The sequence below is a fragment of the Mycobacterium sp. IDUB_1 genome, from assembly GCF_055419625.1.
The window spans coordinates 1-230,686 of sequence record NZ_JBVAYA010000003.1 but is presented as its reverse complement, the minus strand read 5'-3'; the positions used below and the strand labels follow the sequence as shown (position 1 = coordinate 230,686).

Below are 230,686 nucleotides of genomic sequence, written 5' to 3'. Positions count from 1 at the left end.
CAGCACCTTCGGTGATTCAGCCAACTCCGGCACATCCTTTCCTGGCCTGGGGAACCCGACGTGCCACGCCGGGCCTCGAGCGCATAGCCTCACACACGTGAACGACAAAGTTGCGGTCAATCTGAGCGGCCCCGCGAAGACGATGCTGTCCACGTTGTACCTCAAGGCGCTCGACGCCGACTTCGACCAGCCGATCCTCGGCGACACGTTCGCCAAGGCCGCGATCGGCAAGCTCGACTTCGACTGGAGTGAGCTCGAGATCACCCCGAAGTGGGCCCCGCTGTTCACCGTTCGCACCGCGCAGTACGACATCTGGGTGCGGCAGTTCATCGCCGCGCACCCGGAGTGCACCGTCGTGCACCTGGGATGCGGGCTGGACTGCCGCGTCTTCCGCGTCGACCCCGGGCCCGGCGTCCGTTGGTACGACGTCGATTTCCCACAGGTGATCGCGCTTCGCGAACAGATCTACCCCAGCCGGGACAACTACGAGCTGATCGCGACGCCGGCCACCGAACCGCAGTGGCTCGAGCAGATTCCCGCCGACCGGCCGACGCTGCTGATCGCCGAGGGCATCAGCATGTACCTGACCGAGGACGAGGGCATCGCGCTGCTGCGCCGGTTCGTCGACCGCTTCGGCACCGGCGAGCTGCAGATCGACTTCTTCAACTGGCTGGCCATCAAATCCCAGAAGAGCCAATCGCTGGTACGCACCTCCGGCTCGGTCCTGTACTGGGCGGTCAACAGTCCCCAGCAGATCCTCGACAAGCTGCCCGACATCCGGTTGCTCTCCGCGACAACGTTTTTCGACGCGAGCACCTATGCCCGCACCAGTCGCGGCATGCACGCGCTCAAACGTCTGGTCGCGGCTGCGCCGCCGCTGCGGACCTCGTTGCAATACCATCGCTTCGCGTTCGGCGCCTAGGCGCCCGTGGTCGCGGCCTGCTTGGCCGCGATGCTGTGCAGCTGCGCCTCGATCGCGGCGATCGACTTGTCGCGATCGGGGCCGTGGCTGTGGTACTCGATCATCAACTGCCCGCTGAAGATCTTCGACGTGTAGATCTCGATACCTGCGCCGACCGCGAAGTAGAACTCGCCGTGGCTGGCGGCCACCTCCATGTCCGGCGGAGTGCGCAGTGGCGGCACGATGCCGTTGTCGGTGAACATCACCACATCGGGCAGACCGGGCGGGTTGCCGACGTACTGCGGGCTGAAGTGCAGGAAGCTCTGCTGGATGACGCCTTCGGCGATGTCCTTCTTGTACGTGTCGTTGATGTCGCGGGCCAGCGCCGCCACATCGGTACCCGGATGGATCTCGGCGAGATATGTCGCGATCCCCACCGGGTTGGTGCTCTCGGTCGCCGACACCGGCGGCGTCAGCAAATAGCGCAGATCGACCGGATACACGTACGGCACCGGGATGTTGGGGGTGTTGCGCACCTGCCACTCGGCCATCAGCACCGCGGCCGACAGAAGACTGTTGAGGCCGAGCTTGTTGGCCCGGCAGAACGCGATGATCTTCTCGGTGTCCTGCGCCGAGAGGGTGCAGTACTCCATCGGAACCAGTTGCGGCAGCACCGGATTGGTTTCCGAGGGCGCGCGGCGCGACGGCGGCAGCTCGTAGGCGAACATCGCCGCCAGCAACCGCTCCAACCCCGAGCGCGGCCTCTTCTCCACGCCGCGGCTGGCCAGGATGACCTCCAGCGGCTCAGGTGCGGGATGCACCTTCACCGGCCGGGTGGTGCCCGTGGTCACCAGATCGGTGTAGGTGGAGAACAGCTCCTCGACGAGACTGAACTGGTGGTGGCCGTCGGCCAGACTGTGGTGGATGTAGAGCGTCGGCTGGGCCACCCCGTCGCGGATCGTCAGGCGCAGATGCACCAGCGACTGGGTCTGATCGAAGATCAGCGGCGGAGCCGGCTCGTCACCGGTCAGCTCCACCACCTCGATACCCGGGTGCATCAGATCGTCGAGCACGATCTCCCACTTGCCGTCGGGCAGCTGCTCGAGATGCCCGCCGAGCACAGGATGCGCCTCCAGGAGCGCGTCGAACGCGTCCGACAGCGCGTCGGCGTCCATCGGACCCTTGACGTGCGCCGCCAACCCGATGAAGTTGTGCGTCTCGGCGAACATCTCCTCGCTTCGGGCGAGCTTACGAATCCCCGAGGACGGAAACATCGGTATCAAACTCCCTCAAAGGTCGGCCTTGATGAACATGTCGGATCGGTCATCCACGTCGACTGGCTTTCCGATAGCCCAGGGCCAGCGGGACGGCGCATATCGCGAGGATGCCCACCGACCACAGCACGGCGAACAACATCGGTCGGGCGATCGGCCCCTCGATGGAGAGCCCACGCATCGCCTCGATCGTATAGCTGACGGGCTGATGCTCGACGAACGGCTGCAGCCACTTCGGGTACTGGTCGAGCGGAACGAACCCGATGGAGAAGAACATCAGCACGGCCACCACGATGTCGGTGGCCTGCGGAACCAGCGTGCTCGACGAGTACAGCGCGAGCGTCAGCACCGCCGCCGACAACGCCACCCCGAACATGGCCGGCATGAACACCCACGCGATCGCCGCCGGCAGCCCCTGCTCGAACCGGAAACCCAGCGCGACCCCGACACCCATGACGACCAGCGTGATCACCACGATGCGGACCCATTCGGCCAGCATGCGGGACAGCAGTCCGGCGGCGCGGTGCATCGGCACCACCCAGAACCGCGACAGCAGACCGACGTCGCGTTCCCGCATCACGCTGATCGCCCCGATGATCGCGCCGGTCATGCCGCCGACGAGCGCGACGAGCGGAACCTGGCCGTAGAGCCCGCTCTGCCCGCTCACCTGCTTGATCACATCGCCGAACACGATGTCGAGCGCAGCGAGGAAGCCGGCGGGCATCACGAACGACTGCACCAGCGTGGCCGGGTCACGGCTCCACCGCCGCAAGATCCGGTAGGTGAGCAGCAGCACCTGCGGCACCAGCCGCCGCGGCGAGTTCTCCCACACCCGGGCATCGCGATGCCGGCCGCCGGGACGGTAGGGCGCCTTGGTGACGGGCTCCTGGGCAGCTGACGAACGCGCCATCACCGTCTTCTCCTGCTGACGATGCGGTGCAGGACGACGGCGACGGCGCCGGCGCCCACCGCCCAGGCGAGCCCCGGCGTGAGGACCGCCCAGGTGACCTTCGGCGCCGCGTCGGTGGTGTCGCCGGCGAGCGCCTGCAGGCCGTACACCCACTGCGACAGCGGCTGATTGCGCACGAAACCCTGAATCCAGTCGGGGAACTGCTCGACAGGCTGCAGACCCACCGACGCCAGCCCGAGCGTCAGCTGCGGCACCAGCATCATCGGTGCGGTGGCCTCCGGGTTCTGGGTCGCGATCCCGATGAGGTCGCCGATGACGGCCAGAGTGGCGCCGATCAGCAGCACCAACCCTGCGAACCCGATGGTGTCCAGAACGCTTCCGTGGAACCGGAACCCGATGACGTGGCCGCACGCCACCGACACGACCAACGCGATGACGCAGCGGTACATACTCGCGGTCAGACGGGAGGCCAGCGGCATGATCGCCGGGATCGGCATCGCGCGGAACCGCCGGTTGATGCCCTGCACCGAATCGGTCGCCGACCGGAACGCCGCCGACACGGCGGCGAACCAGATGGCCTGCAGGATGATCAGCGGTGTCAGGTACTGGGCGTAGCTGGACAGCGGCTGCACCGTGCCCATCATCTGCTTGAGCGGCAGGTAGTAGCCGATCGTGAACACGATCGACCCGATGATCTGCGTGGCCAGTTCGCCGTTGCGCAGCGTCGGGATGATCATCCGGACCGTGAGCACCCACCACTGCTGCAGCGCGCTCACCGGCGGCCGCGTGGCCTCAGGGACCGTCGACCCGCCCGGCGTGCGGGCGGTCGAGACAGCGCCGCTCACGCGTAGGCGCCCGCCGCCGGGACCTCGGGGCGCTCGGAGATGTCCCGTGGGTGGTCGCCGGTGAGCGCCAGGAACACCTCGTCGAGCGACGGGCGACGCAGCGCGATGTCCATCAACTCGATGTCGGCCTCGCTCAGTTTCGTCAGCGCGGCCATCAGCGTGCGCGGCCCCTCCGGCGCCGGCATCGAGATGCGATCGGAGGTCTCGGTCAGCGCCGCGCGGTTGGCCTGCGGCAGCAGCGGGCCGAGGACACGCACCACCTCGGGCAGGTCCTTGATGTGGCGGGGCACGATCTCGCAGTACGTGCCGCCGGTGCGCTCCTTGAGTTGGTCAGCGGTGCCCTCGGCGATCACCGTGCCCTTGTCGATCACGATGATCCGGTCGCTGAGCAGATCGGCCTCTTCGAGGTACTGCGTGGTCAGCAGCGTGGCGATGCCGGCCTCCTTGAAGTCGGTGACCAGCTCCCAGATCGCCTGACGGCTGCGGGGATCCAGACCCGTCGTGGGTTCGTCGAGGAACACCACCTCCGGGCGCACCACCAGGCCACAGGCGATGTCGATGCGCCGCTTCATGCCGCCGGAGTAGGTGCTGACCGGGCGGTCGCTGGCCTCCACCAGATCGAACTGCTCCAGCAGTTCGATCGCACGTTCCTTGGCGACCTTCTTCTTCAACCCCTGCAGCCGGCCGAACATCAACAGGTTCTCGCGGCCGGTCAGCATGTCGTCGAGTGCGGCGTACTGCCCCGTCAGCATCAGGGACCGCCGCACGCCCGCCGGGTCGGCGACCACGTCGTGGCCGGCGATCAGCGCGCGCCCACTGTCGGGGGTGATCAGCGTCGACAGGATGTTGACCGTCGTCGTCTTGCCGGCACCGTTGGGGCCGAGAAGACCCAGCACCTCGCCGCGGCCGACCTCGAAGCTGACGTCACGCAGCGCCACCACGGAGCCGAACGACTTGCGGATGCCGGCAACGACGACCGCCTTGTCAGAGCGGGACATGAGCTCCTCCTGCCCGGTTGAGCCGTGTCACGAGAGATCGACGAGCGCCAGCTCGTCACCGGCCGCATCGGTGTCCTCGGCGGCCAGCGCTTCCCGCGTGATCTCCAGCAGAGCGGTCGAGTAGTGCCGGGCAAAGGATTCCACATCGGTGGGCCCCAGCCGCCGGCTGTCGTACCACCAGTCGGTGTAGAGCACCCCGGCCGAGCGGTAGACCCGCAGCTCCAGGGCATGCCCCAACCCGGGCAGCGCGTCCCGGATCGGCATCGCGGTGTCGGTGTCGAACCGGACCGCGGCGTCCTCGGGCTGTTCGGCGGGCACGTCGGGGATGGTGCCGACGTGGGTGAACAGGATGTCGGCAGGCCGGGTGGCGGACAACGCCCGTGCGGTCGGCGCGTACAGGTAGCGCAACAGCCCGTAGCCGATGCCGTAGTGCGGCACGGCCTTCAGCGTGTCCCGCACGTCGTCGAGCAGCGCCGACGCGGCGCTCTGCTGTACCGCCGGAAGCGGGACCGGGTGCAGAGTGGAGAACCACCCGACGGTGCGCTGCAGGTCGACGTCGGGCTTGAGCACGGAACGGCCGCGACCCCCGAGGTCGACCGTCACGGTGCCCTCGCCGACGGTGGCGGCCACGGTCCGGCCCAGGGCGGCCAGCAGGATCTCCTCGACGGGTAGCCGCAACCGCCGCCGGGTGTCGTCGATCTCCCCGGTCTCGGCGGGCGACAGCGACGTCGACAGCCGCACCAGGTCGTCGGCGCCCGGCCGCTCGGCCGGTTCGGGCCCGGCCACGGTGACCGTGGCGGCGCGGGCGACCTGCAGCCAGTAATCGCGACTGTCCAGCACGGCCGGGTGGGTGACCAGTCCGGCGCAGCGCTGCGACCACTCCCGCCACGACGTGGGCACCGGGGCCAGGGAGATCTCCTCCCCCGCCATCCGTTGCGAGAACGCGGTGACCAGATCGGTGAGCAACACGTCCCGCGAGGTGCCGTCGTCGCCGGGTCCGCTGGCGACCCCGTGCAGGGTCAGTGCCAGAGACGACCGGCCGCCGTGCGCGCCACGCAGGAACGTCGCGGTCAACGGTGCGGTGAGCAGTTGGTGCTCGCGCACCTGCTCGTCGAGTGCGGCCTGCACGGCCTCGCGCTCCTGCGGGCTGCCCGCGGCCACGCCGTCGGGCAGCGCCGTCACGATCAGCTCGGTGAACTCGCCGGGTTCGGCGATGTGCTGCTCCCACGTGCCGGCCCGCTCCACGAGGTGCACCCGCAGCGCGTCGTGGGCCGCGGTGACCGCGGTCAGCACCGCCCGCACGTCGTCCTCGCCGATGTCGGCGCGCAGACCCAGCACCACGGGGGTGCGCCAGCGGCCGACGTCACGCAGACCGTGCTCGAGGAAGTACGCGACGTTCGGCGGCACCGGCGGGGTGACGACGTCGTCCATCGACTGCCGGGCCAGACCGCCTTCGGCGTAGCGGGCGGTCAGCACCTTCGCCAGTGACGACACGGTTTGGTTCTCGTAGAGATCCTGCGGGGTGAGGTCCAGCCCGCGGTGGCCCGCCGTCATCGCCACGCTGATCGCGATCAGCGAGTCGCCGCCGATCTCGAAGAAGTTGGCGTTGCGGTCGATGTCGGGCAGGCCCAGGCATTGCGCCCAGACCTGCGCCAACACCGTCTCGACCGAGGAGGTGCCGCCCGCGGCGGCCGGGGCGGCCGCCGGCGCGGAGGCATCGAGAGCGACCCCGTTGGCACCGGCACCGTTGAGCCACGCCGCCGTCGCGTTGTGCTCGACCCAGTGCCGCTGCTTGGCGAACGGATAGCCGGGCAGGGTGACCAGCTGCGGCTCGGCGTCGGTGGTCACCGCGGTCCCGGCCGGGGTCCAGGCTGGGGTCCAATTCACGTCGACCCCGGCCGCCCACAACTGGCCCAACCCGAGCAGGAAGGTGTCGCCGTCGCTGCGGTTCTGCGCCTGATGGCGCATCAACCGCACCGCGCGGTGCCGTTCCGACCACCGGGGATGCCGGCCCGCCGACGAGGTCAGCGTGCCACCGGGACCGACTTCCACGAGCACCCGGTCCGGGGCGGAGAGCAGCAGGTCGAGCTCGTCGGCGAACCGCACCGTGGCCCGGATCTGACGCGCCCACGTGTTCGGGTTGGTGGCCTCCGCCGCCGACATCGTCGTACCGGTGACGTTCGACAGCAACGGGATTCGCGGCTCGTTCAGCGTCACCGAGGACAGGAACGTACTGAACTCGGCGACCACCGGGTCCATCAGCCGGGAGTGGAACGCGTGCGAGGTACGCACCCGCCGCGCAGCGACGCCCTTCTCGGCCAGCGCGGCCTGGAACGTGCGGATCGCCTCGTCGCTGCCGGCCACCACGCAGCTGCCCGGGTCGTTGATCGTCGCGACGTCGACATCACCGGTGAGGTACTCGGTGACGGCCTGCGGGCTCATCGGGACCGCGACCATGACGCCGCGCGGGGCGGCGTGCATCAGCTGTGCGCGCTTGGCGACGACCCTGATCGCGGTGTCGAGGTCGAACACCCCGGCGATGGTCGCGGCCGCGTACTCGCCGATGCTGTGGCCCGCCATGATCGCCGGCTCCACGCCGTAGGACTGAATCAGCTTGGCCAGCGCGTACTCGACGGTGAACAGCGCGGGCTGCGCGCGGTCGGTGTGCTCGAGGTTGCGGCCCACCCCGTCGAAGATCTCGGCGCGCAGGTCGTAACCCATGAGGTCGTTGAACCCCGCCACGCACTCGTCGAAGTGGCGGGCGAACACCGGCTCGGTGTCGTAGAGCCCGCGCGCCATGCCGATGTGCTGGGCGCCCTGACCGGGGAACAGGAAGGCCACCCGGTCGCCGGACTCTTCGGCATCGGGGACCCCGGTGCCTTCGAAGACGTTGTCCGTCTCGGCTGCCGACAGCACGGTCGCGGCGTTGGCCTGGTCGTGCACGACTGCGGCGAGGCGGAACGGATCCTTGCGACGTCGGGTCAGCGTGTAGGCGGCGTCGGGCAGGCTGACCTCGTCGCTGTCGGCCAGTTCGGTGGCCAGCGCCGCGCGCGACTGTGCCAGCGCCTCCTGGGTGCGGGCCGAGAGCACCAGCACCTGCGGCTTGGCACTCGGCGCCGGAGCTGCCGTATGCGGCGCCTCCTCGAGCACGATGTGGGCGTTGGTGCCGCCCACGCCGAACGAGCTGACGCCCGCGCGGCGGACGCCGTCGGACTCCCACGGGCCGTCGGTGTTGCGGATCCGGAACGGTCCGCGGTCGATGTGCAGTTCGGGGTTCGGGCTGGTGTAGTGCAGCGTCGCCGGGATCGCCTTGTGCTCCAGGCACAGGATCGCCTTGATCAACCCCGCGATACCGGCCGCGGTCTCCAGGTGCCCGATGTTGGACTTGACCGAGCCCAGGTAGCAGGGCGCGCTGCGGGTCTCCTCGGCGAGCTCGAACGCCTGGCGCAGGCCCTCCACCTCGATCGGATCCCCGAGCGGGGTGCCGGTGCCGTGCGTCTCGACGTAGGTGATCGACGAGGCGTCCACCCCGGCGATGGCGTGCGCCTCGGCGATGACCTCGGCCTGACCCAGCGCATTCGGCGCGGCGTAGGTCATCTTCGTGGCGCCGTCGTTGTTCAGCGCCGAGCCGCGGATCACCGCATGGATGCGGTCACCGTCGTCGATCGCGTCGGCCAGCGCCTTGAGCACCACCACGCCGACGCCGCTGGCGAAGATCGTGCCGTCCGAGCGCACGTCGAACGGCCGGCACTGTCCCGTCGGGGACACCATCGCGCCCTGCTCGTACCAGTAACCGACGTGGTGCGGGATACGCAGCGACGAGCCGCCGGCCAGCGCGATGTCGCACTCACCGTTGAGGATCGACTGGCACGCCAGGTGCACCGCGACCAGCGACGACGAGCATGCCGTGGCCACCGACAGCGCGGGGCCGCGGAAGTCGAACTGGTGCGCCACCCGGGTGGCCAGATGGTCCTTGTCGTTCTGCAGGCTCAGGTTCACCATCTCGAAGCTGGCGCCCTGCCCGATCACCATCATCGGGTCGAAGTTCGACATCAGGTTGTGCAGCAGGTAGCCGCTGGAGCTGCTGGTACCGAACACGCCGACGGTGGATTCCAGACCCTGCGGGTCGTAGCCGGCGTCCTCGAGCGCGTGGAACACGGCCTGCAGGAACAGCCGGTGCTGCGGGTCGAGCATCCGCGCCGCGTACGGCGTGAAGCCGAAGAAGTCCGCGTCGAACTCCTCGATGCCCGGCATCAGCCCCGCCCGCCGGACGTATCCGCGGTTGCCCAGCGCGCGTTCGGTGACGCCGTTGGCCAGCAGATCGCCCTCTGAGAGGTCGACGATCGACTCCACCCCGGCGCGCAGATTGCGCCAGAACGCCGACACCGACTCCGCACCGGGGAACTTCCCGGCCATGCCGATGACGGCGATCGCGTTGTCCGGGAAGTCCTCGGCGGTACTGCTCGTCACGATCGTGGTCCTACCTTTCGCCGCGATGCGGCACGTTGACGCGCGGCGGCGCGCTGCTGGGCGCGCTCACGCAGGGCGTTGGGACGCTCGGCGGACTCCTGCTCCTCCAGGCCGAGCTGACGGATCAGGTCCACCGCGAGGTCGGTCAGCGTCGCGCCCTGTAGCAGCAGCGCGACGGGCGGCTCGACGCCGAAGTCACCGCGGATCGTGTTGCGCATCCGCACCGCCATCAGCGAGTCGAGCCCCAGCTCGGTCAGCGGCTGCGCGACGTCCACCGCGCCGTCGTCGGAGTAGCCCATGATGGCCGAGATCCGCCGGCGCAGCCGGGCCACGACGACACGGTGTACCTCGGCGGCGTCCATCGTCTTGAGCGCCTCGGCGCCGCCCCAGTCCTCGTCGATGTCATCGGTCTGCAGCTCGCCCACCATGTCGGTGAAGAACCCGATCTGGTGGATCTCCGGGAACGCCGCCGCGGCCCGGTCCAGCCGCAGCCGGGCGATGCCGACACGGGGCAGACCCGCTGCCATCACGCCGCCGAGCGCGTCGACGCCCTCGGCCGGGCTGATCGGGTCGAGCACCGAGAACCGCAGCGTGCTGGCCAGACCCACGTCGGCCCACTGGCCCCAGTTGACCGCGATGGCCGGCAACCCGGCCGCCTGCCGTGCCGACACCAGGCCGTCGAGCCAGGCGTTGGCCGCCGCGTAGGCCGCCTGCCCGGGCGAGCCGAGCAGCGACACGATCGAGCTGAAGGCGACCCACCAGTCCAGGTCCTTGCCGAGGGTGGCCTCGTGCAGGCGTAGCGCACCGGTGGCCTTCGGCGCCCAGATGGTGTCGAGGCTCTCGCGGGTCATGCCGACGAAGATCTCGTCCTCGAGCACCGCGGCCGAGTGGATGAGCCCGCGCATCGGCTTGCCCGTCTCCTCGGCAGAGGCGACCAGTCGCTCGGCCACGCCCGCGTCGGCGATGTCGCCGGTCACGACGGAGATCTCGCAGCGCTGCCGCAGCGTGTCGAGTTCGGCGGCCACCTCATCGGACGGACCGTTGCGGCCGTTGAGCACGAGCCGGCCCGCGCCGTGGCCGACCAGCCAGCGCACCACCGCCATGCCGACACCGCCAAGAGCGCCGGTGACGACGTAGCTGCCGTCGCCGCGGACCGTCAGCTGCCCGGGCGTGGCCGGCAGCGCCGCGCGGGCGAGCCGCTCGACCAGGCGGGTACCGCCACGCCACGCGACGACGTCGTCGGGCGAGCCGCTCTCGATCTCGGCGCTCAGTGCGCCGGCCGGATCGTCGGCGCCGGTGTCGAGCAGCGTGGTCTTCAGGTCGGGATGCTCGTAGGCCAGCACCCGGACCAGGCCCTTGAGGCTGTTGGCGGCCGGATCGCCCGCGCCGTCTGAGTTTTTCGAGGGTGCGGTCACCAGACCGCCGCGGGTCACCAGCCACAGGCGAGGTGCCTTGCCGTGCCAGCTGCCCACGATCGCACGCACCGTGCCCGCCACGCCCCAGATCACGTCGCGGGCGTGCGCCAGACCGGCATCCGCGGACTCGGATCCGAAGTCGCAGAACACGATCACGCCGGCAGGCGGCAGATCGGGGTCGGCCGTCGCGGTGGCGAACGCCTCCCGCACCGCGGACTCGTCGCCGAGGTCGGCGGTGACGACCCGTCGGGTCGGACCGCCGAACCGCTCGGCGAACTCCTGCGCCGCGCTCTGCCCCGCGGCGCCGTCGGCCAACGCGAGCCAGCTCCCCGCCACCGCCTGCGCGGCAGGGGCGGCGGATTCCACCCAGCGGGAGTCGAAGATCTTCTGCGACAACGGAAGTGGCACAGTGCGGCGCTGGATGCGCTTGAGGTGCACGTCGTCGACCCGGGCCAGAACGGTGCCGGTGTCGTCGGTCAGGGTGACCCGACCCGTGGCGTCACCGCTGTCGGCGACACTGACCAGCTCGGCGCGGCAGTGCGCCCGCCTGCCCACCTCCGCGAACACCCGGATCGTGCCGAAACCGACCGGCAGGTAGGTGTCCTCGCCGGAGTCGGCCAGCGTCGCATCGCTCATCGCGGCGGCAAGGCCCTGCAGTGCCGCGTCGAGCAGCACGGGGTGCAGCGTGATGCCGCGCTGCGGCGTCACCGATTCCGGCAGCTCGATCTCGGTGTCGGCGGCCTCGGCGGCGCGGGCGATGCGGGTCAGCGCCTGGAACGCCGGGCCATGGTGCGCGCCGGTGCGGCGCAGCGCGGTGTAGAAGTCCGACGGCGAGACCGGGGTGCCGCCCGGGGCGGGCAGCACCTTGGCCGGGGTTTCGGGGTCGGCGGCCGCGACGGTGCCGACAGCGTGCCGGGTCCAGCCGCCCGCCTCCGAGCGGGAATGGATCTCGACGCGCGATACACCGTCCTCGCCGGTGTTCACCTGAGTGGTCAGCGTCGTCTGCGGATCGAGCGGCAACATGGCCTCGACCTCGACGGAAACGGCCACACCGGTCGCGGGCCGGCCGAGAGCTTCCTGCGCCGCGGCGAACGCGATCTCGGCGAACCCTGCGCCCGGCATGACCGGCAGGCTGTGCACGACGTGGTCGGCCAGCCACGGATGCGCGTCGGTGCCGACGTCGGACTGCCACACGTGGCCGTTGCCCGACGGCAGCTCGACGTGCACGCCGAGCAGCGGGTGCGCCCCGGCGTACTGCGTGTGACCGGAGCGGTCGTCGAGCCAGAACGGCACGTGCTGCCACGCCGTCGGCGGGACGTCGACGAGCCGGCCGGCCGCGCCCTCGGCGCTGACCGCGGGCGGGCGGACCGCCGCGAGCTGCGCATGGAAGGCCAACGTCTCGGGGGTGTCCCGGTTCACGGTCGATCCGACGTGGAACCGCTTGCTGACCGACTGCGCGGCCAGCGTGTCGTTGATCGCGTGGGACAGCAGCGGGTGCGGGCTGATCTCGATGAACGCGCTGTTCTCGGCGCTGGCCTCGTGCACGGCCTGGCTGAACCGGACCGGGTTGCGCAGGTTCGCGGCCCAGTAGTCGGCGGTGTAGAGCGGCGCATCGCCGGTGTAGGCCACGGTGGAGATCAGCGGGATCTTCGGCGCGGCCGGCTTCAGCGACGCCAGCGCCTCCCGCAGCTCCGGCAGCACCGGATCGATCGTCGGGTGATGCGACGCGACGTCCACCTCGACGCGGCGGGCCAGCCGACCCTGCCGGTCGACCGTGGCGACCAGCTCGTCGACCTGCTCGGGCGGGCCGGCGATGACAACCTGCTTCGGCGAGGCGTACACCGCGATCGTCACGTCCGGCTTGTCGGCGATCAGCTTCTCCGCCGCGGCGGGGTCGAGCTCGAGCAGCGCCATCGCGCCCTGGCCGGACAACCGCTTCATCAGCCGGGTGCGGGTGGCGATGATGTCGAAACCCTCGGCGGGGGTGAGCACACCGGCCACGACGGCGGCGGTGGCCTCCCCCATCGAATGGCCGATCACCGCATCGGGTTCCACGCCGTAGGAGCGCCAGAGCTCGGTCAGTGCCAGCTGCATGCCCACCAGCACCGGCTGGATGCGGTCGATGCCCACGACCGGCTCCCCGGCCTCGAGAGTCTGGCGCAGCGAGAAGCCGACCTTGTCGACGAACGCGGGTTCGAGCTCGTCGACGGCCTTGGCGAACGCCGGCTCCTCGGCCAGCAGCGCCTTGCCCATCCCGGCCCACTGCGCGCCCTGGCCCGAGTAGAGGAACACGGTGCCCTTACCGAGGCGGGAGTCGTGGGCCCCGATCACACCGGGTGCGGGCTGACCCGCGGCCAGCGCGCGCAAGCCGGTGACAGCCTCGTCGTGGGTGCGGGCGCACACCGTGGCGATGGTCGAGTAGCGGCTGCGGTGGTGGTTCACGGTGTAGGCGACGTCGGTCAGCGGCACCGATGCGCCGTCACCGGCCAGCCAGTCGGCCAGCGACTGCGCCGAGGCCGCGAGCCGTGCCGGGGTCTTCCCGGACACGACGAGCGTGGTGACCGCCGGGGCCGGGTCGACGGATGCGGGCGCCGGCTCGGGGCCCTGCTCCAGCACGATGTGGGCGTTGGTGCCGCTGAAGCCGAACGACGACACCGCGGCTCGGCGTGGGTGATCGCTGGCCGGCCACGGCGTCGCCTCAGTGGGCACGTAGAGGCGGGTCGGCTTCGGATCGATCTGCGGGTTCCACTTGTCGAAGTTCAGGTTCGGCGGGATCGTGCCGTGCGCCAGCGTCAGCACGGTCTTGATGAACCCGGCCACGCCGGCCGCCGCCTCGAGGTGACCCATGTTGGTCTTGACGGTGCCCAGCGCGCAGGGCACGTCGCCCTTGCCGTAGATCGCAGCCAGCGCGTCGAATTCGATCGGATCGCCCAGAGCCGTTCCAGTGCCGTGGCATTCGACGTAGTCGACGGTGCCCGCGGCGACGTCGGCCGACTTCAGCGCGCGGGTCAGCACGTCGCGCTGCGACGGCGCATTGGGTGCGGTCAGGCCGTTGGAGCGGCCGTCCTGGTTGACCGCCGAGCCGCGCACCACGCCGAGCACCCGGTCCCCGTCGCGGACCGCGTCGGTCAGGCGTTTGAGCACCACCATGCCCGCACCCTCGCCGCGCACGAACCCGTCGGCACGCGAATCGAAGGCGTAGCAGTGCCCGTGCGGGGAGAGCATGCCCCACTTGGCAAGGGCCAGTTGGGTTTCCGGCCGCAGGTTCAGGTTGACGCCGCCGGCGAGCGCGAGGTCGCTCTCACGCATGCGCAGGCTCTGGCAGGCCAGGTGGATCGACACCAGCGACGACGAGCACGCGGTGTCCACGGCCACCGCCGGGCCCTTGAGACCCAGCAGGTAGGCGATGCGGCCGACGGTGACGCTGTGCGCGTTGCCGGTCGCCGAGTACGCGTCGATCGAGTCCGCGTTCTCCGGCGTCGCGTTGTGATACTCGCTGTAGTAGACGCCCAGCATCACCGCGGTGCGGGATTCACCCAGCTGATCGGGGGCGTAGCCGGCGTTCTCCAGCGCTTCCCACGCCACCTCGAGGGCCACCCGCTGCTGCGGATCCATCGACATCGCCTCACGGGGGGTGATGCCGAAGAAGTCGGCGTCGAAACCGGTGATGTCGCTCAAGTAAGCGCCCCACTTGGTGGGCATCCGGCCCGGCACGCTCATGTCGGTGTCGTAGAACGCCTCGGCGTCCCAGCGGTCGGCGGGCACCACGGAGACCGCATCGGTGCCGCTCTCCAGCAGCTTCCAGAAGCTGTCGGGTCCGGTGACCCCGCCGGGGAGCCGGCAGCCGATGCCGACGACGGCGATCGGCTCGGCCCCGGTGACCCGCGACGCCTTCTCGAACTGCTCAGCCAGCTTGTCCCGCTGCTCGGCGGACATGCCCGAGATGCGGTCGAAGGTGGTTTTTGGCTTGGGGGTCGTCATCAGATGGTGCCCTCACTGCCGGCATTGGCCGACTCGACGGAAGATTCGATGCTGTCGAAGAGGTCGTCGAGGCTGAACTCGTCGGAGTCGTCGCCCGCATCGGGCTCCTCCTCGGATTCGGCGGCGGCAGCCTGCTCGTGGGCCTGTCGGGTGGGGGCCAGCAGTTCGGCCACGAACTCCGACAGCTGCGCGATCGACGGGTGATTCCACAGCATGGTTGCCGACAGGTCGATGCGGACCAGCGCCTTGGCGTCGCGCAGCAGGTTCATCGCCATCATCGAGTCCAGGCCGAGCTCCGGGAACGCCGAGTCGACGTCGACCGCCGTCTCGGGCATACCCAGCTCGCGGGCCAGGATGGCGCGCAGACGCACCCGCAGCGTCTCCAGCGTCTCCGTGCCCGACATCGTCGACCAGTCGATGAATTCGGCCGCGGCAGAGGCGGTGTCGCCGATCGCAGGAGCTGGTGCGGATTCGACCGGCGCGAACGTCAATCCACGCACGTCGACCCAGACGGTGCCGTCGGGGCCGGTGACCTGCGCGTCGACGACCAGAGCGGCCCCGTCGCCGCCGCGCCGGACCACCTCGATCGCGGCGGTGCCAACCGCTGCGTCGCCGTTTTCGGTGAGGCTCTCGGCGCCAGCGGGCAGCAGCAGTGCGGCGTTGTCGGCGTCGGCCAGGCGGGCCACGTGCACCGCGGCGTCCAGAAGGGCCGCGGCAGGCGAATCGGTGGCGGGCACCTCGACGGTGCCTCGCGCGCCGGATGTGGTCGCCGTGGCGTCGGCGACGGTCCACTCGAACGGTCGGCCTTCCACACCCCACGCGCGCTGCATGTCCTCGATCGCGGCACCGTCGAACACGGTGCCGACCGGGGTCTGGTCGCCGTGAGGCGCCTGCTGCGGCGCCGTGGTCAGCGTGGCGCTGGCGTGCCGGGTCCAGCGCTGCTGGGCGGTGTCGGGGGCCGGGCTGGACCAGATGGTCAGCGTGTCCCCGTCGGCGACGGCGTGGATCACCTTCGGGGCGTCGGCGAGGATCGGGTACTCGAACCGGATGTCTCCCGCGGCCTTCCCGCCACCCACGCTGTCGGCCACGACCGACAGCGTGTGCAGCACGACCGACACGGGCACCACCTCGACGCCGCGTACCCGGTGCGCGTTCGACCACGTGCGCTCGCCGGGCAGCAACCGCGCCTGCCACAGATGCTCGTGGTCGGCCGATTCGACCGGCTCGCCGAGCACCGTGCCCCACTGGGCGGCCGCGAGAGCCGTCAGGTCGGCATCCTCGGCCGGCCCGGCGACCAGGCGGTCGAGCACCTTGACCGCGGCACGCATGCGGTAGGCCTCGGCCAGGCGCGGCCAGTCGGCGCCGGCGAGCACGATCTGCGTGCCGGCCTGCGGGCTGAGCACCGTCGGCAGCATGCGGATCGCGATGTCGTTGGGCATGGGCTCCAGCCCGGCGGCCTTCATCTGCGGCTGGGCGTCGGACCAGGACTTCCACAGACCCCAGTCGACGACCGTCGCCGGCAGGCCCAGTGCGCGCCGCGCGTAGGCGAACGCGTCGGCATAGGCGTTGGCCGCCGTGTAGTGGGCGACCGCGCGGGAGCCGAGCAGCCCGGTGATCGACGAGAACAGCACGAAGCGCCGCACCGGCGTGGTCAGCGACAGCTTGTGTAGCACCGCGGCCGCGTCGACCTTGGCCCGGAACATGGGCCGCAGGTCGTCGTCGGTCATCTCGGTCAGCAGTGCCTCACCGCCCGCCAGCGAGGCCAGGTAGACGCCGTCCAGCGGCGGCAGGTCCCGGCCGAAGCGCTCGAACACCGCGGCCATCGACGCGTCGTCGCCGGCGTCGGCGGCGACCTCGACCAGCGTGGTGCCCTTGGCGGCCAGCTCGGCGGTCAGGTCGGCCAGCCCGGTGCCGCGCCGCGACACCGCGACCACGGTCGCCGCGCCCATGTCGGCGAGCTGGCGGATCAGGTACGGGCCGACGTTGCCGGTCGCGCCGACAACGAGGTGGCTGGTGTTGTTCTCCAACCGGTTCACCGCAACTGCGGGCAGTGCGCGGGGCGTCAGGCGCGGCACCCGCCGCTCCCCTGCCCGGTAGACGACCTGGTCGTCGCGGTCGGTGCCGCTCGACGTCTCGATCGCTGAAGCCTCGGCGCGCAGGTAGGCGCCCAGCAGCTCGGCGGGCAACGTCTCGTCGACGTCGACCAGGCCACCCCAGAACTCGGGGTGCTCCAGCGCGAGCGTGCGGCCCTGTCCCCACAGCACCGCGTGCGCCGGGTTCGCCCGGTCGCCCTCGGCGACCGGCTGGGCGTTGCGGGTGACCACCAAAAGCCTTGGCGCTGACTCCATTCCGGCGAGCACGACGACGACGCGTCGCAGTTCGTCGAACATTTGGTAGGCCGCGGCGGCGTCGAAGCGCTGCGGCGGGACCGCGGGTGCGTAGACGACGACATCGGCGGCGCCTGCACCGCCGACCTCGTCGAGCCGGAGCGCTCGAGCACCCAGCGCGCTCGCCAGCTCGGCGTCCTCGGAGATCACCGCGAACGTGCCCTCGGCGCGGTCGCCGGCCAGGTCGCGCACCGGCCAGGTCAGCTCGTGCAACCACTCGTGGTGACCGCCCTCGGCACGCGCGGCCGGCGCCGCCGAGGCCCCTGTGGCCGCACCGGCGGCGGCGCGCATGGCCGCCGTCTGAATCCAGTGGTGCGCGTGATGCCACGGCGTGGTCGGGATCTGGACGCGCGGGCCGGGACGCGACGGCGTCTTCGGCGGCCGCGTGGTGTGGGCAGCGTTCAGGTTGGTGCGGAAGGTCAGCGTGTCGTTGGCGTCGCGCTGCAGCGTGGCGATGCTGTGGTGGTGCTGACCAGAGAGCGTGTCCTTGATCGCGTAGCCCAGCAGCGGATGCGGGCTGACCTCGACGAACACCGTGTGGTCGGCGCCCGCGGTGGCGACCGCGCGGGCGAATCGCACCGGGTTGCGCAGGTTCGCCACCCAGTGGTCGGCGTCGAAGACGTTGCTCCCGTCGGTCGGCCTGCCATCGGTGGTGACGAGCACCGGGATGGTCGGCGTTCGCGGCGCCAGCGTGGCCAGCTCGGTCCGCAGCTCGCCGAGGATCGGGTCGATGATCGGGTGGTGCGAGGCCACGTCGACCTCGACGCGGCGGGCCAGCCGGTCCTGCGCGTCGACCACCGCGACGGCGGCGTCGACCTGGTCCGGCGGACCGGCGATGACCGTCTGGTTCGGCGAGGCGTACACGGCGACGGTCAGCCCGTCGTAGCCGGCGATCAGCTCCTCGGCGGCCGCGGCGTCGAGCTCGAGCAGCGCCATCGCGCCCTGCCCGGAGAGCCGCTTCATCAGCCGCGACCGGGTGGAGATCACCTTGAGGCCGTCGGCCGGGCTCAGCGCCCCTGCGACGACGGCGGCGGTCACCTCACCCATCGAGTGCCCGATCACCGCGTCGGGGATGACGCCGTAGGAGCGCCACAGCGCGGTCAGCGCCAGCTGCACACCGACCAGCACCGGCTGGATTCGGTCGATGCCGACGACGGTCTCCCCGGACTCCAGCGTCTGGCGCAGCGAGAAACCGGCCTGAGCCACGAAGTCGGGTTCGAGCTCGTCGACGGCCGCCGCGAACGCGGGCTCCTCGGTGAGCAGCCGCTGACCCATGCCGGCCCACTGCGAGCCCTGCCCGGAGTACAGGAACACCGTGCCGGGCTTCGCGCCGGAACCGCATGCGCCGTCGTGGACGGGCACCACACCGGGCGCGGGATAGCCCTCGGCGAGGGCGCGCAGGCCCGCGACGGCCTGGGTGCGATCGGTCGCGGCGACCGTGGCGAAGCGGGGATGCGGGGCGCGGCGGTGGTTCAGCGTCTCGGCGACATCGGCCAGGCTGACCTGCTCGGCCGCCGGGCCGGCCAGCCAGTCGGCCAGCGCGCCGGCCAACGACGCGACGCGCGCCGGGGTCTTGCCGGTGACGACCAGCGTGCTGACGGGCGGTTCGGGCTGCGGCGCAACCGGTTCGGCCTCGGGGGCCTGTTCCAGCACGATGTGGGCGTTGGTGCCGCTGACCCCGAACGAGGACACCGCGGCGCGGCGCGGCGCGTCATGGACGGGCCACGGCGTCGGCTCGGCGGCGATGTGGAACTTCTTCGCCCCCTCGCCGGCCTGCGGGGTCAGCGCGGAGAAGTGCAGCATCTTCGGGATGAACCCGTGCTGCAGGCTCAGCACGGTCTTGATGAACCCGGTGACGCCGGCCGCGGACTCCAGATGGCCGAGGTTGGTTTTCACCGAACCCAGCACCAGCGGGGCCGCGTCCTTGCGGTCGCCGTAGACCGCCGAGAGCGCATCGAGTTCGATCGGGTCGCCCAGCCCGGTGCCGGTGCCGTGCGCCTCGATGTAGTCGATGGCGGACGGATCCAGCCGGGCGTTGCGCAGCGCGGTGCGCATCAGCTCCTGCTGTGCGGGCCCGTTGGGGACGGTCTGGCCGCTGCTGGCGCCGTCCTGGTTGACCGCCGACCCGCGCACGACCGCGAGCACGCGGTCCCCGTCACGCTGGGCGTCGGAGAGTCTCTTGAGCACGACCACACCGCAGCCCTCGCTGCGCACGTAGCCGTCGGCGTCGGCGTCGAACGTCGCGCACCGGCCCGCCGGCGACAGCATGCCCCAGCGTGAGCAGGCGATGTTGTTCTCGGGGCTCAGGATCAGGTTCACCCCGGCGGCCAGCGCATGGTCGCTCTCTCCGCGGCGCAGGCTCTGGCAGGCCAGGTGGATCGACACCAGCGACGAGGAGCACGCGGTGTCGCTGACCACCGCGGGGCCGCGCACGCCGAGGAAGTAGGAGAGCCGGCCCGCCGCGAAGTTGGGTGCGTTGCCGAACGGGATGTAGGGGTCGATCTCCTCGGGCTCCAGTACGCCGATCACCGAGCGGAAGTAGTCGTTGGCGGTCAGGCCGACGAACACGCCGGTCGACGAGCCGCGCAGGCTACGGGGGCTGATGTTGGCGTTCTCCAGCGCCTCGACCGCGACCTCCATGAGCAGCCGCTGCTGAGGATCCATGCCTGCGGCTTCGCGCGGCGAGATCGAGAAGAACTCCGCGTCGAACTCGTCGGGCTTCCAGGTGGTGAGGAATCCGCCCTCGCGGTTGACGATGGTGCCGGGCACGCTGTGGTCCGGTGAGTAGTACTGGTCGGCGTCCCAGCGGTCGGCCGGCACCCGGATCACGCCGTTGCCGCCATCGAGCAGGAACTGCCAGAACTGGTCGGCGTCGGCCACGCCGCCCGGCAGCCGCGCACCGATACCCACGACGGCGATCGGCTCGGTGTCGACCTTCTCGGCCGCGGCCAGCTTCGCGGTCAGATCGTCGATCTTGCGCAGTGCCTCGGTGATGATGGCCCGACGGTCCGGCGCGGCACCCGAACCGGGCGATCCTGAGCTTGCGGTCATCACACTCAATTCAATCGTTCCGAGAGCCTGGCCAGCAGTTCGTCTTCGGCCAGGTCGTCGTAGGCGTCCTCGTTGGTCACGTCACTGTCCCCGATGGGGTCAGCATCAGGGCTGCCGGCGACCTCGTCGTCGTTACCGGCGGTCCCGATTATCTCAGGCAACACCGACGCCAGATAATCGGTGAGCGCCTCGATGGTCGGATAGTCGAAGACGACCGACGCGGGTAGGACCTCCCCCAGGCTTTCGCTCAGCGAGCGCTGCAACGTTACGCTCATCAGCGAATCCATGCCGAATTGGAAGAAGCCGACCGTGGGGTCCAGCGTGTGGGCCGAGGCCAGGCCCATCGCAGCTGCCACCTGGCCCACGACGTGGTCGGCCAGCAAATCCCTGCGGTGCTCGGCAGGCGCGTCGCGCAGCGCCGCCCGAAACGCCGTGTCACCGGTCGCCGTGGCCGAGGAGCCCGCTTCGTCGTTGCTGGCCAGCAGATCGTCGAGGATGTGCAGCTGCGCGCGGGTGTGGTACGCCGCGGCCAGGCGCGGCCAGTCGGCAGCGACCACCGTCGCACGGGCGGGTGCGCCGGGCCCGGTCAGCAGCCGCAGCGCCGAGATCGCGACGTCGTCGGGCATCGGCTCCAGCCCGGACTCCGCGGTGGCCTGCTTCTCGAAACCGGTCTGCACGTCGGCCAGGGACTTCCACAGCCCCCAATTGATCGCGGTGGCCGGTAGGCCCGCGGCGCGGCGGGCGAACGCGAACGTGTCCAGGAAGGTCGTCGTCGCGGCGTAGTGGGCCAGCCAGCGGGAGCCCAGCACACCCGAGATCGACGAGAACAGCACGAACTGGTCGACGGGGTGGTCCAGCGACAGCGCGTCCAGCAGCGCGACCGCGTCCATCTTCGAGCGGAACATCGCGACGACGTCGTCGCGGGTCATGTCCGCCAGCGTCACCGGCCCGCCGCTCATCGCGGCGAGATAGACCCCGCCCAGCGGGGGAAGGTCGGCGCCGAAACGGTCGAACAGCGCGCGCAGCGCCGTCTCGTCGGCGGCGTCGGCGGCCGCAGTGACGACCGTCGTCCCCGCCACTGCCAGCCGTGCGATCAGGTCGTCGAGCCGGTTACCCGGATTACGGGACACGGCGACAACGGTTTTCGCGCCCATTGCGGCGAGCTCTTCGATCAGGCGGGGCCCGATGTTGCCGGTCGCGCCGATCACCAGGTGCGCCTTGTCGGGATCCAGCCTGGTGGCCTCCGTCGCGGTGGGCAGCTGATGCACCAGCCGTGCCACCCGGCGCGCACCCGCCCGGTAGACCACCTGGTCCTCACCGTCGCCGGCGTGCGCCTCGGCGAGCACCCAGCGGGCGGTCACCGGAGCAGGTACCGACGCGTCGACGTCGATCAGGCCGCCCCAGATCTCGGGATGTTCCAGGGCCAGCGTGCGGCCGAGTCCCCAGAGCACCGCCTGCGCGGGATTGGCGCGATCCCCCTCCTCGACCGGCTGGGCGTTGCGGGTCAACAGGTACACCGCGGGCGGAGTCGGGCTGCCCGCGGCGGCCGCGGCGATCACCCGGCCGGCCTCGAACAGGTCGTAGCCGAGCTCGTCGGAGTCGCTGCCGTCCGGAGCAAAGAGCACGTGGCTGGCGGCGGCCACCGCCTCGGCCAGATCGTCGTCACCGGCAGCCCGGGTGCTGACCGGGGCGCCCAGCAGGCGGGCCATCTGGCCGCCGACGCGGGCGTCGCCCACCACCAACCATCGGCCGTCGGGACTCGGATCAGGTTGCGTGGCAAGCGGTTTCACCGGCCACGTCAGCGCGCAGAACCACTCCGCGGGCACGGTGCTGTCGGCGGGCAGCGCGCCAGGCCGGACCTCGGCGGCGCGCCGCAGCGGCCGCACGTCCACCCAGTGCCTGGTGTGCTGCCACGGGGTGGCGGGCAACACCACGTGCGGCTCGCCGTGATGCGGCGTCTGCGGCGGCCGCGTGGTGTGGGTGGCGTTGAGGTTCGTGTGGAACGTGACGGTGTCGTCCGCGTCACGGGCAAGGGTGCCCAGTGACAGGATGCCGGCCTCCTCTGCCAGGGTCGCGGCGATCGGTTGACCCATCGTGGCGTGGGGGCTGATCTCGACGAAGGTGCCGTGGTCGACGGCCGCGGCGGCGACGGCGCGGCTGAAGCGCACCGGCTGGCGCACGTTGGCCACCCAGTAGTCGGCGTCGAATGTGGGCGGCTGCGCGGGATCGACGACCGTCGACAGGAACTGCAGCGTCGGTGCCGCGGGCGTGATGCCCGAGAGCGCCGCACCGATGTCGGCCAGCACCGGATCCATCAGGGCGGTGTGCGACGCGACGACCATGTTGACGCGACGGGCGAACGCGTTCTGTGCGGCGACAGCGGCGATCACGGCGTCGACCTCGTCGGGCAGCCCGGCCACGACCGTCTGGCGCGGCGACAGGTAGCCGGCGATCTCGACGCTCGGGTACGACGTGATGTGCTCGGCGGCGGTGTCCTCGTCGACGGCGAGCAGCGCGACGGCGCCCTGGCCGGCCAGGCGCGACATGATCGAGGAGCGGGCCGCGATCACCGTCAAGCCGTCAGCCAGGCTCAACGCCCCCGCGACCACGGCAGCGGTCACCTCACCCATCGAATGCCCGATCACCGCATCCGGATGCACCCCATGAGAGCGCCACAACTCGGTCAACGCCAACTGCAGACCCATCAGCACCGGCTGCACCTCGGCATCCCCGCTGACCGCACGACCCTCGGCGATCACCTGCTGCAGCGAGAACCCGACCTTGTCCACGAACACCGGCTCGATCTCCGCCACGGCAGCGGCAAACGCCGGCTCATCGGCCAGCAACTGCCGACCCATCCCCGCCCACTGCGAACCCTGCCCCGAATACACGAACACCGTGCCCGGCTTCGGAACGCTGGCGCCCGCGGGGACCACACCGGGTGCCGACTGGCCGGCGGCCAATGCCTGCAAACCGGCGATCGCATCGGTGCGGGTGCGCGCGGCGACCGTCCCGAACGTGGAGTGCTGGGAGCGGTGATGGTTCAGCGCATGCGCGACGTCGCCCAGCGACGCCTCCGCGCCCGCACCGGCCATCCACTCCGCCAACATCCCGGCCTGCGCGGCGACCCGCTGCGGCGTGCGGCCAGAGACCACCAGGGTGGCGACGGCAGCGTCGTCCGGCACGTCGGCAGGCACCGCGACCGGCGGCTGTTCGATGACGACGTGGGCGTTGGTGCCGCCGAAGCCGAACGACGAGATCCCGGCCCGGCGCGGCCGCCCGGCCGGCGCCCACTCGGTGTGCTCGGCGACCACGGCCAGGCGGAGCTTGTCGAACGGGATGTGCGGGTTCGGGTTCTGGTAGCCGCGGTTGGCGGGAATCATGTTGTGCTGCAACGCCAGAACGGCCTTGGCGAAGCCGGCGATACCCGCCGCGGCCTCCAAGTGCCCCAGGTTGGACTTCACCGCACCCAGCAGCAGCGGACGGTCCGCGGGCCGGCCCTTGCCCAGCACTGTGCCCAGCGCGCGGGCCTCGATCGGATCACCGAGCAGCGTGCCGGTGCCGTGCGCCTCCACGTAGTCGACCTCGCGCGGGTCCACCCCGGCAGTCGCGTAGGCGGCGCGCAGCACGGCCATCTGAGCCGACGGGTTCGGCGCCATCAACCCGTTGGACCGGCCGTCCTGGTTGACCGCCGAACCGCGGATCACCGCCAGCACCCGGTCGCCGTCGCGCTGGGCGTCGGAGAGTCGCTTGAGCACCGCCACGCCGCAGCCCTCGCCGCGGACGAACCCGTCGGCGGCCGCGTCGAACGCGTGGCACTGCCCGGTCTTCGACATCGCCTCGGCCTGGTCCAGACTGCGCGTGCCCGCGGGCGACAGCAGCAGGTTCACGCCGGCCGCCAACGCCACGTCCGAATCGCCGGCCCGCAGGCTCTGGCACGCCAGATGGATCGCCACCAACGACGACGAGCACGCCGTGTCGACGGTGACCGACGGGCCGCGGAAATCGAAGAAGTAGGAGATGCGGTTGGCGATGATGCTGATCGACCCGCCGGTGCTGTACCAGGCGTCGATCGCGCTCAGGTCCGCGGCGCCGAGCTGCGCGTAGTCCGCGGCGCTCGCACCGGCGAACACACCGGTGCGGGTCTCGGCCAGGGTGTCGGCGGGAATGCCCGCGTTCTCCAGCGCCTCGTGTGTGACCTCGAGCAGCAGCCGCTGCTGCGGATCCATCCGCATGGCCTCGCGCGGGATCACTTCGAAGAACTCGGCATCGAAGGCGTCGATGTCGCGCAGGTAGGAGCCCCGACGGGTGGTGTTCGCCAGCGCGGCGGCGCCCTCGGCAGTGCCGTCGTCGAACGCCGCCCACCGCTCGGCGGGCACCTCGACCACCGAGGATCGGCCCTCGGTGAGGAAGTCCCAGAACGCGTCCGGGCCCTCGATGTTGCCGTCGGCTTCCTCCCCACCGGGCAGCCGGAGCCCCAGCCCGACGACGGCGATCGGCTCGTCGGTCGAGCCACCCGACCGCACCCCGACTGCATCGTCGACCGGCTCGACCTCGCCGCCGGTGAGGAACTTCGCCAGTGCGTCGACCGTCGGGTACTGCCAGAAGTCCACCGGCGACACCGGCCTGCCCAGGTACTCCGACAGCACGCCGGTCAGCACCACGGCGTCGCGCGAACCCACCCCGAGGTCGTGCATCGAGGCGCCGCGCGCGATGTGCTCAGGACTGCAACCGTTGTTCGTGACCAGGTAGTCGGTCAACCAGCGACGAACAGCAGCCTCGTCGAAAGCAGAGGTCATCTAGTGGCGTCCAACCGGTTGAACTTGTTGTCGCGGTAGAGGTCTGCGCTCATGGCGCGGCGCACCTTGCCGCTGGTGGTCAGCGGCAGCGAGCCCGGCGGCACCAACGCGAAGTCGGCGAGCCGCACGCTGTGGGTCATCGAGATCGCCGAGGTGACCTTCTGCGTGACCGCGTCCAGCTGCGCCGGATCGACCTGCTTCTTCAGCTCGGCGATCACCACCAGCTTCTCGCTGGCCCCGTCGGGCACCGAGATCGCCGCGACCCGGCCGCCGGTGAACTCCGCGACCGTGCCCTCGATGTCGTCGGGGTAGTGATTGCGACCGTCGACGATCAGCAGGTCTTTGATGCGTCCGACGATGTAGAGCTCGTCGTCGAAGATCACGCCGAGATCGCCGGTACGCAGCCACGGCCCCTTCGGGGTGTCGCCGCTCGGGTCGGCGAGTTGGCCGGAGAACAGCTTCTGCGTCAGTTCGGGGTTCTGGTAGTAGCCGCCGGCGACGTGGTCGCCGTGCAACCAGACCTCGCCGATCGTGCCGGCCGGGTTCTCCGTCAGCGTCTCCGGATCGACCACCCGAACCGTCGTCGAGCGGGGTACGCCCAGCCCGATCTGCTCGGTGCCGTCGTCGGCGACCTCGCTGCGCTCGGCCTGTCCCGCGGCCAGCTTCTCGTAGTCGAACCGTACCGACGTCGGGGGGCGGCCACCCGCTGTGGCCACCACGTACACCGTCGCCTCGGCCAGACCGTACGACGGCCGCATCGCGGCGTCGGACAGACCGAACGCGGCGAAGCGCTCGTTGAAGCGGCGCACGGTCGACCCGTGCACGCGCTCGGCGCCGTTGATCATCACCGCGACGGTGCTCAGATCCTTGCCGGCCATGTCGTCGTCGCTGGTGCGCTTGACGGCGAGCTCGAACGCGAAGTTCGGGGCCGCGGTGAACGCGCTGGGATGGGAGCCGAGCAGCTGCATCCACCGCGACGGCTTCTGCATGAACGAGATCGGGCTCATCAGCGCCGCGGGCGTGCCCAGCATGATCGGGATGAACACACCCACGATCAGCCCCATGTCGTGATAGAAGGGCAGCCACGACACCACCGTGGTGTCCTCCGGCGCACGCCCGTCCGGGTAGGCCTCGTAGTAGTCGGTGAGCAGCTCGGCGACGTTGACCAGCACGTTGCGGTGGCTGACGACCACACCGGCGGGCAGCCGGGTCGACCCCGATGTGTACTGCAGGTAGGCGGTCTTGGGCAGCGCGACGGGCGCGGCCGGACGCAGCGGCGAATCGAAGTCGAGCGTGTCGACCTCGAGGAACTTGGGCGCGCGCTGGCGGTCGAGTTGGCCGTAATGGCGGATGTCGTCGACGACGGCCGAGGTGGTCAGCACGGCGACGGGCTGGGAGTCCTTCATCGCGCCGGTGACGCGTTCGTCGTGCTGGCGCAGCTGCGGCATCGTCAGCGGGACCGCGATGAACCCGGCTTCGATCGCGCCGAGGAAACCGATGATGTACTCCAGACCCTGCGGGGCCAGGATCACCGCGCGGTCCCCGGGTGAGCCGAGCGTGGCCAGCTTCGCGGCCACCACACGGACCCGGTGGTGTACCTCGGACCAGGTCAGCGTCTCGGAGATGCCCGCGGGGTCGGCCTCGTAGTCGAAGAACGTGTACGCGTCATCGTCGGGCTGCTGCTGCGCACGGTCGGCGAGGAGCGCGGGAATGGTCGTCACGGTGGGCGCCGTCAGTGCTGGCATCAGTGGTCCTTTCGCAGACATCTCCCGACATGGTCTCGCGCGTCGGGTCGATCCGGGAAATTCGGGGGATTCCGTCGCGTCGGCACGATCGTGCGATCAGTTCGACTCGACGCTGTCGAACAGCGAGTCCAGCAGGCTGTCCTCGTCGTCATCGGCGGCGGCCGTGGCATCGTCGCCACCTGCCTCCGGGTTCAGCTGCTGCGCCAGATAGCCGGCGAAGCTGTCGATCGTCGGGTGGTTGAACAGCATCGTCGCCGACAACTCCAGCCCGACCAAGCGCTCGATCTCCCGGCGGATCGACATCGCCATGACCGAGTTCAAACCCATCTCCGCGAACGGCCGATCGGTGAGCACGTCGCTTTCCGGCAGGCGCAACTCGGTCGCGAGGATGCCGCGCAAGCCGTCGCGCAGCTCGGCGAGCAGCTCGTCACCCTCCAAGGCGGCCCAGTTCCGTGTCGGCGCCGACGGCCGGTGCGCGTCGGCACCGACGGCGGCGGCATCCTGCGCCGAACTCATCGGGGCCATCACGACCTGGTCGATGTCGAACCGCGTGACGTGGTCCCACGCCGCGAACGCCTCGCCCGGTGCGACGGGCCGTGAGCCCACCCGCTCCAGCTCGGACACCACGACCTGGGCTTCGCTACCGAAGCCGAGGCCGCGCCACGCGACCCAGTCCAGGCTGACCGTGTTGTCGCCCTGGGCGTGCCGGGCGCGGGCGAGCGCGTCGAGGTAGGCGTTGCCCGCGGCGTAGGCGCCCTGGCCAGGGATGCCGAACACCGCGCCCGCGGAGGCGGCCAGGTAGAGGAAATCCAGCGCCTTCGGCGGGAAGAGGTCCGCGAGCACCTGCGCGCCGGCGATCTTCGGCCACACCGTGCGGTGCACACGCTCGGATTCCAGCTCGGTGAGCAGCTGAGCCTCGGTCATGCCTGCGGCGTGGATGACACCGCGGATCGGCGGTGCGCCGTCGGCGTCACGGCGATCGAGCAGCGCAGCCACCGCGTTACGGTCGGCGATGTCGATCGCGACGGTGTCGACGCTGACCCCACGCAGTTCGAGCGCGCGGATCGCATCGATCTTGTGCCGCCGGTCGGGCTCGGTGACCTCGGCCCACACGCGGCGCGGCGGCAGCGCTGTGCGGCCCGCCAGCACCACGCGGCGTGCACCCCGGTCAGCGAGCCAGTCAGCCATCAGCAGACCCAGCACGCCCATGCCGCCGGTGATCAGGTAGGCGGCATCGGGCCGGCAGTGCAGCGGTTCGCGCACCGGCGCCTCGGTGAGCTCGGCCAGCGTCGGGGTCAGCAGTTGGCCGTCGCGCCACACGGACACCGACTTGACGGGGTCGGCCAGCGCGGTGACCAGCGTCTCGGCGTCGTTCGAGGCGTCGGTGCCGGCCTCGGAGACGTCGATGAGACCGCCCCACAGCTGCGGCTGTTCGGCGCCGATGACGCCGGCCAACCCCCACAGCGGGCTCTGGCGCAGCGCCGATTCGGTGGCGGATTCGAAGACCCCGTGGGTGATGACCCACAGCGTCACGGGGTGGCGCGGCTCCCGGTCGGCGAGCGTGGCGACCAGCTCGCCCACCTCGGTGGTCAGCCGGACTGCGGTCTCTTGGGCAGACGGACCGTCGGAGTCGGCGACGTAGACGACGGTGCGGGCCTCGGTCACCTCAGCCTCGGTCTCGACGGCTGCGCGCAGTGCGGCGGCGAATGTCCCGGAGCCGACGACGGCGACGGAACCGGTGTCGGTGCCCGGCGTATCTGTGGTCCACGGCTGCCAGTCCAACCGGTGGGCGATGCGGCGCGGTTCGGCGGCGGCGGGCGCCGCCTCGTTCACGTCGACCGCGGCATAGCGCACGCCACGCAGGTCGGCGACAACGGTGCCGTCGGCGGATTCGACGGACAGGTCGACGACGAGACCGTCGTCGTCGCGGTTGCGGTAACGGGTCACCACGGTGCCGCGCCCCGCGCTCGCGTCACCGACGATGAACTGCTCGACCGCGGCCGGCACCATCAGACCGGGGGTGGACGCGTCGACGAGGCGGCCCAGGTTGACGGCGGCGTCCAGCGCGGCGGCCAGCGGCGCCCCGGGAGCGTCGGCGAAGGTCACCTCGGTGCGCGCTTCACCGTGCGCCTGCGTGTGTCCGCCGACCGTCCACGGATAGGCCAGGCCCTCGATCCCCCACGCCTGATGTAGTTCGGCCAGCGCGCTGGGGTCATAACCTGCCGAGCCCGACACGTCCGATCCGGCGGGATCGGTGGGTCCGACGGCCTCGCGGCTGATGCGCGAGCTGACGTGCCGGATCCACCGGCGGGCCCCACTGTCGTCGCCGCTGTCGTCACCGGTGGCGGACGATATCGTCACGACGTCGGCGTCGGCGTAGACCTGCACCACCCGCGGCGCGTCGAGGCCGATCGGGAATTCGAAGCGCACGTCGGCGAGCGCCGCGGCGCCCACCCGCTCGGCGGCCAGCGCCAGCGTCTGCAGCAGTACCGACAGCGGCACGATCTCGGTGCCGGCGAACCGGTGCGGATGCGGATACGGTCGCGCCTGCGGCGTCAGCCGGGCCTGCCACAGGTGGCCGGGCTGCGGGCCGGCGACGACGGTGTGGCCACCCAGGACGGTGCCCGGACGCGGCGCCGACGGCCCCGATGACGTGGGCTTGCGGAGCGCCCAGTGCCGGGTGCGGTGCCACGGCGTCGTCGGCAGTGCGACGCGCGGGCCGCCCTGGTGCGGCGGGTGTTCGGTTTCCGGCGCATGCGTGGTGTGGGTGGCGTTGAGCGTGGTGTGGAACGACACCGTGTCGTCGCCGTCGCGCACCAGCGTGCCCAGTGCGTGATGGTGTCCGGTGGTGAGTGTGTCGGCGACGGCGTAGGTCAGGATCGGGTTGGGGCTGATTTCGACGAACGTGCCGATCTCCTGCGCGGCGGCGGCCACGGCCCGGCTGAAGTGCACAGGCTGGCGCACGTTGGCCACCCAGTAGTCGGCGTCGAGCACGGGATCCTGCTCGTCGACGACGGTCGAGAGGAACGGGATCGACGGCGTGCGCGGCGTGATGGCGGCGAACGCGTCACGCAGATCCGGCAGCACCGGGTCCATCAGCGCGGTGTGGGAGGCGACCTCCATGTTGACGCGGCGCGCGAAGCGGTCCTGCGCGCCGACGGCGGCGATCACCGCGTCGACCTCGTCGGGCAGACCCGCGACGACCGTCTGGCGCGGCGACACCAACCCGGCGACCTCGACGCTCGGATAGTCGGCGACCAGCGTCTCGGCGGCATCGGGATCGAGTTCGACGAGCGCGACGGCGCCCTGGCCGGCCAGGCGCGACATGATCGAGGAGCGGGCCGCGATGACCGTCAAGCCATCAGCCAGGCTCAACGCCCCCGCGACCACGGCAGCGGTCACCTCACCCATCGAATGCCCGATCACCGCATCCGGATGCACCCCATGAGAGCGCCACAACTCGGTCAACGCCAACTGCAGACCCATCAGCACCGGCTGCACCTCGGCATCACCGCTGACCGCACGACCCTCGGCGATCACCTGCTGCAGCGAGAACCCGACCGTGTCCACGAACACCGGCTCGATCTCCGCCACGGCAGCGGCAAACGCCGGCTCATCGGCCAGCAACTGCCGACCCATCCCCGCCCACTGCGAACCCTGCCCCGAATACACGAACACCGTGCCCGGCGTGCAGGCGCCGATGTGCGGGCCGACGACACCGGGCGCCGACTGGCCCGTGGCCAGTGCCTGCAGACCGGCGAGGGCCTGCGCGCGATTGCGGGCGACCACGGTGGCGAACTTGTTGTGGTGCGAGCGGTGATGGTTCAGCGCGTCCGCGACGTCGCCCAGTGACGCCTCCGCGCCCGCACCGGCCATCCAGTCCGCCAGCATCCCGGCCTGCGCGGCGACGCGCTCCGGCGTGCGACCCGTCACGACGAGCGTGGTCACCGCCGGCTCCTGGGCTGGGGCGGGAGCGGCCGCTCGCGGCGCCTCTTCGATGACGACGTGGGCGTTGGTGCCGCCGAAGCCGAACGACGAGATCCCGGCCCGGCGCGGCCGCCCGGCCGGCGCCCACTCGGTGTGCTCGGCGACGACCCGCAGGCGCAGGTTGTCGAACGGGATGTGCGGGTTCGGGTTCTTATAGCCGCGGTTGGCGGGAATCGTGTTGTGCTGCAACGCCAGAACGGCTTTGGCGAAGCCGGCGATACCCGCCGCGGCCTCCAGGTGCCCCAGGTTGGACTTCACCGCACCCAGCAGCAGCGGACGGTCCGCGGGCCGGCCGCGGCCGAGCACCGTGCCCAGCGCGCGGGCCTCGATCGGATCACCGAGCAGCGTGCCGGTGCCGTGCGCCTCCACGTAGTCGACATCGCGTGGCTCGACGCCCGCCGCGGCGTAGGCCGACCGCAGCACGGCCATCTGCGCGGCCGGGTTCGGCGCCATCAGACCGTTGGACCTGCCGTCCTGGTTCACCGCAGAGCCGCGGATCACCGCGAGGATGCGGTCGCCGTCGCGCTGGGCGTCGGAGAGGCGCTTGAGCACCGTCACTCCGCAGCCCTCGCCGCGGACGAACCCGTCGGCGGCCGCGTCGAACGCGTGGCACTGCCCGGTCTTCGACATCGCCTCGAGCTGGTCGAAGCTGCGGGTCACGGCTGGCGACAGCACCATGTTGACCCCGGCGGCCAACGCCACGTCCGAATCGCCGGCCCGCAGGCTCTGGCACGCCAGGTGAATCGTCACCAACGACGACGAGCACGCCGTGTCGATCGTCATCGACGGGCCGCGCAGATCGAAGTAGTAGGACACCCGGTTGGCGATGATCGACAGCGCACCGCCGGTGCCCGACCACGAGTCGACATCGCCGAGGTCGGTGGTCGACAGGTAGCCGTACTCCCCCAGGCATGCGGCCGCGAACACGCCGGTCTGGGTGTGCCGGAGGCTGTGGGCCGGGATGCCGGCGTTCTCGAGCGCCTCGTGGGTGACCTCCAGCAGCAGCCGCTGCTGGGGGTCCATCCTGTCGGCCTCGCTCGGAGAGATCTCGAAGAACTCCGCGTCGAACGCGTCGACGTCGCGGAGGAACGACCCCCACCGGGTGGTGCCGGCGAGGGCGGCGGCCGCCTCGGGGGAATCGATCCGGAACGACTCCCAGCGGTCGGCGGGCACCTCGCGTACCGCGGACCGGCCTTCGGTGAGGAACTCCCAGTACTGGTCGGGCCCCTCGAGGTTGCCGTCGGCATCGGAGCCGTTGGGCAGACGCAGGCCGAGCCCGATGACCGCGATCGCGTCGTCGTAGTCGGCTCTGCCACCCTCCCGGGCGGCAGCGACCGTGCCGACGGGAGCCTCGATGGGATCGACCTCGCCGCCGGTGAGGAATCTGGCGAGCGTGTTGATCGTCGGGTACTGCCAGAACTCGACCGGTGACACCGTGCGCCCGAGCAGCTCGGACAGCTCGCCGGTCAGCACGACGGCGTCACTGGACCCGACAGCGAGGTCGTTCAGCGGAGCATCGAGATCGATTTCGTCAGGGCTGCATCCGATGTTGGTGACCAGGTAGTCGACCAACCAGTGCCGGAGTGCATCCTCGTCGAAAGCAGAGGTCATGTAGTGACGTCCAACCGGCTGAACTCGTCGGAGCGGTAGCGGTCCACGCAGGCCGAGCGCCGGATCTTGCCGCTGGTGGTGATCGGGATGGAACCGGGTGCGACGAGGACCAGGTCGGACACGCGCACGCTGTGGGTCTTCTTGATCGCCGAGGCGACCTCACGCTTGACGGCCTTGAGCTTGTCGAGCGCCTCGGCTTCCGACGTGCCCTTCTTCTTCAGCTCCACCACGGCGACGAGCTGCTCACTGGTGTCGTCGAGCACCGAGATCGCGGCGACGCGGCCCCCGGTGATCTCCTGGATGGTGGCCTCGATGTCGTCCGGGTAGTGGTTGCGGCCGTCGACGATCAGCATGTCCTTGATGCGGCCGATGATGAACATCTCGCCCTCGCTCATGACGCCGAGGTCACCGGTACGCAGCCAGGGACCGACGGGCGTGCCCTCGGACGGGTTCACCAGCTGGCCGTTGAAGGTGCGCTCGGTCTTGACCGGATCCCGCCAGTAGCCCAGCGCGACCTGTTCGCCGTGAATCCAGATCTCGCCGACCTTGCCGTCGGGATTCTCGACGCACGTCTCCGGGTCGACGATGCGGATGGTCGACGACCGCGGTGCGCCGTAGGTGACGAGCTCGGTGCCCGCTTCGGTGCCGCAGCGTTCCGCGTGGCCGGCGGCCAGCTTCTCGTAGTCGAAGCGCACGGTCGACGGGGTGTGCCCGATCGGAGCCGAGATCACGTACAGGGTGGCTTCGGCCAGACCGTAGGACGGCAGCACCGTCGTCGGGGGCATCCCGAAGGGGGTGAAACGCTCGTTGAAGCGGCGGATGGTGGCCGAGTGGATGCGCTCGCTACCGCTGATGATGCCGAGGACGCCGGTGAAGTCCAGGCCCTCGAGATCGGCATCGGTGGTGCGCCGTACCGACAGTTCGAACGCGAAGTTGGGGGCCGCCGACCAAGCGCATGTGTTCAGCCCGAGCTGCTGAATCCAGCGGGCCGGCTTCTGCAGGAACGCGACCGGGCTCATGACGACCGCGGGCCGGCCGTGCAGCCGTCCGCCATTGTCTTCGTCCGGGGTCAGCAGCGAGGCGAAGACGCCCTGGATGAGGCCCATGTCGTGATAGAAGGGCAGCCACGACACAAGCGTGATGTCGCGCGGCGGCACGCCGTTGCGGTGCTCCATGTAGTCGTCGAACACCTGCTTGACGTTCGCGATCACGTTCTGGTGGGTCATGATCACGCCGGCCGGTGCGCGCGTGGAGCCGGAGGTGTACTGCAGGTAGGCGGTCTTGGGCAGCGGACCGACGTTGACCTGGGGGGTCACCGGAGAATCGAGGTCGAGGGCGTCGACCTCGACGACGGCGGGCGGGTTACCGCCGGGCAGATTGCCCACGTAGTTCAGGATCTCCCCGACCACGGCGGAGGTGGTCAGCACGGCGGTGGGCTGGCAGTCGCGCAGGGCACCGTTGACGCGCTCGTCGAGCTGACCCATCGCTGGAACCGGCAGCGGCACCGCGATCATGCCCGCGGCCATCGCGCCGTAGAACGCGACGATGTACTCGAGCCCCTGCGGAGCGAGGATGGCCGCACGATCGCCCTTGCTGCCGTGGCGCAGCAGTTCGGCAGCGACGACCTGAACACGGTGGTGAACCTGCGACCACGTCAGGGTCTCGGCGTAGCCGTTGGGGTCGATGTCGAAGTCGAGAAAGGTGTACGCCGCGTCATCGGGCTGTAGCCGCGCTCGCTCGGCGAGGAGGCCAGGAATGGTCGACTCAAGCAAAGGCATGGCGACGTCCTTTCATCGTTTGATCCTGCGTCCCGGCCCCATTGCCGCGTGGCAAACCGGACGCCAGCTCGTGCCGCGCATCCCCCGCTTGGCCGAAGGCTAACACCGACCCGTCACAAATGTCGTGTAATCCGACCAAGGATTAGACCACGAAGTGCTTGCCAGAGGGAAGTCGCTCGATCGACCCCGATTTCGTCCGAAACGCGCTGCACGGACGGCCGTTTTTATTCCCGATGCAACGCCGCAGGTTTTGCCAGCTCAGCAAACGTCCACCTCACTCACCGGCGGCCGGTTGCTCGGCGGAGGCGCAGGCCGGTATGCGAATCGAGTGGCGCGGCAGCGCAACGCCATGCCCCAGTCGCCTTGACACGTGCGTAAACAGTTTGCGGTATTTGCACGCCGATGTCGAGTACGTTCCTGACTCCCCGGTAAGTTGCAGGTCCGGCCAGCCTCCCGAAGTGGACCGGCGCGTACCACGGCGACCGATCTGATGTGCTCCGCGCGGCGACGCCGACAACCGCTGTGCCAGCGCCGGTGTGGTCAAAGCCACACCAGCCGATCAGCTCGCTGCGGCGATCCGCGCCGCGATCTTCGCCTCGATGTCGGGCACCACCTGGCCGAGTTGCTCATTGAGATAGAAGTGATGGCCCGGCAGCTCGAGCGCCGTGAAGTCCGACCGGGTGCGGTCGGCCCACGGCGCCACCTTCGCGGCCGTGGCGATCTCGTCGTCGTCGCCGAAGTAGGCGTGGATCGGTCCGGACAGCGTCACCTCGGGCGGGCAGCTGTACGACGCGATCGCCTTGAGCCCGCGCAGAGTCGGCAGGATCGCCGCCGCGAACTCGGGGCTCTTCATGAACTCCGGATTGGCGCCCGTCATCGTGCTCACCGCACCGAGCAGCCCCTCGTCGTCGTCCGGGATGTCCTCGTAGCCGACGTGGCCCGGCGCGGCCACCGCGGACACGAACAGCCCGCTGATCGGCCGGCCGGCGTCCTCGAATCTGCGTGCCACCTCGAACGCCAGCAGCCCACCCATGCTGTGCCCGAAGAAGAACACGGGTCCCCCGTGGTCTTTCTCCGGGGACACCATCGTGACGACCTCGTCGGCGAGTGCGGGCAGGCTGGTGAACGACGCGAAATCCTGCTTGCCGCGCTGTCCGGGGTACTGCACCGCGGTCCGCTTGATGTCGATCGTGAAGGTCTTGGCGAACGGCACGTAGTACTGAGCGGACCCGCCCGCATGCGGAAAGATGAACAACCTCGGCTGTGTCACCGGGACACCCTATCGATCAGGCGAACGCCTCCACGGGCGGGCACGAGCACACCAGATTGCGATCGCCGTACGCCCCGTCGATGCGTCGCACCGGCGGCCACACCTTCGGCCGGAACCCGTGCCCCAGCGGATAAGCCGCCTGCTCGCGCGTGTACGGGTGATCCCAGGCGTCGACCAGCAGGCTCTGAGCCGTGTGCGGCGCGCCGCGCAGCGGGTTGTCCTCGGCCGGCCACTCCCCCGAGCCCACCTTGTCGATCTCGGCGCGGATCGCGATCATCGCCTCGCAGAACGCGTCGACCTCGGCGAGCGACTCGCTCTCGGTCGGCTCCACCATCAGCGTGCCGGCGACGGGGAAGCTCATCGTCGGCGCGTGGAACCCGTAGTCGGCCAAGCGCTTGGCCACGTCGTCGACCGTCACGCCCGTCGCCTTCGTGATACCGCGCAGATCGAGGATGCACTCGTGGGCGACCATGCCGTTCTCGCCGGTGTAGAGCACCGGGTAGTACTCGTCGAGACGGCGGGCGATGTAGTTGGCCGACGCGATCGCGACCAGGGTGGCCGACCGCAGCCCGTGGGCCCCCATCATCCGGATGTAGGCCCACGTGATCGGCAGGATCGACGCCGAACCGTACGGCGCCGCAGACACGGTCAGCTCGTCGGAGAGTTCGTCGGCCAGCGGATGCCCGGGCAGGTACGGCGCCAGGTGCGAACGCACCGCGACCGGGCCGACGCCGGGTCCACCGCCACCGTGGGGGATGCAGAACGTCTTGTGCAGGTTCAGGTGGCTGACGTCGCCGCCGAACTTGCCGGGGCGGGCCAGCCCGACGAGTGCGTTCAGATTCGCGCCGTCGACGTAGACCTGCCCGCCGGCGTCGTGCACCGCGGCGCAGATGTCGGCGACGTCGTGCTCGTAGACGCCGTGGGTGGACGGATAGGTGATCATCAGCGCCGACAGGTGCTCGGCGTGCTGGGCGATCTTGGCGCGCAGATCGTCGAGGTCGACGTCACCGTTCTCGCGGCACGCGACCACCACGACCTTCATGCCGGCCAGCGCCGCCGAGGCCGCGTTGGTGCCGTGCGCGCTCGACGGGATCAGGCACACGTTGCGCTCGGCCTGGCCCGCCGCGATGTGATAGGCCTGGATCGCGAGCAGGCCGGCGTACTCGCCCTGCGAGCCGGCGTTGGGCTGCAGCGAGATCTCGTCGTAGCCGGTGATGCCCGTCAGCCATGCCTGCAGATCGGCGATCAGGCGGCGGAGCCCCGGGGTGTCCGACGCGGGCGCGAAGGGGTGCTGGCGACCGAACTCGGGCCACGTGATCGGCTCCATCTCAGCGGCCGCGTTCAGCTTCATCGTGCAGGAGCCCAGCGGGATCATGCTCCGATCCAGCGCGATGTCCTTGTCGGCCAGCGAGCGCAGGTAGCGCATCATCGCGGTCTCGGTGCGGTACGAGGTGAACGCCGGATGGGTCAGGAACTCCGACGTCCGGTTCGCGATGTCGCTACCGGCTGAGGCAGGGGCCACCGTCGTGGCACCGCCGGAGAACGCGGCGAGCACGTCGGCCACATGCGCATCGGTGGTGGCCTCGTCGCAGGACACCGACACGTGGTCGGCGTCGACGAGCCACAGGTTGATGCCACGTCGCTTGGCTGCGTCGACGACCTCGCGGGCCCGGCCCGGCACCCGGGCCAGCACGGTGTCGAAGAACGCGGGATGGACGACGTCGACGCCGGCCTCGGCCAGGCCGCCGGCCAGGCTCGTCGCTCGCCCGTGCACGCGTGCGGCGATCGCACGCAGCCCGTCGGCGCCGTGGTAGCTCGCGTACATCGCGGCCATCACCGCGAGCAGCACCTGTGCGGTGCAGATGTTGCTCGTCGCCTTGTCGCGGCGGATGTGCTGTTCGCGGGTCTGCAGAGCCAGGCGGTAGGCCGGCGCTCCGTCGGCGTCCACCGACACTCCGACGAGGCGGCCCGGCAGCTGGCGTGCGTGCTTCGAGTGCACCGCCAGGTACCCGGCGTGCGGGCCGCCGAAGCCCATCGGCACACCGAAGCGCTGCGTGGTGCCGAACGCGACATCGGCCCCGATCTCCCCCGGCGGGGCGATCAGCGTGCACGCGAGCAGGTCGGTGCCGACGGCGACGAGCGCGCCGCGCTCATGCGCCTCGGTGACCAGGGCTGTCCAGTCCTGCACGGCTCCGCTCCCACCGGGCAGCTGAACGATCACTCCGAAGAAGTCGCCCTCGGGCAGGCCCTGGCGCAGGTCGGCGGTCACGATCTCGATGCCGAGCGGCTGCGCGCGGGTGCTCAGCACCGCGGCGGTCTGGGCGAAGACGTCGGTGTCGACGGCCAGGCGTCGGCTGGAGCCGCGCACGGCACGCTGCATCAGCGTCATCGCCTCGGCGGCGGCCGTGGCCTCGTCGAGCATCGAGGCGTTGGCCACCTCGAGCCCGGTGAGGTCGGTGACCATCGTCTGGAAGTTCAGCAGCGCTTCGAGGCGACCCTGGCTGATCTCCGGCTGATACGGCGTGTACGCGGTGTACCAGGCCGGGTTCTCCAGGATGTTGCGCAGCAGCACCGGCGGGGTCAGCGTGTCGTAGTAGCCCTGGCCGATCATCGACACCGCGACGGTGTTCGAGTCGGCCAATGCGCGCAACTCGGCGAGCGCCTCGGCTTCGGTGGCCGCCGGGGGCAGATGGTCCAGGCCGGGCGCCACCGCGTCGTCGCCGTCGCCGGTCAATGCGTCGAGAATGCCGGCGGGCAGGGCCTTGGCGGCGAGTTCATCGAGAGAGGAGACACCGATCGTCTCCAGAAGCGTGGCAACCGCGTCGGCGTCGGGCCCGATGTGGCGGTCGACGAAGGTCAGTTCGCGAGGTGCATTGTGATTCGACACGGGGTGATTCGACACGGGGAAAGTCTCCCGACGTTCGGGCGCGAGGCGCGCAGGCGTACCGGCGCCTCCCCCTCTGTCGTCCACCCGATCCGGGCTGCCTGAGAGATTCGGCAGCGTCCGACTGCGAATGTCGGTGTGCCTTTCCCCATGGGCGGGTGCGAAGCACCGCTTTCCAGAGGCATCGGGGCCTGACGCGGTCCGGGGGCCTGAGAGGTTGACGGAGAGGTGTTGCTCCTTCGGCGCCTGTGACTGGCGGTCACAGAGCTCTCCCGCGCGAGGGCGATGCGTCAGCCAGTTTAGCGCGCCGCCCGTAGAGGTGCGGTGTCAGCCGATCTTGCGGTCGCGATGCTTACGCCGCGAGGCCAGCTCGTCCTCGGGGGCGGAGATCGACTCGCCGCCGTCAGCGCGCTCACCCGGGAAGTCGGCGATGGCGCCGGTCAGTTCCCGCATGGCGCCGGAGACCGCGATGCCGAACACGCCCTGACCGCCCTGCAACAGGTCCACCACTTCTTCTGCCGAAGTGCACTCGTAGACCGTGGTGCCGTCGGAGAACAGGGTGATGTTCGCCAGGTCAGAGACGCCGCGCTGACGCAGGTGGTCGACGGCGACGCGGATGTTGTGCAGCGAGATGCCGGTGTCGAGTAGTCGCTTGACGATCTTGAGGACCAGGATGTCCTTGAACGAGTACAGCCGCTGACTTCCCGAGCCCGCCGCGCCGCGGATCGAGGGCACCACCAGGGAGGTGCGGGCCCAGTAGTCGAGCTGGCGGTAGGTGATGCCGGCGATCTGGCAGGCGCTGGGCCCGCGGTAGCCGACGAGTTCGTCGGGCACCGAGTCATCAGGAAACAGGCCGGCCTGCACGGGCTCCGCGGCGACCCGGGGAAGGGTGTCGGCCTCGGGGGCACCGGTGTTCAGGTCCAGCTGCTCCTGGCGTGGCGTGTCTCCCACGTGTCGAATCCTCTCGCCGATCGAAACTCGCGTCGTCTCGTGGGCGCACGTTATCCCGGCCCGAACTTCGTTCGAGCATACGCTTGGACGCCTGCTGTGACTGCCCGTCGGAAGCAAGTATCGTCGCCGACGAGGATGCGGCCGCAAACCCGACCCGCGTGTCGAGTGCGACGAGACGCATCCGTGACCAAGAGGGGTGTTTGGAGTGCCGCTCAGGTGGCTTTGAAGTCGTCGGGCGACACCGAGTCGAGGAACTCCTTGAATTTCTCGACCTCGTCCTCGCGCACCGCGCCAGGGGCGTCGTCGTCGTTCTCGTCGGGGATCAGCAGGCCCGCTTCGGCAAGCACCGCTTCTTCCACGTAGATGGGCACCCCGACACGCAACGCGATGGCCACGGAATCCGAGGGCCGAGCGGAGACCTTGATGTCGCGATCGAAGATCAGATCCGCGTAGAACGTGCCCTCTTGCAGATCGACGATGCGGACCTCTTTGAGCGAATGCCCCAGCGCGGCAATGACATCGCGGAACAGATCGTGAGTCAGGGGCCGGGCCGGCTCGACGCCCTGCTGTTCGAGGGCGATCGCGGCGGCTTCGGACTGCCCGATCCAGATCGGCAGGTAGCGGTCACCGGTGGCCTCGCGGAGCAGCAGAACGGGCTGGTTCTGCGGCTGCTCCACACGGATTCCGACGACGCGAACCTCACCCATCTGTGCCTACCCTCCGCACCGGTGTTGCGCTGTAGCCCCGCGGCCCGACGGGGGCCGGAGGAGACGAAAACCCGTCAAGCCGAGTCTAGTCCTCAGCGATCGAGAACGTCGCGCACGGCCGATTTGATCAATGACGTGTGCAGTGTGATCGCCAGCGCCGCGACTTCCCGCGCGAGGTCGTCGGCGCGGTCACGCGCGCCGGCCTTGCCTGCCTTCACCACCGGGCCTGCGATCTGGGCGATGAGGTCGGACTGGCGGTCGGCCGCGGACCGGAAGGCCCGCAGGTGCCGTGGCTCCACTCCGTAATCGGCCAGAGCACGGGCGCATTGCGCGATCACCACCGAATGCTCGTCGAAGAACACCGTGCCCGCGCCTTTGAAGATCGGGGTGATCACCCCGGTTTTCACCAGTGAGGTGAGCAGCTCGTCGCTGACCCCGGACCGTTCCAGCAGGGTGTCCCGGGTCAGCCGCGCCTGTGCCGGGGCGGCCGTGGCGCCGCCGTAGTCGCTGCCGTGGTCGGTCTTCGCCTCACCGACCGGCATCAACCGGGTGGCGTACGCCGACGGGCTCTGCGGCAGTTCACCGTCGGGCTGCGCGTCGAGCTGCGCCTTGATGACCTTCAGCGGCAGGTAGTGGTCGCGCTGCGCCGTGAGGATGAACCGCAACCGCGCACAGTCGTACGCGGTGAACCGGCGGTAGCCCGACGCCGTGCGTTGCGGCGTCACCAGACCCTCGGCTTCCAGGAAACGGATCTTGCTGATCGTGACGTCGGGGAAGTCGGCACGCAGCGTGTCGAGGACGACCCCGATCGACATCCCGGCCAGGGCTTCGGCACGCGCACCGTCCGGTCCCGAAGCCTCAGGGTGGGTCATCGATGATCGTCGCCGCGATGCAGTGTCAGGTGCCGGGGTCGGTGAGAGGTCGCCGGGTCAGTCGGAGCTGCCGTCGACGCCCTTGGGACCGGTCAGGAAGACCAGGCGGAACTTGCCGATCTGGACCTCGTCGCCATTGGCCAGCACGGCCGAGTCGACGGGCTCGCGGTTGACGTAAGTGCCGTTGAGGCTGCCGACGTCGACGACCTGGAACTCGCCGCCCTCGAGGCGGAACTCCGCATGCCGGCGACTCACGGTGACGTCGTCGAGGAAGATGTCACTGTCGGGGTGGCGGCCCGCCGAGGTGGTGGGCTGGTCGAGAAGGAAGCGCGAGCCGGCGTTCGGCCCGCGCTTGACCACGAGCAACGCCGATCCGACGGGCAGGCCCTCCACTCCGGAGACCGCGCTCTCGCCGCTTGCGGCGGGCGGAGCGTCGAGCTCGTTGAGGAAGTCGGCACGGAATACCGAAGTCGTTTCCACGGTGACTTCGTCAGAGTCGGCCCCCGAAGTGAAGTCTTTTTCCGTCACCCGCTGCTCCTTACTGGCTGCTGTGGCGATCTCCGGCCGGGACCTCCAGCTGTCTCGCCGCTGGTGTCGACCGTACCGCGCAGCGGACCCCATTGGGTCCACCACGGCCGGATTCGCTTACTGGTCGACTGCGACCCTAACAACCCTCAGTCGGTCACGTGGGCGCGGTAGGCCTCCGCGTCGAGCAGAGAGGACAGGGCGGCCTGCATCGACTCGGTGTCTGCCTGCAGTTCCACCAGCCAGCCGCCGCCGTAGGGGTCCGAGTTGACCAGTTGCGGGTCGGCGTCGAGATCGGTGTTGACGGCGACGACCGTGGCGGTGACGGGGGCGTAGAGGTCCGACACCGACTTGGTCGATTCGACCTCCCCGAAGGACTCTCCGGCGGTGATCTCCGCACCCACGTCGGGCAGCTGGACGAACACCACGTCGCCCAGCGCCGACTGGGCGAAATCGGTGATGCCGACGCGCACCGTGTCGTCGCCCGTCTTCGCCACCCACTCGTGTTCTTCGGTGTAGGACAGGTCGGCGGGGATCTCGGTCACTGTGCTCCTCGGCTCCAAGGTTCTCGGTTGTTCGCGACCCAGGCGGTCACGTCATTTGACGGGCTGAGCGTATTGGCGGGGTTTCGGTTGCCGCAAGGCAGTGACGTCGACCCGGTCGGACTGTTGTATCACCATCGATCCGCCGACGCGTTCGATGCTGTCCATCGCGCCGCCCGGAATGTTCATCGCCGCCGCTAGCGTGGGCGGATCCCCAATGGCGACAACCGAATACGTCGGGCTGAGGGTGGTGGAGTCCACCACGAGAGCGCCGGCGGCGCCGACGACCCAGGTGTCGACACCGATCCGCACCGCGGCCTGTCCACCGCCATCGGTTCCGCTACCGGAGCCGCCGCGGATCTCCATCGCCTCGGCGCCGGCCGCGCGCAGCTCGTTGATGACGTCGAGCATCGTGTCGGCGGCCACCCCCGATGACGGATCGGCGATCGTGAGGGTCACCCCCGGCCCGGTCGCGGGCACGGTGCCGATCAGGATCGACAGAGCGGCCAGGCGAGCGCGGGCGTTCTCGATCGCTGCTTGATCGCTACTGCCCGAGGCCTGCAGTTCCGACAGCGTGCGCTGCAGCTCGGTCACCTCGGAGTTCAGCGCGGCTTCCCGCTGCTGCAGCGAATCCAGCAGCACGAGCAGGTCGGCGGGCCGGGCGGTGTCCAGGGCGTCGCCGGAATCGGTCTGGCGCACCTGGGTGGCGATCGCGATGCCCAGGACCAGGCACAGCAGCACGGCCAGCACGCCGAACACGCCGCTGCGGGGGTGGCGCAACCGGCCCAACGCAGACGTGTGCGCGGCGGGCGGCATCTCGTGACGGCCGTGATGGTCGGCCGGGTGGTCTGCCTGGTCCTCGTCGTTGTTCTGGGCCTCGCCCATCTCAGGCTCCGAACAGTCGGCGCCGCAGTGCCGCGGCGTTACCGAAGATCCGGATTCCCAGCACCACGATGATCGCGGTGGAGAGCTGTGTGCCCACCCCGAGCTGGTCTCCGACGTACACGATCAGCGCGGCCACCAGCACGTTGAACACGAACGACACCACGAACACCTTGGCGTCGAAGATGTGCTCCAGATAGGCGCGCAACCCGCCGAACACGGCGTCCAGGGCAGCGACGACCGCAATCGGCAGATAGGGCTGGATCACCTCCGGCACGCTGGGGTGGAACACGACACCGATGACGATGCCGACGACCAGGGCGACGATTCCGATCACTGCAGTCCTTTGGCGAAGGTGAGGTCTCGTACGGAGCCGGCCGGCAGGGTCAGGCCGTCGCCGGCGGCCACCGTGACGCCCACGTCGTAGGAGGCCTCGAGCAGCCGCAGCCGCTGCAGGCCGGAGCTGCGGTCGAACGCGTCGGCCATGGCGTGCGGCGGTCCGACTGCGAGCACGGCGTAGGGGCTGCTGATCGGTTGATTGTCGACGAGGATGCCGCCGCCTGCCTGGCGGATCGTCACGTTGGGGCCGATGCGGACGCCGCCCACCGAGATCGCCTCGGCACCGGCCAGCCACAGCGAGTTGACCACCAGCTGCAGATCCCGGTCGAGGATCACCTGCCTGCTGCCCTCGACACGCTGTTTGGACACGTCGGTCAGGTCGCGGGTGACGCCGGGGTCGGTCACGGTGACGGTGAGGCCGGGCCCGATCACCGGTGTCGCGGCCGCGGCGAAACTCGCCTGGTCGAGCTCGCCGAGCAGCTGTCGGCCCGACGCGTCACCGGCGAGCCGGCTGCGCCGCAGTGCGTCGGCGTCGGCGGCCAGGCTGTTGCGCTGCGCGGTCAGCTCCCGAGTCTCTGCTTCGGCGCCGCGCACGCTGGCGACCAGGACCTGCTGGGATTCGCGCACGCCGGGCTCGGTCGCCCGCGCCTGCGACCAGGCGAATGCGAACACCGCCGCGACCAGCGCCGCCGCCGCCACCTGCCACAGCCGGTCGGTGCGGGCCCGTGGCGACTGCGCGGCGGCGGCGTAGCCCGCATCGAGGTGTTCGGACAGCAGCGAGCGCAGCAGCGACGGCACCGGGATCAGCGTCGGCGCCCCCGCCCGGTGCGCGTTGCGCCCCGACGACGGGTCGAAGCCACCCAGCTGCGTCACGGTGCCTGCACCCCGGCGCCCCCGAATCTGGAGCGCGGCATCGACCGCGCGACCATGCCGACCTGGATCAGGTACAGCACCCCCGACCACAGGTACATCGCCGTGCCCCAGATCACGAAGCCCCAGCCGAACGCGAGCACCGGCGGCTGCCAGACCGCGTCGCCCTGCCCGAGCAGCACCAGCGGCAGGCCCGACATCAGCGCGAACGTCGCGGCCTTGCCGATGTAGGTGACCGGAAGCGCGGTCAATCCGCGGCTGCGCAGCAGCGGCAACGTCGTCGCCAGCACGACGTCGCGGCCCAGCAGCGTGATCACCAACCACCAGGGCACGACACCGGCCAGCGCCAACGCGATCGGGATGACGATCATGTAGATGCGGTCCACGGCGGGGTCGAGCAGCGCGCCCAGCCGCGACGACTGGTTGTCGAACAGCCGGGCGATCTTGCCGTCGGCCCAGTCGGACGCACCGCTGAACATCAACACCGCCACCGCCCAGCCGGTGTTGTGCGTGACCAGCAGCAGCACCAGGAACACCGGAACGAGGACGAGCCGCAGCACCGACAACACGTTCGGGATCGTCAGCACCCGGTCGGGCGGTGCCGGGGTGTCCCCCGGTTGAGACCCGCGAGCCATGCGTAGAACCTAGCGGAACACCCCGGGCAAACTCAGCGCTGACAGGGTGTCGTCGTTGAGCGGGTTGTCGTGCACCATGTACGTCCAGGTCGACGTCGGGCGCGCCAGCTTGGACAGATCCACCCCGGGCTCGTCCTCGATCGACGGCGCGGTGTCGAACGTCTGCTGGGCGGCCTCGATCGCGTCGGCGGCCAGCGAGCCGAACGCGTCGACGGCGAGGCGGTGGAATTCGTCGAGTGGGTTCTGCCGTCCCAGCGCGCGCAGGTGGATGCTCTCGCGGATGTCGGCCAGGTAGGACAGGTGATCGGCCCAACCGCGGTCGAGGTGGTAGAGCATGATCAGCCGGCAGATCTTCTCCAGCTTCGCCTCACCCCCCTCGCCCAGCTGCTCGAGCAGCTCCTCGTAGCGCTGCGGCGACAGTGCGGCCAGCTCCTCGCGGGCAGTTGCGGTGCGCAGCAACGCTTCTCGGCGCTCGACCAGGATGGCGCGCTGCTGGGCGATCAACTGGTTGTAGCGCCAGGTGTTGGCGTGCACGTCGAGCAGGCGGCCCTCGGCGACGCGTTGGGCGTGTTCGAGCAGCGTCGCGGCCTTCGGGCTGAGCACCTTGCCGTCGGAGTCGCAGTCCAGCGGCAGCTTGCCGGCGTCGAGGTGCGAGACCACCACGTCGTCCTCCCAACTGGAGAAGAACACCGTCGAGCCGGGGTCGCCCTGGCGCCCGGCACGGCCGCGCAGCTGGTTGTCCAGCCGCTCGGTGTGGTGGCGGCCGGTGCCGATCACGTGCAGGCCACCCAACTCGGCGACGGCATCGTGGTCCTTCTCGTCGGAGCCGCCGAGCCGGATGTCGGTGCCGCGTCCGGCCATCTGCGTCGACACCGTGACCACGCCGAGTGCGCCGGCCTCGGCGATCACGGCCGCCTCTTCGGCGTCGTTCTTGGCGTTCAGCACGACCGCGGGGACACCGGCCTTGACCAGCCGCCGGTGCAGATCCTCGGATTCGGCGACATCGCGGGTGCCGACGAGGATCGGTTGGCCGGTCTCGTGGACGGTCGCGATGTGGTCGAGGACTGCTTCGTTGCGTGCGGCGGCGGTGACGTAGACGCGGTCGGGTTCGTCTTCGCGGATGTTGGGGGTGTTCGGCGGGATCGGCGACACGCCGAGCTTGTAGAACTGACGCAGCTGTTCACCGGCGGCCAGCGCGGTGCCGGTCATGCCGCACACCGTCGGGTAGCGGTTGATCAAGGCCTGGACGGTGATGGTGTCGAGCACCTCTCCCGTCTCGGTGGTCTCGATGCCTTCTTTCGCCTCGACGGCGGCCTGCAGTCCGTCGGGCCAGCGCTGCAGCGTCGCGATGCGGCCGCGGGAGGCGTTGATCAGGTGCACGGCGTCGTCGCGGACGATGTAGTGCACGTCGCGTTGCAGCAGCACGTGCGCGTGCAGCGCGACGTTGATCTCGGTCAGCGTGGTGGCGACGTGCTCTTCGGAGTAGAGGTCGATACCGCCGAGTTTGGCTTCGATCTTCTGGGCGCCGGACTCGGTGAGGTGGACGTTGCGGCCCTCGGCATCGGTGGCGTAGTCGACGCCGTCGACGAGCTCGCCGACGAACCGGATCAGGTCCAGCCGCGGGGACTCGCGGTGGCTGGTGCCTGCCAGCACCAGCGGCACCAGCGCCTCGTCGACGAGGACGGAGTCGGCTTCGTCGATGAGGGCGACGTCGGGGTTGGGCGACACCAGGTCGGCGACATCGGTGACCAGCTGGTCGCGCAGCACGTCGAAGCCGATCTCGTTGACCGAGGCGTAGGTGACGTTGCACTGGTAGGCGGCGCGGCGTTCCTCGGCGGTGGAGTCGGCGGTGATCCAGCCGACGGTCAGGCCCATGGCCTCGATCAGCGGCGCCATCCACTCGGCGTCGCGGCGGGCAAGGTAGTCGTTGATCGTGATGACGTGCACGCTGCGGCCGGCGAGTGCGTAGCCGGCGGCGGCGATCGCGCCCGAGAGCGTCTTGCCTTCACCGGTGGCCATCTCCACGACGTCGCCGGCGAGCATCCGCTGCGCGCCCAGCAGCTGGACGTCGAAGGCGCGCAGGCCGGTGGTGCGTTCGGATGCTTCGCGCGCGATCGCGAGGAACTGCGGGATGTCGGCCGAATCCGCGAGGTCCTCGAGCTGCAGCAGGGTGGCCGCCTTGGTCAGCTTCTCGTCGTCGAGGTCGGCGGCTTTGGCGTCGAAGTCCGCGGCCGCCCGGACCTGGTCCATCGAGCGGCTCTGGTCGCGATCTGTGCTGGCCCCGAGCATTTTCCAGAAGCGTCCCGACATGCGCCCGCCGGATTTCTTGGACTGCGCAGAATTGGAGGCGGGGGCAGACGTTTTCGATGAGGTGCGTGCCACACGATCACGGTACGCGGACGGGGTGGGATTCCCGGCCGTGACTCCCGCCACCCAGAAATCGCGGTGCTGGTCGTCCAGCCCGCGCGTTGTCCGCGGTGGCGCCGCAGCACTGCGGTAACTTCGCGCAGACCGGGCAGTGCCGAAGGGGGGTGCGTCGCGTGGACACCAAGCCGTTCGCGCCGACGCTGGCCTGGAGCCGGGAATGGCTCAACTCCGCGATCTGGGTGTCGACGGCGTTCTTGGTGACCGCGCTGTGTCTGGCGGTGGTCCTCATCGCACTGGGCCGCTTCACCGAGTGGGGCAGGCAGTTCTGGCGGGTCACCGGCGGGTACTTCACGGGCCGCCCCAGCCTTCGGGTCTGGGCGGTGGTCGCGCTGCTGCTGCTGTCGGTGATCATCTCGGTGCGCATCAACGTGCTGCTGACCTACTACGTCAACGATCTGTTCACCGCATTGCAGATCGCGTTCTCCTCAGGCCCGGACCGGTCCAGCGGTATCGCCGGGTTCTGGGCCACGATGGTGGTCTTCGCGGTGCTCGCCGGGTGCTACATCGTGCGACTGCTGCTCGACATGTACGTGACGCAGCGGTTCATCATGCGGTGGCGAATCTGGTTGAGCCAGCGGTTCATCGACGGCTGGCTGGGCGATCTGGCCTACTACCGGGCCCAGTTCGGCAGCCGGCCGATCGACAACCCCGACCAGCGCATCCAGCAGGACGTCGACGTGTTCACCACCGGGGTCGGCGGGGAGACCAACAATCCGATCTTCACGTCGGGCAACACGCTGCTGTTCGGTGCGGTCGAAGCGGTGCTCTCGGTGCTGTCGTTCGGGGTGATCCTGTGGCAGCTCTCCGAGCCGCTGACCGTGGGCGGGGTGACGCTGCAGCGCGCTCTGTTCTGGATCGTGCTGGTGTACGTGCTCGTGGCCACGGTGGTCGCGTTCGCGATCGGGCGCCCGCTGATCCGGCTCAGCTATCTGAACGAGTTGCGCAACGCGGGCTTCCGGTACGCGCTGGTGCGAGTGCGTGAGGGTGGCGCGGCGATCGGGCTCTACCGCGGTGAAGCAGCCGAGCGCAGGGTGCTGGGCAGGCGCCTCGACGGCGTGATGGACAACTACCGGCACTGGCTGAACCGGATGATGCTGTTCTTCGGGTGGAACGTGTCGATGAGTCAGGCGATCAACCCGCTTCCGTGGCTGGTGCAGGCTCAAGGTCTGTTCGCACAGCGGATCTCGTTCGGCGGGGTGTGGCAGTCCTCGAACGCGTTCGCCGCGATCCACGACAACCTGTCGTTCTTCCGCAACGCCTACGACCAGTTCGCCAGCTACCGCGCGGCGATCATCCGGCTCGACGGGTTGGCCGACCAGAACGAGCGGGCGGGCCGGTTCACCCCGGTACGTCCGTCGGATTCCCCGGACGGGCGCCTGGAGGTGTCGGGCGTCGCCGTGCGCCGGCCCGATGGCAGCCCGTTGCTGCACCCGCTCGACGTCGCACTCGAACCCGGTGAGTCACTCGTCGTCACAGGCCCGTCGGGCATCGGCAAGTCGCTGCTGATGGCCAGCCTGGCCGGGGTGTGGCCGTACGCCTCGGGCGAGGTGCGCCTCCCCGGCGGGCGCGACGGTGCGATGTTCGTGCCGCAGCTGCCCTACCTGCCGTTGGGTGATCTGCGGACCGCGGTCGCCTATCCGCACCCGCCGGACACCTATGACGACGCCGCGATGCAGTCCGCGCTGCGCGATGTGGCGTTGCCGCACTTGATGATCAGGCTGGCCGAGGCGCAGGACTGGGCCAAGGTGCTCTCGGTCGGCGAGCAGCAGCGCATCACGTTCGCCCGGGTGCTGTTGGCACAACCGCGCGCGGTGTTCCTCGACGAGTCCACCGCGGCGCTGGACGAGGGACTCGAGGAGATGTTGTACCGCCTGCTGCGGGAGCGGCTGCCGGACACGATCGTGGTCAGCGTGAGCCACCGGGCCACCGTGCATCCGCTGCACGACCGTCGGCTCTCGCTGGTCGGTGACGGCCAGTGGCGGCTGGAGCGACGCGCCTCGTCGGGTTGACGCCTCCGCCACGCCGCGGGCAGGTTGGCGCGGTACCTTGCCCGCATGGAGGAATTGTTCACCCCGACGCTGGACTGGGGTAGTGAACTGTGGACCTCGCTGTGGTGGATCGCCAAGGCCTGGGCGATCGCGGCGGCGTCCACGCTGGTCGTGCTGCTGCTGATCGGCCGGTTCACGAATTGGGGTCGGCAGTTCTGGCGGATCACGGGTGGTTACTTCACCGGACGCGACAGCATCAAGGTCTGGGCCTTTCTCGCCGTCCTGCTCGCCTCGGTGATGATCAACGTGCGCCTCGACGTTCTGTTCACCTATCAGAGCAACGATCTGCTGACCAGCTTCCAGGTCGTCGTGCAGGGCCTGACGTCGGACAACGAGGAGGTGAGGCAATCCGGCATCGACGGGTTCTGGTCGACGATCGTCATCTTCAGCATCCTGGCGGCGCTGTCGATCACGCAGCTGCTGCTCGACATGTACCTGTTCCAGCGGTTCTGCCTGCGCTGGCGTGCCTGGCTGACCGATCGGCTGACCGGTGACTGGCTGACCGGCCGCGCTTACTACCGGGCCCGGTTCATCGACGAGACGATCGACAACCCGGACCAGCGCATCCAGTCCGACATCGACATCTTCACCGCGACCAACGGTCCGCAGCCCAACCTGCCGTACTACGGCTCGAGCAATTCGCTGCTGTTCGGCGCGATCTCGGCGGTCACCTCGGTGCTTTCGTTCACGCTGATCCTGTGGAATCTGTCGGGCCCGTTGACCGTCGCCGGGATCACGCTGCCGCACGCCATCTTCTGGATCGCGATCATCTACGTGCTGTTCGCCTCGATCATCGCGTTCTGGATCGGCCGTCCGATCATCGGTCTGTCGTTCCTCAACGAGAAGTACAACGCCGCCTTCCGATACGCGCTGGTGCGGTTGCGTGATGCGTCGGAGGCGGTCGCGTTCTACCGCGGTGAGGTCGCCGAGCGCACCGGACTGCGCAAGCTGTTCGCGCCCGTCGTGACGAACTACCGCCGGTACGTGAACCGGTCGCTGCGGTTCAACGGCTGGAACTGGTCGATGGGCCAGCTCATCGTGCCGCTGCCCTATCTGGTGCAGTTCCCGCGGTTCGCCTCCGGCGAGATCCCGCTGGGCGCGCTGAACCAGTCGGCGTCGGCGTTCGGCGCGATCCAGGGCGGCCTGTCGTTCTTCCGCAACGCCTATGACCTGTTCGCCGGCTACCGTGCCGCGATCATCCGTCTCGACGGCCTGGTCACCGCCGACGAGCAGGGCCGGGCGTTGCCGCACCTCGACGTCGCCGGCTGCACCGGCCAGAACGTCACGCTCGAGAACGTCGAGGTCCGCACCCCGGACGGCAAGCAGCTCCTCGACCCGGTGAACCTCCGCCTGGAGCCGGGCGAATGCCTGATGATCACCGGCAAGTCGGGCACCGGCAAGACCACGCTGCTGCGCAGCCTGGCCCAGCTGTGGCCGTTCACTTCCGGCCGGTTGACCTATCCGATCGACGAGAACGAAACCATGTTCCTGTCGCAGATGCCGTACGTGCCGCTGGGCGATCTGCGTGCGGTGGTGTCCTACCCCAACAAGGAGGGCGACATCAGCGACGACGCAGTGCGCGAGGCGCTGCACAAGGTCGCCCTCCCCCATCTGGTCGACCGGCTCGACGAGGTGCAGGACTGGGCCAAGGTGCTGTCCCCGGGTGAGCAGCAGCGCATCGCGTTCGCGCGCATCCTGCTGACCCGGCCCAAGGCGGTGTTCCTCGACGAGTCCACCTCAGCGCTCGACGAGGGCCTGGAGCTGACCATGTACCAGCTGGTGCGTACCGAGTTGCCCGACACGATCCTGGTCAGCGTCAGCCACCGCAGCAGCCTGCAGCGCCACCACACCCGCGAGCTCAAGCTGCTCGGTGGAGGCGCGTGGGAGCACGGGTTGATCGGCGGGGAGCCCGCGCGGGTCTGACCGCTACACGGCGGCCGTGCTGGCGGCGGCCCGGGTGGCGGCGTGCCGCCCGGCCCGGCGGCCGAAGAACGACCCCTCACCCAGTTGGGTTCCGCTCGCGTAGCCCCTGCCGTCCTGGGCGATGTTCGACGCACAGGCCCCGGCTGCGTAGAGGCCTGCGACCGCGCTGCCGTCGGAGCGCAGCACCTCGCCGTCGATGGAGACCTTGAGACCGCCCATCGTGAACCCGGAGTACATGGCGCGGCCCAGGGACAGGTCGAACGCAGCCCACGGTCCCTGGTCCTGCACGGCGACGTACTCGGGCTGCTTGTGGAAGTCGGGATCCTCGCCGCGGGCGGCGCCCGCGTTGTAGCGGTCCAGCGTGGCTGCGAGGTTGCCGGCCGGGATGCCCAGTGCCTCCTCCATCTCGGCCACTGTCTCCCAGCCGTCGATGAACTTGATGAGCGGCATCTCGGGCATCTGCATGTGCGCCTCGTCGACGATCAGGTAGGCCACCTGATCGGGTTGTTCGAGGACGAACGCCGAGGTGCGGGCGTGGTAGGAGTCCTCGGCGACGAACCGCTGACCGTCGGCGTTGACGATGACGCCGGTGAGCAGGATCTCCGGCGGGTACGCGGCGGCGGTGATGAACAGCTCGTTCATGTGGGTGGCCACGCCGCCGGCCGAGACGCCGAGCCCGATGGCCAGGCCGTCGTCGTTGGGGTTGCCCAGGATGTAGGGGGCGACGGTGCCGTGGTGCTTGGTCTTACGTTCGGTGCCCAACGCCGGGGTGTACTCGGCCACCAGCTCGGCGTTCATCGCGAAGCCGCCCGCGGCGATCACGACCGCCTTGGCCCTGATGTCGCCGGTCTCGCCGAAGTGCCTCCAGCGCACCCCGGCCACGGCTCCGGTGTCGTCGATCACCAGTGCGGTCGCCCCGGTCTCGTAGCGGAACTGCACACCGAGCTCGCCGGCGCGGGCGACCAGCAGATCGATCACCATCCCTGCTCCCCCGAGTTCGCCGGGTACGGGAACGGAGTGCCCGCGCGGCGCGGGGACGGCCTGCTCACAGAACGGCCACACCTTCTCGTTGCCGGTGTAGGAGAGGCCCTCGGTGCCCGGCGGCACGACGACCTTGCCGGGGTAGTAGCTGCGTTCGAATTGGAAGCCGAGGGCCTCCAGCCAGTCGAAGTGCTCGACGCTGTCGTCGCAGTAGGCGCGGATCTTGTCGTGCTCGGGGTCTCGGGACTGCGAGACGAGGTACTTGTACATCTCGTCCGGCGAGTCCGGGTGGCCGGTGGCCTGCTGCACGGCGGTGCCGCCGCCGAGGTAGAAGTGGCCACCCGCCATGGAGGTGGTGCCGCCGGCGGCGGCCGCCTTCTCCAGCACGAGCACCCGCGCGCCGGCGGAGGCGGCGCTGACGGCGGCGCAGCCGCCGGCGATGCCGAACCCGATGACGATGACGTCCACGTCATCGGACCAGGAGGTGACGTCAGCGGCGCGGACGGTGTCGGGGGTGGGCAAGCTCACTTCTGCTCCTGTTTGATGTGGTCGAAGAATGCGGCGAGTTCGTCGGGGATGTAAGCGATTTCGGTGTAGGGCACGCCGGCATCGGGGGCTTCGAGGTAGGCGAACCGCATGCCCGCCATGGCGCCCGCCATCGCGACCGGGGTGCCGTTGCGTTCGGCGGCGTCGACTGCCGCGTCGAACGATTCGAGATCCGGGGCGGCGCGGCAGACGTGGTGCAGGCCGGGGCCGCTGCGGTCGAGGAATTCGGTGTAGATGCTCTGCCCGCGCACCGGTGCGATGACCTCCAGCTGGGTGTCCCCCGCGTAGCTCAGCGCGACGTCGGCGACGTGGTCGGCGGGCCGGCCCCGGTAGGTGCAGGAGTCCGGGCCGAAGTGCACGCCCGGCATGTGCACCCAGGTGCGCGCCCCGAGCAGTGCAGTCAGTGCCGCTTCTGTGGCGTCGAGGTCACGGGTCACCCAGGCAATCTGGACAGGTGTCTGGTCAAGCATCGAGTCGAGAATATCGTCACCCGACCCCTCGTGCTAGAACGTGTTCTATTTCGGCGAGCTAACGGCATCGCCCGCCGCCGCGATAGTCCAGGCATGCGCACCTCGGCCCTGTTTGCCGCACCCGTGCTGGCCTGTGCCGGCCTGCTCGCCGGCGCCGCCCCCGGACTCGCCGCCCCGTCGGAGGTCGACGTGACCGCGTATCCGGCGGTCGACCCGGCGCCGTATCAGGTGTTCGGCGCGCATCCGAGCATGTCCGGGTGGATCTTTCGCACCCCGTCGGGCGTCCGCTGCCAGGACAGCCTGATCCCCGACCTCGGCATCTTCTGCTCAGGTCCGCTGGCGGGCACCGACGCCACGACGGTTTCGGTGTCGCTGACCAACGCGGCGATGTTCACCGAGGACGGCGTGGGACCCGCAGAGGCCTTGCCGCCATTGCTGCCGGCGGGCTCGCGGTTCGACGCGGGCAACGGCGTCGTGTGCGCCGTCCCGGACACCGAGACGCTCGCCTGCCATGCGGCCAAGCCCGCGTCCTGGCCGGCGGACACCGTCGATCCGCCGGATCGTCACTACGGGGAGCACGGCTTCGTCACGTCGCCGGACGGCAGCCGGGGTTACTGAGTCATCATCTCTGAGTCATCATCTCGGTGAGCAGCTGCACCTGGACGTCGAAGATCATCGCGGGGTCGGTCAGCGTGTCGGCGCCGTACTGACCGAAGACGTCGAGGCTGATCGCACCGACGAGCGCGGCCCAGAGCAGGAAGCACCGGCTGAGCGTCGCGTCGTCGAGTGCGAGCCCGAACTCGGCCGTGAGTTTGCTGAAATCTGCTGAGAGTGCCTGTGGTACAGCAGTTTCGGACTCACTGATCGCACCGATTTTCACCGCGGAGTCGACGATGCCGAACAGCGTGCCGATCACCCGGGTGCCCGGCCCGACAGTGCGTTCTGCGGGTGCGTGGTAGCCGGGCACCGGACTTCCGTAGAGCAACGCCCAACAGGCCGGTTGGTCGACAGCCCAGCTTCGTGCCGCACGTGCGACGGCGGCGAGCTGGGAGCGCCAGTCCGGCGCCGCGGCGCGATGCGCCTCGTCGACGGCGTCGGCGAGCTCGGTGTAGGCGTCGATCAGCAGCAGCGTCAGCAGTTCGTCGCGGCTGGCCACGTAGCGGTACACGGCGGAGGAAACCATGCCGAGGTCGCGGGCGATCGCACGCAGCGACAGCCCGGCGGCGCCGTCGGTGATCAGGTGGCGCCGGCCGATCTCGATGATCTGTTTCTCGACACGCGCGCGGCTGTCCTCACGTTTCCCCACGGTCGCCAGTGTGACACGTCCGAGAGCACTGCTCTTGAATTTCAGCGCGATCCGTGTCACCGTTGTGAGAGCAGTGCTCTCTAATCCGACGATCGAGGAGATCGACATGACCCACCGCCACATCGCCCGTCGCTCCACCACCCGCTATGACGCCCCGGGACCGGCTGCTCGCCTGGTGAACAGCGCGATCCGTTGGCTCGCCGAGCGTGGCGTGAGCATCCAGGGCAGTACCGCGCTGCGGGTGCGGGGGCGCGCCAGCGGCGAGCCACGGCAGGTGGTGATCAACCTGCTGACGGTCGACGGCCGTGACTACCTGGTCTCACCGCGCGGCAACACCCAGTGGGCGCGCAACGTGCGCGCAGCGGGCGACGTCGAGACCGGCCCGCGCCGGAACTCGCGCCGACGCGACGCGGTCGAGGTTGCCGACGATGCGAAGCCCGCCCTGCTGCGCCCGTACCTCGATCGGTGGTACTGGCAGGTCAAGGGCCACATCGGCGGACTGACACCAGCATCGACCGAGGAGCAGTTGCGCGCGGTGGCGCCGTCGATCCCGGTCTTCGCGCTGTCGCCCTAGGGCTGGGCGGAGACCGGCGTGATCTCCGCGGAGGCCGCCGAGATGGTGTCCGCGCGGGCCTCGGCGCTCGCGGTCTGCCAGGAGACGGCGGCCGGGTAGGTGCCCCACGTGCTGTTGAACACCCCGATCAGGACGGTGCGGCCGTCAGGCGTCGTGGTGTACACCGGCCCGCCGGAGTCACCCTTACGGCTGACGACACCGTTGGCCATCGTGAACCAGCCGTTGTTGACGGCCTCCACCGTGCCGCAGCTCTCCCCCGTCACCACGCCGAAGTGGCAGACCGGCATACCCGCCACCGGCAGCACCGCGGGATCGGTGACCAACACCTTGCCCGACGGCAGCACGTTGTTGACCTTCGCCGACGGCAGCAGATGGATGACTTCCCAGTCAGCGATCTGATGGTTGGTGTCGACGGTCATGCCATCGGGGGTGTTGTCGCGGTAGGAGCCCTGGGTGCCGATCACGGTGCCCGTCTTGTCGGTGACGGTGCCCGAGGCGCGGCAGTGTCCAGCGGTGAAGGCGGTGCGGGTGGCGGGGTCGACGTATCCGAGGGTGCACAGCACCGAGTCCTGGTGGATCTCCATGCCGGGGAAGACCAGTGGGTCGGGCTGCGCGGCGGCGGGGGCCGTGGGGACCAGCAGCGCCAGCAGGGCCAGCGCCGCAGCCGTCATGGCTTGGCGCGGCGGCACACGCTTCGGCAGTCGGTTCAGCACGGCCCCTCCACTCTCCCCGGGTGAGTTCTCGGCGACCGCCGCGCTCACGGTGGGAAAGAGATACCCCCGCGCGCTGACGGTGTAACTGGCTCATCGCGGGTCGATAACGAGGCGTTACATCAGGTCGCGGGGTCGAGGGTCAGGAATCGAAGCCGAGTCCCACCGCGTCGAGTCCGCGCAGCAGCAGGTTGCGCCGTCCGCCGTTGTGGTCGGCACGGTCCAGCGACCAGCGGGTGGCCTGGATGCCTGCGCTGGCGATCGGTTCGGGCGGGAAGGGCATGGGCTTGCGACGCACCATCTCCAACCGGGTGCGGGGGGTGGAGAGCCCGTCGAGCAGGTCGAGGCAGACGTCGGCGGCGAAGCGTGCCGCTCCGACACCGAGCCCGGTGAAGCCGTTGACGTAGGCGACGCGACCGTCGCGCGCGGTACCCCAGTGCGCGCAGAACCTTGTGTTGGTGTCGATCGCGCCGGCCCACCGATGGGTGAAGCGGACGTCCTCGAGCGAGGGGAACGTGAGGAAAAAGTGTGCGGCCAGCCGGCCGTAACTCTCGGTGCGGTCCTCGTAGCTGGCTTTGACCTTGCGCCCGAAGTGGTAGACGGCGTCGTATCCGCCCCACACGATGCGGTTGTCCATCGTGAGGCGGTAGTAGTGGAATTGGTTGGCCGAGTCGCCGATCCCCTGCCGGTTCCGCCAGCCGATGCGGTCGAGTTGGGCGTCGGTGAGCGGTTCGGTGGCCAGCACGTAGTCGTAGACCGGCACGGTGTGCAGCCGGTTGCGGCGCAGCAGGCTGGGAAAGACGTTGGTGGCCAACACGATCTGGCGACACGTCACCGCCGGGCCGTCGGTGTCGACGCGCAGTGCCGCTCCGCCGGAGTGGATCTGGCGTGCGGTCGTGTGCTCGAAGATCTCCACGCCGGCCTCCTGGCAGGCGCGGGCGAGTTCGAGTGCCAGCTTCGCGGGATTGACGATCGCGCAGTCCTCGGCGCTGTAGAGGCCCGCCAGATACGTGGGTGAGGCGACTTCGGCACGCACCGCGGCGGTGTCGAGGAACTGTCCGTGGGCGGGCGCGGACTCCGAGAGCCACTCCACCTGGTGGGGTTCGGTGGCCACCGTGAGCATGCCGGTGCGCTGCCATTCGGTGTCCAGGCCGAGTTCGGCGATCTCGGCCTGCATGCCCTCGAGGTTCTCGTTGCCGAGCGCCTCGAGGGTGTCGATCTCGTCGGGCCAGCGGGACTTCCCGTTCTCGTAGCCGTGGGTCAGGCTCGCGTCGACGAAGCCGCCGTTGCGGCCGGAGGCAGCCCACCCGATGCGATCGGCTTCGATGAGCACGACACGGCGGTCGGGGTGGCGCCGTGCAGCATGCAATGCGCTCCACAGACCGGTGTAGCCACCGCCGACCACCAGCAGGTCGGCGGTCAGCGGCCCCGTCAGCGGCGAATGATCCGGGCGCTGCACCGCACCGGGGTCCAGCCACACCGAGCCCAGCGTGCTGCCGGACAGGGACCGGTCCACCAGAGAGGGGTCGACGGGGGTGTCGAAGACTGTCTGCACTCCGCGAAGACTACGGGCTGACATGGGCACCGGCGACGGGCTGCGCTGCCGGTCGCCACCCGGGCGGACCGAAGATGTACCCGAGTTTGTCGCCCATCGTGCGCGCCGCGCGGACGTCGCGGCCGATCGCGGCGTACTCGCGCGTCTGCAGCCGCCAGATGTTGAAGGTGTGCACCGGTTTCGTCAGCCCGTAGTGCGGACGGAACACCTCGGGCTGGAACGTGCCGAAGAGGCGGTCCCAGAGGATCAGGATGCCGCCGTAGTTGCGGTCCAGGTAGAGCTGGTCCATGCCGTGGTGGACGCGGTGATGCGACGGGGTGTTGAACACGAACTCGACGGGCCGCGGCAGTTTTCCGATCCGCTCGGTGTGGATCCAGAACTGATAGACCAGACTGACCGAGAAGCTGAAGAACACCATCCACGGCGGAATTCCCAACAGCGGCAACGGTATCCACATCACGATCTCACCGCTGTTGTTCCATTTCTGCCGCAACGCGGTCGCGAAGTTGAAGTACTCGCTGGAGTGGTGCGCCTGGTGGGTGGCCCAGATCAGCCGGACGCGGTGGGCGATGCGGTGGTAGGCGTAGAACAGCAGGTCGACGCCGAGGATCGCGATCACCCAGGTGTACCACTGCGTCGCCGGCAGATGCCACGGCGCCACATAGGTGTATATCGCTGCGTATCCGAGTAACGCCCCGAACTTCCACGCGCCCATCGTGGCCACCGACACCAGCCCCATCGAGATGCTCGCCCACGCGTCACGGGTCAGGTACGACCCCGCGCCGGGTCGGTCCTCGGAGTCCTGCTCTGCGACAACGTGTTCGAGCTTGCGGGCCGCGACCCACTCGATGACGAGCAGCAGCAGGAAGAACGGGATGGCGAACAGCACCGGATCCCGCATCGCGGGCGGCAGCACGGTGAGGAACTCCGCTGATGGCACTGCTGCCCCCTACCGGAAGCTCAGCACGTCATCACCCCACGCCTGTCGCACCGGCGCGTCGAGGTCGTCGACGACGGTGTCCTGCCGGTCGATGACCAGCGTGGCACGGGAGTCGTCGTAGGGGCGCCACTGCGGCGCGGCGGCCGGGGCGCCCGGCACGCCGGTGCGGGCGAAGCCGGTCCAGCGGGCACGCATGCGCCGCGACACCTCGGCGCCGGCCGCGCGGCCACCGAGGGCGAACATCGGATCCTTGCGCCCCGCCCCGAGATTCCCCCACACGAAGGGCAATTCGGTGGCGTGCGCGGCGGCCATCCGCAACGCACGCAGCATCGGGGTGGCGAAGTCGAAGCGGTAGAGGTAGACGGGTGCGGTGGCGCGGTGACCGTCGGCGAACCAGATCGACGGCATCCGGAAACCGAGGTCGCTGGCGAGTCCGAGCCCCTTGCCCGCGCGCCTGCCCCGATACATCTTCTCGAGCTGGGCCTTCTCGGGAAGCGTCAGATCTGGTTGCTCGGCCGCGATCTGGGCGAACATCGCGTGGATCGCGTCGGCCTTGATCGGCAGTAACGGCAACTTCATGTACCGGAACAGCGCCGCTTCGTTGCGGTTGGTGCCGATGATCAACGGCACCGGGTGCGTCTGACCGTTCTGGGCCAGCCGGATCGGATAGTCCGGCACCAGGTCGCGGTCGACGATGGGCGCGAAGGCCAGCCGACCCGGGGTGCGCACCGGCACCTCGTTGAACACCGTCCGCGATGCCTCCACGATCGCCCCGATGGGCAACTGGGCAAGCCGGGAGAGCTCGTCGTGGCCGACCCCGACGACGTCGAGGAACCGGGCCGCGATGCGGCCGGCCTGCTCGGTGTCGTAGGAGGAGGTGACGGGCGAGCTCTGCGCGATCGCGGCGTGGAACAGCCCCTTGGCCGCCGGGCTGCCGAGCAGCGTGGTCACCACACCGCCACCGGCGGACTCACCGAACAGGGTCACCCGGCCGGGATCGCCGCCGAACGCGGCGATGTTGTCGCGGACCCAGGTCAGCGCAGCGAGCACGTCGCGCAGTCCGACGTTGGAGGCGAACCGCTCGGACTCCGCGCCGAGCGCGGCGAGCTCGAGGAAGCCCAGCGCGCCGAGCCGGTAGTTCACGGTGACGACGATGACGTCGCCGTCGGCGGCGAGCCGCCGGCCGTGGTAGAGCGGCTGGCTGGCCGCACCCAGGATGTAGGCGCCGCCGTGTACCCACACCATCACCGGTTTGCCGGCGCCGGGTTCGGTGCCGGATGGGGCCCAGACGTTGAGGGTGAGGAAGTCCTCACCCTGGGGAGCGCCGAGAGGAAGAGGAATGCGCGGGTCGGTCGGCTGCGGGCAGGCCGGCCCGACGAGGGAGGCGTCGCGCGGCTCGGTCCACGCTGTCGGCGGGACGGGAGCGCGCCAACGCAGGTCCCCGACCGGAGGTGCGGCGTAGGGAACGGCCTTCCAGGACGCGATCGTCCCGTCGTCGACCCCGCGGACCGGCCCGTATGCGGTGTCGACCACCGGATGACCGTCGGCGTTGCTGCGGGTCTCCTCGGAGCGGGCTTCCGCGGTCATGTCAGTAGATCTCCTTCGATCGAAGGTCCGGTACATCCCCCGTGCGGCCCCGGTACGTCACTGTACCAGCGCATTCTGGCATCACTTCCGGGTTTTGCCGGTCAGCACACCGCCCAGAGCGAGCAGGCTGAGGCCCGCCAGCACCACCATGATCAACCCGACGCGCAACTCCGCCGCATCGGCCACCACGCCCACGATCAGCGGGGCGCCGAGGAAGCCCACGCGCATCAGCCACGTCAGGATCGTCAAGCCCGTGCCGGCGCGCAGCCCGGGGAGTTCGTCGGCGGCGCGCATCGCCGCCGGCACCGCCGTCGCGACGCCCAGTCCGGCCGCGGCGAACCCGGCGATGCTGCCCGGCACCGACGGAAACGCCAGCGCCGCGCCCATCCCGGCCGCGGTGATCACCCCGCCGGCCCGCACCACCGCCCGCTCGCCGAACCGGTCGACCAGGCGGTCACCCACCAGTCGCCCGACGCACATCGCACCGACCAGCGCGACGTATCCGAGCGCGGCGACCGACCCGGCGGCACCCAGGCTGTCCCGCAGATACAGCGTCGCCCAGGAGCTTCCGGCGTCTTCCACGGCGGCACCCGCGATCGCGATGCCGATCAGTGCCAGCAGCGTCAGGTACACCGCGGCACGGGCGGAGGTGGCGCCGCCCTGCGCGGTGGGATGGTCCTCGTGGTCGGGTCCGTGCAGCAGGAACGGATACGCCGCGACCGCCACCGCGCAGAACAGCGCAGCGGACAGGCCGAGGTGCACGGTCCGCGGCAGGTGTACGGCGATGGCGCCGGCGGCCATCAGCCCGCCCACCATCGCACCCACCGCCCACACGGCGTGCAGTGAGTTGATGATCGACCGGCCGTACTGTCGTTGCAGCCGTAGGGCGTTCACGTTCTGCGCGACGTCGGTGATCGCGTCGGCGGCGCCGGCGACGAAGAGTGCCGCGGCGAACATCACGGCACTGGGTGCAGCCGAGGCGATCACGATGAACGCCGCGAGGATCAGCGTGGTGACGAGGTTGACCCGGGCGGACTGGTAGCGCCGGATCAGCGCTGCCGCGGCGGGGCCGGCGATCAGGGCGCCCGCCGAGAACGCGGCCACCGAGCCGCCGAGCATCGCGTTCGACAGCCCGAGGTCGGACTTGACCTCCGGCAGCCGGGGCAACAGATTGGCGAACAGCGCACCGTTGGTGAGGAAGACGGCGCCGATCGCGATCCGGGCACGCCGGTCACGCGTCTGGCCGCCGTCGAGCGGGTGGGGCGCCATGATGGTGCGACCCTACCGGCGCGCGGACCGTCGAGGCGACGGCGGCGGCCGACGCGTACATCGAAAGCACGGCAAGATGGCGCCCATGCCCGTGCCTATGTCCATGGACCGTTCGTCACTGATCGACCTGGCTGCCCGGTACGGCGTGGCCACCGAATATCAGGACTGGTCGGGCCGGCACGTCACCGTGCCCGACACGACGCTGGTGGCCGTGCTCGGCGCCCTCGGCGTCGCCGCGGGAACCGACGCCGAGCGGGCAGCCGCCCTGACCGCGCACGAGCACGCGTACTGGGCGCGCTCTCTGCCCGCGGCTATCGTCGCGCGGGCCGGGACGGCGACGCCGTTCTGGGTGCACGTCACCCACGGCGACCCCGTCGATGTGTGGCTCCAGCTGGAGGACGGCACGCGCCGCGACGATCTGCGGCAGCTCGAGAACAACCGGCCGCCCTACGATCTCGACGGCCGCCTCGTCGGCGAGGCGACCTTCGAACTGCCTGACGATCTGCCGCTGGGATATCACCGGGTGCATCTGCGGGTCGGCGCCTTCGACACCGGAGCGACGGTGATCGTGACGCCGTCTGACATCGCCACCCCGGTGCGGATGGGTGCGCGCCGGCTGTGGGGGCTGTCCACCCAGCTCTACAGCGTGCGGTCCGAGAAGTCATGGGGCGTGGGCGATCTGACCGATCTCACCGACCTGGCCGTGTGGTCGGCGGGTCAGCACGGCGCAGGCTTCATCCTGGTCAATCCGCTGCACGCGGCGGCACCGACACCGCCGATGGAGCCCTCGCCGTACCTGCCGACGTCTCGCCGGTTCGTCAACCCGCTGTACCTGCGAGTCGAAGCCGTGCCGGAGTACGCCTACCTGCGCCACCGCGGGCGGGTGCGTAAGGCCCATGCCCGGGTGCAGGCCCGGGCGGCGCGCTCGCAGCGCGTCGACCGTGATCGCTCCTGGGAAGCCAAACGCGCTGCGCTGCACAGCATTTACCTGGTCCCGTTCAGCCGCGGCCGGGAGCTCGCGTATCAGGGGTACTGCCGCCGCGAGGGACGAGCACTCGACGATTTCGCCACCTGGTGCGCGCTGTCGGAACAGCACGGCTCCGATTGGCGCCGCTGGCCGGCAGAACTGCGGCATCCGCGCAGCGAGGCGGTGGCCGCGTTCGCCGCCGAGCACTCCGCCGCGGTCGACTTCCACCGCTGGTTGCAGTGGCTGCTCGACGAACAGCTCGCCGCGGCGCAGGCCGGCGCCGTGGGCGCCGGCATGGAGATCGGCGTCATGGCCGACCTCGCGGTCGGGGTCGACCCCGCGGGCGCCGACGCGTGGGCGCTGCAGGACGTACTGGCGCTCGGCGTGACCGCGGGTGCACCGCCGGACGAGTTCAATCAGCTCGGGCAGGACTGGTCGCAACCCCCGTGGCGTCCCGACCGGCTCGCCGAAGCCGCCTACGAACCGTTCCGTGCGTTGGTGGCCGCGGCCCTGCGACACGCGGGCGGGGTGCGCATCGACCACATCATCGGCCTGTTCCGGCTGTGGTGGATCCCCCGCGGCGTCGCGCCGACCGAAGGCACCTACGTGCGCTACGACCACGAGGCGATGATCGGGATCGTCGCACTCGAGGCGCATCGAGCCGGTGCGCTCGTCGTCGGCGAGGATCTGGGCACCGTCGAACCGTGGGTGCGTGACCATCTGCGGGACCGGGGCCTGTTCGGGACATCGATCCTGTGGTTCGAATCCGGTCACGACGGTGCGCCGCTGCCGGCCGAACAGTGGCGCCAGGCCTGCCTGTCGGCGGTCACCACACACGATCTGCCACCGACCGCCGGCTACCTGGTCGGCGAGCACGTTCGGCTGCGCGACGAGCTGGGCCTATTGACCCGTCCGGCCGAACAGGAATGGGCGGCCGATCGGGCCCACCGGGACGCATGGCTGGGTGAACTGCGGCGGGTGGGCCTGCTGGGCGCGCAGACGGACCCCGATGCCGACCTCGATGCCGACCTCGACGTCGATGAAGTGGTGATCGCGCTGCACCGTTACCTGGGGCGCAGCCCGTCGCAGCTGCTGGCGATGTCGCTGGCCGACGCCGTCGGCGAAACACGCACCCAGAACCAGCCGGGCACCACCGACGAGTACCCGAACTGGCGGGTACCGCTGGCCGGCCCCGACGGCCGCGCGGTGTTGCTGGACGACCTGTTCGACGACGCCCGCGCTGCGGCATTGTGCGACGTCATGCGCGCAGCCGCCGAGGTGCTGTGACAGCTCCGGGGGTGGCCCCCTGTAACGCCGGCGCCCTCTGCAGCGGTTTCACATTCGTCACCGCTGCGATATGTTCGCACCGCGTCGCCGACCCGAGGAGAGAGTTGTCGTGAGAAAGCTCGTCGTGTTCAGCGGTGGCCTGGTGGCCGCCGGAACAATCGCCCTGGTCGGGGCCGGTGCCGCGCTGTCCCAGCCGGCGGGTGCGCCCAGCCCGTACAACGTCACCGGTGAGCAGTACGGCCGCGCGCTGGCGATCCTGAAGAGCCAAGGCATCAAGGCCTACTTCGGCGGTTCCCGCGGCAGCGTGCTTCCTCAGTCGGCGTGCCTGGTGGATCAGCAGAAGGTCACCAGCGGTGGTCGGATGCTGCTGTCCCTGGACTGCACGCAGGCCGCCGCCGATCAGATCAAGGCTCAGGGCCCGGTGGGTGGCCCCACCGTCGGCGCCAACGGTGTGACCACGGTGACGCCGACGCCTGTCGTGCCGATCGCCGGGGCTCCGGGCGCCGGCGCTCCTGTTGCGGGTGCGCCTCAGCAGATTCCGGGCGGCCCGCCGATCCCCGGTCAGCCGCTGCCTGCCGGCTGATCCCATTACCCGGGACCCGCGGTCCCACCAATCGCGAGGTTCGTCGTAAACTCTCGGTCATGCTGCGACCCCGCCGCGACGCCGTGCGCGTCGACGACATCGATCCCGGGCCCGTGCAGATCCAGGCCCGCAAGGTCACCTTCGACGTCAGCGATGTTCCGCTGCACTGGATTCCGGGCCATCCGGCCGCCTCTCACGTGATCAGCGTGCTGAATCTCGTGCTACCTGCCGGTGAGCGCTGGTTCGTGCAGACCTTCAACGAGGCGCTGCCCATGGTCGAGGACCCGCATCTCGCGGACGACATCCGCGGGTTCATCGGACAGGAGGCCACCCACGCCGACGTGCACGACGCGATCCTGCACGACTTCATGGTCGAACGCGGCGTCGATCCGGAGCCGATCCTCGCCCAGGTCGAGCACGTCTTCTCCCGGGTGCTCGCACCGATCGACTCGCCCGACCCCGACGTGCGCCTGAACCACCTCTGTGAGCGGCTGTGGCTCATCGCCGCGATCGAGCACTACACCGCGGTGATGGGCGATTTCGCGCTGAACTGCACCTGGGACCAGCACGGCGCCGATCCCACACTGACCGATCTGTTCCGCTGGCACGGTAGCGAGGAAGTCGAGCACCGCAGCGTCGCCCACGATGTCGCGACCTACTTCCACGACAGCTACCTCGCTCGGATCCGCGCGATGACGATCGCCGCGTCCATGCTGTTCGTGTTCTTCCAGCGCACCGCGTGGTACCTGGTCAAGACCGACCCGGATGTCACGACGACGTGGTGGGGCTTCAATCGCATGCGGATGCGCGACTCCAAACTCGGCCTGCTGCCCCGCTACAGCTCGCTGTTCGGGTCGAGCACGCTGACCTACTTCCGGCGCGGTTACTCGCCGGAGCAGTTCGGGTCCACCGCCCAGGCGGTCGCCTATCTGGCGAGTTCGCCGGCAGCGCGTGCGGCTCATCAGTGATGTCCGTGCTGGGCAAGCACTACCGGCAGACGCCGCCCAGTGCGTCGGGCCGCAGCCGCCACGACCCGGTACTGGCGCTCGCCGGCGCGGGTCTCGCGCGGTTGTTCTCCGTGACCGCGACGCGCCAGATCCGTCCGCCGAGCAGTCAGGGGCAGCCGACTCTGGCCCTCACGGTGCGCGGCCGCCGGGTGGTCGCCCGCGATCAGGACGTCGTCGAGTTGACGCTGGCCGCGGTCGACGGCGCCGCACTCCCCCGCTGGTATCCGGGTGCCCACCTGGACGTGCATCTGCCCAGTGGCCGTATTCGCCAGTATTCGTTGTGCGGTGACCCGGCCACCTCCGGCGAGTACCGCATCGCAGTGCGCCGCATCCCTGACGGTGGCGGCGGTTCGATCGAGTGTCACGACGCACTGCCCGTCGGCGCGGTGGTACACACCCACGGCCCGCGCAACGCGTTCCCGCTGACCGTACCCGGGCACGGATCCCCCACGCGCCGTGTGCGATTCATCGCCGGCGGCATCGGCATCACCCCGATCCTGCCGATGCTGCGGGCGGTGCGGTACCTCGGCGTGGAGTGGTCGATGATCTACACCGGGCGCAGCCGCGACAGCCTGCCGTTCCTCGGCGAGGTGGCGGACTTCGGGGCGCCGGTCGAGATCCGTACCGATGACGTGAACGGATTACCGTCGGCAGCAATACTTCTCGGTGACTGCCCGGCCGGCACCGCAGTCTATGCCTGTGGCCCGGCACCGATGCTGACGGCGGTGCGCGCGGCGCTGGTGGACCGCGCCGACGTGGAACTGCACTTCGAGCGGTTCGCCGCACCCCCCGTGCAGAATGGCACCCCGTTCGAGGTCAGCGTGGCGTCGACGGGCGCGACGATCAGCGTGGGCGCACAGGAGACCCTGCTGACGGCGTTGCAGCGGGCCGGGATCGCGGCACCGTACTCGTGCCAGCAGGGGTTCTGCGGAACCTGCCGGGTCCGGGTGCTCGCCGGCGAGGTGGACCATCGCGACACGTTGCTCACCGACCCCGAGCGTGACGCGGCCATGATGCTGACGTGCGTGTCCCGGGGCCACGGAGCACTGACGCTCGACCTCTAGCCGAGGGCCTCGACGAGCGCATCGAGCAGCGGCCGTTGACTTTTCAGCAGTTTTTCGCGTGCGACCTCCAGACCCCACCACGCGATCCTGTCGAGTTCCGGAAACTCCGCCATCCGCCCCGAGCGGGGCGGCCACTCCATCGTGAACGTGTTGCTGACGGCACCTCGGACGTCGAGATCGCCCTTCACTGCGAATGCGGTGACGATCTTGCCGCCGGCCTGCCGTACCGGCGGCAGGTCGATGCGGGGTCCGGCCGGCGGCGGCATGCCGATCTCTTCGGTGAACTCGCGTTGTGCGGCCGCCCACGGGTCCTCCCCGTCGTCGTACTCGCCCTTCGGGATCGACCATGCGCCGTCGTCCTTGCGCGCCCAGAACGGCCCGCCCGGATGGCCGAGGAGCACCTCGAGTTCGTCGCTGCCGTGGCGGTAGAGCAGGAGGCCGGCGCTGCGGGAAGGCTTGCGGGAAATCACAGCCGACGATAGCCCGTGTAAGGATGGAGGCGATGACCCGTCCCACGCGGCGCATGCTCACCTCGTTGTGGTCGGCGACCACCATGGTGCCGGTCAACAGCGGCGCCGCGGCCGCCTATCGCACACTGTTCGTGACGGTGCGCCGTCTCGTTCTGGGAAGGCGCCTGACAGTGCGTCTGGACGACGGCGATCTCACCCTGACCGTCACCCGTTTCGATTCCCGGCTCGACGTGCACGGCCTTTCTGTCGGCCAGCTCACCGACGTCCGATTGGTGGCCTCCGACATCCGTTGGCAGGAAGGCATTCTCAACACCGCAACCGTGGTCTTGCACAACGTTCACCTCCGGCCCGGCGCACCGCCGACGCTGGTGGCCGCGCCGGTGGAGGTGACGTTGGAGGTGCCGGCGCCGATGGTCGACGACATGTTCGGCCGCGCCGCGCCGCGGTTGTCCGGCGACGTCGGTGACGACGGGGTGGCCCGCATCCGGTTCGCTCGCCGGCCCCGGTTCGGCCATGTCGAAGTCGATGTGAGTGTCGACGGTTCGACGCTGTGGCTGCAGGCCCATACGGTGGCGCTGGGCGCCCGGCGCTGGCGGCTGCCCGCGCGCACTCCCGCCTACCCGGTGCGGCTGCCCGAGCTGGCCCACGGCCTGACTCTGACCGGTGTCGAATTCGCACCCAAGGTGGTGCGGGTGACGGGAACGCTGCCCCAGTGGCGTACCGACTTGGACCGGAAACGCTTGGAGGACACCATCACCGGACTCAGCGTCGGCATGGTGCTCAACCTGACCAGGGTCGGCAGGTCGCGTTAGAGTCTTCTGCCGTGGCCGGTCACATCGGGTACGCCCGCTTCGTCGCCCTCGGCGACAGCCAGACCGAGGGGCTGTGGGACGGCGACGACGCGACAGGCCTGCGGGGTTTCGCCGATCGCCTGGCCGAGCGGCTCGATGCGCTCTGCCCGGGTCTGCAGTACGCCAATCTGGCAGTGCGCGGTAACCAGATCCGCGATGTTGCCGACGTCCAGCTGCCCGCTGCGCTGGACATGAACGCAGATCTGGTCACCCTCTGCATCGGTATGAACGACATGACCCGTCCCGGAACGGGTTTCGAGCGGGCACTGACCCAGCTGCGGGAGGTGCACCGCGCGCTGGCCGGCTCCGGGGCGACGGTGGTGACGACGACGTTCCCCGACCTGGCCCGCATCCTGCCGATCGGGCGGGTGCTCGGCGCCAGGGTGCTGGCGATCAACGAGGTCATCCGTGCGGCGTCCGAGCGGCACGGCTTCGCGCTGGTCGACCTGTACGGAGCGCCGTCGATGACGCAGCCCGACACGTGGAGCCCGGACCGGGTGCACGGCTCCCCGCGCGGACACCACCTGTTCGCCGAGGCGGCCGCCGAAGCGCTCGGACTGCCGGGCAGCTCCCACGACTGGGCCACCGCGGACCCCACCGCCCCGCCGCCGTCGCTGCGCTCGCGGACCTACTCTCAACTGCTCTGGACGCGGAACATGCTGATGCCCTACCTGTGGAACCACCTGCGTGGCCGATCGCTGAGCGATACGCGCGGTCCCAGGCGTCCGGCGCTGGCTCAGCTGGTCGGCTGACCCTGGCTCAGATTCCCGGCTCAGATTCCCGGCTCAGATTCCCGTCCATGTCGTGTCGAGCTCGTTCGCGACGTCGATCACCTTGGCCTTCTGCGACTCCGGGCTGTCGATCTCGCCCGCGACGTGCGCGGCGATGAACCGCCGGATCTCGGCGTCCACGCCCCCGATGATGCGCACGACTTCTCCGCGCAGCGATTTCGAGGTCACATGGATCGCGATATCGGTGGCGCGCGGTTTCTCGACATCGATGATCAGCAGCAGCGGCTCGGCGGCGCGCGCTACGGCGCGCAGCGAGATCTCGCCGAACACCATGAACCTGGGCTTGTCGATCCGCAGGTCGACCACCATGTCGATCTCCAACGGAATGCGGATCGCGAACGTGATCTCCTCGGCCACCCGCCGGTTGACCCGCGGCGTCAGGATGCGCACCTTGGCGGTCACCTTGGCGAGCTTGCCCGGCCCCTGGGCGATCGGGCCCATTTCGAAAGCCTCGCCGGCGATCTGGCCGATCGCTTCGCCCACCCGCTCTTCGGTCACCGCGACCTCGAAGAACCGCCGGCCGAACTCTTCGTAGCTCATGTAGGTCGTCGGAGCGTCAGAGGTGGTGTTCATGGTCCTGCTACGTTCTCACGTCCACCGCGCCGGAGGCGACAACACCGCCGTTTCTCGGGCCTCAGGCGGTGTCGGTGAAGACCCGAAGCCGGGTCAACGCCGCGCGTTCGGCGCCGCGAGCGCGGCACTCCCCGATCACGACGGCCCGGCGGTCGACCGTGTGCACCCGGGCCGCGACGGACCGGCCGGAGCGGATCCGCTTGTCCCAGCGGCCGCCTGCGAGGAGCCGTGCGACGTCGGAGGCGGTGCGCGGCTCGTCGTCCCCGGTGGTGATCTCGACGCCGGCGGTGCGCCGCCGCAACCCCACTTCGTCACCGGCGCAGGCGTCGTCGAGACACCGCCCGAACGCTGTCCCGATCCCGCTGCCCACACCGCCGAACCCGCGCAGGAACCCCGCGCTGCCGCGCACACCCTGGTGGCTCACCATTGCGCGGCTCAAAGCCAGGCCGGCGGGTAACGCCTGGGTGCCGCCGCGGAGAAACTGGCGGATCATCGCGGGCAGTTCCCAGTAGGCGGACAGAGCGGCGATCCGCAGTCCAGCTGCGGTGTCCGACGTGTCGTAACGGATGTAGGCGGGGACCTGCATGGTCAGCGTCGGCGACATCCGGATCACCAGGGTGAGGTCGCGCAGCACCGTCGCGCCGGCGACAAGGTCCGCGTCGAGGTCGTAGGCGATGTCGCGCGGGCCGATGAAGGTGTCGTAGAAGTGTCCGATCGCGGCGCGGCCCCGGTGCGGCGAGGATCCGACCGGATCTTCGACCCTGCCGTCATCGGTGAACAACCCCAACCACCCGGCGCGGTCGTGCGCGCCTGCCGCGGCGAGGGAACGCTGGGCGGCCGACAGCACGTCGGCGCGCAGAGAGGCCATAGGCGTTGCCTACCACTCAGACCCCCGGGCAGTCGACTGTCCCGGCCGTCGCAGGCACACTGGATGCATCTGCTGTGCGCGCCACAGCCTGGCGAGGAGGACGACCATGAGCGGTAACGGACCTTTCGGCTTCGATCCGGAGGACTTCGACCGAGTGATCCGTGACGCCGGCGACGGCCTGCGTGACGCGTTGGGCAAGTTCATGACGACGTCGGGCGAACGTGCCGGCTGGTCGGTGCTGTTCGACGACCTGGCGCGCGGCGGCCGCCCGCGTCGGCCAGAGACGGCCGGTGAGACCGGCGACGGGGTGTGGGCGATCTTCACCGTCGACCCGTCCGGCGGGGCGCACATCGAGCAGGTGTTCCCGACGGAGTTGGACGCGCTGCGCGCCAACAAGGACAACACCGACCCGACCCGTCGGGTCCGCTTCCTTCCCTACGGCATCGCGGTCAGCGTGCTGGACGCCGCAAAGTCGGACACCGCGAATTCAGACACCGCGGAGTCGGACACCGCGAATTCAGACACCGAGGCCGGTGGCGACACCCCGCAATAAAGGGGCATCTTTCCCTCGTGTGACGCACAGCGCACCGGCGACGAAGTAGTTAGCGGCACCACACAGACTTGCTCTACTGTGTGTCCGGTGAGAAGTTATACCGGCTAAGTTACTATCGGCGGAATCGTACGAGGCCAGGGGTTACATTGCGCGGCACATGCCGGGGACAGATCGGGAGACACGGGTCGTGATGAAGGTTGCCAGAAAAGTGTGGCTGCCCCTGCTGATCGTGTTTGTCGTCGTCGTTGCCGGCCTGACAGTGTCCCGCATCCGGACCTTCTTCGGCTCCGAGGGCATCATCGAGACGCCACGTAATTTCGCCGACCTTCCCGAGCCGTTCGATCCCAAGGTGGTCCGGTACGAGATCACCGGCACCGGCAGCTACGCCGACATCAACTATCTGGATCTCGATGCAAAGCCGCAGCGCGTCGACAACGCTGCGCTGCCGTGGTCGCTGACGCTGTCGACCACCGAACCGTCCGCGGCCCCGAACATCGTCGCCCAGGGTGACGGCGGGTCGATCACGTGCCGGATCCTGGTCGACGACGAGCTCCGTGACGAGAAGACCACCGACGGGCTCAACGCCCAGACCTTCTGCTTCGTGAAGTCGGCATGAGCGCACCTGTCGACGGCGCTCCGACCGACGCCCACCCTCCTGCTCGTGCGCACCGGCCGCTCATCCCCCGCCTGATCCGCACGCTGGCGCTGCCGATCGTTCTCGGCTGGGTCGCGGTCATCATCATCTTGAACACCGTGGTGCCGCAGCTCGAGGAAGTCGGGCAGATGCGTGCGGTGTCCATGAGCCCCGACGACGCGCCGTCGCTGATCTCGATGAAGAAGGTCGGTCAGGCGTTCGAGGAGGGCGACTCCGACAGCTCGGTGATGATCGTCTTCGAGGGCGACAAGCCGTTGGGCGACGAGGCCCACGCCTGGTACGACCAGCTGGTCAAGAAGCTCGAGGCCGACACCACGCATGTGCAGTCGGTGCAGGACTTCTGGAGCGATCCGCTGACGGCGGCGGGTTCCACCAGCAATGACGGTAAGGCCGCCTACGTCCAGGTGAAGATCGCCGGCAACCAGGGTGAATCGCTGGCGAACGAGTCGGTCGAGGCGGTCCAGAAGATCGTCGAGACCGTGCCGCCGCCGCCGGGTGTGAAGGCTTATGTCACCGGGCCGGCCGCGCTGGCAGCCGATCAGCACATCGCGGGTGACCGCAGTATGCGGATGATCGAGGCGGCGACCTTCACCGTCATCATCATCATGTTGCTGTTGGTGTACCGCTCGATCGTCACGGTGCTGATCACGCTCGTGATGGTGGTGCTGTCGCTGGCGACCGCGCGCGGGCTGGTGGCCTTCCTCGGCTTCCACGACATCATCGGGCTCTCGACGTTCGCCACCAACCTGCTCGTCACGCTGGCGATAGCCGCGGCCACCGACTACGCGATCTTCCTGATAGGTCGCTATCAAGAGGCGCGCAGTGTCGGCGAAGACAAAGAGACCGCGTTCTACACGATGTTCCACGGCACCGCGCACGTCGTGCTCGGGTCGGGCCTGACGATCGCCGGCGCGACGTTCTGCCTCAGCTTCACCCGGCTTCCCTATTTCCAGACCCTCGGCGTACCGCTGGCCATCGGCATGGTCATCGTCGTGCTCGCCGGTGTCGTGCTCATGGTGGCGATCATCTCGCTGGCCACCCGCTTCGGCCTCCTCGAGCCCAAGCGCGCCATGCGGATTCGCGGTTGGCGCAAGATCGGCGCCGCGATCGTGCGGTGGCCCGGGCCGATCCTGGTGGGCGCCATCGCGCTGTCGCTCGTCGGGTTGCTGACTTTGCCCGGCTACCAGACCAACTACAACGACCGGAACTACCTGCCCGCCGATCTGCCGGCCAACGAGGGCTACGCCGCCGCCGACCGGCACTTCTCGCAGGCCCGGATGAACCCGGAATTGCTGATGATCGAAAGCGATCACGACATGCGCAATTCCGCGGACTTCCTGGTCATCGACAAGATCGCCAAGGCGCTGTTCCGGGTCGAGGGCATCGCCCGCGTGCAGGCCATCACCCGGCCCGACGGCAAGCCAATCAAGCACACGTCGATCCCGTTCCAGATGAGCATGCAGGGCACTACGCAGCGCCTGAACCAGAAGTACATGCAGGACCGGATGGGCGACATGCTGGATCAGGCCGCCGAGATGGACAAGACCATCGCCACGATGGAGAAGATGTCCACCCTGACCAAGCAGATGTCGGAAGTCACCCACTCGATGGTGACCAAGATGAAGGGGATGTACGTCGACATCGAGGCGCTGCGAGACAGCATCGCGAACTTCGACGACTTCTTCCGGCCGATCCGCAACTACTTCTACTGGGAACCGCACTGCTACAACATCCCGGTCTGCTGGGCGATTCGATCGGTGTTCGACACCCTCGACGGCATCAACGTGATGACCGACGACTTCAAAGAGATCATCCCGGAGATGGAGCGGCTCGACACGTTGATGCCGCAGATGGTCGCGTTGATGCCCGAGATGATCTCCACGATGAAGACGATGAAGACCATGATGCTGACGATGTACCAGTCGCAGAAGGGCATGCAGGACCAGATGGCGGCGCAGCAGGAGGATGCGGACGCCATGGGTGAGGCATTCGACAACTCCATGAACGACGACTCGTTCTATCTGCCCCCGGAGATCTTCGACAACAAGGACTTCCAGCGCGGGCTGGAGCAGTTCCTCTCCCCCGACGGCAAGTCGGTGCGGTTCATCATCGCCCACGAGGGTGATCCGCTGACGCCCGAGGGCATCGCGCGGATCGACAAGATCAAGAACGCCGCGAAGGAGGCGATCAAGGGCACCCCGCTGGAGGGCTCGAAGGTCTACCTCGGCGGTACCGCGGCCACCTTCAAGGACATGAAGGACGGCAACAACTACGACCTGTTGATCGCGGGTATCTCCGCGCTGGGCCTGATCTTCATCATCATGCTGATCCTCACCCGCGCCGTCGTCGCGTCAGCGGTGATCGTCGGCACGGTGGTGATCTCGCTGGGCGCCTCGTTCGGTCTGTCGGTGCTGTTCTGGCAGCACATACTGGGTCAGCCGCTGCACTGGATGGTGCTGGCGATGGCGGTGATCATCCTTCTCGCGGTCGGTGCGGACTACAACCTGCTGCTGGTGTCCCGCCTGAAGGAGGAGATCCACGCCGGCATCGGCACGGGCATCATCCGTGCGATGGGCGGCAGCGGTTCGGTCGTCACGGCCGCAGGGCTGGTGTTCGCGCTTACGATGATGTCGATGGCGGTCAGCGAGCTGACCATCATCGGGCAGGTCGGTACGACGATCGGGCTGGGGCTGCTGTTCGACACGTTGGTGATCCGAGCGTTCATGACGCCCGCGATCGCCGCGCTGATGGGCCCGTGGTTCTGGTGGCCGCAACGGGTGCGACGGCGTCCCGTTCCGGCGCCGTGGCCGAGACCCGGTGGCTTGCAAAGTGATCCGGCAGAAGGAGTGAGGGTATGAAGCGAGTTCTGATGGGGATCGCTGCGGCGGTGTTGACGGCGGGAGCGTTGGGTACCGCGGCGCCCGCGACGGCCGACCCGGACACCGATTTCGCCAACGAGCTACACGTCTACGGGATCTATGGGCAGAAGGACTACAACGCCTGGATCGGCAAGATCATGTGTAAGCGGCTCTACACCGGCGTGGACCCCGATGTGTTCGCCACGGCGCGCTTCATCCAGATGAACATGGAGAAGGGCACCACCACAGAGCAGACCTACCAGTTCATCGGTGCGGGTCTGCGCACGTACTGCCCGGAGAAGCTGCCCGTTCTCGACGCGGCCCGCTAACCGTGCCGTCGGCCGCTCGGAGACGGTTCAACGAGGCGGTCACCGGGTTCTGGAGTGTCGCGGCGCCGGTCTATGACACCGCCGTGGTGCAGCGGTGGGTGTACCGGCCGGCCCAGGACGAGATGATCGCGCTGCTGCAGGCTCGCGGCGCCCGGCAGATCGCCGATGTCGGTTGCGGCACAGGGATTCTCGCCGACCGGATCGCTCGTGAGGTGACGGGCGCCGAGGTCAGCGGAGTGGATCTGTCTGACGGCATGCTTGCCGAGGCCCAGCGGCGCTCGACAAAGGTGAACTGGCTGCGGGCGCCGGCCGAGCAGCTGCCGTTCGCCGACGGCAGCCTCGACGCGGTGGTGAGCACGTCGGCGTTCCACTGGTTCAATCAGCCTGCGGCACTGCGGGAGTTCCGTCGGGTGCTCTCGCCCGGTGGTGTCGCGGCGGTCGCGACGCTGAGTCCGCGCCGACTGGTGCCGGTCGAGATGCTGGCCGCGGTACGGCTGCCGGCGTATGAAGCGCCGGATCCGGCGGCGATGCGACGGCTGTTCACCGACGCCGGCTTCACCGTCGCCGATCAGCACCGCGTGCACCGCCCGCTGTGGACCCAGGTCCTCTCCGACCTCATCACCGTGGGCGAGTTGTCCCCAACGCCGATTTGATCCCCAGCTAGCTCGTCTGTCGGGCCGAATTGTCAGTGGCTGTTGGGAGATTGGGGTCATGTCTCCGAGCAGTTCGCTGGCAATCGATGAGCGGTTGTCGGTGCTGCATGAGGAGTTGGCGGAGCTGACGGGGCAGCGTAACGCGATCGATGCGCGGATCGTGGAGATCGCCGCGGAGATCGACCGCGATGAGTTGTGGGCGGCGGCCGGGGCGCGGTCGACGGCGGGCTGGGTGGCGTGGAAAGCGGGGGTGTCGCGGTCGCGGGGGCAGACGATCGCGGCGATTGCGGCCCGCTACGACGAATTCCCGCAGTGTGTCGAGGGTCTGGCACAGGGTCGGTTCTCCGTGGATCAGGTCGGGGTGATCGCCGAACACGGTCTTCCCGGCTCCGACGCCCATTTCGCGACCATGGCCCGATGCGCGACGGTGTCTCAGTTGCGGACCGCGTTGAAGATGCAACCCAAACCCATCCCGGAACCGCGGCCCGACGACGAGGCAGAGGATGAGGACGGCGTGCCCGTCGTCGATCCGGGGCCGCAGGTGTCGATCACCTCGACCTCCGATGAGCAGTACACCTATTGGCAGATCGCGCTGCCCCATGTCGAGGCCGCCGCGTTCGAGGCGGCGCTGGCCTCGCATCGCGATGCACTGATCACCGAGTGGACGGCCGCCGACCCCGACGGGCGGGCGGCGATGCCGACTACCGCGGCGGCGTTTCTGCGGCTGGTCGACGCGAGCTGGGACGCCGAGGCGGCGGCGCGTCCGCACGGGCAGCGCACCACCGTGGTGGTGCACGTCGACGCCGCCACCCGGGTGGCCGCGCTGCATCTGGGGCCGCTGCTAAGTGACGCCGATCGTCGGTACTTGTCCTGTGATGCGACGTGTGAGGCGTGGGTGCACCGCGACGGGCGGGTGATCGGGGCCGGGCGGACGACTCGCACGGTGAACCGGCGGCTGCGCCGCGCCGTGGAACATCGTGATCGCTGTTGTGTGATGCCCGGCTGCGGGGCCACCCGGGCGCTGCACGCTCACCACCTCGTGCACTGGGAAGACGGCGGACCCACCGAACTGTGGAATCTCGCGCTGGTCTGCCCGTATCACCTTCGGGCCCATCACCGCGGCCTGATCACGATCACCGGACCCGCCGACCACCTCGTCGTCACCGACGCCGCCGGCCACACCCTCACCTCAGCCTCCCTGGCCCGGCCACCCACCCAACCCCCACCGGACGTCGCACCCTGTTCCGGGCCCACCGGCGAACGCGCCAACTGGTGGTGGTACCAGCCCTACGAACCATGAACAGGCTGAGTCAGAGTCCGAACTGGTCCTCGACGATGCCGAGCCACACCGATGCCGCGTCGATCGCGACCTTCTCGCTGATGAACGCGTGCTGGGTGCCCGTGTAGATGTCGCGGAACGCGCGCTCGAGGCGGCTGCCCTCGCGAATCGCCGTCGTGCCCGCGGCCAGGTGCGCCCATTCGGCGCATTCGCGGGCGGTGTCGGTGGCGTGCACGGCGGCCACGCGCATGTCGGCCCGCATCGTAGGGGTGAGCTCATCGCCGGCGGCGACCGCAGCCTCCGCGGTGCCGAACGCGTCGAGGACCAGCAGTCGGGCCGCCCGCCACGCGGCGACGTGCCGGGCGAGCCCCTTCTGGAACGTCGGTCGCGTCGCGAGCGCGGCCATGTCGCTCATCCGGAACTTCGTGGCGGCCAGTTCGGCGACGTCGTCGAGCATGCTCTTGGCCACCCCCAGCGCCCAGGCAGCATGTCCGGCGGCGGTCACCGGCATCATGCCCATCCGCGTGGCGGGCGACGTCCCCCGTCGCGGTTCCCGGGTGAAGAGCGCGAACGTGCGGCCGTGCGGCACGAACACGTCGGTGATGGCGTAGTCATAGGAGCCGGTCGCCTTGAGCCCCTGCACATGCCAGCCGTCGGTGAACTCGACGTCGGCACGCGGCACGATCGCCACCCGCATGTCGGGCACGCCCTCGCTGATCCACTGCATCTCGCCGTCGACCATCGGCAGGAAACCCGCGGCGACGTACTCGGCGTGCCCGGTACCGGAACCGAAACTCCACGAGCCGGTGAGCCGGTATCCGCCGTCGACCGCGACGCCCTGGCCATTCGGGAAGAACTGCCCGCCCATCGTGACGTGGTTGTCGTTCGCGCTGAACACCTCCGCGAAACCGTCATCGGGCAGATACGTGGCGGCGGCGAACGACGATGGCAGATTCGCGATCCCGACCCAGCCAAAAGAACCGTCCTGCCAAGCCATTTCGATCCAGGTCTCGATCATCTGGGCAAACGACGGCTCTGCGCCACCTGCAGGCGCAGGGTTGAATGCCGACATCAGACCCGTCGACCACATTGCATCGACGACGCTGCGGCTCAGCGTGCGCTGGCGCTCCGACTCGGCAGCCTGCTCACGCACCAGTTCTCTCATGCCACGCGCCAACCCGACGAGGTCGTCACGTGCCATCTGCGGGACCGCTGTCACGGCCTCGACGGTAACGCGTCAGGGCACCGCGGTGAACACATTCACCGGAACTGTCATCTCCGGTTCGGGCAGCGCAGGCGTCTCGGCTTCAGGGCCGGGCAGCGGCGCGAGGAGCGGCTCCGCACCGGGCAGGTGCTGTTGAGCGGAGACAGGGAGATGCGGTTCGGCCGACGGAGCCGCCGCGTCGACGGCCGTCTGCGGGAGCGCTTCGATGGCCGGCGTCTCGGGGGTCGAAGTCGGCGCGGGGCCGGGTAGTGCGTCGGGTGGCGGAAGCGCGTCGACGGCCGGGACGGCTGCCGATGCGGCGAGAGCCGCGGGCGCCGGCGCAGCGACCGGAGCTGCAGTAACTGGCGCTGCCACATAGGCGGGAACGGCGGAATATGTCGGCGACGGGGCGGTGACGATCTTGCGCGCCGGCTCCGCAGCAGCGTCGACCGGCGCGGTGACACTGACCCATCCCGGGTCGGCGGCCGGCGCACTGGCCGCTGCCGGTGCGACGTCGGGCACCGATCCGGCGGTCAGGAAGACGACGCCGACGGCGGCCGCAGCAGCCACCCCCATCGCGGCGGCGAGCACCCGGGTGGGTCGCTTTCGACGCGCGACGACACGGGGCAGCGCCACGGTGATCGCCTCGGCGGGGTCGACGTCGGCCAGCGCCGCGCCGTAGGCCAGTGCCACCAGGGGTGGCATGTCGCTGTCGTCAGGATCGATGAGCACGCGGGTCGCGCATGCCAGCGGCACGGCGTCGACGGTCACGCCGAGTGTGCTCAGGTCGGTGCGCAACCGCCGCCCACACGCTTCGGCGTCGGGGGTCCACACCAGGCGCAGCCGATCGACGTCGAGCCCGCATGCCCGAGCCAGGCCGTGGCCGCCGCGGGCGGCGAGGCGGGCGATGTCGGTATCGACATCGGTGCCTGCATCGAACTCCAATGAGTCGTGGTCGACGACAGTGCGGTCGGCTTCGTTCACCAGCGCCCAGGTCACCTCGGTGCTGGTCAACGACAACCCCAGAACTGCGCCCACGGCATCTCCTTCGGGTGTCGAAGCCGGTGTCTGTGGTTCATCGGGCGACCCAGAACCGGTGTTACACCGGCCATACGAAGCCGCCGACGGGGAGCCTAACGCCGACGGCCAGATCTCGCGCGCCAAGCGTGTGACCAGCGGCTTCGAGCCGGTGGCTGCCTATCGGGCGATCCGGCTCCTTACCGGTCGGCGCCACCCCGAATTTGCTGGACACCCCCGTTGGCGCGGTAACGTGCAGGCCCGTGGGTAGACACCGCTTAGCTTCTAAGCGCCGCCATCGGTGGGCGGCGCCTGCCGCTGCAGTTGTCCTGCCCGCGCTGGCGCTGCTCTGCTCCGGAGCCGATTCGATCCACACCCCGGATTCACCCCCCGCCGCCGAGCCCCCGACGGCAGCGCCGTGCTGTGCCTCGGTCATCGCTCTCGCGTCGCCGATCGCCGACTACCGCAGCACCCCCGCCGACGAGGGCCTGCGGCTTGCGAGCTCGCGGTCGATGCACCGCACCCTCGATGCGGCGCTGCCCGGCACGGTCGGCTCCGAGGCGGGCATGCAGGTGAAGACCATCCTGGTCGCCCGCGCGGTCAGCGCGATCTTCCCCGAGATCCAGAGCATCGGCGGGGTCCGCCCCGACTCGCTGAGGTGGCACCCCGACGGCCTGGCCGTCGACGTGATGATCCCCGACTACAGCTCCCCCGACGGCATCGCTCTCGGCGACGCCATCGTGGCGTTCGCATTGAGCAACGCCGACCGGCTCGGAGTGGCGCACGTGATCTGGCGGCAGACGATGTATCCGGCGCACGGCACTCCGCACGGCATGACCGATCTCGGCTCCGACAACGCCAACCACTACAACCACGTGCACATCGCCACGGTGGGCGGCGGCTATCCCGCCGGTCCCGTCTATCTCGGCTGACCGAACCGGCTGGCCGAACGGGCTGATCGCGGGGCCGTGGTCACCGCCCAAAACCGGCGGCGCGCAGAGCGTCCGCCATCGACCCACCCCCGCTGCCGCTCCCCTTCCGCTGCGCGCCGGCCTCGCGACGTGGCCGCTGCTCCGACCCACGCTTCGGCGCCGTCCGTGGACCCGAGTCCTTGCGGGGCGCACGGGTCTTCTCGTCGAGCCGCAGAGTCAACCCGATCCGCTGCCGCTCCACGTCGATGGAGACCACCTTCACCTTCACCACCTGGCCTGAGCGCACCACCTCGTGCGGGTCGGACACATAGCGGTCGGACATGGCCGAGACGTGCACCAGCCCGTCCTGGTGCACCCCGACGTCGACGAAAGCGCCGAACGCGGCGACGTTGGTCACCACGCCCTCGAGGATCATCCCCTCCTTCAGATCGGCCACCTTCTCCACGCCCGCGGCGAAGCTCGCCGTGGTGAACTCGGGCCGGGGGTCGCGACCGGGCTTCTCGAGTTCGGCGAGGATGTCGGTCACGGTCGGCACGCCGAACCGCTCGTCGGCGATCTCGGCGGGCCGAACCGATTGCAGCGCACGCCGATTGCCGATGATCTCGGCCAGACTCACCCCCGCCCGGTCGAGAATGCGACGCACCACCGGGTAGGACTCCGGATGCACACCAGAGCTGTCCAGAGGATCCTCGCCGTCACGGATCCGCAGGAAGCCGGCACACTGCTCGAACGCCTTGGGGCCCAGGCGCGGCACCTCCAACAGCGTGCGGCGGCTGCGGAAGGGGCCGGTGCGGTCCCGGTGCGAGACGATCGACTCGGCGAGCGTCTCGGTGATACCGGACACCCGAGCCAGCAGCGGTACCGAGGCGGTGTTCACGTCGACCCCGACCGCGTTCACGGCGTCCTCGACCACGGCACCGAGACTGCGGGCCAGGATGCCGGGGGTCACGTCGTGCTGGTACTGGCCGACGCCGATCGACTTGGGTTCGATCTTGACCAGTTCGGCCAGCGGATCCTGCAGCCGGCGCGCGATGGACACCGCACCGCGCAGCGTGACGTCGAGTTCGGGCAGCTCGTGTGCGGCGTAGGCCGACGCCGAATACACGGAAGCTCCCGCCTCGCTGACGACGGCCTTCGTGGGTGCCGCCGCACCCGCCGCCCGGATGTCGGCGATCAATTCGGTTGCCAGCGCATCGGTTTCGCGGGATGCGGTGCCGTTGCCGATAGCGATCAGCTCGACACGGTGCCGCGCAACCAAGGCGGCCAGCGTCGCCTTGGCGGTGTCCCACTGCTTCTGCGGCTGGTGCGGGAAGACGGCGCACGTCTCGAGCACCTTGCCGGTGCCGTCGACGACGGCCACCTTGACCCCGGTCCGGAAACCGGGGTCAAGACCGAGCGTGGTGCGGTTTCCGGCCGGGGCCGCGAGCAGCAGGTCTTTCAAGTTGCGGGCGAACACCGTCACCGCGTCGGCTTCGGCGCGCAGCCGCAACCGGACCCGCGCGTCCACCGACGCCGACACCGACAGCCGCGTACGCCACGCGAATCCGACGACGCCAGCCAGCCATTGGGTGGCGCCAGCGCCGGCGGTCAGGTCCACATCGAGCGCGCGGGCGATCATTGCCTGGTACTCGGCTTCGTCCCCGCCGTCGACGGTGACTGCGAGCACCTCTTCTTTCTCGCCGCGCAGCACGGCGAGCACCCGGTGTGACGGCATCGCGGTCAGCGGCTCCGCGAAGTCGAAGTAATCGGAGAACTTCTGCGCCTTCGGCGTCGCTGCAACGGCGTCAGAGGCGGCCCGCGTCCGCACCGTGCCCTGCTGCCAGAAGTGCTCGCGCACCTGGCCGACCAGTTCGGCGTTCTCGGCGGCTCGCTCGACGAGGATGTGCCGGGCACCGTCGAGCGCCGCGGCGGCGTCTGACACCTCGGCCCCGACGAACTCCGCGGCGACCTGCTCGGGAACCAGCGTGGGATCGGCGAGCAACCGGTCGGCCAGCGGTTCGAGCCCGGCTTCGCGCGCGATCTGCGCCTTTGTCCTGCGCTTGGGTTTGTAGGGAAGGTAGATGTCCTCGACGCGGGCCTTGGTGTCGGCGGCCATCAGCGCGTCGGCGAGGGCGTCGGTCAGCTTGCCCTGTTCGCGGATCGAGGCGAGCACCGCGTCACGGCGCTCGTCGAGCTCGCGCAGGTAGGTCAACCGGTCAGCCAGCGTGCGCAGTTGACCGTCATCGAGGCTGCCGGTCACTTCCTTGCGGTAGCGGGCGATGAACGGCACGGTCGCGCCCTCGTCCAGCAGCCGGACAGCGGCGGTGACCTGGCCCTCCCCTACGGCCAGTTCCTCAGCGAGACGGGCGGTTACGGGTTTCGGGCGGCGAATCGGTGCCGAGCTCGTTGTCACGGCGCAGACCCTACCGAACCCTCCCGACAGCACCCCGGCGCACACACGGGGCGTGTCCGGCGGATGATCGTGGGTACCCCCGCCGCGTGTCCTCCGTCACCGCCGCGGACTTCCTGCCGCCGAGCACCGACCTCGACGACCTCGCCGCCGCCGCGCGCGGCTGCCGCGGCTGCGATCTGCATCAGCATGCCACCCAGACCGTCTTCGGAGAGGGCCCGGCCGGAGCCAGGCTCATGGCGATCGGCGAGCAGCCCGGCGACCAGGAGGACAGGAAAGGCGAGCCGTTCGTCGGGCCCGCCGGGCGGCTGCTGGACAGAGCGCTGCGCGAGGCCGGGATCGATCGTGAGGCCCTGTACGTCACGAATGCCGTCAAGCACTTCAAGTTCACCACCGCCGAGCGCGGCGCGCGCCGTATCCACAAGACGCCCAGCCGCACCGAGGTGGTGTCCTGCCGGCCCTGGCTGCTGGCCGAACTGCGTGCCGTCGATCCCGAGGTTGTCGTTCTGCTCGGTGCGACCGCAGCGAAGTCGTTGCTGGGCAACGACTTTCGGCTGACGGAGCATCGCGGAGAGGTGCTGCGCCTCCCCGACCGCGACCCCGCCGTCGCCGACCGCGACCCCGCCGTCGTCGCGACCCTGCATCCGTCGGCGGTGCTGCGCGGGCCCGCCGATGCGCGTGACGCGTCGTTCGCGTCTCTGGTCGCCGATCTTCGCGTCGCGGCCAGCCGGCTGTCGTGAGTTTGGCGGTGGCGCGACGGGGTACGGACTGACACCGAGGCCCCCATGCGCAACGACTTCCACGACACACTCGACTCGCTGGTGAGCGATCTCGCCCTGATGTGCGATCGCGCGTCGGCCATGATGCAGGCGGCCACCACCGCGCTGCTCGACGCAGATGCAGCAGAAGCGCAGCATCTGCGCGCGGACCTCACACAGCTGACGTCGTTGGCGGTGTCGGTCAACGACCGCGCCTATCGCCTGCTGGCGCTGCAGGCGCCGGTGGCACGCGATCTGCGCACGGTGGTGGCGGCGCTGCACATCGGCGCCGACGCCGACCGGATGGGTGCGTTGGCCTCCCACGTGGCCCGTACCGCGACGCGAAGCCACCCGGAACACGCGGCGCCCGCCGAGGTCGCCGATCTGTTCGCCGAGATGGGGACGACCGCGGTGCGGATGGCGGGCGAGGCTGCCGATGCGGTGCGCTCCCTCGATCCGGTGCTGGCGGAGCGGGTCTGCGCGGACGACGAACGGATGGACGACCTTCATCGGCAGCTCTTCGTCCGGGTGGCAGCACCTCAGTGGCAGCACGGGCCGCTGGTCGCCGCGGACATGGTGCTGCTGGGCAGGTTCTACGAACGTTTCGCCGACCACGCCGTCGAGATCGCGCGCCGCGTCTACTTCCAGGCCACCGGCACCGCGCTGACCGGGGATCCGGTCCGGTTCGCCTAGCGCGGCAGAGACGAGAACGCCCACACCGTTCTCGCGAGAACGGTGTGGGCGCTCATCAGCCACAGACCCGGGGGACCTACCGCAGGTCGAACCGGTCGTTGTTCATCACCTTGACCCACGCGGCGACGAAGTCCTCGACGAACTTGCCCTTGCTGTCGTCCTGGGCGTAGACCTCGGCGACGGCCCGCAGCACCGAGTTCGACCCGAAGACCAGGTCGTTGGCGGTCGCGGTCCACTTGACGTCACCGGTGGCACGGTCGCGGCCCTCGTAGACGTTCTCGGTGTTGACCGACGGCTTCCACTCGGTGCTCATGTCGAGCAGGTTGGTGAAGTAGTCGTTGGTCAGCGCACCTGGGGTGTCGGTGAAGACCCCGTGCTTGCTGCCGCCGTGGTTGGCGCCGATCACGCGCAGGCCGCCGATGAGTGCGGTCATCTCCGGTGCGGTGAGGTCGAGGAAGTACGCCTTGTCCACGAGCAGCTTTTCGACCGGTGTCTTCTCGCCGGGTCGCACGTAGTTGCGGAACCCGTCGGCACGGGTCTCCAGCACGGCGAACGATTCGACGTCGGTCTGCTCCTGCGATGCGTCGGTGCGTCCGGGGGCGAAGTGGACGTCGATGTCGAATCCGCCGTCCTTGGCGGCCTTTTCGATCGCCGCCGAGCCCGCCAGCACGATCACGTCGGCCAGCGAGATCTTCTTACCGCCGCTGGCCGAGGCGTTGAAGTCCTGCTGGATCTTCTCCAGGGCCGGCAGCACCTTGGCCAGCTCGGCCGGCTCGTTGACCTCCCAGTTGCGCTGCGGCTCCAGGCGCAGCCGCGCACCGTTGGCGCCACCGCGCTTGTCGGTGCCGCGGAAGCTGGCCGCCGACGCCCACGCGGTCTTGACGAGTGACGGCACGGACAGGCCCGAGGCCAGGATGGTGCTCTTCAGCGACGCGATGTCCGACTCGTCGACCAGTTCGTGGTCCACCGCGGGCACCGGGTCCTGCCACAGCTGCGGCTCGGCCACCCACGGTCCGAGGTAGCGGCTGATGGGGCCCATGTCGCGGTGCATGAGCTTGTACCACGCCTTGGCGAACGCCGCGTTCATCTCTTCGGGGTGGTCGAGCCACCGCCGGGTGATCTGGCCGTAGATGGGATCGACGCGCATCGAGACATCGGTGACCAGCATGGTGGGCTTGCGTGGCGGGCCGCCGAACGGATCCGGGATCGTCGCCTCGGCGTCCTTGGCCTCGAACTGCCAGGCGCCGGCCGGGCTCTTGGTCAGCTCCCATTCGTTGCCGTAGAGGATCTCCAGGTAGCCGTTGCTCCACTGGGTCGGGGTGCCGGTCCACACGACCTCGAGACCGCTGGTCACGGTGTCGTTGGCGTTGCCCGTGCCGAACGGGCACTTCCAGCCCAGGCCCTGCTGCTCGATGGGCGCACCCTCGGGTTCGGGACCGACGTTGACGTCGGCCGCACCGTGGGTCTTGCCGAGCGTGTGGCCGCCGACGATCAGTGCGGCGGTCTCCTCGTCGTTCATCGCCATGCGCCCGAAGGTCTCGCGGATGTCGTGAGCAGCGGCCAGCGGATCCGGCTTGCCTTCAGGCCCTTCGGGATTGACGTAGATCAGGCCCATGGTCGTGGCGCCGAACGGCTCGGCCAGCTTGCGGTCGCTGTCGTTGGTGCCGTCGTAGCGCTTGTCGGTGCCCAGCCAGGTGTCCTCCTGGCCCCACAGCATCTCCTCGGGCTCGAAGATGTCCTCGCGACCGAAGGCGAAGCCGAAGGTCTGGAAGCCCGCGGATTCCAGCGCGGCGTTGCCGGCGTAGGCGATCAGGTCGGCCCAGGAGATCTTGTTGCCGTACTTGCGCTTGATCGGCCACAGCAGCCGACGCGCCTTGTCCAGGTTGGCGTTGTCGGGCCAGCTGTTCAGTGGCGCGAACCGCTGCGAACCCTGACCGGCGCCGCCCCGCCCGTCGAAGATGCGGTAGGTACCGGCCGCGTGCCAGCTCATCCGGATGAAAAGACCTGCGTAGCTGCCGTAGTCGGCCGGCCACCAGTCCACCGAGGTGGTGACCACATCGCGGACGTCGCGCTTGAACGCTTCGACGTCGAGCTTGGCGAACTCTTCTGCATAGTCGAAGTCCTCGCCGAGCGGGTTGCCCTTCTCATTCTGCTTGTGCAGCACCGAGACGTCGACCTGCTCCGGCCACCAGTCCTTGTTCGTCAGCGGCGCATGGGCTTCGGGCTCGGGCGCGTCGATGACCGGGTTCTCGGATTCGCTGTGGCTGTGGGTCTTGGTGTCTGACTGCGGCGGGCGGGCATCGGACGTATCAGAGGACACAACATTCCCTTTCGGTGGTGGATGACGAACTGATCACGGATGTGATCGGGGCTGCGGGCTGCAGTCGGGGCACAGGCCCCAGAAGATGACTTCGGCTTCGTCGACGTCGAAGCCGAGATCGTCCGACGCGGTCAGGCACGGCGCCTCGCCCACGGCGCAATCCACGTCGGCCACCACACCGCACGACCGGCACACGATGTGGTGGTGGTTGTCGCCCACTCGGGCTTCGTAGCGGGCGAGATGACCGGCGGGCTGGATCCGCCGCACGAGTCCGGTCGCGGTCAAGGCGTTGAGCGCGTCGTAGACCGTCTGACGGGAGATGTCGGGCTGCCGGTCGCGAGCCGCGGTGATGATGTCCTCGGTGTCGGCATGAGGAAGGTGCTCGACCGCCTGCATCACCGCGATGCGCGGACGGGTCACGCGTAGGCCCGCTGACTTCAGCGCGTCTGCGTAGTCCCCGTCGGCGGTCATCTCCTCGATCTTGGCCCGTTTTCTGGATTAGATCAAGATTTGGGGCCAACTTTTTGCGGAGAGTTTTCCGCGACGTCGCTGTGTGGCGCGCCGCCGCCGGCAGTCCCCGCCCCCGCACTGATCCGTGCTGCCACCACCGCGGCGACGAACACCGCCAGCGCGGCCCATCCGGAGCCGGTGAGCCCCAGCTTGGCGGTGAACACGAGCGCGACCCCGGCGGCGCACACCAGCGCGCCGGTGATTCCGGCGCGGACGCCGCGGGCGCTCACCGGCCGGTCCCACCACGGCAGCGGGCGGTGCTCCAGCGGCGACAGCGCCACGAAGAGCACACCCATCACGGCGGCGAACACGACCGCGCGCAGCACCAGCAGGGCCCAGAACCCCGGCGCATGCACGTGATACGCGTCGAGGCCGACGGCGTGCAGCGCGAAGGCGGCCACCGCTATCGCGGGGATGTGCCACAGGTAGAGCGTCATCGCGCCGCCGTTGCCCGTGCTGACCACCCGCCACACCCGCGGGCGCAGCGCCCATCGCTGCAGCGCGCCGGCGGCGAGCACGAACGCGCACGACATCCAGATGCAGTGCAGGGCGAGCAGCAGCGTCGGCGGGGCCACGTTGGACACCTGCTCGTTGCCGGTGACCACCAGCGACACGTCGTAGGGCCCCACGGCGGCCAGGGCCAGTTGGACGGCGAAGGCCCCGATTCCGATCGAGGCCGCCCACCGGGCACTGGTCAACCGCCGTGCGTATCCGACGCCGATCACGATCGGGATGAGCCAGACGACGACGAAGTTGGTGACGCCCGCGGTGGGAGTGTCGAGGGCGAAGCGGGCGGCATCACCGAGCGCGGCGGCCGCGAGGAGACCGGCGAGCACGACGGTGACGGTGCGCGGCGTGGCCATCCGGACCAGGGCGGGGACGAAGGCGAGTGTCACCAGGTAGACCCCGAGGAACCACAGCAGCGCGACGCTCTCGCGGCCCAGCCGTGCGGCCGATTCCGCGCCGAGCGTGAACTGGACGGCCAGCAGGCCGACAGACCACACTGCGAGATAGAAGAACACCGGCCGGCAGAGCCGCTGAGCTCTCGTGAAAAGCCATGTTCCCCAGGGGGTTCCCGCGCGGTAGCCGTAGCTGCCCGCGGCCCCGCCAGCCAGGAAGAACAGCGGCATCACCTGCACGATCCACGTGACTGGCGCGATTGCCGGCAACGCACCGATCAGGTTGGCCACATGCAGGCCCCGCCCGTCGATGGTCGCGAGCAGCAGCGCGCAGTGGCCGAACATCACCACCATGAGTGCGGCGAGGCGGGCGACGTCGACGGCGCGGTCGCGGGTGGGAATCGAAACGGTCATGACGCCAGCATGCCGCGGGGCGGGGTCGACCGGATGAGTACTACTACCCCTGTTTACGGCAGCGCTTCGAGGAAGGCGCTCAAGGGACCACCGGATCCCGGAGTGGAGGCACCGCCCGGGGTGGCGGTGTTCGCCGGGACCGGCGGGGCCGACTGCGCAGGCGCCGGGGCGACGACGGCCTGCACCGGTCCGGCGGCCAGCTGCGACCCGGTGAGATGCGGTTCCCCGATCATCGTGCCGATGGTCTGCGGGTCGCTCGGGGTGATGCCGACCGCCGCGATACTCGCGCTGCCGGGCTGTTGAGACTCCTGCACGGTCGCAACCTGTGGCACCGTCGCGGTCTCGGCGGGTTGGACCGTCGTGTCGATGCTGGCCGCCACCGGGGTCGCATCGGAGCCTGCTGCCGCAGGCGATGCCGTCGGCGCCTCCTGCTCCGAGTCCGTCACGGCCGGAGCGGAGTACGCCTGAGCAGATTCGACGGGGGTGAAAGTCTCGGGCGCGGCCTCGGGGGCCGGCGTGGGAACCGCCGGTGCCACCGCGGGGACGGGTGCGGGCACGGCGGGCGGAGCCGCAGCAGGTGCCGGCACCGGTGCGGACGCCTCCACGACGGGAGCGCTCGCGTTGAAGCCGCCGGTCAGCGCGTAGATTCCGACGCCGGCGACGGCGATCACCCCGGCGGCTGCCGAGACGGGCAGCGGGACGCGGGAGACGAGGCGCACCAGGGCGTTGCGGTGTTCCTCACCGTGCACATCGGCGCGGGCCGCGCCGTAGGCGAGCACCAGGTGCGGGGCGATGTGGCGGGCCGTGCGGTTGCGCCCTTCACGAGCCGCTTCCTGGGTCACCGTCTCGACGGTGTCGAAGCCGAACAGCCGCAGCTTGGTGCGCAGCCGGATGCCGTGCGCCCGTGCGTCGTCGTTCCACGTCAGGCGCACCCCGTCGATGTCGCGTTGGCTTTGCAGGGCGAACGCCTGGATGCTGCGCGCCGTGGCTCGGGCAATCTCGTTCGCCGAATCGAGCCCGACCACCTCGTCGGCCAGGATGGTGCCGTCCTTGACATCGACAAGCGCCCACACCGCACTCTTGGCGGTCAACGAAACACCCATAACCACACGCATAGCTACCCCTGACGACGGCCGGTGATGGCCCTTTATCGGCGTATCCACGACGGATGTTACGCACACCACACCGAATTGTGGCCGAACGTGGCGAAACCGCAATGAACCGCAGCGGCGAATCGCGGGGTGTAGCTGGGTGAGCTCAGCTCTGCAGCGACTCCAGGGCTTTGTTGAACGTCTCGCTGGGGCGCATCACCGCGGTGGTCTTCTCCCGGTCGGGGTAGTAGTAGCCACCGATGTCGACGGCCTCACCCTGCACGGCGTTGAGTTCGGAGACGATGGTGTCCTCCTGCTCCGCGAGCGTCTTGGCCAGCGGGCCGAAGTGCTCGGCGAGCTCGGAGTCCTCGGTCTGGTCCGCGAGTTCCTGCGCCCAGTACATCGTCAGATAGAACTGGCTGCCACGGTTGTCGAGCTCACCGGTCTTGCGAGACGGGCTCTTGTTGTTGTCGAGCAGCTTGCCGATGGCGGCGTCGAGAGCCTTGCCCAGGATCGAGGCCTTCTTGTTCCCGGCCTTGTCACCCATGTCCTCGAAGCTGGCGCCCAGTGCGAGGAACTCGCCCAGGGAATCCCAGCGCAGGTGGTTCTCCTCCACCAGCTGGTTCACGTGCTTGGGTGCCGAGCCGCCGGCGCCGGTCTCGTACAGCCCGCCCCCGGCCATCAGCGGCACGATGGACAGCATCTTGGCGCTGGTGCCGAGCTCGAGAATCGGGAACAGGTCGGTCAGGTAGTCCCGCAGGATGTTGCCGGTCGCCGAGATGGTGTCCTGCCCCCGGATCAGCCGCTCGAGCGTGTACCGCATGGCCCACACCTGCGGCAGGATGGTGATCTCCAGACCCTCGGTGTCGTGGTCGCGGAGGTACTTCTTCACCTTGGCGCGCAACTCGTTCTCGTGCGGGCGTTCGTCGTCGAGCCAGAACACCACCGGCATTCCGGAGGCGCGGGCGCGCGTCACCGCCAGCTTGACCCAGTCCTGGATCGGGGCGTCCTTGACGATGGGCATGCGCCAGATGTCACCGGCCTCGACGTTCTGGCTCAGCAGCACCTCACCGGTCTCGTTGTCGACGATGTCGGCGACACCGTCTTCGCCGATCTCGAAAGTCTTGTCGTGGCTGCCGTACTCCTCGGCCTTCTGCGCCATCAGCCCGACGTTGGGCACTGTGCCCATCGTGGTGGGGTCGAACTGGCCGTGGGTCTTACAGAAGTTGATGACCTCCTGGTACATCCGGGAGAACGTCGACTCGGGGTTGACGGCCTTGGTGTCCTTGGTGCGGCCGTCGGCGCCGTACATCTTTCCGCCGAGCCGGATCATCGCCGGCATCGAGGCGTCGACGATGACGTCGCTGGGCGAGTGGAAGTTGGAGATGCCTTTCGCCGAGTCGACCATCGCGAGCTCGGGCCGGTGCTCGTGACACTTGTGCAGGTCCTCGATGATCTCCTCACGCTGCGAGGCGGGCAGGGCCTCGATCTTGCTGTAGAGATCGGACAGACCGTTGTTGACGTTGACGCCCAGCTCGTCGAACAGTTCCTGGTGTTTGGCGAACGCGTCCTTGTAGAACACCTTGACGGCGTGGCCGAACACGATCGGGTGGCTGACCTTCATCATCGTGGCCTTGACGTGCAGCGAGAACATCACGCCTGTCTTGTAGGCGTCCTCGATCTGCGCCTCGTAGAACTCGATGAGAGCTTTCTTGCTCATGAACATGCTGTCGATGACGTCGCCCTCGTCGAGCTTGACCTCGGGCTTGAGCACGATGGTCTCGCCGGCTGAGCCGTCCTTGGGGTGGGTCTTGAGTTCCATTCGAACGCTGCGCGCCTTGTCCAGCGTCATCGACTTCTCACCGTGGTAGAAGTCGCCGCCCTTCATCGTCGCGACGTGCGTGCGCGAGGCCTGCGACCACTCCCCCATGCTGTGCGGATGCTTGCGGGCGTACTCCTTGACCGCCTTGGGCGCGCGACGGTCTGAATTACCTTCGCGCAGAACGGGATTGACGGCACTACCGAGGATCTTCGCGTAGCGTTCCTTGATCTTGCGCTCGTCGTCGGTCTTCGGTTCGCCCGGGTAGTCGGGCAGGTCGTAACCCTTGGCCTTGAGTTCTTTGATCGCGGCGAGCAGCTGCGGCACCGAGGCGCTGATGTTCGGCAGCTTGATGATGTTGGTCTCGGGGAACTGAGTCAGTTCGCCCAGCTCGGTGAGGTTGTCGGGTACTCGCTGCTCCTCGGTGAGCCGGTCGGAGAACTCGGCGAGGATGCGCGCGGCCACCGAGATGTCGGTGGATTTGACGTCGATGTCGGCGGCGCCGGCGAAGGCACGGACCACGGGCAGGAAGGCGTAGGTCGCGAGCAGCGGCGCCTCGTCGGTCAGGGTGTAGAAAATGGTGGGCTGCTCGGCGCTCATGTAGTGGCCTCCCGGCGTTGAGGTGCGGTCAGAGATCTGTCAGTTTCGGGGCGGTTGAAGCCTACCGAACGGGGGTGCTCCCCGGTCCGGTCACATCCTTGGTTGACGGCGCGACGCCGCGGGGCATGGAATGGCATCCATGCAGAAGGTGTCGATCGAAGCGTTGGCCCGACAGCAGCTCGAGCGGGCGACCTCCAGCGGCCGTAACGCCGCCGACACGGTCGTGGGCGGTCACGAGCGGATTCTGCGCCAGACCGTGGTCGGGATGACGGCAGGATCGGAGATGGCCGAGCACGAGAACCCCGGTGAGGCGACGATCTACGTGCTGCGGGGATCCGTCCGATTGGTCGTCGGCGACGACCGATGGGACGGCCGCGCCGGCGATCTGTTGCTGATCCCCGACAGCCGGCACTCGCTGCTGGCGCTGGAGGACGCGGCGATCCTGCTGACGGTGGCCAAACGGCCCTGACCCCTCAGCTGGTGCCGACCGACTCCTCGGCCGCACCGTGGCGCCGGTGCACGATCACGCCGAGAGCCACGATGATGACGGCCGACACCACCGAGAGTCCGATGGCCTGCTGCTGTTTCGGATCGAACGCCATCAGCACCAGCACCGCGATGATCAGTCCGATCACCACCACGGTCAGGTACGGGAACAGCCACATCTTCACCGGCGGTCGCTCGCCGGCGGCCCGCATCTTCCGGCCGAGGACGAATTGGCTGATCGCGATCACGAGGTACACGAACAGCGCGACGGCGCCGCTGGTGGCCAGCAGGTAGCCGAAGATCTTCTCCGGCAGCAGGTAGTTGCCGATCACGGCGAGGAAGCCGACCGCGGTCGAGGCCAGCACCGCGACCCAGGGCGCGCCGTTGCTTGCGATCTTGCGGACCGCCTGCGGTGCGTCGTGACGCTCGCTGAGCGAGAACAGCATTCGCGACGCGGTGTAGAGCGCGGAGTTCAGGCACGACGCCACCGCGGTGAGGATGACGATGTCCATGATGAGCCCGGAACCGGGGATGCCGATCGCCTGCAGCGTGGACTGGTAGGACCCGTCGGGCAGTTCGTTGTACGGCATCAGCGAGACGATGATGAAGATCGAGCCGATGTAGAACAGCGAGATGCGCCAGATCACCGTACGCACGGCCTTGGTGATCCCGTGCTCTGGATCGGGCGATTCGGCGGCCGCGATGGTGACGATCTCGGTGCCCATGAACGAGAACATCGTGATCAGCATGCCGGCGACGACGGCGCCGAACCCGTTGGGCAGGAAGCCGTCAGGCTGCCACAGGTTGTCGATGCCACTGACCTGCGAGTCGGGGATGAGACCGAAGATCGCGGCCACGCCGACGCCGATGAACGCGACGATGGCGACGACCTTGATCAGCGCGAACCAGAATTCGAACTCGCCGTAGTTACCGACGCTCGCGAGGTTGGTTATGGTCAGCAGCAGCGTGACCGCCAGGGCCCAGATCCATTGCGCGCCACCGATGAGACCGGTCAGGATGTCGGCGGCGGCGGTGGCCTCGACCGGAATGACGAGAACCCAGAACCACCAGTACAGCCAACCGATCGAGAAGCCGGCCCAGCCGCCGAGCGCACGGTCGGCGTAGACGGAGAACGAGCCCGTGTCCGGGTTCGCGGTGGCCATCTCCCCCAGCATGCGCATGACGAGCACGACGAGGGTGCCGGCCATGATGTAGGAGAGGATGACTGCGGGGCCCGCCTCGGCGATGGCGTTCTTGGAACCGACGAACAGACCGGCCCCGATGATCCCGGCGATGGAGATCATCGTGATGTGACGGGATTTCAGGCTGTTACCCAGCTTTCGCTCGGTACCGGCCTGTGCAGATTCTGTCCTGATTTCGCTCATCGAGCCGCCTTTCGTCCGGGCCACGCGAGCCCCCCGCACCGAGAACAGGAAGGCAGCTTGCCCACGGCTGCTTCCTTTCAAACGCGCCGTCACTCCAACATTGCCCGCGGCGGCGGCACGCGGCGCTACAGTGCACCTCGTGCGCACGAAACTGTTAGCCAACGGCCGTGGCCGGTGGCTGGCGATCATCATGTCGCTCGTGGTGTCGGCCGGCATGTTCTACGCGCAGGACATGGAAAAGGCTGCCGCGCCGACCTCCGCGCCGCAACTCGAGAAACCAGCCGGATCGTCGGCGTCGCCCGCGGCTCCCCCGCCGGACAAGGCCGAACTCCTGGCCGCCAGCGCACCCATCGACGCGCGGGTCTTCGATCTGTCGCTGCCGCGCGGCGTCGCGCCTGAAGGCGGGTTGCAGGTCAAGACGATCTGGGCGGCCCGCGCGATCAGCGCGATGTTCCCGGAGATCACGACGATCGGCGGCTATCGGCAGGATCCGTTGAAGTGGCATCCCAACGGTCTGGCGATCGACGTGATGATCCCGAACTACCACTCCGACGAGGGCATTGCCCTGGGCAACCAGATCGCCGGCTATGCCCTCGCCAACGCGAAGCGCTGGGGTGTCCTCCACGTGATCTGGCGCCAGGCCCTCTATCCCGGCATCGGCGCGCCGAGTTGGACGGCCGACTACGGCAACGAGACGGCCAACCACTTCGACCACGTGCACATCGCCACCGACGGCGGCGGCTATCCCACCGGCAAAGAGTCCTACTTCATCGCCTCGATGCAGCGCTAAACGGCGATGCTCGGCGCCCTGCACCCCAGGAAGCTCGCCGAGGCCGGATCGTCACCGCACACCGCGAAGAGATCGGCCAGAGTCGTCGTCTCGTCGGGCTGAGGCTCGATCGCGGGCGGTGCCGGCGGCCACAGCGGGAAGATGCTCGCGCCCTCGACACCGGTGAGCTTCGCGACGATCTGCGCCGCGAGGTTCGTCGCGACGTAGATGAGGTCGCCGCCCAACTCGATCGGGATGATCGCGACCTTGGCCACGAGGCTGACCAGCGGGATGCCGAGGTCGACGAGACCCTGCAGACCGCCGGTGAGCTGGTTGGTCGCGCCGAACACGAAGTAGGGCACCGAGGTCACGATGGTGCGGAGGCTCAGTCTGGCCTCGGTGGCCCGGTCCGGATAGCCGTACTTGGCGATGATGTCGAGGAGGTCGGCGCGCAGCTCACCGGGGTCGGGCAGGACATTGCTGTCGTCCTGGTCGGTCAGGGATTCCCCGTCCGAGTCCGAGGAGGGCTGCCCCCCGAACAGGGTGAGCACCGTGGGGGTGACGTCGACGATCGAATACGTCAGGTTGATCGCGCCGGAGTCGAATCCTGCCCCGTTCGCGATCACGAATGTCGATGTCTCGGGCGGCGATTGGAACCCGTGGCCGATGCCCTTCTGCGGCTGGTGCCCGTGGTCGGTGACGACGATGATCGTCCACTCCTGGCCACTGGTCTGGATCGCCTCGAGGATCTCCCCGATGTTGCGGTCGACGTTGGTGACGGCTGCGGCGTACTCCGTCGAGTCGCCGCCGTGCATGTGGCCGTTCTCGTCGACCCCGACGAAGTAACTGAACACGAAGTTGGCGACATCCGGGTCGGCGTTGGCGATAGCAGCCTCGGTGGCGTCCCCGACCCGGTCGTCGGTCTTCGACCAGTCGGTGTCGCCGGCGACCTGGGTGAAATAGATGTTGTTGTCGACGTCGGCTGCCCCGCCGGTGCCCGCGATGCCGGCGATCACGTCCCAGTCGGAGATCGCGGTGGTCTCGATGCTGCTGTCGAACTGCTCGAGCTGGGTGAACAGCGTCGGCCATCGTGAGTAGGTCCAGGGCGTGAAGACGTTGTTGATCACGCCGGTCTTCTCGCCCCACGCCCCGGTCAGGATGGACGACCACGACGGATTGGAGATCGTCGTGTGCCCGACGATCGTCGATGCCGCGGTCGTCCCGCCCTGCATGAGGCTGAACAGGTTGGTGTTCTGCTCATTGGCGAGGATCTTGCTGAGGTTGGTCCCGTCGATGCCGATCACCAGCACGTTCGGAGTGTCGTCGGCGGCCAGGGCGCTCACCTGGGGCACGGCGGTGGTGCGCTGCGCCGTCCGCTCCTCACGCGTGGCGGCAGCGGACGTCAGCAACGTGGTCAGCGCGAGCGGCGCTGCCGGCGGCGCACCGGCCGGAGCATCGGCGCGCGACGACTCGCCATCTTTGGTGACCTTTACCGAGGTGCGCTCGGGACCATCGGTGTCGCGGTCGGCGGAACGAGCACGCCGGGCCTCCTGACGCTCGGCGCGACGAGTCGCGGCAGCCTCGCGCGCTTCTTGGCGGCGTTGCTGCGCAGCGGCCCGTCGCTCGTCGGCCCTGCCGGGCCCGGTCTGCGACGCTTCCGATGACGCATCTGATGACGAGGCAGGCGCCGCCACCGCGGTGTCGCTGCCGGTCTCGTCGGCGTACGCGACGCCGGGGGCGGCGGTGGCCACCGCCCAGCCGACGCCGAGCGTCACGGCGAGCGCGCCGACCCGTCCGATGGTGTGTGCCTGACCCATGAAATGTCCCTTCGCCGACCCCCGTGGCGTGTGTTACGGCAAAATTACGCCCCCGTCAGGCGATCGCGGCGGCAATTCGACCAGATCGTCGTCGTGTCGGCCCTAGAGTTGAGCCGGTGACGAGCTCGCTGCGCCGCGCCCTCCGGCTGGCCGGCATGCGACCGCTTCCCCATCTCTCGGCGGGTACACCAACGGCACTGCGCGGCAAGCGGATTCTGCTCACAGGCGCGTCGTCGGGGATCGGCGCGGTCGCGGCGGAGAAGTTGGCGGGCCACGGGGCCACGGTGCTCGTGGTCGCGCGCCGGGCGGACCTGCTCGCCGACGTCGTCGCCCGGATCACGGCGCGGGGCGGGCACGCAGTGGCGATGCCGACCAACCTCGCCGACCTCGATGCCGTCGACGCGTTGGCCGCGGAGGCGGGCCCGGTGGACATCCTGATCAACAACGCGGGCCGGTCCATCCGTCGGCCGCTGCTGGAGTCGTTGGAACGATGGCATGACGTCGAGCGCACGATCGCACTGAACTACTACGCGCCGCTGCGGTTGATCAGGGGCATCGCGCCGGGGATGGTATCGCGCGGCGACGGCCACATCATCAACATCTCGAGTTGGCGCGTGATGCCGGAGTCCTCGCCGCTGTTCGGCGTCTACAACGCGTCGAAGGCCGCGCTGAGCGCGGTCAGCCGGGTCATCGACAACGAGCTGGCCGACACGGGGGTTCGGTCGACGACCATCTACTACCCGCTGGTCGCCACGCCGATGATCGCCCCGACGCGGGCATACGACGGCTTGGCCGCGTTGAGCGCCGACGAGGCCGCGGAGTGGATGGTCGAGGCCGCGCGCCGGCGCCCGGTGCGCATCGCGCCCCGCAAGATGCTCCCGTTGCGAGCACTCGACCTCGTGTCGCCGCGCCTGCTCAACGGCGTCATGAAGCGCTCGACTCCGAACCTCGCGCCGTCAGTCGGTCGCGGTGCCGGCTGACCGGATCGGCTACCGCACCGAAAACCTCACTGCGGGAGCGCTTCTCACGACCGCAGCTTTCTTCTGTGTCGCACTGGTCGGCGCGCTGGCCAAGGTCGCGGGGCAGCACACCTCGACGGGAGTGCTGCTGTTGACGCAGAACGCGATCTGCCTGGCGGCGGTGGCCCCGGTGGCGCTGCGGCACGGCTGGGCGGCGATGCGGACCCGCAGGATCGGGTTGCATGTGCTGCGCGCCGCGGCAGGGACGGGGTGTTGGTACGCGCTGTTTTTCGCGATCACACAGATCCCGTTGGCGAACGCGACGCTGCTGACCTACAGCGCTCCGCTGTGGATGCCGCTGATCGCGTGGGCGGTGACCCGGCAGCGCGTGGCCGCGGCGACGTGGCTCGGTGCTGCGGTGGGCTTCGCCGGGGTGATGCTGGTGCTGCGACCGCAGGGCCACGGCCTGAGTGTCGGGGAACTGTCGGCGTTCGCCGGCGCGGTGCTCCTGGCGGTGGCGATGATGTCGGTGCGGTGGCTGGGCGCCACAGAACCGACACTGCGGATTCTCTTCTACTACTTCCTGCTGTCCACGGCGATGTCGGTGCCGGTCGCGGCCGCCGACTTCGCCCCGATCACCGCGGCGGCCTGGCCATGGCTGGTCGCCGTCGGCGTCGCACAGTTGTCATCGCAGGCGCTGATCATCGTCGCCTACCGGTACGCGCCGGCCGAGAAGCTCGGGCCGTTCATCTACTCGGTGATCGTGTTCACCGCACTCATCGACTGGCTGGTGTGGCACCACAGCCCGGCGCTGTCGACCTACGCGGGGATGGCGCTGGTCATCGGCGGAGGCTTGCTGGCGGTGCGCGCGAAAACTGCTGCGCCTCAGCCTCTTCTGCCTCCGCCGCCGTCACCGTGAGGTCGGTGCGGCCGCTCGATGATGAACGTCAGCCCCCAGCCGCCGTCGTTGCAGTACCAGCATTGGTAGGGGTAGTAGGGCGCATTCGTGCCAGGCCCCTGACCGGTGTTGGCACCGCGCACATCGCCCTGGGAACAGACGATCGTGCCTGCAGCGCTGGTGCAGTCGGCCGTTGCCGGCGGCGGAGCGATCAGTCCCGTACCGATCAGGGCCGGCAGAATCGTGACGTACGTGAGCCGCATGTCGGCCTCCTGCGTACGGTCGCGAACTCGTCATCGCGGAACCGTACCCCTCGATGATAAGCCCGCAGGTGTCTCCGCCCCTAGCCCTTTCGGTGGACAGTTCGGCCACTTGTGCGCCGCGGACGCGACCGCCCGTTTAGAGTCAGCAGCGGCCGGGGTCGGGCGGGTCGCGAGGGGGCAGAGTTGAGTCAATGGCTGGTGACCCATGTGCCGCCATGGTTGTTGCTGATCCTGATCGTGGCCGCGACGGCGGGACTCGCCGTCGTCATCCAGACGCTGGTGCGGCGCCGCTTCCCCGGCGCTCGCGACGAAGAGCACAACGACGTGACGAAATTCGCGTTCGGTGTCGTCGGGTTCGTCTTCGCGTTCTTCATCGGATTCGTCGTCTCGGCCATGTGGGGGCAGATCAGTCACGCGGACTCGGTGGTGCGCACCGAAGGGGCGGCCGGCGCCCAGCTGGCGCGTGACTCCGGTGTGTTCGACGAGCCGGACCGCGGCCGGATACGTGAGAGCCTGCTCGCCTACGAGCGGGCCGCGCTGACAGAGTGGGACGAGTCCAACGCCGGACGCTTCTATCCCGAGGCTGACCAGGCACTGAACCGACTCTATGCGGCCTACGAGGGCGTGGCAGCCCGGACCGATGCGCAAAAAACTCTGCTGTCAACGTCTTTCGGCAACCTCAACGACATGAGCAAGGCCAGGACGGAGCGTGTGCTGCAGGCGCGCACCGATACCGGGCCACCCTGGTCGCTGTGGGCGGTCATCTTCGTCACCAGCGGCCTGCTGCTGGGGTGCGCGATCATCTACGGGGTCGAGAAACCGGCCAACCACTACGCGATGGTCGCCATCATCGGCACCCTCGTCGGGGCGCAGTTGTTCCTCGTGGTCGAACTGTCGCACCCCTACGTCGGGGCCGTGTCCACGGTGCCGGACCCGCTGCAGCAGGTCATCCAAATTCTGGAGGAGGCCCGGTAGCGCCCGATCCTCTCGGCTGTACACCCAGGTCGTCGGCGAGTGCGCGAACCCGTCGTGCGATGTCGTCTCGGATGAGCCGCATCCGCTCGACCCCGTCGATGCCGATCTCTGAAGGTTCGACGGTGTCCCAGGTCTCGAAGCGAGGGCCTGCAACTTCATCCACGCGCGCTTCGCGGCCGAGCGTGACGACGACATCCGCGTCGCGAATGATGCTGCCGTCGAGCGGCTTCGGCGTCTCAGTGCTGATGTCGATGCCCACTTCGGTCAGGGATCGAGCCGATACGGCGTTGACGCACTCGCCCGGTCGCGTTCCGGCGGAGTGGACGATGGCGGAATCGCCCACGAGTTGACGCATCAGGGCCGCAGCCATCTGTGACTTGCCGGCGTTCTTCACGCACACGAACACCACCGACGGAGTCCTCGCCTCCGTCACGCCGGTGTCGTCTCGGGTCGGGCCGCGGCGAAACGCCGGCGCAGTGCCAGTGACACGAAGACGAGACCGACGAGCACGGGAACCTCGATGAGCGGCCCGACCACACCGGCGAGGGCCTGCCCCGAGGTGGCACCGAAGGTCGCGATGGCGACCGCGATCGCAAGTTCGAAGTTGTTGCCAGCCGCGGTGAATGCCAGCGTGGTCGTGCGCTCGTACCCCAGCCCCAGTGCGGCGCCGATGAGATATCCACCGCCCCACATGATCGCGAAGTAGGCCAGCAGCGGCAGTGCGATGCGAACGACGTCGAGGGGCCGGCTGGTGATCTGATCGCCCTGCAACGCGAACAGGACGACGATCGTGAACAGCAGCCCGTACAGCGCCCAGGGTCCGACTCTGGGCAGGAAGATTCGCTCGTACCAGTCACGCCCCCTCGCCCGCTCCCCCAGTCGTCGCGAGAGATAGCCGGCCAGTAGTGGGATGCCGAGAAAGATGGCGACGGATTTGGCGATCTGCCACGGCGAGGTGTCGATGCTCGCCTGCGCCAAGCCGAGCCAGCCGGGCAGGACCGAGAGATAGAACCATCCCAGTGCGGCGAACATGAGGACCTGGAAGACGGAGTTCACGGCCACCAGGACGGCGGCTGCTTCCCGGTCCCCGCAGGCGAGGTCGTTCCAGATGATCACCATCGCGATACACCGAGCCAGACCCACGATGATGAGACCGGTGCGGTATTCCGGGAGGTCGGGCAGCAGCAGCCAGGCCAGCGTGAACATCAGCGCGGGCCCGATAACCCAGTTCAGCACAAGAGAACTGACGAGCAGCCGGTGGTCGCCGGTCACGGTGTCGAGTCGGTCGTAGCGCACCTTGGCGAGCACCGGATACATCATGATCAGGAGCCCGATGGCGATCGGCAGCGAGATGCCGTCGACCGCAATGCCGTTGAGGGTCCCGTCCAGTCCGGGCACCAGGCGGCCGAGCAGGAGCCCGGAGGCCATGGCGATGCCGATCCACAGCGGCAGGAACCTGTCGAGAAACGAGAGCTTGTCGACGACGCCGGCTTCGGCCATCATGAGCGGGCCATCAGCAGCGAGCGCCGAAGGTGTCCGAGTCCGCGAGCACGGTGTAAACCTCCCAGCGTTCCCCGGCGGGACCGCTCACCCACACCTTGTCCTGGGTGGCGAAGCAACAGGTCGTGTTGATCTCTTCCTCGGTGAACAGTCCCTCGCCAGCGAGGCGGGCGATCTCGCTGTGCACGGTGTCGCTCGAATCCACTTCGATGCCAAGGTGATTGATCGTGCCGCCGTGGCCGGAGTTCTCGAGCAGCACGAGCTTCACCGGCGGATCGGCGACGGCGAAGTTGGCGTAACCCGGTTTGACCTTGGTCGGGGCTGTGTTGAAGAGCGCGGAGTAGAACGCGATGGCCTCGTCGAGGTCGTCGACGTTGAGTGCGAGCTGGATGCGGGACATCGAGGACATACCTGCCTCCCTACCTGTACGACGTATGTCGAAGTGTTGACGACGGCCACAATGCCACCTTTGTGATGAATGTCAAGATGGTGGCACTATGGGTGTGTGCCGAAGAGTTTGCCCACCATCGACATGTCCGGCCCGGTGTGTTGCGCGCCGGTGGCCTCGGGCCCGATGAGTGACGCCGATGCGCTTCAGGTGGCGCTGCGCCTGAAAGCCCTGGCAGATCCCGCTCGGGTGAAGATCATGTCGATGCTGTTCAGCTCGTCGACCGGTGAGGAGAACAGCGGCGCGCTGGCGGCTGCACTGGGGTTGACCGAGTCGACCGTCAGTCACCATCTCTCACAACTGCGGCGCGCCGGCTTCGTGGCGTCGGATCGCCGTGGGATGAACGTCTTCCATCGTGTCGCGCCCGACGCACTCGGCGCTCTGTGCGCGGTGCTGGACCCGAACTGCTGCCGCTAGCCGCTACCGCGCACTCACCCGAAAAGCCAACGCACCTCGGTGGTTTCCGATCGCCAGTCGCGGTATTCGAAGAGCAGGTTGATCAGGATGGTCAACAACGCCACGACCAGAGCAGACGAAATCCGATCGCCGTGGCCGCGGATCACATCGGGCCAACTCAGCGCGATCGGGTGAAGGTGGGCCAGCCACAGCGACGTCAGGAACGTCGTCGCCAGTAGCCCCGCAAGCACGCAGATCAGCGCGAACTCGCGAGGCCGCTCTGTACGCACGTACTTCGGGAAGCGCAGCCTGTGCGGGGTGATGATCTCACCCTTGGCCACGGCGACACCGCCGTGGCGTTGGCGGATCTCGATCTCCTTCTCCAGACCGAGATCGTCGTTGCCGGTCGCCCGTTTGAGCGCGTCGGGCAGGTGGCGGGCCAGTGTGTCGACGGCATCCTTGATCGCGGACACGTCGTCACCGTCATGAACCACTCGGATCATGACCGCGCCATGGCGCTCCAGGCTGACCAATCCCTCTACGGTCAGTCCGACCTGGATGTAGATCAGCCCGGCCTGCTGCAACTGGATACGCAAGCTTTCGGGGAATTCCTGCACCAGCGCTTCCACACGGGCCGTCATCCACGGCTCTGTCGGGTCAGCCGCGGGCAGCCAGGTGGTCGGCGCCAGCGCTGCCCGAAGCTCGTCCACGTCCAACGCCGGAGAGATCGGCAAAGTCAACACCGCACGCATCAGACACTCCCGGCTCATGCAGACACTTCAGAGACCGCATGACATTACGAAACTTCGGTCCGACACGCGACAGATCAAGATCACAGATGCTCAGGAGTGTGTCGCCTCCACCCCGGACAAGTGGCCACCGCGACTGTCCGGGGTGCTGGCTCCCCGCATCCGCTGGGCTGCCAGGCGCAGCCGACGCGCCGACAACTGCGCGTCCCACACCCGTTCCCCGGTGGCGGCCGCGATGGACTCGGCGTGGTTGACACAGGCCAGCGCTTCGGCCGGGCCGCGGTGCACCTCCGTCGCATCGGCGAGCAGCCCGTAGTACAGGGGCGAGAAGATCCGGCGGCCACCCTGCTCATGGAGGTTCAGCGCCGAATGCATGTCGTCGACGGTGTCCACCCGGTCAGGCCCCACCGCGCAGGCCCAGCCGTGGATGAGACGCGCGCCCCCGACGAACTGCTCGATACCGAGCTCGACCAGGAGGCTCACCACGGCGGCGGCGTGCTGCGCCACGCCCGCCGGCTCCCCCACCATCGCGCTGAGCTGGACGGCCGAGGTCCGCAGCACCGCGACGCCGAATGCGTCGCCGCGCTCGTTCCCCTGTGCCAGCCCCTCGGTCAGGGCGGCGTGAGCCTTGTCGAGCTCTCCACGCAACGCGTGCGCGTGCGCTGCGACGGCATAGGCGAGGATCTCGAACGAGGCGAGTGCCCCGTACGTCTGCCAATCCACCGAGGGGACCTCGACTCGCAGGTCCTGTACCGAGGCGAGCGCGAGATCCAGTGAGCCGCGCATGAACTGGGTCAGCGCGCGCATGTAGTAGCCGGCGGCGCCCGATATCGGGTCGGAGGTCACGCGGAAGAAATCGACGAGGCCGTCCGAGAGGCTCGCGGCGTCGTGGTAACGCGCCATCCCGCACGCCTCCAGACACCCCATGGCCACGGCCGTGGTCGCTTCGACGGAGTCGTGCTGCGGTCGCGACGAGTCGCGCAGATCCGCGAGCACACGCGCCGAACTCTGCCCGGTGACAACGGCTTCCACCGATGCCAGTTGCAGCCGTAGGTCCACTTCGCGATCGAAGCGACCACTGTCGGCGGGCAATCGTGCGCAGGCTTCGAGCGCCCGACGATCCAGTTCGGCGACTTCGCGATAGGAGCTGCGCGCCCATGCATCGGTGCGTGCCCGGTCGATCAGCAGCAGCGTGGTGTCCGCGTCGAGGGCCAACCCGGCGTTCCACGCGTGCTGGGCACCGTCGATCGCATCCTGGGACACCGCCGGACCGTCGTCGTCGGCATAGGTGCGGGCAAGGGCGGCGTGCAGCGCGGCGCGGTCGAGTCCCGTCGTCTCCGCAGCGACGGCATCCCGCACGAGTCCGTGCCCGAAGCTGAAGGCGTTGTGGCGCTGGACAGTCGCGACGATCAGTCCGGCGTCGGTGGCCGGCGCGAGGGTCTCGGCCGTCTCGGCGATCGACAATCCGGCCACCTCGGCGAGCCGGGACACCGGGAATTCGGCGCCCGCGACGGCCGCGAGGCGCAACAGGGTTCGGGTGGCTTCGGGCAGATTCGCCATGCGTCGCCGGATAACCCCGCTCACCGCCTCCGGTACGTCGGCGTCATTGCCGAGTGGTGCCTGCAGCTCTGCGGCCCGCCCCTGGTCGACGAGCAAACGCACCAATTCAGTGACGTAGAAGGGGTTTCCGCCGGTGCGATGGTGCATACCGGCGACGAATTCGGGGCACGGCCGTGCGCCGGCGATGTCGGCGATCAAGCCGCCGACGGCGTCGGCATCGATACCCGTGAGCCTCAGGACGTCGACATCGGTGCGGTCGGCGAACCGGTCGAATTCCCGCGCCGTTTCGACCCCGTCGGCGCCGCCGTCCTGCCACGTGGCGACCACCAGCAGCGGCATGCAACGGGCCGCCGACGTGAGATGTTCGAGCACCCGGCGGGTGAAGCGGTCCGCACGTTGCAGATCGTCGAGCACGACGACGGCGGGACGAAGCGCCACCAGGTCGCCGAGAGCGATGACCGTCGCCTCGATCGCGGCGAATTCCCGCTCTCGCTCGTCATCGGTCACACCGTCGACGGTGGCACTCCACCACTGCGGCAGCGGGGTGTGAAAGTGGTTGCCGCGCAGACGTATATGCCCGGCGATACCGCGAACCGCGTGCGCCCACGCCCATGACGGAGGGCGGTGCAGATCGGCCGCGTGCCCGGCCCACGCCGTCGCCATCCCGGACTCTCGACCAGTCTCGACCACCCGTTGCGCCAACATGGTCTTGCCCATCCCGCTGTCTCCACGGATCACGATCACGCCACCTCGTCCGCCCGCGGCGGCCGAGAGCATCGCATGCAGGCGTTGGATCTCGCCTCCGCGACCGTGCATATCGGTGGGTCTGTGCGCCACCACCTCGTCTCGTGCGGCGACGGTGGCCGGCGGACGCCAGTCCAGGATCGTGGCTTCCGTGCGGATCTCGGTGGCGAGACGTTCCAGTTCCACACCGGGGGCGACGCCGATTTCCTCGTGCAGGACCACCCGCGCGCGGTCGTACGCCCGGAGGGCATCGGTGCGGCGGCCACTACGGTGCAACGCCACCATCAAGCAGCCCCACAGTGCCTCGCGCAGCGGATTGGCGGCGACCTCCGATTCGATGCCGTCGACCAGCGAGGCGGACTCCCCCAATTGCAGAGCCGCATCGAAGTACGCTTCGAGCCCGTCGACCCGCAGCGCCTCGAGTCGGTGCACCTCCGGCATGACGAACTCCAGGTGACCGAACTCGCCGAAGGGCTCCCCACGCCACAGCGCCAGGCCCTCGGACAGATCCGCCCGGGCCGCCCCGGCCTGGCCTGCCTGCAGAAGTCGGCGGCCTCGGTGCATCAGCTGGGCGAACTCTCGCGCGTCGACGATGTCGCACTCGGTGTTCAGGACGTATCCGTGCGCGTTCCTGTGCAGCGTGTCCTCACCGACGATGCGCCGGAGGTTGGTCAGATACGAGCGCAGGGAGGCCAGCGGCTTGGGCGGTGGTTCGGCACCCCAGACCTGGTCGATCAGTGCGTCGGCGGTCACGGGGCGGCCGTCGGCGATCAGTAGGGCCGCCAGAACGGTCCGCTGCCGCAACCCGCCCAGTGGGACGGCTCGTCCGTTGTCGAGTATCGACAACGGACCGAGCATCCGGTACTCCACGGCATTGACCGCCTTCGCGTGGTTGTTTGCCGGATATTCTTACGTCTGGCGTCACATTTGGCCACGCATACGGCTCAAATCCATGCATCCCGGTCACAGCAAGCGAGCTCCAACCGAGTTCCAACAGCCCGGTTCTAGCGTGCTCGATGGACACGTCCTCGCCGAAGACCGCAGGAGAGACGCCATGGCCGTCACACAGGAAACCGGGTTGAGCAGCTCGACGGATACATCGTCACCGGCACGGTGTTCCACCGGCTTCCCGGTAGCGGCATCGCGCCCGGCGACAGCCCGCGCGAGTTCGCCAGCGGCGAGCTGACACGGCACGCGACGGACAGCGCCGACGGTGCACCCGACCGCTCCGTTCGTCATCGCCACGGCAGCGGGTTGCGCGTTCTACCGCACCCTGGCCGACGTCGCCGGGGCGTGGGCCGATGAGGCTCAGGCGTTCGATGCACAGGGCCGGCGCCTGTCGATGGCCCGCGGCCGGCTGATCGTGACGTCGGTGGAGCCGCGGGAGTTGGCCCGCATACTCCGACGACATCTGCGTCAGGTCGAGGAACACCGCGGCTGCACGGACTCGTGGCCGCTGTGGCTACTCGTCCACGCGGCGATCGACTACGCCGGCTATGCCTGAGTGCTCAGACCGTGTAGTCGAGGCAGGCCGGTGCCCCGTCGACCACGCCTGTGCGGAAGGCGCGGGTGCGGTCGAACCCGGATCCCTGACGCTCCACGTCACCGGAGCCGCGGAACAGCAGGAGGGCCTTGATGCCCTCGTCGAGGTCACCCGGCGAGATGTGATAGCTGCTGGTGGCCGAGCGGTTGTAGAGGATCACACTCGCGGTGTAGGCACCGGCGAGGCAGTCACCGCGTGCCGTCGAGGTCTTCTCGTCGGATTCGTCGCCCAGCCTCGACAACGCGGCCAGTCCGAACTGGGTGGCCAGCAGCGTCGCGACCGCGTAGTCCCCACCGCGGTTGTAGATCTCGGGCATCGCGTCCACGTTGTCCCATCCCACGTAGTCTTCGGGTACGCAGTAGAACAACACGTAGCCGGAGGTGGACTGCCCGCCGCAGTCCGGAGCATCCGAGGGCCCGAACGGCGCAATACCTTTCAGCGGTGTCCACGGCGTCCCGTCGGTCAGCTCGGGATAGACCTGCGTCCAGTAGTCCTCGAGGTCGTACGGGACCCCGTTGATGATCGAGTCGTAGGGCGCATTGCCCTCGTTGGCGGCATCCTCGGCGTCGTTGAAGGGCAACTCCAACACGCCGGGCTGGCCGTCGCGGTAGCCCTTGCATTGGGAGGCGCCGCTGTCGTATCCGTCCTGGAAAGCGCTCACCCGGTCGAAGCCGCTGCCGTGGGCAGAGTCGTCCGTGGCTTCGGTGCCGGGGGTGTCGCGCAGATCCAGGATCCCGGCAAGGGCCGTGTCCAGCGCGTTGCTGTCGACCTCGAAGACTTTCTCGTCCTGGGCGTGGCGGGCCCAGGCCCCCGCGAAGCAGTCCGCCTGCAGCTCGGAGCTCACGGTGAGGGTGTTCTGGTCGAAGAACCCCGAGCGTTGCTGTACGGCGTGCCCGAATTCGTGGGCCAACACGATGGGGATGACGAAATCGCCGTATTTCTCCTGGAGTTCGGGCAGCAATCCGGAAGCGTCCCACGCCACCGAGTCGTCGATCTTGCAGAAGAACGCGTTGCCGGCGACGTCGCTGTACCCGGAGGCACAGGCAGGCCCGGCCTGCGAGTCGGGTGTCAATGCCCAGAGCTTGCCCGAGATCGGCGGGAAGTCCTTGCCGTAGAGCTCCGGATACTCAGTGGTCCAGTACTTTTCGAGGTCACCGATCGCCTCGACGGCCAGCTTGTTGACGAGCGTGCCCGCGTCGCCCTCGATCGTCACCTCGGGGGCAGGCGGGCTGGCCTGTGACGAGCTGGACTCCGTGGTCTTCGCGGGACCGCCACAGGCAACCAGCACCGACGCCACGCTGATGAGGACAGCAGTCTTGATCATGGCCGGGACCGTAACGGGCGGTGTTGGAATTCGATTGGACCGCTGCGCGACGGTCGGCCAACCGCTGCGGACCGTTCCAACAAAGTTCCAATCGCCTGCCTCTAATTTGCTGACGGCCACTGTGGCCGCAGCAGAACGTGCATCGGCGAAATTGACGAGGAGTGGACTATGGGAGCTTCGACACTGACGGGCGTGGCGGCGACGGCCACGGCTCTTGCCATCGTCCTCAGCGGATGCGGCTCGGATTCGAAGCCGGCAGCGTCGTCGAGCAGTTCGAGCAGCGCCACCAGTGCCGCATCGAGCAGCTCACCGACGAGCAAGAAGGCGGCGCCGACGGTGCCGCCCACCACGCAGGCCGAGGCTGCCGGTCCCAATCCGACCATCGCGGACTACATCGCGCAGAACAACATCCAGGAGGCCGGGATCAAGATGGGCGATCCGAGCGCCCCCCCGGTCAACCTCCCTGTGCCCGACGGCTGGGAGGTCGTGCCGCCCGAGCAGACGCCCGATTACGCCTATGGAGCGATCGTCTACACCGGCCCCGAGTTCGTCGAAGATCAGCCCAACATCATCGCGCTGATGTCCAAACTGACCGGTGACGTCGACCCTCAGCAGATCATCTCGCTGGCACCGGGCGAGCTCAACAACCTCCCCGACTACCAGCCGGGGAACCCCGGTTCGGAGAGCACCCTCGGGGACTATCCGGCCTACGTGCTCGGCGGTAGCTACACCCGAGATGGCCAGACGCGCGTCATCGCTCAGAAGACGGTGGTGATCCCGGCGTCCGACGGACTCTACGTCCTGCAACTCAACGTCGACGGCCCACAGGCGGCCGGCGACGTGATCAGCGCGGCCACCGACAAGATCGACAGCGACACCACGATCGGCTGACGGCGCGTCGCCCCTCCAGCGGGAGGGGCACATCTTGACCACAACGCCTGCGAACAACTACCTTCCCAGTTAATCGAGATTAAAAACGTGCACGCACTCACTGCGCGCGCGTCGGGAAAGTAGGGAATCGTGAATCCTCGTGTGCTGACGCTGTGTGCACTCGGTGGGCCGGCGGCTGTCGTGGTGACCCTCGCGGGTTGGCTGATCGCCGGGATGCTGCCCCTACCGCTGGGCCCGGGTGCACCGATGTCCGAGGTGCGTGCCTTCTACCTCGAGCACCCCACCCTGACCGGTGCAGGCTTCGTCCTCGCGTCCCTGGGCATCGTCTTGTACGCACCACTGGTCGCCACGATCAGCATGCATCTTCTGCGAATCGAGGGGCGGCGCCCAGTGCTGGCGTTGACCCAGCTGGCCACCGGGACCGCCACACTTCTGCTCAACCTGTTGCCGATGTTGTTGTGGGCTATGGCCACGTTCCGCACCGACCGCTCCGATGACACGGTGCTGCTCCTGCACGACATGGGCTGGCTCATCCTGTTTCCGGCCATCATGCTGTTCTGCCTGCAGAACGCGTCCATCGGCATCGCCGTGCTGAGTGGCCAGACGGTGTTCCCGCGCTGGGTCGGCTACGTCAACTTCTTCGTCGCCGTGTCGTTCATCCCCGACATCTTCGCGTTCTTCTTCCACAGTGGTCCGTTCGCATGGAACGGGGTGTTGGTGTTCTGGTTGGCGCTGACCACCTACTGCATCTTCCTGTTCACGATGTCGTGGGCGTGCCTGCAGGCGAACAAGACAGCCACAGAGAACGCAGCCGAGGTCCCCGCTCTCGCCTGAGTGTCGAAGTCTGTTGTCCAACAGGGCAATTGGAGCCAGGTCGCGAGAGGGCTGACCGCTAGGCCGACCTGCTGGTCTGTTGCGCTCCCCCATGCTCAGCGCCGAAGGCGTCGTAGGCAGCGGCGATCGCATCCGCTTCGGCGTCCGGGTGGTCGTAGGCGATGGCGTTGACCGCGGCGATGGTGGCCGGGCCCAGCCCGCAATCGCGCGCCGCCGCCCGTCCATGGGTGAGGGCGCTGTTCAGCAGGACCTGGAAGTTGACGCGCAACTCGTCGTTGGTCGGCAAAGGGGTAGCCATTGACGCCAGCGTAGAGGGCCACATCCGACGAGGCGGCGCTGGACGGCGGAGTTTTCGCAGAGTTCATCCAGCCGCAACGACGGCTCGTCATTCGCTGCGCGCGGCGTGAATCACCTGACACAGAAGACCGAAGTGATCGGACGGGAAGACTCGCGGCAGCGTGCGGGAGATGGGCTCGGTCCCCAGGAGTTGGGCATGCGCCGGAACCCACCGGTCACCTTTGACCAGGATGCGGTCGAATCGCTCCTTCCTGCGCTTGTTCTTGCTGCGCCGTCGCAAGCGGGACAGGAAGGCGCGCATCGCGCCATGGTGTCAGACTGGTCGAGCATCGTTCGACCGCCCACACTGGGCCGTCATCTCCTGATCACCGCCACAACCCGGCGGCTGAGCTGCAGATCCACGAGGAAGTCGGATCCGCCGTCTACCATTCCACCGATCGGCGCCCTCCCCATGGAAAGGACGAGACGTGAGTTACACCGCCGCTGACATCACCGAGCTCGACGATGTCCAGCACACCCGCCTGCGGCCGGCGGTCAACCTCGGTCTGGACATCCTGAACACCGCGTTGCGTGAGCTGATCGACAACGCGGTGGAAGAGGTGGCCGATCCCAGCCACGGCGGGTCGACCGTCACGATCACCCTGCATACCGACGGGTCGGTCAGTGTCGCCGATGACGGGCGCGGACTGCCGGTCGACACCGACCCGGCCACCGGTAAGAACGGCATCGTCAAGACCCTGGGCACTGCCCGCGCCGGCGGAAAGTTCTCCGCGCATGTCGACGCCACGAGCACCGGCGCCGGCCTGAACGGAATCGGGGCTGCAGCAGCAGTTTTCATCTCCGCCCGGACCGATGTCACGGTCCGCCGCGGCGGGAAGACCTATCTGCAGAGCTTCGGCGGCGGTTACCCCGGCGTGTTCGACGGCCAGGATTTCGATCCCCACGCGCCCTTCACCCGCGTCGACACCCGGAAACTCCAGGGCGTCGGCAACCGGAAGCCCAACGCGCACGGCACAACCGTGCGCATCCTGTTCGACCCGACCGTCGTGCCCGATTCCACGATGGACATCGGCGAGGTACTGCTGCGGGCGCACGCGGCGGCGCGCATGTCCCCCGGCGTGCACCTGTCCGTCGTCGACGAGGGCTGGCCCGGTGACGAGGTGCCTCCGGCGCTGCTCGAGCCGTTCGACGGCCCCTGGGGCACCGACACCCTGCTCGACCTCATGTGCACCGCTGCCGGCTCCCCCGCCCCGGTTGTCCGGGCAGCCGTGGAAGGCCGCGGCGAGTACACCACCGGACGCGGCCCGACACCGTTTCGCTGGTCACTGACGGCGGGTCCGGCGGAGCCGGCGACCGTGGCCGCGTTCTGCAACACCGTACGCACACCCGGTGGTGGATCGCATCTGACCGCGGCGATGAAGGGTCTCTCGGAAGCCCTGGCCGACCGGGCGTCGCGCATCCGCGACCTGGGTCTCGCCAAGGGCGAAGAAGGCCCTGAGGCACAGGATTTCGCGGCGGTCACCGCCCTGGCGGTGGACACCCGTGCACCTGACGTGTCGTGGGATTCCCAAGCCAAGACGGCGGTTTCGTCGCGCTCGCTGAACGTGGCGATGGCGCCGGATGTCGCTCGCAGCGTGACGATCTGGGCGGCCAACCCCGCCAACGGTGAGGCGGTGTCGCTGTGGACCAAGCTGGCGCTCGAATTCGCCCGGGCCCGGCGGAGCGCGGAGGGCGCCAAGGCGCGCTCGCGGGCGGCGTCGAAAGCCAAAGGGTTGGGCACCAATCTGTCGCTGCCGCCGAAACTGCTCCCCAGCAGAGAGACCGGCCGCGGCTCGGGGGCCGAGCTGTTCCTCTGCGAGGGTGACTCGGCGCTGGGCACCATCAAGGCCGCGCGCGATGCGACGTTCCAGGCTGCCTTCCCACTGAAGGGCAAGCCGCCCAATGTCTACGGCTTCGCGCTGAGCAAGGCACGCGCCAAGGACGAATTCGATTCGATCGAACGGATTCTCGGCTGCGGCGTGCGTGACAGCTGCGATCCCGAGCAGTGCCGGTACGACCGGATCCTGTTCGCGTCCGACGCCGATCCCGACGGCGGCAACATCAACTCGAGCCTGATCTCGATGTTCCTGGATTTCTACCGTCCACTCGTCGAAGCCGGCATGGTCTACGTGACGTTGCCGCCGTTGTTCGTGGTGAAGAACGGTGACGAGCGGATCTACTGTCAGGACGAATCCGAGCGCGACACTGCGGTGGCGCAGCTGAAGGCCACGTCGAAGAAGCGCGTAGAAGTGCAACGCAACAAGGGTCTCGGTGAGATGGACGCCGACGACTTCTGGAACACCGTGCTGGATCCCCAGCGGCGCACGGTGATCCGCGTCCATCCCGACCATGACGAGGCGAAGCTGCACCACACGTTGTTCGGTGGGCCGCCCGAGGGACGCCGCACGTGGATGGCCGAGATCGCCGCCCGCGTCGACACCTCCGCGTTGGACCTCGACTAGGAGTACTGAAGTGTCTGCCACCCTGGACATCCCCGAACAGAATCCCGACCTGGTGCTCGATCAGAGCGCCGACGACTACTGGAACCACTACCAGCTGACCTTCGCCCTCTACAGCGTCAGCGACCGCGCCATCCCGTCGGCGTTCGACGGCCTCAAACCGGGCCAGCGGCGTCTCCTCTACCAGATGCACGATTCACGGCTGCTGCCCGGCAACAAGCCGCAGAAGTCGTCGAAGGTCTGCTCGGCGGTCACCGGCAACCTGCACCCCCACGGCGGCGCGTCGATGTACGGGGCGGCGGCACTGATGGCGGCCGAGTTCCAGCGCGTGAAAGTCATTGACGGGCAAGGCGCATTCCCCCGCATCCAGGGTGACATCCCCGCTGCCGACCGGTACACCGAGATGCGGTTGTCGGCGCCGGGAGCGGCGCTGACCGCCGAACTCGACGATCACGCCGTGCCGATGGTGCCCACCTTCGACGGTGAATGGACCGAGCCGACGATGCTGCCGGCGCAGTGGCCGGTGCTGCTGTGCAACGGTGCCGTCGGCATCGCCGAGGGATGGGCCACCAAGGTCCCGGCGCACAATCCCCGCGAGGTGATGGCCGCCTGCCGGGCACTGTTGAAGACCCCCAACATGACCGACGACAGGTTGGTCAAACTCATCCCCGGCCCCGATTGGGGGTGCGGCGCCACCGTCGTCGGTACGAACGGCCTCCGGGAGTACATCACCACCGGCAGGGGCGCGTTCACGGTCCGCGGCACGATCCACGTCGACGGGAAGAACTGCATCATCACCGAGCTGCCGCCCGGGGTCGCGAGCAACACTGTGCAGGAACGGATCCGGGCGCTGGTCGAATCCGGCGAGATGTCGGGCGTCGCCGACATGTCGGACCTCACCGACCGCCGTAACGGATTGCGCATCGTGGTCACCGCCAAGCGCGGTCACAACGCAGAAGACATCCGCACGCAGCTGCTGGCCCTGACACCGCTGGAGTCGACGTTCGCGGCGAGCCTGGTCGCGCTCGACGAGAACCGCGTGCCCCGCTGGTGGTCGGTCCGTGACCTGATCGCGGCGTTCCTGACGCTGCGGGATTCTGTGGTGCTGCACCGCAGCGAGTATCGGTTGGAGAAGGTCACGGCCCGTCGGCATCTGGTTGCCGGCCTGATGACGATCCATCTGGACATCGACGCAGCGGTCGCGGTGATCCGCGGCTCAGACACCGTCGACGAAGCGCGCCAGGGGTTGCAGGAGCGGTTCGGCATCGACGCCGTGCAGGCCGATTACGTTCTGGCACTGCAGCTTCGACGCCTGACCAAGCTCGACGTCATCGAGCTGCGGGCCGAAGCGGAGAAGCTGGACGCCGAATTCGCGGCGCTGACCGAACTGGTGACCGACCCGGATGCCCGCCGGAAGGTGATCGACCAGGAACTCGTCGAGACCGCAAAGCTGTTCAAGGGGCCGGAATTCGATCGCCGCACTGTGCTCGATGCGGAGGCCACGCCCGTCACGGCGGGCAGCGACGAGGACGGCCCGCGCGAGCGCAAGGTCAACACCGCGTGGCGCCTCGACGACCGCGGGGTGTTCTCCGACAGCCACGGCGAGCTTCTCACGTCCGGTCTGGGCTGGGCGGTGTGGACCGACGGGCGGGTGAAGTTCACCAACGGGAACGGTCTGCCCTACAAGATCCGCGACATCCCGGTGGCACCGGACATCACCGGGCTCGTGCGCTCGGGAGTGCTACCGGAGGGGTACCACCTGGCCCTGGTGACGCGGCGCGGCAAGATCCTGCGGATCGACCCGGCCGCGGTCAACCCGCAGGGAGCGGCAGGCAATGGAGTGGCCGGCGTGAAACTGTCCGGTGACGGCGACGAGGTGGTCGCCGCGCTACCGGTGTCTTGCGGTAACGGCGAGGCGATCCTGTCGTTGGCCGAAAAAAGTTGGAAGGTCACCGAAGTCGCCGACATCCCGGTCAAGGGTCGCGGTGGCGCCGGCGTCGGCTTCCATCCGTTCATCAAGGGTGAGGACGCGCTGTTGGCCGCGTCGATCTCGCCGACCGGCTATGTGCGGGGCACGCGGACGGTGCGCGCGGAAAACCGCGTCAAGGCGTCGATCAAGGGCTCGGGAAGCGACGTCGTACCGGCAGGCTGATCAGTCGCCGTACTGCCACGACCGGGTCCGCACGGGCGTCACGTAGATGTAGGCGGCGCCCGGCCTGGGCTCGGTGGGCAACTCGGCCTCGGGCACGCCGCGTCTGCGGGCGCCGTGGCGCGCGAGCTCGACGGCTTCCTCGCTGTCGCGGACGATGCGGGCGTGGCCTTGGATCATGACGCCGCGGATGTCGGACATGGTGGAACCGTCTTCGAGCATGATGCTCACCTTCGGATCGCGTTCCACGTTCGCCACCTTGTGCGTGCCGTCGCGAACACCCATGACGACGTCGTCGCCTATGCGGAAGTAGCCCAGCGGCACCGTGTGGGGGAAGCCGTCCTCGTCGATCGTGGTCAGGGCCGCCCAGCCCGGCCGGCTGTCGAGGAAGGCCTTGATCTCGTCGTCAGTGAGTGTGCGTGGCATGACCTCGAGATTACTTGTCGCTTTTCCTTCACAGGTTGTTCCCAGCGTGGTTTGCTGGGTGGGCCGCAGGAGGTGCGCGATGGTGCGTGGAGATCATATCGGCCGTGTGGGTGCATTAGCCGTTGCATTGGGAATCGGTTGGGCGGTCGTCGGATTGGCTGGGGAGGCGCAGGCCGAGCCGGACGGGGCGACCGCATCGGCCGGCACGTCACAGCGTGCCGACGCAGATGCCGGCGGCAAGAGGTTCGACAGACCCTTACGCACCCGCGTGCACAAGGGCAGCACCTCAGATGCCCCGTCGACGAAGAGACACGTCGGCACCACACGCAGCACCGCGGCCAACCGCGATGACGCCGACGAACCAGCAGTAGCCACTGACGACTCCGTCGCTGCGTCGCCCAGGTCAGCGACTGCGCTCAGGACGCTGTTCTCACCCAAGCCAGCCCCGGAGCGCCCAGAAAGTCCGAGAGCCCCGGCGGCCTCGCCGCTGCTGTGGACGATGCTGGGTTCCGCGCGGCGAGACGTTGGCGATGTCCAGGCTGCTGTCTCGTCCTCCGAGCTTCCCGGGGAGGCGTTCGACGCTCCCGTCGTCACCGCGAACGGCACCGTCTACCAGGCCACCACCACGGTGATCAGCAGACGCGAAGCCACCACCCACATCTCCGTCCTCGACGACGACGCCCAGGTCACCGCAAGCGCGGACATCGACGGGTACGCCTACTTCCCTGCCGCGCGCCCTGACGGGACGCTGGTCGTCATCACCTCCAACCAGCGCGGCAGCCGCTCCACCGTCTCCGCGGTCGACAGCTCCGGTGCCGTCACCACGATCGCGATGATCAAGGGCGCGCCGGACAGGAAGATCCGCATCGGGGCAGACGGCGCTCTCTACGTCAGCACCGATGTGCCCACCTTCGGACTCCCGGGAGCGACCCGTCCCTACCGGTTGGTGCGGATCTCCTCGAGCGACACCGTGCAGGTGCTGCCGCACGACACCGCAGTCGAACTCAGGCCCGACGGGAGCGCTTACCTGGTCTCCACGCAGGGCGGGTTCTCGTCACTGCGGGTCATCCCGGCGGCCGGGGCGCCGAAGTCCATCACGCTCCCCTACGGTTCGGACCCGAGCGACCCGATCGTCGGCGACGACGGCACGGTCTACGTCACCGCCGGGGTGAAGGGGCTGTTCGGCAGCAAGAGCACCCGCGTCTACACCGTCACCGGAACGTCGAGCACGGTGCGGTCCGTCGACGGGCTTCCCGGGCGGACCGTGGTCACGCCCGGCGGCGTCTACCTCGAGACGTACACCTACCCTGGCTCGAGCGACGACGGCACCGGGACGACGCTCATCTCGAAGATCACCGCGACCACCGTGGACACCTCGGACGTGATCGACGGCCGCATCGCCAGTTTCCTCATGCAGGTCGCCGCGGATGGCACAGTCTTTGCGTCCCTGGCGCTTCCGGTGTCATCGACGACCACCCCGGTGGCGATCGTCGCTCCCGACGGCACCGTCAGCATCGTCACGCTGCCCGGGTCGCCGGCGCAGCCGAGCTCGCCGGGCCGCGAGAGCACGGTGTCGCCCGCGACGGCGACTGTGGGTTACGTGAACTACATCGCGGGTGGAACCGAGCACGTGGCGGTGCTGAACACCGACGGCACGCTCGCTCGGACAGTCGACCTGCCGGCAGGTGCGTCCGGGAGCTCTGTGGTGTTCGGCCCCGACGGCTCCCCGTACCAGCTGTTGCGATACACCGGGCCTGATGGGTTCATCGTTGCCAACCAGGTACTCGCGCTGACGACCGACACGTTGACGACACAAGTGCCCGGTTCTGTGGGGTACGTCGAGTTCGGTCCGGACGGAACCGGCTATTTCCGTGTCCAGGCGAGTAACGGCGCACAGAGCATTCTGGGCTTCGATTCGGCAGGAAACACCGTCATCCCGCTCAGCGAGTTCAACAGTCTGACGGTCGTCTACACGGAAGACCTTGAGCAGCAGGTGTTCACGTTCGCCCCCGACGGCACCGCGTATGTCATCAACAACGACGTCGGCCCTACCGCAAGCGTGTACGCGCTGACGCCGTCGGGCGCGCAGAAGGTGTTGGAAGCAGCGGGCAGATCCAATACTTCGCAGAGCTTCCTCTCGGAGTTCACGCCGGACGGGATCGCATACGTCAAGCTCGGGACCGCCACCCAAGACACGCTGGTCTACAGCTTCTCGGCGCTGACCGTCGTCTGACGGGGCGTCGGCGTCCGAATCGCACTGTAGGCCTTGTCGACTCGACCAGCACTCCGCGGCGCCGGCAACGACGAGTTCGAGTGCGCCCCGGAACCGTCGTCGGCCTGCGCACGGTCCTACCCCACGCCGATGCGTGTCAGGTCAGATCGCAGATGCCCCACGCGGCCGCTCTAAGGGGATAGCCCACCGTCGGTTCGTGTCGACGCTAGATTTGCTTCATGGCTTCGACTTCCGGTCCGACTGCGCGCGAGACACGTCGGATACAGACCCGTGAGCGCCTCATGGGCGCGGCGATCGCCGAATTCAAGCATTCGGGGGTGGCGGCGGCCGACGTCGCCAGCATCGTCGCCGCGGCCGGGGTAGCTCACGGCACCTTCTTTTTTCACTTCCCCACCAAAGAGCACGTGCTTCTCGAGCTCGAAGGACGAGAGGAGGCCCGCATCGCCAAAGAACTGACTCGCTTCGCCGAGTCAGCCCCGAACCTCGAATCTGTGTTGAGAAAAGCCGTCGATCTCATCACCAGCCTTGAGCGGCGTCTGGGTCCGATACTGTTCAATGATTTTCTCGCGCTGCATTTCTCGCAACGCAGACCCGCGACCGATGAGCTCGAGTCTCACCCTCTCATCGAAGAGGTCACTCGGGCGATCGAGGAGGCCCGCCTCGCTGGTTCCATCGATCGCTCCGTCGATGCCGCCAATTGCGCGATCTTCTTCCTGCTCGGCTTGTACGCACTGCTGATCACAACAGACCAGTGGCCTTCGCAGGAAGCGATGATCGATGACTTTCTCCATCGAACACTTCGCAGCCTCGCACCCACCTGAACCGGTTGACCGATTGCAATCGGTGACTATAGTCAGTCACCATGAACCTGCCGAGCCGTGCTCGCGGCGGTGCTCGGACTCTTGCGCCTGCATCGTCGGGCCGCGGGTTGGCTGAACACGACGCGACGTCGCGAGCAGCGCAAAAGCAAGCGGACAAGTGGCTGATCTCCGGCAGCCTATTGATCGGGACCGCCGCACTCGGCATCTTCGGATTGCCGTTGTTCCTGCGAGGCCTATGGCTTCAACGCAAGGCGCAACGTGACGGACTCTCGGTTCGTCCGATACTCATCAAGTTGATCGGCTACCTCGTCATCATCGACGCCGCGATCAACACCGTCGGATGGGCACTCGACCTCGTCGCCAACCACACGATTCTCGCCCGAATCCTGCTGAACGGCTGGGGCGCAATGTTCGACGCCGGCTACTTCTGGCACTACAACGAGCTGCTAATCGGCGGCGCCGCCGGCCCCGGCGAGAAAGCCATGGAAGTCGGCATGATCCTGACCGTCTTCACCATGCGAATCGCGGCGGCCATCGGGTTCCTGCAGATGAAGCGCTGGGGGCACCAATGGATGATCATCACCTGCTGGATGGGGATCCTGATCTGGTGCCTCTACGTGTTCAACATGACGATGTATGCCGACGTCCGCTTCGCCGGTGTCGTCCTCCCTGTTGTCGGCTGGTGGCTCTACGACATCTTCTACATCACCCCCTTCCTTGCCATCCCCTATCTCCATTCGGTCAACCGTGAGATCTTCACAGATTGATGACTGAAATCAGCGAACAACGGGCAACTGGGGTCTCTCGCGAGCACAGGCTGGCCCCACAGCCGGGAGCTTCGAGATCGGCATCTCGGTCCGACCAACAGAGGAGGTTGATATGGCGGGCTGGATCTGGGAAATCCTGCGGTACGTCGGCGCATGGGGCGGAACTGGACTCATCATCTGGTTCTGGTACTGGATGTTCTCCAACATCGGCACGTTCTGAGACGATTGTCGAAAAACGGTGTCAGATCTGATCGATGCGCAAGCCTCCACCATCGAGCGGAGCTGCGGTGTCACCGCTGTCGCGTTGAGCGACCAACGGCGAGCCGGTGTCCAGCTCGTCAGCGGCTCACATCGCGGGTTCTCGCTGAACACGGGGCTCGACGTCGTCTACGTGCCCTTCCCGCTGCCCGTGGCACATTGGTCACGCCACAGCTTGACCTGCGGGATAGCGCTGCAGTGCTCGCCGTCGAAGGAGCGAGTCACCAACTACCGCCTGAACGAACTCACAGCAAGGGAACTGGCCGCCCTCACCGTGGTGGAATCTCAGGTCGCCGTCGCGTGGGTGGCAGCTCACTGGCCGGGTCTGATGCCTGAAATCCACCGACTGATCGGCGATGTCGGCGACGCCGACCCCGACACCGACGCATCCCAGATGTTCGAGCAAGCCATCACCCTGGCCCGCAGTTCGGGGGCGCTGGTCATCGACCCTCTCTGCGGTCAACTGCCACTGGCGCACACCGCGCCACGCGGACTCTCAGACAAGCTGCGGCGATCGTTCGGCCGTTTACCGTGGGCGTCGCGCCAAAAGCGGACTCCGCAGCCACATTCCGTTCCGGTAGGTGGAGACGGCGGCGTGCGCAATCCGAATCTGCCGCCGCCGAGCCGGCCCGACGAGGACGATTTCGACGTCACTCCCGAGCACCGGCCAGGCATTCCCTATCCCGAGTGGAACGCATGGACGCATTCATTTCTGGTCGACCATGTCGCGGTCCTGGAGCGCTCGCGGGCGTTCGACGCGCAGCCACCCGGCCCGATCGCAGTCGACGTGCGCAAGTGGTTCCAGGAGAACACCCATCGCGGTATCCGCCGCGGTCTCGAAGACGGATCTGACATCGAGATCGACCAATATGTCCGGCATTACGTCGACGCCCTGACAGGTCATGCCGCTGAACCGAGATTCTTCCGCGAGCTGTCACCCACAGACAGAGACGTGGTGACCGCGCTGTTGTTGGACGGCAGCTCCTCGTTGGGAATCAACGGAGGCAAGCTCTTCCGATTGGAGCTCGAATGCGCTGACGCCCTGTCGCGCGCGATGACCGACGCGCGGCAACGGCACGGGATGTTCACGTTCACGGGGAACACCCGCCACCGAGTGCGCGTCGACTGCCTGAAGGATTTCAGCGACCGACGCTTCATCCCCCCGAGCCGGCTCGGGCTCGACGTCGGTGGCTACACGCGCCTCGGCGCGCCGCTCCGGCACATGACGAGCCGCCTTCTCGACCAGCCCGCCGAGCGTCGACTCCTCATCATCATCGGTGACGGTTTGATCTGTGATGAAGGGTACGAAGGTCGCTATGCCTGGGCTGACGCGGCGCACGCGGTCGAGGAGGCAGATGACGCGGGCGTGTCCCTGTACTACATCGGCGTCGGCTCGGTGCGCGTCGACCCGCTGCCTGAAGTGTTCGGGCAGCGGCGATCCCAGCGGATAGCACGTATGGAAGATCTTCCCCGAACGCTCGCTTTCGTCCATCGGGAACTGGTGGCCGCATGACCGTGCCCGAGCAGGATTACCAACCGAACGGCGCGGAAGTCGCCCTCTTCGAGCAGGCTTTCAGGCGGCACCTCCCCGTCATGCTCACCGGCCCGACCGGGTGCGGTAAGACCCGCTTGATCGAGTACATGGGCGCGCGGCTGCGGCGCCCCATCGTCACCATCAGCTGTCACGACGACCTGACCAGCTCCGACCTGGTGGGGCGATTCGTCGTCGCTGGTGGCGACGTGACATGGACTGACGGCCCCCTCACACGAGCAGTCAAATCGGGCGCGATCTGCTACCTCGACGAGGTCGTCGAGGCTCGACACGATTCGTTGGCAGTGCTGCACTCCCTCACCGACCACCGACGCACCCTGCATCTCGACAGGGCCGGCGAGGTGGTCACTGCCGCTGACGATTTCATGCTGGTGTGCTCGTACAACCCGGCGTACCGCAGTTCACTCAAAGAGCTCAAGCCGTCATTCCGGCAGCGCTTCGTCACAGTGCCTATGGACTACCTTCCACCCGAGCGCGAAGCGGACGTGGTTGCCGCCGAGACCGGTGTGCCCTTCTCTACCGCACAGCGGCTTGTCAACTGCGCCATCAGTATTCGGACAGCCGAGAAAACCTTCAATTTAGAGCCGCCATCCACCCGCGTGCTTGTGACGGCCGCCCACCTGATCGCCGCAGGCACTGATGAGATCGACGCGGTGGAGGCCTGCGTGCTGGCCCCGCTGTCCAATGACGGCGCCATCAACGAGGGGCTCCGGGAGGTCGCCTTCGCCAGCCTCGCCAGCACCTCCGCAAGCCGCCGGATCACTTAGGAAGGAAACCCCGCATGGTCGACCAACACGAGCGGAAGCGCAAGAAGGCGCTCATCGTCCTCCAGATCGTCGTCTACGGCTATCTGCTGACGATGTTCGGAATCCAGCTGTACATGTCGTTCGCCAGGGGTTGGTGGGAACTGTGAACGGGCCCCTGGTGCGTCGACGCAGTACTTGGCAGCGGGCCGAGAACCCGCTGCCCGCAACCGGTCTGTCGAAGCATCATGGGAATTCGAAGGCGGCGCAGAAGCGGGCCGACAAGTGGATGATCGTCGGGGCTGGGCTGATGGGTATGTGGGCGCCGGGCATCATCGGTCTACCGATCTTCCTACGCGGTGTGTATCTCCAGCGCCAGGCCCTGCGATCTGGACTGTCGGTACGCCCCATGATCGTCACGCTCATCGGTTATCTCGTCCTCATCGACGGCATGCTCAACAGCCTCGGCTGGGCGCTCGACCTCGTTGCCAGCCACACCCTGATCAATCGCGTCCTGATGGTCGGCTGGGGGGCGATGTTCGACGCCGGATACTTCTGGCACTACAACGAAGGGTGGGTCGGAGGCGCCGCAGCACCCGGCGAAAAATCCATGGTGTTCGGGATGATCCTGACCGTCTTCGCCATGCGGTGCGCAGCTGCCATCGGCTTCCTGCAGATGAAGCGCTGGGGCCACCAATGGATGATCATCACTTGTTGGATGGGGATCCTGATCTGGTGCCTCTATGTGTTCAACATGACGATGTATGCCGACGTCCGGTTTGCCGGCGTCGTCTTTCCTGTCATCGGCTGGTGGCTCTACGACATCTTCTACATCACGCCATTCCTGGCGATCCCCTACCTACACACCGTCAATCGCGAAATCTTCACGGACTGAAGGAGTTCCCCGTGATCACCTCACCGGACACAACTGAAGACAAGATCGACGATCTGCCCCCCGGCACCACGCCCTACTACGCCCGCATGCACAAATGGATCAAACGAGCGGTGCTCGTCTGTCTCGTCGCCCTTGTCATCGAAGGTGCTTTCACCTTGCCGTTCATGGCGGTCTACTACGGTTACCCGACACTGAGTTTGACGCAGATCTGCAGCGAGTTACTCAAAGTCCGGTACTCGGACGACACGCTGGAGTGCCAAGTGCCCTACCCTGCTTTCGGGCCGCCCGAGGGCGCTGAGGGCAAGGACACCGCCAGGGACAAGTGGGGTATCCAACCGGTTCCTGAGTACAAGCGCATCGGATTCCGTGAGCTGGTGCGAAACTACCAAGAGCGCGAGGCGCGCAAGGCGGCCGAGGCAGGCCAAGAACCAGCCGGGACACCGTGATCCGCTCACGACCGCATACCGTCGCGCTGCGATCGCGTGTCAACGCGCGCCTGCACGCGCGGTGGATCCACGATCTTCGCAAGCAGCATCAATCCGGATTTCATCCGTTGCTGCTCCCCCGCGGGATCAGTCGCCACGCCGCTGCCGACAGGAAACAGTGATGCCCGCACCACCGCACAGAATCATCCAATGGATGACCGGAGACGTCGGTCAGGTGGGGGTTCGACACTTCGCGTCGAACCCGTCGTTCGAACTCGTCGGTGTTCTGGTCCACAGCCCCGAGAAGGTCGGCAGAGACGCAGGGGATCTCGTCGGGATCCCGCCTACCGGCATCATCGCCAGCGACGATATCGACGCCGTGATCGGCCTCGACGCCGACTGCGTGTTCTACACACCCATCATCATGGATGTCGACACCGTCTGCAGAATCCTGCGGTCTGGCAAGAACGTCGTGACGACCGCGGGATTCTTCGCCCCCTCACCAGATTTCGCCGCATTGGGAGATCAGATTCGAGCCGCGTGTGTTGAAGGCCAAAGCTCGTTCTACGGCGGCGGGATACACCCCGGTTACGCCGGTGACCTACTGCCTCTGACACTCGCACGCGTAACCAACCGGATCGACAAGATCAGCGTCTACGAGGTCGTCAACATCTTGACCAATGCACCGGTCGATCACATCGACTGGATGGGCTTCGGTAAGGACCGCGAACTGTTCCTGAACGAGCCCACGATCCTCGGTCTCGGACTTCCCTTCTTCGCCCATTCGATGTACATGATCGCCGAGGGTTTGGGCGTCGTTCTCGAACGAGTCACCGCCGCCGACATCGACGTGGCCGTCGCGACCCACGACATCACCCATGACGACGGCGTCATCGCCTCGGGCACCGTCGCTGCGCAACACCACGAATGGACCGGTTGGGCGGACGGACGGCCGTTGATCGTCTTCCACGCCATCTACGTCGCAGCTTCCGCCGATCAGCTCAGTCCACCCTGGGACTGGGGAGGCACACGCTATCGCATCGTCATCGACGGTGACCCGCCCACCGAGCTGACCCTGCAGGGCGTTCGCGACGCCGACGGATCCCACAAGCATCCCGGCTACACATGGACGGCCATGGGTGCCGTCAACACGATCCCCGCCGTCTGCGCCGCAGCGCCCGGCTGGTACACCAACCTCGACCTCGGCCTCATCCAACCCCGCGGATTGGTACGGCGGTGACACGTCCAACGGCACCGCGCCCCAACGGCAACGGCGTCGACACCGTCGTCATCGACATCCCTGACACCGACGCGGACGAAAGGGTCACCGACCACGAGCGCACTGACGCGCTTTCGCCAGAGCTTCGCCGGTGAAGGTTCCTAACTGCACGAGATCGACCAGTCGGTACTCGGCCTGCCCCTGACTCTGCTCTTGACCAATGTGAACCAACCCGGGTGACCCGTGAGAAACGATGACGATGACCAATGCGCTCAACGTCTTGGACGCAGACCTGCCCGTGCTGGAGTACGGATTCACCGACACTCCGCAGGACGTCGAAGGTCAGTTCCGTGAGGCCCAGCGACGCGCGCCGATCGCCCGTGGACCCATTGGTCCCGAGGTGCTCTCGTACGACATGGCCAGGGCAGTCTTGCGCGATCCGCGATTCACCATCCCGCCCGGCATCCACCTGTCGGCTCACGGAATCACCTCCGGCCCGCTCTGGGACCGGGTCACCCGCAGCATCCTCAACATGGAGGGCGAGGAACACCGGCGACTGAGGAGCCTCGTCTCGCGAGCATTCACGCCGCGGGCGACGTCCCGCCTCGACAGCACCATCCACGCCGTCATCAACGAACTCTTCGACGCCGTAGAAGATGCCGGGCGATGCGAGTTCGTCGCCGACGTCGCGCGGCCCTACCCCATACCGGTGATCTGCGCGCTGCTGGGTGCGCCGCGCGAGGACTGGGAGCAGTTCTCCCGATGGGCGGAGGACATCTTCAAGATCGTCAGCTTCGACTGTGACCTCGCCGAGGAACAACCCGTCATTCTGCAGGCCTGGGGCGAGTTCGACGAGTACCTGGACGAAATGATCGCCAAGAGGCGACGAAGCCTGACCGACGACCTACTCTCTGAGCTCATCCGTATCGAGGACAGCGGCGACCGCCTCAGCGCAGAAGAACTGCGAATGTTGGCGTTCTCCATCCTCATTGCGGGTACCGACACCACACGAAGTCAGCTCGCAGCTTCGATGCAGGTGCTCTGCCAGCATCCCGATCAGTGGACCATGCTGCGTGACCGACCCGAGCTCAGCATGCGCGCCGTCGAAGAGACGATGCGCCATTCGCCATCGATGTGCAGCACTGTGCGGACAGTGAACCAAGACACCGAAATCGACGGCTTCGGTTTCCCTGCTGGCACGTTCATCCTGGTCAACACCTTCGCCGCCAACCGCGACAGCACGGTGTACGACGAGCCGGCCCGCTTCGACATCACCCGCGCGGATCCACCGCCCATCCTGACATTCGGCGGCGGCGTGCACTATTGCCTGGGCGCCACCCTCGCGAGACGCGAGCTGGCCGAGGCCTTGAGCATCCTCGCGGCGCGCCTCGACGTACCCCGATGCGCCGGACCTGTTCCCTGGAAGCCCCTTCTCGGCCTCAGCGGCCCGACCGCTCTGCCGTTGGAGTTCGGACTGTGACTTACAAGATCGAACCTGCTGTACTGCAGCAGATCGCGCGGACTGTGGCGGCTTCGGCTTCAGACAGCGACGACGCGGTAGCACGCACGATCAGGCTCTTGGCGGCGGAGTATCCCGCGTTGGTCACTGACGCCCCCGGGGCGCTGGGTGGCCAGCAAAGCCGGCGGCATTTTGGGCAAAGTACGATTCCTTCACGCCAGCGCGCGAGAGTACATCGTCATCTTCGGATCCCCGACGGGAACGCAGGGATTCTCTGGACGCTACCGGCACATCGACATTCACAAATTCCTGTTGGCAGGCCAAATCGATTCCTACGACTTGGAATCCGACAGCACTGCTGCGCTGCCCTCCCTGTATCCAGGGGAGGGCACGTGCCTGCGGCGTGGCGAGGCTCGCGGACTCACGATCCACCCCGGCTCGTGGCACCTCGAGTACGGACGGGGTGCGGTGCTGACCACCGTTCCGTTCGCCATGGTGGACACGCTGCTGCTGTCGCTGGAACTCACCTCTGTCCGACGTTCGACTGCGGAGTTCGTCCGGCTCATCCGAGATCGAGCTGGTGAACTGTCCCCTGGACCCAGAGTTCCTCGTCAGACTAGGTAAAGGGCGGTGATGGTTCCGCCCACGACGAGCAGCCACACGTCGGCGAACAGTCTGAGCCAGGTCGGACCGGTTCTGACGTCCATGAAGTGGCTGATGATCAAACGCACCTTGACGAACGCGATGACTAGCACCACGAGCGCGACGATTGAGGTCGCGCGGCCACCCAGGCTTCGCTCGGCATGTCCGAGCAGCCAAGTGATGACGGTGACTGCCGAGAGGACGAGCCACACCAGGGTCAAGCGGCGGGTCTCCGTCATCAGGACCTCAGCACATAGAGCAGCGCGAAGATGATCACCCAAAGAAGGTCCACCATGTGCCAGAAGGTGGCGGCCTGCTCTATCACCGTCACTCGCGGTACGCGGCGAACGCGCAGATGCTGTAACGCCACTGCGATGATCGCGATGCCCATGATGACGTGGAGCATGTGCAACCCAGTGAGTGCGAAATAGAACGCCATGAACGTTCCGCTGTTGAAGGTGTGGCCGGCGTGCACCTCGTACCACCACTCGGCGAGCTTGACCACGAGAAAAACAGCGCCGCAGGTCACCGTCATGGTGAGGTAGCGCGCGCTGCCGGCCCCCTGTCCCGACCGCGCCGCCAGCACAGCCCGCGCTGCGAACCAGGAACTCAACAGCAGCAGGAGTGTGTTCAGCACGCCGACGTCGAGCAGCAGATTTCGTTGGGCGTCATCGAACGCGGTGAGCTCACGGTCTCGAAAGATCATGTAGGCAACGAAGTACGCGCCGAAAATGATCATGTCGCCCAAGACGAAAAACCACATGGCGCCATCGCCTGGCAGATGTCGCCTGCGGGAGCGTTCGTGGTCGGTGTCGTCTGCCACCGCGGGCCCCAGGCCCGTCATGCGGGCTTTCCGACCGGTTGCCGGGCGATCGCCTTGTTCAGGACGTAGAACTGACACACCTGCCAGAACACGTACACAACTGTGTTGATGTAGAAGGCCATCAATCCATTCCATGCGAACGGGCCCGAGTGGAAGTTGAATACAACGCCGGCGAGGAACTCCGTGACGATCTGCCAGATCGTGGCATAGCCGAACCATTTCGGGTAGATGCGGTTCTTGTCGAGAAGGATGGCGGCGCCGAGAATCGCCCACGCTGCTGCAAAGCACCCCAGCGACCCGATGTAGGAGAGAAACGCCATGTCGTAGAGGACGGTCAACATCTCCGGTGAGCGGTCCGGCCGCAGGACGGCAGTCAGGAATGCAAATGCGCCCCAGAGGAATCCGGGCGTGGAACCGACTGCGAGCGCGGCGATGAAAGCGTACGAGAATGCGGGGTGAACCGACATCCGCCTGATCTGATAGGCGATCAATCCGTTCGCCGTGCCGACAAACCCGGCCACCACCATCAGCAGCCCGAACCCGATCTTGATCCCGAGGGCGTGGTCGTCGAAGAACGCCGCGATCTGCTCCGGTGTGATGTCGGGCCTGCGAGGCGGCATCAGACGTGTCAGCGGAACGTAGATGATGCCTTGGATCGCATAGAACGCCGGGATCGTCCACCAGACCACCCACAGGTCGATCTTCGGGCGACCGAACAGACCTCGCCGCGCCGGTGTAGACGTCGGCGGCGGTACGGTGCGTGTCACAGGACCAGCTCACCGACCGGCTCATCGCGCGCCTCCCGGGCCTGCCGGAGTACGGCTCGACGGAGCACGACGAACATGACGCTCATGTAGATCACCAACGCCGCTAACTTCAACCAGAAGGACAGGAGACCGTCCCAGGCGAAGGGGCCAGTTGTGACGACTGCCGCACCGGCGGCGGGGACCATCGCGACGGCGATGAGGACCGCGAATGGCGCGACCCACCGTGGCAGGATGGGGTCCTCGCGAGAATCGAGGACAACGGCCAACGCCAAGCAGAGGTTCTGCACGCAGAGCATTCCCACCGGCGCGACGAAGATCATCCACGCCATGTCGTTGAGGAGCTGGGTCAACTCCGGATTGCGTTCCGGCCGAAAGGCCGCCAGCAGCCACATGATGTCGGCCATGGCGAACACCGTGGCGCCGCTGGCCGCCGCGGTCAGATAGCAGTACCCCAGAACCCGACTCGGTGTCGCCATTCGTTGCATCTGGGCAACGACGACGCCGGTGAACGGGAGCAGCATCACGCCGAAGAGGTTGAAGACGATCATGCTGAATCGCACGCCCGCCGAGTGGTCCCGATAGAAGTCAGCGACCTGCTGTGCGGACATCGCCGGAGACATGGGCGGCAAGAATCCCGGAAAGGCGATGAAGGCGATCAGAAGAACCGCCGCCATGACAGGCAGAGACCACAGGCACACCAGTTGCGTTCGCACCACGTACCATGTTGGCGCGCGTGATGTTTCGGCAATCTGATCGCTCACCGGACCACCCCGATCATGAAGTTCCCCTGGGTTCATCTGACGTATGACTGACTTGCGTCGACCGAAGGCACCGTTGCTGGCGAAGTCGCGGTCCGAACGGTCAATGGAGGCAGCAGGTGAGCCGGCGGGATGTCTTCCAGGGCGATGAGCCCCGGCGGTGCCGCACACACCCATTCGAGCGCATTGAGCGCCCGAGCTGCCGTCGACATACAGGCAGCATCAGTGGTGTCGAACCGGGGATGCGATATGTGCGTGTCGATTTCGACGCTGGGTTCGCCATCGACGAGCACCCGATGGACTCCCGTCCTACCCTCGGGCGGATACACCCAGTCAGGCGCCGCCGCTGCGGTGAGGCGGGTGACGTGCTCGATGGTGATGACGGGCCGCCCCTTCACCACACCCTCGACGGCGAAACGCACGGCCGCACGCCGGCCCGGCTCGACATCCATCATCGTGCACCGTATGGGCGTCGGGGTGTACCAGCTCTCGGTCCGCTGTTGCACTCCGTCGAGTTCCAGACCCATCAAGTCGGCCAGTCGACGCACCTGGCCACCCCACATGAACTCGACGATCCCAGGCTGGAACAGCATGGGTGTGTCATCGTCGTGGGCCTGATTGAATCCCATCGAAGCGCCGGTGAACTCCGCGTCGTCGTAGTTGGCGTAGTCGAAGATCTCCTGCACCGTGATGGACCTCGCTGCAGTCGTCAGGCTGAGTGCGGTGTGCGCCAACGTGTCTGCCGAGTACCCGGGGTCGACCCCGTTGACGAACAATGAAGCTCCCCCGGCCTCGCAGGCCTGCCGCAGCGGGTCGCGAAGCCAATCCTGAGCATGGCTGGGGGTGACCATCCACACCAGCGAAGTGCCTACGACGTTCGTGCCCGCCGACAAGAACGCGGCCATCTGCTCGAGCACCTCGAGTGGTCGCGTCTCCGCCTGGGCAGTGAACACAACACAATCGGCTCCCAGTGCGACCAGGGCGTCCAGATCATCGGTGGCGATGACGCCGGTGTTCTGCTCTGACCCGCAGAGCATGCCGGCGTCCTGGCCGACCTTTGCGCTCGACGACGCATGGACCCCGACCAGTTCGAGGTCTGGACGCTCGATGATGGCCCGCAGAGAATGCCGGCCGACATTGCCTGTCGAGAACTGAATGACCCTGCGCACGTTACTCCTCGGGTGGCCGGACAACCCACCCCTCGTCGCTACGAATTCTTTTAAATGACTATACTCAGTGACGAAAATCAGCAATAACGTTTGACGATTCAGCGGATGGCTCCGCGACATCTATCCCTTAAGCAACCGCCACGAGCGAAAGGATCGTCATGACGATACCGAGGGGATCACGGGTCGCAGGTAAGCGAGTTCTCGTCACGGGTGCGGCCCGGGGCATGGGTCGCAGCCACGCGGTGAGGTTGGCCGAGGAGGGCGCTGACATCGTCATCGTCGACATCTGCGCACCCATCGCCGGGCTGGAGTACGAACTCGCCAGCGAGGACGACCTCGCGCAGACCGCCGAGGCGGTCGAGAGCGCTGGGGCCCGGTGCATCTCCGTGGTCGCCGACATTCGCGACGAGCACGCGCTGACCGGCGCCGTCAACGATGCCGCGGCGAGCCTTGGAGGCCTTGACGCTGCAGTGGCCAACGCAGGCGTACTCACTGTCGCGACGTGGGACCGCACCACCGCGCATCAGTGGCGAACAGTATTGGACGTCAACCTGATCGGCACATGGAACACGTGCGCAGCGGTCATTCCACACCTGATCGAACAGGGAGGTGGGAGCTTGGTCAACATCAGCTCGGCGGGTGCCTTGAAGGGTTTCCCCCTTCAGCACCCCTACACCGCCGCCAAACAAGGTGTCACCGGCTTGACGGTCGCGCTCGCGAACGAACTCGCAGCCCAGAAGATTCGGGTCAACTCCGTACATCCGACCGGCGTGCCCACAGGGATGATTCCACCATCGCTGGGCGCTCTGCTGGGCGAACAGCGCCCCGACCTCGTCCCCAGCTTCATCAACGCCATGCCCACCCCCTTCGTCGATCCACTCGATGTCAGCCACGCGGTGACCTATCTGGTGTCCGACGAATCGCGGTTCGTCACCGGCATGCAGCTCAAAGTCGATGCCGGCGTCACCATCAAGTGACGAGACGCGTGACCGACCCGCCGTTACTTTAGTTGACTGAAGTCATTCAATACTCCTCCAGCGACGCGCTCAGTAGGGAATTTGCGAGCGAGTCGCACGGTTCCTCGCCTTCGATGCCTGGCTTGCCGAAGAGAAGATGACCGATGCGAGGATCTCATCAGAAACCCTGGGCACGTGTCGGGCGAACGCCTCAACGCGGCACACGACCATTGACCGACATCAGTACCCATCTTGTACAGGCTCTTGTGAATACACGTTTTGATGTACTGTCGTCGACGTGCAGACACTCGCCCATACCGACGCACTGGCTAGGTTCGGTCACGCCCTGTCGGATGTCACGCGGACCCGCATCCTGCTCAGCCTCAACGCGGCTCCGAGCTACCCCGCCGACCTCGCCGACCTCATCGGTGTCTCTCGACAGACGCTGTCCAACCATCTGGCGTGCCTGCGCGGCTGCGGACTGGTGGTCGCCGCGCCGGAAGGCCGACGCACCCGGTACGAGTTGGCCGACCCACGCATCGGTCATGCCCTGAACGACCTGATGGGCTTGGTCCTCGCCGTAGACCCCGACTGCCAATGCGTCGGGCCCGACGGCACCGTCTGCGGGTGCGGCTGATGGCCTCCCCGGCGGCGGGCGTGGCGCCCACCGACGACCGGCGCGCGGTGCTGTCCCGCCGCATCCGTCTTTTCGTCGCTGCCACGATCTCCTACAACGTCATCGAGGCCATCGTGGCGCTCACGGAGGGCGCGCGGGTGTCCTCCACGGCGCTCGTCGGGTTCGGCCTCGACTCCGTGATCGAAGTGTCGTCCGCGGCGGCGGTCGCATGGCAATTCGCGGGGCGCGATCCTGAGACGCGCGAGAAGATCGCACTCCGCGTCATCGCGTTCTCGTTCTTCGGACTGGCCACCTACGTCACGGTGGACGCCATCCGCGCGCTGCTCGGCGTCGGCGACGCCGAGCACTCAACCATCGGCATCGTGCTGGCGGCGGTCAGCCTGGTCATCATGCCGGTGCTGTCCTACGCGCAGCGCCGGGCGGGTCGCGAACTCGGATCGCTGTCCGCGGTAGCCGATTCCAAACAGACGCTGCTCTGCACCTACCTGTCGGCAGTGCTGCTCGTCGGCTTGATCCTCAACAGCCTGTTCGGTTGGTCGTGGGCCGACCCCATCGCCGGACTGATCATCGCCGCAATCGCGGTGCGCGAGGGCGTCAATGCCTGGAAGGGCGACACCTGCTGTCCCGCGCCCGTCGCCACCGGCTCCGAGCCGGCCCGGTCGAGCTGTGACTGCTGCGACAACTAGGTAAGGGTTCCAGTCACTTCTTCTGTTGTGTCGCAATCACTTCTGCCGATGGGGACGTGATCGGGCTCCTGCGGAAGACCGACTTCGTGGTCTCGTTTGCCTGCGAGCCCGCACCTCAGGCAGCTGTGCATGACGGCGGGCGGTGATTGGACAGTTCACCTGGCCCCTCAATGGATTCCGATCAGTGCGGCGCACGTGTCCCAGAGGCGCGCGGCATTGTTGGGGTCCAGGGCGTAGGGCGCGACCCCGCCATCCTTGCCCAGGTTCGCAGGACGTTCGCTGACGATCGTCGCTTCGTTGTTGCTTTCGAAGTACCGTCCGCCTATTCCCTCAAGGTGCGGTGATGCGGCCAGCAGCGCCGAGGTTGAGGCGCCCTGAGGAACGCTTTTGCGGAACTGCTCGGGGGTTTTGAGACCGCCGGTGTGCTGTTGCAGACCGGTTGCGATCGCACCGGGGTTCACGGCATTGGCCAGGACGCCGTCCGCGGCCCACCGGCGGGTGAGCTCCACCGCAAGCAGAACCGTGGCCGTTTTGGATTGGCCATAAGCTCCCAGAGGGTCGTATGGGCGAAAGCGGAAGTGGAGGTCGTCGAACACGACCGGTGAGAAAAGGTGCCCGGAGGAGCTCACCGACACCACGCGGGCCCCGTTGGCTGAGGCCAGGGCGTGTCGCAGTCTCGTGGTGAGTGCAAAATGACCGAGGTAGTTGCTCACCAGTTGGAGTTCCCAGCCCTGTGGTGTTCGGGTCAGGTCGGGGATGCCCATCACTCCGGCGTTGTTAACCAGGATGTCCAGCGGGCCGTGCCAGAGCTCGGCAAAGCGGGCGACGGAGGCTTGATCCGCCAGGTCTAGCGGGCGCACGTGAAAGGCCGGGTTGCCGGTGGTTCGGCGTAAGTCTCCTGCTATCTGCTCGCCGACGTCGAGCTTGCGGACGGCCAGGGTGACGTCGGCACCGGCGGCGCCCAAGGCGCGCGCCGTCTCGACTCCGAGGCCACTGGTCGCGCCTGTCACCACCGCCCGCCGATCGGTCAGGTCGATGCCGGCCAGGACGTCGTCGGTCGTGGAATCGAACCCGAATGGGGTGCTGACGAGTGTCATCGACGTTCGGCTGCGCGCCCGCAGTCAGGTTGCAGGCGACGACGGTCGGGCCAGCGCGCGGGGAAGGAAGTCTCGAATGTAACCGCTGATTTCCTCGCCGTGGGTCTCCAGAGCGAAGTGCCCAGCGTCGAGGAGGTGAAGCTCGCCGTCAGGGAAGTCGCGGCGGAAGGCCTCTGCGCCGGGTGCACCGAAGATCTCATCGTTCTTCCCCCAGGTGACCAACAGCGGGGGTTGATGGGTACGGAAGTACTCCTGGAACGCCGGGTAACCGTCGAGGTTGAACTGATAGTCCCAGAACAGTTGCAGCTGGATGGCGTCGTTGTCTTTGCGGTCCAGACCGAGCTGATCGAGTTGCCAGGCTTCTGGGGCGATGCGGTCGAGCCGATCGGCGGGCACGCCGTGGGTGTACTGCCAGTAGGTGGTTTCGGGCGTGAACTTCTCCCGCACCCCGTCCTCGTTGGCGGCCCGGTCTTTGGCGTGAGCGAACAGAATGTCCCAGAACGGCGTGAAACCCTCCATGTAGGCATTTCCGCTTTGAGTGATCAGCGCGGTGATCCGTTCGGGACGTCGGCTGGCGATCCGTAGCCCGATCGGTGCGCCGTAATCGTGAATGTAGAGAGCAAATCTCTCCAGCCCGAGGTGGGTGATCAATCCCTCGGTGATCTCGGTCAGGCGGTCGAAGCTGTAGTCGAATTGTGTGGTCGTCGGCATGGCAGATCGTCCGAACCCGATGTGATCCGGAGCCACTAGGTGGTACTCGTCGGCCAGCGAGGCGATCAGGTTACGGAACATGTGCGAACTCGACGGAAAGCCATGCAGGAGAAGCAATGTCGGCTTCGCGGGATCACCCGCCTCGCGGTAGAACACTTCGAGGCCGTCAATCGTGGCGGTGTGATAGCGGGTAGCGAAAGCGGCCATGTGTCGTCGCGCTCCTGGTGGTCGCGGATGTACGCCGCAGCAAGGCGGCTCTGACAGACGAATTGTGTGCAGCGTCCGAGTGCTCGATAAAGAGCCAACTTTTGTTGGCTGTGATTGAGGGGGCCGATCAATAGCTGGCCGAGCTCGACCCTTGCCAGTAAGTTCACAGGTCATGGAGCTGCGTCAGCTCACGGCGTTCGTGGCGGTGGCCACCGAACTGCATTTCGGGCGCGCGGCCGAGCAGCTGCACATCAGTCAACCCACCCTCAGTCAATTGGTGCAGCGGCTCGAGAGAGAGGTGGGCACTCCGCTGCTCGTCAGAACCACCCGTCGAGTCGCGCTCACAGCTGCCGGGGCCGAACTTCTGAAGCGCTGCAAGATCATCATCGACGAGGTTGATCTCGCCAAAGCTGCGGTGCTGCGAGTGGCGCACGGTGAGACCGGGACGGTGCGGGCGGCCATCACACCTCCGGTGGCGCCCGTCTTGGCGCCCCACCTGAGAGCAGCATTGCGCGAGCGACTGCCTGACGTGAAACTCGACGTGGAGAGGATGTGGTTGCCGGATCTGATCCGCACGATCGCCACCGATCACGCCGATGTGGCCATTACGTGCGGCGTGCCGCCCAATCCTCCGGGTGTGGTCGGCAGAATCTTCTGCAGCGAACCGCTCCTCGTCGGAGTCCGCTGGACACACCCACTCGCAGACCGTGGTTGCGTATCGCTCGATCAGCTAGCCGACGACACGCTAGGAGTACCCAACGAAACACTGTTTCCCGCATGGGCACTGACGCAACGTCAAGCACTGGAAGCGGCCGCCGTGTCTCCACCGACGACTGTCTTGGCTGCCACCGGGTTCTCCTCGACAGGATGGAGCCGACAACCCGACGTGACGTGGGTTCTGCTGAGTGAATCGCTGGGACTCCCGCCCGACACCGCAGTCCTCCGAATCTACGGCGACCCACGTATCCCCTACGTCCTCCAATGGGCACCGGAACGTGTAGGCACCGCCGCCATCCGACGGTTCGTGGAGATGGCCCTGACGATGGACGCTCCGCCCGGATGGCGCGTCGAGCCGGGTCGCGAATGACCACCACGACGACATGTCGTTGATTGGCGGAACCGATCAATAGGTGAGCATTGATTGCTGGAGGCAATCAATGAGACGGAGTCCAGCACTGACTCCACTCACTATTGCCCACCACCTGTGGGAAAGCGACCGCTTTCACCCAACCCCTCACACGGGGTTCACGAGCCGACCGCGTCCGCGGCGATCAGGCCGAAGCACTGCCGTGGGTCAACGCACGTGCCGGACCACATTGGCATGGGCGTCACCGGAGAAGTGTTGCGGGACTTCATTCTCGGCTGCACCAGGGGCTGAAGCGGTTCGCGGCGACGATCAGTCTCCGTAGAACAGCGTGTAGTGGCCAGGTCCTGTTTCGTAGCAATAGGAACGGCTTGCGCCTGGCGGAGCCGCTGCGTTGGCCTGTCGGGCTGCGGCCTTGCATGCAGCCTCGTTCACCCCGAAAGGGATGTACTGGTCCGCGCTGGCCGTAGGCGCCGCATGAACTGCCCAGATGAGAATGGCGGCAAAGGTGAGAATCTTCACCATGCTCAGCTCCTCTATCGCCGTTAAACATGCCGATTCGTTGCGGCATCATCAGGAATTCGCCGACAGCTCAACTTTCGCAGCCGACGCCGTCACGATCCTTGTCCAGCCACATGCCGTAGTACGGCGACGAGGATGGAATGTCTTGATAGCCAGCAGCCCTCGCTTGCGTGCAGTTCGAGAAGGGTGTCGACCCAGGCTGTGCATTGACTACTGCGGGCGCCACTACTGAAAGCACTGCAATGACAGAGCTGACAAAGAGCGCGCGCCGGATCATGAGAGTCCCCCTCGATTTGCTGATCTCCCCCACGACCCTAACGAGATTACGGCGCAACGTGCCACATTTGTGAATTTGCTGTCGGCTAGGAAAGCGACCCGGCGGTGTTCCTCGGGACGATATCCGCGCCTGCTGATCGAACCGTGTCAGCCGTCCGCCCCCGCACTGAACCCGAAGTGCCGCAAAGACACCCGCCGACCGGCGCGCTGGTCCTACGTTCGGTTTGTGAGGTGGGTTTGGCCGACATTTGGGCAAGGCAAGGAAAAGGCGGCTCCCGGTGATCGGAAACCGCCTCTGACCTTGGTCGGGCTGACAGGATTTGAACCTGCGACCACTTGACCCCCAGGGAACTCACCTGTGTGAAGGCCAGTCTCGATATGTCGCATCAGGCCACGTCAACGCACGTGCAGCGTCGCCCTCGTCTCGCCCGGTTCGTCCTGTGCACACGCGTCTTGGGACACTGGCGGGACACCAGGAGCGCGGCCAGCGGCACCCACCGATGGCACGGTCGATAGCTCCTACGACCGTCGAGCGCAGTAACCTACAAAGGGTTGCTGCGCGCTGGTACTTTTTGGTGAAGTGCGGCGACGAACAGCTCCAGTACGGCAGCGCATCATCGAACTTGCTTGGCGCCTGAAGGGCCGCAGCCACACCCGCAGCAGTTCCCTAATCTCATTCACACTGGCCCCCCGATAAGCCCATGCCCGGCGCCTCCGTCACCTGAACCGTCATGGCGATCGAACGGACAAACGACGAGACCTTGGCCAGTTGACCGCGGGTATGACTCACGAGCTCAATAAACCCGCCGCCGCGGCGGTCCGAGCCTCAGCCGAGCTGCGCGTCCAAGTCGGAACCATGCGCGAGCGGTTGGCCGCGCTGGCGCATACGGCGATCTCGCCGGATTCGGTGCGATCGCTGGTTGAACTGCAGGATTCGGTCGCAGAGCGCGCCGGCAAGTCCACCGGTCTGACGACCACGGAGGAGTAAGGCATCCAGGCTGGCAGCTAAGACCTCTGGTCATGGTGCTGGTCGGTCGACGGGAAGCAGATTGCGCGACAGGAAGTCCAGGGTGTCCGCTCCAGCGTGCTCAATAAGCGTGAGGTGAGTGTCGCCGGGATGGACGACAACCTGCACGTCTGTGCCGTTCGCGCGTAGCGCGGGCGCGGTCAACACATTCGAGATCGTCGCGGGGACGTCGGTGTCTAGCAGCCCTTGCATCAGCAGCAGCGGACCGGAGACGTCGGTCACCGGCGATCCGGCCAGCGCTCGGACCTTCTCCTTAAACCCTGGGACGGTCCTGAGCGGACGTGCGAAGAGGTCGCCGAGGATCAGCTCGTTGAACTCGCCGAGGTCGTTGATATCAGCCAGACACGTGTTGGCCGCCTCGTCCAGGATGCGAATGCCTTCCTCGGTCAGATATGCGTTTAAGTCCAACTCCGGGTATGCCTCGCGTACTGAGGTCAACGCAAGTGCGACGTAGAGCGTGAACCGGAGATTGATGCCATCGACGTTGAAGGGAAGCACCCTGGGGCTCAGCAGCGGTAGCACATGTTCCATGTTCGCTGGGCCGGCGAGCGAGATCGCGCCACGATACCCGGCGCTTTCTCGGGGGGCATAGTCCGACGACACCACGCGCGCTGTCCCGATGGCCGCGCCCCCGCCTTGGGAGTATCCCGTCACACTCCAGCGGTCGGCCAGAGCAACGCCCAGCGACCTGGAGGCGGAAACACTATCGACGACGTTTTTGCCTTCCACGGTGGAGTTGAGGTAGCTATGCTGTCCCGGGGTTCCCAATCCGGCGTAATCGGCAGCCACCACTGCATATCCGGCGTCGAGGAGTAGTTGGATGTAGTCGGCTTCCAACGCGATGTTCGGTCGGTAGGAGTGTGCCGAGGGTGCACATTCGTCGGCTATTCCTGAGGTGCCGTGCGCGAACGCCACAACGGGATACCCGCCGGGCGGGGCAAGCTGAGCGGGACGGTAGAACACCGCAGTCGAGACCCCTGTGGCCGAGTGTTGGGTCGCGGTGCTGTACAGAAACCGGATCGGGTTCGGATTGCGTGGAAAATCGATCGAGGCTATCCGCGCTGACAATGGCACCGACGTGATGAGGACCCCGTGTTGGGCAGGGATCGGACCGGAATAGTCGCGCACATCAAGACCGGACCAGTCCGGGTGCATCTCAGATGCCGGTGCCGCCGACGCCGCAGGCGCCAACGAGGTGCCCGTCAGAACGGTCGTCACCAATACTGCTGTCGTGAACAGCTTCTTCATCACGGCAGGCCGAAGTGCATTAGGTGTCATGCAGACAACCATCGGTGAGAGACGAGATGAACGCGCTTCTGGTCGGTAAGGCTTGTCGAAATGCGAATGAGAATCGCTCGCGTTCACACCGGCCAGTCAGGCCGCGTGACCGAAACTGTCACCTGATCGTGCAGCAGACCCTGATCGACGATGTCAGGCTAGTTCGAGAATGGTGGTTCTCAGCTTTTCCCTCCCGGCTACCAACCGCACTGCCCGTGCGGCGCTCGAAAACGGCGATCGCGTAGCCAACGATGCTAAAACCCTTGAATAAAAACAGGTTCAGTGGAATGCGTGCCGGACTGCTGGCGGCGAAGCCGACGACCACGAATCTGCCCGCGTAACAGGTAGCCCGTAGCGCCGGTTCGGAGAACCGGCCGCCGGCCACGTCCAGCACGACATCAGCACCGCTTTTGCAGGCGGCTTTGAACGCATCCGCGACATCAGGCCCGGTATACCGGACGGTGTGGTCGGCGCCGAGATCGCCACTGTTACCCACGTTTCGTTGAAGTCCGACCTCAACGACAGCGGTGCTCCTCGGCGCCGCCGGCTCAGGAGCGCCGCCGCCAACGGAGTCGATGGCGCTTCGGGTCGGACCGAAGCGGACACTAGGCTGACGGAGGCACGGCGATCGCGGCTGGGCTGCAACCCCTTTCGGCTAGCGCAGCTTAGGTCCCGGTCCACACCGGTTGACGCTTTTCTGCGAAGGCCAGTGCGCCCTCGCGCGAGTCATTGGAGGCAAAGACGGGGATGCAAATTTGTTCCTGCCGTTGCCACGCTTCCTCGTCAGACCAGCTATCGGCCTCCACGATGATCTTCTTGGTGGCGGCGACGGCCAAAGGTCCGTTGGCGGTGATCTCCTCGGCCAAGTTCAGGGCGGCGGTCAATGCGGCACCAGGTTCCGTGAGGTGGTTGACCAAACCAAGTTCGTGCGCGCGGGCAGCTGGAAGGGGTCGGCCCGTCAGCGCAAGTTCGACGGCAATTTGATAGGGAACGCGTCGCGGCAAGCGCAGCAGGGCGCCGCCTCCTGCAACCAGTCCCCGTTTGACTTCGGGGATGCCGAACATTGCGTTCGTGGCAGCCACGATGATGTCGGTAGCCAAGGCAATTTCGGTGCCGCCGGCGAGGGCGTAGCCTTCGACCGCAGAGATCACGGGCTTCTTGGGTGGTCGTTGGGTGAACCCCATCCCGCGTCCGGCGATGGCAATCTCCTCACCGCGTGCAAAAGCCTTGAGATCCATTCCGGCGCAGAAGGTACCGCCCGCACCCGTCAAAACGGCTACAGAGAGTTGCGGATCATCGTCGAGTCGGTCCATGGCCTCGGCCAATCCGCGGCTCACCGCTCCGTTGACGGAGTTCTTCGCGTTGGGGCGATTGATCGTGACAACGAGAATGCGCTCGCGCCTCTCAACGACTACGTCTTCCGAGTCGGTGGTAGATCGAACGTTGTCGGCCATGGGACCTTCCTTCAGGTGACGATGAGCGCAAGTGATCAGGGACGCAGGGGACTGGAATGTCCACCGTACCTTGATCATTCGGTACGGAGCAACCAAGCAAAGATGCACGTTGACAATGCGCGGCGCGCGGGCGTCATTGAAGGCGAACGACCTTGAATTTGACCAAAGCATCGCGGGGCGCAACGGTTTACATCGTCGGCGTGGTGATGATTCAATGATGCACCAGATGAGACGTCCCAGGATGCTGATTTGCCCTACGACACGAGCGGCCGCGTGTTCCTGGAGGGCTCGGTACGCTGCTATATCCGGGGATCCAGACCTATTCCTCTGCATCGACAGACTCGTAGTCGTTCAACAGCATTCGCCCGAAGTCGCTGACACACCCGAGATGTTGAACGGTTCGGCATAGCCGAAGCTCGCCAGACCCTCGCTGCGCACTTCGGGCCATTGTCGTACGATCAGTGCCAGGGCCAACGCTTCCAATACTGGATTACCTGCGACCCCGCACCACCGGGTCGTTGCCCGCGCAGACCGGCACCGATTCGGCACGACGGCCGTCGGTGACTACACGGGGTGGCCGTACACGGCGACGACGACGGTGCGGTCGAGACTATTCTCCGACCAGACACCAATTTCGGTATTCGCACAGTTCTGCATGATCGCCAGATAGTCGGGGTTGTAGTACCACCGGTTGAGTAGGTCGAGGCCGCTGATCGCAAGAGCAGGGTTGATCGCCACCGTCTCGGCGACCGGGCCACGATAACCGGATGCTGCAGCCCGACTTTGCACGCTCGAACCGTCCGAGCCAATGTCGCCGTCGAGACTGCGGTTGTTGAGGACGTCTTCGGTGTGCCACTGCGCTGCGAGGCGCAACTGCGGGTTGATGCGGATGTTGGTCGTACACCCGGCCTGCTTCTGAATGGTGTAGACGTTGGCGACGACGCTGTTGTTGAGCCTCCTGTTGTCCGCTGCGGCGCTGGGTGCGGCGATGAATGCCGTCGAGGTCGCGGCGGCTATCACATTCGCGACGACTGTCCAACGAAAGACATTGCGCCGCAGTCTGTTGTCGATCAGTAGACGTTCAACGGCGGTGCGCACGTTGCCGGAACTGGAACGTCCGGCGCAAGCCGAGATTGCAGCATCGAGCATGACGGCTCACACTCCCCTTAGATCGGGTCGAATCCGGCGATCAACCAGTGGTCGCCAACTTTGTCGAGAGTGACACGCACGGTGGAAGCCGTGTCACTTGGTGCGTCCTTTCCCACGACGACCGTCTGATTCACGAAGACGACGACCACCGCATGCGTGGGGCTCGCGGATACGCTTGCTGCCGCCGGAACTGTGGCAACTGCGGAAATCCCCTTTTGCTTCGCACCCGGAATGACGACGTCGTGAGTAAGCGACGTGTAGGAGTTTTGAAAGTCACCCGTGAGGAGGTTGCGAGCCGCTTCAAGGTCCCGATCAACCGTGTCGGGCTGATATGACAGCAAGCCGACCGTGCCGTCCTTCGCAGCTTGAACGGACGCGACGCGTGCGAGGTCGGCATCTCGAGCGGTCGCGTCCTGCCATTTCAGGTACCCCGCGGCGGCCGCCGCCAGCAAGACGATCCCGGGTAGGAGGCCGAAGGCCACCGCACGACCCCATCTGAACCTCCTCCGCGTTTGGTCGCCGGATGCTGCAGCATCCGAGTCGAATTCGTCGTCGGCTTCTTCCGGCTCGTCGGCTAGTTCAGCCGCTCCAGGGGCGTCGACGACTTCATCCGTCTTCGACTCCGCGGCCAGAGAATCGTCCGTCGCCGGCGTCTCCTCAGATGCGGTCTTGGTAGTAGTCGACATGGTGCGCACTCCTGTTCGTGTTCGTCCGGTGCTAATTGCGATCACGGAACGAATTCGACGTTGGCGACCTTCACCTGGTCACCGACCCGCTGGACGTCGATCCGCATTCGCCATGCGCGGGGGTCTTGCTGCGGAGCACCGGCCAGGGTGGTCTTGACGCTGACCGCGACAAGCACTTGGGCGTCTTGATCGGTTGCCGATTCAAGCCCGACCTCCGTGACGGATCCGACTGAGGCCGATTGGGCTCGTTTCACCACGTCGATGAACGGTTTCGACCGGCTGGCGAAGTCGTCGTGGAACGTTCCGGTGGCGTTGTTCAATATTCGCTGGACGTCGTCGTCGACGTGTTGCCAATCTATCGAGGTCAGGTTCACGGCGCCCTGGCGGCCGGCCGCCATGAATTCCTGACGCTGGGCAGCGGCCTGGTGGTATTCGCGCGCCTGAAGGCCGAGCCAACCGACCAAGACCGCCAGCACCACGAGCGCCGCAATACCGAAACACGAGGCAGCCGCTTGCGGCGACCGAAGAGCGATCGCCCAGGGATTCCGTGCACCGGCAAATTCATCTGCCTGTCCCTCGGGCCTATCAGTCTCGTCGTCGACCTCGTCGTCGACGTCTGTGCTCCCTGTCATCAATTTCCCTTCGGCAGCGGGAGCAAGTCCCGCAGCGGTTGTTTCCCGCAACCTCAAAAGTTGTGCGCCACCGCTCCTTACGGCAAGTCCTTCGATATGGCTCAGCGGTAGAGGATTTGCATCCCGTAGAGAACGGCGGGCCTGTCGGCCTGGACAACCCGGATGTCCCATTCAATGGTCACCAGAGTGCCCCCGCTCTTGACTACGACGTTCGCGAGCCGCGCGCGGCCGTGCAGGCGCGAACCAGCAGGTACTGGAGACAGAAAGCGCAACTTGTCGGCGCCATAGTTCACGCCGACGGAGTGCCCGACGACCTTGACGGGCGGGCACGTCGCAACTTTCGGCAGTAGCGAGAGGGTTAGGAAGCCGTGGACGATAGGGCCACCGAAGGGGCTCTCCCGTGTCGCGCGCTCGACATCGACGTGGATCCACTGGCGATCGCCGGTAAGTTCGGCAAAGGCGTCGATGTCTTCCTGCGTCACTTCGACTTCGGCACCGAAGTCGCCGTAGTCATCCGAAACAGCCGCTGTCAACGAGTCGATGTCGTCGAACCGAATCTCCTGCATTTGCCACTCCTTCTAGACGTCGTTACCGATCGGGCGCGGCAGATCCAACTGCCGCGGTGGCGATCTGGGAGGAGCCTTCGGCCGAGAGTCCGAGTAACGCGCTGCCGTTGATCGTGAAACCGCCATCCACCGTGACGAGAGAACCCGTGGTAAAGCCGTTTTCGTCTGACGCCAACCACAGTGCGCAGTAGGCGATGTCGTGAGGGATCCCGAGCCGGGGTGTGAGATGTCCTCCGCCTACACCGACGCCGGTATCCGCAGCGTGGGAGATGACGCGCCCGACGCTGATGGTGTTGACCTTGATGTTGTACGGCGCGCCCTCGACGGCAAGCACGCGGGTGATCGCGTTCATGCCCCCCTTGGCTGCGGCGTAGGCAGCGAAGCCACCGATCCCGACCACCGCATGCCCCGACGAGATGTTTATGACGTTTCCTCCCCCGGCCTCCTTGAGGTGGGGCACTGCATACTTCCACGACCAAAAGACGTTGCCGGTCAAGGTGCCACGCATGATGTGTTCCCACTCTGCGGTGGTGTACTGCGTGAGGGGCTTTACGTTGGTACTGATGGCGTCAGTCGGAGCCGCGTTGTTTACCAGAGTGTCCAGCTTGCCGAAGCGCTTGACGACTGCGTCGATGACGTTGCGCACGCTGTCTTCGTCGGTGACGTCGAGCCGAAAGAATTCGGCATCGCCACCCGCCTCACGGATACCGTCGACCACCTTTTCGCCTTTGGTGACGGTACGCCCGGTTACGGCGACTTTGGCCCCTTCGCGGGCGAATAGCTCAGCGATCGTGCGCCCGATTCCCCTCGTCGACCCAGACACGAAGACGACTTTCCCGTGCATCCTCATCTCAGCCTCATGGTGGGCTTGCATGGACACACCGTCAGCCACCAGCCCCGAGAATCATTGTGGCGCTGGAACAGAACCACCCGCCGGTGCCGGAAACACATGCCAATTCGGCGTCGGTGACCTGGCGGGTCCCGCACTCACCGCGCAGTTGCCGGACGGCCTCCACGATCAGGAACAGTCCGCGCTGACCGGGGTGACAGGCAGAGAGCCCGCCGCCGTCGGTGTTGGTGGGCAGCGCTCCGCCGACGTTGAGGCGGCCGCCGCTGACGAAGGCGCCACCCTCCCCCTTCGCGCAGAAACCCAGATCCTCCATCGCCACCACGATCATGTAGGTGAACGCGTCATAGATTTCGCACACGTCGATGTCGGCGGGCGTGACTCCCGCTCGTTCAAATGCCAACGGCCCTGACACCGCCGAGGGTCCCGTGGTCAGATCCGGCCACTGGCTCGTCGACATGTGCGACAGCGCTTCACCGCTGCCCAGCACCCAAACCGGCCTGCCAGGAATGTCCGGGAGGCGATCCTCGGCGACTAGGACCACCGCCGCCGCACCGTCCGAGCGAATGCAGCAGTGCAGTTTGGTGAAGGGATCGGCGATCATCCGGCCGGACACCACGTCGTCGACGCTGATCGGGTCGCGGTAGGCCGCCTGCGGATTGTCCTTCGCGTTTGCGCGGGCCGACACCGCCACTTCGGCCAATTGCTCAATCGTCGTGCCGTATTCGTGCATATGACGACGAGCCGCCATCGCGTATTTGCCGATCAGCGTGTGCCCGTATGGCACCTCCCATTGCAGCGCTCCGCGCGACCCCCAGTCGAGATTGGCCGTCCGCAGGCCTTGGCGCAGATCCGATTTCGCGGTCGAGCCGTAGGTCACCAGGACCACGTCGGCGTGTCCGGCGGCGATGGCATCTGCGGCGTGTGCCACCATCGCCTCCCACGAAGCACCGCCGATCGACGTCGAGTCGAACCACTGCGGGCGCAGGCCGAGATACTCGGCAACTTCCACTGGAGGCATCATTCCCAGGCCGGTTGAGGCCAAGCCGTCGACCTGTTGCGGCTGTAGCCCCGCCTCGCTCAGCGCGCGCCGAGCCGCATCGGCGACGAGGTCGTAGGGGCTGATCTGCCCTTGAGCGACGTCAGCGAGTCCCACGCCCACGATCGCTGCCCGCCGGGTCAACTCGCCGCTCCCAGCATCAGCAGCTCATCGAGATGCGTTGCGCGGGAACCGAAGAGATGGTCCAGGACATGGGCCCGTTTCAGATACAGGTGAACGTCGTGCTCGAAGGTGTAACCCATGCCACCGTGAACTTGAATTGCCTCTGAGGCGTTGGACAACGCCGCCTTGGAGGCCACGATCCTCGCCGCAAGCGCATGCAGTTCCGCGTCGTCGTTGCCCTCCTGCAATGCCAGCGCCGCAAACACCGTCTGCTGCAGTGCAGCTTCGGCGCCAACCGCCATGTCCACGCAGCGATGCTTGATGGCCTGGTTTACACCGATCGGGCGACCGAATTGGACGCGGCTCTTTGCATGTTCGACTGACAGATCGCGGCATGCTTCGGCGATGCCGACGTGCATGGCAGCGGCCAGCACGACGCCTCGCAGCCAGATTGGGTCCGCGTCGGTCGGCACGAAGTTGTGCAGTTTCACCCCGTCGACGTCACAAAGAGCCAGTCGCGATCCGGGATCCAGGCAGTTCGCCGGCGCGCAATGGAAGCCGTCCGACGGCGCCGTGGAAATCAACCCGGCACCGCTACCGTCGGCGAGCAGGACGTAGTCAGCGCCGACCGCATCGAGTGCGTGCACTCGTCCAGACAGTGTGTCCGGGGCGGAACGCACGGCGGTCGTGATGGCCAGACCGCAAAGGACCTCGCCGGAGATCAGCTTCGACGCCAAGTCGGCGTCACCGGACAGCGTCGAGACACGTGCCGCCAGCACCGTTGACAGGAACGGACCGGGCATCAGCGCGCGCCCGAGTTCGCGAAACACCAACGTCTCGTCGGCCAAGCTCATGTCCAGACCCCCGACGGACGCCGGTGCCGATATCCCAAGCAAACCCAGTTCAGAGCCCGCCGACCACTCCTTGAGGGTCAAGGCCGTCGGCTCGTCGCGACGTCGGCGGATCATTTGCGTCGGCTCGACCTGTGAGCAGAAAGCCGCCGCGGCGCCGGCCAATTCGATCTGATCCGGCGATGGCAAAAGGTCCACTCAACGATCCCTACTCTTGTTGGCCACGTCGTACGGCGCGTCGCGCACCCGTAGTGGCCGACCGTCGATCGACAGCGAGTGCGAGCCACCGCGCAGCACCAGCACCTCGAACTCACCGGTCTCCTCGGAACACAACCGCTGTCCGGGTTGCACGCCTGCATCACTGTCGGTGGGCTCGCTCGATGTCGAGTCGGCGACGACATGCATCGCCGCATCCCCACAGCGAACGATCGACGGTGCTGCGGGTGCACGCACCACCATCACCTCCACCGTGTCGACACTGCTCTTCAGACGGAAGCCTGCACGGATGGTTCTCGCCCGTTCACTACTCGGCACAGCCATGAGGGGGACGATAGCCGTCGCAACGTTTCGCCAGGATGTCGAAGACAGTTGTCGGAATTCGATGTCAGAAAGCTGTCGTTGGCGTGTCGGTTCGGCGCAGTGGAGCTGAAACCAGTTTTGCCAGTGGGTGTTTCGTGTCATGATCGCATGACGTTCGACTGCCATGGCGCTGACGCGAGTTGATCTTCCGCACCATCATCGGCCGGTCCATTCCAGGAGGCGACGTGTATTCCCACATAACGCTGGGTTTCAGCGACGGTGTTGCTCATATCCAACTCAATCGCCCCGAGCGGATGAACGCGCTGGGACTCGGCCGCGGGTCCGCCCGTGACGAGATCTCCGATGCGATGCATACCGCCGACAAGGACTCCTCCAGCGGCTGCATCCTGTTAAGCGCGGTCGGCCCCAACTTCTGCGCCGGCGGCGATCTGTCCGGCGCGCCAGAATCGGTTACGCCGTACGACGACTTCAGCTTCGTCCGCCAGCTAGACGACTTCTACACGTCGATACGCCAGGTACGAAAACCGGTAGTCGCCGCAGTCAACGGATTGTGCCTGGGCGCAGGAATGGGGTTGATCGCGCAGTGCGACCTGGTCATCGCCGGCGACGACGCGCGCTTCGGACTCATCGAAGGTCGGATCGGTCAGCCGGGAGCCACCGAACTGGTGCCGATCATCGGCGGCGCATGGGCGAAGTTCCTCATCCTCACAGGTGAACTGATCGATGCCGCGCACGCTGAACGCATAGGCCTCGTACTGACAGTCTTCGAAAATGACCAGTTACACGAGTGCACAACAGAATTGGCGCACAGAATCGCAGCGGTTCCGCGTGAGGCGGCCATCATGAACAAAGCCGCGGTGGACGCTGTCAGCGATGCCATGGGCCGTCAGGCTGGACGCCTGGCTGGCCGCGCATACGACGTCACCACCAAGGCGCACGCCAAATGGGCGACCGCACCCGACGGCCGCCGATTCGCCGACATCATCCGGCAGGAGGGCATGGCCGGCCTGAAGCAGGCCCGCAACGCCCAGTTCAAGGGCTCCTGGCTGTCCCAACGGCTGAGCGCCTCCGAGGTCTCCCCACAAACGTCCATCGCCGCCACCACGACGACGCCACCGATTGGAACTGTCATGAACGAACCGTTTACCGCCATGGTCATCGACGAGGTCGACGGCAAACCCGTTTCCGGCTTCCGGGAACTGACCCAGGCCGATCTGCCCGACCACGACACCTTGGTACAGGTCGACTTCTCGTCCCTGAACTACAAGGACGGCCTGGCCTTGTCCGGGCGTCAGAAGATCGCGCGACGGACACCGCTGATCGGCGGTGCCGACCTCGCCGGCACCGTCGTAGAGAGCCGAAACCCAAGCTGGGCTCCCGGCACTCGGGTGGTCGTCAACGGCTGGGGGATGTCGGAAACCGAGTCTGGCGGCTACACGCGTTATCAGCGGGTCCGCAGTGAGTGGCTGGTCCGCATACCCGAAGCATTCAGCACCGAACAAGCGATGGCCATCGGCACGGCCGGATACACGTCGGCGCTGTGCGTGGATGCATTGGCAAACCGGGGCTCCGTGGGTGATGGACCGGTGCTGGTTACCGGCGCCGCCGGTGGCGTGGGTTCGGTGGCCGTGGCGCTGTTGGCTGCTGCAGGAGTGACAGTCGCGGCGTCCACGGGTCGCGCCTCGACACACGACTACCTCACTGCGTTGGGCGCATCCGAGATCGTCAGCCGGGACGAGTTGCTCTCTCCCGGGCGACCGCTACAGAAGGAGCGGTGGGCTTCCGCGATCGACAGCGTGGGTGGCCAGACGTTGGTCAACGTACTATCCCAGATCCGCTACAGCGGAGCCGTCGCGGCCTGCGGTCTGGCCGGGGGCAACGACATGCCCGGGGCCACCGTGCTCCCCTACATTCTGCGTGGCGTGTCGTTGATTGGCGTCGACTCGGTGATGGCCCCCTTGGCCAAGCGCGAGGCGGCATGGGACCGCTTGGCCAAGGATCTGCGTGCCGATGTCCTCGCCACGATTACCACCGTCGAGCCGATGTCAAGGCTGCCCGAGCTTGCCCACGAGATTCTGGCGGGGCAGACCCGCGGCAGGGTGGTCATCGACGTCACCCGATGAAGGTCAGTCGTGACGCGGCGTCAGGCCGGGGAAACCCAGTCGACGCCGGCACGGCTGACCATGCCGGGCAACTGGTGGCCAAGTTCACCGGCGAGCCAATGGGCGGTGTCCACGACACCGTTGACGTCGACGCCGGTGTGCCTTCCCATACCGTCGAGCATGTAGACCAAGTCTTCGGTAGCGATGTTCCCGGTTGCGGCCGGCGCAAATGGGCAGCCGCCGACACCTCCGGTAGACGCGTCGAGCACACTTGCTCCGACCTGCACAGCCGCAAATGCGTTGGCAAAACCCGTGTTCCGGGTGTTGTGGAAATGGAATCCGATCGGTAGCGGATTCTGTCCCATCTGATCGGACACCCGCGCGTACAGATCCTCCACCTGAGTCGGGACGCCTACGCCGATCGTGTCGGCCAACATAATCTCCGCCGCCCCGCCTGCGGCGAAGTGGGCGGCAAGTGCAGCCACGACGGACGGGGCCACCGGCCCTTCGAACGGACAGCCGAAGGCGGCAGCAATCGACACCGTGACTGGCACCGATGTCTGCGCGGCCAAGGCAACGACCTCGTCCAACTCGGCGACCGTATCGGCCACCGCCTTGCCCTGATTTCGCATGTTGAAGGTCTCGGTAGCGACCACCCCACAGTTGAGTCGGTCGACGCCACTCGCCAACGCACGCTGTGCACCCTTGAGATTCAGGACTAAACCGGTGTATTCGACCCCGGGCCGGCGGACGATCTGGTCGAAGACCAGCTCTGCGTCGGCCATTTGTGGGACGCGGCGGGCGCTCACGAAGCTCCCCACCTCGATCCGGGAGAAGCCGCAGTCCGACAATCGGTTGACGAACTCGACACGCGCCGTCACCGACAACACACGGTCTTCGTTCTGCAGTCCATCGCGAGGACCTACCTCGCAGATCAGCACTTGCGCCACTAGATCGCCCCCTGTTCCCGCAGTACCGCCAGATCCTGATCCCCAAGCCCCAGCAGCGAGCTTAAGACGTCAATGTTGTGCTGTCCGACTTGCTTTGGGCCAGTCCACCGGTGCTGGCCGGGGGTGTCGCTGAACTTCGGCACGAAACCGGGCAGGGCCAATTCACCGAGTTGGTCGTCATGCACGCGCATGACCATTTGCCGTGCCTTGATGTGATCGTCTGCGACGATGTCCGCGACACTGTAGATCGGACTCGTCACCACACCGTGCGCTGTCAGGACCTTGTCGATGTCCGCTGCCTCCCGCCCCGCGGCCCAGTGAGCGATGACTGCGTCGAGTTCGTCGGCATTCGCGCCGCGCGCCAGATGGGTGGCGAACCGCTCGTCGTCGACGAGCTCGGGTTCGTCAATGGCTGCGCAGAGCCGCCTGAACAACGTGTCGGCGTTGGCCGCGATGACGACCCACTTACCGTCCTGGGACTTGTAGATGTTCGACGGCGCGATATTGCGTAACCCGGTACCCGAGGGTTCGCGAATGATTCCGAGCTTGTCGTACTCGGTGAGCGAGCCCTCCAGCATGGCGACACATGATTCGAGGATCGAGGCGTCGACGACCTGGCCGACGCCCGTCTCCAGCCCGTCGCGGCGGTACAGAGCCGCGAGCAATCCCTGCACGGCGAACATGCCGGCAAGCATGTCCCCCATCGAGACTCCGCCACGTGGTGGCGGCTGATCGGGATAGCCGTTGATGTACCGTAATCCGCCCATGGCCTCTCCGGCACTGGCAAACCCGACGCGATCGGCGTATGGGCCCGTCTGGCCATACCCCGACACTCGCACCACTACCAGCCGGGGATTGAGCTCGCGCAACGTGTCCGGCGCAAGGTTCCACTTCTCCAGAGTGCCTGGCCGGAAATTCTCGATCAATGCATCGCTGCGCTTGACGAGTTCACCCAGCAGTCGCTGTCCTTCTGGGTGCGCCAGATTCAAGCTGACGGACTTCTTGTTGCGAGCCAGCGAAGGCCACCACAGACTCTGACCGCTTGCGTCGTGGTGTCCCCATTCGCGCATTGGGTCGCCGCGCCCGGGTGGCTCTATCTTGATCACTTCCGCGCCCATGTCCGCCAGCAAGTGCCCGGCGAAGGGGCCGGCAAGGAGTTGTCCAAGTTCCAGCACCCGTAGGCCCTCGAGGACACCGCCGTTCATGCCCGCCATCATCGTTTCCCTTCATTTGTGCGCACGAGTAGCCTCCTGGGCCCTCGGAGCGCGAGGTTTCGCGGATAGTCGTCGGCACCGACCTCGCGCTCGAGGCGCAGATGCGGCGCGCGTTGTGTCAGCAGTTCTAGGCAAACTGCCATTTCCATACGTGCCAGCGCGGCGCCCTTGCAGTAGTGCGGGCCCCTGCCGAACGCCAGATGTTCGACGGCGTTCGACCGCTCCAGGTCCAGGTGCTCTGGGTTCGGGAACTGGTCGCCATCCCAGTTGCCCGCCGCGAGCAACAAAGCCACCTGCGCTCCCGCGGGAACGTCGACGTCTCCAATCATTACGTCCACGAGTGCTTCTCGACGCCACATCGTCACAGGCGAGTCATAGCGAAGCAGTTCCTCGACTGCCCGGGGAATCCCCGCAGGATCGTCCACGAGTCTTTGCCAGTCCGCTGGCCGTCGCAACAATGCCAGGACACCGTTGGAGATGAAGTTCGTTGTCGTCTCGTGTCCGGCCAATGCCATCGAATACACGACGCTGACCAGATCGGTGAGGTCCGGCGCGTCCGGGTCGGCGTGGTGAAGTCGGATCATGTCGCTGGTGAAGTCGTCGCCCAAATTCTGGACACGCCACGTGACGAATTGATCGCAGTAGTGCCAAAAGTCGACGACGTCTCGAGCAGCCCGCACCTGGTCGTCGACATTGAGGCGACCGTAAGTCAGTTGCGATCGGATGCCCGCCCACGCCTTGATCTGCTCGAAATCTTGCTCGGGGAAACCCAATAGGCCCAATCCGGCGAACGCGGGCAGCGGAAACGCGAGGTCGGCTACGAGGTCGGCTGTGGGCTTGGCAAGCAGGCCGTCGACGAGCTCCTCGCCCTTGGCGCGCACCATCGGTTCGAGCATCTTCAGGCGCCGCACCGACATGCACTTGCGGACCGCTGCAGCGATCATGCTGTGCCGCGGGGGGTCTGCGTTGGTCAGCGCCGGCAGGCGGCGATACCCTCCATCGGTCAGCACGGCCGTCGCCGCCTCGGATAGCGGGCACACCGGTGCGGATGCATTGGCGGCCGAGAATCGCTTGCCGTCACTGGTCGAGAGGACCTCGATGATGTCGGCGTGACGAGTCACGAAGTACATGTCCAGCCGGGGTGAGTAGAACGCGCGATACTGCTCGCTCAGTTGCTGAAACACGGGGTATGGATCGTCCCGTCCGAAGTCCTGCGACAAGGGATCGAAGTCAGCTACGACCGGACAGCGCACGTGCCTTCCCCTCTGCCGTTTGTCTAGCGGCGAAATCTGGTCGACCGTGCCACTCGGTGACTGTCTGCAACATGTCAAAGGGTTCAGCGCGGCAAGCCGAGCACGCGATCGCCGATGATGTTGCGCTGGATTTCGGACGTGCCGCCGCCTATCCCCTGGGAGAACCCCCACAAGTAGCGCTCCGTCCACTTGCCTGCCACAGTGCTCGACGGGTACTGCAGCGCCTCCAATCCGAGGATGTCCAGGCCAAGGCACGTGACTTCCTTCACCAGGTCGGCGTAGTACAGCTTGAGCATGGACCCCTCTGGCCCCGGCGTGTCTACCCGCATGTTGCGACAGATTCCGGCGTAGGTCATCGCCCTCAGCGATGCGACCTCGGCACGCGCAGTGGCCAATCTCCTTGCGACGTCGCGGTCTTCGATAGCTGCGGGCGATCCGCTGGTGTGAGGCGCTCCGCTGGCTAGCGCGATGAGGTCTTCCACCATCACCGCCAACGTCACCTGGTTCGCCGTGAAGGCCGTGCCCCGTTCGAACGACAACGTGGACATCGCTACGGCCCACCCCGAATCGATCTCACCGACCACATTGCTCAAGGGGATGCGAACGTCGTCGTAGAACACCTCGCAGAAATCTGCTGAGCCGTCGATCGTCTCGATCGGACGGATCTCCACGCCGGGACTGTGCATGTCACAGACGACCCAGGTGATACCACGGTGCCTACTGTCGGGCGCACCCGTGCGTACGAGCAACTCTTGGTAGTCAGCCATGTTGGCGAAGCTGGTCCAGATCTTCTGACCGTTGACGACCAAGACGTCACCGTCGATCGTGCCGCGGGTGGACAGTGATGCCAGGTCGGATCCCGCACCCGGCTCGGAGAACCCCTGACACCAGAGTGATTCGCCACGAAGGATTTTCGGCAAGTGGAAGCTCTTCTGCTCGTCGTTGGCCATGGAGATCAACGTGGGTCCGGCGTGACGCAAGCCGACGAAACAGGAATCCATTGCATCCAGCCCGCGACGGGCGTATTCCTCGTGCCAGATCAGTTGCTGCACCATGGTGAGGCCTCTGCCGCCATACTCTGGTGGCCAATCGATTCCGGCCCAGCCGCCGAGCCATTGCGTGTGCTGCCAGCCGAGGTCGTACTCACGCATGGCGGCGGGATCACTCGGGCGCTCCTCACTCGGAGCGTTCTCCTGCAACCAGGTGCGAACCTCATCACGAAACTCGCGCAACTCGGGCGGGAAATACAGGTCCACGCGTCTCCTCGAACTGTCGAGCGGGCAGGTGCCGCAACTGGTCACAGCTCCAGGCTGTTTCTGACATCACGTATAGGTTAGCCGTTCCAAGCCCGTCCGACTCGCCCTGCTGCGTCGAGGACACGGTCCCGAAATGCTCACCTGGATAACGTTCAACGAAACAGCTGCAGCTAGACGATCCCTGAGAGGCCCTGTCGCATGCCGCATCACGAGACGTTGTCCAGCCATTGGTCCCACTCGGTACTCGAAGGGCCGGACCGGCCGTTCCTGCTCTGGGAGTCCTCGACTGGTCAGGTAACGCAATGGAGCTACGGCGAATTCGACAGCCTGGTGGGTCGCGTCGCGGGAACACTGCATGCGGCCGGAGTCACCCCGCAGGCCGGCGTCCATCTGGCCCTCACCAACTCCCCAGCCTTCGTGGCAATATGGCTGGCTGCCATCCGCGTGGGATCGTTCATCGTGCCGTGTGATCCGAATGCTGCGGCGCCCGAAATCGCCGGGCAACTCCAGCGCACCTCACCGGCCGTCGGTGTCGCATCCGTGCGCCGACTGGATACGTATCGCCACGCCGCGTCCGACGTGACGACCGAAGTCATCAGCCTCGACGAAGACGACGTCGAGCTAGCTGTGTTCAACGGTGCCGCGTCCTTCCAGCTCGAAGATCCCGCGCCACTCGACACTGCCGCCATCATGTTCACGTCGGGAACGACGAGTACCCCCAAAGGCGTGGTCATCACTCAGGCGAACTACGCCTTTGCAAGTCAAACCATGGCTGCTGCCGCTGATTTGGGTCCAGACGATCGGCAGTTGGTGGTATTGCCGCTCTTCCACGCCAACGCGCAGTATTACTCCTTTGCGTCCGCGATTGCAGTTGGCGCGAGCATCGCTTTGATGAGTGGATTCTCGGCATCCCGTTTCACCACTCAAGCCGCGCAGTATGGCGCCACGCACGCCAGCCTGTTCGCAGCGCCGATACGAATGATCCTGGCGCGCGGCGCCGTTCATCGCGACGACCTCAAGTTGCGTCACGTCTGGTATGCGCAGAACGTCACGGTCGAGCAGTACCGTTCGCTCAGTACGCTTCTCGGATGCCGGCCACGGCAGCTGTACGGCATGACCGAAACCATCCCGGCAGTCTTGTCGGCATCGGCCAAGGATGCGAATGGAGACGGATCGATCGGCGGCCCCACGCCGGGGTGTGCGGTTACCTTGAGAGACGTCGACCGCGATGGTGTGGGGGAACTCCTGGTGGGCGGCAGGCCGGGTCTGGAGTTGTTCCGCGGTTACCTAGACGACACCGCTACCACGGCAAAAGCGTTCACTGCAGATGGATGGTTTCGCACAGGGGACCTAGCGCGATGCGAAGGCGGCCGGTACTACTTTGCCGGCAGGCGCAACGACGTGCTCAAGGTCGCCGGCGAGAACGTGTCACTTCCCGAAGTGGAAGCGGTGCTTGCCGAGCATCCGTCGGTCTTCGACGTGGCCGTCGTCGGACGTCCGGATCCGATCCGCGACGAAGTTCCGGTGGCCTACGTGGTCGCGCAAGAACAGACGACCCGCCCGTCCGCCGAAGAGCTGGAGCAGTGGTGTGCTGCCCGGTTGAGTCCCCTCAAGCGTCCACGCGACTACATCTTCGTCGACGAGCTTCCGCGCACGTCGGTCGGCAAGGTTCGGAAGTTCCTGCTGCGCTGATGCCTTCGTCGGCACAGCGCCCGACTGTCGCAATGGCGTCCGCAGCCATTGCGACAGTCGGTCAAACTCATCCGGGCCGTCTAGCCCACGGACTTGCGCTGCCCAGGGGTAAAGGTGATGGGAAGGTGTCGCACCGCGTACACCGCACTGGCATCGTCATAGCGAACCACGTCACTCGTGGTAACCGCTAAATCGGGAATGCGTGTCAGCAACTCGCTGATCATGATCTTGAACATTGCCCTGGCCAGGTTCGACCCCAGGCATCGGTGCACGCCGAGCCCAAACGCCATGTGCCGAGTGACCTTGCGGGACAGGTCGATCGTCTCAGGATCGTCGAACTGACTCGGATCGCGATTGGCAGCTGCGTACATGACGAATACCTGATCGCCCTTCTTCAGCTGTCGCCCGTGGAACTCGGTGTCCTTGGTCACCGTCCTCGGCAGTCCCAACACCGGAGTTGCATAGCGCAAGAACTCCTCCGTACCCTGACCCAGCACCGACGGGTCGGCGAGGATTTGCTCGCGCAACTCCGGCTGAGAGTCGATGAGCAGCAACGAATTCGCCGTCAGACCGGCCGTCGTGTCCATGCCGCCGAGTATCAGCAGGAACACCATGTTGGCCAGTTCGTCATCCGTCAGCGTGCGACCGTCGCGCTCTGCAACCGCCAACTCCCCCAGCAGTCCCGGCTTGGGCTGAGCCCTCGCCAAGCCAATTTCTTGGTAGATCTCGCCGAACATCGTCATGACCTTCTGCACCGCGAGTTCGGGGTCGACACCCATGTCGTGAACGAATCCGTGGACCCACGACACCCACTCCGGCCATCGGGAAGAGTCGAGCCCCAGCATGTGCAGCATCATCTGAGCCGGTAGAGGCGTGAACAACTCGTCCGACAGGTCGGCTTTTCCTCGCTCGATGAACTGGTCGATCAAGTCGTTCGTCATGTCCGTGATGACCGGCTGCATCTCACGAACCGACCCGGGCGACAATGCCGCCAGCAGGAATGAGCGGTACAAGCCCAACTCGGGCTGGTCGTAATCGATGGGTGCGAGGCTGCCGGCGCCGGGCTGCGGCGGTATCCCGCGACCGTGCTCGTTGGGCCTGCTGCTGAAGATCTCTGGGGTGTGCAGCGCCTCGAACGCCAAGTCGTAGCTCGTCAACAACCAAAATCCCCCTGCGTGACTGGATTTCGCGACAGGGCACCTGGATTGTAGCTCCGACAGAGCCCGCAGCGGATCTCTCGCGAACGCCAAGGAGTGATGGTCGAGATCGGTGTCGAACGCGTCGGCTGCTTGCGACGGGGAATGGTCGGTTGATGTCATCGATGGACTCCGTACTGTTGCTTCCTCATCGGCGGTCAGGAGATCGTGAAAACGCGCTCAGGGCATGCTTCGGCTCCCCGGCGGGCTCGATCCTGGTCGTCTGGTGCCACCTCACCCGATGTGGAGGCGATCTGACCTATGTCGTCCAAGGCGAAGTAGTCATCAGACATCAGCGCACATAGTGCGTGTCCCTGGCACTTCGAACTGTCGATCTCGATGTTCATCACGACTCCTTCGGCGAGTGAGCGGCTATCGGTCATCAGTGCGCCGGCATCGAGGGCTTCGCAAACTGGTGCGTTGATGTAACTGCGCGACTTTCATGGCACCCCTTCGTCGATGTCGGTCGTGTCAAGTCACGCGCAGCAGGGCGCTCGGCCTAGAGCAAGCACGAACGCCGTAATGACCCTCCGCGGGGCACCAACCGATCACCATCAAGGTAAGCGACCAAAGATGTCCGTTGGATGTCGGCAATCACGGAGTAGGAGGCATGACCATGTCTTCCCACCTTCGCTCCGTCGGCGCGTTCTGGCCAAGATCTGACCGGGTGTGGATCTGTCCATCGGGTGCGACGTAACTCCCTGTGGCTGGGTCATATTCGGCGACGGCCAGCGAAGGGGCAGCAGGTGGTGCGGCGGGTGGTGGTGGCTGCGTACCGGGCGGGGCCGCGGCGCGCGGTGGATCCTTCGGCCCTAGTTGAGGGACGTCTTGGCCCGACAAGGTGGCGTTCGGATCGCCCTTCCAGTTGAACCCGTCGTTGAGTGGCACGTACTGCTCATCGCTGTCGCACATCCACACGAAGGGCGCGCGCTTGCCGGGATGGGTCAGACACGGCAGGTTTTTTGCGCCACGGACGTTGAAGGGTGAATCCTGCGGTGTCCGGCAATAGACATCGCCAGCCGGACGGTCCGGTGCGTCGATTGCGACGGGAGTCCGGCGCTGCTGGGCCGGCAAGAATCCAGTGGTGCAGGGTGGGGGCAAGTTGAAGTTGAGATTGAAGTTGAGGTAACCGCCGGCATAGTCTTGCTGGGTGTTCAGATCTGGGACGGCGCCGGCTTGAATGTTGGCCACTCCCTGTGGGATTAGCACCAACAGCTGCTCGATGGCTGGTTGGTAGTCGAGCGCGATCTTCCCGACGGTCACGAGATTTGCCAAGATCACCGGCAACGTTGGTTGTAATCGGTCGACGAGTTTGTGGGCCTCGTCGGCGGCGGAGCCGCCGTTCTCGATCACTCCCGCCAAGGCGGCATCGTTGTCGCGCAGCTGTCCGGTAATCGTTGCCAGATGCGCCGCCCAGGCTTGGATCGAATCCGCTGTCTCGGTTTGACTGTCGAGCACTGGGGCGGATTGGTCGATCAGCGTTGTCAGCGAGTCCAAGTTGGCATGGGCGTCGATGGCAATTTGGCTTGCTCCCTTGACGATTCGCGACAGTTCGGGTCCCAACCCTCCGACCGCGACAAAGGACTCGTCGACCACGGTCTTCAGGGCGTCGTGCGGGATCGCCTGCAGTCCGCGATTTCCTTCGTCGAGCAACGAATCGATGGCCGGCGGCACCGAGGTGTCCTCAATGCCGATGACGTCGCCGTCCTTCAGCGGCGCAGCAGAGCCATCACGCGGCAACAGTGCAACGTACTGCTCTCCGAGCGCGGACTGGCTGTGTATTTGCGCTGTCAGATTCGAGGGAATGTCGATCCCCGACTGCAGCGACAGCACCGCGGCGACACCGCCGTTCTCGTTGAGGTCGACCGATCCGACCGTGCCGACTTTGGTACCGCGGTAGGTGACGATGGCGCTGGGATACAAGCCGCCGGAGGTCGCCAAATCAACGGTGACGGTGTAGCGACCGATACCCAGCATCGTCGGCACCCTGATATACCCGACGGCCATCACGGTTCCCGCCACCAGAGAAATGACGGCGAATATCACCAGCTGAATGAATGTACGTCGGTTCACTCGCATCTTATGGCCCCTGATCGAGGTGGTAGGGCGCAACTAAGGGGTTGCCGTACGTGTACGGGCTGGGCAATTGGCCGATGGTGCGTCCCCACTGCATCTCCAACGCCGTCAGCTTGCCCTCAAACCGGGTTCCGGTGAGGAAACTCGCGTCCAATCGGCTGAGCGTAAGGTCGATGACGGCAGTCAAGTTGCCGTAATCCCCGCGGACCCAATTTTCGATGTACTCGTTCGGCCAAGGATAGGTCGCAAGGATGCTCAGCGAGCGCGTCAACGCCGGACCCGCGTTGGCGGCCGAACGTAGTACTGGCGCAATATCCTTGAGCTCGGTGACCAGACTTTCCTTGGTCTGGTCGACCGAATCGGCAGTGACGGCGCTGAACTTTCCGAGCCGATCGATCGCTTCGGAGATGTTGTCCCGTTCGTCACGCAGCACGGCAAGCGCGTCGGGAATGGTTTTCAGCGCCTTGCCCAGGACTGGCTTCTGGTCGGCGAATCTACCCACCAGCCGATTGAGGCTGTCAGTGGCGTTGATGATGTCACCGGTCTGGTCGTCGACGGCCCCGACGAACCGGTCGAGTTGCTCGATGAGGCTGCGCAAGTCGCGTTCTCGACCGCGCAGCGCAGTGGAGAACGTTTCCACGACGTCCTGTAACTGACCAACACCGCCTCCGTTCAGCATGAGCGAGATCGCACCCAGGGTCTGCTCGGTGGTCGGGTAGGCACCACCGTTTTGCAGAGGAATCAGCGAACCGTCGTGCAGCCGACCTACCGGCGCCTCATCCCCTGGCGCCGCGAGTTGAATATGCTGTGAGCCCAGCAGACTCGTCTGGCCCATCTTCGCCGTCGCATTCGCTGGCAACACGACCCCAGCGTTGAGGCGCATCGTCAGCAACGCGTGCCAACCCTGGCGCTCGATCCGAATGACGCTGCCCACGTTGACGTCGCCGACCAGAACCCGCGAATTCGGTTCGATGTTGTTGACGTCGGGCAGCTGGGCCTGGACCACGTAGGAGCCGGGTCCGCCGCCCTCGGTGCCCGGCAAGGGCAACGAGTTGAGGCCTCGCCATTCGCAACTCGACACTGACACCGTCGTGAGAGCCAGGACGGCCATTGCCGTTGCGGTGCGCCGACGAAAGGTCGCGGTCATGACCCGGCCCCACTGGGCACCATCATGCCAGGCAGGCCCGCTGCCGGATCAACTGGCACCGCCGGCGACTCGGCCGGGAGCGGAGCCTGCGGGATGGGCGCGTCACCGGGTTGACCAGGGGGTGTCACAGCGGGCGGAACGTAATCGGGCCGCATCCAATCCTCGCTGAAGGTGACCTCGTTGGGCCGCGCCTGCGCGCCGACGGGAAGGAACGGCACCAACGGGGCACCGTTGGTGCCGATGGGGCCGAGAAAGTTGTACTGCCGGTTCTTGAAGATCGGGGCCAGGTACTGGACGCACAGCTTCGCAGACTGTTCGGCACCCAGCCGTGAGGCGGCCTGGATGGCGCTGCAGATGAATTGAATCGGATTGCTGAAGTTGGTGCCAGACAAGGCGCCGGTTATCCCCAAGTTTGCGGGCTCGTAGATGTTGATGAAGTTCGACAGCCCGGTTGGGGCTACGTGGAGCGTCTGCTTGAGGTCTTCTGAACTCTCGCCGAGCGCCTGGGTGATTTCGGCAAGCTTGTCGAATGTCGTGCCGACCGAGTCACGGTTCTCGACGAGGAAGCCCTGCATGTCGGTGACGGCAGCGTTCAGGTCGGCGACCGCGGTACCAACCTCGTTGGGGTCGTTGGCCAATAGCGCAGTAACGGCGGCAAGGTTCCCATTCAAGTCACGCATGATGTCGGTGCTGTCGTGCAACGCCGAGACCAGCACGGACAAGTTCTTCAGTGTTCCGAAGAGGTCTCCGGATTGCCCGCCCAGAATGGACAGGGTCTGCGACAGCTTGATGACTGCGTCACGGATGTTGGCGCCCTGTCCACGCAAGTTGTCGGCGGTGGTGGTGACGAATGCGCCCAACGTCGACACCCCGCCGGGCTGAGTCGGCGCCAGAGTGCGATTCAGCTTTTCCAGTTGATCGCGCAGATCGTCCCACTCCACCGGCACCGCGGTGCGCTCCTGGGGAATGACCGCGCCGTCATCCATCTCGGCTCCGGTCGTGTAGACCGGCGTGAGCTGAATGAACCGTGCCGACACCAGGGTTGGTGAAATGATCACAGCCTTGGCATCAGCGGGGACCTTGTACTTTGCGTCCACCGTGAAGGTGACCTTGGCCCGCTGCGGCTGCGGCTGGATCGTTTCGATGTGGCCGACCGGGACGCCGAGGATGCGGACATCGTCGCCAGGATAGATGCCGTTGGTGTTGTCGAAATATGCAGTGAGCTTCGTCTCGCTGACGGGACTGGACTGCGTGGCGACGAGCAAGCCACCGACCAGCAGCGCCACCAGTACCGCCGACAGCGCGACGCGGACACCCTTGGCTGCGATCATGGCGTCGGCTGTCCTGACTCGATTGGGGGATCGTTCGAATACACCGGGGCCGGAGTGGGCCCGACCTGCTCTGTGCCAGGCAGCGGCGGGCCGGGTGGCGGTCCGCCGGGCGGCGGGGCAGGTAGCGGCTCTCGATAGGGGTAGCGCGGATCGCCAGGATTGCCGGTGATGGCGTCAGGCAGGGTGATTCTGGGTTCGCCGCCCTGTCCTGTTCGTGGGTACGGGACCGGCAGCGGCGGTGTCGCAACTTGACCTGTCTGCGGATCGGTGAGCTCCGATGGCAACTTCACATTGGGGTCCAGCCCCAGATCGGAGAATGCTGCGTCGATGAACGGCTGCAGGAACTGTCCGGGCAACAAGTTGGCGACATAGGCGTTGAAGAATGGCCCCGAGGACACCGACTCGCCGAGCGACATCGCGTAGGAATTGAGCCGCTTGATCGCGTCCTGCAAGCGTCCCTTGCGGTTGGCGACGATGGTCAACACTCCGTTGAGCTTGTCCACCGACGGCTTGAACTGCTCGCGGTTTTCGGCGACGAACGCCGACAGCTGTTTTGCAAGGCCCGATAGGTTTCCCGAGAACTGGTCCAACGCATCGCTTTCCACACGGAGCTGGGCGAGCAACGCGTTGGTCTGACTGATCAAGGTGATCACTTGATCGCTGTGTTCGGCCAGGACCCTTGTCGCCTTGTTGGCATTGGACAGCAGGTTTCGCAGTTCGGCATCACGGTCGTTGAGCGATTGCGAGAAGCGCGAGAGTCCCTTGACGGCGGCTTGCACATCCGGTGGGGTGTTCGCGAATGTCTGCGCCATCGTGTCGAGTGACTGCGACAGTTGGCCGGTGTCAAGCCGGTCGACCGTGGTCGCCAAATCTCCAAGAGCATCCGCCAACTGGTAGGGCGGTGTGGTCCGCTCAACCGGGATGGGGCCCCTCAGCTCGCCGTCGCCACGCGGGATGACCTCCAGGATCCTGCTGCCTAGAAGGCTTTTGGTCTTCACGGCTGCCTCCGTGCGGTCGCCGAGGCGAGCGCTGTCGTCGATGCTGAATATCACCACCACCTGTGCGCCCTCCAGCGACACACTCGACACCTTGCCTACCTCGTAGCCGGACACCTGCACAGCGGCGCCCGGCGAGAGCCCTCCGGCCTCACTGAAGTAGGCCGAGTACTGCTTTTCCGAGCTCACGAAGGGCAGCTTGTCGTAGTTGAGTGCCGCCAGCACGACGACGCCAGTCAGCGCCACGCCCACCATGGCAATGGCAATCGGGTTGCGCTCCGAAAAGGATTTCATTTCAGCGCACACCTTCCCGTGGCTTGGCCGGCGACCTTGACGAAAACCGGCTGGCCCCCTTTGCCGTTGAACTTGAGCACCGCGTCGCAGAGGTAGAAGCTGAAGAAGTCTCCATAAAGGCCCAACCGCCCCAGTGCCCGATACTTGTCCGGCAACGTGTTGAGAATTCTGTCGACGTACTCGTGGTCGGCAACCACGATTCCGGAGGCTCGATCATTTTCTGCGACAACTTCTTTCAACGGCGGGCGCGCCTGAGTCAACAGATCGGCGACGGTGCCGCTGACCTCGTTGACATGCGCTATTCCGGCGCTGATGTCGGTCTTACGGGCGGCCAGCGAGTCGACGAGGTCAGAGAGCGAGGTGACCGTTTTGTCGAGCTGTTCGCTCTGGTCACCCAGCGATCCCAGGACGACGTTCAGGTTGCCGATCACCTGCCCGATCAGCTGGTCGCGATCGGCCAGCGTATTGGTCACCTCCGCGGTTTGCGCCAGGAAGGAGCTGATCGTGGCGCCCTCACCCTGGAACGCCGCGATCAATTGGCCGGAAAGCGCATTGACCTGGTCCGGATTCAACGCGCGAAACAGCGGACGGAAGCCACCGATCAAGGCATCCAGATCGAGCGCCGGCTCGGTGCGGCTCAGCGGGATGGTGGAGCCCGGCCGAAGCACATCGGTGTCGCCGACTCCCTCCTCCAAGCCCAGATACCGGCCACCGAGGAGGTTGTCGTAGCGGATCGCGGCTTTGCTGCCCTCGGTCAGCACTACCGACCGATCGGTGCCGAACTCGACCGACAAGGTGGTATCGGGCATGAGGGTGATCGTCCTGACCTTGCCGACTTCCACCCCCGCGATCCGCACGAAGTCACCGCTCTTGAGGCCGGTGATGTTGCTGAACTCGGCCCGGTAGACATTTTCCTTGTCGAACCGCAGTTGCCCGAAAATGGCCAGTAGCGCGAAGATCCCAAGCAGGCACACGACGCCGAAGACGGCGAACCGCCAGACGGCACCAGCGAAGTTGTCTTTCACGACGTCATTCCCTCGAAACTCTGGGTCATGGTGCGGGTGCCGCCGGATCCGTCGGCGCCGCCTCGGGGATCAGAGGCTCTGGTCGCGGGGGAAGTCCGGCTACGACCCGTGGCGCGACCGGCGTACCGGGCACGGGTACGGGGGGCGGCGTTCCGGCTGGTGGAAGCCCGGGCCACAACGGCACCCCGCCGGGTCCATACAGCGATGCACCGTACGGCGGCATACCGGGCGCGGTAACCGGTCCGATCGCGGGCCCGGGAAGGCAGTCGCGAATGCTCGGCGGTTCCGGGATCGCCCGCGTCACCGGGAGGAAGTTCGCGTAGCACGTCTGCGCCGACACCCCGGGGTTGGGCCGAATGTCGAGCCCAGTGCCCCAGCCGGTGTTGGTGATGAGTTGGCGTACGGGCATCATCTTCGACGCATCGGGCAGCGACCCGCAGCTGGGCTTGCCGCCGGGGCCGCCCTTCGCCGCCACGATCGGCAAGTTATCGGGATAGTTGTACTTGTCGTTGCTGAAAAGAATCGTCGAGTCGGATACGTTCGTGCGTCCGTTCCCGCCGAGACCGAAAGCTCCGTTGTCGAGGAACCACTTTGCTCCGACCAAAGTGCACGTGAGTACCGGATCATATTTCAACAGCAGGTTGGTGGTGGGCGCGAGAATGTTCACCGCGTCGATGAGATTCTGCTGGTTCGGTGCGATCAGGTCCGTTCCTGCACGGGAAAGACCAATTGTGTTGAGCAACAACGTGTCCAGCGAGGCAGCGTGTCGGGTGACCGTGTCACTCGTAGTGCTGGCGGCATCGAGCACGGAGACTATGTCCTGAGCAGCTGCGCCGTAAGCGTCGCTGAAACCCGTCAGGGCGCGGAAGTCCTGGCGAATGGTCTCGCTGCGCGGGTTCGTTTGGAGCAGTACTTGATTCGCGTCGGTGATCGCTTGCCCGATGCGGTCTCCCTGGCCTCGGAATCCCTCGGACAGTGCGCCCAACACCGCGTTCAGCTTGGCCGGGTCGATCTGGTCGAGCAATCCGACCAAGTTCTCGAACACCGTGTTCACCTCGGTGGTGACATTGCGGGACACCAGGACTGCCCCCGCGGCCAACCGCGCGGGGCTGGGGTCGTCAGGGTAGATCAAGTCGACGTACTTCGCGCCGAAAGCCGTCGTGGCACGAATCTGAGCACCGACATTGGCCGGGATGTGGCGGACTTGATCGGCGTCGATGTCCAACTTCAACTCGGCAGTTTGCTGCCGGCCGGTGACGCCGCTGACCTGTCCGACCTGCACACCGCTCAGCATGACCTTGGCCCCGGAGTCCATCACCAGACCCGACCGCTCTGACGTCACCGTCACGGAAACATACGAATTCAAACTGCCGCTGTATGCGACCGCCGTCCCCAGGACCATCGCGAAGATGACCGCGATGAGTATCGCCGTCCACCACGCCGGGTGCAGTTGTCGCTCCCCCGATCTGGATTCCACGCTATGAGGCCAGATGGAAGTTGCCGGATCGCCCGTAAACGGCCAGCGAAACCAGTAGGAGCACGAAGATCGTCGACACCAACGACGCACGGACGGCTCGCCCGACCGCCTCACCAACTCCCGCCGGTCCACCGGAAGCCGTGTAGCCGTAGTAGGTATGAATGAGCATCACGACGACGGCCACCGCGATGGTCTGCACGAAGGACCACAGCAGATCCGTGGGAATCAAGAACGTGTTGAAGTAGTGGTCGTAGACGCCGCTGGACTGCCCGTAGAGCATGATCGTGCCCAGCCGCGCTGCCAGGAACGCCATCAGCGCAGCGATGCAGTACAGCGGGATGACGACGATGACGCCGGTAAGCACGCGCGTCGACGCCAGATACGCAACCGACCGAATTCCCATCACTTCCAACGCGTCGATCTCCTCCGAGATACGCATTGCGCCCAACTGTGCAGTCGCCCCCGCACCGATCGTCGCCGCCAAGGCGACGCCGGCTGTGGCCGGAGCAATGATCCTGACGTTGATGTAGGCCGAGACGAAACCCGTAAGCGCCTCCACCCCAACCCCGGAAAGCTGGTTGTAGCCCTGAACCGCAATGAGAGCGCCCGTCGAGAGCGTGAGGAAGCCGACGACGACAACCGTTCCGCCGATGAGGGCCAGGGCGCCGGTGCCCAAGCTCATTTGCGCAACGAGGCAGAGGATCTCTGCCTTGTAGTGCACTACCGCGGTGCCGATCGACCGGATGGTCAAACCATAGAACTGGGTTTGACGCCCGACGCGATTCCAGCCGACGACGAAGCCGTCGACGCTGCGGCGCAGACGCGGGTGCAGCGAGCTCGGGCTGCTGGCGAGGGTGTGCTTCATCAGAACCCGAACTGCCCAGCGGTGACCAAGAGGTTGATCACGTACAACGCCAGGAACGAGAACACGACGGTCTCATTGACCGCCGTACCGACGCCGGCTGGGCCTCCCCCCGCCGAGATTCCCTTGTAACAGCCGATGAGTCCGGCCGCAAGGCCGAACAGACCCGCCTTGAGCAACAGGATGAAGACGTCTTCGGCGCTGGTCAGCACCGTGAGCCCGGCCACGTAATAGCCTGCTGTGACGCCCTGCACGAAGACCGAGAAGAAGAACGACCCGATCAGGGTCGCCAGCGATACGACCGCCGACAGCAGTACCGCCACCAGGCTGGCGGCCAGCACCCGAGGCACGACCAGAGTCTGGATCGGGTCGACGCCCATTACCCGCAGCGCATCTAATTCGTCGCGGATCGTCCGGGCACCCAGATCCGCACAAATGGCCGTCGCACCCGCACCGGCGACGACGAGCACCGTCACGATGGGGCCAAGTTGCGCCATCGCAAGGCCGGCACCGGTACCAGCGGCGTCTGCGGCGCCAAAGTCCAGCAGGAGTACGTTCAGGGTGAATGCGGTGAGCACCGTGAACGGCACCGCGAGCAGCAAGGCTGGCATGACCGATACGCGGGCGACGAACCAGCACTGCAACCAGAACTCGCGCCAGGAGAACGGCCGTCGCGGAATCGCCACCAACGTGTCAAGTGCCATCGCATAGAATTCGCCGACGCCACGCAGCGGCTTCATCGCCATGTTCGGTATCGGCATCTCAGATGTCCAAGCGTTTGGTAACAGACGGCATCGAATTCAAAGCCTCTCGTCGGAAACGGATTTCGATGACGTCGGCGCCTCGCGATCTCATCGGCGCACCTCCCACTTCGGGTTCCGTTGTGTAACCCGCTCCAGCAACGCCTGGATACTGCAACCCCCGGTGGCCGTGCCGGCCCTCGCTGCCCAGAGCTGTCACGCATCAACGTAAGCCAATGAAGATGTCCATTGGATGTCGACGAATTGCCCTCGCGGTGACCGGGATACACGCCGATCTACACGCAGGTGACATCAGCGCGGTTCTAGCATTCAGAAGCTTCGATCAGTCGGATATCAGAGAGGACCAACCCATGGCTCTGGCCCTGAGTGGAATTCGCGTGATCGACATGACGTCGACCGTGATGGGACCGTCGGCCACCCAGATGCTCGGCGATCACGGTGCCGACGTAATCAAGGTGGAGTCAGCGGTCGGGGACACCACCAGACAAGTGCCTCCGCACAAGAGTTTGGACATGGGCGTCGCGCATTTGCAGCTCAATCGCAACAAGCGCAGCGTAGTGCTCGACCTCAAAGCGGATGCCGGCCGCGATGCGATGTCGGCGCTGCTCAAGACAGCCGACGTCTTCATCTACAGCGTTCGTCCCGCCGCGATGGCTAGACTGGAACTTTCCCCGCAGCAGCTGCAAACATTGAACCCGCAGCTGATAACGGTTAGCTTGGTCGGCTTCGGCGAAGGCGGACCCTACGCCGGCCGACCAGCCTACGAAGACCTCATTCAAGGGCTCACGGCCGTACCTTCGCTACTCATGCGGACCGGTTCTGCGGAGCCGCAATACGTTCCAGTGGCGTTCAACGACCGTGCGGTCGGGCTGTACGCCGTTGCAGCAATACTCACGGCACTATTCCATCGGGCCCGCAGCGGCGAGGCGCAGCACATCGAGCTGCCGATGTTCGAGTCGATGGCTCAGTTCGTGCTGGGAGACCACATGGGGGGCAGGTCCTTCGATCCTCCGCTGGGCCCTGCGGGGTATGCCCGCACGCTCACCCCCGAGCGTCGACCGTACAAGACTGCGGACGGGTATGTCTGCGCCATCATCTACACCGACAACCATTGGCGCGCATTCGGCAAGCTGGTGGGCAAGCCACAACTAGTCGCCGAGGACGAGCGATTCGCGACGTTGAGGTCGCGGACCATATTCGCCCAGGAGACGTACTCCTTCGTCCGGGAGAACTTGACATCCAGGACGACAGCAGAGTGGCTGAAGTCGTTCGAAGAAGCCGATATTCCCGCCACACCCTTGCATACGCTAGAGACGATCTTCGACGATCCGCATCTCAACGCCACCGGGTTCTTCCAGCGCACCGAGCACCCCACCGAAGGTACCTTGGTCAGCATTCGCGGACCCGTCAACTGGTCGAAGACGCCACCCGCCATTATCACGCCTGCCCCCCGGCTCGGCGAGCACACCCGCGAGGTGCTGTCAGAGTTGGGATATTCGACCGACGAAGTAGACGAGGTTGCCGGCGCTTCTGCCGAGTAAATCGTCAACGTGGCGGATGACTGTGACGCAGACTAGCCGCCGTTGAACAGCGCGCGTTGAACGACATCCTGCATCACTGACACGATCCGCTCGTTGGAAACGTCGGCGTCCATCTCGATCAGGGCCTCGGGAAGTCGGTCCAGCATGGCGACGAACACGCCCGCAGCGACGTCGACGTCCAATTGGTATCGCCGCTGTACTCGTGCCAACATCGACCGCGCGGCCCAGTGGGCCGCCGCCATACCGTCGCGGTGCCTTCTCAACAACTGCTCATCGGTGACAACACCCTGCGCGATGGTGCGAAACACTCCGATGTAGCGGCGGCTGAATACTACGAAGTCTGAGAGCCATTGCCGTAGTTGATCATCGAGCCCGCCGACGGGATCGAGGGCTGTGAGTCGCTCGACCAGCTCGACGGCGGCCGCGTCGTACTCGCGGGCCAGCGCGCGTAAAAGAGCGGCTTTGTCGCCGAAGTATCGATAGAACGTGGCACGGCCGACACCTGCCGCGGCGGCCAAGTCATCGATGCCCGTGCCGTTGTAGCCACGCTCGGCAAACAGCCGAGCCGCAGCAGTCAATATTCGCCCGACCGTCGCACTGGCCCGAGGTCCGAGGGTGGACACGGCAGGACGATCCTCGGCCTCGATGTGCTTCACCGGCTCGCGCGAACTGGTCGGTGGAGTACGGATGCCGCCGAACGCGACGGCCGGGGTCGTCGGAAACAACATCAGCTGCATGCAGACCGCCAGCCCGTCGATGGCGTACTCCGCGTCTGGTAGTGGTACGAGGGCCTGGCAACGCAGATAGTTGAAGTGATGCACGAGATTCGTGAGTGCCAGCGCCGCCATGTCGCCCTCTTGGTCCGTCAGGCCGCTGGCGACCAAACGCTTCGACACGCGCGCACCGTAGGCGCGGTTGAATCGCGCTACCATCGCCCGAACACCGCCATCGGACGCTTCCACCTTCGTCGCCTCGACGAACATGGTGACGTAGCGGTCATAGACCCAGGCCCACGCACCGATCCACCAGTGCAGCGTTTCGAAACCTTGGACGGTGGGCCCGAGCGGTCCAAGCCGACGCACCAACCTCATCAGCTCAGAGCCACAGGTCTCCAAAAGCTCCGTGAAGATCTCTTCTTTGTTGCCGAAGTACTGGTATAGCGTCGCACGCGAGGTTTCGGCGGCGTTGGCGATCTCGTCGACCTGGGTGCCATAGAAGCCACGCTCCCCGAACAACACGAGCGCCTCGGCGACGATGCGCTGCCGGGTACGCGTGCCCTTGCTGCCTATTGCCGGATGAGTTGGCCAGTATCCCTCGCGACGCAACACCGGATTTTCTGACATCACAGACAGAATACGGGAGTGTCGTCCGGAGCGAATCCGCGACTCATCATGGAATTTCGCCGTCTTCCTGGTCACATCTCCATTGGTGTTGTCGGCTCGTGCCGCCCGGCGATGATCGCCGACAACTCGGCGCTCAACGCGGTGCCGTTCCCTGCCGCCAGCTGGGCTGCGGAGCTCTTGGCCTCGACCCACTCAGTCAACGCACGCGACGCAGCATCTGGTCGGTCGTTCCAATCCGGCACCAGCGGCGTGGTGATCTCAAGGCGAAGATCATTTACCGGGTCCTGGAAGTAAATGCTGTAGACGATGCCGTGGTCTACCGGGCCGACGATCTCGACGTCTTGCGCCAGCAGATGCCGATGCCATGCGTCTACCTCGGCAACCGAATCTACATGCAACGCCAGGTGATCGAACGTGTCGTAGGCGGCATGCGGAGGCGCTGGACGTTCGGGCAAGCCCGGAGCCTCGAAGAACGCCAACGTCGACCCGTCTCCCAGCCGGAAGAAGATGTGGAAGTAGGGAATCGCCTCGCCCGTCGACGGAATCGAGTCGTCCACCACCGCTTGGACGAACGGCATGTTCATCACGCGGGTGTAGAACTGCACCGTCGCCTCGGCGTCGGGCGTCACGCGGGCAAAGTGGTTGAGCATACGCGGCGGCGAGTCCACTACCGCGAGTGCCGCGAGGGGCGCGGGCGAATCGATCTGGGTCATCGGGTGTCCTTTACGGCTTGGGTGCGTGTTGATCGATTCGACGATAGAAGCCGGGACGTGTCATAGATATGTCTTCGGTGTAGCGGTTGGTGAGCGAAATTGGGCGTAGCGCTGTCGAATCAGTGTGCAAACCCGTGCATCAGCAGACCGCTACTACCGGCTGCTCGGCGCCCGTGAACACGGTTCCGAGAACCGCCGCGGCCGATTCCAGCACGATGCACTCCTGGCTCGTGAATGCACTGCCGTTGCGCCGGGCGAAGCCAACCTGACCCCACGCCGAATTGTGGTCGATCAGCGGCAACGACAAGTGCAAACGGCAGTCGGCTGCACGCATCAACCGAGACGATCGCCGGTACCGCGTAGCGCCGTGCGACACGTCGACGAAGCTGCGCATCTGACGGGAGGTGACGGTGTCCGATGCCAGGAAGGATTCGTCGAGCGGAAGTCCGGCGGCGACGGCATCTTCCCATTCCGCAGGCATCCCCTGTTGTACGACGAGTTGAAGCTGATCACCACCCACACCGCGAGTGAAGACAGCGGAGCCGTCGCAGACGCCTGCGTCTACCACTGCCGAGACGAGCAAGCTACACGCTTGCCGTCGGTCCTCCGCGCTGATCAACGACCTCGTCAGGCTGCGCAGCATCCGGGCCAACACCAGGGTGGTGTTCTCCTGCGGGGCGCCCGTCCTCGCAGCATCTCGGTCGTCGGCATATTCCGCTACGGGCTTGTCGAAGAGGTATCCGACTCCACGTACCAACCTGATGAAGCGCACCGTTCCCGAATCGTCGGCCAACTTCGAACGCAGCCGATTGATCTGCAGGCGAAGCGCGTTTCGCTCGTGTGTGTACTTCCAGTTCCATACTGACTTGAGGATTTCATCGTGCTTGACCGCAATCTGGGGCCTCAGCATCAACATTCTGAGTATGTCGAATTCGGTCGGCGTGAGATCTACTTCGGTGCCGTCGACGAAGGTACGCCGAGCCCACAGGTCAATCGTCAGATCTTCGGCTTCAAGAAAGCGGAGCTTGGGTTCGTTGATGCGAGCGTGGCGGACCAGGGCTTGGACGGCCGACTGGACCAGCTCCGAGCGCGACGTGGACGCCAAAACCATATCCGCTCCCACACGCAACATCGTGGCTTGCCGCTGCTCCAGCTCCGGTGACAGGACGAGCAGGGGCGCCTTGGTCACCGGACGCAACGCGGTAAGTACCTGCGTCAGCCAGCGCGCACTGTGTCCACACACCACGACCAAGCCAAAGCTCCGGATGGAGGCCAACCATTGCGCGCGCTCGGCATCGGAAGTGACGATCGGATCCCAGCCGGCACTTCCGATCTGGCGCGCAGTGTCGCTGAAATGGGCACCCGTTTCCAGGACCACGAGCGCATTGCGACCGCGCGGCGCCGCCGCGGCCTGCGTCTGCGCCTGCGCCTGCGCGGACCCTCCTTCAATGCGCCTCATCGGGGTTCCAACCCTGGACGCCGGTGTCCAAAGAATTCGCTCACGATCCCATCACTCCTGTTCGGTTCGATCTCTTGCCCGCATCGCGCTCGGGGCGAAGCCTCTCCACCCGATACGACGTCGTCATGCCTGCAAAGGCGACAGACGTACGCACGATGCGGTTCGCCGCGACTCAGATCCCAGATCCCTTTCTGACACGCAGTATCGGTTGTCTGGAAATATAGCGTGTCATTCATCACACGTCTACCAACTCACGCCGTTTTAGGATTTGCGGCGGCGGCGACAGGGAAAAGCACGGGGCGACGAGGGCCTTAGCAGGCGACTTCGCGCCGCGCCGAAACCATCAACCCGCGCGCCCCACCTGACGCGACCTCTAGGGAGGCAACCCGGCGAGGCCCGTTGACTCAACCCGGAGGTTGGCGGCGTCCCGTCCGCCCTGGACATCACGTCTCAAAAGATCCGCGTGGAAATCCGTCCGCCCCGATCGTCGGGGGCAGGCGGGGTTGCGATCAGCAGCAGGCGGGGCGGCGTGCTGGTGGATGAATGGAGGACCACCCAGCGCAGAGAGCCCGTCCAACGCCCTGGGGCCAGATCGGCATCGATGTCAGTACCGGTCGAGGAGTGACGATGTGAGCCCGCAGTGAGTGAGTCAGGTGCACGCGGCCCGCGATCAGCTTCGCCCCGATCGCAGAGGGCTTGCCAGTCCGCGTCGCAGAACCGCCGAGCAGCCGTGTTGGCCTCTGGCCAACCGCCGGTCTACGCCGAGGTCCGCGGGAAGTTCAGCATCCGCCGAGCGTTCTCCTCAACGATCAACGAGCACTCATCGTCGGGCACGTCAGCCAGAACCTCAGCGGCACGCTTGCGCGAATTCGGCCAGTTCGAGTCGCTGTGAGGAAAGTCGATCTCGAGCATTACCCGGTCGATGCCAACCTCGTGCCGATTCTTCAGTCCGTGCTCGTCGTCGATGAAACAACCCCAGAAGTGCTTGCGGAATAGTTCTGAGGGCCGGGAGTCGAAGTCGATTTGCTGGTAGTAGCGGTGCCGCTCCCATACGTAATCGGTGCGCTCGAGGATGTAAGGCACCCACCCGATACCGCCTTCGGCCAAGGAGAACTGGAGGTCTGGAAACTGTTGTAGCTTGCCGGAGAACAACAGGTCGACTGTGGTCCACATCAGATTCGTGGAGAACAGTGTGATGGCGACTGCGAAAGGCACTTCGGGCGAGACCATTTCGCCCGGAACCGGCGTGCTCGACGAAAACGAAAAACCTGGAACAAACGAGCCCGACCCGAAGTGGAGCGACACGGGGATACGCGCGTCCGAACAAACCTGCCACAGCCGATCCCAATGATCGGAGTGAAATGACGGGAGCCCCAACGGAACTGGGCTGTCCGGAAAGGAAATGGTTCGTGCGCCTTTGGCCGCCACACGTTCGGCCTCGTCGACCGCCGCGTCGATGTCCCACGTCGGCAGAATCGCCAACGGGATGTACCGATCGGGCGCGGTGGCACACCATTCGTCAATGGAGAAGTCGTTCCACGCCTTAACGCATTGCAGCGCCAAGTCCTGGTCCTTCGCCCGGTGGAAGGTGCCGCCTCCAAACCCGGGGAACGACGGGAAACACAACGCCGCCTGCACCCCGTCGAGGTCCATGTCGGCGATCCTCGCTGTCGGGTCGTAACAGCCGGGGATCATGTCCTCGTAGCGAACGGGATCCATACCCCATTCCTCCGGCGGTTTGCCAGCGACGGCATTGAGCCCGATCGTGGGAAAGATGTCTCCGTCGTAGGTCCACATGTGCTTGCCGTCGAGGTCCACGATGCGGGGTCCCCGTTCACGCAGCGCGGCCGGCAACCGGTCCTGCCACACCCGTGGGTGTTCCACCAAGTGGTCGTCTACGGACACGATCTGGTGATCGTCGAGAAGCGGCATGATGCTCCCTTCGCCCTTGGGCAAGTTGGTAATTCGACTTTCCGTCTTGATTTCTGACGGCGTATCTCGGAGGCTATAGGAGGAGCATCACATTCGTCTACGGACTGAGGAGTACTACATGTCAAGCACAGGTCGTCAGGGCGACACGTCGCGCGAAAAGTTGGACGAAGATGACCACGATCTGCTCACCTTCGTCGAAGCGAGCCAACGACTACAACTCGAGATCGCCGAGGCGGCGGCGTTGGTCGAGCGACTTGACGAGCACGAGTCCTCGACGTCCGACCTGCAGAGGGCGCGCGCGCGCCTCGACGCGCTACGGTCGGCAGCAAGACGCAACAGCGCCCAACCAATCAACGATGCCAACTTCGAGAAATTCTTCGGCTATCCCGGCACCGCCAAGCGCAATCTGCCAGGGCCGTCCAGCGTCGATTGAGCACAGTGACGTCACGCGGATGCACGCGGACCTCATTGCGACACAGAGAATTCGAGTTGATTGGGATTCGTTCAGGGTTTCCGCCTGCCCGACGCCCCCTCCGGCCTCGCCGGCAGATGGTCGGCCCGGCCAAAACCCTCCTCGCCAGTGATCCACGAGGCTGAGGCCGGTCAGCGACTGCTCAGTAACATCGACCCGGCAACTGGACCTCCGCCCACCCCCACGGCGACGACCTCGGGAGTCTTCGGGGCTTGGCGCGGTCCGCCTTCGCCCCACATTTGGACGCACGCCTCGTGCAAGAAGCCCATCCCGTGTAGGCGGCCGCCCGAAAGCTGCCCGCCGCTGGTGTTGATCGGAAGCGGGCCGTCCAGTGCGATGCGAGCTCCGTCGTCGAGGAACTGTGCCACCTTGCCGTGGTCGCAGAAACCCATGGCTTCCAACCACATAACGGTCAGGAACGAAAATCCGTCGTAGATCTGGGCCATGTCGACCTCCGCAGGGGTCAACGTCGTGTTCTCCCAGAGTGTGGCGGCCGAATCGTGGGCCGCCATGGTGGTGATGTCGGTGCGCTGGTCCCACGTCGCACGTTCGAACAGTCCCGGTCCTACCGATTCCACCGTCAGAGGGTGCCGAGGCAGGCCGTTGGCGGCGTCGCGACGGGAGACGATCACGGCAGTCGCGCCGTCGCAAGGCACGTCACAGTCGTAGAGGCACAGTGGTTCGGAAATCATCCGCGCGCCAAGGTAATCGGTCATGCTCATCGGCTCGCGATAGATCGCGTCCGGGTTCAGCCCGGCGTTGGTGCGGGCGTTGATGGCGATGCAGCCCAAATGCTCCCGGGTCAGCCCGAAGTCTGACATGTAACGCTGCGCCGGCATCGCCAGCCAATTCGCCGCCGACAAGGCACCGAACGGCGCCACCCATTCCAGGTGCGGTGGCAGCTCGCCGCCACCGAAGAGTACCGACGCCCGTCCACCGCCCGACTGCTGCGCCGCGGTGGATTCCCACACCGATCGGTAGACCACAACGTGATTGGCAAATCCCAGGGTGACTGCCATACAAGCCTCGATCACGGGGCCGATTTGGCCCGCGGTCTCCGTCGCTGAGATGAACCAGCGGGACCGCAGTCCGAGCGAGTTGCGGACTTCCTGGACAGTCGCACCGGAGAATCCGAGGTCTGGCACGCCAGGCCCGGGGTAGCTGGCGATTCCGTCGACGTCGTCGATGTCCAGACCCGCGTCCTCGATCGCCCGCAGCACCGCCTCGAGCGTGAGGTCCAACCCCGTTCGACCGAGCCTTCGGCCAACCTGCGACTTGCCTGCCCCCGTTATGACGGCCTTCCCGTCGAACGGACCTCCGCTCACGAATACGCCTCCTCTGGCGCGATGTCCGCGCCACCTCTCGATTGGGTACATCCAACCCATCGGCATCGCGTCGAAGCGATCGCGAAGGGAGTCGGGCCTTCGATGGAAGCGAAGTAAGGAATGTCGGCGCTCGCTTTCTTCGAGTCGAGGCAGCTCGACCGATGATCTGTCGTCGCGTATGCGAGGACATCGATCCGGCTGACACCGAAGCTCGGGCCCGATCGAAGCGCCGCGTCGAGCAGCAATCGGATCGCCGATTCTCCCCTGGGCTATAAGGACGCTTCGATGATGGCAGGGGACCGTCGTCGAAGTCCATGCGGCGACAGGCTTCCGACATGCCGGTGTCGTTATGGTCGCCAATGACCACCACATCGGCCTCTGCGGCCAAGCCGGGTAGTGACATACGACGCTGAGGTCCTCATCACGAGAGGCCGTCGTCCGGGCGCACGGCCACCCTCAGTGTTGAAAACAGATCGGCTTCCAAGCTGACACCTCTCCATAGAAAGGCCACGCAGTGACCGCTTCATCGATCGCAGCCAGCTCCGTCAATTTCGATCCTGAAGCGCGCCTCTACATCGGTGGCGAGTTGCGCGGGTCGTCGACGGGGCACACCGCCGACAACGTCAACCCCGCCACTGAAGAAGTCATGGGTGTGTGTTCCGACGCCAACGCCGACGACATGGAGCAGGCGATCACCGCCGCCCGCTCGGCGTTCGACACCACCGACTGGTCGACCAATCACGCATTTCGTCAGCATTGCCTACGGCAACTGCACGAAGCGCTGCAGCAGGAGAAGGAAGCCATCCGTGCTGAACTGGTCGCAGAGGTTGGCGCCCCCCTCCCCTCGACCTACATGGCTCAACTCGACTGGCCACTTGCCGACGCCGTTCGCTGGCCGGCCGAGTACATAAGCGAGTTTCCCTGGGAGCGGATGCTGGAAGAGGACGCCAAGTTGGGTGAGCCCTACCACCGTGTCGTCGTCAAGGAGCCAATGGGTGTCGTCGGCGCCATCACCGCGTGGAACTTTCCGTTCGAAATCATCAGCAACAAGATTGGCCAGATCCTGGCGACCGGCAACACCATGGTGCTGAAACCGGCCATCGAAACGCCCTGGAGCGCACTTCGGTGGGGGCGAATCATCGCTGAGCACACCGACATTCCGGCGGGTGTGGTGAATATCGTCACCACTTCCAACAACGGCGTCGCTGAACAGCTACTCACCGATCCCCGTGTCGAGATGATCTCGTTCACCGGCTCCACGGAGATCGGCCGGCTGATCCAGCGGCTCACCGCCGAAACGATGAAACCCACCCTCCTCGAGTTGGGTGGAAAATCGGCCCATCTGATTCTTGACGACGCGGACCTTCCATCGGCGCTGGCCAGTTCCCTCGCTGCCCTCACTCACTCCGGGCAGGGCTGTGCGGTGGCTGCCCGAATCCTCGTCCCACGCAAGCACTACGCGGAATCCATAGATTTCGTGACGGCAGCGGTCGCTGCGGTCGGGGTCGGCGACCCTTCCGACCCGGACAACTTTTGCGGTCCACTGATCTCTGCCAAACAACGCGAGCGCGTGCTTGCGCTCATCGAGACCGGAAAGGCGCAGGGCGCCAGGCTCACGGTGGGCGGGGCCGCACCCGTGGGCTGCGACCGCGGCTATTTCGTGGCGCCGACGGTCTTCGCCGATGTCACCCCTGACATGCGGATCTTTCAAGAGGAGATATTCGGTCCCGTACTGACGATCACGCCCTACGACGGTGGCGACGACGAAGCAGTTGAACTGGCCAACAATTCGTTGTACGGGCTGGCCGGTGCGGTCATGGGATCGACAGATCGGGCCGTAGCCGCGGCCCGCCGCATCCGGACGGCGTCCATGGCGGTCAACACCGCGATGTTCTACGGCGCGGATGCACCATTCGGCGGCTACAAGATGAGTGGTATCGGCAGACAAAACGGTACTGAAGGCTTCGAACAGCACTTGCAAACCAAGGTCATTGGCTACCCGAAGACCTGATGTCAGGCCCAACGTCAACCCGTATGGAAGGCAATTTGATGGGACGAGTACAGGACAAAGTGGTCTTGATCACCGGTGGCGCTCGCGGCCAGGGCCGCAGCCACGCGGTCAAATTGGCCGAGGAGGGTGCGGATGTCATCCTCTTCGACATTTGTCGTGACATCGAGGTCAACGAATACCCCTTGGCGACTCCGTTCGATCTCGAAGAGGCCGGTCTCGAGGTGGAGAAGACCGGGCGGAGGGCCTACACCGCAGAGGTCGACGTCCGCGATCGTGCCGCGATGGCCGACGAACTCGCCAGCGCTGTAGCCGAATTCGGCAAGCTCGACGTCGTGATCGCCAACGCGGGCATTTGCCCGCTCGGTGCAGACCTTCCGATTCAGGCCTTCGTCGACGCCTTTGACGTCGACTTCATCGGCGTCGTCAACACTGTCCACGCCGCGTTGCCGTACCTGAAGTCGGGCGCGTCGATCATCACCACCGGTTCGGTCGCCGGGCTCGTCGCAGCGTCTCAACCGCCGGGGACAGGAGGTCCACAAGGACCAGGCGGAGCGGGCTACAGCTACGCCAAGCAGCTGGTGGATTCGTACACTCTTGCGCTGGCAGCGCAATTGGCTCCGCACTCGATTCGTGCCAACGTCGTGCACCCGACGAACGTCAACACCGCGATGCTGAACAACGATCCCATGTACCGACAGTTCCGCCCGGACATGCAGGCGCCCACCCGCGACGATGCACTTCTGGCGTTTCCCGTCATGCATGCGTTGCCCACACCGTATGTCGAACCATCGGACATCTCCAATGCCGTGTGTTTTCTCGCCTCCGACGAGTCCCGCTTCGTGACGGGCTTGCAGCTCAAGGTCGATGCCGGCGCAATGCTGAAATTTTGAGCGAGGACCTTCGGATGGATCACCGCGCTGAGCACCTGGGCGCGGCCCAGGACACACACGAGATCAGAAGCGACGACGGTAGAGGAAGTGAAGGAAGATGAAACGGCTTGTCCTGGAATCCGAGCACGAGGCATTCCGCGATTCGGTGCGCGACTTCATCGAGCGTGAACTGGAGCCGAACGCCGAGAAGTGGGAGGCTGACCGGTTGGTCGACCGCTCCGCTTGGGTCGCCGCGGGAAAGTACGGACTCATCGGATTCAACATGCCAGAGGAGTACGGCGGCGGCGGTGTGAACGACTTTCGGTTCAACGCAGTCATAGACGAGGAAATTGCCCGCTACGGCGGTCCCGCGCCGGCTCTCAGCCTGCAGAATGACGTTGTGGGCCCGTACTTTTCATCGTTGTGTGACCACGAACAGAAAGAACGCTGGCTGCCTGGCATAATCAGCGGCGAATTGATCGTCGCGCTCGGAATGACCGAGCCCGGCGCCGGCAGCGACGTAGCAGGCATGCGCACGTCGGCCGTGCGCGACGGTGACGATTGGGTCCTCAACGGCGCCAAGACATTCATCTCGTCGGGCATCAACTGCGATCTCATCGTGGTGGTTTGCCGCACCGATCCGGACGCCGGGCACAAGGGATTCTCACTACTGGTGGTCGAATCCGGCATGGAGGGATTCACCAGGGGGCGCAAGCTCGACAAGATGGGCCTGCATTATCAGGACACCGCCGAACTGAACTTCGACAACGTCCGCGTGCCGTCGACCAATGTGTTGGGCACTGAAGGTCGAGGGTTTTATCAGCTGATGCACAATTTGCCCTCGGAGCGGCTGTCCATCGCCATCTCGGCGATCGCGGGCGCTCGAGAGACGTGGCGCCAGACCTTGCAATACGCCAAGGACCGCAGGGCTTTTGGTCAATCCATCGGGAGTTTTCAGCATAATCGGTTCTTGCTCGCTGAGATGGACACCGAACTCGAGATCGGCGAGCAGTACGTCGATCGCTGTCTGCGTGCGGTCATCGACGGCGAGCTGACGGCTATCGAGGCAGCCAAGGCCAAGTGGTGGTGTACCGAAACTGCCAAGAAGGTGATCGACGGTTGCGTGCAACTGCACGGAGGTTACGGCTACATGACCGAGTATCGGGTGGCGCGCGACTACATGGACAACCGCATCTTGACGATCTTCGGCGGCACCACCGAGATCATGAAGGACATCATCGGCCGCAATCTCGGCCTGTGACGGAAGGTCCATTCATGCGACGGAAGAGGTGAGGCAGTGTCACGTCCGATACCCGCTCAACGGCGGATCAGGCGTGACGCCAGCACCTTTACGTCCGTGCAGAACTCGGTGAAGTTTTTACTCGCCGGCTCGACGGTGAGCCATGTGACGCCGGCGTCGGCGTAGGCCGCCAGCCGGGGTTCGAGGGCCGCACAGAACGCTGCGCAGTCGCCAGTGGAGAGCAAGTCGGCCTCGAACGGAACGAAGGAGACGTCTGCAGGCCCCCGACCCGCGTCTGCACGTCGGTCGTTCACCGTCGCAACCCAATCACCGAGTGTCTCGAGGTCAGTGAGTGCCCGCATGCCGGTGATCGCGGCCAACTCGCCTGACGCAGCCATCGGCATCCAGCCGTCGGCCACTTGGACGACGCGGCGTTGCGCCGCCGCACCATTGCCGCCGATCCAAATGGGAGGGCCGTTGATGCTCCTCGGTGGCGGCAGGGCGATGTGACCGCTTACCCCGAATGCAGGACCAGTGTGGTCCACACCGGCCCAGGTCGCTTTCCATGCACTGATCGCCTCATCCAGCAGAGCACCGCGGCGATCGAAATCTGCTCCCAACGCTGCAAATTCAGATTCGAGGTAGCCAGGACCGGTACCAAGCGTGAAGCGCCCCCCTGACAACAGGTCGAGACTTGCGGCCCCCTTCGCCGCAAGGTATGGGCTGCGATATCCGGACACCAGAAGGTACGTGATCAACCGGATGCGGGTCGTCGCAGCAGCGGCGAAACTCAGCGAAACAAAGGGATCGAACGCGTGGTGCCCGCCGCGGGCCAGCCAGCCCTTATCCGGATACGGGTGTTCTGACATCGAAAATGCGTCAAAACCCACCTCTTCCAGGACTTTCGCGACGTCGGCGATGCCCGCTCCACCACACCATCGATTCCAGTGTTTGACGGCCCGCATTGGGAACAGCAGGTTGTAGCGCACGACGCTCCCCTATCTCACTTGTTCTCTCGCGGCGTACGCCATCGAGTGACGGATGACGTGACGTCGGCACTGAGTTTCGCGAGCATCCACGGTGGCAACCGTTCGGGCATGGGCAGCGGGACATTTCGTGCCCCTCGCGCGTTGAGCAGCGCGTCGTAGGCTGCCGTGTCACCGCTGAACGCCTGGCCCTCGCCGGCGACGAACCCGTACAATTCGCATCCCTGTGCGCCGGCCTCCCAGGGCCCGAACACATCACCCCATTCGAGCATGATGTGTGTTCCAGCGCGTGCCACGACGTCGCCGCAACGGAGCTCCCCCGCCAGTATGAAATTGCTGTGATCGCCCATGTGCCCATGTCGAGGCGAGATGGCGCCGGGATCCCATCTGTTCCAGAACGCAATGTACCTGGGCGACAGTTCAATCCACTTTTCCCAAATCGATGCGGTACGGCCATCGGCGAATTCGTAACGCAGCATCTCCTCGGCTGGTACGTCATCGAGGTGCTTGATCGACGGTTCGCCCCTCATACACTGGTTCCCTCCACTTTGGCCGGTGCTGGTTCAATCGGTCAGGTCGAGCGCGGCGCGCACGATGCTGCCCGTGTCGATGCCGTGCCAGCTGAAGACCTCCTCGAGCGAGCCGGACTGACCGAACTCACTTACTCCTAGCGACCTGCCCGACACCTTGTTGATCGACGGTAGAAAGGCCAACGTGTGCGGATGTCCGTCGAGAACGGTGACCATGGGCGCGGCACGCTCGGCCGGAAAGACCTGATCGAGGATCCAACTAGGCGAGTCGCTGCGGCCACGGCGCCCCTGCATCGCCTCGAAGAGCAGACCCGCGCTGGTCACGCAGATTACCTCCACGGCGATTCCCATGTGGGCCAATCGGTCCGCGGCCTCAAGCCCTTCGGTGGCCAGAGCGCCTACGACGGCAATCGTCACCGCCGGCTGCGGACATGGACGCAGCGCATAGGCGCCAGCGATCACTTGGCGCCTGCGTCGTTCGACGGCCGCCGGATCATTTGGAAGCGCGCACAGTTCTTGCCGAACCGGTCGGGTGGACAGTCGAAGGTACGCCGAGCGCCCATCGGCGCGGCCCAGCCGTGACAGACAATGCAGCAATATCCACTCGACCTCGACGGCGAATGCCGGTTCATACGCCGTACAGCCGGGTTGCTCGATGCCGATCGACGGCGTCTTGATCGATTGGTGCGCCCCACCCTCGGCCGACAAGGTAACCCCTGCAGGTGTACCGACGAGAATGGACTGGCCTCCCGCGTAGATGCCGAAAGACCATGGCTCCAACGCGCGCTCGACGAACGGGTCATAGACGACGCCGATGGGAAACAAGGGCTGCCCCCAGCGACTCCACGTCGCACCAAGCTCACCCAGCAAGCCGACGAGGTTGGTCTCGGCAATGCCGAGCTCGATGTGCTGACCGTTGGGCCGCTCGCGCCAATGCATGACGGTCTCGTTGTCGTCGTGAAACCAGTTGAGACGGTCGCTAGGAGACCAGACACCAACCTTGTTCAGCCAACCGGCGAGATTGGTGGTGGAGGTGACATCGGGGCTGACCGTGACCACCCTCCTCGCGATCTCGGGAGCCTCCCGCGACAGGTCCAACAACGTGCGACCCAGCGCGGCCTGGGTAGTTGTGAAGGGCAATGGTTTTCGTCCCAGTGCGACGGGAACCACCGGGGCGACGACGGGTTCGACAGGAGCGCGATGAAGACGCATTGCGGCGGCTTGGCAGATGTGTGCGGCCGGCGAGTCGGAAGCGGGCCTGACCCACGGCCGCGCCGGATCCTTGCCCAACCGTGTCGCAAGCTCATCGAACTGTTCGGCGCTCAGCAACGACGAGTGATTCTGTGGATGCCCCTGGATTGGCAGACGATGGCCCTTTATCGTGTAAGCGATGATGGCCGTCGGCCGGGTGTCGTCGATCTGGGCAAACACTTCTCGTAACGAGCGCAGGTCGTGCCCGCCGAGGTTCGCGAACGTCCGGACCAGTGCATCGTCATCGAGTTCGGCGATCAATGCCGCGATGGCTGCGGCATGGGGGCCCTCACCGGGCAAGCGTGAACGCAGCTCTTCAGCTGAGCAGCGTAAGAGGCGTTGGTATTCGGAGTTTGGCATGTCCAGGATCCGCTGTTGCAGCGATTCACCGCCCGGTCGCTCGAACAGCGCCTCAAGGAGCTTGCCGAACTTCAGCTCGATGACCTGCCAGCCGTTTGCCGAGAACATCGACGCCATCCGAGCGGCTGCGATGTTGGGCACGATGCGGTCGAGTGACTGACGATTCATGTCGACGATCCATACGATCTCACCGAGTTCGCTAACAGAAGGATCGAGGACCGCCTCCCACACCGCACCTTCATCCAGTTCCGCGTCACCGACAAGGGAGTACTGCCTGCCCCCTGCGGCGCCGCCGAATGCGGTGTCCACGTAGCGGCGCGCGATCGCACCCCAAATCGGCGCGGTCGCCCCGATTCCAACCGATCCGGTCGAGTAATCGACCGGATCGGGGTCCTTGGTTCGACTGGGATAACTTTGCAGTCCGCCACGTTCGCGCAGCCGGCTCAGATAGCTCTCATCGAGAGTGCCGAGCAAGTAGTTGATACTGTGCAGCACCGGTGAGGCATGCGGCTTGACCGCCACCCGGTCACCAGCCTGCAGGTGCTCGAAGTACAGCGACGTCATGATCTCGACCATCGACGCGCAGGAAGCTTGGTGGCCTCCGACCTTCATCCCGCTGGAGTTTGGACGAATTCTGTTGGCGTGGTGAACCATTGAGGTGGCTAGCCACAGGACATGGTCAGCGATGTCCTGTAGCGCGTCAATGTCGTCTATCGGTGACGAATGTGTGGTCTGGGTGCTCAGCGTACATCGCCTTTCCATGCCGAAGAGTGAGCCAGGCGCAAAAGCGAAGGCCCACCACGTCTTAGAGCAGGTCGTGCTCGTCCAACCATGTGTGAATCTGCTTGGCCACGGTGTCGAACAGGTCGTGCTTTCCCTCGAAGTAGTGCGTCACGCCAGGCAGCTGGTGGTATTCCCAGTCGTCGTGGGTGATGTTGGAGATGAAGTCCTGCACGTGAATCGGTGGCACGGCTTCGTCGGCGGTGCCGTGCAGGATGAGGATGGGTACCGACACACTGCGCAGGTTGTGGGCGCCTCCGTTGCTGTCAGCCAGGCTCCACTGGCTCAGCCAGGACCGAAGGGAGCTGAAATGAGCCAGCGACGTCGGCATGTAATTCGAAACGTCCGGACGCCCCCACAACGTCTTGCCCACCGGGCGATCGCTGGGGTCGATCGATCCGTCGAGTGCGCGCAAGTCGGCCGTCGTCCCGTGCACGACGAAGGGCAAGTCGTTAAGCGCTCCATCGAAACGCTGATTGACCTCGGCCATCTTGGCTTTCACCCATGCGGTGATCTTCTCGGCGCGGCGTCGCTGTCCCGCTCGATAGGCGGTGACGAACTCCTCGGAGTACGGCGGGCCGTTCTCTGGGTTGAACATGTCCAGCGCCGGATCCCGATCGAACGGACGCTCCTCGTCGAGGATGGCCGGATCCAGCCACAGTGTCCGGATCAGGGCTCGGCTCGGATGGGCGTTGAGCAGGATCACTGCGTCGGCGGGCTGCAATCCCGCCGTGGTGAGGTCGACCCCGCCACCTCCCGGATAACCGGTGATCGTCGGATTCTCCGCTTGTCCCTGGAACAGCGGGGTCAGCTCGCCGCCGCCAGAGTTGCCGAGCAGCACGACGTGATCGTAGTCGCGTCGAAGATGCTTGACCGCCGCGTCGACGTCGAGCACGCAATTTTCGAGCATCAAGGTGCTGTCGTTGCCGACATAGCGAGTACACATGCCAACCGCCGCCACACCGGTCTTGGCGAGCGACTCGAGCAGGTAGTGCCCGAGAAAGTTCGACGTTGGGTGGTTGAGAAGAACCGCGGTGCGGCAGCTGGCACCGGCAACGCGTACTTCGCGTGCCCAGATCCGCCCGGACAGCCTCGCGACGCCGGAATACACATCTACGTCGCCGCTGGCGGTCATCGGGATGCCAAGCAATCGTTCGTCGAGCGAGTCGTCCATGGTCGCCAGGATCATCGCGATCGGATGTCGTTGGCGTGTCGAGAGTGATGACATCTGCGCGACATGCGGTGACCCTTAACCTTGCCCGGAATCCAGGTTCAACCCCGAGCACCAACTAGGGAGACACATGGCCAAAACCACGTCCCGCGCAGCCATCGTGGCCGCTGCCCGTACGCCGATCGGAACGGCACGCAAGGGCACGTTGGCGAACATGCCGGCGACCGAGCTGGCAAAGCCAGTGGTCGCCGATGTGGTGCAGCGCTCCGGACTGGGCACAGCCGATTTCGACGACCTGGTACTCGCGGAAAGCATGCAAGGTGGCGGCGACAGCGCTCGTTACGTCGCAGTCGACCTCGGCCTGACCAACGTGCCCGGTCTAGCCGTCAACCGGCAGTGCGCGTCGAGCCTCTCGGCGATCGCCATCGGCGCAGGACAGATCGCGGCAGGCATGAGCCGGGCCGTCCTCGCAGGCGGCATGGAATCCTCCTCAACAGCACCACTATTGAGAAAACGAAAGCCCTTCAGCGGCGGCACTACAGCCGACGACTACGAAGACCCGTGGTTCCCACTGTCCCATCCATCGACAGCAGACGCGCCTGCCCTGGACATGACGATCACCGTCGGCCACAACTGCGCGGCGCAGTACGGCATTTCCCGTCAGGCCCAGGATGATTGGGCGCTGCGAAGCCATCAGCGGGCCGTCAAGGCCTCGGACGCAGGCTCATTCGTCGAAGAGATCGTGCCGATCCAGGTTCCGCAGGCCGACGGGAGCACGATCACTTTCGCCGCAGACGAGCATCCGCGCCGCAACGCCGCGCTGGAGACCCTCGCAGGACTCAAGGTGCTCCATCCCGAGATCGACGGCTTCACGATCACCGCGGGCAATTCGTCCGGGGTCAACGACGCGGCCGCGGTGGTGGCGCTGGCCGCCCCCGACACCACGGAAGACGTTTTGGCGCACATCCTTTCGTGGAGCGTGGTGGGCGTACCGCCCAACCGGACGGGTAGCGGTCCGATCACCGCAATTCCCAAGGCGCTCGGCCTCGCCGGCCTCACGCTTCGGGACGTCGCACTGTTCGAGATCAACGAGGCGTTCGCCGCCCAAGTGGTGGCCTGCACCCGTGAACTCGGACTCGACGAGGAAATCGTCAACGTCTACGGCTCGGGCATCAGCCTGGGCCATCCCATCGCCGCGACCGGCGCGCGGATGGTTACCTCGGCCATTTACGAACTACGCCGACGCGGCGGCGGCATCGGCGTTCTCTCGATGTGCGCAGGCGGAGGCATGGGCGCCGCGATGGTCATCGAGGTGGCCTGAGACGACTGGCTCCTCGAAAGGGCCAGTGAGACCTAAGGGCTGAGCACGACAACGAGCAACCCATGTTTTCTTTTGCCGGGTGTGCTGACCACGAAGTGGGGTGCACAGGTGCGCGATGACGCGATGACGCGATCAAAATTCCTGTTCGGGTTCACGCGTTGAACACGAACAGAATTTTTAGTCGAGAGGCTTTGACACCGGGCATCGACATGTTCTGGCGTGTCGGCCCGTCCTCAGTTGGTCATCATCCTCGACGGGAACTGGATGTCACCAGCCAAAGTCGCGCGTCAACCGACTGATTCACGCGGTTCGCGACTTCGGCGAAGCTCCACCGCCAGCGGCTGGGTCACTTGGTGGTGCGTTTGATGAATTCGGCTATAGCGCTGGCGGTTTCATCCGGCTGATCCAGCATGACATAGGTTGAGCCGTCGTCGATGGCGTGCAGCACGGCATGCGGAAACGCGCCGGCGAGCCGTTCGGCATGACTGATCGGAAATAGCTCGTCGGCATTGCCCCAGGCGAGCAGCACTGGCTTCTCCCAGGCGTTTATCGCCGGGGTGGCAGCCAGCGTATAGCGGGGGTCCAGGTCTGCGGTGAGCCCGACCGCCTCTCGCCGGACCTCGGCCGAGCTGGCGAAGCCGCCGAATATTTCGTTCCGGCGAGCCTTGTCAATGCCGTGACGGGTGACCTTCGATGCGAACATGTCCAGGCCTGGCTTGGTCGCCAAAAGCCGCAAGACCCCTGCGCCGAGTGTCGTGTTGAATCTGCATAGCCGCGCGAGGGGGGCGAAGCCGGAGGGCGGGAAGTGCTCGAAACTGTCACAGTTGGTGAACACCAGCCGCGACACCCTGTCGAAGTCGTCCAGGTTGTTGCCCAGCGCTGCCAGCACGATACCGCCGCCGGTGTCGTTCGCCACCAACGTGACATCGGAAAGATCGAGAATCTCAAGCAGTTTGAGGATTCGTCGGCCGGCCGCCTCCACGCCAATGTCAACGCCCGCACCAACGGCCTTGCGTTGCGCGCCGAATGGCCAAGTCGGCACAATGCATCGGTATGACCTCGACAGCCGCGCTGCCACGTCGCCCCACAGCGCTCCGGTTACGTAGACGCCGTGGACGAAAACCAAAGGCGGCCCCGACCCCATGTCGTCATATTCGATTTCGACGTTGTCGACTACAACGGTGTTACTCACGGCGGAATGTCCTCTCACGTTAGTCGCTTGCCGGTAATGGTTTGGCTTCCTTCAGGGTTAGCGCCGTCGCGCCTACGCTGAGCGAGCCCGCACCGGCCTTGGTGACCAATACTTCGGCGCCGCCTGCATCGACATAGCGCTTGCCCATGGCGTTCCCATCGGCAAAAGTGGGATCGAGCTCGGGGGCGTTGGGCTGCTCAGCTCCAAGCGGAAGCATCGGGTGTCCGCCGCAGCGCAAATTGTCGAGGCTGTCGGCGGCCTTGACGACGATCACCTGCGTGTCACACACCTGGCTCTGTAGCCGGACGCCGGTTTTGATCATGATCGATTCTCCTTGTCATCTCGATGGGCGGCTTGGCTGCTCGCCAGCCGCGGCGAGCAGGTCGTCCAGGATCTCGCGCCGCAGCACCTTCCCGGTCGGCGTGGTCGGGACCGCTTCACGAAACACGATTCGGTCGGGCGTGCGCGACCCGCGAAGTCTCTTTCGCGCGAACGCACGCAACTCCTCGACGTTGGGCTCGGCTGAAGGCTCGGGCACGACCACGGCGACGATCAGTTGACCCCACTGGACGTCGTCGACGCCGACCACGACGACTTCGCGGACATCGGGGTGCTCGACAAGCACGTCCTCGATCTCCGAGGGCGCGATGTTCTCACCTCCGCGAATTATGGTGTCATCAGACCGGCCGCCGACGAAGAGATAGCCTTCCTCGTCGACCGACGCAACGTCTTTGGTTGAGAACCAACCTTGCGCGTCAAGCGTTGAGCCGGTTTCGGCGTACCGTCCGGAGACTTGTGGGCCGCGCACGAACAGCTCGCCGGTCTCGCATGGAGCGACCACATGGCCCTCGTCATCACGGATCTCGACCTCGATGCCTGGAACGGGGCGGCCGACGGAGCTCAACCGACGTGCCACGACGGGGTCGACGTTGTCGAGCGAATGGCGATGATCGTCTGGGGTGAGCACCGCGATCGTCGAGCTGGTCTCGGTCAATCCGTAGGCATTGACGAAGCCCACCTTCGGCAGCATTTTGAGCGCCTTGCGCACCAGCGGCTGGGCGACCTTGGATCCGCCGTAGGCAAGGTTGCGCAACGTCGGCAGCTCGGTGAATTCCTGCTCCAACACAGCGACGATGCGATCCAACATCGTCGGGACGACCGTCGCAGTTGTCACCCCCTCTGCGCGAACCAGACGCACCCAATCCCGCGCATCGAACCGGCGCTGGTACACGATCCTGCGACCGGCGTAGACGTTCGACAGCACCGCGCCTACACCGGCGATGTGGTAGGGCGGGACGCATACCAATGCGGCATCGGTGGGATCGGCGGAACCGAATTCGACGGTGCCGGTGACATAGCTGGTCAGATTGTTGTGCGTCAGCTCAACGGCTTTGGGTTGTGACGTGGTGCCGGAGGTGAACAGCACGATCGCGACATCGTCGGGATCGGCGAACACGTCAGCAGGCTCCGCCGATCGCGCAGCTGCGATGAAGTCATCGGAGTTCATCACCGGCTGGGCCCAGCCGGCCACGATGTCGCGATAGTCGCCGTCCACCACGACCAGCGGATCGCGCAGCCGCTCGACGAGCTGACGCAGGCCGTCGACGCTCAGACGATAGTTCAACGGCGTGAACGGTACGTTCGCCCGAGCCGAGGAAAAGATCAGCAGCGGGAGCATCGCTCCCCCGGTGCCCACATAGACGACGTGCGACACCCCAGCCTTCGCCACCACACCCGATCCACCGTCCGCAAGCATGCTCAGCTCGTCGGCACTCAACCGAATATCGTCGTCGACCAACGCAACACGGCCGGGACTGCCCGAGACCGCCATTTCCAGAAGTAGTGAAATGCTCACCGTGCGCGGCCTTGCGAACCCATCACAACACCACCGAGTTGATCTTGAAGTCGATGATCTCGTCTTCGGTGAAGCCAAGCTCCGCGAGCAACGCATCGGTGTGCTCTCCGTGCCCTGGCGCACGGGTGAGCGAGACCTCGGTCTCGTCGAATTGCACCGGGCTTGCCGCCAAGGCGAACTCGTTGCCCTTGGCATCGGTCACCCGCGGTAGGTAGCCGTTGGCGATCACCTGCGGATCGTCATGCACCTCGCGCGCGGTCCGCATGACGTCCCACACGCCCTCGAAGTCTTTGAATGCCTTCTCCCAGTGTGACAGGTCCTCGGATGCGAAGGTTCGACGCAGCTCGGCGATGCAGTCCACGCGGTTGCCGAAACGAACCGGGGCACTGGCGAATCGCGTGTCGTCGATGAGGTCGGGACGGCCCAGCCGGGTGCAAAACTCCGACCAGAACCGGTCGGCCTGCAGCAGAACGAACGCGATGAAACGGTCGTCACGGGTCTTGTACATGTTGGCCACTGGGTTCGGCATCTCCTCGAGAGAGAACTTCGGAATGTCCTGACCGGTGATGCCTGCACCGACGATATCCGGGCCCAGTTGCCAGATGGCGGCGCTGAGTAGTGAAACATCCACGATGGATGGCTCTTTCGTGCGCTCACGTTTGACCAGGGCCGCAGCGACTCCAGCGGCGATGGCCAGGCCGCCGTAGGAGTCACCGAAAGCCGACCGTTGAAGCGGCGGATATGAACCGTCGCCATCGCGGTAGGCCTCGCCGATACCGCCGCGGGCCCAGTAGGCAGCGAGATCGTAACCCCCTTGCGCGCGCAGGTCTCCGCGAGCGCCGTAGCCGTGACCCCGTGCGTAGATGATTTCGGGATTGCGAGCCCGAATCTGTTCGACGTCGACACCCATCCTCTGCCGGGAGTCCGGCAACAGGTTGGTGAGGAACACATCGGCCGTCTCTACGAGCTTCATCAGCAACTCAAGCCCCTCAGGCGTCGAGGTGTCCAGGCCGATGCTTCGCTTGTTTCGGTTCGGCTGTTCTATGAAGTGGTTCACGCCCCCAGCGGCGGTGACCAGTCCAGAGCTGATGAGGCCGCGCTGCGGATCACCGGTCTCCGGGTGCTCTACCTTGATGACGTCCGCGCCCCAATCGGCCAGCACCGCACCCGCTGCAGGGACGAACGTCCATGCTGCCAGTTCGACGACGCGGATCCCGCTGAGGATGTCTGTCATTGCTTCCTTCGCTGTTCGAGTTCGAATCGATGGCGTCGGCCACGGCCTAGGCGCGCAACCCCAATGGTGAGGCGCTGCGGCGCACGCCGGGTCACGCGCTAGCCCCAAGAGTGCCTGAACCGGACCATTTGGAGATGAGATCGTCAACTGTGGTGAGCGTGGCCAGCACCGCAATGGTGTTGTCCAACACTTGTTCTCCGTATACGGCGGGGGTACCTGCAACCGCGTCTCGCGGTACTACGACGTCGAAACCGGCTTGGCTGGCATGCCCTGCCGTGTGTGGCAGAGCCAAATTCAGTGATACACCGGCCAATACGATGGTCTGAACTCCTAGTTCCCGCAAAACTGGCAGCAATTCGGTGTCCAGGGTGGGGAACAACCCGTGGTGTCGCGCGAGTACGAGGTCGCCGGGTGACAGTAGTTCGTCGATGACCTTGGTTGCCGTCGCACCGGGTTCCCACAGGGCTACGGTCTGCCCAAGTGCCCGCCAAAGGCGCGCGGTCCCCGTCGGTCTGCCACCGGGGGTTCCCTCGTATGTCGCATGGACCACGTGTATCCCAGCAGCGCGGGCCGCGCACAGCAACCTGCTCAGGTTCCCGATGAGTTTACCGGCGTCGGCGGCCAGCGCGGGTAGTGCCGGATCCGCTCCGAGCATGCCGTTTTGGCATTCCACGCACACGACGGCCACAGTCCCGACATTGCCTGTGAGCGGGGTGGGCATTTCAGGGTTACTTCGGGCCGAAGCGCTGCGCACCGTCGAGGCGCAAGACTTCGCCGTTGACGTAGCCGTTGGTGAGCAGGAACGCAGCAGCGTCGGCGAATTCGACAGGTGTGCCGAGCCGCTTGGGAAACGGGATGTTGGCGGTGAACTTCGCGATGGCCTCTTCGCCGACCGCCTCCATGATGGGCGTCTTCATCGTTCCTGGCGCGAGCGCATTGACCCTGATGCCCACCGAACTGAGGTCGCGTGCAGCCGCGATCGTCAGCCCGATGACCCCGGCTTTCGCAGCGGCATAAGCCGTCTGGCCGATTTGGCCTTCGTAGCCGGCGATCGAGGCGGTCAGCACCATCGCGCCACGCTCGCCGTTGGCCAGCGGTTCGGCAGCCGCGACGGACGCGGCCACGAGCCGTGCCATGTTGTAGGTGCCGTTGAGGTATAGGTCGATGGTCTTGGTGAAGACGCCGAAGTCGGCTGGTGTGCCGTCGCGTTGTACGATCCGCTGTGCGACGCCGTAACCTCCGTGGGCGATGACGGCGTAGCGCAGCCGCCCGAGCTGATTGGCCCCGTCGATTGCGCCGAGGATGCTGTCTTGGCTCGTGACGTCGGTGCTGACGAATGCTGCCCTGCTGCCCAACTCGTCGGCCAGTGCCTTGCCCTTGTCGGCGTCCAGATCGGCGATGACCACTCCTAGGCCATCGGCATGAAGCCGCCGCACGGTTGCCTCGCCGAGGCCGCCAGCGCCACCGCTGACGATCGCCGACGCGCCTTCAAATTGCGCTACCATCAGCACTTCTCCATCGTCCGTTGCGTTTCCGTATTTGTTCCATGCCATCAAGCGAAATGCCAGGAAAGCATTCGCACGCCGGGCGGTGGTGTCGGAACGGTGGCGTTGTTGACTCGCGCCGATCATTCTGCGACACAGAGCTTTCCAGTGCACCCGGCGAATCGTCCCGCGCTGGCCTCCCATGCGCTTGTCGTACATCTTGGTTCCGGAGGAGGGGCACTGTTGATTCCATCAGCTCACCTGCGCGGACGACAAGGTAAAACGCGTTGCCGACATACGACCGACATATGATGCTCGGCCGTGGCCATCCTGCAGCGGTCGCGGGAGATGTAGCAACGTACGATCGACAATGTCGTCAGGTGATCTCCGCGCCCCGCAGCACCAGACTAATCAGCAGTTCGACATCGGTGGCGCAGTCACGACCGTCCCCTGACGGTCGGTGACCTCGCGATCATCGCGGTCGCCGCTGTGACATGCCGGAGCCAAACGACCTGGTGTCTATGCCCTCGCTGTCGGTCCGCGAGGTGCTCGTCCACAAGCGGCGTCAGAAGAAGGTCGCGACACTGCGAGCCTTTCAGGGGACCTGCCGGAAGTCGAACCATGTCGTGAAATCGATTTACAGTCACACTGATTCGACTCTGCTAAGCGACGAGCATGCGAACGAATTCAGGCTGAAAACGAAGCGCTTCAAGGTAACTCAAGTCGAGATCACCCCTACTGACCAGACGCCATGATCCCCCGTGCTTTAGCCGGACGACGTCATTCCGAGCTCTCTCAGCCGGACGTGGTAGGCCTCGACGCTGGCCAGTTTGACGTCTTCATAGCCCCGCACCATGTCCGCCAGACATGCCACTTCCACTGCCCGGTCGTAATTCATCTGGTCCAACTCCCCTGCGAGCCGGGTGGTGACATCCACGTACTCCGCGAGCAGGCCGCGCTCGATCCTCCGGACGCGCGCATAGCCGAAGGGGTCGAACTTGGTCCCGCGCAGTCGCTTTCCCTTTGCGAGAATGCGCAGAGCGACGTGGCTTCGTGGACCGAGGCCAATCTTCCTGCTCCGGCCCATCGCCCGCAGGACGGGCGGGTGAAGCTTGTAGGTCAAGTTCTCGCCGGCCGGAACCTCGGACCGCACGTATGAGAGAAACCGCGGGTCGGTCAGAAGCCGCGCCACCTCATACTCGTCCTTATATGCCATGAACTTGTATAGCCCCTTCGCGACGGCCCCACTGAACTCGGTCCGATCGCCCACTGCGCGCTCAGCGGTCCAAATCAAGTGCAGCAGCGTCACGTATCGGCGCGCGACTTTCTCACTTTGAAACTGAATGAGGTTCGCAGCCCGTCGTGAGATGAGGTCGCCGACCTCACCGGAGAACGCCATGCCCTGAAGGACGCGCCGAGGCAGCACTGTAGGGCACCGGTCGCGTACGGGTGACACCACGTCGTCGAAGCGGGCCGGGTCGGCAATGGCGACGCGTCCCCAGCGGAAGGCGGCGACGTTGGCCTTGACGGCAACGCCGTTGATTTCAATGGCCTCTTCGATCGACGCCGCCGGAAGCCGCAGCGCCCCAGCCTGGTAGGCGGCTCCGATGAGCAGGAAGTTGGCTGAGGCCGCGTTGCCGAACAGCTTCTGCGCGGCGGCCAGGGCGTCGAGGGAATGCACGGTGCGCGACACCTGAGCAAGGCGGTTGAGCAGATATGCCGTTTCGGGATAGGTGATCGTCCTGTCGTAGACCATGTCACCGGTCGGCGTCTTACTGGTCGACGCTACGGAGACCGTCTTTGCATGCTCGCCATATTCGAGGTTCTTGATGTCGACAGCTGCCAGCAGATCGAAGGCCACGATGCAGTCGGCACTGCCTGGAGTGAGACGGTTGGACGGATCCAGCGTGCCTGCAGCGAATCTCAGGTGCGAGACGACGGGTCCGGCCTTTTGACTCAGCCCGATCTGATCGAGGCCCTCGACATCGTAGCCGGCACGCAACGCTGCCGTGGCGAGGACTTGGTTTACCGTGACTATACCCGTACCGCCGATCCCGGCGAGGAAGACGTTGTGGGTGGCGGTGATTGGCCCGACCTCGAGGTCGGGCAACACCGGAGGCTCGGGCGCCGACTGTGTGCGCGGCTTCTTGCCGGGGCTCACCTCGACGGTGACGAAGGACGGGCAGTCTCCGTCAAGACAGCTGTAGTCGGTGTTGCAAGAGGTTTGGTCAATCCGTGTCTTGCGGCCGAACTCGGTATCCACGGGTTGCACCGACAGGCAGTTCGACTTGACGCCGCAGTCGCCGCAGCCTTCGCAGACCGCCTCGTTGATGATCACCCGGGTGGTGCGGGTGGGCAGCGTGCCGCGCTTGCGTTGCCTGCGTGCGTCGGCCGCGCAATGCTGGTCGTAGATCAGAACGGTCACGCCCTTGACGGCGCGCAGTCTTTTTTGGGCGTCGTCGAGGCGGTCGCGGTGCCAGAGGACGGTGCCCTTAGCTAGTGCCCGCTTGTCGTGCCGCTTCGGTTCATCGGCGCAGATGATGATCTGCTTGACACCCTCTGCGGTCAGTTTGTGGGTTAGCTGCGCGACGGTGAGCGCGCCCTCGGCGTCCTGGGCGCCGGTCATCGCCACGACCTCATTGAAGAGCAGCTTGTAGGTGATGTTCACGCCCGCCGCGACGCAGGCCTGGACAGCGAGTTGTCCAGAGTGGAAAAAGGTTCCGTCGCCGATGTTCTGGAACAGGTGGGGCACGTCGGTGAACGGGGCTTGGCCGATCCACTGGCTGCCCTCCCCGCCCATCTGGGTGAGTCCGGTGACGGCGCTGTCCGTACGGCGCGACATCGTCACCATGGCGTGACATCCGATCCCGCCACCGGCCAGGGAACCGTCGGGCACCGCGGTCGAACGATTGTGCGGACACCCACTGCAGAAGTAGGCGGCACGTGTGGTGGAAAGCACTTCCAGCGGGAGCGTCAGCGGGACAGGTTTTTTGAGCTCCAGTCGATCAGCGAGCACGCGACGCAGCGGAGCCAGCAGGCGTTGGGCGGTTAGTTCGCCGTCGGCGGGAATCAGCAGACGCCCCCCAGCGTCCCTCTTGCCGATGATCGTCGGTAAACTGGTTCGTCCGTATAGGATGCCGCGAACCTGGGTCTCGACGAATGCGGTCTTGTCCTCGACGACGACGATCTCCTCGAGACCCTCGGCAAAGGAGGCAACGGTGTCGGGCCCCAGCGGCGTCGGCATGCCGATGCGCAACAGCCTGATCCCGGCCTTCTGGAGTGCGAAGTCATCGGCGCCCAGGTCGGCCAGCGCCTGCCGCACGGAATCGAAGGTCGTTCCCGTGGCCGCGATTCCGATGGTTGCATTGGGCGAGTCGAGTTCGATGACGTCGATCCCGTTGGCGGCACCGTAGGCGCGAACGACCTCGGCACGGGGTCCGTAGAGGTCGGCCTCGGCGTCCAGGCTGGTGGCAGGCGCGCCCATCGGCCGCTGACGGTACACGAACGGTCTTCCTTCCCACTGAACTTGGGGTATGACGATATCGACGACGACGTCACTGCTGTCGACTGACCAGGCACCGTCGGCCACATCCGCGACGATCTTGAGAGCCACCACACAACCCGACGCCCGCGACATTGCCACACCGTGCATCGCCATCGTCACGATCTCGCGGGCGTTGCGCGGGAACAGAACCGGGATTTCGAGCGCGGCCAACGAACGCTCGCTGACGACTGGCACGGTGGACGACTTGGAGGCTGGGTCGTCGCCGACCAAAAGCAGCATCCCGCCGCGCGGGTTGGCGCCATACAGGTTGGCGTGCCGGAGGGCGTCGGACGCCCGGTCCAAGCCGGGTCCCTTGCCGTACCAGACTCCAACGACTCCATCGTGAGTGGCGGTGCCCATGGGTAGGTCGGCTTGACTGCCCCACACCGAGGTGGCCGCTAATTCCTCGTTGAGGCCGGGCACGAAGGTGATCTCATGTCCCGCCAGAACGTCAGGCATCGCTGCGAGCATTCGGTCGACACCACCCAGTGGGCTGCCCTGGTACCCCGAGACGAACGTCGCCACCTGCCGGCCGGCACGCGCGTCGCGCTCGTGCTGTTCGACGAGTGCGCGGGCGATCGCCTGCACACCGGTGAGCAACACTGGACCGGATCCCGTCCGGTAACGATTGCCCAACTCGTAGGGCTGCCGGTCCGGCGGGCGACTGTCGAGATCTGTCACCTGAGTTAACCACCTAGGTGTTGGAGGGGCATATTGCTCTTTCAAGCGTTACACGAGAATGTCTGGTGGGCAAGCCGATACAGCTTGACTGAGCGCTCTGCCCAAACCCATCTGGCCGTGACGGGCGATATTGAGCGACGTGACGAGATTGGATCACAGCGACGCCCGACTGCTGTTGGCGCTGTGTGACGCCCGCGCCACCGGAGTGCAACTGGCGAGCGAGCTGAACCTGGCGCGGACCACCGCGCACGTGCGGCTGACTCGGTGGGGTCAGGACAAGGTGCTCGCGCCGATCGACCGCTGCGTTTCGCCGCGCGACCTCGGTTATCCGTTGAAGGCCTTCACCACCACGGTGGTCGATCAACACTGACACGAGGAAGTCATCGCCGCGCTGGACCGTCAGTCGGGTGACCCAGGCTACCGGGTTCTCAGGCGTGGCCGATCTGTTAATCGGCTTGGCGGCAACCGATGCGGACGACCTCTATCGCGTGACCGGCTCGGTTCTCGCGGTGCCCGGGGTTGAGCGCACGACGATGTCGGTCGCGATATACGACGTCGTTGCCTACCGGACGCGACCGCTGTTGGAGCAGATCGCGCGCCAGCAGTGACCGACACGATGGCGCCGTGCAGAAAACCTTGCGGAACGTCCCTCGGTTCTCACCGATTACGCTGTTGCGAACGCACTTTGGGTCCTTGGCCCAGCAGCGCGGAGGTTCACCCGAGGTCTCGGCTTGAGGGGCGCTACGCGCATACCCCTGGTCCCGGGTTACGAATCCCAAACCCTCACTGCTTTACGAACATGTCGGAAGCCTGTCGCCGTATCGATCAGCATCGGGATGGCCGCCCCGCTGTGCCAAACTAAAGGTCATGGCTTCTCCGGCCCGAAAACCGTTTCATAAGTGCGCCTGCTCGCACCACACCGTCTATCAGCGAATCAATAGTGGATCAATCATCGGATGATGCTGTTGCCCAAACTGCTGCTGCACAGCGTCGGCGCGAGGCGATTCTCGACATCGGGAATCAACTTCGAGAGAATGCGTTTCGCGGTGACAGTTCAACCGGCGCAGTCCGACGACCGAGATCGCGAGCGGCTGTGGAAGGTCGTCACCAAGTGCAGCAAGTCATACGACGAGATTCAGACGAAGACGGGCCACCATTCCCAATCGTGCGGTTGACATCAAAGCGGAGTTGACCGACCGCGATTTGCCAGGAGGACCAGCGCATGACGCGTGACACCGCATACAGCAGACCTCGGGTGCGGCTGGCGCCCAGTCCGACAGCCGAATCAATGGCGTTCTGGACCGGCGGCGGCAACGGAGAACTGATGATCAACCGCTGCCACCACTGTGGGCATTACTTCCATCCGCCTGGCCCTGCATGCTGGCGCTGCCGGAGCACCGACGTCGCACCGGAGCCCGTTTCCGGCAAGGGCACCGTAGCCGCATATACCGTCAACCGACAGCAATGGATCCCCGGTCTCGACCCTCCGTACATCGTGGCGATGGTCGAGCTGGCAGAGGAACCCGACGTCAGACTCATCACGACGATCGTGGATGTGTCGGTTGACGACATCTGCGTGGGGCTACCGGTCGAGGTCTTCTTCGAAGACTGGACGGCGATGTCGGGTGAAGAAGAAAGCCGGGTGTGGCTTCCACTTTTTCGCCCGGTTGACTAGTGGGAGTCGAACCACATGCCTCAGAGGCGACGCCAACCCGTACGAGTCTCTGTACGAGATACATTGGGATTTAAACGAACTGGTGGGTCTTAACCCGAACAGTCTACCGTCCCAAGCAGAATCGGACCAGCGTCGTCTTGGCGGCGGCAGTGAGCAATTCTTGCCGGTCCGGCTGGCGGTCTGCCGGCAATCCGAGCCTCAGCCCCTTTGCGGCCTCTGGCCCGTTGCGGCGGGCGAACTCACCGAGAATGTCGACTTTCTGGTCGTCTTGTCTTACGACGGTGGGTTCGGCATGGAACCAGCGGCGCTTGATGAGCACCTGGACGTCGTCGGCGCTCGTGATCGCCTTGGGCCAGTTGGCCGAGCTCATTGCGAGCACATCTCCGTTGTCCCAGGGGAAGTAGCCGATGGCGAAGGTGTAGTTTCGGCCCGTCTTGCCACCAACGTAACTCAACAGCATCAACCGGCCGCTCAGTAGGCCATGCAGCGGAGACTTCAAGAGCGGGCGCATGATTGCGTTGGCCTTTGCGAATAGCTTCGCGACGCGACGCAGATCATCAGGCATCGGGATTGGACCTACTCTCTTCTACTAGGGGTAAGGGCGTCATTGAGTTCCTGAACCGTGTCGTCGTCCAGTTCGATGTGGGCGGCGGCCATGTTCTCCTCGAGGTGCTGCACGCTCGAGGTGCCAGGGATGAGCAACACGTTGGGCGCGACGGACAGCGTCCATGCGAGCGCGATCTGCGCGGGGGTGTGTCCACGCTTCGCCGCTTCACGCAGTATGGCTGGGTGGCCGAGCACCGGATTGTCAGCGGTGAAGCTAGAGCCGAGCGGGAAGAACGGCACGAAGGCGATGCCCTGTTGGACACAGGCATTCAGCATCGGCTGTGACGTGCGGTCGACCAGGTTGTACGCATTCTGCACGCAGACGATCTCAGTGCGGTCGAGCGCGATCCTTAGATGGTCGAGGCTGATGCCGCTCAGTCCGATTCCGGCGATGAGGCCCTCGTCTCGGGCCTTGATCATCGCAGACAGTTGCCGGTCGAAACGGTCATGGTTCACTTGGCCGACCGACGTTGGGTCACCGGCGTCGATGCTGCGCAGATTGACCGCGGCAAGGCGGTCGACGCCCAGTGTGCGCAGGTTGTCCTCGATGCCGGCCCGCAACTCGTCGGGCTCCTGTGCGGGCAGCCACCCACCGGCCCCGTCGCGGCGCGCTCCCACCTTGCTGACCAGGGCCAGGTTGGCAGGGTAGGGGTGAAGCGCCTCGCGGATGAGCTCGTTGGAGACGACCGGGCCGTAATACTGGGAGGTGTCGATGTGGTTGACACCCAACTCGATTGCGCGCCGTAACACGTCGATCGCCTGGCCGTGGTCGCGAGGCGGCCCAAACACCCCAGGTCCAGGGAGTTGCATGGCGCCGAAGCCGATTCGGCTGACGCGGAACACGCCCATTGGGAAAGATTGCATACGAGTTCTCGATGTCGGTTGGGTCGCGGTTTAGCGGGCTGCGTCTTCAGAGAAGCCGTGTCGGAGTGAACACCGTCAGATGGGCACCGTCCGGGTCCTCTGGATCGCGTGGCCGAAACACAGCGGTGACGGGCATGTCCATCGACAATTCACCGGGTTCGGCTCCTTCGATCGTCGTGATGACTCGCGGTCCCTCAGCCAAGTCGACCAATGCCGCGATGTAGGGCAGGCGGTTCCGGAACGGTTCCAGATCGTTGACATGGATGACCGAGTACGTATGAAGCGTCCCCTGGCCGCTGGCTTCAAGGGGTTCAACTTGATCGCTCCAGCAAAACGGGCACATCGGCCTGGGGTAGTGATGCCTTCGACCGCAGGCTCCGCAAGCGGCTATCAACAGCCTTCCCTCGCGCGCGGCGTCCCAATACGGAGCGCTGGTCGCGTCGACAGTCGGACGGTCAGCGCCGGCCATGTAGACCACCCCGATTCATCGAGTCCGCATCGGACGCGGGCTGTCCCATCTTGATTGGTGCCATGGTGTCCCTTTCTTCCCTACTCTTGCGGAGAACCTTCGAGCACTGCCGACCCCTTGCGACCGGGTTCCGCCGTGCGCTGACCTCGTTCCTGGAATCGGCGTACGAGCGCCTGGTGCTCGTCCGACATCGCCAAGACCGAATTGGCAAGCCGCTCGAAGTCGCGGGCAGTGCCCCGGTCCATCGATGCCGTGGCATCGATGGCGAGTTTCGCAACGCCGACCGCCTCGTGGGGCAGCCGGGCGAGACTCTGGACGAACGCGTCGACTTCGTCGTCGAAGGACTCCTGCGGGTAAACCGCGTGTACGAAACCAATCTGCAACGCCGACGCCGCATCGACGGTACGGCCTGCCATGACGAGCCACTTGGCCCAGTGAGGCCCGATGAGACGGGTCACCCGACTGATGCCCCCTGAGCCCGGTATGACACCCAGGTTTGGCACTTCGGGTAGGGCGAATGCGGCCGCCCCGGAGGCGATTCTGAAGTCACAGGAGGCGCCGAGTTCGACGCCGACGCCGACGCAGGGCGCATGTACAGCGAGAACGATTGGCTTTTCGATTGATTCGAGCTCGTCGAACAACAGATGCAGTCGACGGTAGGAGCGTCGCAGTGCGCTGCCAGACCCGTCCGCCTCGCCAACACTGGCAGCAAGGCCCCCGATGTCCATCCCGGCTGTGAAGTACCGGCCGGCGGCGCGGATCACCATGACCGACAGGTCGGGCCGATCGCCGAGGTCCGCAGCTGCCCGACGCAGCTCGTCAATCATGTTGTCGGTCAGCGCATTCAACTTCGAGTCTCGGTTGAATACGACGGTGAGGACGTTGTCCTTCTCGACACGCCTGATGTCCTCGTTCATGAGGGCTTGCCTACCGCCTTCCGGCGCCCGTCGCGTGCGCCTGATCGATGTGAAACGACATCGGTGAACCGACGGCGCAGGTCATTCTTGTCAACCTTCATCATTGGGGTCAGCGGAAGTTCGTCGACCAGAACGAGTTCGTCCGGGCGCTTGTAGTCGGCCAGGTGCTCGCGAACGAACCCGCGCAGGTCGTCGAGAGTCGGCGGTGTGGCCGGATCGACTGGAACGACGAAGGTGGCACCAATCTCACCGATCACCCTGGCAGGCATGCCGACAACGCTGACCTTCGCCACGGCGGGATGGGTGGCGAGGACGTTTTCGACCTCCAGCGGGTAGACGTTGTAGCCGCCCCGGATGTACATGTCGCGTGAGCGGCCGGCCAGCACGAGGTTCTCGTGCTCGTCGAGACGACCCAGGTCGCCGGTGCGCAACCATTCCCCGTCGAATGCCAACGCGGTCGTGTCCGGGTCGTTCCAGTAGCCGCGCATTACACACGTTCCGCGGACCTGCACCTCACCGGTACCTCCGGCGGCCATCGGCTTGCCGTCGGCATCCACGATGCGGACCGACATGCCGCGTTGCGGGCGACCCACGGTTCCGCCCGCAACGTCGATTGAATCGTCTGGCTCGGTCCCGGTGATGCTGGGCGACTCGGTCATCGCATACCGAACCACCAGGGGGCAGCCAAGCTTTCGCCGGACGGCCTTGATTAGCTCAGGCGACGCCGCTGCCGTGGCCGCCACACCGATGCGCAGATGCGGCAAGCTCGACGGTGTCAGACCCGGCAGATCGAGCAGCTTTTCCCACTGGGTCGGAACGGCACCCGCAACGGTGATCCGCTCCTCAACCAACACCCGCGCCGTCGACTCCGCGGTCCACGGCTGAGGGGCGAGCACGAAGGTCGTGCCGGTGGCCAATTGCTCCCACACCTTGGCCATGTAGCCGGCATGGGCAAAAGGCGTTGGAACCAGCCGCCGTTGCCCGTAGCCGCCCACCGCACCAGAAGAAGCGACCGCGGCCGCAAGTCCAGCATGGTCGAACCAAGCGCCTTTCGGGTGGCCCGTCGTCCCGCTCGTCCAAATGATGACGGCCGGAGCGTCGACAGTGCCCGACCAAGGGGCAGGCGGCAGCGAGCCGGCACCGGCATCCGTCAGGTCGTCGGGGTAGACCACGGGATGACCGACGGGCGCCGGCAGACCGGTTGCCTGGTCGTAAATCACCAGCGCCGGCGCGCACTGCTCAAGGATCTGGTCCACTTCGAGACGGCCCAGCCGTGTGTTCAGACCGGTGACCACTGCGCCCAGTCGCAAGATCGCCACGTAGGCAACCGCATAGGGGATTCCCGGCGAAAGCATCAACGCGACGACGTCACCCGGACCGATGCCGCGTGACGACAGGACGACAGCCAGTTCGCGCGACCTCGAATCCCATTGCGCGAAGGTCATTCGGTCGAGCCCGTCGACGTAGGCCTCTTGACTGCCGAACACCACGGCGGCTCGGTCCATCTCATCGCCCAGCGTGGTGCAGTCGGACACCGAAGGAATCGACGTTCTGCCACTCACTTCAGTGCCGCCCTTCATCCACAGCGCGTGCCCGCTCCGATCGGGGCCAATCAATTGATTCAACACGTCAGAAAATGCTACGTCCAGACCTAAATTTGGCGTGGAACATTGACGTTTATTGAAGATTACTGTACCCATCAATAGTACACGTCGTGTCAGAAACTTGAATGACGCCACCACGGCTCCTGACCGCGATACGGACGCCTCAAACTCGGGAGGACATCGTGATCCCACATGAACTTTTCGGCAGCGCCGAGAAGGTCGGCCGACGGTGAGCGAGGAATCCGAAGGCGTCGTCGTCGTCGACGACGGCGCGATCAGACGCATCGTGCTGAACAGACCGCAGGCAGCCAATGCCCTGCGCCCACAGGATCGGGACGCAGTCATCAAGGCTTTGGCGGAAGCCGACGACGACCCCGGGGTTCGTGTCGTGGTGCTGTCGGCGGCCGGCCGACACTTCTGCGCCGGCGCCGACGTCAAATCGCTCGCAGTCAAGATGGAGACGCCGATGCTCGTCGGCGACGCCATGCGCACGATCATGAACGGAGCCCAACGGCTCATCAGCAGCGTGTTGGACTGCGGCAAGCCGGTGATCGCAGTGGTGCAGGGCGCTGCAGCTGGGCTTGGCGCCCACCTGGCCTTCGCGGCCGACCTGGTGGTGGCCAGTGAAAACGCCAGTTTCGCCGAGTCTTTCATCAAGCGGGGAATGGTGGTTGACGGCGGAGGCGCCTACTTGCTCAGCCGCCGTATTGCGTTGCAGAGCGCCAAACATATGGCCTTCTTTGGCGATGCGATTACTGCCGAGCAGGCTCACGGGCTTGGTCTCGTCAACGAGGTCGTCGCCGCAGAGGAACTGTCTGCGTGTGCCGAGGCGCTCGCAGAGCGGCTTGCCGTCGCGCCGACCAGCGCCATTGCGCTGATCAAACGGCTGTTCAATTCCGCTCCAGACGGCGATCGCAGCGCAGCGTTTCTTGCCGAGGCGATGGCCCAGGAAATTCAAACGAAATCGCACGACCACGGCGAGGGCGTTCGTGCGTTCGTCGAACGTCGCTCACCCAATTTTCTCGGCCGATGACACGAATCGGCCGATTCACGAGGAGGTTCAGTTGAGTACGCCCATTCAACCGGCGCCGACGGGCGGTGCCGATCGCCGGCAATTCAGTGACCACATCGGGGAGGTTCGGCGATGAGCGCCCTGCTAAGAGGCAAGGTCGCACTCGTGACCGGTGCAGGACACGGCATCGGTCGTGGCCATGCGCTGGAACTGGCACGCCAAGGCGCCACGGTGGTCGTCAACGACTTGGGGTCGTCCGTGGCCGGTGAAGGACGTGGCCGCGATGCCGACGACGTCGTCGACGTCATTCGCGCCGCCGGAGGATCGGCGGCAGCCGACTACGGCGATGTCGGCGATGAAGAGCAGGCCGAAGCGATGGTGCAGCGCGCCCACGACGAGTTCGGCAAGCTGGACATTGTCGTCAACAACGCGGGGATCGTGCGCGACAGGGCGATTTGGAACATGTCCGCCGCCGACTTCGATTTGGTGATGCGGGTGCACGTGCGTGGTAGTTGGCTCACCAGCCGCGCCGCGGCCAGCCGCTGGAGAGCGGCGGCCAAGGCCGGTGACGGCAAGATTTACGGCCGCATCATCAACACCACCTCCGGTGCTGGGCTGCTTGGACACTTCGGCCAGTCGAACTACAGCACCGCGAAGGCGGCGATCGTGGGCCTGACCCAGACATTGAGCCTTGAATTGGCGGGAATTGGCGTGACAGCCAACGTCATCAGTCCCGGCGGCCACACGAGATTGTCGGCGACGGCCGATACGCCTGAGCCCGATCAGCGCGACCCGAATGACTTCGATCCGATGGACCCCTCCCTGTGCAGCCCGGTCGTCGCCTGGTTGGCCAGCCCGGAGGCCGGATACGTGAGCGGCCAGGTGGTCCGCGCCATCGGCGAAACCATCGACCTGATGTCGGGCTGGTCGAAGGCAGTGACCATCTCCAACGGGGCGACCCGTTGGGATGCGAACACCCTCGGCCAACGACTCGCCACTGACGTGTTCAAGGTGCGCACACCAGGCTTGAGGTTGGGCTCGTGAAGGCGGCGACGGTGCGCACGCCGGTGCTGATCGTCGGGGGCGGACCGGTCGGGTTTTCACTGGCCCTTGACCTTGCGCAGCGCGGCACGTCGAGCACGCTGGTGGAGCGAGATGCGGGGACGGCTCTACATCTGCTGGCGAAGGCGGGCACGCTCTATGAGCGCAGCATGGAGTACTGCCGCTGGCTCGGCATCTCAGAGAGAGTTGCCGCAGTCGGGTTTCCCGAGGACTATCCACGCGACACGGTGTACTGCACTGCGCTGCACGGGTTTCCAATCGGGCGAGATCCCCTGCCGTCCACTGCCGACCGTACGCTGGCGCCTGAAACGCCCGAGATGTTGCGCCGGTGTCCGCAGTACGTCTTCGATCCTCTCCTCGCCGACGCGGTGCTGGAGCGCGGGCTCACCGATGTGCGCTACAACCATCGTCTCAGCGGTCTGACCGAGAGCGACGACGGCGTCACGGCCACACTTGTGACAGGCGACGGCGACGAGCTGACCGTTCATGCGGACTACCTCGTCGGTTGCGACGGTGCGAGCAGCACTGTGAGGCAGGCTCTTGGCATTCCGTTCGACGGTCAACAACTCGACTACTCAGTCAGCCTGATGATCTATTGCGCCGACTTCGAGCGATACCAGCCGTACGGCCGATGCGAACGATGGATGTTCCAGGCTCCCGACGGCACCTGGGGCAACATCACCACCGTTGACGGACGCGGCCTGTACCGGTTCACCATCATCGGATCACCCGAACGCATCGCTCCCGACAAGCTCGACGTCGGCGCCCTACTTCGACGGGCCATCGGCGACGACACGGTCGACATTCCGTGGCACGTAGTCAACGTGATGCCATGGCGACGAAGCCAATGCGCGGCAAGTGAGTTCCACAGCAAGCGTGTCGTTCTGGCGGGCGACGCAGCGCATACGACATCACCGACCGGCGGTCACGGTCTCAACACCAGTTTGGGCGACTGCAGCGATCTAGGCTGGATGCTGCCCGCGCTGCTGCAAGGGTGGGGCGGTGAGGGTCTGCTTTCCGCGTACACCGCCGAACGTCGCCCCGTGGCCATCCGCAACAGTTCGCTGTCCACCCGGAACTACAAGGTGTGGGTGGAAAACGATGGGCGCGAACACATTCTCGAGGACTCCGAGAGGGGTCTGCAACAGCGCGACGCGTTGGGCGCACGCCTGAGCGCGCTACTCAAGCAGGAATGGCAGTCCTTTGGAGTCTCGATGGGCTACAGCTATTCGGAATCGCCGATCGTCGTCTCCGACGGCACACCCGCCCCTCCCGACGAGCCGAGCACGTACATCCAAACCGCCCGCCCCGGTCATCGTGCGCCGCACGCTTGGCTGTCGCCGGGCCGCTCAACGCTCGATCTATTCGGTGAGGGCTTCACGCTGCTGGTGTTGGGAGGGAGTGCCACCGATGTCACCCCCCTGACGAAGGCGGCCGACAGTGTCGGCATGCCGCTGAAGGTTGAGGCGATCGACGATCCACACATCGTCGAACTCTACGAGCGTCGACTGGTGCTGGTTCGTCCCGATGGGATGGTCGCCTGGCGTGGTGACGAATTGCCCGAAGACCCCGAAGGTTTGGTAGACACGGTGCGCGGCGCCGGGCGATAGCCGTGACCAAGCAGCTGCCGGCTACCATCCCGGAGGTGGTGGTGCAATGCGCTGGACGCACCCCCGATGAGCTCTTCATGGCCGACTCCACCGGTGCCACAATGACATTCGGTGAACTTGCGGAGTCGGTCGAGCGCACAGCAGCGGGCATGGCGCAATGGGGGGTGGGCCCCGACGACGTGGTCTCTTGGCAGCTACCCAACGGCTGCGCGACAGTGGTGCTGATGCTGGCGTTGCGCCGGTTGTCCGCCGTGCAGAACCCGCTGATCACTACGCTCGGCCGTCGCGAGGTCAGCTTCATTTGTGAGCAGGCCCGCGCCGACCACCTGGTGGTTCCGAGCCGAACCGGCGTGCAGGACGACATGGCGTTGGCACAGCCCATGGCCGGTAGCGGCCTGCAGGTTCATGGCCTCGATGGTGAACTGCCCTCGGGTGCAGCCGTGCTGCCCCAAGGCCAGGACTCGATCGAGGACCAGTGTCGTTGGCTCTTCTACACCTCGGGCACCACGTCGTCGCCGAAAGGTGTCCGGCACTGCGACCAGAGCTTGATCGATGCCGCCGCCCACCTGTCCGACACCATCGAATTGGGGCCCAAAGACCAACTAGTCGCGCCGGTTCCGCTTGCCCACGTCGGCGGCATACTTCATGTGCTGTCGGTCCTGATCGCCGGCGCCAGCATGTTGACCTGTACAACCTTCGACGACGCGGCGATCGACTTCTTCGCGGCCCAGCGCGTGACCGTCCTCGGATCAGGAGTGCCGTTCTTCCACGCTTATCTGAAGCGACAGCGGGCCCATGAACAGGGCCCACTGTTTCCGCACCTGCGCGCCGCGTTGTCGGGCGGTGCGCCCTGCCCACCGTCGCTTCGGCAAACGGTCAAACGAGAACTGGGCGGCGCAGGAGTGGCCTCAGGCTGGGGGCTGACGGAATGCCCGTTCTTGACCATCGGGCGGCCCGAGGACGACGGCGCTGCTGAGGGCAGACCGGCCGCGGGGTCCACCGTGGAGGCAGTGCGGCCCGACGGTACCCCGGCGCCGTCTGGCCAGGAAGGTGAGTTGAGGGTCAAAAGCACGCAGATGATGCTGGGCTATACCGACCCATCATTGGCCGCCGACGCCTTTGACGACCGCGGCCGCTTCCGCACCGGTGACCTCGGAGTGGTCGAGCCGAGCGGGGTAGTCCGAATCACCGGGCGCCTCAAGGACATCATCATCCGCAAGATGGAGAACGTCTCCGCCCAGGAGGTCGAGGAGCTGTTGTCCACCCATCCCGCGGTCGCCGACGTCGCAGTCGTAGGTATTCCCGACGAAACCTGCGGTGAGCGGGTGTGCGCGGTGATCGTCGCGGCCGATCACCGAAACCCACCGAACCTCCAAGACCTCGGCGCGCATCTGCGTGGCCTCGGCCTGTCGACGCGCAAGCTTCCCGAGCAGCTCGAAGTGCTCGACGCGCTCCCCCGCAACAGCATGGGCAAGGTGGTCAAGCGTGAGCTCCGCGCGCGATTAACGCCCGATGTTGCTCAGCGGTAGAGGTTCTGCAGCCCGTAGATCCCGAAGAGGGCGTCGCCATCCCGCCTGGGCGCTCCGCCGCAACGACAAACCCGAGGAGACTCATGAGCACCAACTTCATCGAGAAAATCGACGACGACCTCCTTCCCGAGCGGTTCGCGCCGCTGACGGTCACGCAGCTGATGCCCAACTTCGGCGCACGAATCTCCGGAGTCGACCTCACAGCGGACCTCTCGGACGATACGCGTGCACTGTTGCGCCAGGCGTGGCTCACCTACGGGGTCGTGATCTTCACCGATCAGCAGAAGCTGTCCGGAGAACAGCACCTCGAAATCGCCACTATCTTTGGCACGCCGGACTACGGCAGCCGACTGGTGGAGAAGCTCGGCCCGCAGGTCGACGTCATCACCACCGACGGTGCGCGACCGCCGGTCACCAACCTGTGGCACAGCGACAACACGACGCTCGAGCAGCCTTCGCTGGGCACGTTCATCCAGATCCAGGAGTGCCCGCCGGTCGGGGGCAACACCTCATGGGCCAACACGGCCAAGGCGTACCGCTGCCTGTCGCCGTCGATGAAGCAGTACGTCGACGGTATGACCGCCGTGCACTACTGGGACGGCCGCGGCCACAAGGAGCCCGGGTACCTGCAAGCGACCTGGGACCACGAGAAGTACTCCGAGATGATCAAGAACAATCCACCACGGCACTGGCCGATCGTGAGCATCCATCCGATCACTGGCGCAAAGGCGCTGTACGTCAACGAGACATACACGACCTACATCGAAGGCGTGCACCGCTACGAGAGCGACGCGATCCTGCGCTTCCTCTTCAACTGGATCCGGATGCCAGAGTTCTACACCACTCACAACTGGGCGCGGAACGACATCGCCGTGTGGGACAACTTCCAGGTGCAGCACTACGGCTTGGCCGACTACACCGAGTTCCGCGTGAACCAGCGAGTCACCTTCCTCAAGGAAGGCACCAGCCCGGTCTGAGGACCAGTTGGCGACGCGACGACGTGCTGAAGGTTGCCGGTGAGAACGTGTCGCCGCCGGAAGTGGAAGCGGCGCTTGCCGAGCGTGCGTCGGTCTTCGAGGCGCCCGTCATAGGACGCCCAGACCCGATTCGCGACGAAGCGCCAATGGCCTACATGGTCACGCAGGAAGATGTGGCTCCGGAGTTCTTGCTGCGCTGATGCTTTCGCCGGACATTGCCACTGCGACAGCCAGCTGTCGCTCAGCCGGCGATGAGCCCTTTGAAGACTTGCACTGTCGAGGGGTGAAGGTGATCGGAAGATTGCGTACCGCGTACACCGCACTGGCATCGGCATAGCGAACCACTTCACTTCTGCGCACAGCCAGATCCGGCGCCTGCGTGAGCAACTCACTGATCATGATCTTGAACATGGCTCTGGCCAGATTTGATCCCAGACACCGTTGCACGCCAAGGCCGAATGCCATGTGACGAGTAGCTTTGCGGGATAGGTGAATCGTCTCAGGACCATCGAACTGGTTCGGATTACGATTGGCCGCGGCGTACATGACGAATACTTGCTCACCCTTCTTGAGCTGTCGTCCGTGGAACTCGCGTGACTACTCGTTTCCCGCAGATGACTTCGCCACGCTGTTCTCGATGGCGCCGCGGTCGCGGATATCACGGCCGAGGCCCACGATGCCCGCCCTCTCGTCGCCAGCAGTTGGACGACTATCGATGACCGATTCCCCTAGCGCCGTCGAGATTTCCTTGATTACTCCACAGGTGGCCCGCGACGTGGTGGGCGTGAAGTCATTCCTCGACTGCGGAGAAAACGCCCTTGACTCGTCAGCATTACCGTAGATGTAGGCCTTGGCCAGGTTGGGCAGTGGGCCGACTGGGATGTTATTCGCCGTCGGATGGCCCTTAACGGCGTCGACCGCTTGCGACGTGGCATCACTCTTGTCCTGGCGGTACTGATCGTAGGGTTAACTCGACCGCCACAGAATCTACTGTTTCGCCGGGGTTCCGGCGGTCAGCCGGGGCAAGAGGCTGTATGCGTTGTCGTGCATGACCCGCGCGAGCATGTCGGGCCGAGCTTCGAAGTACGCGTCGACGTTGCTCGTAAACCAATTCACGGTTTTCGGGTTGGCGGCAGGGAAGTCGGTACCGAAGAGAATGTGATCCGGCTCGACGAAGCTCTCGAGAGCCACCAGGTTGGTCTCGAAACCTGATAGAGCGGTCTCGTAGTAGAACGTCCGGAAGTCGGCGAGGATTTCGTCCGGACTCAGTTCGCAGCCGAGATGGAACGCGCCCAATGCGGCGACGCGAGCGGCGAGAACTGGCGTGCTACCGCCAGAATGGGAGAGGATGATCCTCACGTTCGGGAACTGCCGTTTGCGCCCGCTGGTCACGAGATCCGCTGCGCCCTTGTAGGTTTCGTTCGGAGTTTCACTGACCGGGGTGGGCAAGAACTCGCTCGGGGCCCGGTTGCTACCGGGTGTCTGCTCACCGTGTAAGAACACCAGCGCGCCGCGACGGTCGAGTTCGGCCCACAGCGGTTCGAAAATCGGGTCGCCCAGGGATCGGGCCTCATCGCCGACGCCGTAGACGTTGGTGAGGGTGATCCCGTCAGCTCCCAGCACGTCGAAGGCGTAGGTCAGCTCTTCCAGCGCGGCGTCGATGTCCGTCGGAGTGGGAAGATGCGCAAACAGACCGAACCGTCCGGGGTGGTCTTCCATTGCCTGACGGGTCAACGTATTCAACTCGCGGGCTACGTGACGACGCTTGTCCTCGGGGAGCCGCGATTCGATGTCATTGGGGATGGACAGGATCGCAGTATCGATCTGCAGCTGATCCATGAAGTCCACACTGACCTGCGGTGACCAACCGCCCTCGTCCTTTTGGAACTTCCAGCCGGACGTGTCACCGAACAGCCCCGAGGTGAGCATGCTGGTCGGCATGAAGTGGTGGTGAAAATCGATGCGGCCGGGTGCGGTGGTGCTGTCATCAGTCATACCCACACTCAACACGCAATAGTTGATATTTGTCAATAGTTTCTTGATGTTAGGTTCTATCCATGGTTGACACCGACGCTCCGGAGCTGCAGCTCCTCGACGCGCTCTACCGACTCAACAAAATGGTCGTGGCTGACGCCCGCGAGCACGTCGCCGCTACCGCACATCTTGACCTCGTGGACTTCCTGGTCTTGCGCACGGTCAAACTGGGTGTCGACACTCCCAGTGATCTCGTCAGCGATCTCGGACTCAATCCGTCGGTTCTCAGTAGAGCGTTGAGCAAGCTTGCCGACGCGGGATTGGTGACCCGCGAGATTGATCTCGCGGACTCGCGACGATCGCGGATTCGTTTGACGGACAACGGTGTAAAGACCACCGATGACATCGGGCAGCGGCTTCGACCCAGCCTGGCCCAGCGACTTCGCCTCCTGACCCCCGACCGGACCCGAATCCTGTTGGAGAGCCTCGAAATCCTGTGTGGGGACACCGTCGACTGAACCCTGAACGACTGGAGAAACTGCACCCGCTCGCGAGTTCGACGATCGCCGCAGGCAGCCACTAGCCGGTCGTCAAGTTAGTAGGCTAGAGTAGTGCCGAATCGACCGATCGAGGCAGGGAGGTGAGCGGATGGATCAGCGACGAACCGACACCCGCGAGCAGATCCAGTCCGTGGCTCTGGAGCTGTTCGCCGAGAAGGGATACGACCGCGCTTCGCTGCGAGAAATCGCCGAGCGGCTGCACGTCACCAAGGCCGCGCTGTACTACCACTTCCGCACCAAGGACGACATCCTCGCCAGCGTGATCGAGGACTTCCTCCTGCAGCTGGACGCGCTGGTGGAGTGGGCCCACGGACAACCCGTCGACGTCAACGTCCGCGAGGAGGTACTGCGTCGCTACAGCGCACTGCTGACCGGGCGCACCGCGCAGCTGGCCCGCTTCATGCGCGAGGGCATGGCGAAGATCCCAGAGTTGGCACTTGGCATGAAGATTCGCGCTCACTTCGCCGCGCTGATCGATGTGCTGGCCGGGCACGGCGAGTCCACTGAAAACCGGCTACGGGCACAGGTCGCCCTAGCTGCACTGCAACTGGCCACCCTCTCCGATCCCGACCTCGAACCCGCCGACGACGAGACCGACCGCCGCGCCGCCGCTCTGAGAATCGCCACCGAGCTCGTCCAGCCGTCGCCCCCCGCGCCGTAAACCACGCCCACCACTCACAGCTTTCCCTCACCCATCCGAGACGACCCGAAAGAGGACGCAACCATGGCACGCACCGATCACGACAGTTGGGACCTGGCCTCCAGCGTGGGAGCCACCGCCACCGGAGTCGCCGCCGGCCGCGCGCTGGCAGCCCGCGGACCAGAGCCCCTACTCGATGACCCCTACGCCGAACCACTGGTTCGCGCCGTTGGCCTGGACGCCTTCACCCGCATGATCAGCGAGGACGCCGACGAGGTCGCCGACGACCCGGTCTTCAACCGTCAGCAGATGGCCGAACAGGTCACCGTGCGCACCCGGTTCTTCGACGACTTCTTCCTTCAGGCCGGAGCCGCCGGCATCCGGCAGGCCGTGATCCTGGCCAGCGGCCTGGACACCCGCGCCTACCGGCTGCCCTGGCCGGCCGGCACGGTGGTCTACGAAATCGACCAGCCTCAGGTCATCGAATTCAAGACCCGCACGCTGGCCGAGCTGGGTGCCACCCCGACCGCCGAGCATCGCACCGTCGGCATCGACCTGCGCGCGGACTGGTCCACCGCCCTGCGCGAGCGGGGCTTCAACCCCGACCAACCCACGGCGTGGAGCGCCGAGGGGCTGCTGATCTATCTGCCGCCGGAGGCTCAGGACCGCCTCTTCGACGACATCACCGCGCTCAGTGCCCCCGGCAGCGCGCTGGCCACCGAACACGTTCCCGATCTCAGCATCCTCGCCGACGACGACCGCATGGCCAACTTCGCCCAGCGCTGGCAGCGCTACGGCATGGCAGACCAATGGACCGACCTCGTCTACCACGGCGAACGCGCCCAGGTGCCCGCTTACCTCAGCGGCGCCGGCTGGCAGGTCACCGCCCGAGGCACCGTAGACCTCTACGCCGCCAACGGTTTCGCCCTGCCCGACCACGAGATGATGACCGAACTCGCCGACCTGACCTACATCAGCGCCGTGCTGTCGGACCCGACACCCGGCCGCTGACCCCGTCGCCCGTCCCCCTCGCGCCCGCGGGCCGCACCACGGCACGTGCTCGACGACAACCTTCACAAGAGCACGGTCAGAATGATGACCGGAACGACGCGGTGACCGCCGTACACCCCGCGGCCCGGGCACCCAGCATCCGGGCCCGGGCCAGGCCCCTCCTCCCACGGCTTGAACCGCTGATGGCCTGTCGTTGCAGGCCCGCGACGGCGCCTCCCCTGCGGAGAGGACCGCTATCGTCGGCGGCGCCCTGTCGGCCTGGGACAGCGACCTCGGCGCGGCCGCCACCGCGCCGAAGCGGCCGTCTCGCGCGACTCAAGTAGCAGAACATTCGTGCTACAGACCGCGGTAGCGGATCCCGGGTGGTCGCCTGTGGCGATCTGTCCACGAGTCAGTAAGTCGTATTCAGGCGACTCGCTGCTGCACAGCCGGAGAACACGGTGGGATCGAATATGGCGGGTTACGAGTAAGGGGTCGAGTATTCGCTTGCGATGCGAATACTTCGACTTCTATCTCGCGTCGTGCAGGGCGAGCCAGAGCATCCGGCCCAACGTTTGGCTGAAAGCGACGTCGTCGCTCGGCTCGCCGTGAGCCAGTTGATCGAGGATTGCCGCTCTGGTGGTGACCAGAATCAACCGCCCCAGCAGTGTCGGGTTGATCGCCTGCGACATGGTGCCACTGCGCTGCTGGTGGGTTATCCGCACGGCCATCTGTCCGACGTAGTCGCGCACCAGAGTCTCCATCACCGCCGCCGTCTCCGGGTCGCGGTCGGCGATGTCGAACACCGCCAGCCAAGCCAGCCGGTGTTCGCGCCCCTGCTCCATCAGCGTCTCGACGACGTCGACCATGTCTTGCGACGTGCCCCAGGCAGGTTCCCGCCACCAGCGGTCCGACGTGATCCTAGCCGCCGTCATCGCTGGCGCAGCCAACCGGAAGGCAAGGTCCGACTTGCCTGAGAAGTGTTGATAGAAGGTCGATCTCGACACCTTTGCCGCATCAATGATGTCGTTGACCGCGATGTCGGGCAGGCGTTGGCCCGCCTGCAGTAGAGCGGCGGTGGCATCGAGGATCTGCTGCTCACTCGTCGTGCGCCGACGCCGGGAACCAGCAGCGCTCCGGGTCTGAGCCATGTCGCCACCTTAAGCCAAGTCGCCTATTGCCTACTTAATCGAACATAGTGTACGAATAAAGTTATGGCGATGCTACCGATCGACGACACCCCCGCGGTGCGGCGCGATCGGGCGGTCGAACGAAAGACGTTCTGCGGCATCTGCGAAGCATCCTGTGGACTAGTCGCCACCGTCGACGACGGCCGACTCGTCGCCCTTCGTCCAGACGCAGACCACCCAGCGTCACACGGCTTCGCCTGCTCAAAGGGCGTCCAGTTCGGATCGGTCGTAACCGACCCGGACCGGGTGACCGTTCCGCTGCGCCGCACGACCGACGGTTTCGAGACCGCTACCTGGACGGAGGCACTCGACGACATCGGCGCCCGCCTCGGCGCGATCCGCCAGCGGCACGGCACCGAATCGATCGGGGTGGCGTGGGGGAACCCGATCGCGTGGAACTACGCGGCCACGGTGACCATGAATGGCTTTGCCGCAGCGCTGAAGACCAAGCACCACTACACCTCGGCGTCAATCGACGTAAACAACTATTGGGCCGCCAGCGCGAGGACCTGCGGGCCGCTGGAGCCGCACTCTTTAGATAGATCTGGGCCCACTCGCGAGGGCTTGGGACACTCTTGGCCCACCGGCTCAAAATCGCCTCTCTCCCGAGAACCAAAAAACCCGCTCCGACCTGGTCAGAGCGGGTTTCATGCTGTCGGGCTGACAGGATTTGAACCTGCGACCACTTGACCCCCAGTCAAGTGCGCTACCAAGCTGCGCCACAGCCCGCGCGCCTCCCGGGATCGCCGGTCGGCGGTCGAAAGCTTACAGCAGGGTTACCCGCAGCTCCCAACCGCGTCGCCGCGGCCCGCGCGGGTACACCGGACCGATGAGCGACACTCCCCTGTGGCTGTTCGCCGACCAGCTCGGCCCCGCCGTCTACGGCGGTGAACACGCCCACCGCGAGGTCTTGCTCGTCGAGGCCACCTCCGCCCTGGCCAAGCGCCGCTATCACCGCCAGAAGCTGCACCTGGTTCTCTCCGCACTACGCCACGCCGAACGCGACCTCGGCGACCGCGCGACCCTGCTCAAGGCCGACACCTACACCGACGCGCTCGCACAGTTCGACCGCCCCGTCCTGGTCCACCAGCCCACGTCGCACGCCGCCGAGCGCTTCGTCAACCGACTGCAGAAGCAGGGGCTCGTCGAAGAGGTGCTGCCGACACGGACATTCGCGTTGCCGCGCAAGGACTTCCAAGAGTGGGCCGGAAACCGTACCCGGTTCCGGATGGAGGATTTCTACCGCGATCAACGGCGCCGCTTCGACGTGCTGATGGAGGGCACCGATCCCGTCGGCAAGCGCTGGAACTACGACGAGGAGAACCGGGAGTCCCCGCCGAAGAAGCAGCAGCATCTCGACGTGCCCGCCCCGTACAAGCCCCGTGAGGACGACATCGACGAGCAGGTCCGCCGCGATCTCGACGCGATGGACCTCGACACCGTCGGTGCCGACGGCCCGCGCCTGTTCGCCGTCACCCCCACCGAGGCGAAGCGGGCGCTGAAGCGATTCATCGACCACCGGCTGCCGCTGTTCGGTCGCTACGAGGACGCGATGATGGGCGGCGACTGGGCGATGTCGCACTCGCTGCTGTCGGTTCCGCTCAACCTCGGCGTGCTGCATCCCCTCGACGCCGTCGAGGCCGCCGAGCAGGCATACCGCGACGGCAACGCCCCCCTGGCCGCCACCGAGGGCTTCATCCGCCAGATCCTGGGCTGGCGCGAGTACATGTGGCATCTCTATTGGCATTTCGGCCCTGACTACACGTCGAAGAACGAGCTGAAAGCGCGTACGCCGCTGCCGCGGTGGTGGGCCGATCTGGACGCCGACGCCGTCACCGCGGCCTGCCTGCACCACGCCCTGAAAGGGGTCCGCGACCGCGGCTGGTCCCATCACATCCAGCGGCTGATGATCCTCGGAAGCCACGCGCTGCAGCGCGGCTACCGTCCCGACGAGCTGACCGAATGGTTCGCCACCTCCTACGTCGACGGGTTCCGCTGGGTGATGCCCACCAACGTCGTCGGGATGAGCCAGCACGCCGACGGCGGCCTGCTGGCCACCAAGCCGTACACCTCGGGGGGCGCCTACATCAACAAGATGAGCGACCACTGCGGCGACTGTGCGTTCGATCCGAAGAAACGGCTCGGCGAGGACGCCTGCCCGTTCACCGCCGGCTATTGGGCCTTCACACACCGCCATCGGGATCTGCTGGCCAAGAACATGCGCACCCGGCGCGCGGTGTCGTCGATGGACCGCCTCGGCGACCTCGACGCGGTCCTCGAGCAGGAGTCAGTGCGGGAGCACTTCTGAGTGCGGGCTACACAGCCAACAACCGGTACAGCCCGATCAATCCCACGACGACGATCACCGCGCGGAGCACGTTCGGCGAGAGTCGTCGACCGTAGTGCGCACCGACGAATCCGCCGATCAGGGACCCGATCGCGATCAGCCCGGCGGCTGCCCAGCTGATCCGATCGAACGCCACCACCGTGTACGCGACAGCCGCGACGATGTTGACGAGCAACGACAGCAGGTTCTTTGCCGCGTTCATCCGCTGCATGTCCTCAGGCAGCAGCGCACCCATCACAGCGACAAGCAGAATGCCCTGCGCGGCGGTGAAGTAGCCGCCGTAGACGCCGACCGCGAACGTCAACGCGACCAGCGCCGTCATCCGCGCAGCAGACACGTGGTCGGCGGACTCACCCTTCGCTTCGGCACGCCGGCGCGCCCAGGCCTGGATTCGAGGCCCGATGAGCACCAACACCAGGGCGAGCACCAGCAGCACGGGCACCACGGTGGTGAACACCTCCGGGCAGGTGCAGCAGCAGCCAGGCACCACCACCCGCGCCGAGCAGCGACGCGGGGATCTGCCAGCGCAATCGGCGCCACTGACCGCGCAGCTCGCGCCGATACCCCCACGTCCCTGACACCCCGCCGGCGACGAGGCCGACGGCGTTGGACATCGTCGAGGTCACCGGTGGATACCCCAGCGCGACGAGCGTAGGGAACGTGATGAGGGTGCCGGAGCCGACGAGCGCGTTGATCGCGCCGGCGCCGACCCCCGCGAGGGCGATGAAGATCATGTCGACGACGGGCACTCCGCCGACCCTATCGGCGCTTGGGACCCCTCTTTTCACGCACCCTGACGTTGATGCGGACCGGGCTGCCGTCGAAGCCGAACGTCTCGCGTAGGCGCCGCTCGAGGAAGCGACGGTAACCGGCCTCGAGGAAACCGGAGGTGAACAGCACGAACGTCGGCGGACGGGTGGTGGCCTGCGTGGCGAACAGGATCCGCGGTTGCTTGCCCCCGCGCACCGGCGGCGGTGTCGCGGCGACGACCTCTTTGAGGAACGAGTTCAGCTGGCCTGTCGTGATCCGCTTGTCCCATGAGTTCAGGGCGGTTTCCAGGGCAGGCACCAGCTTCTGCACCGCCCGGCCGGTCATGGCCGAGATGTTGACCCGGGGCGCCCACTGGATCTGCGCCAGCTGCAGGTCGATCTCCCGGTCGAGCAGGTAGCGGCGGTCCTCGTCGACGAGGTCCCACTTGTTGAACGCGAGCACCAGCGCCCGGCCCGCCTCGATCACCATCGTCAGCACCCGCTGGTCCTGCTCGGTCAGCGGTTGCGAGGCGTCGATGAGCACGATCGCGACTTCGGCGGCGTCGATGGCGCCGTGGGTGCGCACCGAGGCGTAGAACTCGTGGCCGCTGGCCTGGCCCACCTTGCGCCGCAACCCGGCGGTGTCGACGAACCGCCAGAGTTTTCCGTCCATCTCGATGAGTGAGTCGACGGGGTCGACGGTGGTGCCTGCCACGTCGTGCACGACGGAGCGTTCGTCACCGGAGAGTCGGTTGAGCAGCGAGGATTTGCCGACGTTCGGCTTGCCGACCAGCGCCACCCGGCGCGGTCCCCCGCCGCTGCCCCCCACCTCGGACAGGGCGGGCAGCTCGTCGAGAACGGCGTCGAGCAGGTCGGCCACACCGCGGCCGTGCATCGCGCTGATCGGATGCGGCTCCCCGAGTCCGAGAGACCACAGCGCCGCGGCGTCGGCCTCGCCGCGGTCGTTGTCCACCTTGTTGGCGGCCAGGAACACCGGCTTGCCGGCCCGCTGCAGGATTTTCGCCGCAGCCTCGTCGGCGCTCGTGGCACCGACGACGGCGTCGACCACGAAGACGATTGCGTCGGCGGTACGCATCGCCACCGACGCCTGCTCGGCGACCAGCTGCTGCAGGCCCTTCGCGTCGGGCTCCCATCCACCGGTGTCCTGAACGACGAACCGCCGCCCCGACCAGGATGCGTCGTAGGACACGCGGTCGCGGGTGACACCTGGGATGTCCTGCACGACGGCCTCGCGCCGACCGAGGATGCGATTCACCAGTGTCGACTTACCGACGTTGGGCCGGCCGACGACGGCGAGCACCGGCGGCGGAGCCGAGGCCTCCTCCACCGCCTCGGCAATGTCGTCCGCGCTGACCTCCCAGTCACCTTCGTCGAACCAGACGCCGTCTCCATCACTCATCTGATCGCACCGGCTTTCTGTTCGACCAGTGCGGTCAGATGGCCGATCACCTGGTCCTGGGTCATGTCGCTGGTGTCGACCACCAGCGCATCGTCAGCGGCGCGCAGCGGCGACACCGCCCGGGTGGAGTCGAGGTGGTCGCGGCGACGGACATCGGTGAGGACCGCGTCGTAGTCGTCGGGCAGTCCGGATGCGACGTTCTGATCGTTGCGCCGGCGCGCCCGTTCTTCGGCGGAGGCGGTGAGGAAGATCTTCACGTCGGCATCGGGCAGCACGACGGTGCCGATGTCGCGTCCTTCGACGACGACAGGACCCGTTCCATCGGCGAGATCGCGCTGCAGCGAGACCAGGCGGCTGCGGACCTCGGGCACCGCGGACACCGCCGACACCGCCTTGGTCACCGCGTCGCCGCGGATCTCGGCCGAGACGTCCTCGCCGGCCAGGAAGGACCGGTCCTCTTCGGGGTCGTGTCCGACGGCCATGTCGATGTCGAGGACCGCCGCCACGATTGCCGCCGGATCGTCGAGGTCGACCCCCTGACGCAGTGCGCTCAGCGTGACGATCCGGTACATAGCTCCGGTGTCCAGATAGCGAGCATGCAGAGCTGTCGCCAAACCCCTTGCCACAGTGGACTTTCCGGTTCCTGCCGGGCCGTCGATCGCGATCACCACCGACCGGGTCACAACCCCACCGCCTTGTACAGCTCGCCGATCTCCTTCTGCGTCAGCACCCGGATGCTGCCCGGTCGCTGCTCGCCGAGCGTGACGGACCCGATGTCGGTGCGGACGAGTTCCTGGACAGGAAAGCCGACGTCAGCCAGCAGGCGTCGCACGATGTGCTTGCGGCCCTCGTGCAGCGTCACCTTCACCAGAGAACGGCCCGGCACGGTGTCGACGACAGCGAAGTCGTCCACGCGTACCGGTCCGTCGTCCAATTCGACGCCGGCGCGCAGCTTCTTACCGAGCCCGCGGGGGACGCTGCCCATCACGGTGGCCAGGTAGGTCTTGGGCACCTCGAACGACGGGTGCATGAGCCGGTGGGCGAGCTCACCGTCGTTGGTGAGCAACAACAGTCCCTCGGTGTCGGCGTCGAGCCGACCGACGTGGAAGAGGCTCTTGGTACCCCGGACCCGGTGTTCGACAAGGTCTCCGACACAGGGCCGTCCGCGATCGTCGGACATGGTCGAATGCATGCCGCGCGGTTTGTTGATCGCCAGGTACACCCGGTCCTCGTCGACGGCGATCCGCGCGCCGTCGACCCGAATCGTCGAGTTCTGCGGGTCGACCCGCGTGCCGAGTTCGGTGACGATGACCCCGTCGACCTCGACCCGCCCGTCGCGGATCATCTTCTCCGCCACCCGCCGGGACGCGATTCCGGCTTGGGACAACACTTTCTGCAGCCGCACACCCTCGTCGTCGCTCATCGTCACTCCCGCTCCGCGTCGACGTCGATCGCGGCGTCGGGTTTGGACCCGGACGTCCCGTTGAGTTTCATGAAACGTGGCTCCTCGTCGAGGTTTTCGCTGATGTCGTCGATCACGTCGACATTCGGAAGCAGCGGTGCGATGTCGGGCAGATCGGTCAGCGACGACAGCCCGAGGCGTTCGAGGAACAGCTCGGTGGTGGCGAAGGTGACCGCACCAGAATCAGGGTCGGTGCCGGCCTCGGTGATCAGGCCGCGCGCCATCAACGTGCGGATCACCGCATCGACGTTGACGCCGCGCACCGCACTCACCCGGGCCCGCGTCACCGGTTGGCGGTAGGCGATGACGGCCAGGGTCTCCAGCGCGGCGCGGGTCAGTCGCGTGCGGGCTCCGTCGAGCAGCAGCTTCTCCACGTACGGCGCGTACCGGGAGCGGGTGTACATCCGCCACCCGCCTCCGGCTTCGCGCAGATCGATGCCGCTGCCCCGTGCCGCGAAGCCGTCGGCGAGCACCTGCAGCCGCTCGGCGACGCGGGCCTCCGGGACCTCGGTGGCCGTGGCGAGGGCATCGATGGGCACCGGGGTGTCGACGACGAGCAGCAACGCTTCGAGCACCGCGTCGAGCTCGGCATCATCGAGCACTACGTCATCGAGCTCGGTGTCATCGAGCTCGGCGTCGACGAGGTCGGCCTCGACGTGCTCAGCATCAGGCTCGGTGTCCGGCTCGGTGTCCGGCGAAAAATTCTCAGGCATCTTCTCTAGTTCCGCGCTATTCGGCGTCCGCGGTCGCCAACTGCTCGCTGCTCGGCCGCTCCCCTGTCCAGGAAATCTGGAGCACTCCCAGCGGTTCTGACTGGTCGAATGCTACCGCCCGGGCGCGAAACAACTCGAGCAGCGCCAGGAAGCGTCCGACGATCTCCATCGGCATCTGGCAATCGGCGACCAGGTCGGAGAACGACGCCCACTGGCCGATCCCCCGGTCTTGCAGCAGTGACATCAGATTGGCGGCCTGTTCGGGCACCGAGACGGGGACCTGATGGAGATGGTCGAGACCGACCGACGGCACCGGCCGGGGAGTGAAGGCTGCGGCCGCGATCTCGGCGAAGCGGGTCGCATCGACCCCGAGCATCACCTCGGGCAGCAGGTCGGCGAAGCGGTCCTCCAACGCGACGGCCCGCGGATAGCTGCGCAGCGCCGCGGACTCCAGTTCGGCGAACATCTCCGCGACGTGCTTGAACGCGCGGTACTGCAACAGCCGAGCGAACAAGAGGTCCCGCACCTCGAGCAGCGCCAGGTCGTCCTCGTCGTGCACGTCGCCCGCGGGCAGCAGCCGGGCCGCCTTCAAGTCGAGCATTGTCGCGGCGACCACCAAAAACGACGTCGTCTCGTCGAGGCCGAGCTTGCTGCCGATCTCCTTGGTGTAGGCGATGAACTCGTCGGTGACCTGGTGCAGCGCCACCTCGGTGACGTCGAGTCGGTGCGCGAAGATCAGCTGCAACAGCAGGTCGAACGGACCCTCGAAATTGCTCAGCCGAACCTGGAAACCGGTCTGCTCGCTCACGCGCCGAACCGGTGGATGACCTCGCGAGCCAACGCGCGGTACGCCTCTGCCCCAGCCGATTTGGGCGCCCACGTGGTGATCGGCTCGCCGGCGACGCTGGTCTCAGGGAAGCGCACGGTGCGGGTGATCACGGTGTCGAACACGAGGTCACCGAAGCGTTCGACCACCCGGGCCATCACCTCGCGGGAGTTCACCGTGCGGGGGTCGTAGCGGGTGATCAGGATCCCGCTGATGTCGAGCTTGGGATTGAGCCGGTCGTGCACCTTCTCGACGGTGTCGGTGAGCAGCGCCAGACCGCGCAGCGAGAAGTATTCGCACTCGGTGGGGATCACCACGCCGTCGCTGCACGCCAGTCCGTTGACGGTGAGCAGGCCCAGCGACGGCTGACAGTCGATCAGCACGTAGTCGTAGCGGTCGAGCACCGGGTAGAGCGCCCTCGCCAGCGACTGCTCCCTGCCGACCTCGTTGACCAGTTGGATCTCTGCGGCGGAGAGGTCGATGTTGCTGGGCACCAAGTCCAGCCCCGGCACCCGGGTGGTCATCAGCACCTGGTCGATCGACACCCGCGGTTCGACCAGCAGGTTGTAGACCGTGTTGTCCAGCTCGTAGTGCGGGACGCCCAGCCCGGCCGACAGCGCGCCCTGCGGGTCGAGGTCGACGAGCAGCACCCGGCGACCGTATTCGGCCAGCGCGGCGCCCAGGTTGATCGTGGACGTGGTCTTACCGACCCCGCCCTTCTGGTTGCACATCGCAATCACGGTGGCCGGGCCGTGCGAGGTGCGCGGCGCCGGTTCGGGGATCTCGCGTGGGAGCCGGCCGGTCAACCCGGGGGTGGGAGCGGGGACGGGCTCAGGCGCCGGGTCCGCGGTGGGTCGCGGGTGTGAGATGGATCCCGGGTCTGTGATGGATCCGCCCGTGTCGTCGGTCATGCCGGACCGTCGCTGGTCAGGCATCCTTCGGGCGTGGCGGACATCGCGACGAGTTTAACGGGAGATGGCGCGCCGGCGAGGCAGACCCGCACGCTAGCGCGCTCTCGGGTGCGCACCGGCCCACACCTCGCGGAGCGCGTTGACGGTGACCATCGTGTAGATCTGCGTGGTGGTCACCGAGGCGTGGCCGAGTAGTTCCTGCACGACGCGCACGTCGGCGCCGCCATCGAGCAGGTGGGTGGCGAATGAATGCCGCAGCACGTGCGGGGAGACCGCGGCGGTGATGCCGGCGCGATCGGCGGCGTCCTGGAGCACCTGCCATGCGCTCTGCCGCGACAGACGCCCGCCCCGGGCGTTCAGGAAGATCCCCGGGGTGCCGCGCCCGCGGCGGGCCAGCTCCGGCCGGGCCCGCACCAGGTACGCGTCGAGCGCAGCGACAGCGGGCCGGCCGATCGGGATGAGGCGCTGCTTGCCACCCTTGCCGTGGAGCAGCACCGAGCGGGCGTGCAGGTCGATGTCGTCGAGGTCCAGGCCCACGGCTTCGGAGATCCGCGCCCCGGTCGAGTACAGCAGCTCCAGCAGGGCCCGGTTGCGCAGCGTCAGCGGCCCGTCGGCGTCGCTGTCCCCGCCCGCGGCTTCGAGCAGCGCCAGCACTTCGTCCAACGTGAGGCTCTTGGGCAGCCGTCGGCTCGGTGTGGGCGGCTTGACCTCCCGCGCGACGTCGGCCGTGGCGATGCCCTCGGCCGCGGCGAAGCGGTGCAGGCCGCGCACCGCGATCAACGCGCGCGCCGCCGAGACCGCCGACAGCGCGGGTACGCCGTTGTCGGGGTCGCCCTGGCGAAGGGCGACGAGGAATTCACTGACGTCGGGTTCGGTGGCGTCGGCCAGATCGGAGACGCCGCGCGAGAACAGATGCTCGACGTAGCGGCGCAGATCCCGCCGGTAGGAGCTCAGCGTGTTGGCGGCGGCGCCGCGTTCGATCGCCAGGTGGTCGAGGTAGCCCTGGATCTGGACCTCGAGGGTGGAGCCGACAGACGAGAACGTCTGGGTCACGCGTGTCCCTTCCGCCGTGCGAACGCCCTGGGCCTGTCGGTCCAGGGCGCGTCGACGGCGCGGAGCGCATCGATGCCGGGCATCGCGTGCGCGGCCAGGATGCCGGCGACGGCGATCGAATTCACGATCTCCCCCGAGTACACCCTGGCGACGGCGTCTTCGAGCGCGACACGCTCGACGATCAGGTCGGCTTCTTCGTGTTCTGCGTCCGGGCGGCCGACCTCGCGCAGCCCGGTCGCCAGGAACACCCGCACGCTCTCGTCGCTGAACCCGGCGGCGGTGTCGAGGTCGACCAGCGTGTGCCAGGTGTCTGCGGCCAGTCCGGCTTCCTCCGCGAGCTCCCTCGCCGCCGACTCGTGCGGCGGTTCGCCACTCATGTCCAGCAGGCCGGCGGGCAGCTCCCACAGCCGACGGCCGAACGGGTGCCGGTACTGATAGACGAGGACGACGCGGCCGTCGTCGTCGAGGGCGACCACGGCCACCGCGCCGTAGTGCTCGACGATCTCGCGTCGCGCCGTCGACCCACCGGGCATCCGCACCTCGTCGGCACGCAGCGCGAAGATGTTGCCGACATAGAGGGTTCTCGAGGAGGCGACCGAGAAGTCGTGGGTGCCGGCCTCGTCAGCCACGGGCGGGCGCGTCTTCCAGAGAATGCTTGGCGCCGTTGGTCTCCCGCTCGGGAGCCTCCGGGATGTCGACAGGGAGCCGTTCGGCGTTGTTGTACTCGAGCGACGCACCGACGAACGCGGTGAACAGCGGGTGTGGGCGGGTCGGGCGGCTCTTGAGCTCCGGGTGGGCCTGCGTGCCGACCAGGAACGGATGAACCTGCGGGTCGTATTCGACGAACTCGACCAGATGCCCATCGGGCGAGGTGCCCGAGAATCGCAGGCCGCTCTCGGCGATCTGCGCGCGATAGGCGTTGTTGACCTCGTAGCGGTGCCGGTGGCGCTCGGAGACCTCGGTCGCCTGATATGCCTGCGCGACAATCGAATCCGGTGTCAGGACCGCCGGGTATGCACCCAGGCGCATGGTGCCGCCGAGGTCCGCTTCGCCGGCGACGATCTCCTGCTGATCGGCCATCGTCGAGATCACCGGGTCAGGAGTGTCGGGGTCGAACTCCGCGGAGCTCGCCTCGGTCAGACCCACCGATCGCGCCGCCTCGATCACGATGCACTGCAGACCAAGGCACAGGCCCAGGACCGGCAGGCCGCGACGGCGGGCGTAGCGGATGGCGCCGATCTTGCCCTCGATCCCGCGGATGCCGAAGCCACCCGGGATCAGCACCCCGTCGACATCGGCCAGAGCCGTTGCCGCACCGGCGTCGGACTCGCAGTCGTCGGAGGGGACCCAGCGCATCTCGACCCGGGCGTGATGGGCGAAGCCGCCCGCACGCAGCGCTTCGGCGACCGAGAGGTAGGCATCGGAGAGGTCGATGTACTTGCCCACCAGCGCGATCCGCACGGTCTCGCGCGGTTCGTGCACGCGGCGCAGCAGGTCGTTCCACTGCGTCCAGTCCACGTCACGGAACGGCAGATTGAGCCGCCGCACCACATACGCGTCGAGCTCCTCGCGATGCAGCACCTTGGGGATGTCGTAGATCGACGGTGCGTCGGGCGTCGAGATGCAGCCGTCGATGTCGACGTCGCACATCAGGGCGATCTTGTTCTTCAGCCCTTCCGGCACGTCGCGGTCGCAGCGCAGGATCAGCGCGTCGGGCTGGATGCCGATGCTGCGCAGCGCAGCCACCGAGTGCTGCGTCGGCTTGGTCTTCAGCTCACCTGAGGGCGCCATGTAGGGCACCAGGGAGCAGTGCAGGAAGAAGCAGTTCTCCCGGCCGACCTCGTGACGCACCTGCCGTGCGGCCTCCAGGAACGGCAGCGACTCGATGTCACCGACCGTGCCGCCGACCTCGGTGATCACCACATCGGGGCGGTTCCCGTCGGCGTCGGGCTCGGCCATCGCCAGCACCCGGTTCTTGATCTCGTCGGTGATGTGTGGGATCACCTGCACGGTGTCGCCGAGGTACTCGCCGCGGCGCTCCTTGGCGATCACCGACGAATACACCTGGCCCGTCGTCACATTGGCGTACCCGCTCAGGTTGCGATCCAGGAAGCGTTCGTAGTGGCCGACGTCGAGATCCGTCTCGGCACCGTCCTCGGTGACGAACACCTCACCGTGCTGGAACGGGTTCATCGTGCCCGGATCGACATTGAGGTACGGATCCAGCTTCTGCATCGTCACCTGCAGACCACGCGCGGTGAGGAGCTGGCCGAGGCTGGAAGCCGTCAGGCCTTTACCGAGAGAGGACACCACCCCACCGGTCACGAAGAGGTGTTTGGTGGCGGTTTGCGGATGCTTCCGCAGCGGCTTCATTTGGCCTGGCACGGAACCCCACCCTAACACCGTCTGCGGCACCGCGTCGCTGACACGCGGGCGGGTGACCGGCGTTACTGCGGGACGGTGACCGCGCTGGCGCCCTGTCCGGTTCCGTACTGACCGGGTTTGCCGCCTGCGACCAGCGCGCCCAGCGCGAGCACGCTGGTGATCCGGCCGGATTCCCGGTCGACGTCGTCGACGGTGCTCATCGCGCTGGTGAGTGCGTTGTCCGAGCGTACGACCGCGACAGCCGAGGTGCCCGTGGCCGCACCGTCGCGGCCGGCGAGCACGACGCCCGCGCCATGGGTGGCCAGACCGGCGGCGAACCGGGCCACCGTCGCGCCCTGGTTGCCCGCGTCGTCGCCGAGTGCGCCGCCGGTGACGACGACCGCGGTGTCGGCCACTCCGATGCGGTCGGTGCCGTAGGTGATGAATCCGGTGTCACGCAACGCGGAGAGCACGGTGTCGCGCTGATCGTCGTTGACGGGCGGACCCTTGGGGTCCTTGTTGGCGAGCAGCGTGATGCCGAGCAGATCGCCGGCTTGCGAGCCCTGGTCGACGGTCGTGGTGCTCAGTTGCGTGCCTGCGGGCACGATCGGGGAGTTCACCACCGACAGCAGCTTCTCGGCGGAGTTGGCGTCGACGAACTCCTGGGTCAGCGCGACGGTGCCGCTGACCGCGCCGCCCGCCTCACCGACGAGGCGAGCCACGGCGTCGACGTCGTCATCGGTCGCGTCCGGGGTGCGGAACAGCACCACCGATTTGTCGGCCAAGCTGCCACGCAGGATGCGCGGCGCCATCTGTGCATCGAAGTCGCCGGCGGCGCTGAGCTTTTCGTTCAGCGCATTGCGATCGGTGGTGAGCGTGTCGATCTCGGTCTGCATCTGCGCCTTGTCGTCGCGCAGGCCCGACAGCACGGTGTTGGACAGCAGCCCGGAACCCAGGGCGATGCCGATGGCCAGCGCGAGGAACACGGCGGCCAGCGAGATGGCGTGCGAACGCAGCGAGATCACGGCGCGTGTCCTACGAGACCAGACCCTGGACCCACAGCAGGAACTGGTTCCACGTGTGGGTGACCCATTCGAGCACGGCGGCGTCGGCGCGCGACACCCACAGCGCGGCGATCACCGCGATCAGCATCGCGAGGACCAACAACGCGATCGCGCCACCGGAGACACGGCTGCGGTACAGCGTCGCAACGGCTTTCGCGTCGACGAGCTTCTCCCCCACCTTGAGCCGGGTCAGGAAGGTCGACGGGTTGCTGCGCTGCCGGGTGCGATCGAAGAACTCCTCGATGCTGGCGGTGTGGCCCACGGTGACGATCAGCGACGCCCCGTGGTGATCGCAGAGCAGCAGCGCCAAATCGGCGGCCGACCCCGCGGCGGGGAACGTCATCGCTCCGACGCCGAGGTCCTGGATGCGTTCCAGTCCGGCGGCGTGCCCGTCGGCGTCGGCGGGGAGCACCACCTGCGCTCCGCTGCGTAGCGCCTCGGTGCTGATCTTGTCCGGGTCGCCCACGATCAGCGCCGGTCGGTAGCCCGCCTTGCGCAGGATGTCGGCTCCGGTTCCGACCCCGACGAGGACCGGCTGATACTCCTTGATGAACGGTTTGAGTGCCTTCAGGTCGGCTGCGGCATGGTCCTCCTCGGCGACGACCACGACGTGCCGGCGATTGACATCGACGTCGATGTCGGGGATGCCGATGCCGTCGATGAGCAGAGGGCTCTCGCTGCGGATGAACTCGATGGAGTTGCCGGCGAAGGCCTCCAGATGCGCGACCAGCCCGCCCTTGGCTTCCTGCATCAGCTCGTGAATGTCGGCGTCGGTGCGCTCCGTGCCGAGGATCAGCCGGCGGTCACCGGAGTAGACGCCGCCCTCGTTGATGCGGATCCGTGCGCCGTCCTTGACCTTCTTGAAGATCTCCGGGCCGGTGTCGTCGACGAGGGTGATGCCGTTGGCGACGAGCACCTCGGGCCCGAGGTTGGGGTAGCGCCCCGAGATCGACGACGACGCGTTCACCACGGCGGCGATGTTCGCCTCGACCAGCGCGTCGGCCGTGACGCGGTCGAGGTCCTGCACGTCGATGACGACGATGTCGCCGGGCGTCACCCGGCGCAGGAGCCGGTCGATGTCGCGGTCCACCCGGGCGGTGCCGGTGATGCCCGGCCGTGAACTGGCGTTTCGGGAGAGCAGCGCTGACATCTTCATGGGGGGATTCTGGCCAGCAACGCCCGAGATCTGTCGGAGGCGCGCCGTAACATCAGCCCCAGAAGTATGTTCTTTTCACTCCAGTCACACGCTAGCCGGGCGCGTCACGCTCCGTGCGGGCCGCATCGAGCAGTTCGCGCGCATGCGCTCGGCCGCTGTCGGACTCCCCGAGACCGGCCAGCATCCGGGCCAGCTCGGCGACTCGATCGTCCTCGTCGAGACGGCGCACACCGCTGGTCTTGGCCCGCGTGGAGGTCGCCTCCGCCTGACCCTCGATGACCAGGTGCACGTCGGCGTAGGCGGCGACCTGGGGCAGGTGGGTCACCACGATCACCTGATGCGTGCGGGCCAAGCGGGCGAGCCGACGGCCGATCTGCACGGCCGCGCGCCCGCCGACCCCCGCGTCGACTTCGTCGAACACCATCGTCGTGCCCTCGGTGGACGCGGCCAGCACCACCTCGAGGGCGAGCATCACGCGCGACAGCTCACCGCCGGACGCACTCTTGTGCAGCGGCAGGATGTCCGACCCGCTGTGCGCGGCAAACCCGAATTCCACCGCGTCGACACCGTCGCGTCCGGCGTGTACGACATCACCGGACGCCAGCGTCAGCGGAGCGCTGTCGTCGGGTCGGGCAGGCAGCGGACTCACCGCGATGGTGAACTGCGCGCCGGCCATCGCCAGTCCGCCGAGTTCGGCGGTGACGGCTTTGGCCAACCCCTTTGCGGCCTTGACCCGGGCCTTGGTCAGGTCCGCCGCAGCGGCCGCAACGGCCCCGGCGAGCTCGTCGACGCGGCGCGCGAGACCGGCCATCGCCTCCTCGGAGACGTCGAGCTGGGCCAGGCGGTCGCGGGCAGTGGCTGCCCAGTCCAGCACGCCGTCGACGTCGGGGGCGTACTTGCGGGTCAGCGAGCGCAGCTCGGCCTGGCGCGCCAGCTTGGTCTCCAACGCACTTGCATCACTGGGCAATTCGGACAGGAACTGGCCGAGTTCCGCGGAGACGTCGACGACGACGGTCAGGGCCCCGTCGAGCTGGCCGGCCAACGCCTTGAGCGCAGCGTCATCGGTGTGTTCCAGCGCCGAGCGCGCCTGTCCGATCGTGTCGACCGCGGACGTACCGTCACTACCGGGCTCACTCTCGCCGGAGAGCGCCGAGCGCGCTGTGTGCACGGCCTCGCGCAGCGCGTCGAGCTCGGACAGGCGCCGGATGTCGGACACCAGCGACTCGTCTTCACCCGGCTGCGGCGCGACCGCGTCGATCTCGTCGATGCCGAACTGCAGACGGTCCGCCTCCTGGGCCAGTTCGCGGGCGCTGCGGCGCCTCTCCTCGAGATCGGTGCGGGCGGCCAGCCACTCGTCGCGTGCGGTCCGGTAGCGCTGCAGCTTGTCCGTGACGCCCGCGTAGCGGTCGAGAGCGGCGCGCTGCTGGTCCGGGCGCATCAGGCGCAGCTGGTCATTCTGGCCGTGCAGGGTCAGCAGCTCACCGGTGAACTCACTCAGCGACTTGGCGGGCACGCTGCGGCCACCCAGATAGGCGCGCGAGGGCCCTTCGCGGCTGACCGAACGGGCCGCGATCACGCTGCCGTCGTCGTCGCGGTCGGCGCCCGAGGAATCGAGGATGTCCTCGACCCGGGCGACCGCATCCGCACCGATGTCGGCGGTGACGAACCGTCCCTCGACAACCGCCTTGGCCGACCCGGAACGCACCCGAGCGGGGTCGGCGCGGGCACCCCCGAGCAGATGCAGGCCCGTCACCACCATGGTCTTGCCGGCACCGGTCTCACCGGTGAGCACGGTCAACCCACCGTCGAACTCCGCGATCGCGGCGCTGATCGCGCCGAGCGACTCGATCCGAATCTCGGCTAGCACTACTGTCCGCGCCACCCCGTGACAGGCAACCGGAACTTGCGCACCAGCCGGTCGGTGAACGGCGCGCTGTCCAGCCGCACCCACTTCAGCGGAGTACCGCAGCGGGTCACCTCGAGACGACTGCCCGCGGGCAGCACCATCTCCCGCCGCCCGTCGCAGAACACCATCGCATCGTGGCCGCCTGCCTCGATCTCGATCGCGATCAAGGCGTGCGGACTGGTCACCATCGGGCGGGCGAACAACGCGTGCGCGTTGTTCGGCACGACGATGATCGCCTCCAGGTCGGGCCACAGCACCGGGCCGCCGGCAGAGAACGCGTAGGCGGTGGATCCGGTGGGACTCGACACCAGCACTCCGTCGCACCCGAACGAAGACACCGGCCGGCCGTCCACCTCGAGCACCACGCCGAGTACGCCCAGCCGCGGCCCCTTCTCCAGACTCGCCTCGTTGAGCGCCCAACCGCGGTCGAGCAGTTCCCCGCCCGACCACACGGTCACGTCGAGCGTCATCCGCTCCTCGACGCGGTAGTCGCGGCGGACGATGTGGTCGAGCACGGTGTCGATCGAGTCGGCTTCGGCCTCGGCGAGGAAGCCGATCTTGCCGAGGTTCACACCGAGCACCGGTATCTCGACGTTGCGGGCCAGCTCGGCGGCACGCAGGAACGTGCCGTCACCGCCGAGCACGAGAACGAGCTCGCACCCCTCGGCGGCACGCTGATCGGCGTCTACCACCGTGACGTCGACCCCGAGGGCGGCCATGTCCGTCGAGCGGTACTGCGGCGACCCGCGGTCAACGGCTTCAGCGGAGAGCACGCGCAGGGCGATTCCGTTGTCGCCGAACACCTTTGACACCCGCCGTGCGACATCGACGGCGTCGTCACGTCCGGTGTGCACCACCAGCAGGACGGTGCGTTGGGCTGTCATTGCGGACCTTCCTCGACGGCGCGGCGGATCGCTGTCTCGAGTGCGTCACCCGTCAGGGCATCCGCCGCGTCGGCGCGTAGATGCAGGAAGTACTCGACGTTGCCGGCCGGGCCGGGCAGCGGGCTCGCCGTGACGGCGACGCTGCGCCAGCCCAGCGTCTGCGCGGTCGCGGCGACCGAGCGGACCGCGTCGATGCGCAGCAGCGGGTCCGACACCACGCCACCGGCGCCGACCCGGTCCTTGCCGACCTCGAACTGCGGCTTCACCATGGGAACGATATCTGCGGTCGCCGACGCGCACGCAGTCAGCGCCGGGAGCACCGTCGACAACGAGATGAAGGACAGGTCGGCGACGATCAGATCGACTGGCCCGCCGATGGCCTCGGCGGTCAGTTCCCGCACGTTGGTGCGCTCCATCACGGTGACCCGGTCGTCGGTGCGCAACGCCCACGCGAGCTGGCCGTAACCGACGTCGACCGCGACGACCTCCTGCGCCTCGCGGCTGAGCAGCACCTCGGTGAACCCCCCGGTGGACGCACCCGCATCCAGGCAGCGCCGGCCCCCCACCGCTACCCCGAACGCGTCGAGGGCCCCGATCAGCTTGTGCGCTCCACGCGACACCCAACTGGGCTCGTCGGCGTCGTCGACGGTGAGATGCGCTGTCGTCGCGATCGCTGTCGCCGGCTTGGCTGCCCGCATACCGTCCACGCTCACCCGGCCGGCGCCGATCAGCTCAGCCGCCTGCTGACGCGAGCGGGCCAGCCCGCGCCGGACCAGCTCGGCGTCCACACGAGCGCGCCGCGTCACGCGGATCAGCCTTTCTCGACCGATTCCAGCGCGCGCACCAGCAGGTCGTGCGCCTCCTCCAGGCGGGCGGCGACGGAGTCCAGATCAGCGTCGGTGGGTTCGGTCGACTCTCCGAGGAGTTCAGCGACCTGGGCGCGGATCTGGTCGGGTTCGGTACTCATCTCGGGTGCCACGCTAGTCGATGGCGGGGTCGAGCAGCGACCACCGCTGCGCCGCCTCGCGCGCCGCGTCGTCCGCCGCGACGATCGCGGTGCGGCCAGGTTCGCCCCCGGTGGCCCAGACCGCCGCCGCGATCGCACGCACGATGGACAGTGCGTCGCCGGGCTCCTCACCAGTGGAGGCCACGCCGATGTGGTCGTGGACATCGACGCGCCACGCTGGGTGCGGACCGACCCGCAGGCTGTCGGCGTCGGCGGTCAGTGCGCGAAGATCCTCGGCGATCATGTCCGGCCGCTGATCGGCCACCGCGAATATCGCATCGGCGGAATCGTTGACACCGCACAGCACCATCAGGCTGGGCAGGCCCGCCGCGCGGGCTCCTTCGATGTCGGTGTCGAGCCGATCCCCCACCACCAACGGTGCGTCGAAGTCCCCGCGCGCCAACGCATCTGCCATCAGGGCAGGTGCCGGCTTGCCGGCCACCTGGGGCTCCTGATCGGTGGCCGCACGCAGCGCGGCGACCATCGAGCCGTTGCCGGGCAGCAGACCACGTTCCGAAGGAAGTGTCTTGTCGACGTTGGCGGCGACCCACAGCGCGCCCGCCCTCACGGCGAGTCCCGCCTCGGCGAGATCGGACCATGCGGTCTCCTGCGAGTGGCCTTGGACGACGGCGACGGGCTCGTCGCCGAACTGGCGCACCGGCTGCAGACCGACCGCCCGCACCTCGTCGGCGAGCGCATCAGTGCCGACGATGAGGACCTTCGACTGGCTCGGCAGCTGCTCGGCGAGCATCCGCGCGGCTGTCTGCGCGCTGGTCACGACGTCGTCGGGGGTTGCGGTGAAGCCGAGTTCGCGCAGGTGTTCGGCCACCTGGTCGGCGCTGCGTGAGGCGTTGTTGGTCACGAACAGTCGCCGGGCTTCCAGTGCAGCGAGAGTGTCGACCGCGCCGGGGGTGGGTTCGTGTCCGCGAAAGACGGTGCCGTCCAAGTCGAGCAGGAAACAGTCGTGAAGGTGCGCAAGAGTACTCACGTCAGGACAGTTCCGTGATCCGCTCTTCGGCGTCGGTGACACCTTCTGCATCGGCAGCAGCGGCCTTGAGGAACCATTGCAGCGCATCGTCTCGACGATCCAGAGCCAAGAGTGTGTCGGCGTAGACGTAGAACAGGCGAGCGGCCGTCTGGCCGGTACGGGCCGGATCCAGTTGCGGCGAGGACAGCACGGCGAGCGCCTGCTCGTGCTGGCCGAGATCGGAACGGGCGCCGGCGACGACGATGCGCAGTTCGTCGGCGTCATCACCGGTCAGCTGGGCGGCCTCTGGACTGCGCGCCAGTTCGATCGCGCGTTCGGGACGGCCGACACCCCGCTCGCAGTCGGCGATCATCGCGAGAAGTGGTGAGCGACTGCCCATTCGGCGGGCCGCTCGGAGCTCTGAGAGCGCCTGCGCCCAGTCGCCGCAGGCGTAGGCGGCGATGCCGACGGCTTCACGCACGGCAGCGATGCGTCCCGAGCGGGCACGTGCGGCTCGGGCATGCTCGAGCGCGGCCTCGGGATCCTCGTCGAGCAGTTCACCTGCGGCCACAAGATGACGGGCGACGGCATCTGCGGTAGCCCGATCCAGCGTTGTGAGCTCTCCCCTGATGTCGGGAGCGAGTTGACGGGCCTCGATCTCCGGAGGAATCGGCGGTCCCGCCGGCTTCGTATCGTCCTGCGATCGGGGCTGAGCGGAACGAGCGCGGTGGGGACCCGAGGCACGCGGAGCCGAGCGCTGATCGCGGCGCGGACCCTGCCTGTTTCCGGCCGGACCGCCTCGGTGGGGCCGACGGTCACCGTGGCCAGCCATATTCTCTTCGGGCACCACAAAAGGATACGGGCACCATCGACGACACCACAATTGCGCGAATTCATTGAGCAATAAATGGCGTCGAAATATGTCGTAGAAATAGGAAATCGCCCCCCACGAAAGTGGGGGGCGATTCCAATGTGTGTTCGGCGGTGTCCTACTTTTCCACCCGGGTGGGTAGTATCATCGGCGCTGGTAGGCTTAGCTTCCGGG

The 230,686-nt window shown here is 66.6% G+C and carries 196 protein-coding genes, 1 tRNA gene, 5 pseudogenes and 1 riboswitch (1 of these 203 cut by a window edge); of the genes and pseudogenes, 71 read left to right on the top strand and 131 right to left on the bottom strand.

Annotated features, from left to right (window positions below; all coding sequences use genetic code 11):
* A protein-coding gene (locus ACZYYX_RS18370) for a flavodoxin family protein (protein ID WP_463816023.1) crosses the window boundary here: on the bottom strand, positions 1–24 show its 5' portion. The gene continues 651 nt to the left of window position 1, outside the view; only the first 24 of its 675 coding nucleotides appear in the window; its start codon is at positions 22–24; its stop codon lies off the left edge, out of view.
* Positions 25–97: 73 nt separating this feature from the next.
* Between ACZYYX_RS18370 and ACZYYX_RS18365 the strand changes: the two genes are divergently transcribed.
* Positions 98–922 carry a class I SAM-dependent methyltransferase gene (locus tag ACZYYX_RS18365; protein ID WP_463816022.1) on the top strand — a complete coding sequence of 275 codons (825 nt, stop codon included), beginning with the start codon at positions 98–100 and terminating at the stop codon, positions 920–922.
* Here the strand turns inward: ACZYYX_RS18365 and ACZYYX_RS18360 are convergent.
* The 23 genes from ACZYYX_RS18360 to secA2 all read right to left on the bottom strand — a co-directional run bounded on the left by ACZYYX_RS18360 (position 919) and on the right by secA2 (position 46,939).
* Complete coding sequence (locus ACZYYX_RS18360; RefSeq protein WP_463816021.1) at positions 919–2,175, bottom strand: phthiocerol/phthiodiolone dimycocerosyl transferase; 1,257 nt, start codon at positions 2,173–2,175, stop codon at positions 919–921. The two genes, ACZYYX_RS18365 and ACZYYX_RS18360, sit on opposite strands and share 4 nt — an antisense overlap.
* A gap of 49 nt (positions 2,176–2,224) precedes the next feature.
* Positions 2,225–3,085, bottom strand: coding sequence for an ABC transporter permease (locus ACZYYX_RS18355; RefSeq protein WP_463816020.1), 861 nt, complete (start codon positions 3,083–3,085; stop codon positions 2,225–2,227).
* Complete coding sequence (locus ACZYYX_RS18350) at positions 3,085–3,930, bottom strand: ABC transporter permease (RefSeq protein ID WP_463816019.1); 846 nt, start codon at positions 3,928–3,930, stop codon at positions 3,085–3,087. The genes ACZYYX_RS18355 and ACZYYX_RS18350 overlap by 1 nt, the downstream gene beginning before the upstream one ends.
* Positions 3,927–4,928, bottom strand: a complete 1,002-nt coding sequence (locus tag ACZYYX_RS18345) for an ATP-binding cassette domain-containing protein (protein WP_463816018.1) — start codon at positions 4,926–4,928, stop codon at positions 3,927–3,929. Before ACZYYX_RS18345 ends, ACZYYX_RS18350 begins: the two co-directional genes overlap by 4 nt.
* Before the next feature lie 27 nt (positions 4,929–4,955).
* Positions 4,956–9,398 (bottom strand): type I polyketide synthase, encoded by a 4,443-nt coding sequence (locus tag ACZYYX_RS18340; RefSeq protein ID WP_463816017.1) that lies wholly within the window; start codon positions 9,396–9,398, stop codon positions 4,956–4,958.
* On the bottom strand, positions 9,395–14,794 hold the full coding sequence (locus ACZYYX_RS18335; RefSeq protein ID WP_463816016.1) for a type I polyketide synthase: 5,400 nt from the start codon (positions 14,792–14,794) through the stop codon (positions 9,395–9,397). The genes ACZYYX_RS18340 and ACZYYX_RS18335 overlap by 4 nt, the downstream gene beginning before the upstream one ends.
* Positions 14,794–20,232 carry an SDR family NAD(P)-dependent oxidoreductase gene (locus tag ACZYYX_RS18330; RefSeq protein WP_463816015.1) on the bottom strand — a complete coding sequence of 1,813 codons (5,439 nt, stop codon included), beginning with the start codon at positions 20,230–20,232 and terminating at the stop codon, positions 14,794–14,796. The genes ACZYYX_RS18335 and ACZYYX_RS18330 overlap by 1 nt, the downstream gene beginning before the upstream one ends.
* Before the next feature lie 5 nt (positions 20,233–20,237).
* Positions 20,238–25,031 (bottom strand): SDR family NAD(P)-dependent oxidoreductase, encoded by a 4,794-nt coding sequence (locus ACZYYX_RS18325; RefSeq protein WP_463816014.1) that lies wholly within the window; start codon positions 25,029–25,031, stop codon positions 20,238–20,240.
* Positions 25,028–26,776 carry an AMP-binding protein gene (locus tag ACZYYX_RS18320; RefSeq protein ID WP_463816013.1) on the bottom strand — a complete coding sequence of 583 codons (1,749 nt, stop codon included), beginning with the start codon at positions 26,774–26,776 and terminating at the stop codon, positions 25,028–25,030. The genes ACZYYX_RS18325 and ACZYYX_RS18320 overlap by 4 nt, the downstream gene beginning before the upstream one ends.
* Before the next feature lie 96 nt (positions 26,777–26,872).
* On the bottom strand, positions 26,873–32,374 hold the full coding sequence (locus tag ACZYYX_RS18315) for a type I polyketide synthase (protein WP_463816012.1): 5,502 nt from the start codon (positions 32,372–32,374) through the stop codon (positions 26,873–26,875).
* The gene (locus ACZYYX_RS18310; protein WP_463816011.1) at positions 32,371–34,152 is read right to left on the bottom strand and encodes an AMP-binding protein; all 1,782 of its coding nucleotides are present in this window, start codon (positions 34,150–34,152) and stop codon (positions 32,371–32,373) included. The genes ACZYYX_RS18315 and ACZYYX_RS18310 overlap by 4 nt, the downstream gene beginning before the upstream one ends.
* A gap of 559 nt (positions 34,153–34,711) precedes the next feature.
* Positions 34,712–35,422 carry a thioesterase II family protein gene (locus tag ACZYYX_RS18305; protein WP_463816010.1) on the bottom strand — a complete coding sequence of 237 codons (711 nt, stop codon included), beginning with the start codon at positions 35,420–35,422 and terminating at the stop codon, positions 34,712–34,714.
* A 16-nt stretch (positions 35,423–35,438) separates the two neighbouring features.
* Complete coding sequence (gcvP, locus tag ACZYYX_RS18300) at positions 35,439–38,282, bottom strand: aminomethyl-transferring glycine dehydrogenase (protein WP_463816503.1); 2,844 nt, start codon at positions 38,280–38,282, stop codon at positions 35,439–35,441.
* A gap of 211 nt (positions 38,283–38,493) precedes the next feature.
* Positions 38,494–38,591: riboswitch (glycine riboswitch) on the bottom strand.
* Between the two features lie 42 nt (positions 38,592–38,633).
* Positions 38,634–39,257, bottom strand: a complete 624-nt coding sequence (locus tag ACZYYX_RS18295; protein WP_463816009.1) for a MerR family transcriptional regulator — start codon at positions 39,255–39,257, stop codon at positions 38,634–38,636.
* Between the two features lie 212 nt (positions 39,258–39,469).
* A complete protein-coding gene (locus ACZYYX_RS18290) occupies positions 39,470–39,964 on the bottom strand; it encodes a bifunctional nuclease family protein (protein ID WP_463816008.1) in 495 nt (164 codons plus the stop codon).
* Positions 39,965–40,056: 92 nt separating this feature from the next.
* On the bottom strand, positions 40,057–40,836 hold the full coding sequence (gene ftsR / locus ACZYYX_RS18285) for a transcriptional regulator FtsR (RefSeq protein ID WP_463816007.1): 780 nt from the start codon (positions 40,834–40,836) through the stop codon (positions 40,057–40,059).
* 57 nt (positions 40,837–40,893) lie between these two features.
* Positions 40,894–41,364: a glycogen accumulation regulator GarA gene (gene garA / locus ACZYYX_RS18280; RefSeq protein WP_463816006.1), complete on the bottom strand. Its 471-nt coding sequence runs from the start codon at positions 41,362–41,364 to the stop codon at positions 40,894–40,896.
* Positions 41,365–41,510: 146 nt separating this feature from the next.
* The gene (gene gcvH, locus ACZYYX_RS18275; protein WP_463816005.1) at positions 41,511–41,906 is read right to left on the bottom strand and encodes a glycine cleavage system protein GcvH; all 396 of its coding nucleotides are present in this window, start codon (positions 41,904–41,906) and stop codon (positions 41,511–41,513) included.
* A gap of 51 nt (positions 41,907–41,957) precedes the next feature.
* The gene (locus ACZYYX_RS18270) at positions 41,958–42,788 is read right to left on the bottom strand and encodes a DUF881 domain-containing protein (RefSeq protein WP_463816004.1); all 831 of its coding nucleotides are present in this window, start codon (positions 42,786–42,788) and stop codon (positions 41,958–41,960) included.
* 1 nt (position 42,789) lies between these two features.
* A complete protein-coding gene (locus tag ACZYYX_RS18265; RefSeq protein ID WP_463816003.1) occupies positions 42,790–43,122 on the bottom strand; it encodes a small basic family protein in 333 nt (110 codons plus the stop codon).
* Positions 43,119–43,997, bottom strand: coding sequence for a DUF881 domain-containing protein (locus ACZYYX_RS18260; protein ID WP_463816002.1), 879 nt, complete (start codon positions 43,995–43,997; stop codon positions 43,119–43,121). Before ACZYYX_RS18260 ends, ACZYYX_RS18265 begins: the two co-directional genes overlap by 4 nt.
* Positions 43,994–44,629: a CDP-alcohol phosphatidyltransferase family protein gene (locus ACZYYX_RS18255; protein ID WP_463816001.1), complete on the bottom strand. Its 636-nt coding sequence runs from the start codon at positions 44,627–44,629 to the stop codon at positions 43,994–43,996. Before ACZYYX_RS18255 ends, ACZYYX_RS18260 begins: the two co-directional genes overlap by 4 nt.
* Positions 44,630–44,638: 9 nt before the next feature.
* The gene (gene secA2 / locus ACZYYX_RS18250) at positions 44,639–46,939 is read right to left on the bottom strand and encodes an accessory Sec system translocase SecA2 (protein WP_463816502.1); all 2,301 of its coding nucleotides are present in this window, start codon (positions 46,937–46,939) and stop codon (positions 44,639–44,641) included.
* A 230-nt stretch (positions 46,940–47,169) separates the two neighbouring features.
* Here secA2 and ACZYYX_RS18245 point away from each other — a divergent pair, with 230 nt between their 5' ends.
* Positions 47,170–49,065 (top strand): ABC transporter ATP-binding protein/permease, encoded by a 1,896-nt coding sequence (locus tag ACZYYX_RS18245; RefSeq protein WP_463816000.1) that lies wholly within the window; start codon positions 47,170–47,172, stop codon positions 49,063–49,065.
* A 45-nt stretch (positions 49,066–49,110) separates the two neighbouring features.
* Entirely contained in the window at positions 49,111–51,027 is a 1,917-nt protein-coding gene (locus ACZYYX_RS18240) for an ABC transporter ATP-binding protein/permease (RefSeq protein ID WP_463815999.1), read from the top strand.
* A 3-nt stretch (positions 51,028–51,030) separates the two neighbouring features.
* Here ACZYYX_RS18240 and ACZYYX_RS18235 read toward each other — a convergent pair whose 3' ends face one another.
* Positions 51,031–52,536 (bottom strand): FAD-binding protein, encoded by a 1,506-nt coding sequence (locus ACZYYX_RS18235; RefSeq protein WP_463815998.1) that lies wholly within the window; start codon positions 52,534–52,536, stop codon positions 51,031–51,033.
* Positions 52,533–53,024 (bottom strand): VOC family protein, encoded by a 492-nt coding sequence (locus tag ACZYYX_RS18230; RefSeq protein ID WP_463815997.1) that lies wholly within the window; start codon positions 53,022–53,024, stop codon positions 52,533–52,535. The genes ACZYYX_RS18235 and ACZYYX_RS18230 overlap by 4 nt, the downstream gene beginning before the upstream one ends.
* A gap of 189 nt (positions 53,025–53,213) precedes the next feature.
* Here ACZYYX_RS18230 and ACZYYX_RS18225 point away from each other — a divergent pair, with 189 nt between their 5' ends.
* Positions 53,214–53,642, top strand: coding sequence for a hypothetical protein (locus ACZYYX_RS18225; protein ID WP_463816501.1), 429 nt, complete (start codon positions 53,214–53,216; stop codon positions 53,640–53,642).
* A 4-nt stretch (positions 53,643–53,646) separates the two neighbouring features.
* Here the strand turns inward: ACZYYX_RS18225 and ACZYYX_RS18220 are convergent, their stop codons facing one another.
* On the bottom strand, positions 53,647–54,330 hold the full coding sequence (locus ACZYYX_RS18220) for a TetR/AcrR family transcriptional regulator (protein WP_463815996.1): 684 nt from the start codon (positions 54,328–54,330) through the stop codon (positions 53,647–53,649).
* Between the two features lie 106 nt (positions 54,331–54,436).
* On the opposite strand from ACZYYX_RS18220, the gene ACZYYX_RS18215 reads away from it, so the two are divergent.
* A complete protein-coding gene (locus ACZYYX_RS18215) occupies positions 54,437–54,904 on the top strand; it encodes a nitroreductase/quinone reductase family protein (RefSeq protein ID WP_463816500.1) in 468 nt (155 codons plus the stop codon).
* Here ACZYYX_RS18215 and ACZYYX_RS18210 read toward each other — a convergent pair.
* The 5 genes from ACZYYX_RS18210 to ACZYYX_RS18190 form a co-directional block, all read right to left on the bottom strand.
* Positions 54,901–55,575 (bottom strand): Rv1815 family serine proteinase, encoded by a 675-nt coding sequence (locus ACZYYX_RS18210; RefSeq protein ID WP_463816499.1) that lies wholly within the window; start codon positions 55,573–55,575, stop codon positions 54,901–54,903. The two genes, ACZYYX_RS18215 and ACZYYX_RS18210, sit on opposite strands and share 4 nt — an antisense overlap.
* Positions 55,576–55,756: 181 nt before the next feature.
* Entirely contained in the window at positions 55,757–57,169 is a 1,413-nt protein-coding gene (locus ACZYYX_RS18205; RefSeq protein WP_463815995.1) for an NAD(P)/FAD-dependent oxidoreductase, read from the bottom strand.
* 10 nt (positions 57,170–57,179) lie between these two features.
* Positions 57,180–58,070 carry a sterol desaturase family protein gene (locus tag ACZYYX_RS18200; protein ID WP_463816498.1) on the bottom strand — a complete coding sequence of 297 codons (891 nt, stop codon included), beginning with the start codon at positions 58,068–58,070 and terminating at the stop codon, positions 57,180–57,182.
* A 48-nt stretch (positions 58,071–58,118) separates the two neighbouring features.
* Complete coding sequence (locus ACZYYX_RS18195) at positions 58,119–59,696, bottom strand: carboxylesterase/lipase family protein (RefSeq protein WP_463815994.1); 1,578 nt, start codon at positions 59,694–59,696, stop codon at positions 58,119–58,121.
* Between the two features lie 81 nt (positions 59,697–59,777).
* Positions 59,778–60,965 carry an MFS transporter gene (locus ACZYYX_RS18190; RefSeq protein WP_463815993.1) on the bottom strand — a complete coding sequence of 396 codons (1,188 nt, stop codon included), beginning with the start codon at positions 60,963–60,965 and terminating at the stop codon, positions 59,778–59,780.
* An 85-nt stretch (positions 60,966–61,050) separates the two neighbouring features.
* Here ACZYYX_RS18190 and malQ point away from each other — a divergent pair, with 85 nt between their 5' ends.
* The 4 genes from malQ (at position 61,051) to ACZYYX_RS18170 (ending at position 65,873) form a co-directional block, all read left to right on the top strand.
* Complete coding sequence (malQ, locus tag ACZYYX_RS18185; protein ID WP_463815992.1) at positions 61,051–63,219, top strand: 4-alpha-glucanotransferase; 2,169 nt, start codon at positions 61,051–61,053, stop codon at positions 63,217–63,219.
* A 109-nt stretch (positions 63,220–63,328) separates the two neighbouring features.
* Positions 63,329–63,802, top strand: a complete 474-nt coding sequence (locus tag ACZYYX_RS18180; protein ID WP_463815991.1) for a hypothetical protein — start codon at positions 63,329–63,331, stop codon at positions 63,800–63,802.
* 59 nt (positions 63,803–63,861) lie between these two features.
* Positions 63,862–64,770: a metal-dependent hydrolase gene (locus tag ACZYYX_RS18175; RefSeq protein ID WP_463815990.1), complete on the top strand. Its 909-nt coding sequence runs from the start codon at positions 63,862–63,864 to the stop codon at positions 64,768–64,770.
* The gene (locus ACZYYX_RS18170) at positions 64,770–65,873 is read left to right on the top strand and encodes a PDR/VanB family oxidoreductase (RefSeq protein ID WP_463815989.1); all 1,104 of its coding nucleotides are present in this window, start codon (positions 64,770–64,772) and stop codon (positions 65,871–65,873) included. The genes ACZYYX_RS18175 and ACZYYX_RS18170 overlap by 1 nt, the downstream gene beginning before the upstream one ends.
* Here the strand turns inward: ACZYYX_RS18170 and ACZYYX_RS18165 are convergent.
* Positions 65,870–66,343 (bottom strand): NUDIX hydrolase, encoded by a 474-nt coding sequence (locus ACZYYX_RS18165; protein ID WP_463815988.1) that lies wholly within the window; start codon positions 66,341–66,343, stop codon positions 65,870–65,872. The genes ACZYYX_RS18170 and ACZYYX_RS18165 overlap by 4 nt on opposite strands.
* 32 nt (positions 66,344–66,375) lie before the next feature.
* Between ACZYYX_RS18165 and ACZYYX_RS18160 the strand changes: the two genes are divergently transcribed.
* Entirely contained in the window at positions 66,376–67,155 is a 780-nt protein-coding gene (locus ACZYYX_RS18160; RefSeq protein WP_463815987.1) for a hypothetical protein, read from the top strand.
* Between the two features lie 11 nt (positions 67,156–67,166).
* On the top strand, positions 67,167–67,946 hold the full coding sequence (locus ACZYYX_RS18155; RefSeq protein WP_463815986.1) for an SGNH/GDSL hydrolase family protein: 780 nt from the start codon (positions 67,167–67,169) through the stop codon (positions 67,944–67,946).
* 33 nt (positions 67,947–67,979) lie between these two features.
* Here the strand turns inward: ACZYYX_RS18155 and ACZYYX_RS18150 are convergent, their stop codons facing one another.
* Together ACZYYX_RS18150 and ACZYYX_RS18145 are read right to left on the bottom strand one after the other, a co-directional pair.
* On the bottom strand, positions 67,980–68,558 hold the full coding sequence (locus ACZYYX_RS18150; RefSeq protein ID WP_463815985.1) for a hypothetical protein: 579 nt from the start codon (positions 68,556–68,558) through the stop codon (positions 67,980–67,982).
* Between the two features lie 61 nt (positions 68,559–68,619).
* On the bottom strand, positions 68,620–69,426 hold the full coding sequence (locus ACZYYX_RS18145) for a nuclear transport factor 2 family protein (RefSeq protein WP_463815984.1): 807 nt from the start codon (positions 69,424–69,426) through the stop codon (positions 68,620–68,622).
* Positions 69,427–69,532: 106 nt separating this feature from the next.
* On the opposite strand from ACZYYX_RS18145, the gene ACZYYX_RS18140 reads away from it, so the two are divergent.
* From ACZYYX_RS18140 to ACZYYX_RS18115, 6 genes are all read left to right on the top strand, one after another.
* Positions 69,533–69,979, top strand: coding sequence for a hypothetical protein (locus ACZYYX_RS18140; RefSeq protein WP_463815983.1), 447 nt, complete (start codon positions 69,533–69,535; stop codon positions 69,977–69,979).
* Positions 69,980–70,169: 190 nt separating this feature from the next.
* Positions 70,170–70,595, top strand: a complete 426-nt coding sequence (locus tag ACZYYX_RS18135; RefSeq protein ID WP_463816497.1) for an MmpS family transport accessory protein — start codon at positions 70,170–70,172, stop codon at positions 70,593–70,595.
* Complete coding sequence (locus tag ACZYYX_RS18130; protein ID WP_463815982.1) at positions 70,592–73,492, top strand: MMPL/RND family transporter; 2,901 nt, start codon at positions 70,592–70,594, stop codon at positions 73,490–73,492. The genes ACZYYX_RS18135 and ACZYYX_RS18130 overlap by 4 nt, the downstream gene beginning before the upstream one ends.
* Positions 73,489–73,821 carry a DUF732 domain-containing protein gene (locus ACZYYX_RS18125; protein WP_463815981.1) on the top strand — a complete coding sequence of 111 codons (333 nt, stop codon included), beginning with the start codon at positions 73,489–73,491 and terminating at the stop codon, positions 73,819–73,821. Before ACZYYX_RS18130 ends, ACZYYX_RS18125 begins: the two co-directional genes overlap by 4 nt.
* Positions 73,822–73,823: 2 nt before the next feature.
* Positions 73,824–74,474, top strand: a complete 651-nt coding sequence (locus tag ACZYYX_RS18120) for a class I SAM-dependent methyltransferase (RefSeq protein ID WP_463815980.1) — start codon at positions 73,824–73,826, stop codon at positions 74,472–74,474.
* Between the two features lie 58 nt (positions 74,475–74,532).
* A complete protein-coding gene (locus ACZYYX_RS18115; protein ID WP_463815979.1) occupies positions 74,533–75,774 on the top strand; it encodes an HNH endonuclease signature motif containing protein in 1,242 nt (413 codons plus the stop codon).
* Positions 75,775–75,784: 10 nt separating this feature from the next.
* Here ACZYYX_RS18115 and ACZYYX_RS18110 read toward each other — a convergent pair whose 3' ends face one another.
* Positions 75,785–76,954 (bottom strand): acyl-CoA dehydrogenase family protein, encoded by a 1,170-nt coding sequence (locus ACZYYX_RS18110; RefSeq protein WP_463816496.1) that lies wholly within the window; start codon positions 76,952–76,954, stop codon positions 75,785–75,787.
* A gap of 36 nt (positions 76,955–76,990) precedes the next feature.
* A complete protein-coding gene (locus ACZYYX_RS18105; protein ID WP_463815978.1) occupies positions 76,991–77,995 on the bottom strand; it encodes a DUF7159 family protein in 1,005 nt (334 codons plus the stop codon).
* 242 nt (positions 77,996–78,237) lie between these two features.
* Here ACZYYX_RS18105 and ACZYYX_RS18100 point away from each other — a divergent pair, with 242 nt between their 5' ends.
* On the top strand, positions 78,238–78,906 hold the full coding sequence (locus tag ACZYYX_RS18100) for a hypothetical protein (protein ID WP_463815977.1): 669 nt from the start codon (positions 78,238–78,240) through the stop codon (positions 78,904–78,906).
* 40 nt (positions 78,907–78,946) lie between these two features.
* Here ACZYYX_RS18100 and ACZYYX_RS18095 read toward each other — a convergent pair whose 3' ends face one another.
* Positions 78,947–81,298 carry a Tex family protein gene (locus tag ACZYYX_RS18095; RefSeq protein ID WP_463815976.1) on the bottom strand — a complete coding sequence of 784 codons (2,352 nt, stop codon included), beginning with the start codon at positions 81,296–81,298 and terminating at the stop codon, positions 78,947–78,949.
* 86 nt (positions 81,299–81,384) lie between these two features.
* Here ACZYYX_RS18095 and ACZYYX_RS18090 point away from each other — a divergent pair, with 86 nt between their 5' ends.
* Together ACZYYX_RS18090 and phoU are read left to right on the top strand one after the other, a co-directional pair.
* Positions 81,385–82,035 (top strand): UdgX family uracil-DNA binding protein, encoded by a 651-nt coding sequence (locus tag ACZYYX_RS18090; RefSeq protein ID WP_463815975.1) that lies wholly within the window; start codon positions 81,385–81,387, stop codon positions 82,033–82,035.
* A 45-nt stretch (positions 82,036–82,080) separates the two neighbouring features.
* Positions 82,081–82,746 carry a phosphate signaling complex protein PhoU gene (gene phoU, locus ACZYYX_RS18085; protein ID WP_463815974.1) on the top strand — a complete coding sequence of 222 codons (666 nt, stop codon included), beginning with the start codon at positions 82,081–82,083 and terminating at the stop codon, positions 82,744–82,746.
* A 76-nt stretch (positions 82,747–82,822) separates the two neighbouring features.
* On the opposite strand, the gene katG is transcribed toward phoU, so the two are convergent.
* From katG to ACZYYX_RS18060, 5 genes are all read right to left on the bottom strand, one after another.
* Positions 82,823–85,066 (bottom strand): catalase/peroxidase HPI, encoded by a 2,244-nt coding sequence (gene katG / locus ACZYYX_RS18080; protein ID WP_463815973.1) that lies wholly within the window; start codon positions 85,064–85,066, stop codon positions 82,823–82,825.
* A 33-nt stretch (positions 85,067–85,099) separates the two neighbouring features.
* Positions 85,100–85,537, bottom strand: a complete 438-nt coding sequence (locus ACZYYX_RS18075) for a Fur family transcriptional regulator (RefSeq protein ID WP_463815972.1) — start codon at positions 85,535–85,537, stop codon at positions 85,100–85,102.
* 32 nt (positions 85,538–85,569) lie between these two features.
* The gene (locus ACZYYX_RS18070) at positions 85,570–86,889 is read right to left on the bottom strand and encodes an acyltransferase family protein (RefSeq protein ID WP_463815971.1); all 1,320 of its coding nucleotides are present in this window, start codon (positions 86,887–86,889) and stop codon (positions 85,570–85,572) included.
* 53 nt (positions 86,890–86,942) lie between these two features.
* Positions 86,943–87,980 carry a hypothetical protein gene (locus ACZYYX_RS18065; RefSeq protein WP_463815970.1) on the bottom strand — a complete coding sequence of 346 codons (1,038 nt, stop codon included), beginning with the start codon at positions 87,978–87,980 and terminating at the stop codon, positions 86,943–86,945.
* A gap of 166 nt (positions 87,981–88,146) precedes the next feature.
* A complete protein-coding gene (locus ACZYYX_RS18060; RefSeq protein ID WP_463815969.1) occupies positions 88,147–90,399 on the bottom strand; it encodes an NADP-dependent isocitrate dehydrogenase in 2,253 nt (750 codons plus the stop codon).
* Positions 90,400–90,538: 139 nt separating this feature from the next.
* Between ACZYYX_RS18060 and ACZYYX_RS18055 the strand changes: the two genes are divergently transcribed.
* On the top strand, positions 90,539–90,868 hold the full coding sequence (locus ACZYYX_RS18055) for a cupin domain-containing protein (protein WP_463816495.1): 330 nt from the start codon (positions 90,539–90,541) through the stop codon (positions 90,866–90,868).
* Between the two features lie 4 nt (positions 90,869–90,872).
* On the opposite strand, the gene ACZYYX_RS18050 is transcribed toward ACZYYX_RS18055, so the two are convergent.
* On the bottom strand, positions 90,873–92,270 hold the full coding sequence (locus ACZYYX_RS18050) for an amino acid permease (RefSeq protein ID WP_463815968.1): 1,398 nt from the start codon (positions 92,268–92,270) through the stop codon (positions 90,873–90,875).
* A gap of 190 nt (positions 92,271–92,460) precedes the next feature.
* On the opposite strand from ACZYYX_RS18050, the gene ACZYYX_RS18045 reads away from it, so the two are divergent.
* Entirely contained in the window at positions 92,461–93,060 is a 600-nt protein-coding gene (locus ACZYYX_RS18045) for a glycoside hydrolase (protein ID WP_463816494.1), read from the top strand.
* Here the strand turns inward: ACZYYX_RS18045 and ACZYYX_RS18040 are convergent.
* Complete coding sequence (locus ACZYYX_RS18040) at positions 93,057–94,856, bottom strand: alkaline phosphatase family protein (protein WP_463815967.1); 1,800 nt, start codon at positions 94,854–94,856, stop codon at positions 93,057–93,059. The two genes, ACZYYX_RS18045 and ACZYYX_RS18040, sit on opposite strands and share 4 nt — an antisense overlap.
* 116 nt (positions 94,857–94,972) lie before the next feature.
* On the opposite strand from ACZYYX_RS18040, the gene ACZYYX_RS18035 reads away from it, so the two are divergent.
* On the top strand, positions 94,973–95,836 hold the full coding sequence (locus ACZYYX_RS18035) for an SDR family oxidoreductase (RefSeq protein ID WP_463815966.1): 864 nt from the start codon (positions 94,973–94,975) through the stop codon (positions 95,834–95,836).
* A complete protein-coding gene (locus ACZYYX_RS18030) occupies positions 95,826–96,734 on the top strand; it encodes a DMT family transporter (RefSeq protein ID WP_463815965.1) in 909 nt (302 codons plus the stop codon). The genes ACZYYX_RS18035 and ACZYYX_RS18030 overlap by 11 nt, the downstream gene beginning before the upstream one ends.
* Here the strand turns inward: ACZYYX_RS18030 and ACZYYX_RS18025 are convergent.
* Complete coding sequence (locus ACZYYX_RS18025) at positions 96,701–96,976, bottom strand: hypothetical protein (protein WP_463815964.1); 276 nt, start codon at positions 96,974–96,976, stop codon at positions 96,701–96,703. The two genes, ACZYYX_RS18030 and ACZYYX_RS18025, sit on opposite strands and share 34 nt — an antisense overlap.
* A gap of 183 nt (positions 96,977–97,159) precedes the next feature.
* Here ACZYYX_RS18025 and ACZYYX_RS18020 point away from each other — a divergent pair, with 183 nt between their 5' ends.
* On the top strand, positions 97,160–97,951 hold the full coding sequence (locus ACZYYX_RS18020; RefSeq protein ID WP_463815963.1) for a bestrophin-like domain: 792 nt from the start codon (positions 97,160–97,162) through the stop codon (positions 97,949–97,951).
* A 174-nt stretch (positions 97,952–98,125) separates the two neighbouring features.
* Here the strand turns inward: ACZYYX_RS18020 and arsB are convergent.
* Positions 98,126–99,454: pseudogene (arsB, locus tag ACZYYX_RS18015) on the bottom strand (ACR3 family arsenite efflux transporter); the annotation flags it as partial.
* Between the two features lie 10 nt (positions 99,455–99,464).
* Positions 99,465–99,851, bottom strand: a complete 387-nt coding sequence (locus ACZYYX_RS18010) for an ArsI/CadI family heavy metal resistance metalloenzyme (RefSeq protein WP_463816493.1) — start codon at positions 99,849–99,851, stop codon at positions 99,465–99,467.
* Positions 99,852–99,956: 105 nt separating this feature from the next.
* Between ACZYYX_RS18010 and ACZYYX_RS18005 the strand changes: the two genes are divergently transcribed.
* Positions 99,957–100,316 (top strand): Rv2640c family ArsR-like transcriptional regulator, encoded by a 360-nt coding sequence (locus tag ACZYYX_RS18005; protein WP_463815962.1) that lies wholly within the window; start codon positions 99,957–99,959, stop codon positions 100,314–100,316.
* 14 nt (positions 100,317–100,330) lie between these two features.
* Here ACZYYX_RS18005 and ACZYYX_RS18000 read toward each other — a convergent pair whose 3' ends face one another.
* Together ACZYYX_RS18000 and ACZYYX_RS17995 are read right to left on the bottom strand one after the other, a co-directional pair.
* On the bottom strand, positions 100,331–101,065 hold the full coding sequence (locus ACZYYX_RS18000) for a hypothetical protein (RefSeq protein ID WP_463815961.1): 735 nt from the start codon (positions 101,063–101,065) through the stop codon (positions 100,331–100,333).
* A gap of 72 nt (positions 101,066–101,137) precedes the next feature.
* The gene (locus ACZYYX_RS17995) at positions 101,138–104,206 is read right to left on the bottom strand and encodes a BTAD domain-containing putative transcriptional regulator (RefSeq protein ID WP_463815960.1); all 3,069 of its coding nucleotides are present in this window, start codon (positions 104,204–104,206) and stop codon (positions 101,138–101,140) included.
* 355 nt (positions 104,207–104,561) lie between these two features.
* Between ACZYYX_RS17995 and ACZYYX_RS17990 the strand changes: the two genes are divergently transcribed.
* Positions 104,562–104,852: a hypothetical protein gene (locus ACZYYX_RS17990; RefSeq protein WP_463815959.1), complete on the top strand. Its 291-nt coding sequence runs from the start codon at positions 104,562–104,564 to the stop codon at positions 104,850–104,852.
* 4 nt (positions 104,853–104,856) lie between these two features.
* On the opposite strand, the gene ACZYYX_RS17985 is transcribed toward ACZYYX_RS17990, so the two are convergent.
* Entirely contained in the window at positions 104,857–106,215 is a 1,359-nt protein-coding gene (locus ACZYYX_RS17985; protein WP_463815958.1) for a neutral zinc metallopeptidase, read from the bottom strand.
* Between the two features lie 168 nt (positions 106,216–106,383).
* On the opposite strand from ACZYYX_RS17985, the gene lpqN reads away from it, so the two are divergent.
* Together lpqN and ACZYYX_RS17975 are read left to right on the top strand one after the other, a co-directional pair.
* Positions 106,384–107,106: an envelope biogenesis lipoprotein LpqN gene (lpqN, locus tag ACZYYX_RS17980; RefSeq protein ID WP_463815957.1), complete on the top strand. Its 723-nt coding sequence runs from the start codon at positions 106,384–106,386 to the stop codon at positions 107,104–107,106.
* Between the two features lie 129 nt (positions 107,107–107,235).
* Entirely contained in the window at positions 107,236–107,940 is a 705-nt protein-coding gene (locus ACZYYX_RS17975) for a hypothetical protein (protein WP_463815956.1), read from the top strand.
* A gap of 58 nt (positions 107,941–107,998) precedes the next feature.
* On the opposite strand, the gene ACZYYX_RS17970 is transcribed toward ACZYYX_RS17975, so the two are convergent.
* Both ACZYYX_RS17970 and ACZYYX_RS17965 read right to left on the bottom strand, forming a co-directional pair.
* Positions 107,999–108,238: a hypothetical protein gene (locus tag ACZYYX_RS17970; RefSeq protein WP_463815955.1), complete on the bottom strand. Its 240-nt coding sequence runs from the start codon at positions 108,236–108,238 to the stop codon at positions 107,999–108,001.
* Between the two features lie 87 nt (positions 108,239–108,325).
* Complete coding sequence (locus ACZYYX_RS17965) at positions 108,326–108,538, bottom strand: hypothetical protein (protein WP_463815954.1); 213 nt, start codon at positions 108,536–108,538, stop codon at positions 108,326–108,328.
* A 166-nt stretch (positions 108,539–108,704) separates the two neighbouring features.
* On the opposite strand from ACZYYX_RS17965, the gene ACZYYX_RS17960 reads away from it, so the two are divergent.
* Together ACZYYX_RS17960 and ACZYYX_RS17955 are read left to right on the top strand one after the other, a co-directional pair.
* A complete protein-coding gene (locus ACZYYX_RS17960) occupies positions 108,705–110,738 on the top strand; it encodes a toprim domain-containing protein (protein ID WP_463815953.1) in 2,034 nt (677 codons plus the stop codon).
* Between the two features lie 10 nt (positions 110,739–110,748).
* On the top strand, positions 110,749–112,887 hold the full coding sequence (locus tag ACZYYX_RS17955) for a DNA gyrase subunit A (RefSeq protein ID WP_463815952.1): 2,139 nt from the start codon (positions 110,749–110,751) through the stop codon (positions 112,885–112,887).
* Here ACZYYX_RS17955 and ACZYYX_RS17950 read toward each other — a convergent pair whose 3' ends face one another.
* Positions 112,888–113,310: a pyridoxamine 5'-phosphate oxidase family protein gene (locus ACZYYX_RS17950; RefSeq protein WP_463815951.1), complete on the bottom strand. Its 423-nt coding sequence runs from the start codon at positions 113,308–113,310 to the stop codon at positions 112,888–112,890.
* Positions 113,311–113,809: 499 nt separating this feature from the next.
* Between ACZYYX_RS17950 and ACZYYX_RS17945 the strand changes: the two genes are divergently transcribed.
* From ACZYYX_RS17945 to ACZYYX_RS17890, 12 genes and pseudogenes are all read left to right on the top strand, one after another.
* A complete protein-coding gene (locus ACZYYX_RS17945; protein ID WP_463815950.1) occupies positions 113,810–115,543 on the top strand; it encodes a hypothetical protein in 1,734 nt (577 codons plus the stop codon).
* 218 nt (positions 115,544–115,761) lie between these two features.
* Entirely contained in the window at positions 115,762–116,364 is a 603-nt protein-coding gene (locus ACZYYX_RS17940) for a TetR/AcrR family transcriptional regulator (RefSeq protein ID WP_463815949.1), read from the top strand.
* A gap of 41 nt (positions 116,365–116,405) precedes the next feature.
* Entirely contained in the window at positions 116,406–117,131 is a 726-nt protein-coding gene (locus ACZYYX_RS17935) for a hypothetical protein (RefSeq protein WP_463815948.1), read from the top strand.
* Positions 117,132–117,369: 238 nt separating this feature from the next.
* Positions 117,370–118,902: a nitric oxide reductase activation protein NorD gene (locus tag ACZYYX_RS17930; protein ID WP_463815947.1), complete on the top strand. Its 1,533-nt coding sequence runs from the start codon at positions 117,370–117,372 to the stop codon at positions 118,900–118,902.
* Positions 118,899–119,708 (top strand): AAA family ATPase, encoded by an 810-nt coding sequence (locus ACZYYX_RS17925; RefSeq protein ID WP_463815946.1) that lies wholly within the window; start codon positions 118,899–118,901, stop codon positions 119,706–119,708. The genes ACZYYX_RS17930 and ACZYYX_RS17925 overlap by 4 nt, the downstream gene beginning before the upstream one ends.
* A 14-nt stretch (positions 119,709–119,722) precedes the next feature.
* Positions 119,723–119,854: a hypothetical protein gene (locus ACZYYX_RS17920; RefSeq protein ID WP_463815945.1), complete on the top strand. Its 132-nt coding sequence runs from the start codon at positions 119,723–119,725 to the stop codon at positions 119,852–119,854.
* Positions 119,851–120,579, top strand: coding sequence for a hypothetical protein (locus tag ACZYYX_RS17915; protein ID WP_463815944.1), 729 nt, complete (start codon positions 119,851–119,853; stop codon positions 120,577–120,579). The genes ACZYYX_RS17920 and ACZYYX_RS17915 overlap by 4 nt, the downstream gene beginning before the upstream one ends.
* 11 nt (positions 120,580–120,590) lie before the next feature.
* Positions 120,591–121,025: a hypothetical protein gene (locus ACZYYX_RS17910; protein WP_463815943.1), complete on the top strand. Its 435-nt coding sequence runs from the start codon at positions 120,591–120,593 to the stop codon at positions 121,023–121,025.
* A 160-nt stretch (positions 121,026–121,185) separates the two neighbouring features.
* Positions 121,186–122,244 carry an NAD(P)H-dependent amine dehydrogenase family protein gene (locus tag ACZYYX_RS17905; protein WP_463815942.1) on the top strand — a complete coding sequence of 353 codons (1,059 nt, stop codon included), beginning with the start codon at positions 121,186–121,188 and terminating at the stop codon, positions 122,242–122,244.
* Positions 122,241–122,378 carry a hypothetical protein gene (locus ACZYYX_RS17900; protein ID WP_463815941.1) on the top strand — a complete coding sequence of 46 codons (138 nt, stop codon included), beginning with the start codon at positions 122,241–122,243 and terminating at the stop codon, positions 122,376–122,378. Before ACZYYX_RS17905 ends, ACZYYX_RS17900 begins: the two co-directional genes overlap by 4 nt.
* A gap of 98 nt (positions 122,379–122,476) precedes the next feature.
* A complete protein-coding gene (locus tag ACZYYX_RS17895; RefSeq protein ID WP_463815940.1) occupies positions 122,477–123,703 on the top strand; it encodes a cytochrome P450 in 1,227 nt (408 codons plus the stop codon).
* Positions 123,700–124,306, top strand: a pseudogene (locus tag ACZYYX_RS17890) (isomerase). Before ACZYYX_RS17895 ends, ACZYYX_RS17890 begins: the two are co-directional and overlap by 4 nt.
* On the opposite strand, the gene ACZYYX_RS17885 reads toward ACZYYX_RS17890, so the two are convergent.
* From ACZYYX_RS17885 to ACZYYX_RS17865, 5 genes are all read right to left on the bottom strand, one after another.
* Complete coding sequence (locus tag ACZYYX_RS17885) at positions 124,294–124,563, bottom strand: cytochrome C oxidase subunit IV family protein (RefSeq protein ID WP_463815939.1); 270 nt, start codon at positions 124,561–124,563, stop codon at positions 124,294–124,296. The pseudogene ACZYYX_RS17890 and the gene ACZYYX_RS17885 sit on opposite strands and share 13 nt — an antisense overlap.
* Positions 124,563–125,072 (bottom strand): cytochrome c oxidase subunit 3, encoded by a 510-nt coding sequence (locus ACZYYX_RS17880; RefSeq protein WP_463815938.1) that lies wholly within the window; start codon positions 125,070–125,072, stop codon positions 124,563–124,565. The genes ACZYYX_RS17885 and ACZYYX_RS17880 overlap by 1 nt, the downstream gene beginning before the upstream one ends.
* Before the next feature lie 92 nt (positions 125,073–125,164).
* The gene (locus ACZYYX_RS17875) at positions 125,165–125,914 is read right to left on the bottom strand and encodes a hypothetical protein (protein WP_463815937.1); all 750 of its coding nucleotides are present in this window, start codon (positions 125,912–125,914) and stop codon (positions 125,165–125,167) included.
* Positions 125,911–126,588, bottom strand: a complete 678-nt coding sequence (locus ACZYYX_RS17870; protein WP_463815936.1) for a hypothetical protein — start codon at positions 126,586–126,588, stop codon at positions 125,911–125,913. The genes ACZYYX_RS17875 and ACZYYX_RS17870 overlap by 4 nt, the downstream gene beginning before the upstream one ends.
* Positions 126,589–126,707: 119 nt before the next feature.
* Positions 126,708–127,841: an NAD(P)H-dependent amine dehydrogenase family protein gene (locus tag ACZYYX_RS17865; RefSeq protein WP_463815935.1), complete on the bottom strand. Its 1,134-nt coding sequence runs from the start codon at positions 127,839–127,841 to the stop codon at positions 126,708–126,710.
* A 158-nt stretch (positions 127,842–127,999) separates the two neighbouring features.
* Here ACZYYX_RS17865 and ACZYYX_RS17860 point away from each other — a divergent pair, with 158 nt between their 5' ends.
* The 3 genes from ACZYYX_RS17860 (at position 128,000) to ACZYYX_RS17850 (ending at position 130,120) form a co-directional block, all read left to right on the top strand.
* Positions 128,000–128,818: a mycofactocin-coupled SDR family oxidoreductase gene (locus ACZYYX_RS17860; RefSeq protein WP_463815934.1), complete on the top strand. Its 819-nt coding sequence runs from the start codon at positions 128,000–128,002 to the stop codon at positions 128,816–128,818.
* A gap of 277 nt (positions 128,819–129,095) precedes the next feature.
* Positions 129,096–129,434: an ArsR/SmtB family transcription factor gene (locus ACZYYX_RS17855; RefSeq protein ID WP_463815933.1), complete on the top strand. Its 339-nt coding sequence runs from the start codon at positions 129,096–129,098 to the stop codon at positions 129,432–129,434.
* A complete protein-coding gene (locus ACZYYX_RS17850; protein ID WP_463815932.1) occupies positions 129,434–130,120 on the top strand; it encodes a cation efflux transmembrane domain-containing protein in 687 nt (228 codons plus the stop codon). The genes ACZYYX_RS17855 and ACZYYX_RS17850 overlap by 1 nt, the downstream gene beginning before the upstream one ends.
* Before the next feature lie 167 nt (positions 130,121–130,287).
* On the opposite strand, the gene ACZYYX_RS17845 is transcribed toward ACZYYX_RS17850, so the two are convergent.
* Together ACZYYX_RS17845 and ACZYYX_RS17840 are read right to left on the bottom strand one after the other, a co-directional pair.
* A complete protein-coding gene (locus ACZYYX_RS17845) occupies positions 130,288–131,217 on the bottom strand; it encodes an SDR family NAD(P)-dependent oxidoreductase (protein WP_463815931.1) in 930 nt (309 codons plus the stop codon).
* A gap of 24 nt (positions 131,218–131,241) precedes the next feature.
* On the bottom strand, positions 131,242–132,135 hold the full coding sequence (locus tag ACZYYX_RS17840; protein WP_463815930.1) for an alpha/beta fold hydrolase: 894 nt from the start codon (positions 132,133–132,135) through the stop codon (positions 131,242–131,244).
* Positions 132,136–132,307: 172 nt separating this feature from the next.
* Here ACZYYX_RS17840 and ACZYYX_RS17835 point away from each other — a divergent pair, with 172 nt between their 5' ends.
* Positions 132,308–133,222, top strand: a complete 915-nt coding sequence (locus ACZYYX_RS17835; RefSeq protein ID WP_463815929.1) for a LysR family transcriptional regulator — start codon at positions 132,308–132,310, stop codon at positions 133,220–133,222.
* Between the two features lie 309 nt (positions 133,223–133,531).
* On the opposite strand, the gene ACZYYX_RS17830 is transcribed toward ACZYYX_RS17835, so the two are convergent.
* Together ACZYYX_RS17830 and ACZYYX_RS17825 are read right to left on the bottom strand one after the other, a co-directional pair.
* Positions 133,532–133,744, bottom strand: a complete 213-nt coding sequence (locus ACZYYX_RS17830; protein ID WP_463815928.1) for a hypothetical protein — start codon at positions 133,742–133,744, stop codon at positions 133,532–133,534.
* Between the two features lie 67 nt (positions 133,745–133,811).
* The gene (locus tag ACZYYX_RS17825) at positions 133,812–134,018 is read right to left on the bottom strand and encodes an excalibur calcium-binding domain-containing protein (protein ID WP_463815927.1); all 207 of its coding nucleotides are present in this window, start codon (positions 134,016–134,018) and stop codon (positions 133,812–133,814) included.
* Between the two features lie 780 nt (positions 134,019–134,798).
* On the opposite strand from ACZYYX_RS17825, the gene ACZYYX_RS17820 reads away from it, so the two are divergent.
* Complete coding sequence (locus ACZYYX_RS17820; RefSeq protein WP_463815926.1) at positions 134,799–135,005, top strand: hypothetical protein; 207 nt, start codon at positions 134,799–134,801, stop codon at positions 135,003–135,005.
* 30 nt (positions 135,006–135,035) lie between these two features.
* On the opposite strand, the gene ACZYYX_RS17815 is transcribed toward ACZYYX_RS17820, so the two are convergent.
* From ACZYYX_RS17815 to ACZYYX_RS17765, 11 genes are all read right to left on the bottom strand, one after another.
* A complete protein-coding gene (locus ACZYYX_RS17815) occupies positions 135,036–136,292 on the bottom strand; it encodes an alpha/beta hydrolase family protein (protein ID WP_463815925.1) in 1,257 nt (418 codons plus the stop codon).
* 148 nt (positions 136,293–136,440) lie between these two features.
* Positions 136,441–136,818: a zinc-binding dehydrogenase gene (locus ACZYYX_RS17810; protein ID WP_463815924.1), complete on the bottom strand. Its 378-nt coding sequence runs from the start codon at positions 136,816–136,818 to the stop codon at positions 136,441–136,443.
* Positions 136,819–136,987: 169 nt separating this feature from the next.
* The gene (locus ACZYYX_RS17805) at positions 136,988–137,776 is read right to left on the bottom strand and encodes a crotonase/enoyl-CoA hydratase family protein (protein ID WP_463815923.1); all 789 of its coding nucleotides are present in this window, start codon (positions 137,774–137,776) and stop codon (positions 136,988–136,990) included.
* A 564-nt stretch (positions 137,777–138,340) separates the two neighbouring features.
* Positions 138,341–138,796: a CAP domain-containing protein gene (locus ACZYYX_RS17800; protein WP_463816492.1), complete on the bottom strand. Its 456-nt coding sequence runs from the start codon at positions 138,794–138,796 to the stop codon at positions 138,341–138,343.
* Between the two features lie 146 nt (positions 138,797–138,942).
* Entirely contained in the window at positions 138,943–139,611 is a 669-nt protein-coding gene (locus ACZYYX_RS17795; protein ID WP_463815922.1) for a hypothetical protein, read from the bottom strand.
* 41 nt (positions 139,612–139,652) lie between these two features.
* Positions 139,653–140,294, bottom strand: coding sequence for an Mce protein (locus ACZYYX_RS17790; protein ID WP_463815921.1), 642 nt, complete (start codon positions 140,292–140,294; stop codon positions 139,653–139,655).
* A 50-nt stretch (positions 140,295–140,344) separates the two neighbouring features.
* Positions 140,345–140,809 carry a MaoC family dehydratase gene (locus ACZYYX_RS17785; protein WP_463815920.1) on the bottom strand — a complete coding sequence of 155 codons (465 nt, stop codon included), beginning with the start codon at positions 140,807–140,809 and terminating at the stop codon, positions 140,345–140,347.
* Between the two features lie 22 nt (positions 140,810–140,831).
* On the bottom strand, positions 140,832–141,683 hold the full coding sequence (locus tag ACZYYX_RS17780; RefSeq protein ID WP_463815919.1) for an SDR family NAD(P)-dependent oxidoreductase: 852 nt from the start codon (positions 141,681–141,683) through the stop codon (positions 140,832–140,834).
* Between the two features lie 10 nt (positions 141,684–141,693).
* Positions 141,694–142,839: an acetyl-CoA acetyltransferase gene (locus ACZYYX_RS17775; RefSeq protein WP_463815918.1), complete on the bottom strand. Its 1,146-nt coding sequence runs from the start codon at positions 142,837–142,839 to the stop codon at positions 141,694–141,696.
* Complete coding sequence (locus tag ACZYYX_RS17770; RefSeq protein ID WP_463815917.1) at positions 142,836–143,867, bottom strand: acyl-CoA dehydrogenase family protein; 1,032 nt, start codon at positions 143,865–143,867, stop codon at positions 142,836–142,838. The genes ACZYYX_RS17775 and ACZYYX_RS17770 overlap by 4 nt, the downstream gene beginning before the upstream one ends.
* The gene (locus tag ACZYYX_RS17765; RefSeq protein WP_463815916.1) at positions 143,868–144,209 is read right to left on the bottom strand and encodes a hypothetical protein; all 342 of its coding nucleotides are present in this window, start codon (positions 144,207–144,209) and stop codon (positions 143,868–143,870) included. It lies immediately after the preceding gene.
* Positions 144,210–144,433: 224 nt separating this feature from the next.
* Between ACZYYX_RS17765 and ACZYYX_RS17760 the strand changes: the two genes are divergently transcribed.
* Positions 144,434–146,332, top strand: coding sequence for an acrylyl-CoA reductase family protein (locus ACZYYX_RS17760; protein WP_463815915.1), 1,899 nt, complete (start codon positions 144,434–144,436; stop codon positions 146,330–146,332).
* 20 nt (positions 146,333–146,352) lie between these two features.
* Here the strand turns inward: ACZYYX_RS17760 and ACZYYX_RS17755 are convergent, their stop codons facing one another.
* The 4 genes from ACZYYX_RS17755 to ACZYYX_RS17740 all read right to left on the bottom strand — a co-directional run bounded on the left by ACZYYX_RS17755 (position 146,353) and on the right by ACZYYX_RS17740 (position 150,984).
* Complete coding sequence (locus ACZYYX_RS17755) at positions 146,353–147,252, bottom strand: hydroxymethylglutaryl-CoA lyase (protein ID WP_463816491.1); 900 nt, start codon at positions 147,250–147,252, stop codon at positions 146,353–146,355.
* 8 nt (positions 147,253–147,260) lie between these two features.
* The gene (locus ACZYYX_RS17750) at positions 147,261–148,478 is read right to left on the bottom strand and encodes a CaiB/BaiF CoA transferase family protein (RefSeq protein ID WP_463815914.1); all 1,218 of its coding nucleotides are present in this window, start codon (positions 148,476–148,478) and stop codon (positions 147,261–147,263) included.
* A complete protein-coding gene (locus ACZYYX_RS17745; protein ID WP_463815913.1) occupies positions 148,475–149,695 on the bottom strand; it encodes a cytochrome P450 in 1,221 nt (406 codons plus the stop codon). Before ACZYYX_RS17745 ends, ACZYYX_RS17750 begins: the two co-directional genes overlap by 4 nt.
* A gap of 116 nt (positions 149,696–149,811) precedes the next feature.
* A complete protein-coding gene (locus ACZYYX_RS17740) occupies positions 149,812–150,984 on the bottom strand; it encodes an acyl-CoA dehydrogenase family protein (RefSeq protein ID WP_463815912.1) in 1,173 nt (390 codons plus the stop codon).
* A gap of 198 nt (positions 150,985–151,182) precedes the next feature.
* On the opposite strand from ACZYYX_RS17740, the gene ACZYYX_RS17735 reads away from it, so the two are divergent.
* On the top strand, positions 151,183–152,676 hold the full coding sequence (locus ACZYYX_RS17735) for a class I adenylate-forming enzyme family protein (protein WP_463815911.1): 1,494 nt from the start codon (positions 151,183–151,185) through the stop codon (positions 152,674–152,676).
* An 80-nt stretch (positions 152,677–152,756) separates the two neighbouring features.
* On the opposite strand, the gene ACZYYX_RS17730 is transcribed toward ACZYYX_RS17735, so the two are convergent.
* The 10 genes from ACZYYX_RS17730 to ACZYYX_RS17685 all read right to left on the bottom strand — a co-directional run bounded on the left by ACZYYX_RS17730 (position 152,757) and on the right by ACZYYX_RS17685 (position 163,825).
* Positions 152,757–153,833, bottom strand: a complete 1,077-nt coding sequence (locus tag ACZYYX_RS17730; RefSeq protein WP_463815910.1) for a cytochrome P450 — start codon at positions 153,831–153,833, stop codon at positions 152,757–152,759.
* Positions 153,834–154,030: 197 nt separating this feature from the next.
* Positions 154,031–154,219 carry a ferredoxin gene (locus ACZYYX_RS17725; protein ID WP_463815909.1) on the bottom strand — a complete coding sequence of 63 codons (189 nt, stop codon included), beginning with the start codon at positions 154,217–154,219 and terminating at the stop codon, positions 154,031–154,033.
* 247 nt (positions 154,220–154,466) lie between these two features.
* Entirely contained in the window at positions 154,467–155,951 is a 1,485-nt protein-coding gene (locus ACZYYX_RS17720; protein WP_463815908.1) for an MCE family protein, read from the bottom strand.
* A gap of 1 nt (position 155,952) precedes the next feature.
* Positions 155,953–157,095 carry a virulence factor Mce family protein gene (locus ACZYYX_RS17715; RefSeq protein WP_463815907.1) on the bottom strand — a complete coding sequence of 381 codons (1,143 nt, stop codon included), beginning with the start codon at positions 157,093–157,095 and terminating at the stop codon, positions 155,953–155,955.
* Positions 157,092–158,426, bottom strand: coding sequence for an MCE family protein (locus ACZYYX_RS17710; RefSeq protein ID WP_463815906.1), 1,335 nt, complete (start codon positions 158,424–158,426; stop codon positions 157,092–157,094). The genes ACZYYX_RS17715 and ACZYYX_RS17710 overlap by 4 nt, the downstream gene beginning before the upstream one ends.
* Complete coding sequence (locus tag ACZYYX_RS17705; protein ID WP_463816490.1) at positions 158,423–159,715, bottom strand: MCE family protein; 1,293 nt, start codon at positions 159,713–159,715, stop codon at positions 158,423–158,425. Before ACZYYX_RS17705 ends, ACZYYX_RS17710 begins: the two co-directional genes overlap by 4 nt.
* Positions 159,712–160,740, bottom strand: a complete 1,029-nt coding sequence (locus ACZYYX_RS17700; protein ID WP_463815905.1) for an MCE family protein — start codon at positions 160,738–160,740, stop codon at positions 159,712–159,714. Before ACZYYX_RS17700 ends, ACZYYX_RS17705 begins: the two co-directional genes overlap by 4 nt.
* A gap of 25 nt (positions 160,741–160,765) precedes the next feature.
* Positions 160,766–162,217 (bottom strand): MCE family protein, encoded by a 1,452-nt coding sequence (locus ACZYYX_RS17695; protein WP_463815904.1) that lies wholly within the window; start codon positions 162,215–162,217, stop codon positions 160,766–160,768.
* 1 nt (position 162,218) lies between these two features.
* Entirely contained in the window at positions 162,219–163,082 is an 864-nt protein-coding gene (locus ACZYYX_RS17690) for an ABC transporter permease (protein WP_463815903.1), read from the bottom strand.
* On the bottom strand, positions 163,082–163,825 hold the full coding sequence (locus tag ACZYYX_RS17685) for an MlaE family ABC transporter permease (protein ID WP_463815902.1): 744 nt from the start codon (positions 163,823–163,825) through the stop codon (positions 163,082–163,084). Before ACZYYX_RS17685 ends, ACZYYX_RS17690 begins: the two co-directional genes overlap by 1 nt.
* 365 nt (positions 163,826–164,190) lie before the next feature.
* Between ACZYYX_RS17685 and ACZYYX_RS17680 the strand changes: the two genes are divergently transcribed.
* Positions 164,191–165,381, top strand: coding sequence for a CaiB/BaiF CoA transferase family protein (locus ACZYYX_RS17680; protein ID WP_463815901.1), 1,191 nt, complete (start codon positions 164,191–164,193; stop codon positions 165,379–165,381).
* A 32-nt stretch (positions 165,382–165,413) separates the two neighbouring features.
* On the opposite strand, the gene ACZYYX_RS17675 is transcribed toward ACZYYX_RS17680, so the two are convergent.
* The 4 genes from ACZYYX_RS17675 to ACZYYX_RS17660 form a co-directional block, all read right to left on the bottom strand.
* Positions 165,414–166,724, bottom strand: a complete 1,311-nt coding sequence (locus tag ACZYYX_RS17675; protein WP_463815900.1) for a TetR/AcrR family transcriptional regulator — start codon at positions 166,722–166,724, stop codon at positions 165,414–165,416.
* 71 nt (positions 166,725–166,795) lie between these two features.
* Entirely contained in the window at positions 166,796–167,437 is a 642-nt protein-coding gene (locus tag ACZYYX_RS17670; RefSeq protein WP_463815899.1) for a VOC family protein, read from the bottom strand.
* 139 nt (positions 167,438–167,576) lie between these two features.
* Positions 167,577–168,896: a winged helix-turn-helix domain-containing protein gene (locus tag ACZYYX_RS17665; protein ID WP_463815898.1), complete on the bottom strand. Its 1,320-nt coding sequence runs from the start codon at positions 168,894–168,896 to the stop codon at positions 167,577–167,579.
* A gap of 756 nt (positions 168,897–169,652) precedes the next feature.
* On the bottom strand, positions 169,653–170,828 hold the full coding sequence (locus ACZYYX_RS17660; RefSeq protein ID WP_463815897.1) for an amidohydrolase family protein: 1,176 nt from the start codon (positions 170,826–170,828) through the stop codon (positions 169,653–169,655).
* A gap of 118 nt (positions 170,829–170,946) precedes the next feature.
* On the opposite strand from ACZYYX_RS17660, the gene ACZYYX_RS17655 reads away from it, so the two are divergent.
* The gene (locus ACZYYX_RS17655; protein ID WP_463815896.1) at positions 170,947–171,261 is read left to right on the top strand and encodes an acyl-CoA synthetase; all 315 of its coding nucleotides are present in this window, start codon (positions 170,947–170,949) and stop codon (positions 171,259–171,261) included.
* Positions 171,262–171,431: 170 nt separating this feature from the next.
* On the opposite strand, the gene ACZYYX_RS17650 is transcribed toward ACZYYX_RS17655, so the two are convergent.
* Positions 171,432–172,625: a thiolase family protein gene (locus ACZYYX_RS17650; protein ID WP_463815895.1), complete on the bottom strand. Its 1,194-nt coding sequence runs from the start codon at positions 172,623–172,625 to the stop codon at positions 171,432–171,434.
* 514 nt (positions 172,626–173,139) lie between these two features.
* Between ACZYYX_RS17650 and ACZYYX_RS17645 the strand changes: the two genes are divergently transcribed.
* From ACZYYX_RS17645 to ACZYYX_RS17635, 3 genes are all read left to right on the top strand, one after another.
* A complete protein-coding gene (locus ACZYYX_RS17645) occupies positions 173,140–174,636 on the top strand; it encodes an aldehyde dehydrogenase family protein (RefSeq protein WP_463815894.1) in 1,497 nt (498 codons plus the stop codon).
* A 38-nt stretch (positions 174,637–174,674) separates the two neighbouring features.
* On the top strand, positions 174,675–175,526 hold the full coding sequence (locus ACZYYX_RS17640; RefSeq protein WP_463816489.1) for a mycofactocin-coupled SDR family oxidoreductase: 852 nt from the start codon (positions 174,675–174,677) through the stop codon (positions 175,524–175,526).
* A gap of 97 nt (positions 175,527–175,623) precedes the next feature.
* A complete protein-coding gene (locus ACZYYX_RS17635; RefSeq protein WP_463815893.1) occupies positions 175,624–176,766 on the top strand; it encodes an acyl-CoA dehydrogenase family protein in 1,143 nt (380 codons plus the stop codon).
* 56 nt (positions 176,767–176,822) lie between these two features.
* On the opposite strand, the gene ACZYYX_RS17630 is transcribed toward ACZYYX_RS17635, so the two are convergent.
* The 4 genes from ACZYYX_RS17630 to ACZYYX_RS17615 form a co-directional block, all read right to left on the bottom strand.
* Positions 176,823–177,734 (bottom strand): LLM class F420-dependent oxidoreductase, encoded by a 912-nt coding sequence (locus tag ACZYYX_RS17630; protein ID WP_463815892.1) that lies wholly within the window; start codon positions 177,732–177,734, stop codon positions 176,823–176,825.
* A 14-nt stretch (positions 177,735–177,748) separates the two neighbouring features.
* Complete coding sequence (locus ACZYYX_RS17625; protein WP_463815891.1) at positions 177,749–178,261, bottom strand: cupin domain-containing protein; 513 nt, start codon at positions 178,259–178,261, stop codon at positions 177,749–177,751.
* Between the two features lie 33 nt (positions 178,262–178,294).
* Positions 178,295–180,526, bottom strand: coding sequence for a transketolase-like TK C-terminal-containing protein (locus tag ACZYYX_RS17620; RefSeq protein ID WP_463815890.1), 2,232 nt, complete (start codon positions 180,524–180,526; stop codon positions 178,295–178,297).
* A 151-nt stretch (positions 180,527–180,677) separates the two neighbouring features.
* Entirely contained in the window at positions 180,678–181,826 is a 1,149-nt protein-coding gene (locus ACZYYX_RS17615) for an alpha/beta hydrolase (protein ID WP_463815889.1), read from the bottom strand.
* 127 nt (positions 181,827–181,953) lie between these two features.
* Between ACZYYX_RS17615 and ACZYYX_RS17610 the strand changes: the two genes are divergently transcribed.
* Positions 181,954–183,144 carry a thiolase family protein gene (locus ACZYYX_RS17610; RefSeq protein WP_463815888.1) on the top strand — a complete coding sequence of 397 codons (1,191 nt, stop codon included), beginning with the start codon at positions 181,954–181,956 and terminating at the stop codon, positions 183,142–183,144.
* Between the two features lie 346 nt (positions 183,145–183,490).
* On the opposite strand, the gene ACZYYX_RS17605 is transcribed toward ACZYYX_RS17610, so the two are convergent.
* The 7 genes from ACZYYX_RS17605 to ACZYYX_RS17575 form a co-directional block, all read right to left on the bottom strand.
* Complete coding sequence (locus ACZYYX_RS17605; protein WP_463815887.1) at positions 183,491–184,336, bottom strand: alpha/beta fold hydrolase; 846 nt, start codon at positions 184,334–184,336, stop codon at positions 183,491–183,493.
* A gap of 19 nt (positions 184,337–184,355) precedes the next feature.
* Entirely contained in the window at positions 184,356–184,658 is a 303-nt protein-coding gene (locus ACZYYX_RS17600; RefSeq protein ID WP_463815886.1) for a hypothetical protein, read from the bottom strand.
* A 15-nt stretch (positions 184,659–184,673) separates the two neighbouring features.
* A complete protein-coding gene (locus ACZYYX_RS17595; protein WP_463815885.1) occupies positions 184,674–186,191 on the bottom strand; it encodes a class I adenylate-forming enzyme family protein in 1,518 nt (505 codons plus the stop codon).
* A 22-nt stretch (positions 186,192–186,213) separates the two neighbouring features.
* Entirely contained in the window at positions 186,214–187,425 is a 1,212-nt protein-coding gene (locus ACZYYX_RS17590; RefSeq protein ID WP_463815884.1) for a CaiB/BaiF CoA transferase family protein, read from the bottom strand.
* A 91-nt stretch (positions 187,426–187,516) separates the two neighbouring features.
* A complete protein-coding gene (locus tag ACZYYX_RS17585; protein ID WP_463815883.1) occupies positions 187,517–188,146 on the bottom strand; it encodes a cysteine hydrolase family protein in 630 nt (209 codons plus the stop codon).
* A 7-nt stretch (positions 188,147–188,153) separates the two neighbouring features.
* Positions 188,154–188,933 carry an SDR family oxidoreductase gene (locus ACZYYX_RS17580; RefSeq protein WP_463816488.1) on the bottom strand — a complete coding sequence of 260 codons (780 nt, stop codon included), beginning with the start codon at positions 188,931–188,933 and terminating at the stop codon, positions 188,154–188,156.
* Positions 188,934–189,675: 742 nt separating this feature from the next.
* A complete protein-coding gene (locus ACZYYX_RS17575; RefSeq protein ID WP_463815882.1) occupies positions 189,676–193,134 on the bottom strand; it encodes an indolepyruvate ferredoxin oxidoreductase family protein in 3,459 nt (1,152 codons plus the stop codon).
* Between the two features lie 139 nt (positions 193,135–193,273).
* Between ACZYYX_RS17575 and ACZYYX_RS17570 the strand changes: the two genes are divergently transcribed.
* The 3 genes from ACZYYX_RS17570 to ACZYYX_RS17560 all read left to right on the top strand — a co-directional run bounded on the left by ACZYYX_RS17570 (position 193,274) and on the right by ACZYYX_RS17560 (position 194,809).
* Positions 193,274–193,504 (top strand): hypothetical protein, encoded by a 231-nt coding sequence (locus ACZYYX_RS17570; RefSeq protein WP_463815881.1) that lies wholly within the window; start codon positions 193,274–193,276, stop codon positions 193,502–193,504.
* A 37-nt stretch (positions 193,505–193,541) separates the two neighbouring features.
* Complete coding sequence (locus ACZYYX_RS17565; protein ID WP_463815880.1) at positions 193,542–193,742, top strand: hypothetical protein; 201 nt, start codon at positions 193,542–193,544, stop codon at positions 193,740–193,742.
* A 614-nt stretch (positions 193,743–194,356) separates the two neighbouring features.
* The gene (locus tag ACZYYX_RS17560; RefSeq protein ID WP_463815879.1) at positions 194,357–194,809 is read left to right on the top strand and encodes a Zn-ribbon domain-containing OB-fold protein; all 453 of its coding nucleotides are present in this window, start codon (positions 194,357–194,359) and stop codon (positions 194,807–194,809) included.
* Between the two features lie 103 nt (positions 194,810–194,912).
* Here ACZYYX_RS17560 and ACZYYX_RS17555 read toward each other — a convergent pair whose 3' ends face one another.
* From ACZYYX_RS17555 to ACZYYX_RS17535, 5 genes are all read right to left on the bottom strand, one after another.
* On the bottom strand, positions 194,913–195,374 hold the full coding sequence (locus tag ACZYYX_RS17555; protein ID WP_463815878.1) for a PNPOx family protein: 462 nt from the start codon (positions 195,372–195,374) through the stop codon (positions 194,913–194,915).
* 11 nt (positions 195,375–195,385) lie between these two features.
* A complete protein-coding gene (locus ACZYYX_RS17550) occupies positions 195,386–196,279 on the bottom strand; it encodes an oxidoreductase (RefSeq protein WP_463815877.1) in 894 nt (297 codons plus the stop codon).
* Between the two features lie 46 nt (positions 196,280–196,325).
* The gene (locus tag ACZYYX_RS17545) at positions 196,326–196,748 is read right to left on the bottom strand and encodes a Zn-ribbon domain-containing OB-fold protein (protein WP_463815876.1); all 423 of its coding nucleotides are present in this window, start codon (positions 196,746–196,748) and stop codon (positions 196,326–196,328) included.
* Between the two features lie 80 nt (positions 196,749–196,828).
* On the bottom strand, positions 196,829–197,665 hold the full coding sequence (locus ACZYYX_RS17540; protein ID WP_463815875.1) for an enoyl-CoA hydratase/isomerase family protein: 837 nt from the start codon (positions 197,663–197,665) through the stop codon (positions 196,829–196,831).
* On the bottom strand, positions 197,662–199,404 hold the full coding sequence (locus tag ACZYYX_RS17535; RefSeq protein WP_463815874.1) for a class I adenylate-forming enzyme family protein: 1,743 nt from the start codon (positions 199,402–199,404) through the stop codon (positions 197,662–197,664). The genes ACZYYX_RS17540 and ACZYYX_RS17535 overlap by 4 nt, the downstream gene beginning before the upstream one ends.
* A 94-nt stretch (positions 199,405–199,498) precedes the next feature.
* Between ACZYYX_RS17535 and ACZYYX_RS17530 the strand changes: the two genes are divergently transcribed.
* The 6 genes from ACZYYX_RS17530 to ACZYYX_RS17505 all read left to right on the top strand — a co-directional run bounded on the left by ACZYYX_RS17530 (position 199,499) and on the right by ACZYYX_RS17505 (position 205,659).
* Positions 199,499–200,302 carry an enoyl-CoA hydratase/isomerase family protein gene (locus ACZYYX_RS17530; RefSeq protein ID WP_463815873.1) on the top strand — a complete coding sequence of 268 codons (804 nt, stop codon included), beginning with the start codon at positions 199,499–199,501 and terminating at the stop codon, positions 200,300–200,302.
* Positions 200,303–200,413: 111 nt separating this feature from the next.
* On the top strand, positions 200,414–201,325 hold the full coding sequence (locus ACZYYX_RS17525; protein WP_463815872.1) for an SDR family NAD(P)-dependent oxidoreductase: 912 nt from the start codon (positions 200,414–200,416) through the stop codon (positions 201,323–201,325).
* On the top strand, positions 201,322–202,953 hold the full coding sequence (locus tag ACZYYX_RS17520; RefSeq protein ID WP_463815871.1) for an FAD-dependent monooxygenase: 1,632 nt from the start codon (positions 201,322–201,324) through the stop codon (positions 202,951–202,953). The genes ACZYYX_RS17525 and ACZYYX_RS17520 overlap by 4 nt, the downstream gene beginning before the upstream one ends.
* Before the next feature lie 2 nt (positions 202,954–202,955).
* Positions 202,956–204,482, top strand: coding sequence for a class I adenylate-forming enzyme family protein (locus ACZYYX_RS17515; RefSeq protein WP_463815870.1), 1,527 nt, complete (start codon positions 202,956–202,958; stop codon positions 204,480–204,482).
* Between the two features lie 83 nt (positions 204,483–204,565).
* Positions 204,566–205,459 carry a TauD/TfdA dioxygenase family protein gene (locus tag ACZYYX_RS17510; protein ID WP_463815869.1) on the top strand — a complete coding sequence of 298 codons (894 nt, stop codon included), beginning with the start codon at positions 204,566–204,568 and terminating at the stop codon, positions 205,457–205,459.
* A 23-nt stretch (positions 205,460–205,482) separates the two neighbouring features.
* Positions 205,483–205,659: an AMP-binding enzyme gene (locus tag ACZYYX_RS17505; RefSeq protein ID WP_463815868.1), complete on the top strand. Its 177-nt coding sequence runs from the start codon at positions 205,483–205,485 to the stop codon at positions 205,657–205,659.
* Here the strand turns inward: ACZYYX_RS17505 and ACZYYX_RS17500 are convergent.
* Together ACZYYX_RS17500 and ACZYYX_RS17495 are read right to left on the bottom strand one after the other, a co-directional pair.
* Positions 205,619–206,038, bottom strand: a pseudogene (locus ACZYYX_RS17500) (cytochrome P450); the annotation flags it as partial. The gene ACZYYX_RS17505 and the pseudogene ACZYYX_RS17500 overlap by 41 nt on opposite strands.
* 408 nt (positions 206,039–206,446) lie before the next feature.
* Positions 206,447–207,454 carry an amidohydrolase family protein gene (locus tag ACZYYX_RS17495; protein ID WP_463815867.1) on the bottom strand — a complete coding sequence of 336 codons (1,008 nt, stop codon included), beginning with the start codon at positions 207,452–207,454 and terminating at the stop codon, positions 206,447–206,449.
* A 62-nt stretch (positions 207,455–207,516) separates the two neighbouring features.
* Here ACZYYX_RS17495 and ACZYYX_RS17490 point away from each other — a divergent pair, with 62 nt between their 5' ends.
* From ACZYYX_RS17490 to ACZYYX_RS17480, 3 genes are all read left to right on the top strand, one after another.
* A complete protein-coding gene (locus ACZYYX_RS17490) occupies positions 207,517–207,951 on the top strand; it encodes a MarR family winged helix-turn-helix transcriptional regulator (protein WP_463815866.1) in 435 nt (144 codons plus the stop codon).
* Between the two features lie 130 nt (positions 207,952–208,081).
* Positions 208,082–208,654 carry a TetR/AcrR family transcriptional regulator gene (locus ACZYYX_RS17485; protein ID WP_463815865.1) on the top strand — a complete coding sequence of 191 codons (573 nt, stop codon included), beginning with the start codon at positions 208,082–208,084 and terminating at the stop codon, positions 208,652–208,654.
* 63 nt (positions 208,655–208,717) lie between these two features.
* The gene (locus ACZYYX_RS17480) at positions 208,718–209,644 is read left to right on the top strand and encodes a class I SAM-dependent methyltransferase (protein ID WP_463815864.1); all 927 of its coding nucleotides are present in this window, start codon (positions 208,718–208,720) and stop codon (positions 209,642–209,644) included.
* A 509-nt stretch (positions 209,645–210,153) separates the two neighbouring features.
* Here the strand turns inward: ACZYYX_RS17480 and ACZYYX_RS17475 are convergent.
* Positions 210,154–210,774, bottom strand: coding sequence for a TetR/AcrR family transcriptional regulator (locus tag ACZYYX_RS17475; protein ID WP_463815863.1), 621 nt, complete (start codon positions 210,772–210,774; stop codon positions 210,154–210,156).
* A gap of 63 nt (positions 210,775–210,837) precedes the next feature.
* Between ACZYYX_RS17475 and ACZYYX_RS17470 the strand changes: the two are divergent.
* Both ACZYYX_RS17470 and ACZYYX_RS17465 read left to right on the top strand, forming a co-directional pair.
* A pseudogene (locus ACZYYX_RS17470) lies at positions 210,838–211,017 on the top strand (hypothetical protein); the annotation flags it as partial.
* Between the two features lie 42 nt (positions 211,018–211,059).
* The gene (locus ACZYYX_RS17465) at positions 211,060–211,503 is read left to right on the top strand and encodes a molybdopterin-dependent oxidoreductase (protein ID WP_463816487.1); all 444 of its coding nucleotides are present in this window, start codon (positions 211,060–211,062) and stop codon (positions 211,501–211,503) included.
* Here the strand turns inward: ACZYYX_RS17465 and ACZYYX_RS17460 are convergent.
* Positions 211,469–211,542, bottom strand: a tRNA-Pro gene (locus ACZYYX_RS17460). The two genes, ACZYYX_RS17465 and ACZYYX_RS17460, sit on opposite strands and share 35 nt — an antisense overlap.
* Positions 211,543–211,642: 100 nt before the next feature.
* Here ACZYYX_RS17460 and ACZYYX_RS17455 point away from each other — a divergent pair.
* On the top strand, positions 211,643–213,121 hold the full coding sequence (locus ACZYYX_RS17455; protein ID WP_463815862.1) for a cryptochrome/photolyase family protein: 1,479 nt from the start codon (positions 211,643–211,645) through the stop codon (positions 213,119–213,121).
* Between the two features lie 7 nt (positions 213,122–213,128).
* Here the strand turns inward: ACZYYX_RS17455 and ACZYYX_RS17450 are convergent.
* From ACZYYX_RS17450 to ACZYYX_RS17365, 18 genes and pseudogenes are all read right to left on the bottom strand, one after another.
* Positions 213,129–213,894, bottom strand: a pseudogene (locus ACZYYX_RS17450) (sulfite exporter TauE/SafE family protein).
* A 25-nt stretch (positions 213,895–213,919) separates the two neighbouring features.
* On the bottom strand, positions 213,920–215,329 hold the full coding sequence (der, locus tag ACZYYX_RS17445; RefSeq protein ID WP_463815861.1) for a ribosome biogenesis GTPase Der: 1,410 nt from the start codon (positions 215,327–215,329) through the stop codon (positions 213,920–213,922).
* Positions 215,326–216,012, bottom strand: coding sequence for a (d)CMP kinase (cmk, locus tag ACZYYX_RS17440; RefSeq protein WP_463815860.1), 687 nt, complete (start codon positions 216,010–216,012; stop codon positions 215,326–215,328). The genes der and cmk overlap by 4 nt, the downstream gene beginning before the upstream one ends.
* Positions 216,009–216,752 carry a pseudouridine synthase gene (locus ACZYYX_RS17435; RefSeq protein ID WP_463815859.1) on the bottom strand — a complete coding sequence of 248 codons (744 nt, stop codon included), beginning with the start codon at positions 216,750–216,752 and terminating at the stop codon, positions 216,009–216,011. Before ACZYYX_RS17435 ends, cmk begins: the two co-directional genes overlap by 4 nt.
* A 2-nt stretch (positions 216,753–216,754) precedes the next feature.
* Positions 216,755–217,504, bottom strand: coding sequence for an SMC-Scp complex subunit ScpB (scpB, locus tag ACZYYX_RS17430; RefSeq protein ID WP_463815858.1), 750 nt, complete (start codon positions 217,502–217,504; stop codon positions 216,755–216,757).
* Between the two features lie 16 nt (positions 217,505–217,520).
* Positions 217,521–218,312 carry a segregation/condensation protein A gene (locus ACZYYX_RS17425; protein ID WP_463815857.1) on the bottom strand — a complete coding sequence of 264 codons (792 nt, stop codon included), beginning with the start codon at positions 218,310–218,312 and terminating at the stop codon, positions 217,521–217,523.
* On the bottom strand, positions 218,309–219,241 hold the full coding sequence (locus ACZYYX_RS17420) for a ParA family protein (protein WP_463815856.1): 933 nt from the start codon (positions 219,239–219,241) through the stop codon (positions 218,309–218,311). Before ACZYYX_RS17420 ends, ACZYYX_RS17425 begins: the two co-directional genes overlap by 4 nt.
* 93 nt (positions 219,242–219,334) lie before the next feature.
* Positions 219,335–220,294 carry a site-specific tyrosine recombinase XerD gene (xerD, locus tag ACZYYX_RS17415; protein ID WP_463815855.1) on the bottom strand — a complete coding sequence of 320 codons (960 nt, stop codon included), beginning with the start codon at positions 220,292–220,294 and terminating at the stop codon, positions 219,335–219,337.
* On the bottom strand, positions 220,291–220,923 hold the full coding sequence (locus ACZYYX_RS17410; RefSeq protein ID WP_463815854.1) for an NUDIX domain-containing protein: 633 nt from the start codon (positions 220,921–220,923) through the stop codon (positions 220,291–220,293). Before ACZYYX_RS17410 ends, xerD begins: the two co-directional genes overlap by 4 nt.
* Complete coding sequence (locus tag ACZYYX_RS17405) at positions 220,916–222,667, bottom strand: CTP synthase (RefSeq protein WP_463816486.1); 1,752 nt, start codon at positions 222,665–222,667, stop codon at positions 220,916–220,918. The genes ACZYYX_RS17410 and ACZYYX_RS17405 overlap by 8 nt, the downstream gene beginning before the upstream one ends.
* 74 nt (positions 222,668–222,741) lie before the next feature.
* Positions 222,742–223,683 (bottom strand): copper transporter, encoded by a 942-nt coding sequence (locus ACZYYX_RS17400; protein WP_463815853.1) that lies wholly within the window; start codon positions 223,681–223,683, stop codon positions 222,742–222,744.
* A gap of 10 nt (positions 223,684–223,693) precedes the next feature.
* On the bottom strand, positions 223,694–224,878 hold the full coding sequence (gene steA / locus ACZYYX_RS17395; RefSeq protein WP_463815852.1) for a putative cytokinetic ring protein SteA: 1,185 nt from the start codon (positions 224,876–224,878) through the stop codon (positions 223,694–223,696).
* A gap of 91 nt (positions 224,879–224,969) precedes the next feature.
* Complete coding sequence (gene recN / locus ACZYYX_RS17390; RefSeq protein WP_463816485.1) at positions 224,970–226,745, bottom strand: DNA repair protein RecN; 1,776 nt, start codon at positions 226,743–226,745, stop codon at positions 224,970–224,972.
* Positions 226,745–227,668, bottom strand: a complete 924-nt coding sequence (locus ACZYYX_RS17385) for an NAD kinase (protein ID WP_463815851.1) — start codon at positions 227,666–227,668, stop codon at positions 226,745–226,747. The genes recN and ACZYYX_RS17385 overlap by 1 nt, the downstream gene beginning before the upstream one ends.
* Positions 227,665–228,474 (bottom strand): TlyA family RNA methyltransferase, encoded by an 810-nt coding sequence (locus ACZYYX_RS17380; protein WP_463815850.1) that lies wholly within the window; start codon positions 228,472–228,474, stop codon positions 227,665–227,667. Before ACZYYX_RS17380 ends, ACZYYX_RS17385 begins: the two co-directional genes overlap by 4 nt.
* Before the next feature lie 5 nt (positions 228,475–228,479).
* Entirely contained in the window at positions 228,480–228,635 is a 156-nt protein-coding gene (locus ACZYYX_RS17375) for a hypothetical protein (RefSeq protein ID WP_463815849.1), read from the bottom strand.
* A gap of 13 nt (positions 228,636–228,648) precedes the next feature.
* The gene (locus tag ACZYYX_RS17370; protein ID WP_463815848.1) at positions 228,649–229,662 is read right to left on the bottom strand and encodes an HAD-IIA family hydrolase; all 1,014 of its coding nucleotides are present in this window, start codon (positions 229,660–229,662) and stop codon (positions 228,649–228,651) included.
* Position 229,663: 1 nt separating this feature from the next.
* A complete protein-coding gene (locus ACZYYX_RS17365) occupies positions 229,664–230,473 on the bottom strand; it encodes a tetratricopeptide repeat protein (protein ID WP_463816484.1) in 810 nt (269 codons plus the stop codon).
* Positions 230,474–230,686 lie beyond the last annotated feature (213 nt).

Coding starts and splice junctions, on each gene's coding strand:
- ACZYYX_RS18360 (WP_463816021.1), bottom strand. CDS start 2,175: ATGTTTCCGTCCTCGGGGATTCGTAAGCTCGCCCGAAGCGAGGAGATG.
- ACZYYX_RS18355 (WP_463816020.1), bottom strand. CDS start 3,085: ATGGCGCGTTCGTCAGCTGCCCAGGAGCCCGTCACCAAGGCGCCCTAC.
- ACZYYX_RS18345 (WP_463816018.1), bottom strand. CDS start 4,928: ATGTCCCGCTCTGACAAGGCGGTCGTCGTTGCCGGCATCCGCAAGTCG.
- ACZYYX_RS18335 (WP_463816016.1), bottom strand. CDS start 14,794: ATGACGACCCCCAAGCCAAAAACCACCTTCGACCGCATCTCGGGCATG.
- ACZYYX_RS18330 (WP_463816015.1), bottom strand. CDS start 20,232: ATGACCGCAAGCTCAGGATCGCCCGGTTCGGGTGCCGCGCCGGACCGT.
- ACZYYX_RS18325 (WP_463816014.1), bottom strand. CDS start 25,031: ATGACCTCTGCTTTCGACGAGGCTGCTGTTCGTCGCTGGTTGACCGAC.
- ACZYYX_RS18320 (WP_463816013.1), bottom strand. CDS start 26,776: ATGCCAGCACTGACGGCGCCCACCGTGACGACCATTCCCGCGCTCCTC.
- ACZYYX_RS18315 (WP_463816012.1), bottom strand. CDS start 32,374: ATGACCTCTGCTTTCGACGAGGATGCACTCCGGCACTGGTTGGTCGAC.
- ACZYYX_RS18310 (WP_463816011.1), bottom strand. CDS start 34,152: ATGCCTTTGCTTGAGTCGACCATTCCTGGCCTCCTCGCCGAGCGAGCG.
- ACZYYX_RS18290 (WP_463816008.1), bottom strand. CDS start 39,964: ATGGGTGAGGTTCGCGTCGTCGGAATCCGTGTGGAGCAGCCGCAGAAC.
- ftsR (WP_463816007.1), bottom strand. CDS start 40,836: ATGACCCACCCTGAGGCTTCGGGACCGGACGGTGCGCGTGCCGAAGCC.
- ACZYYX_RS18270 (WP_463816004.1), bottom strand. CDS start 42,788: ATGGGCGAGGCCCAGAACAACGACGAGGACCAGGCAGACCACCCGGCC.
- ACZYYX_RS18255 (WP_463816001.1), bottom strand. CDS start 44,629: ATGGCTCGCGGGTCTCAACCGGGGGACACCCCGGCACCGCCCGACCGG.
- secA2 (WP_463816502.1), bottom strand. CDS start 46,939: ATGTCGGGACGCTTCTGGAAAATGCTCGGGGCCAGCACAGATCGCGAC.
- ACZYYX_RS18240 (WP_463815999.1), top strand. CDS start 49,111: ATGGAGGAATTGTTCACCCCGACGCTGGACTGGGGTAGTGAACTGTGG.
- ACZYYX_RS18230 (WP_463815997.1), bottom strand. CDS start 53,024: ATGCTTGACCAGACACCTGTCCAGATTGCCTGGGTGACCCGTGACCTC.
- ACZYYX_RS18215 (WP_463816500.1), top strand. CDS start 54,437: ATGACCCACCGCCACATCGCCCGTCGCTCCACCACCCGCTATGACGCC.
- ACZYYX_RS18210 (WP_463816499.1), bottom strand. CDS start 55,575: ATGACGGCTGCGGCGCTGGCCCTGCTGGCGCTGCTGGTCCCCACGGCC.
- ACZYYX_RS18200 (WP_463816498.1), bottom strand. CDS start 58,070: ATGCGGGATCCGGTGCTGTTCGCCATCCCGTTCTTCCTGCTGCTGCTC.
- ACZYYX_RS18195 (WP_463815994.1), bottom strand. CDS start 59,696: ATGACCGCGGAAGCCCGCTCCGAGGAGACCCGCAGCAACGCCGACGGT.
- ACZYYX_RS18190 (WP_463815993.1), bottom strand. CDS start 60,965: ATGGCGCCCCACCCGCTCGACGGCGGCCAGACGCGTGACCGGCGTGCC.
- malQ (WP_463815992.1), top strand. CDS start 61,051: ATGCCCGTGCCTATGTCCATGGACCGTTCGTCACTGATCGACCTGGCT.
- ACZYYX_RS18175 (WP_463815990.1), top strand. CDS start 63,862: ATGCTGCGACCCCGCCGCGACGCCGTGCGCGTCGACGACATCGATCCC.
- ACZYYX_RS18170 (WP_463815989.1), top strand. CDS start 64,770: ATGTCCGTGCTGGGCAAGCACTACCGGCAGACGCCGCCCAGTGCGTCG.
- ACZYYX_RS18160 (WP_463815987.1), top strand. CDS start 66,376: ATGACCCGTCCCACGCGGCGCATGCTCACCTCGTTGTGGTCGGCGACC.
- ACZYYX_RS18150 (WP_463815985.1), bottom strand. CDS start 68,558: ATGAACACCACCTCTGACGCTCCGACGACCTACATGAGCTACGAAGAG.
- ACZYYX_RS18145 (WP_463815984.1), bottom strand. CDS start 69,426: ATGGCCTCTCTGCGCGCCGACGTGCTGTCGGCCGCCCAGCGTTCCCTC.
- ACZYYX_RS18140 (WP_463815983.1), top strand. CDS start 69,533: ATGAGCGGTAACGGACCTTTCGGCTTCGATCCGGAGGACTTCGACCGA.
- ACZYYX_RS18135 (WP_463816497.1), top strand. CDS start 70,170: ATGAAGGTTGCCAGAAAAGTGTGGCTGCCCCTGCTGATCGTGTTTGTC.
- ACZYYX_RS18130 (WP_463815982.1), top strand. CDS start 70,592: ATGAGCGCACCTGTCGACGGCGCTCCGACCGACGCCCACCCTCCTGCT.
- ACZYYX_RS18125 (WP_463815981.1), top strand. CDS start 73,489: ATGAAGCGAGTTCTGATGGGGATCGCTGCGGCGGTGTTGACGGCGGGA.
- ACZYYX_RS18115 (WP_463815979.1), top strand. CDS start 74,533: ATGTCTCCGAGCAGTTCGCTGGCAATCGATGAGCGGTTGTCGGTGCTG.
- ACZYYX_RS18110 (WP_463816496.1), bottom strand. CDS start 76,954: ATGGCACGTGACGACCTCGTCGGGTTGGCGCGTGGCATGAGAGAACTG.
- phoU (WP_463815974.1), top strand. CDS start 82,081: ATGCGCAACGACTTCCACGACACACTCGACTCGCTGGTGAGCGATCTC.
- ACZYYX_RS18075 (WP_463815972.1), bottom strand. CDS start 85,537: ATGACCGCCGACGGGGACTACGCAGACGCGCTGAAGTCAGCGGGCCTA.
- ACZYYX_RS18070 (WP_463815971.1), bottom strand. CDS start 86,889: ATGACCGTTTCGATTCCCACCCGCGACCGCGCCGTCGACGTCGCCCGC.
- ACZYYX_RS18060 (WP_463815969.1), bottom strand. CDS start 90,399: ATGAGCGCCGAGCAGCCCACCATTTTCTACACCCTGACCGACGAGGCG.
- ACZYYX_RS18055 (WP_463816495.1), top strand. CDS start 90,539: ATGCAGAAGGTGTCGATCGAAGCGTTGGCCCGACAGCAGCTCGAGCGG.
- ACZYYX_RS18050 (WP_463815968.1), bottom strand. CDS start 92,270: ATGAGCGAAATCAGGACAGAATCTGCACAGGCCGGTACCGAGCGAAAG.
- ACZYYX_RS18045 (WP_463816494.1), top strand. CDS start 92,461: ATGTCGCTCGTGGTGTCGGCCGGCATGTTCTACGCGCAGGACATGGAA.
- ACZYYX_RS18040 (WP_463815967.1), bottom strand. CDS start 94,856: ATGGGTCAGGCACACACCATCGGACGGGTCGGCGCGCTCGCCGTGACG.
- ACZYYX_RS18025 (WP_463815964.1), bottom strand. CDS start 96,976: ATGCGGCTCACGTACGTCACGATTCTGCCGGCCCTGATCGGTACGGGA.
- ACZYYX_RS18010 (WP_463816493.1), bottom strand. CDS start 99,851: ATGTCCCGCATCCAGCTCGCACTCAACGTCGACGACCTCGACGAGGCC.
- ACZYYX_RS18000 (WP_463815961.1), bottom strand. CDS start 101,065: ATGAGCCGGGAGTGTCTGATGCGTGCGGTGTTGACTTTGCCGATCTCT.
- ACZYYX_RS17995 (WP_463815960.1), bottom strand. CDS start 104,206: ATGCTCGGTCCGTTGTCGATACTCGACAACGGACGAGCCGTCCCACTG.
- ACZYYX_RS17985 (WP_463815958.1), bottom strand. CDS start 106,215: ATGATCAAGACTGCTGTCCTCATCAGCGTGGCGTCGGTGCTGGTTGCC.
- lpqN (WP_463815957.1), top strand. CDS start 106,384: ATGGGAGCTTCGACACTGACGGGCGTGGCGGCGACGGCCACGGCTCTT.
- ACZYYX_RS17970 (WP_463815955.1), bottom strand. CDS start 108,238: ATGGCTACCCCTTTGCCGACCAACGACGAGTTGCGCGTCAACTTCCAG.
- ACZYYX_RS17965 (WP_463815954.1), bottom strand. CDS start 108,538: ATGCGCGCCTTCCTGTCCCGCTTGCGACGGCGCAGCAAGAACAAGCGC.
- ACZYYX_RS17950 (WP_463815951.1), bottom strand. CDS start 113,310: ATGCCACGCACACTCACTGACGACGAGATCAAGGCCTTCCTCGACAGC.
- ACZYYX_RS17945 (WP_463815950.1), top strand. CDS start 113,810: ATGCTGGGTTCCGCGCGGCGAGACGTTGGCGATGTCCAGGCTGCTGTC.
- ACZYYX_RS17940 (WP_463815949.1), top strand. CDS start 115,762: ATGGCTTCGACTTCCGGTCCGACTGCGCGCGAGACACGTCGGATACAG.
- ACZYYX_RS17935 (WP_463815948.1), top strand. CDS start 116,406: ATGAACCTGCCGAGCCGTGCTCGCGGCGGTGCTCGGACTCTTGCGCCT.
- ACZYYX_RS17925 (WP_463815946.1), top strand. CDS start 118,899: ATGACCGTGCCCGAGCAGGATTACCAACCGAACGGCGCGGAAGTCGCC.
- ACZYYX_RS17920 (WP_463815945.1), top strand. CDS start 119,723: ATGGTCGACCAACACGAGCGGAAGCGCAAGAAGGCGCTCATCGTCCTC.
- ACZYYX_RS17905 (WP_463815942.1), top strand. CDS start 121,186: ATGCCCGCACCACCGCACAGAATCATCCAATGGATGACCGGAGACGTC.
- ACZYYX_RS17895 (WP_463815940.1), top strand. CDS start 122,477: ATGACGATGACCAATGCGCTCAACGTCTTGGACGCAGACCTGCCCGTG.
- ACZYYX_RS17885 (WP_463815939.1), bottom strand. CDS start 124,563: ATGACGGAGACCCGCCGCTTGACCCTGGTGTGGCTCGTCCTCTCGGCA.
- ACZYYX_RS17870 (WP_463815936.1), bottom strand. CDS start 126,588: ATGGCGGCGGTTCTTCTGATCGCCTTCATCGCCTTTCCGGGATTCTTG.
- ACZYYX_RS17860 (WP_463815934.1), top strand. CDS start 128,000: ATGACGATACCGAGGGGATCACGGGTCGCAGGTAAGCGAGTTCTCGTC.
- ACZYYX_RS17850 (WP_463815932.1), top strand. CDS start 129,434: ATGGCCTCCCCGGCGGCGGGCGTGGCGCCCACCGACGACCGGCGCGCG.
- ACZYYX_RS17845 (WP_463815931.1), bottom strand. CDS start 131,217: ATGACACTCGTCAGCACCCCATTCGGGTTCGATTCCACGACCGACGAC.
- ACZYYX_RS17840 (WP_463815930.1), bottom strand. CDS start 132,135: ATGGCCGCTTTCGCTACCCGCTATCACACCGCCACGATTGACGGCCTC.
- ACZYYX_RS17835 (WP_463815929.1), top strand. CDS start 132,308: ATGGAGCTGCGTCAGCTCACGGCGTTCGTGGCGGTGGCCACCGAACTG.
- ACZYYX_RS17830 (WP_463815928.1), bottom strand. CDS start 133,744: ATGGTGAAGATTCTCACCTTTGCCGCCATTCTCATCTGGGCAGTTCAT.
- ACZYYX_RS17825 (WP_463815927.1), bottom strand. CDS start 134,018: ATGATCCGGCGCGCGCTCTTTGTCAGCTCTGTCATTGCAGTGCTTTCA.
- ACZYYX_RS17820 (WP_463815926.1), top strand. CDS start 134,799: ATGACTCACGAGCTCAATAAACCCGCCGCCGCGGCGGTCCGAGCCTCA.
- ACZYYX_RS17815 (WP_463815925.1), bottom strand. CDS start 136,292: ATGAAGAAGCTGTTCACGACAGCAGTATTGGTGACGACCGTTCTGACG.
- ACZYYX_RS17805 (WP_463815923.1), bottom strand. CDS start 137,776: ATGGCCGACAACGTTCGATCTACCACCGACTCGGAAGACGTAGTCGTT.
- ACZYYX_RS17795 (WP_463815922.1), bottom strand. CDS start 139,611: ATGTCGACTACTACCAAGACCGCATCTGAGGAGACGCCGGCGACGGAC.
- ACZYYX_RS17785 (WP_463815920.1), bottom strand. CDS start 140,809: ATGCAGGAGATTCGGTTCGACGACATCGACTCGTTGACAGCGGCTGTT.
- ACZYYX_RS17780 (WP_463815919.1), bottom strand. CDS start 141,683: ATGCAAGCCCACCATGAGGCTGAGATGAGGATGCACGGGAAAGTCGTC.
- ACZYYX_RS17765 (WP_463815916.1), bottom strand. CDS start 144,209: ATGGCTGTGCCGAGTAGTGAACGGGCGAGAACCATCCGTGCAGGCTTC.
- ACZYYX_RS17750 (WP_463815914.1), bottom strand. CDS start 148,478: ATGATGGCGGGCATGAACGGCGGTGTCCTCGAGGGCCTACGGGTGCTG.
- ACZYYX_RS17735 (WP_463815911.1), top strand. CDS start 151,183: ATGCCGCATCACGAGACGTTGTCCAGCCATTGGTCCCACTCGGTACTC.
- ACZYYX_RS17725 (WP_463815909.1), bottom strand. CDS start 154,219: ATGAACATCGAGATCGACAGTTCGAAGTGCCAGGGACACGCACTATGT.
- ACZYYX_RS17720 (WP_463815908.1), bottom strand. CDS start 155,951: ATGCGAGTGAACCGACGTACATTCATTCAGCTGGTGATATTCGCCGTC.
- ACZYYX_RS17715 (WP_463815907.1), bottom strand. CDS start 157,095: ATGACCGCGACCTTTCGTCGGCGCACCGCAACGGCAATGGCCGTCCTG.
- ACZYYX_RS17710 (WP_463815906.1), bottom strand. CDS start 158,426: ATGATCGCAGCCAAGGGTGTCCGCGTCGCGCTGTCGGCGGTACTGGTG.
- ACZYYX_RS17705 (WP_463816490.1), bottom strand. CDS start 159,715: ATGAAATCCTTTTCGGAGCGCAACCCGATTGCCATTGCCATGGTGGGC.
- ACZYYX_RS17690 (WP_463815903.1), bottom strand. CDS start 163,082: ATGAAGCACACCCTCGCCAGCAGCCCGAGCTCGCTGCACCCGCGTCTG.
- ACZYYX_RS17685 (WP_463815902.1), bottom strand. CDS start 163,825: ATGGCGATGAAGCCGCTGCGTGGCGTCGGCGAATTCTATGCGATGGCA.
- ACZYYX_RS17680 (WP_463815901.1), top strand. CDS start 164,191: ATGGCTCTGGCCCTGAGTGGAATTCGCGTGATCGACATGACGTCGACC.
- ACZYYX_RS17675 (WP_463815900.1), bottom strand. CDS start 166,724: ATGTCAGAAAATCCGGTGTTGCGTCGCGAGGGATACTGGCCAACTCAT.
- ACZYYX_RS17670 (WP_463815899.1), bottom strand. CDS start 167,437: ATGACCCAGATCGATTCGCCCGCGCCCCTCGCGGCACTCGCGGTAGTG.
- ACZYYX_RS17665 (WP_463815898.1), bottom strand. CDS start 168,896: ATGAGGCGCATTGAAGGAGGGTCCGCGCAGGCGCAGGCGCAGACGCAG.
- ACZYYX_RS17660 (WP_463815897.1), bottom strand. CDS start 170,828: ATGCCGCTTCTCGACGATCACCAGATCGTGTCCGTAGACGACCACTTG.
- ACZYYX_RS17655 (WP_463815896.1), top strand. CDS start 170,947: ATGTCAAGCACAGGTCGTCAGGGCGACACGTCGCGCGAAAAGTTGGAC.
- ACZYYX_RS17640 (WP_463816489.1), top strand. CDS start 174,675: ATGGGACGAGTACAGGACAAAGTGGTCTTGATCACCGGTGGCGCTCGC.
- ACZYYX_RS17635 (WP_463815893.1), top strand. CDS start 175,624: ATGAAACGGCTTGTCCTGGAATCCGAGCACGAGGCATTCCGCGATTCG.
- ACZYYX_RS17625 (WP_463815891.1), bottom strand. CDS start 178,261: ATGAGGGGCGAACCGTCGATCAAGCACCTCGATGACGTACCAGCCGAG.
- ACZYYX_RS17620 (WP_463815890.1), bottom strand. CDS start 180,526: ATGGTTCACCACGCCAACAGAATTCGTCCAAACTCCAGCGGGATGAAG.
- ACZYYX_RS17615 (WP_463815889.1), bottom strand. CDS start 181,826: ATGGACGACTCGCTCGACGAACGATTGCTTGGCATCCCGATGACCGCC.
- ACZYYX_RS17610 (WP_463815888.1), top strand. CDS start 181,954: ATGGCCAAAACCACGTCCCGCGCAGCCATCGTGGCCGCTGCCCGTACG.
- ACZYYX_RS17600 (WP_463815886.1), bottom strand. CDS start 184,658: ATGATCAAAACCGGCGTCCGGCTACAGAGCCAGGTGTGTGACACGCAG.
- ACZYYX_RS17590 (WP_463815884.1), bottom strand. CDS start 187,425: ATGACAGACATCCTCAGCGGGATCCGCGTCGTCGAACTGGCAGCATGG.
- ACZYYX_RS17585 (WP_463815883.1), bottom strand. CDS start 188,146: ATGCCCACCCCGCTCACAGGCAATGTCGGGACTGTGGCCGTCGTGTGC.
- ACZYYX_RS17560 (WP_463815879.1), top strand. CDS start 194,357: ATGACGCGTGACACCGCATACAGCAGACCTCGGGTGCGGCTGGCGCCC.
- ACZYYX_RS17555 (WP_463815878.1), bottom strand. CDS start 195,374: ATGCCTGATGATCTGCGTCGCGTCGCGAAGCTATTCGCAAAGGCCAAC.
- ACZYYX_RS17550 (WP_463815877.1), bottom strand. CDS start 196,279: ATGCAATCTTTCCCAATGGGCGTGTTCCGCGTCAGCCGAATCGGCTTC.
- ACZYYX_RS17545 (WP_463815876.1), bottom strand. CDS start 196,748: ATGGCCGGCGCTGACCGTCCGACTGTCGACGCGACCAGCGCTCCGTAT.
- ACZYYX_RS17540 (WP_463815875.1), bottom strand. CDS start 197,665: ATGAACGAGGACATCAGGCGTGTCGAGAAGGACAACGTCCTCACCGTC.
- ACZYYX_RS17525 (WP_463815872.1), top strand. CDS start 200,414: ATGAGCGCCCTGCTAAGAGGCAAGGTCGCACTCGTGACCGGTGCAGGA.
- ACZYYX_RS17510 (WP_463815869.1), top strand. CDS start 204,566: ATGAGCACCAACTTCATCGAGAAAATCGACGACGACCTCCTTCCCGAG.
- ACZYYX_RS17495 (WP_463815867.1), bottom strand. CDS start 207,454: ATGACTGATGACAGCACCACCGCACCCGGCCGCATCGATTTTCACCAC.
- ACZYYX_RS17490 (WP_463815866.1), top strand. CDS start 207,517: ATGGTTGACACCGACGCTCCGGAGCTGCAGCTCCTCGACGCGCTCTAC.
- ACZYYX_RS17485 (WP_463815865.1), top strand. CDS start 208,082: ATGGATCAGCGACGAACCGACACCCGCGAGCAGATCCAGTCCGTGGCT.
- ACZYYX_RS17480 (WP_463815864.1), top strand. CDS start 208,718: ATGGCACGCACCGATCACGACAGTTGGGACCTGGCCTCCAGCGTGGGA.
- ACZYYX_RS17475 (WP_463815863.1), bottom strand. CDS start 210,774: ATGGCTCAGACCCGGAGCGCTGCTGGTTCCCGGCGTCGGCGCACGACG.
- ACZYYX_RS17455 (WP_463815862.1), top strand. CDS start 211,643: ATGAGCGACACTCCCCTGTGGCTGTTCGCCGACCAGCTCGGCCCCGCC.
- der (WP_463815861.1), bottom strand. CDS start 215,329: ATGAGTGATGGAGACGGCGTCTGGTTCGACGAAGGTGACTGGGAGGTC.
- ACZYYX_RS17435 (WP_463815859.1), bottom strand. CDS start 216,752: ATGAGCGACGACGAGGGTGTGCGGCTGCAGAAAGTGTTGTCCCAAGCC.
- scpB (WP_463815858.1), bottom strand. CDS start 217,504: ATGCCTGAGAATTTTTCGCCGGACACCGAGCCGGACACCGAGCCTGAT.
- ACZYYX_RS17420 (WP_463815856.1), bottom strand. CDS start 219,241: ATGACCGACGACACGGGCGGATCCATCACAGACCCGGGATCCATCTCA.
- ACZYYX_RS17405 (WP_463816486.1), bottom strand. CDS start 222,667: ATGAAGCCGCTGCGGAAGCATCCGCAAACCGCCACCAAACACCTCTTC.
- steA (WP_463815852.1), bottom strand. CDS start 224,878: ATGAAGATGTCAGCGCTGCTCTCCCGAAACGCCAGTTCACGGCCGGGC.
- ACZYYX_RS17385 (WP_463815851.1), bottom strand. CDS start 227,668: ATGACAGCCCAACGCACCGTCCTGCTGGTGGTGCACACCGGACGTGAC.
- ACZYYX_RS17375 (WP_463815849.1), bottom strand. CDS start 228,635: ATGAGTACCGAACCCGACCAGATCCGCGCCCAGGTCGCTGAACTCCTC.
- ACZYYX_RS17365 (WP_463816484.1), bottom strand. CDS start 230,473: ATGGCTGGCCACGGTGACCGTCGGCCCCACCGAGGCGGTCCGGCCGGA.